At 37.5% G+C, this 186,694-nt stretch carries 190 protein-coding genes, 3 pseudogenes and 1 riboswitch; of the genes and pseudogenes, 41 read left to right on the top strand and 152 right to left on the bottom strand.

Annotated features, from left to right (window positions below; translation table 11 throughout):
• From QDN89_RS18820 to QDN89_RS18780, 9 genes and pseudogenes are all read right to left on the bottom strand, one after another.
• Positions 1 to 192 (bottom strand): annotated as a pseudogene (locus tag QDN89_RS18820) (RNA-guided endonuclease InsQ/TnpB family protein); the annotation flags it as partial.
• 103 nt (positions 193 to 295) lie between these two features.
• The gene (locus tag QDN89_RS18815) at positions 296 to 532 is read right to left on the bottom strand and encodes a hypothetical protein (RefSeq protein ID WP_280771711.1); all 237 of its coding nucleotides are present in this window, start codon (positions 530 to 532) and stop codon (positions 296 to 298) included.
• Between the two features lie 91 nt (positions 533 to 623).
• The gene (locus QDN89_RS18810) at positions 624 to 827 is read right to left on the bottom strand and encodes a hypothetical protein (RefSeq protein ID WP_280771710.1); all 204 of its coding nucleotides are present in this window, start codon (positions 825 to 827) and stop codon (positions 624 to 626) included.
• A 1,198-nt stretch (positions 828 to 2,025) separates the two neighbouring features.
• Positions 2,026 to 2,334 carry a hypothetical protein gene (locus QDN89_RS18805; RefSeq protein ID WP_280771709.1) on the bottom strand — a complete coding sequence of 103 codons (309 nt, stop codon included), beginning with the start codon at positions 2,332 to 2,334 and terminating at the stop codon, positions 2,026 to 2,028.
• A gap of 80 nt (positions 2,335 to 2,414) precedes the next feature.
• Positions 2,415 to 2,945 carry a helicase gene (locus QDN89_RS18800; protein WP_280771708.1) on the bottom strand — a complete coding sequence of 177 codons (531 nt, stop codon included), beginning with the start codon at positions 2,943 to 2,945 and terminating at the stop codon, positions 2,415 to 2,417.
• A gap of 228 nt (positions 2,946 to 3,173) precedes the next feature.
• Complete coding sequence (locus tag QDN89_RS18795) at positions 3,174 to 3,758, bottom strand: HAD family hydrolase (protein ID WP_280771707.1); 585 nt, start codon at positions 3,756 to 3,758, stop codon at positions 3,174 to 3,176.
• Between the two features lie 144 nt (positions 3,759 to 3,902).
• Entirely contained in the window at positions 3,903 to 4,448 is a 546-nt protein-coding gene (locus QDN89_RS18790) for a GNAT family N-acetyltransferase (protein WP_280771706.1), read from the bottom strand.
• A 107-nt stretch (positions 4,449 to 4,555) separates the two neighbouring features.
• Positions 4,556 to 4,975 carry a helix-turn-helix transcriptional regulator gene (locus QDN89_RS18785; protein ID WP_342394391.1) on the bottom strand — a complete coding sequence of 140 codons (420 nt, stop codon included), beginning with the start codon at positions 4,973 to 4,975 and terminating at the stop codon, positions 4,556 to 4,558.
• A gap of 329 nt (positions 4,976 to 5,304) precedes the next feature.
• Positions 5,305 to 5,592: a DNA-binding protein gene (locus tag QDN89_RS18780; RefSeq protein WP_280771705.1), complete on the bottom strand. Its 288-nt coding sequence runs from the start codon at positions 5,590 to 5,592 to the stop codon at positions 5,305 to 5,307.
• A gap of 585 nt (positions 5,593 to 6,177) precedes the next feature.
• Here QDN89_RS18780 and QDN89_RS18775 point away from each other — a divergent pair.
• The 3 genes from QDN89_RS18775 (at position 6,178) to QDN89_RS18765 (ending at position 8,263) form a co-directional block, all read left to right on the top strand.
• A complete protein-coding gene (locus QDN89_RS18775; RefSeq protein WP_280771704.1) occupies positions 6,178 to 6,525 on the top strand; it encodes a four-helix bundle copper-binding protein in 348 nt (115 codons plus the stop codon).
• Positions 6,526 to 6,591: 66 nt separating this feature from the next.
• Positions 6,592 to 7,908 carry an MFS transporter gene (locus QDN89_RS18770; RefSeq protein ID WP_280771703.1) on the top strand — a complete coding sequence of 439 codons (1,317 nt, stop codon included), beginning with the start codon at positions 6,592 to 6,594 and terminating at the stop codon, positions 7,906 to 7,908.
• 73 nt (positions 7,909 to 7,981) lie between these two features.
• Positions 7,982 to 8,263, top strand: a complete 282-nt coding sequence (locus QDN89_RS18765; RefSeq protein WP_280771702.1) for a hypothetical protein — start codon at positions 7,982 to 7,984, stop codon at positions 8,261 to 8,263.
• Between the two features lie 360 nt (positions 8,264 to 8,623).
• On the opposite strand, the gene QDN89_RS18760 is transcribed toward QDN89_RS18765, so the two are convergent.
• The 14 genes and pseudogenes from QDN89_RS18760 to QDN89_RS18695 form a co-directional block, all read right to left on the bottom strand.
• Positions 8,624 to 8,992, bottom strand: a complete 369-nt coding sequence (locus QDN89_RS18760; RefSeq protein ID WP_280771701.1) for a cupredoxin domain-containing protein — start codon at positions 8,990 to 8,992, stop codon at positions 8,624 to 8,626.
• An 86-nt stretch (positions 8,993 to 9,078) separates the two neighbouring features.
• On the bottom strand, positions 9,079 to 9,567 hold the full coding sequence (locus QDN89_RS18755; RefSeq protein ID WP_280771700.1) for a hypothetical protein: 489 nt from the start codon (positions 9,565 to 9,567) through the stop codon (positions 9,079 to 9,081).
• Between the two features lie 105 nt (positions 9,568 to 9,672).
• Positions 9,673 to 10,080 (bottom strand): annotated as a pseudogene (locus QDN89_RS18750) (response regulator transcription factor); the annotation flags it as partial.
• 31 nt (positions 10,081 to 10,111) lie between these two features.
• Positions 10,112 to 10,465: a hypothetical protein gene (locus QDN89_RS18745; RefSeq protein ID WP_280771699.1), complete on the bottom strand. Its 354-nt coding sequence runs from the start codon at positions 10,463 to 10,465 to the stop codon at positions 10,112 to 10,114.
• Positions 10,466 to 11,233: 768 nt separating this feature from the next.
• Positions 11,234 to 11,443 carry a hypothetical protein gene (locus tag QDN89_RS18740; RefSeq protein WP_280771698.1) on the bottom strand — a complete coding sequence of 70 codons (210 nt, stop codon included), beginning with the start codon at positions 11,441 to 11,443 and terminating at the stop codon, positions 11,234 to 11,236.
• 396 nt (positions 11,444 to 11,839) lie between these two features.
• Positions 11,840 to 12,394: a nucleoside/nucleotide kinase family protein gene (locus QDN89_RS18735; RefSeq protein ID WP_280771697.1), complete on the bottom strand. Its 555-nt coding sequence runs from the start codon at positions 12,392 to 12,394 to the stop codon at positions 11,840 to 11,842.
• A 339-nt stretch (positions 12,395 to 12,733) separates the two neighbouring features.
• Positions 12,734 to 13,186, bottom strand: coding sequence for a GNAT family N-acetyltransferase (locus QDN89_RS18730; RefSeq protein WP_280771696.1), 453 nt, complete (start codon positions 13,184 to 13,186; stop codon positions 12,734 to 12,736).
• Positions 13,187 to 13,778: 592 nt separating this feature from the next.
• Entirely contained in the window at positions 13,779 to 14,480 is a 702-nt protein-coding gene (locus QDN89_RS18725; protein ID WP_280771695.1) for a Type 1 glutamine amidotransferase-like domain-containing protein, read from the bottom strand.
• Between the two features lie 157 nt (positions 14,481 to 14,637).
• Positions 14,638 to 15,060, bottom strand: a complete 423-nt coding sequence (locus QDN89_RS18720; RefSeq protein WP_425335424.1) for an HIT family protein — start codon at positions 15,058 to 15,060, stop codon at positions 14,638 to 14,640.
• A gap of 94 nt (positions 15,061 to 15,154) precedes the next feature.
• Positions 15,155 to 15,910 (bottom strand): aminoglycoside phosphotransferase family protein, encoded by a 756-nt coding sequence (locus tag QDN89_RS18715; RefSeq protein WP_280771693.1) that lies wholly within the window; start codon positions 15,908 to 15,910, stop codon positions 15,155 to 15,157.
• Between the two features lie 141 nt (positions 15,911 to 16,051).
• The gene (locus tag QDN89_RS18710; protein ID WP_280771692.1) at positions 16,052 to 16,363 is read right to left on the bottom strand and encodes a TIGR04104 family putative zinc finger protein; all 312 of its coding nucleotides are present in this window, start codon (positions 16,361 to 16,363) and stop codon (positions 16,052 to 16,054) included.
• A gap of 80 nt (positions 16,364 to 16,443) precedes the next feature.
• The gene (locus tag QDN89_RS18705) at positions 16,444 to 16,674 is read right to left on the bottom strand and encodes a hypothetical protein (RefSeq protein ID WP_280771691.1); all 231 of its coding nucleotides are present in this window, start codon (positions 16,672 to 16,674) and stop codon (positions 16,444 to 16,446) included.
• A gap of 184 nt (positions 16,675 to 16,858) precedes the next feature.
• Positions 16,859 to 17,374, bottom strand: coding sequence for a hypothetical protein (locus tag QDN89_RS18700; RefSeq protein WP_280771690.1), 516 nt, complete (start codon positions 17,372 to 17,374; stop codon positions 16,859 to 16,861).
• 251 nt (positions 17,375 to 17,625) lie between these two features.
• A complete protein-coding gene (locus QDN89_RS18695; RefSeq protein ID WP_280771689.1) occupies positions 17,626 to 18,273 on the bottom strand; it encodes a VC0807 family protein in 648 nt (215 codons plus the stop codon).
• 444 nt (positions 18,274 to 18,717) lie between these two features.
• On the opposite strand from QDN89_RS18695, the gene QDN89_RS18690 reads away from it, so the two are divergent.
• A complete protein-coding gene (locus tag QDN89_RS18690; RefSeq protein WP_280771688.1) occupies positions 18,718 to 19,164 on the top strand; it encodes a DUF4385 domain-containing protein in 447 nt (148 codons plus the stop codon).
• Positions 19,165 to 19,634: 470 nt separating this feature from the next.
• On the opposite strand, the gene QDN89_RS18685 is transcribed toward QDN89_RS18690, so the two are convergent.
• From QDN89_RS18685 to QDN89_RS18670, 4 genes are all read right to left on the bottom strand, one after another.
• Entirely contained in the window at positions 19,635 to 19,919 is a 285-nt protein-coding gene (locus QDN89_RS18685; RefSeq protein WP_280771687.1) for a hypothetical protein, read from the bottom strand.
• A gap of 157 nt (positions 19,920 to 20,076) precedes the next feature.
• Positions 20,077 to 20,502: a hypothetical protein gene (locus QDN89_RS18680; RefSeq protein WP_280771686.1), complete on the bottom strand. Its 426-nt coding sequence runs from the start codon at positions 20,500 to 20,502 to the stop codon at positions 20,077 to 20,079.
• Between the two features lie 576 nt (positions 20,503 to 21,078).
• Positions 21,079 to 21,531: a GNAT family N-acetyltransferase gene (locus QDN89_RS18675; RefSeq protein WP_280771685.1), complete on the bottom strand. Its 453-nt coding sequence runs from the start codon at positions 21,529 to 21,531 to the stop codon at positions 21,079 to 21,081.
• Positions 21,532 to 22,105: 574 nt separating this feature from the next.
• A complete protein-coding gene (locus QDN89_RS18670) occupies positions 22,106 to 22,603 on the bottom strand; it encodes a P-loop nucleotide/nucleoside kinase family protein (protein ID WP_280771684.1) in 498 nt (165 codons plus the stop codon).
• A gap of 784 nt (positions 22,604 to 23,387) precedes the next feature.
• Between QDN89_RS18670 and QDN89_RS18665 the strand changes: the two genes are divergently transcribed.
• The gene (locus QDN89_RS18665) at positions 23,388 to 24,299 is read left to right on the top strand and encodes a DMT family transporter (RefSeq protein WP_280771683.1); all 912 of its coding nucleotides are present in this window, start codon (positions 23,388 to 23,390) and stop codon (positions 24,297 to 24,299) included.
• A 100-nt stretch (positions 24,300 to 24,399) separates the two neighbouring features.
• Here the strand turns inward: QDN89_RS18665 and QDN89_RS18660 are convergent, their stop codons facing one another.
• The 5 genes from QDN89_RS18660 to QDN89_RS18640 all read right to left on the bottom strand — a co-directional run bounded on the left by QDN89_RS18660 (position 24,400) and on the right by QDN89_RS18640 (position 28,307).
• Complete coding sequence (locus tag QDN89_RS18660; RefSeq protein WP_280771682.1) at positions 24,400 to 24,858, bottom strand: ASCH domain-containing protein; 459 nt, start codon at positions 24,856 to 24,858, stop codon at positions 24,400 to 24,402.
• A gap of 44 nt (positions 24,859 to 24,902) precedes the next feature.
• The gene (locus QDN89_RS18655) at positions 24,903 to 25,961 is read right to left on the bottom strand and encodes a saccharopine dehydrogenase NADP-binding domain-containing protein (RefSeq protein WP_280771681.1); all 1,059 of its coding nucleotides are present in this window, start codon (positions 25,959 to 25,961) and stop codon (positions 24,903 to 24,905) included.
• A 461-nt stretch (positions 25,962 to 26,422) separates the two neighbouring features.
• On the bottom strand, positions 26,423 to 26,656 hold the full coding sequence (locus tag QDN89_RS18650) for a DUF3953 domain-containing protein (RefSeq protein WP_280771680.1): 234 nt from the start codon (positions 26,654 to 26,656) through the stop codon (positions 26,423 to 26,425).
• 400 nt (positions 26,657 to 27,056) lie between these two features.
• Complete coding sequence (locus QDN89_RS18645) at positions 27,057 to 27,329, bottom strand: hypothetical protein (RefSeq protein ID WP_280771679.1); 273 nt, start codon at positions 27,327 to 27,329, stop codon at positions 27,057 to 27,059.
• Between the two features lie 234 nt (positions 27,330 to 27,563).
• Positions 27,564 to 28,307: a potassium channel family protein gene (locus QDN89_RS18640; protein WP_280771678.1), complete on the bottom strand. Its 744-nt coding sequence runs from the start codon at positions 28,305 to 28,307 to the stop codon at positions 27,564 to 27,566.
• A gap of 374 nt (positions 28,308 to 28,681) precedes the next feature.
• On the opposite strand from QDN89_RS18640, the gene QDN89_RS18635 reads away from it, so the two are divergent.
• The gene (locus tag QDN89_RS18635; protein WP_280771677.1) at positions 28,682 to 29,452 is read left to right on the top strand and encodes a class I SAM-dependent methyltransferase; all 771 of its coding nucleotides are present in this window, start codon (positions 28,682 to 28,684) and stop codon (positions 29,450 to 29,452) included.
• A 149-nt stretch (positions 29,453 to 29,601) separates the two neighbouring features.
• On the opposite strand, the gene QDN89_RS18630 is transcribed toward QDN89_RS18635, so the two are convergent.
• From QDN89_RS18630 to QDN89_RS18565, 14 genes are all read right to left on the bottom strand, one after another.
• Positions 29,602 to 31,650 (bottom strand): hypothetical protein, encoded by a 2,049-nt coding sequence (locus QDN89_RS18630; protein ID WP_280771676.1) that lies wholly within the window; start codon positions 31,648 to 31,650, stop codon positions 29,602 to 29,604.
• A gap of 209 nt (positions 31,651 to 31,859) precedes the next feature.
• Positions 31,860 to 33,770, bottom strand: coding sequence for a sensor histidine kinase (locus QDN89_RS18625; protein WP_280771675.1), 1,911 nt, complete (start codon positions 33,768 to 33,770; stop codon positions 31,860 to 31,862).
• Positions 33,757 to 35,301 (bottom strand): response regulator transcription factor, encoded by a 1,545-nt coding sequence (locus tag QDN89_RS18620; RefSeq protein WP_280771674.1) that lies wholly within the window; start codon positions 35,299 to 35,301, stop codon positions 33,757 to 33,759. Before QDN89_RS18620 ends, QDN89_RS18625 begins: the two co-directional genes overlap by 14 nt.
• 129 nt (positions 35,302 to 35,430) lie before the next feature.
• Positions 35,431 to 37,713: an alpha-amylase family glycosyl hydrolase gene (locus QDN89_RS18615; protein ID WP_280771673.1), complete on the bottom strand. Its 2,283-nt coding sequence runs from the start codon at positions 37,711 to 37,713 to the stop codon at positions 35,431 to 35,433.
• Between the two features lie 17 nt (positions 37,714 to 37,730).
• Positions 37,731 to 38,714 (bottom strand): aldo/keto reductase family protein, encoded by a 984-nt coding sequence (locus tag QDN89_RS18610; protein ID WP_280771672.1) that lies wholly within the window; start codon positions 38,712 to 38,714, stop codon positions 37,731 to 37,733.
• A 30-nt stretch (positions 38,715 to 38,744) separates the two neighbouring features.
• Positions 38,745 to 39,581 carry a carbohydrate ABC transporter permease gene (locus tag QDN89_RS18605; protein ID WP_280771671.1) on the bottom strand — a complete coding sequence of 279 codons (837 nt, stop codon included), beginning with the start codon at positions 39,579 to 39,581 and terminating at the stop codon, positions 38,745 to 38,747.
• 18 nt (positions 39,582 to 39,599) lie between these two features.
• Entirely contained in the window at positions 39,600 to 40,463 is an 864-nt protein-coding gene (locus QDN89_RS18600) for a carbohydrate ABC transporter permease (protein WP_280771670.1), read from the bottom strand.
• A 91-nt stretch (positions 40,464 to 40,554) separates the two neighbouring features.
• Complete coding sequence (locus QDN89_RS18595; protein ID WP_280771669.1) at positions 40,555 to 41,838, bottom strand: ABC transporter substrate-binding protein; 1,284 nt, start codon at positions 41,836 to 41,838, stop codon at positions 40,555 to 40,557.
• A 168-nt stretch (positions 41,839 to 42,006) separates the two neighbouring features.
• A complete protein-coding gene (locus tag QDN89_RS18590; RefSeq protein ID WP_280771668.1) occupies positions 42,007 to 43,389 on the bottom strand; it encodes a sugar porter family MFS transporter in 1,383 nt (460 codons plus the stop codon).
• A 60-nt stretch (positions 43,390 to 43,449) separates the two neighbouring features.
• Positions 43,450 to 44,184, bottom strand: coding sequence for a GntR family transcriptional regulator (locus QDN89_RS18585; protein ID WP_280771667.1), 735 nt, complete (start codon positions 44,182 to 44,184; stop codon positions 43,450 to 43,452).
• 60 nt (positions 44,185 to 44,244) lie between these two features.
• Complete coding sequence (locus QDN89_RS18580) at positions 44,245 to 44,799, bottom strand: glucose-6-phosphate isomerase family protein (RefSeq protein WP_280771666.1); 555 nt, start codon at positions 44,797 to 44,799, stop codon at positions 44,245 to 44,247.
• A gap of 23 nt (positions 44,800 to 44,822) precedes the next feature.
• Positions 44,823 to 45,605, bottom strand: a complete 783-nt coding sequence (locus QDN89_RS18575; protein ID WP_280771665.1) for a glucose-6-phosphate isomerase family protein — start codon at positions 45,603 to 45,605, stop codon at positions 44,823 to 44,825.
• A gap of 15 nt (positions 45,606 to 45,620) precedes the next feature.
• Positions 45,621 to 46,565, bottom strand: coding sequence for an ROK family protein (locus QDN89_RS18570; protein WP_280771664.1), 945 nt, complete (start codon positions 46,563 to 46,565; stop codon positions 45,621 to 45,623).
• A 10-nt stretch (positions 46,566 to 46,575) separates the two neighbouring features.
• Positions 46,576 to 48,342, bottom strand: a complete 1,767-nt coding sequence (locus QDN89_RS18565; protein ID WP_280771663.1) for a class I mannose-6-phosphate isomerase — start codon at positions 48,340 to 48,342, stop codon at positions 46,576 to 46,578.
• A 456-nt stretch (positions 48,343 to 48,798) separates the two neighbouring features.
• Between QDN89_RS18565 and QDN89_RS18560 the strand changes: the two genes are divergently transcribed.
• On the top strand, positions 48,799 to 50,187 hold the full coding sequence (locus QDN89_RS18560; protein ID WP_280771662.1) for an MFS transporter: 1,389 nt from the start codon (positions 48,799 to 48,801) through the stop codon (positions 50,185 to 50,187).
• A 147-nt stretch (positions 50,188 to 50,334) separates the two neighbouring features.
• Here the strand turns inward: QDN89_RS18560 and msrA are convergent, their stop codons facing one another.
• Positions 50,335 to 50,799, bottom strand: a complete 465-nt coding sequence (msrA, locus tag QDN89_RS18555) for a peptide-methionine (S)-S-oxide reductase MsrA (protein WP_280771661.1) — start codon at positions 50,797 to 50,799, stop codon at positions 50,335 to 50,337.
• Positions 50,800 to 50,891: 92 nt separating this feature from the next.
• Positions 50,892 to 51,017, bottom strand: a riboswitch (SAM riboswitch).
• Positions 51,018 to 51,383: 366 nt separating this feature from the next.
• Between msrA and QDN89_RS18550 the strand changes: the two genes are divergently transcribed.
• Entirely contained in the window at positions 51,384 to 51,530 is a 147-nt protein-coding gene (locus QDN89_RS18550) for a hypothetical protein (RefSeq protein WP_280771660.1), read from the top strand.
• Positions 51,530 to 51,931 (top strand): type II toxin-antitoxin system death-on-curing family toxin, encoded by a 402-nt coding sequence (locus tag QDN89_RS18545; RefSeq protein ID WP_280771659.1) that lies wholly within the window; start codon positions 51,530 to 51,532, stop codon positions 51,929 to 51,931. Before QDN89_RS18550 ends, QDN89_RS18545 begins: the two co-directional genes overlap by 1 nt.
• A 182-nt stretch (positions 51,932 to 52,113) precedes the next feature.
• Here the strand turns inward: QDN89_RS18545 and QDN89_RS18540 are convergent, their stop codons facing one another.
• From QDN89_RS18540 to QDN89_RS18520, 5 genes are all read right to left on the bottom strand, one after another.
• Positions 52,114 to 53,217 carry a hypothetical protein gene (locus tag QDN89_RS18540; RefSeq protein WP_280771658.1) on the bottom strand — a complete coding sequence of 368 codons (1,104 nt, stop codon included), beginning with the start codon at positions 53,215 to 53,217 and terminating at the stop codon, positions 52,114 to 52,116.
• 13 nt (positions 53,218 to 53,230) lie between these two features.
• A complete protein-coding gene (locus QDN89_RS18535; protein ID WP_280771657.1) occupies positions 53,231 to 53,677 on the bottom strand; it encodes an anti-sigma factor family protein in 447 nt (148 codons plus the stop codon).
• Positions 53,674 to 54,162 (bottom strand): sigma-70 family RNA polymerase sigma factor, encoded by a 489-nt coding sequence (locus QDN89_RS18530; protein ID WP_342394392.1) that lies wholly within the window; start codon positions 54,160 to 54,162, stop codon positions 53,674 to 53,676. The genes QDN89_RS18535 and QDN89_RS18530 overlap by 4 nt, the downstream gene beginning before the upstream one ends.
• Positions 54,163 to 54,466: 304 nt before the next feature.
• Positions 54,467 to 54,763, bottom strand: coding sequence for a DNA-binding protein (locus QDN89_RS18525; protein ID WP_280771656.1), 297 nt, complete (start codon positions 54,761 to 54,763; stop codon positions 54,467 to 54,469).
• 165 nt (positions 54,764 to 54,928) lie between these two features.
• Positions 54,929 to 55,387 carry a VOC family protein gene (locus QDN89_RS18520; RefSeq protein WP_280771655.1) on the bottom strand — a complete coding sequence of 153 codons (459 nt, stop codon included), beginning with the start codon at positions 55,385 to 55,387 and terminating at the stop codon, positions 54,929 to 54,931.
• 223 nt (positions 55,388 to 55,610) lie between these two features.
• Here QDN89_RS18520 and QDN89_RS18515 point away from each other — a divergent pair, with 223 nt between their 5' ends.
• Positions 55,611 to 56,906, top strand: coding sequence for a hypothetical protein (locus tag QDN89_RS18515; protein ID WP_280771654.1), 1,296 nt, complete (start codon positions 55,611 to 55,613; stop codon positions 56,904 to 56,906).
• Positions 56,907 to 57,145: 239 nt separating this feature from the next.
• On the opposite strand, the gene QDN89_RS18510 is transcribed toward QDN89_RS18515, so the two are convergent.
• Together QDN89_RS18510 and QDN89_RS18505 are read right to left on the bottom strand one after the other, a co-directional pair.
• Complete coding sequence (locus QDN89_RS18510; RefSeq protein ID WP_280771653.1) at positions 57,146 to 58,186, bottom strand: glycerophosphodiester phosphodiesterase family protein; 1,041 nt, start codon at positions 58,184 to 58,186, stop codon at positions 57,146 to 57,148.
• A gap of 516 nt (positions 58,187 to 58,702) precedes the next feature.
• On the bottom strand, positions 58,703 to 59,257 hold the full coding sequence (locus tag QDN89_RS18505; protein WP_280771652.1) for a general stress protein: 555 nt from the start codon (positions 59,255 to 59,257) through the stop codon (positions 58,703 to 58,705).
• A 1,073-nt stretch (positions 59,258 to 60,330) separates the two neighbouring features.
• On the opposite strand from QDN89_RS18505, the gene QDN89_RS18500 reads away from it, so the two are divergent.
• From QDN89_RS18500 to QDN89_RS18490, 3 genes are all read left to right on the top strand, one after another.
• Positions 60,331 to 61,158 (top strand): ABC transporter ATP-binding protein, encoded by an 828-nt coding sequence (locus tag QDN89_RS18500; protein ID WP_280771717.1) that lies wholly within the window; start codon positions 60,331 to 60,333, stop codon positions 61,156 to 61,158.
• The gene (locus QDN89_RS18495; protein WP_280771651.1) at positions 61,159 to 61,374 is read left to right on the top strand and encodes a hypothetical protein; all 216 of its coding nucleotides are present in this window, start codon (positions 61,159 to 61,161) and stop codon (positions 61,372 to 61,374) included.
• A 225-nt stretch (positions 61,375 to 61,599) separates the two neighbouring features.
• Positions 61,600 to 62,040, top strand: coding sequence for a hypothetical protein (locus tag QDN89_RS18490; RefSeq protein ID WP_280771650.1), 441 nt, complete (start codon positions 61,600 to 61,602; stop codon positions 62,038 to 62,040).
• Between the two features lie 362 nt (positions 62,041 to 62,402).
• Here the strand turns inward: QDN89_RS18490 and QDN89_RS18485 are convergent, their stop codons facing one another.
• The 3 genes from QDN89_RS18485 to QDN89_RS18475 form a co-directional block, all read right to left on the bottom strand.
• The gene (locus QDN89_RS18485) at positions 62,403 to 63,380 is read right to left on the bottom strand and encodes a tRNA dihydrouridine synthase (protein WP_280771649.1); all 978 of its coding nucleotides are present in this window, start codon (positions 63,378 to 63,380) and stop codon (positions 62,403 to 62,405) included.
• A 304-nt stretch (positions 63,381 to 63,684) separates the two neighbouring features.
• Complete coding sequence (locus QDN89_RS18480; protein WP_280771648.1) at positions 63,685 to 64,020, bottom strand: hypothetical protein; 336 nt, start codon at positions 64,018 to 64,020, stop codon at positions 63,685 to 63,687.
• Positions 64,021 to 64,066: 46 nt separating this feature from the next.
• A complete protein-coding gene (locus QDN89_RS18475; RefSeq protein ID WP_280771647.1) occupies positions 64,067 to 64,486 on the bottom strand; it encodes an NUDIX hydrolase in 420 nt (139 codons plus the stop codon).
• 179 nt (positions 64,487 to 64,665) lie between these two features.
• Between QDN89_RS18475 and QDN89_RS18470 the strand changes: the two genes are divergently transcribed.
• Complete coding sequence (locus QDN89_RS18470) at positions 64,666 to 65,910, top strand: erythromycin esterase family protein (RefSeq protein WP_280771646.1); 1,245 nt, start codon at positions 64,666 to 64,668, stop codon at positions 65,908 to 65,910.
• Between the two features lie 143 nt (positions 65,911 to 66,053).
• Here QDN89_RS18470 and QDN89_RS18465 read toward each other — a convergent pair whose 3' ends face one another.
• From QDN89_RS18465 to QDN89_RS18430, 8 genes are all read right to left on the bottom strand, one after another.
• The gene (locus QDN89_RS18465) at positions 66,054 to 66,284 is read right to left on the bottom strand and encodes a hypothetical protein (protein ID WP_280771645.1); all 231 of its coding nucleotides are present in this window, start codon (positions 66,282 to 66,284) and stop codon (positions 66,054 to 66,056) included.
• Positions 66,285 to 67,251: 967 nt separating this feature from the next.
• The gene (locus tag QDN89_RS18460) at positions 67,252 to 68,211 is read right to left on the bottom strand and encodes an alpha/beta fold hydrolase (protein WP_280771644.1); all 960 of its coding nucleotides are present in this window, start codon (positions 68,209 to 68,211) and stop codon (positions 67,252 to 67,254) included.
• Positions 68,212 to 68,265: 54 nt separating this feature from the next.
• The gene (locus QDN89_RS18455) at positions 68,266 to 68,619 is read right to left on the bottom strand and encodes a hypothetical protein (RefSeq protein WP_280771643.1); all 354 of its coding nucleotides are present in this window, start codon (positions 68,617 to 68,619) and stop codon (positions 68,266 to 68,268) included.
• A gap of 140 nt (positions 68,620 to 68,759) precedes the next feature.
• Positions 68,760 to 68,933, bottom strand: a complete 174-nt coding sequence (locus QDN89_RS18450) for a hypothetical protein (RefSeq protein ID WP_280771642.1) — start codon at positions 68,931 to 68,933, stop codon at positions 68,760 to 68,762.
• A 172-nt stretch (positions 68,934 to 69,105) separates the two neighbouring features.
• On the bottom strand, positions 69,106 to 69,336 hold the full coding sequence (locus QDN89_RS18445; protein ID WP_280771641.1) for a hypothetical protein: 231 nt from the start codon (positions 69,334 to 69,336) through the stop codon (positions 69,106 to 69,108).
• A 115-nt stretch (positions 69,337 to 69,451) separates the two neighbouring features.
• Complete coding sequence (locus tag QDN89_RS18440) at positions 69,452 to 69,763, bottom strand: inner-membrane translocator (protein ID WP_280771640.1); 312 nt, start codon at positions 69,761 to 69,763, stop codon at positions 69,452 to 69,454.
• 356 nt (positions 69,764 to 70,119) lie between these two features.
• Entirely contained in the window at positions 70,120 to 70,437 is a 318-nt protein-coding gene (locus QDN89_RS18435; RefSeq protein WP_425335423.1) for a hypothetical protein, read from the bottom strand.
• 145 nt (positions 70,438 to 70,582) lie between these two features.
• Positions 70,583 to 71,005 carry a GNAT family N-acetyltransferase gene (locus QDN89_RS18430; protein WP_280771639.1) on the bottom strand — a complete coding sequence of 141 codons (423 nt, stop codon included), beginning with the start codon at positions 71,003 to 71,005 and terminating at the stop codon, positions 70,583 to 70,585.
• A 354-nt stretch (positions 71,006 to 71,359) separates the two neighbouring features.
• Here QDN89_RS18430 and QDN89_RS18425 point away from each other — a divergent pair, with 354 nt between their 5' ends.
• A complete protein-coding gene (locus QDN89_RS18425; RefSeq protein ID WP_280771638.1) occupies positions 71,360 to 71,854 on the top strand; it encodes a hypothetical protein in 495 nt (164 codons plus the stop codon).
• A gap of 211 nt (positions 71,855 to 72,065) precedes the next feature.
• Here the strand turns inward: QDN89_RS18425 and QDN89_RS18420 are convergent, their stop codons facing one another.
• Positions 72,066 to 73,280 (bottom strand): PucR family transcriptional regulator, encoded by a 1,215-nt coding sequence (locus QDN89_RS18420; protein WP_280771637.1) that lies wholly within the window; start codon positions 73,278 to 73,280, stop codon positions 72,066 to 72,068.
• A gap of 11 nt (positions 73,281 to 73,291) precedes the next feature.
• Positions 73,292 to 75,334, bottom strand: coding sequence for a molybdopterin-dependent oxidoreductase (locus QDN89_RS18415; protein WP_280771636.1), 2,043 nt, complete (start codon positions 75,332 to 75,334; stop codon positions 73,292 to 73,294).
• 98 nt (positions 75,335 to 75,432) lie between these two features.
• Between QDN89_RS18415 and QDN89_RS18410 the strand changes: the two genes are divergently transcribed.
• Positions 75,433 to 76,002 carry a 4Fe-4S dicluster domain-containing protein gene (locus QDN89_RS18410; RefSeq protein ID WP_280771635.1) on the top strand — a complete coding sequence of 190 codons (570 nt, stop codon included), beginning with the start codon at positions 75,433 to 75,435 and terminating at the stop codon, positions 76,000 to 76,002.
• Here QDN89_RS18410 and QDN89_RS18405 read toward each other — a convergent pair.
• The 16 genes from QDN89_RS18405 to QDN89_RS18330 form a co-directional block, all read right to left on the bottom strand.
• Positions 75,993 to 76,928, bottom strand: coding sequence for a 4Fe-4S binding protein (locus tag QDN89_RS18405; RefSeq protein WP_280771634.1), 936 nt, complete (start codon positions 76,926 to 76,928; stop codon positions 75,993 to 75,995). The genes QDN89_RS18410 and QDN89_RS18405 overlap by 10 nt on opposite strands.
• A 20-nt stretch (positions 76,929 to 76,948) precedes the next feature.
• On the bottom strand, positions 76,949 to 77,782 hold the full coding sequence (locus tag QDN89_RS18400) for a dimethyl sulfoxide reductase anchor subunit family protein (RefSeq protein ID WP_280771633.1): 834 nt from the start codon (positions 77,780 to 77,782) through the stop codon (positions 76,949 to 76,951).
• Between the two features lie 17 nt (positions 77,783 to 77,799).
• Positions 77,800 to 78,348 carry a 4Fe-4S dicluster domain-containing protein gene (locus tag QDN89_RS18395; protein WP_280771632.1) on the bottom strand — a complete coding sequence of 183 codons (549 nt, stop codon included), beginning with the start codon at positions 78,346 to 78,348 and terminating at the stop codon, positions 77,800 to 77,802.
• 13 nt (positions 78,349 to 78,361) lie between these two features.
• Entirely contained in the window at positions 78,362 to 80,545 is a 2,184-nt protein-coding gene (locus QDN89_RS18390; RefSeq protein WP_280771631.1) for a molybdopterin-dependent oxidoreductase, read from the bottom strand.
• A 16-nt stretch (positions 80,546 to 80,561) separates the two neighbouring features.
• Positions 80,562 to 81,191, bottom strand: coding sequence for a TorD/DmsD family molecular chaperone (locus tag QDN89_RS18385; RefSeq protein WP_280771630.1), 630 nt, complete (start codon positions 81,189 to 81,191; stop codon positions 80,562 to 80,564).
• On the bottom strand, positions 81,166 to 81,483 hold the full coding sequence (locus tag QDN89_RS18380; RefSeq protein ID WP_280771629.1) for a hypothetical protein: 318 nt from the start codon (positions 81,481 to 81,483) through the stop codon (positions 81,166 to 81,168). Before QDN89_RS18380 ends, QDN89_RS18385 begins: the two co-directional genes overlap by 26 nt.
• 275 nt (positions 81,484 to 81,758) lie before the next feature.
• Entirely contained in the window at positions 81,759 to 82,499 is a 741-nt protein-coding gene (locus QDN89_RS18375; protein ID WP_280771628.1) for a glycerophosphodiester phosphodiesterase family protein, read from the bottom strand.
• A gap of 632 nt (positions 82,500 to 83,131) precedes the next feature.
• A complete protein-coding gene (locus tag QDN89_RS18370; protein ID WP_280771627.1) occupies positions 83,132 to 83,482 on the bottom strand; it encodes a DUF3846 domain-containing protein in 351 nt (116 codons plus the stop codon).
• A 710-nt stretch (positions 83,483 to 84,192) separates the two neighbouring features.
• Positions 84,193 to 84,624 (bottom strand): hypothetical protein, encoded by a 432-nt coding sequence (locus QDN89_RS18365; RefSeq protein ID WP_280771626.1) that lies wholly within the window; start codon positions 84,622 to 84,624, stop codon positions 84,193 to 84,195.
• Positions 84,625 to 84,739: 115 nt separating this feature from the next.
• Positions 84,740 to 84,901, bottom strand: coding sequence for a hypothetical protein (locus QDN89_RS18360; RefSeq protein WP_280771625.1), 162 nt, complete (start codon positions 84,899 to 84,901; stop codon positions 84,740 to 84,742).
• 150 nt (positions 84,902 to 85,051) lie between these two features.
• Positions 85,052 to 85,489: a hypothetical protein gene (locus QDN89_RS18355; RefSeq protein ID WP_280771624.1), complete on the bottom strand. Its 438-nt coding sequence runs from the start codon at positions 85,487 to 85,489 to the stop codon at positions 85,052 to 85,054.
• A 101-nt stretch (positions 85,490 to 85,590) separates the two neighbouring features.
• Positions 85,591 to 85,992 (bottom strand): DUF2178 domain-containing protein, encoded by a 402-nt coding sequence (locus tag QDN89_RS18350; protein ID WP_280771623.1) that lies wholly within the window; start codon positions 85,990 to 85,992, stop codon positions 85,591 to 85,593.
• 48 nt (positions 85,993 to 86,040) lie between these two features.
• Complete coding sequence (locus QDN89_RS18345; protein ID WP_280771622.1) at positions 86,041 to 86,202, bottom strand: hypothetical protein; 162 nt, start codon at positions 86,200 to 86,202, stop codon at positions 86,041 to 86,043.
• A 660-nt stretch (positions 86,203 to 86,862) separates the two neighbouring features.
• Positions 86,863 to 87,324, bottom strand: coding sequence for a GNAT family N-acetyltransferase (locus QDN89_RS18340; RefSeq protein WP_280771621.1), 462 nt, complete (start codon positions 87,322 to 87,324; stop codon positions 86,863 to 86,865).
• A gap of 81 nt (positions 87,325 to 87,405) precedes the next feature.
• Positions 87,406 to 88,446, bottom strand: coding sequence for a S66 family peptidase (locus QDN89_RS18335; RefSeq protein WP_280771620.1), 1,041 nt, complete (start codon positions 88,444 to 88,446; stop codon positions 87,406 to 87,408).
• Between the two features lie 116 nt (positions 88,447 to 88,562).
• The gene (locus QDN89_RS18330; protein WP_280771619.1) at positions 88,563 to 89,180 is read right to left on the bottom strand and encodes an NUDIX hydrolase; all 618 of its coding nucleotides are present in this window, start codon (positions 89,178 to 89,180) and stop codon (positions 88,563 to 88,565) included.
• A 584-nt stretch (positions 89,181 to 89,764) separates the two neighbouring features.
• Between QDN89_RS18330 and QDN89_RS18325 the strand changes: the two genes are divergently transcribed.
• A complete protein-coding gene (locus QDN89_RS18325) occupies positions 89,765 to 90,529 on the top strand; it encodes a MerR family transcriptional regulator (RefSeq protein WP_280771618.1) in 765 nt (254 codons plus the stop codon).
• 260 nt (positions 90,530 to 90,789) lie between these two features.
• On the opposite strand, the gene QDN89_RS18320 is transcribed toward QDN89_RS18325, so the two are convergent.
• Positions 90,790 to 91,500, bottom strand: a complete 711-nt coding sequence (locus QDN89_RS18320; RefSeq protein WP_280771617.1) for a hypothetical protein — start codon at positions 91,498 to 91,500, stop codon at positions 90,790 to 90,792.
• 657 nt (positions 91,501 to 92,157) lie between these two features.
• Between QDN89_RS18320 and QDN89_RS18315 the strand changes: the two genes are divergently transcribed.
• Positions 92,158 to 92,940, top strand: coding sequence for a formate/nitrite transporter family protein (locus QDN89_RS18315; protein ID WP_280771715.1), 783 nt, complete (start codon positions 92,158 to 92,160; stop codon positions 92,938 to 92,940).
• 287 nt (positions 92,941 to 93,227) lie between these two features.
• On the opposite strand, the gene QDN89_RS18310 is transcribed toward QDN89_RS18315, so the two are convergent.
• The 37 genes from QDN89_RS18310 to QDN89_RS18130 all read right to left on the bottom strand — a co-directional run bounded on the left by QDN89_RS18310 (position 93,228) and on the right by QDN89_RS18130 (position 120,185).
• Positions 93,228 to 93,428 carry a hypothetical protein gene (locus QDN89_RS18310; protein WP_280771616.1) on the bottom strand — a complete coding sequence of 67 codons (201 nt, stop codon included), beginning with the start codon at positions 93,426 to 93,428 and terminating at the stop codon, positions 93,228 to 93,230.
• Between the two features lie 319 nt (positions 93,429 to 93,747).
• The gene (locus QDN89_RS18305) at positions 93,748 to 94,467 is read right to left on the bottom strand and encodes an alpha/beta fold hydrolase (protein WP_280771615.1); all 720 of its coding nucleotides are present in this window, start codon (positions 94,465 to 94,467) and stop codon (positions 93,748 to 93,750) included.
• 197 nt (positions 94,468 to 94,664) lie between these two features.
• Positions 94,665 to 95,126 carry a GNAT family N-acetyltransferase gene (locus tag QDN89_RS18300; RefSeq protein WP_280771614.1) on the bottom strand — a complete coding sequence of 154 codons (462 nt, stop codon included), beginning with the start codon at positions 95,124 to 95,126 and terminating at the stop codon, positions 94,665 to 94,667.
• Between the two features lie 40 nt (positions 95,127 to 95,166).
• A complete protein-coding gene (locus tag QDN89_RS18295) occupies positions 95,167 to 96,009 on the bottom strand; it encodes a DUF4037 domain-containing protein (protein ID WP_280771613.1) in 843 nt (280 codons plus the stop codon).
• Between the two features lie 33 nt (positions 96,010 to 96,042).
• A complete protein-coding gene (locus tag QDN89_RS18290; RefSeq protein WP_280771612.1) occupies positions 96,043 to 96,318 on the bottom strand; it encodes a hypothetical protein in 276 nt (91 codons plus the stop codon).
• A gap of 48 nt (positions 96,319 to 96,366) precedes the next feature.
• A complete protein-coding gene (locus tag QDN89_RS18285) occupies positions 96,367 to 96,993 on the bottom strand; it encodes an NUDIX hydrolase (RefSeq protein WP_280771611.1) in 627 nt (208 codons plus the stop codon).
• A gap of 237 nt (positions 96,994 to 97,230) precedes the next feature.
• Positions 97,231 to 97,653 (bottom strand): FosM family fosfomycin resistance protein, encoded by a 423-nt coding sequence (gene fosM, locus QDN89_RS18280; RefSeq protein ID WP_280771610.1) that lies wholly within the window; start codon positions 97,651 to 97,653, stop codon positions 97,231 to 97,233.
• A 128-nt stretch (positions 97,654 to 97,781) separates the two neighbouring features.
• Positions 97,782 to 98,291, bottom strand: a complete 510-nt coding sequence (locus QDN89_RS18275) for a GNAT family N-acetyltransferase (RefSeq protein WP_280771609.1) — start codon at positions 98,289 to 98,291, stop codon at positions 97,782 to 97,784.
• A 640-nt stretch (positions 98,292 to 98,931) separates the two neighbouring features.
• A complete protein-coding gene (locus tag QDN89_RS18270) occupies positions 98,932 to 99,555 on the bottom strand; it encodes a helix-turn-helix domain-containing protein (RefSeq protein ID WP_280771608.1) in 624 nt (207 codons plus the stop codon).
• 666 nt (positions 99,556 to 100,221) lie between these two features.
• Entirely contained in the window at positions 100,222 to 100,473 is a 252-nt protein-coding gene (locus QDN89_RS18265; protein WP_280771607.1) for a Fic family protein, read from the bottom strand.
• Positions 100,474 to 100,547: 74 nt separating this feature from the next.
• Complete coding sequence (locus tag QDN89_RS18260) at positions 100,548 to 101,222, bottom strand: VOC family protein (protein ID WP_280771606.1); 675 nt, start codon at positions 101,220 to 101,222, stop codon at positions 100,548 to 100,550.
• 108 nt (positions 101,223 to 101,330) lie between these two features.
• A complete protein-coding gene (locus QDN89_RS18255) occupies positions 101,331 to 101,798 on the bottom strand; it encodes an NUDIX hydrolase (RefSeq protein WP_280771605.1) in 468 nt (155 codons plus the stop codon).
• Between the two features lie 130 nt (positions 101,799 to 101,928).
• Positions 101,929 to 102,243, bottom strand: a complete 315-nt coding sequence (locus QDN89_RS18250; protein WP_280771604.1) for a hypothetical protein — start codon at positions 102,241 to 102,243, stop codon at positions 101,929 to 101,931.
• Between the two features lie 182 nt (positions 102,244 to 102,425).
• The gene (locus QDN89_RS18245; RefSeq protein WP_280771603.1) at positions 102,426 to 102,872 is read right to left on the bottom strand and encodes an NUDIX hydrolase; all 447 of its coding nucleotides are present in this window, start codon (positions 102,870 to 102,872) and stop codon (positions 102,426 to 102,428) included.
• A 118-nt stretch (positions 102,873 to 102,990) separates the two neighbouring features.
• The gene (locus QDN89_RS18240; RefSeq protein ID WP_280771714.1) at positions 102,991 to 103,461 is read right to left on the bottom strand and encodes a DUF4825 domain-containing protein; all 471 of its coding nucleotides are present in this window, start codon (positions 103,459 to 103,461) and stop codon (positions 102,991 to 102,993) included.
• Positions 103,462 to 103,652: 191 nt separating this feature from the next.
• Positions 103,653 to 104,000 (bottom strand): cupin, encoded by a 348-nt coding sequence (locus QDN89_RS18235; protein ID WP_280771602.1) that lies wholly within the window; start codon positions 103,998 to 104,000, stop codon positions 103,653 to 103,655.
• 3 nt (positions 104,001 to 104,003) lie between these two features.
• Complete coding sequence (locus QDN89_RS18230) at positions 104,004 to 104,552, bottom strand: histidine phosphatase family protein (RefSeq protein ID WP_280771601.1); 549 nt, start codon at positions 104,550 to 104,552, stop codon at positions 104,004 to 104,006.
• A gap of 170 nt (positions 104,553 to 104,722) precedes the next feature.
• Positions 104,723 to 105,208: an NUDIX hydrolase gene (locus QDN89_RS18225; protein ID WP_280771600.1), complete on the bottom strand. Its 486-nt coding sequence runs from the start codon at positions 105,206 to 105,208 to the stop codon at positions 104,723 to 104,725.
• 230 nt (positions 105,209 to 105,438) lie between these two features.
• On the bottom strand, positions 105,439 to 105,909 hold the full coding sequence (locus QDN89_RS18220; RefSeq protein WP_280771713.1) for a GNAT family N-acetyltransferase: 471 nt from the start codon (positions 105,907 to 105,909) through the stop codon (positions 105,439 to 105,441).
• Between the two features lie 110 nt (positions 105,910 to 106,019).
• Positions 106,020 to 106,811, bottom strand: a complete 792-nt coding sequence (locus tag QDN89_RS18215; protein WP_280771712.1) for a class I SAM-dependent methyltransferase — start codon at positions 106,809 to 106,811, stop codon at positions 106,020 to 106,022.
• Between the two features lie 112 nt (positions 106,812 to 106,923).
• Entirely contained in the window at positions 106,924 to 107,397 is a 474-nt protein-coding gene (locus tag QDN89_RS18210; RefSeq protein ID WP_280771599.1) for a GNAT family N-acetyltransferase, read from the bottom strand.
• An 86-nt stretch (positions 107,398 to 107,483) separates the two neighbouring features.
• Positions 107,484 to 108,023, bottom strand: a complete 540-nt coding sequence (locus tag QDN89_RS18205) for a GNAT family N-acetyltransferase (RefSeq protein ID WP_280771598.1) — start codon at positions 108,021 to 108,023, stop codon at positions 107,484 to 107,486.
• Between the two features lie 244 nt (positions 108,024 to 108,267).
• Positions 108,268 to 108,804, bottom strand: coding sequence for a VanZ family protein (locus tag QDN89_RS18200; protein ID WP_280771597.1), 537 nt, complete (start codon positions 108,802 to 108,804; stop codon positions 108,268 to 108,270).
• Positions 108,805 to 108,883: 79 nt separating this feature from the next.
• Positions 108,884 to 109,030: a hypothetical protein gene (locus tag QDN89_RS18195; RefSeq protein ID WP_280771596.1), complete on the bottom strand. Its 147-nt coding sequence runs from the start codon at positions 109,028 to 109,030 to the stop codon at positions 108,884 to 108,886.
• Positions 109,031 to 109,108: 78 nt separating this feature from the next.
• Positions 109,109 to 109,663: a DUF7010 family protein gene (locus QDN89_RS18190; RefSeq protein ID WP_280771595.1), complete on the bottom strand. Its 555-nt coding sequence runs from the start codon at positions 109,661 to 109,663 to the stop codon at positions 109,109 to 109,111.
• A 306-nt stretch (positions 109,664 to 109,969) separates the two neighbouring features.
• Positions 109,970 to 110,350: a VOC family protein gene (locus tag QDN89_RS18185; protein ID WP_280771594.1), complete on the bottom strand. Its 381-nt coding sequence runs from the start codon at positions 110,348 to 110,350 to the stop codon at positions 109,970 to 109,972.
• Positions 110,351 to 110,822: 472 nt separating this feature from the next.
• Positions 110,823 to 111,047, bottom strand: coding sequence for a hypothetical protein (locus QDN89_RS18180; protein WP_280771593.1), 225 nt, complete (start codon positions 111,045 to 111,047; stop codon positions 110,823 to 110,825).
• A gap of 323 nt (positions 111,048 to 111,370) precedes the next feature.
• Entirely contained in the window at positions 111,371 to 111,712 is a 342-nt protein-coding gene (locus tag QDN89_RS18175) for a hypothetical protein (protein ID WP_280771592.1), read from the bottom strand.
• A gap of 375 nt (positions 111,713 to 112,087) precedes the next feature.
• Complete coding sequence (locus tag QDN89_RS18170; RefSeq protein WP_280771591.1) at positions 112,088 to 112,588, bottom strand: hypothetical protein; 501 nt, start codon at positions 112,586 to 112,588, stop codon at positions 112,088 to 112,090.
• A 361-nt stretch (positions 112,589 to 112,949) separates the two neighbouring features.
• Entirely contained in the window at positions 112,950 to 113,699 is a 750-nt protein-coding gene (locus QDN89_RS18165; protein ID WP_280771590.1) for a nucleoside phosphorylase, read from the bottom strand.
• A 109-nt stretch (positions 113,700 to 113,808) separates the two neighbouring features.
• Positions 113,809 to 114,564, bottom strand: coding sequence for a class I SAM-dependent methyltransferase (locus tag QDN89_RS18160; RefSeq protein ID WP_280771589.1), 756 nt, complete (start codon positions 114,562 to 114,564; stop codon positions 113,809 to 113,811).
• A gap of 386 nt (positions 114,565 to 114,950) precedes the next feature.
• Positions 114,951 to 115,724, bottom strand: coding sequence for an alpha/beta hydrolase family protein (locus tag QDN89_RS18155; RefSeq protein ID WP_280771588.1), 774 nt, complete (start codon positions 115,722 to 115,724; stop codon positions 114,951 to 114,953).
• A gap of 91 nt (positions 115,725 to 115,815) precedes the next feature.
• A complete protein-coding gene (locus QDN89_RS18150) occupies positions 115,816 to 116,382 on the bottom strand; it encodes a nucleotidyltransferase family protein (protein ID WP_280771587.1) in 567 nt (188 codons plus the stop codon).
• 167 nt (positions 116,383 to 116,549) lie between these two features.
• Complete coding sequence (locus tag QDN89_RS18145) at positions 116,550 to 116,954, bottom strand: HIT family protein (protein WP_280771586.1); 405 nt, start codon at positions 116,952 to 116,954, stop codon at positions 116,550 to 116,552.
• A gap of 363 nt (positions 116,955 to 117,317) precedes the next feature.
• Positions 117,318 to 118,007, bottom strand: a complete 690-nt coding sequence (locus QDN89_RS18140; protein WP_280771585.1) for a MepB family protein — start codon at positions 118,005 to 118,007, stop codon at positions 117,318 to 117,320.
• 77 nt (positions 118,008 to 118,084) lie between these two features.
• Positions 118,085 to 118,909: a nucleotidyltransferase domain-containing protein gene (locus QDN89_RS18135; RefSeq protein ID WP_280771584.1), complete on the bottom strand. Its 825-nt coding sequence runs from the start codon at positions 118,907 to 118,909 to the stop codon at positions 118,085 to 118,087.
• A gap of 25 nt (positions 118,910 to 118,934) precedes the next feature.
• On the bottom strand, positions 118,935 to 120,185 hold the full coding sequence (locus QDN89_RS18130; protein ID WP_280771583.1) for an MFS transporter: 1,251 nt from the start codon (positions 120,183 to 120,185) through the stop codon (positions 118,935 to 118,937).
• 447 nt (positions 120,186 to 120,632) lie between these two features.
• On the opposite strand from QDN89_RS18130, the gene QDN89_RS18125 reads away from it, so the two are divergent.
• On the top strand, positions 120,633 to 122,672 hold the full coding sequence (locus QDN89_RS18125) for a S9 family peptidase (RefSeq protein WP_280771582.1): 2,040 nt from the start codon (positions 120,633 to 120,635) through the stop codon (positions 122,670 to 122,672).
• A gap of 214 nt (positions 122,673 to 122,886) precedes the next feature.
• On the opposite strand, the pseudogene QDN89_RS18120 reads toward QDN89_RS18125, so the two are convergent.
• From QDN89_RS18120 to QDN89_RS18095, 6 genes and pseudogenes are all read right to left on the bottom strand, one after another.
• Positions 122,887 to 123,773 (bottom strand): annotated as a pseudogene (locus QDN89_RS18120) (TIGR01777 family oxidoreductase).
• A gap of 369 nt (positions 123,774 to 124,142) precedes the next feature.
• Positions 124,143 to 125,528 carry an MDR family MFS transporter gene (locus QDN89_RS18115; protein ID WP_280771581.1) on the bottom strand — a complete coding sequence of 462 codons (1,386 nt, stop codon included), beginning with the start codon at positions 125,526 to 125,528 and terminating at the stop codon, positions 124,143 to 124,145.
• Positions 125,529 to 125,877: 349 nt separating this feature from the next.
• On the bottom strand, positions 125,878 to 127,383 hold the full coding sequence (locus tag QDN89_RS18110) for a UDP-N-acetylmuramoyl-L-alanyl-D-glutamate--2,6-diaminopimelate ligase (protein WP_280771580.1): 1,506 nt from the start codon (positions 127,381 to 127,383) through the stop codon (positions 125,878 to 125,880).
• 431 nt (positions 127,384 to 127,814) lie between these two features.
• Positions 127,815 to 128,381: a DUF4256 domain-containing protein gene (locus QDN89_RS18105; RefSeq protein ID WP_280771579.1), complete on the bottom strand. Its 567-nt coding sequence runs from the start codon at positions 128,379 to 128,381 to the stop codon at positions 127,815 to 127,817.
• Positions 128,382 to 128,540: 159 nt separating this feature from the next.
• The gene (locus QDN89_RS18100) at positions 128,541 to 128,948 is read right to left on the bottom strand and encodes a hypothetical protein (protein WP_280771578.1); all 408 of its coding nucleotides are present in this window, start codon (positions 128,946 to 128,948) and stop codon (positions 128,541 to 128,543) included.
• Positions 128,949 to 129,150: 202 nt separating this feature from the next.
• Entirely contained in the window at positions 129,151 to 130,047 is an 897-nt protein-coding gene (locus QDN89_RS18095) for an alpha/beta hydrolase family protein (protein WP_280771577.1), read from the bottom strand.
• Positions 130,048 to 130,903: 856 nt separating this feature from the next.
• Here QDN89_RS18095 and QDN89_RS18090 point away from each other — a divergent pair.
• On the top strand, positions 130,904 to 131,818 hold the full coding sequence (locus QDN89_RS18090) for a ferric reductase-like transmembrane domain-containing protein (protein WP_280771576.1): 915 nt from the start codon (positions 130,904 to 130,906) through the stop codon (positions 131,816 to 131,818).
• Positions 131,819 to 132,026: 208 nt separating this feature from the next.
• Here QDN89_RS18090 and QDN89_RS18085 read toward each other — a convergent pair whose 3' ends face one another.
• The 5 genes from QDN89_RS18085 to QDN89_RS18070 form a co-directional block, all read right to left on the bottom strand.
• Positions 132,027 to 132,791 carry a hypothetical protein gene (locus tag QDN89_RS18085; RefSeq protein WP_280771575.1) on the bottom strand — a complete coding sequence of 255 codons (765 nt, stop codon included), beginning with the start codon at positions 132,789 to 132,791 and terminating at the stop codon, positions 132,027 to 132,029.
• Positions 132,784 to 136,569, bottom strand: coding sequence for a DEAD/DEAH box helicase (locus QDN89_RS18080; protein WP_280771574.1), 3,786 nt, complete (start codon positions 136,567 to 136,569; stop codon positions 132,784 to 132,786). Before QDN89_RS18080 ends, QDN89_RS18085 begins: the two co-directional genes overlap by 8 nt.
• Before the next feature lie 403 nt (positions 136,570 to 136,972).
• Positions 136,973 to 139,060 (bottom strand): MMPL family transporter, encoded by a 2,088-nt coding sequence (locus QDN89_RS18075; RefSeq protein WP_280771573.1) that lies wholly within the window; start codon positions 139,058 to 139,060, stop codon positions 136,973 to 136,975.
• 237 nt (positions 139,061 to 139,297) lie between these two features.
• The gene (locus QDN89_RS22015) at positions 139,298 to 139,399 is read right to left on the bottom strand and encodes a HAMP domain-containing protein (RefSeq protein ID WP_425335426.1); all 102 of its coding nucleotides are present in this window, start codon (positions 139,397 to 139,399) and stop codon (positions 139,298 to 139,300) included.
• Between the two features lie 5 nt (positions 139,400 to 139,404).
• Positions 139,405 to 139,632, bottom strand: coding sequence for a hypothetical protein (locus QDN89_RS18070; protein WP_280771572.1), 228 nt, complete (start codon positions 139,630 to 139,632; stop codon positions 139,405 to 139,407).
• A gap of 734 nt (positions 139,633 to 140,366) precedes the next feature.
• On the opposite strand from QDN89_RS18070, the gene QDN89_RS18065 reads away from it, so the two are divergent.
• The 13 genes from QDN89_RS18065 (at position 140,367) to QDN89_RS18005 (ending at position 155,082) form a co-directional block, all read left to right on the top strand.
• On the top strand, positions 140,367 to 140,579 hold the full coding sequence (locus QDN89_RS18065) for a plantaricin C family lantibiotic (protein WP_280771571.1): 213 nt from the start codon (positions 140,367 to 140,369) through the stop codon (positions 140,577 to 140,579).
• A gap of 75 nt (positions 140,580 to 140,654) precedes the next feature.
• Positions 140,655 to 143,801 (top strand): type 2 lanthipeptide synthetase LanM family protein, encoded by a 3,147-nt coding sequence (locus tag QDN89_RS18060; RefSeq protein ID WP_280771570.1) that lies wholly within the window; start codon positions 140,655 to 140,657, stop codon positions 143,799 to 143,801.
• A 31-nt stretch (positions 143,802 to 143,832) separates the two neighbouring features.
• Positions 143,833 to 144,051 (top strand): class II lanthipeptide, LchA2/BrtA2 family, encoded by a 219-nt coding sequence (locus tag QDN89_RS18055; protein WP_280771569.1) that lies wholly within the window; start codon positions 143,833 to 143,835, stop codon positions 144,049 to 144,051.
• Positions 144,052 to 144,233: 182 nt separating this feature from the next.
• Positions 144,234 to 147,371 carry a type 2 lanthipeptide synthetase LanM family protein gene (locus tag QDN89_RS18050; protein WP_280771568.1) on the top strand — a complete coding sequence of 1,046 codons (3,138 nt, stop codon included), beginning with the start codon at positions 144,234 to 144,236 and terminating at the stop codon, positions 147,369 to 147,371.
• Positions 147,358 to 149,508, top strand: coding sequence for a peptidase domain-containing ABC transporter (locus tag QDN89_RS18045; RefSeq protein ID WP_280771567.1), 2,151 nt, complete (start codon positions 147,358 to 147,360; stop codon positions 149,506 to 149,508). Before QDN89_RS18050 ends, QDN89_RS18045 begins: the two co-directional genes overlap by 14 nt.
• A gap of 248 nt (positions 149,509 to 149,756) precedes the next feature.
• The gene (locus QDN89_RS18040) at positions 149,757 to 150,056 is read left to right on the top strand and encodes a hypothetical protein (RefSeq protein WP_280771566.1); all 300 of its coding nucleotides are present in this window, start codon (positions 149,757 to 149,759) and stop codon (positions 150,054 to 150,056) included.
• Positions 150,057 to 150,072: 16 nt separating this feature from the next.
• A complete protein-coding gene (locus QDN89_RS18035) occupies positions 150,073 to 150,999 on the top strand; it encodes an ABC transporter ATP-binding protein (protein WP_280771565.1) in 927 nt (308 codons plus the stop codon).
• Positions 150,996 to 151,697 carry an ABC transporter permease gene (locus QDN89_RS18030; RefSeq protein WP_280771564.1) on the top strand — a complete coding sequence of 234 codons (702 nt, stop codon included), beginning with the start codon at positions 150,996 to 150,998 and terminating at the stop codon, positions 151,695 to 151,697. The genes QDN89_RS18035 and QDN89_RS18030 overlap by 4 nt, the downstream gene beginning before the upstream one ends.
• Before the next feature lie 9 nt (positions 151,698 to 151,706).
• Positions 151,707 to 152,468 (top strand): ABC transporter permease, encoded by a 762-nt coding sequence (locus QDN89_RS18025; protein ID WP_280771563.1) that lies wholly within the window; start codon positions 151,707 to 151,709, stop codon positions 152,466 to 152,468.
• On the top strand, positions 152,461 to 153,381 hold the full coding sequence (locus tag QDN89_RS18020) for an ABC transporter ATP-binding protein (protein WP_280771562.1): 921 nt from the start codon (positions 152,461 to 152,463) through the stop codon (positions 153,379 to 153,381). The genes QDN89_RS18025 and QDN89_RS18020 overlap by 8 nt, the downstream gene beginning before the upstream one ends.
• Positions 153,378 to 154,088 (top strand): ABC transporter permease, encoded by a 711-nt coding sequence (locus QDN89_RS18015; protein ID WP_280771561.1) that lies wholly within the window; start codon positions 153,378 to 153,380, stop codon positions 154,086 to 154,088. The genes QDN89_RS18020 and QDN89_RS18015 overlap by 4 nt, the downstream gene beginning before the upstream one ends.
• Positions 154,085 to 154,828, top strand: a complete 744-nt coding sequence (locus tag QDN89_RS18010) for an ABC transporter permease (RefSeq protein ID WP_280771560.1) — start codon at positions 154,085 to 154,087, stop codon at positions 154,826 to 154,828. Before QDN89_RS18015 ends, QDN89_RS18010 begins: the two co-directional genes overlap by 4 nt.
• Positions 154,829 to 154,878: 50 nt before the next feature.
• Positions 154,879 to 155,082: a helix-turn-helix transcriptional regulator gene (locus tag QDN89_RS18005; protein WP_425335425.1), complete on the top strand. Its 204-nt coding sequence runs from the start codon at positions 154,879 to 154,881 to the stop codon at positions 155,080 to 155,082.
• 82 nt (positions 155,083 to 155,164) lie between these two features.
• Here QDN89_RS18005 and QDN89_RS18000 read toward each other — a convergent pair whose 3' ends face one another.
• A complete protein-coding gene (locus tag QDN89_RS18000) occupies positions 155,165 to 156,085 on the bottom strand; it encodes a helix-turn-helix domain-containing protein (protein WP_280771558.1) in 921 nt (306 codons plus the stop codon).
• Positions 156,086 to 156,313: 228 nt separating this feature from the next.
• Between QDN89_RS18000 and QDN89_RS17995 the strand changes: the two genes are divergently transcribed.
• Positions 156,314 to 156,445 (top strand): hypothetical protein, encoded by a 132-nt coding sequence (locus QDN89_RS17995; protein ID WP_280771557.1) that lies wholly within the window; start codon positions 156,314 to 156,316, stop codon positions 156,443 to 156,445.
• Between the two features lie 330 nt (positions 156,446 to 156,775).
• Here the strand turns inward: QDN89_RS17995 and QDN89_RS17990 are convergent, their stop codons facing one another.
• Complete coding sequence (locus QDN89_RS17990) at positions 156,776 to 156,943, bottom strand: GNAT family N-acetyltransferase (RefSeq protein WP_280771556.1); 168 nt, start codon at positions 156,941 to 156,943, stop codon at positions 156,776 to 156,778.
• Positions 156,944 to 157,353: 410 nt separating this feature from the next.
• Between QDN89_RS17990 and QDN89_RS17985 the strand changes: the two genes are divergently transcribed.
• Genes QDN89_RS17985 through QDN89_RS17975 form a run of 3 tightly spaced genes read left to right on the top strand, consistent with a single transcriptional unit; the run spans position 157,354 to position 159,668 of the window.
• Entirely contained in the window at positions 157,354 to 157,902 is a 549-nt protein-coding gene (locus QDN89_RS17985) for a sigma-70 family RNA polymerase sigma factor (RefSeq protein ID WP_280771555.1), read from the top strand.
• A gap of 3 nt (positions 157,903 to 157,905) precedes the next feature.
• Positions 157,906 to 158,340 (top strand): PadR family transcriptional regulator, encoded by a 435-nt coding sequence (locus QDN89_RS17980; RefSeq protein WP_280771554.1) that lies wholly within the window; start codon positions 157,906 to 157,908, stop codon positions 158,338 to 158,340.
• Positions 158,337 to 159,668, top strand: a complete 1,332-nt coding sequence (locus tag QDN89_RS17975; protein WP_280771553.1) for an FtsW/RodA/SpoVE family cell cycle protein — start codon at positions 158,337 to 158,339, stop codon at positions 159,666 to 159,668. Before QDN89_RS17980 ends, QDN89_RS17975 begins: the two co-directional genes overlap by 4 nt.
• Before the next feature lie 167 nt (positions 159,669 to 159,835).
• On the opposite strand, the gene QDN89_RS17970 is transcribed toward QDN89_RS17975, so the two are convergent.
• Entirely contained in the window at positions 159,836 to 160,705 is an 870-nt protein-coding gene (locus QDN89_RS17970) for a DMT family transporter (RefSeq protein WP_280771552.1), read from the bottom strand.
• 606 nt (positions 160,706 to 161,311) lie between these two features.
• On the opposite strand from QDN89_RS17970, the gene QDN89_RS17965 reads away from it, so the two are divergent.
• The gene (locus QDN89_RS17965; protein WP_280771551.1) at positions 161,312 to 161,773 is read left to right on the top strand and encodes a GNAT family N-acetyltransferase; all 462 of its coding nucleotides are present in this window, start codon (positions 161,312 to 161,314) and stop codon (positions 161,771 to 161,773) included.
• Positions 161,774 to 162,213: 440 nt separating this feature from the next.
• On the opposite strand, the gene QDN89_RS17960 is transcribed toward QDN89_RS17965, so the two are convergent.
• The 16 genes from QDN89_RS17960 to QDN89_RS17885 all read right to left on the bottom strand — a co-directional run bounded on the left by QDN89_RS17960 (position 162,214) and on the right by QDN89_RS17885 (position 180,626).
• On the bottom strand, positions 162,214 to 163,110 hold the full coding sequence (locus tag QDN89_RS17960; RefSeq protein WP_280771550.1) for a fructose bisphosphate aldolase: 897 nt from the start codon (positions 163,108 to 163,110) through the stop codon (positions 162,214 to 162,216).
• A gap of 151 nt (positions 163,111 to 163,261) precedes the next feature.
• Complete coding sequence (locus QDN89_RS17955) at positions 163,262 to 164,632, bottom strand: UDP-N-acetylmuramoyl-tripeptide--D-alanyl-D-alanine ligase (RefSeq protein WP_280771549.1); 1,371 nt, start codon at positions 164,630 to 164,632, stop codon at positions 163,262 to 163,264.
• A 153-nt stretch (positions 164,633 to 164,785) separates the two neighbouring features.
• Positions 164,786 to 165,883 carry a D-alanine--D-alanine ligase gene (locus tag QDN89_RS17950; protein WP_280771548.1) on the bottom strand — a complete coding sequence of 366 codons (1,098 nt, stop codon included), beginning with the start codon at positions 165,881 to 165,883 and terminating at the stop codon, positions 164,786 to 164,788.
• A gap of 413 nt (positions 165,884 to 166,296) precedes the next feature.
• Positions 166,297 to 166,746, bottom strand: coding sequence for a pyridoxamine 5'-phosphate oxidase family protein (locus QDN89_RS17945; protein ID WP_280771547.1), 450 nt, complete (start codon positions 166,744 to 166,746; stop codon positions 166,297 to 166,299).
• Between the two features lie 427 nt (positions 166,747 to 167,173).
• Entirely contained in the window at positions 167,174 to 167,989 is an 816-nt protein-coding gene (locus QDN89_RS17940; protein WP_280771546.1) for a creatininase family protein, read from the bottom strand.
• A 76-nt stretch (positions 167,990 to 168,065) separates the two neighbouring features.
• On the bottom strand, positions 168,066 to 169,571 hold the full coding sequence (locus tag QDN89_RS17935) for a M81 family metallopeptidase (RefSeq protein WP_280771545.1): 1,506 nt from the start codon (positions 169,569 to 169,571) through the stop codon (positions 168,066 to 168,068).
• A 112-nt stretch (positions 169,572 to 169,683) separates the two neighbouring features.
• Positions 169,684 to 171,171, bottom strand: a complete 1,488-nt coding sequence (locus QDN89_RS17930) for a tripartite tricarboxylate transporter permease (protein WP_280771544.1) — start codon at positions 171,169 to 171,171, stop codon at positions 169,684 to 169,686.
• Positions 171,172 to 171,199: 28 nt separating this feature from the next.
• Positions 171,200 to 171,670: a tripartite tricarboxylate transporter TctB family protein gene (locus tag QDN89_RS17925; RefSeq protein WP_280771543.1), complete on the bottom strand. Its 471-nt coding sequence runs from the start codon at positions 171,668 to 171,670 to the stop codon at positions 171,200 to 171,202.
• Between the two features lie 44 nt (positions 171,671 to 171,714).
• A complete protein-coding gene (locus QDN89_RS17920; RefSeq protein WP_280771542.1) occupies positions 171,715 to 172,776 on the bottom strand; it encodes a tripartite tricarboxylate transporter substrate binding protein in 1,062 nt (353 codons plus the stop codon).
• A gap of 53 nt (positions 172,777 to 172,829) precedes the next feature.
• Entirely contained in the window at positions 172,830 to 174,206 is a 1,377-nt protein-coding gene (locus QDN89_RS17915; RefSeq protein WP_280771541.1) for an aminotransferase family protein, read from the bottom strand.
• Between the two features lie 8 nt (positions 174,207 to 174,214).
• Positions 174,215 to 175,414: a thiolase family protein gene (locus tag QDN89_RS17910; RefSeq protein WP_280771540.1), complete on the bottom strand. Its 1,200-nt coding sequence runs from the start codon at positions 175,412 to 175,414 to the stop codon at positions 174,215 to 174,217.
• A gap of 33 nt (positions 175,415 to 175,447) precedes the next feature.
• Positions 175,448 to 176,095, bottom strand: coding sequence for a 3-oxoacid CoA-transferase subunit B (locus tag QDN89_RS17905; RefSeq protein WP_280771539.1), 648 nt, complete (start codon positions 176,093 to 176,095; stop codon positions 175,448 to 175,450).
• Between the two features lies 1 nt (position 176,096).
• Entirely contained in the window at positions 176,097 to 176,753 is a 657-nt protein-coding gene (locus tag QDN89_RS17900) for a CoA transferase subunit A (RefSeq protein WP_280771538.1), read from the bottom strand.
• A gap of 149 nt (positions 176,754 to 176,902) precedes the next feature.
• Positions 176,903 to 177,226, bottom strand: coding sequence for a DUF3870 domain-containing protein (locus tag QDN89_RS17895; RefSeq protein WP_280771537.1), 324 nt, complete (start codon positions 177,224 to 177,226; stop codon positions 176,903 to 176,905).
• A gap of 340 nt (positions 177,227 to 177,566) precedes the next feature.
• Positions 177,567 to 178,571, bottom strand: coding sequence for an NAD(P)-dependent alcohol dehydrogenase (locus QDN89_RS17890; RefSeq protein ID WP_280771536.1), 1,005 nt, complete (start codon positions 178,569 to 178,571; stop codon positions 177,567 to 177,569).
• Between the two features lie 123 nt (positions 178,572 to 178,694).
• Complete coding sequence (locus tag QDN89_RS17885; protein WP_280771535.1) at positions 178,695 to 180,626, bottom strand: fructose-1,6-bisphosphatase; 1,932 nt, start codon at positions 180,624 to 180,626, stop codon at positions 178,695 to 178,697.
• Positions 180,627 to 181,100: 474 nt separating this feature from the next.
• Here QDN89_RS17885 and QDN89_RS17880 point away from each other — a divergent pair, with 474 nt between their 5' ends.
• Both QDN89_RS17880 and QDN89_RS17875 read left to right on the top strand, forming a co-directional pair.
• A complete protein-coding gene (locus tag QDN89_RS17880) occupies positions 181,101 to 181,541 on the top strand; it encodes a YaiI/YqxD family protein (RefSeq protein WP_280771534.1) in 441 nt (146 codons plus the stop codon).
• 258 nt (positions 181,542 to 181,799) lie between these two features.
• On the top strand, positions 181,800 to 182,975 hold the full coding sequence (locus QDN89_RS17875) for a DUF4317 domain-containing protein (protein ID WP_280771533.1): 1,176 nt from the start codon (positions 181,800 to 181,802) through the stop codon (positions 182,973 to 182,975).
• Positions 182,976 to 183,040: 65 nt separating this feature from the next.
• Here the strand turns inward: QDN89_RS17875 and QDN89_RS17870 are convergent, their stop codons facing one another.
• Positions 183,041 to 185,716 (bottom strand): YhgE/Pip domain-containing protein, encoded by a 2,676-nt coding sequence (locus tag QDN89_RS17870; RefSeq protein ID WP_280771532.1) that lies wholly within the window; start codon positions 185,714 to 185,716, stop codon positions 183,041 to 183,043.
• Positions 185,717 to 186,051: 335 nt separating this feature from the next.
• On the opposite strand from QDN89_RS17870, the gene QDN89_RS17865 reads away from it, so the two are divergent.
• Complete coding sequence (locus QDN89_RS17865; RefSeq protein WP_280771531.1) at positions 186,052 to 186,453, top strand: DoxX family protein; 402 nt, start codon at positions 186,052 to 186,054, stop codon at positions 186,451 to 186,453.
• Positions 186,454 to 186,694 lie beyond the last annotated feature (241 nt).

Genomic DNA, 186,694 nt, shown 5'->3' with positions numbered 1-186,694 from the left:
TTGAATGGAATCCAACACTTCGCTTTGAAGAGGTTGCAACTCCTTTTCTTGTGTTAAAGACGTATAAACTTGTCGGATATAAAAGTTGGTTGTGTTATGCATGTTCTTGGCACGTTGGCACATCTCTTGAAAATATTCGTGCATTCGGTGTCCTTTTTTGACACAAATTTGCATGGTTTTGTAGTTTGCCATTTGATTTTCACCCCCCAAACATAAGTTCTAATATGTTTATATTACCCAAAAAATTATAAAAATTCTAGTACCAAAACCGCCAATTCACCTCCCACCTAAAATTCTATCGAATTTTTGAGGAAGGAGTCCTCTTGGCTTTCATGATAGATAAGATATAAAATGTATATAGACAAAATAGTAAAAAAGATAAGCCAAACCAAACTACACCAACATTCCCTACATAAGGTATACCTGAACTTTCATATATATTGCTTAATACTTTGTCAGTCAAAAGAAATCCCACAACTAAGAAAATGATTATTTCAACAAATGTGATCGCATACATCTTCCAAATGCTCAAATAGTCCCCTCCCTTTTTCTAATACTTCCCGCCAAAAACAAAATTGCTTCTTACTGAATTTTTTAGCTCCGCAACAGCTACAAAAACTTCTTCAACCGTTATATCCTATAATTGAAAAGTAAATTTGTTTTTTTTTGTGTTTTAGGATTAATTCTTCAGCAGTATTATTTATTGTTTCATCAGATACTTTATATTCGTCAATCCAAGCTGTCGGGAGTTCTTCATGTATTTTCGCAATAAAATATAAAGTGTCTATATCCTCATGAGTTAGTTCATTAATATTATAATTTTCCATTTTGCGTTATCCTTTCTGATTATCACTATTGCTACCCCCGTTCTTAACAACGCAACAGGAGCAACAGCGTGTTAAATGATTGCTATCCGTTATAGATTATTATGCAACATATTATGTTTTGGTTATGAATGATTCTCAGTCAATTTACTTCCTAATTTTTTCGAATAATTGATTAGATTTTCGGTAAAGGTTTTGAAAAAAATCATCAAAAAGTGTTTGACTATCAATCTTACTAAAGAAAATCGCAATAATCATTATCACGAATAAAACAAATAATCCTTGTTTACCTTCTATTGAACTGGTAATTATACCGAAAATCTACTCAACTGTTTCATAAGTTTCATCAATTGATATAGAAGTAAATCCCTTCCTCATCCTATATTTGAATAAACTAACGGGTTCGGTTGATGGGGAGAAAAGTGCTAATAACAATGTAAATATCATACTAATTAGCAAACATTTCACTAGTAAACTAACACTATAAATAACAAGAAAAAACGCTCAGATATCTGAGCGTTTTTTGACTTTAAATTTACTATCCTTCTTCAACTAACGCTCCCATTAGCACAGTAAAGACAATAAGTACTGGGGTTAAAACATATTTCTGAATTTGTGACCATGTTAGTTTTTTGAAAAGTTCTCATTGATTAAGTAACAACTAAAAACGAACAACAAGACACCAATAGCCATATTCCAATTAACGAGAGAAGTATTATAAATAGTTGTATAAATAAGGTTTAAAACAATAATAATCAGACTTGCTACCATCATGAAATAAGAAGCCAATTTAGATAAACTGATTTTTCTTCCCAATAGTTTAATTATTTTAACCACTCCTTTCAAAAAAAAATTTGATATGATTTACCGTTTCCTTATTAAAGAAATACCCCCGGTTGTTAAATAAAAAAATTTTATTCAGATGTCTCACTTTCTTTTTTAGCATTAAAAAGGAAGTAAATAGACAGACCAGATAAAATCCAAAAACTCATTATAGAAATCAAATTTTTAGCGATAAAACTCAGCATTACAGCAACAAAGATAATAAAGACACTGAGAATGACTTTGCCCCATTTAACTCACTCCTTTTCTCTTCAAATATAATAACGTAAATTATCACTTGTTTAATAAAGTATTCTCCCTTTACCGCCGTAACAGCGCCAAAGGCTTCTTCAACTATTGCACCCGTTAGTGAAATTAATTATAATTTCACTGTCCAAATTTTAAAGATAATTTTACCATTTGTTTCTGTTTTTTCTGTACAGACATCGATTTGCATATTGATATAAACAGCCCATTGAGGAAAAAGAGATGCTAAATATTTAATTACCCTTTCATCAGGTGTTGCATAGCCTACATTACTATTATTATTTAAATAGGCAACAAAATCTGGGTATAACGCTTCTGTCCATTCTTTAACTTCAAACTCCGAATCAAAAATACGGTCATCTTCTTTATGGCTTCCATTTATCCATTTAACCCTCTCCATTGAAACCACCTCATTTTTCAAAAAAACCACCCTCACAAGTAGCCATTTGTGAGCTAAAGCTGTCCGTTTGTTGAACAATAGAAGTTAAGTACCTCTTAGTTTCAAGATTCTTCTTTTACAAAGATAAAGTTGTCTTCAGGCTTCCAAACGTGCAATTGGTCAGCAATATATCCACGTAGCCACAACACGCCATTAATCCGTCTAAGGTAAAAGCCTTGAGGAAAATCATCTTCTTTAGTTAGTATCTCCGATGCTATTGTAATAGAGCCAGAAGGCGCTTTATTTTGTTGTGAGGCATTTTCCGAATAACCTTCAGGCTGGTCCAGATACTCCAGTCTTAGGTGAGGTCCCAGTTCAAGAGGACCCAATCCCAAACCAAGTTCTCTCGCTCTTTTAAAGAGTTGAGCCGTAGTAGCTCCATCAGGAAAGCCAAGGTCCATAACGGATAGTTCTACGGTCTTCAGGCTGTACTTTGTATCAGAAGTAGTAAATTTTTTATCAGCAAACATTTTTTCTCCATACTCATTAATCAAGATGGAGTATTGTTGCAATTTCTGAATAAGTTGCGTTTTTGTAAGTCCGCCAACTTCTACTGTTCTAGTTATAGTTGGACAATCAGGATATATACTCATTTTTAGTCACTCCTAAAAAATTTGGTGTAAGAATTAAAAATTAATACATATAGAATTTTCCATAATCCCCTCTTGTTCAACTAATTTCACCGTAGTTTAAGGGTATGTCCTTATTAAACAAACCTCCCTTATACTTGAAGAACATCCTTCTTCTAATATAATCTTAACATTTATTTCCTTTTAAATGGATAAGAAAAAAGCATTCCTTATTAGAGAAATGCTTACCCTTTAGTTAAATAACTGATGACTAACTTTTTTAATCCATTCACCTTTGGCGTCTGCAAGTAAAGTGTTCCAACCTATATTTCGTGCTCCACTCAGATTTTTCAACTGGTCATCAACGAATAGCACATTTCCCTTACTGTAAAAGTGGGATTTAACTTTTAAGTATATATCCACTTGTGGTTTACAAAATCCAACATCACCTGAAATAGTTATAGTGGTTATGTATTCTTGAATTGGACTAATTATGTGTTTCACCCATTCTATACGATGATTACTTAACAAATGTATATTTGCATACTTACTCCACATCGGGATTTCGTCAATAGCTGGTAAAGGTGTAATCAATGATAATAATTTGTTTTTAGCATATTCTCTATCGATAGTTGGGAATCTTTTTGAAAACCTAATCCAAAACTCTTTTTCATCAATTCTTCCAGTCCATAACTCTTTTCGAATTACTTTTCTAAACTTAATAAGGTCATCATATGGAATTTTATATTTTGAAGATAAATCCTCCCATAAAATCGGTGAAAAGTTGGTTGATATGACTCCTGCTATATCTAAAACCAAGTCAGTTATTTTGTCCATCTATTTCATCCTCCAGAGTTCCAACTTTTACTTTTACCAGCTTATTTGTTATCCATACTTATTCAAGTGGTTCCCCGATAGAGCAGTAACAGAAACGAAAATTCTTGCGGTAAAGCTCCCTTTAAACTAAGAACGCTTGTTATATTACTTTTTCCATTCGTGTTCTAAAACACTATATAGTAAAGAATCTCGCCAACCATCTTTTACTAACAAATCTTCACGAATTCTACCTTCCTTAATCATTCCGATTTTCTCTAATATTTTTGATGAACCGATGTTTCTGGGGTCACAAGTTGCATATATACGATGAAGTTTAAGTTCTTTAAATCCAAAATCAATCAACAGTTTAGCTACATCAGTTGCAATTCCTTTTCTCCAATAATCGGGGTTAACGATATAAGCAATTTCTCCAACTCTATTAGTAAAATCTCTAATGTTAAATTCCCCAGCTCCAATCATATTCTCTTTATAAATAATTGCAAAAACAAACCTTGTTCTGGGTTCTTCGGTCGCATCTTTAATTACCATATTAACAAAACTTTTTGAGTCATTCTCTGTATTAGGTCCCCAAGGTTGATATTGACAAACAATATCTTTGGATGCGTATCTATGGACATCTTTCCAGTCATCTTTAGTAAATTCCCTTAAAGACAACCTTTCATTTGAAAGAGAAACCTTAATATATTCCATTAAAATTTCCTCCATTCACATATTTTGTGTATTTCCTTGTTCAACTCTTCTCCGATAGCACCACCACAACAACAGCTTACTCAACGATTGCTACTCCGTTTATTTATCTACTTTCTTTGTTCTACTACTCTTACCCCCTTACGGATAAACAAATAAGTAAGAAATAAGAGAGCTGTTATACCTATTACTTCAACAGTAGCCATCCAATTAATTCCATCATTTTTGATCATGCTAACAATTACAATCCCTATCAGAACACCTATACCAATTAAAAAGTGTGATTGCCAATTTAGTTTCTGTTTACTATCTTGAACTACTTTCCCCTTCAATTTTTCATCGCTCCTTAATAATTCATCAATCGTGATACCGAATAAATCACTTAGGTCGATAATCAATTCGATACTCGGATAGTTTTTACCAGTCTCCCACTTTGAAATTGATTGACGACTAACTTGTATTTTTTCAGCGAGGTATTCCTGGGACCATTCTCTTTGCTCTCTTTCTTTTTTTAATTTATTTCCAAACATACTCTCTATACCTCCTTCTTATTCCATTATTATTAGAGTGAATATCTAAAGTAAAGATAACTATAGGCGCATCAAGGTGCAACAAAAGGTTGCACCTTGATATCTTCCCTGCTATACCTCAATTTGGCACAATTGTTGAGTTGTCAAAATTCAAATTGTCTATGTAATTATATCTAACTTTTTTAATTTCTATTATTACTACTGAATCTCTATTTCTCATTACCGTAACCCCTTATCATTCAAGTCTTAACACAGAATTCTCCCTCTTTTTTCAATTAAAAGGGCAATCCTTGCTTTTAAAAGGATTGCTATTTGTTAGCACAAAAATCTCATTTGTTATGAATCTCATTAGATGAGAACCATTCCATCAATTGGTTATAAGAAAAATGTTTTTTCCCTTTAAATTCTATGCTTGGAATATTAGGAAATTTATGTAATAATTCGTCTACTTCACTTTGTTTGAGGTGAAGGTGGTATTTCAAATCACTTTCTTTAATTAAAAGATTGAAATTGTTCCCTTTATCTGGACGGCTAAAATTCTGTAAACCACTTCCTATAAAATATCCCATAAAAGCGAATCCAACGCCTAAAGAAAATAACCCAAAAGCTAAGCCCATTTCATTTTCTCCTCTCTTATTACACCACAGCTTGTTATTCACGATCGCTCCCGTTACTTAAAGCATAGTGACAGCTTGTTATGCTATCACTACCACTACCACATGACTACTAATAATGTTTACGGACTATCACTCCGTAAGTTTCAGCTTATTCAACTAAACTCTCCAATAGTTGAACAAGAGCGACAGCAGCTTATTGTGCTATTGCACCCTTTACTTTAAGTACAAAACTGCACAAAATTTCGGAAAGCTGAAAAGCAACCTGAAGCCTAAAATAAATTTAATTTATGGGGAGAAATCAGGAATATGCGGGATTTACAACGTTAAATATATATATATAACATCTAAAATCATGAAGGATTGAATTTTGCAGTGATTTTCAAGTATTAATGTCCATGCAAAGGAAGAAAGAAAATAGGTATTTTCTACTACTATCAGTTTTAAATGAAGAACAAAGCAATTAATTCAGTGGTCCATCCAACAAATTTTTCTGGACTTATTTCTGTTCGTGGTATGTATTTCCAGATTATCTGAATCTAAGTAGAAAACAATAATAAATGATTCAAATCAAAGGAGAGATTATATATGACAACAGTAGATTCATCCGTCCAGCAATATCAAAAATGTATTGATGCTTGTAACAAATGTATGCAATCATGTGAAGAATGTTTAACTTCTTGTCTAAAGGAAGCTGACGTTCAAGCACGAGTACACTGTATTAATATTCTAAGGGATTGTGCAGACATTTGTTCCATGGCATCGCAATGGATGTCCCGTGGAAGTATGTATGCGAACCAGTTTTGCCAACTCTGTGCTCTGATTTGTGATGCTTGTGCCACTGAATGTGCTAAATTCAAAGATGCACATTGTCAAGAATGTGCTAACATCTGCCGTCAGTGCGCTGAAGAATGCCGTCAAATGGCGACAATGTAAAGTAATGAGCAGGTAACATTTTGTTACCTGCTTTTATTCGAATTACTAGTATTAAGGAGGAGTTAAATGGGATTAAGGGAAATAATGAAATTGGAACGGTCGATGTTCATTTTGATGTTAGGAGTGTTTTTGTCTCATTTAGGTACATATATGGTCATTCCAATTTTACCCATCATGTTAAGATTAGAAGCAGGATTAACACTTATTCAAATAGGTACTGTTCTGGCAGCTATCGCAATTTCCTTTCAATTTGGAAGTATTTTCGGTGGATTTCTAGCTGATCGAATTGGAAGAAGATTTATTATCGGATTAGGAGCTCTAATTGGTGCTGGAGGCTTAATTGGATTTGGTCTTTTTACTGCATATTTATTACTTTTATTAATGGCAATCACCATTGGGTTAGGGAATGGCTTAAACGCACCTTCCACGAAAGCAGCAATCGCAGCTTTGGCATCGAAAGAAAATCAAACAACTGCTTTTTCTCTACGGGGGATTGCAGCAAATGTGGGAACAGCAGGCGCTGGACTTATTGTTTTCTTTTTAATTACTGGTTCTTCGCAAATTATTTTTTGGATAGCAGGAATTATTTATGTTGTACTGACATTGAAAAGTTGGTTGTTTTTACCTCGAAATTGTGGTGACGCCCCTTGTCCTACCATTCCACCAGGTGCTTATCGTAAAGTGCTTAAAAATAAACCATTTTTAGCATTCGGTGCAGTTAGTATATTAATTTGGGCTTTGTATGCACAACTTGCATTGGCATTACCTTTGCGCGCTACTGATATTTTACCTGATCCAAAAAATGTAGCATTAATATGGACCATTAACAGTGTCATCGTTATTTTTTCACAGGGAATCGTGACGATTAGAATTATTCAACGTATTCATCCACTTACTGCACTTGGCTTTGGTATGGTTTTTATCGGTTTTGGTGTTGGTTCATTGTATTGGTCTAGTTCATTTATTCATCTAGTTATAAGTGGCGCTATTTTTGTAATAGGTGAAATGCTAATCTTACCAACCATTGATAGCACTGTGTCACAATTATCAAGGGCAGAAATAATTGGGCTATTTTTTGGACTAGCGAATGTGGTTGCTGGATTAGGTGAGGCAAGTGGTAATTTTATTGGTGGGAGGCTCCTTGAAATCGGGACGGAAATCAGCTATTTACCGTGGGTAGTATATGGAATAACAGGAGTGTCTATATGTTTCCTTGTCTTAATGTTAAAAAGATGGCAGCCAATCCAAGTTGCTCTCCAAAAAGCTACTGAAAAAGAAAATGGTCCAAAGCATGCACCTAAAGTATCTCCTGGACCAGCACAGCATCGTTCTCATCCTTATAACAGTTGGGAACCTAAATTTCGCAAAAGAGAAAACACTTAATGACACGAATCTGAAATTAGGAGGAATGAATGAATGAATGAATGAATGAATGAATGAATGAATGAATGAATGAATGAAAGATGAACCACATCATGAACATCACCAAGACGTGATGACAAAAAGTGAAATAAAAAAAACTGTTTCATATAAGAACAAAATATTAAGCTTACATTTGGAAGATAAAGAAGGGATTACTCCTAAATTAGAGGTTACTCATGAAGAATTAATACACCTCATTGTCGTGAGTGAGGACTTAAACGAATATTATCATTTACACCCAGTTCAAATGACGAGATCTTTACTACAGGCGGACGCTTTTCCCAGGGCTTATCTTCAGCTAACTTCGGCTCGATGAATCTTCGCCAAAGTGGATCTTGAGACTATGCTTCGCCTGCGGGAGTCAACATCTTTCACTACGATCTTACATTTAAAAACGAATATTAAACTCGTCAAGGATGATTTCATTCGTCTAATTGTCGAAAATCTTAATTATAAAATTCATTCATGTAATAAATTCTATGAAAAAAAATCAACTTCCTTCCCATTCCGAGGTCGCAGCGAAGTGTCGTGGATTAATCACGTATTATTGCAGTCCAAAAAAGAGAATCAACAATTTCGAATAACTAAGCCTATAAATTAAGTGCTTCTATAGACAAGAAAAAGAACAATGACTTAGCATTTAGCTAATTAGTCATTGCTCTTTAAATTAACGTTTCTATTCTACTACTAACGTTGCTTCCATATCATCATGGCCTTCGCCACAAGGAATACTGCAATAGATTGTATATTCTCCAGGTTCTAAAGACGCTCTTGCAGAACCTTCCCCATCGATCTCTACATCTGTTCCATCAATCATAATTCCGTGATGACCTTCTTCATTCGTAAGGTTAAACGTCACATCACCTGCGTCAGCTATATAAGTATCTTCATCAAAATCCCAATTAGATGCAACTAAGTTTACTTCACTTGAAGAGACATTATCTCCAGATTGATTTTCAATTTCCGTTACATCTTCATTTCCTCCGCAAGCTACAAGTACCAATACAAGCGCAAGTAACATTAATCCGATTAGTTTTTTCTTCATAACTATCATACTCCCATTAATTTTGTACTTTTTACATTTACCGCTCCATACATGAAAGTTTAATAGCATAAATTCTTATTGTTCTTTTAATTATGCATTCCATTAAAGTTAGCGCTTGGAGATGCTCCATTTGTTCCATGCATCAATTGATACATATCTTTGATTTCCTCATTAGTTAAGTCAGGATGGATTTCTTCCATTAGTTTTTTCATTTGCCCAAAATTAACTTTTCCATTAGCTTCATCCATAAATTCAACCATTTTTTCAAAATCCTCTTCTGAAAGCTCTTCATGCATCTCACTCATAAAGCCACCTGCAACATCCATGTCTCCCATATGTTCAGCCATCTCATTGAAATTTGCACTAGGGGCTGCACCATTTGTACCATGCATTGTGTTGTACATGTCTTTCAATTCATCTTCTGACTGGTCCGGATGAACGACCGCCATGATCTTACTCATCTGCCCAAAATTGAACATTCCTTCACTATTATTCGCATCACTTTGAGCGTAAACGGCAGCACCTCCTGTTACAACTAATCCTAATGATAGGACTCCTATTATTAATTTTTTCATCTGCGCCATCTCCTTTATTTATTGTATACCTCAATCTTGCACAATAAATATCGAGAATCTGTGCATAAGTTATAAAGATTTAATGAAGTTTACAATAACCATTAACTATCTTACCCATTTGTATCCTACTCCCCAGACGGTCATGAAATGTTCATCGATAGGAAAACCTACATGCCGGGTTTTATCACGTATATTTCTAACATGGGAGTCAATCGTTCTTCCTTCTGTTTCTGAATCAAATCCCCAAATTAACTCTATGAGTTGTTCACGACTGAATACTCGATCTGGGTGCTTCATGACATATCCAATCATGGAAAACTCCTTTGGCGTTAATCGAATATTCTTTTCATTAAAATTCAATTCATGCCGTTCACCATCCCACACAAGTCCATTAAATTCTATTTTCTCTCCTTGATTCAGCCGTCTTAATAGGGCATCCATTCTTGCCAGAAGTTCCGATTCATCAAAAGGTTTCGTTACATAGTCATCAGCCCCTAACTTCAATCCTTTGATCCCCCCAGTTTTTAGGGGATTGACACAGTTACTATTTACTAAAATATTCCTTTATCACAGCATGAATAATGATCTGCATCGTGATAAGACTCGGTAAAAAGATAAAATCCCAAAACATAAAATACCAAGGGAAATAATTGCCTCCAGATGAAATACTAACGATGAGTATAAGCAAATAGCAGGGAATAAAAGATGCAGCTAACCAAATGTAATAGGCTCTTGGCTCATCCTTCGGTAATAAAGATACATTTTTTATACAAAGTACAATTGATACAATAAGGAATGGAAAAAATAAAATAGGATTAAGAACTTCAACTTCTCCACCTAATAGTGATGTCAAAATAATTAAACCTATAATAGTAAAAAATGTAGCTAAGAATTTCAAAAAAATCACTCCTTCATAAAAGTATTGGAGAGAACACCTCTCCAATATTTTTTATTTTGAACTTCTTATTTAATAGTGATATTAATTGAGGTTGTAAAAGTCTTTCCTGTTGATAATGTCCGTTTAATTCTACAAGTTTCGTAGAATTATCAGAAAAAGCAGCGATAAAACTATAAGGGGATTTTACCATATATTCACAAATACCTTGTTATTATTCTTCCTTTTTCATATGACCGATGGTTCCAACGGCAACTATTTAATTACACCGTAAATCGTTCCGTGTCATAGATCGCTAACTTCTTACGGATAGCTCGATATTTAGGTTGATCCCGAAAAATTCTTTAAAACATCTCGAGCTACATGAAAACGGTCGATGACAAAGATGGCCTGGTCTTGAAAGTAATCACAACAAGCTGTAAGCGACTAAGATATCTCAGTCGCTTTTCTAACAATATCGTTCAATTAAATTCCGATACAAAACACTCTAAAAATTTATAGACTACGATAAATATTGGTAAAATAAACACAATCTGATTACATAGTGTTAAGATTATCACCACAATATTATTTGTACTTATATGATTCTTTTTTGCAACCATAAAATTTGGGATCATTAGTGGTGCACTGGAAATGATCGTAAATACAAGAGCGCTAAAAATGTGCGCACTCTTGTACGAGTTAAATGTATTTACACTATACAACACCATAGGTTTCTTAAACTATCGCTAACCAAGTTACTTTAAGTGTACTTTTTCACATATTCAATAATTAGATGTTTATTTCAAATACTTTTTGATAACCAAAAGGTAAAATAGAAGCAATAAACATACCTACCACTATAAATGAAACTGCTAAAATTCTATATTTTAAGATCGAAATTTCTTTTCTTTTATAAGCTATACTTAATACCTTAATCATAGAAAAAATAGTAATGAAAATTATTATAGCTGAAAAAATACTTGTTAGAATTACTGGCATTTTTGAAACTCCTCCCTTAACACAATTGAGTATGTTACGAACAATTTGCACCTCGTTTTTTATTTATTAAATTAGCTAAATATAAAGTAGTATATAAGATGAAAATAATAATTATAATAGCGCTGAGAATATTGTCATTTCCATAAAAACGATTAGATATCCAATATATTGTAATAAGTAAGAGCATTATTATCAGTTTTGTCCAATAATACTTATTAGGTTCAAAGAGGAATTCCTTTATGTTATTCGCCACACTATCACCTGCCTTAATGTTTGATTTAAAGAAAAAATGTGTAGTTTTTTACTATTTTTCTTAATGCAGCCTCCCCAATAGCACCATAACTGGAGCAACAGCATGTTCAATTAATGCTTCCCGTTTGTACAATTACGTTACCATCATGTAATGGTTTTATTGGCTGAAACTTTATCGTATATCTCATCTGTAATTTGGGATATAGATAGAGTTCCATCCACTGTAATATCCGAATTTGGTTTAATCGTCTTTAACATCTCAAGATATCCCCGTCTTCCATTTAAAACGTAATTTTCCATATCAAAGAGGATATTTTCAGTAGAACTATTTTTAAAATCCCTTAGTAGTCGCCGTGCCATTGCAATATCCAATGGGGTATCAATATATATAGCTAAATCAATAAAAATACTTGTTTTCGTATGCTTATAAGCAAACGGATAGTCAAGTAAAATATAATTTAAAGGCTCAGTAAGTGACATTTTAATATCTTGAATTAGTGGGTCTAAATTCCATTCATTATAATTAGCTCCCTTATCAATCCAATCAATAATGTCATATGGACCCTCAAAATCGTAATCATCAAAAGAAAATACCTTGGAATTGTTTAATTTATCATTCAAGTAATTTGTAATGATAGTTTTCCCTCCACCAGAGACTCCAGCAATAGCAATTACAAGTGGTTTCTTTTCATTTTTCATAACAACCATTCCCCCAAATATTCAAATACTCTTCTAATGCACCCCAATAGCGTCATAATAGGAACGATGGTTCTTGCGCTAAAGCTCTCTCTTTAGTTAAAGAAAGGTAAACTTATGCCCTCACCTTTACTCTTTTATTGAATAAAATGGCGTTAATTCTATCTTTTTAGTAGCTATGGAATTAACAAAATATTAGTTATGGTCAACACTATCATTGTTGGGTTATCATTCTATATGGCATCAATCAGTTGTTTAATAATCATAATATCAAAGCTATTGGTCACTTCATCAGATAAATAACTCATTTTTTCCAAATCGGGCATTAGCGAAGGTTACCGTCTATACTTTTAATAGTAAAATAACTTCACTTTCCTCTAACATCTCGCCTGTGTTTACGAATCCAAGTGATTCATAGAATCGAAGTGCGGGATAATTGTCTGGCTCTGTTGAAAGGCCAATATAATGACAGTCATCATTCTTTTTGAGCATATCTATGACTTGTTGCATTGCATCTTTCCCGTATCCCTTTCTTTGATAAGAGACATCAATCATAAACCTAGGAATCCAATACTTCCTCTCTTCGATCTCGTTTAGATCATTTTCCGTCATCACAAAACCTATAACTTCCTCATCCAAATGTATTGCATACGGTGTAAAATTGGGATCTACTTTAGACTCTGCAATGGAATAAACATTAGGAGCAATTCGATCAACTTGATCCTCCGCTAACTTCAGTTTTAGGCATTTATACATATTTTTCACCGTTAATTCCTGAATTGATATTTGAGCCATAAACATTCTCCTCTAGATAATATTTACTACTATATTCTATATTTTTTATAAGTCCTGCTCCGAATAAATAAACACTCTGGAATACCCTAATGCGTTTACTTCAGAGATGCAAAACAGAAAAACTCAGGAAAATTCACAAGCTTAATCACACAACTTTCACAACCGAAATCACAGTATAAATCGCTTATTATAATGAAACGAAGAACTTTCTTCTTGTCATTATTTTCATATATGCTTGTGTAACTAAAACTCGCCCGTTAGCGCAAGAAGCTCATTTGTTTTGAATCTCATTAGATGATAACCATTCCATCAATTGGTTATAAGGGAAATGTTTTTTCCCTTTCAATTCTACGCTTGGAATATTAGGGAATTTATGTAATAATTCGTCTACTTCACTTTGTTTGAGGTGAAGGTGGTATTTCAAGTCACTTTCTTTAATTAAAAGATTGAAATTGTTCCCTTTATCTGGACGGCTAAATTTTGTAAACCACTTCCTATAAAATATCCCATAAAAGCGAATCCAACGCCTAAAGAAAATAACCCAAAAGCTAAGCCCATTTCATTTTCTCCTCTCTTATTGCACCACAGCTTGTTATACAATATCGCTACCCCGATAGCTTAATAACGTTCCTGGTTGAATTATCTTCTTATTTTCCTCACCAAATAAAATAGCAGGCTTTGTTCCGATTACTTTTATCACTTCATCATCTATAAATAACGCTGATTCTTCTGGTAATGAGATAACTGAATTTTTATATTGAAATATATAATTACTAATTAAATCATCGTTAGCCACATTGTAGTGGCACCATATGGAATAATTCCCTACAATACCTAAACCATTGAATTCTTTTAAACCAACATTGTTAGAATCCATATGAGAACAAGTCCTTATATCTTCTCCAAAGATAATCGCCCCTGCACTACCACCGTATATAATTCCGCCTTTTGCTAAATAGTCTTTTAAAACATTTGTGAAAAATGTTTCTTTAAAATCTTTTAACAGGCTGAATGTATTACCACCACCTATATATACTGCCGAAAATTGCTTTAAATCTTCAACACTCTTATTATTTAGCTCGCTTTCGGTCCACATCTTAATTTCTTCTATTCCATGCGGATTAAAAACACTGTTTATCCAATTGAAGCAAGAATCATAGGGGATAGCGTTGATATCCATTGCAATGGGGATGTATAAGAATGGTTTTTCCTTGTTGATTAAATTTGCAAATTCTTTATCAATTGATAAGGTTTGTTCCGCATCCCCACCTCCAGCAAGAATCAATTTCCCCATAAAAATTCCCTCCTCTTAAATGAACTTCTTATACTACCTTTATTTGAACTTTCTGATATAGAACTTATTGTTCAAGTAACCTACACCGTTTGCGCCATAACAGACGCAACGGTTCTTCCACGAACGCTACTCCGTTAGCATTATAAGCTAATCCTTTCTAAAAACTGTTTATCGCATTGATTATTTTCTTTTTGGTTATTGATAACCTAACTTTATCTACTAATACTTGTTCAGATTCTCCCTCATAAAAATCTGCAAAATTTTGTCCTTCATATCTCGGTACAACGTGCATATGAAAGTGAGTTAACTCATCAAAGTTACCACCATTTTGACATATAGTAATACCATCAGGTTTAAACAATTCCTTAATTACCTTTGAGAGAATCTTTGCAGACTTCATTATTGAATCAGCTGTTTTTTCATCAAGTTCATCAAAATACCTTGTATGTTTTTTAGGTAATATTAAGATATGCCCTTCATTATACGGGTCATGGTCCAAGAAACAACAAACATAGTCATCCTCTAAAACTACATTAACTGGTTCCTGTTTATTTGCTAAATTACAGCCTAAGCATTCCAATTTAAACACAGCCTCCCGTTCAGGTTTTCTCTAGTGTTTTTCAACTCTTTTCCCCATTGCTTTTAGTGGAATTACGCACATAGGTGTTATCATTTCACAATGAGCAGTATTGATTTATAATCATCATAAGTCGTTCAGAATTCTCCGTTGAGACACTTTCAGATAACCTTGCACCAGCAATGACTGGAGCCCATTGAAAAACGTCAGATTTTAAAATTCCGCTCTTTTCACAATAAAGTCGCAAGTACATATCAGCTAATTCAGATGAAACTTGGGAATATAAAAGATAGGTCCGATATACATCAGCATGGATGTCTCCTGCACTGGAATCGACCCAATCTATAACTACCACTTGGTTATCTGTCTTAATCAAATTAAATAAATGAAAGTCTCCATGACAGAGCCTATTTTCATAAGTAAATGAATTCAATTTCTTTAACAAATCATACTTTTGTTTTTCATCTAATTTATTCATAGTCTCAATTTGACGGTATAATTTATCATACATCGGTTCGATTGCTTCTGGATTAGGATTAATGCTATGAATTTTCAGTTGCATATCGACTGAAATATTCAAGTAATACTCTGCTTGTTCTTTATCTTCGAACATTAAAACTCCTAATGTTTCTCCCTTAACATATTCCATTATAATTGCTTGTTCTCCGTTTATCTTAGTAACACCTAAAATCTCAGATACAGGAAGTCCACATGAATATGCATACTTTTGCTTGTTTGCTTCATTTATAGATTCAGTATCAGGCAAAAAATCGTTAAAAATTTTTACTATTTTGTTGTCGGAATGATAAATTTTTGCAGTATTTCCTTTTGCTATTAGGTTACCTATATCCATTGGGTTCTCTCCTACATTTTTAATTACTCTGCCTGTAAGTTTAATAAGAAAATGGTATCTACTTAATTGAAGAAACCCTTTACTAGTATAAGAGCAGCGATAGCTTCCTGTGCTATCGCTCTTCCGTTAGTGAAAAATACATTACTTTGATGCCAGTGTTGTTTCCTCATTAGATACTTCTGTATAAAACGGATGAATCAGTATAAACAGTGCTCCCAGAACAAAAATTGAAATAAAAGGAATGACAGGTGAAATATTAAAAAATGGTAGAATCATAGGCAGTAGGGTAATAACGGATAATAAAAAAGTTCTTTTACTCGTTTTCGCAGTGGGGTATTGCTTCGTATTACAAAATGGACACTTCATTCCTATATCTAAATTAGATGAGCTCTTGAACGTTTGTTTCCAACTCCAGTGTTTATAACAATTTTGACAAGTTGGCAAACTTTTCACTCCTTCTTAAGTTACTGAATTCCCCGAGCACACAAAACAAACAACAGCTCCTTCAATCAACTATTGCAATTGGTCTATATTCATTTTTTTGGCATCGTAAAAGTTACAGGGCTATCTTTTTCCTCTTCAATCTTTTTATAAATTTCATTAATGATTTCTTTTGCTCTTTTGCTCGATTCGTACTTTCCTAACAATTTACTCCACTCGTTGATTAAACTTCTACCTACAACACCTTCAATATACTTCCCCTTAACCGTAACCTCTTTTACATTCATCAAACTTTCTTCATTCTGTGTGATTATCCATAGCACGAAGACACACTCTCCTCCATTTGAAAGATCTAAACTGCTAAACGCTCTTCTCCATTACAGTATGTTTCTATTATGATGCTAACCTCCCTTTTAGCCATTACAGAAACAACTGCTTATTCCACTATCGCTACCCGTTTGTTGAAGACGAATAGCAATTGTTCGCTGGCGTTTACTAGTTATTATGCTATTCGTAGTATTCGACAATCGTTTTTAATATTAACTCAAAAATGATATCTGGAGTATCGTTGACGTCTGTTGACTGGTCTGGGGCTCCGAATCCCCAACGGTGTCTCTTTTCATTGTCATTGGCTAATCCTGTACTATGACTGGTTGCTTCAAAGCCAGTACCGTAGTTAAAATCTTCATGTAAAAAAATGATTAGTTCTTTATTTGTGTTTATAAAGAAGACAGGTACAGAAATGCTCGTAAATACGTCATACCACTCTCCAGAAGCCAACTCTTCAAAATAAGCATCCGTTACAAAGTATGCATCATACTCTTCTTCTTTAAGTGATTCGGGATTAACAGATGTGAAATCCACCTTGTCATTTTCATAGTCTGGAATGTCACCTACAACTCCGATACTTAGTCCCTCTTCTATTTCCAAGTTTATTCCTTCTCTCTTATCCTCTGAAGTAAAAGAAATAGAACATCCAGCCATTATTACGAATGAAAGAAATATCATTAATAATTTATACACCGTATTCCTCCTAATAATTAAAATATGTATTTCATATTCCATATAATTCAAATAAAGTTCTCAAAATAACCTGCTAAGTTACCGCCGCAACAGCAACAACGCCTTGTTATTCGCTCAGGTGCTTTTGTTCATATTAAATTTCTCTTCTTCAACTAACGCTCCCATTAGTTTAAGTGAAAATCATCACATTGTTCATAAATGAATTATTTATAAGGATAATACTTTAAAATAGTTAAGAATCTGTTATGCACTTATTCTTTTGCATTATTTACAGGGAAATCAAAATCGTTTTCTTTTAAATAATAATTAATTTTTGAGCTTACAAAGATAAAACCTGCAAATATCAAAGCATTAAATATCCATCCGCTTACAGTTAAAAATATAATCATTTGACCATATCCATCAACTCCATAGTTGCTAATTAACCATGCTTTAAGAGTGTTTTGGAACAATCCACGGAAAACAAAGAAGCAAGTTAATAGTTGAAACCATATAAAAATTGATTTAGATGAAAATAACGCCTTACTATTTTCACGAGCATGACCTTGTAGAAATGCAAAATCAACAGCAAAAAAAAGAGCTAATGGTTTTTTTAGAATAACAGAGAATAGAAAAATAGAAGCAAAAAAATAACCTAAGTATACTTGGTTCCAAAGCATACTTTCCGCATTGTTAGAAAGTAGGTTGACAGTGGTTGTAAGAATTAACGAACTAATGATGAAGAGTCCCATAATATTAAATTGCTTTTGCTTAATAAAGCGATAAATTGTATACCCTAAACCTGGAACGGTAGAAAGTAGCATGGAATAATAATCTCCCAAAGGTTCTCTTCCATAATTCCAGAGAACATAAGGAATAGCTATGTAAAAAATAATGTCTAAAAAGGCAATTTTCCTCATTAATGAACTCCTTTACTTCTATAAATAATGACTTGTGGCTTCTTCAATATATGTTACTACTTCCTTATGTGAGCTTTTCGTGTATTATATTCACAGAATATCTACTATGTTGCTAAACTCCCCTTTAGTTTAACATCATTTTCCAAATTATTGGCACAAAAAAAGAGCTGCATCATTGCAACTCGTAATTTTACAAAACAAGTTCATTCCTTCTTCAAGAGCGGTATGTATCACTTTCCACGCTTCTTTGTCCGACACATTACATTGTCCATTCGCATGCAGCCTAATGCAATCTCCCCTGCTTGTCATTCACTTGTTGTACCTAAGTTTAGCTTCTTCAAAAGAACAACCTCTTTTTCATATTAGTTTTATACCATGAAGGTCTATCTTTCGTTTAAGTTCATCAGTCTTGTGGGAATATCTATTGGAAAGGATGTGAATATGATGAGTTTTGATTACGATCTTGATTTTGACAACATTGACTTTAGGAAAGAGCCTGACAAGTATAGAGTGGGACGCGGGGAGCAGGGAGTTCTGATGGTAGAACCATATAAAGGGGAGATTCTGCCTCATTGGAGATTCAAAACCCCTGAGATTGCAAGAGAGTCTTCGGAGAAAATTTATCAACTTTTTGAAGAGTACAAAGAAGCAGATGACTTCGTAGGAATGGATATGGCTCGGAAATTTATTCAAATGGGCTACACGAGAGCGAGGCGCTACGCGAACTATAAAGGAGGAAAGAAATACGATAAGGAAGGAGAGATCAACACGCGAGAAATCAATGAAGAGAAAGCGGAATCAGCACGGATTTTCGAAGAGAAATGGAAAATTGTCCGAACCGATGATGAGTACTTACAGAAAAAGAAAGAGCATCAAAAAAAGTACGGGTGAACATGATCCTGTTTTGATAACTACGGAATAATTATCATAGATATTATATTTCCAGTTACTGATATGAAATTGTAAACCTTATCTCACTATCGCTCGCATTTTGTTCAAGAAGGGAGTTTACCTTATTAAGAAGTTCACACTTCTAATTTAAACTTTCGCTTCAAAATATAAGCGATAAAAAAGAATAAAACGGCAAAGATTGAAAAAAATAATGTATCATAATTGAAAAAGATTTCGCTGAATGTAAGTTGTGTGAAGGCCATTGATTCAATAATAACTTCATACGGCAGGATAAATGCGATTCCAAATAAAATATGAAGCACAAGAGAAAAAACATTGGAGTACTTATTGACTTTGACACTAATCATATCCGAAATGACAGATGAAATAATTCCGTAAATGAAAACAATAGGTATTACGTGACTCGAATATGCTAAAACCCTTATTTCAAATCCAGCTAGAATTATTGTCTATTTTTTATAATAATTGATTGAGAATCCATACACTATAAATACTATTAATACTAATATCCACATCGTATCTCTATATGTACCATATGGTATATCGACAATTAAACGGTGTATTATTTCTATAATAAACCACACAATAGGAAATACACCAAAAGCATTTTTATATGAATTTAGTAATATCTTTTGGCCTCTCTCACCTTTAGACTCTTCACTTTTCGAGAACTTTATGGTTGTAATAAGTAAATAGATAAAGAAAGGTAAAAGCAGTGCGCCAATAATTAACATTCCCTTGATTCCTCCTTATTAATTTTGAAAACATCAATAATTACTTTTTAATATTCCCCTTCAGTTTAACACGTTTTTTCCAATTAATGTAAAAAAGAGTTGCACTATATCAACTCGTAGTTTTACTATTGCTTAACCTTAGTTAAATAAATAAAGCTTAGAAAACAAAAAGATAGATTACAAAAACAGTAATGTATATAGTGTCAAATAATACCAAGAATAACTTTCTTGGTAGAGATTTTTTTACTTTTCCGAGACTATAATTAAACAAAACATCGTATAAACTTATTACAAATAAAACAACTGAAATAATAGCCACAAATAAATTTTCGGTAATTAACACTGCAAGTATATAAATCAACCAACTGCGAAAAAAATTGAACATTAAAGCAAAAAACATAAATGATACTGTATTTGGATTTATTTCAAAATCACTTTCATCAAAATCACTTTCAGACGAAATTTCAACCATTCCTCTTTTAATATTTTTAAAATCCTTTATGAAGCTATAATTAACCCACAATATTATAAAACAATAGATGATAATGAAAATTTCTTCATTATTTCTTACAAGCTCTGTCAATGATGTTCCCCCCTTTTATTAACTCAAATAATGGATATGTTTCTTTTGTTTTCCACACCGAGATAACGGATTTATCCATTAATTCATCAACTGAAAGTTCATTTTTTTCGTAGTTCGATGTAAAACATTCAGTTAATCCGCTTTCGAATGCTATCACTTTGAATCCCATTTTATGATAGAGAAATTCTATTAATTTGGTTTTGATAAGATTATGCTCAGCAATTCCATGACCATTTTCACCAAGCCAAACAGTTCGCTTATCCTCTAGAATTTTATCTAAAAAAAAAACTCATCCCCTCTGCTTTCGGTCAATGTATCTACGTGATTAGCGTTTTCCTTTACCCACTCTACCGACTTTTTATATGATTTCTTTTTCAATTGAAAAATTGACATAATTACCCCCATTGTCTCTTCTACTTTTCTTTGATAGGAAAGTACTCTTATTCGGCTCTCTGGCTTGAAGAAGAACCAACCTCTAATTTTATATTAACATTTATTTCCTTTTTAATTGGATAAAAAAAGAGCATTCCTTGTTAAAGAAATGCTACTCCGTTTGTTAAGAAGAGTAGAATTTTTTTATAAATCATAAGATAGACGAACCATATCCCTGCACTGTATACCATTCTCGATTATCTCTTCTTGGTAGTGTCTAATGAAAAAGTCAATATCAACACCAGTAATTCTAAATCCACATTTTTGATAAAGGGCAAGTTGTCCTATACTTGAATTTCCAGTACCAATTTCTATTGTTTTGTAACCTAATCCTTTAGCTGTTTGAATTGCATTCATTACTAATAGTTTCCCTATACCTCTACCATGATGTTTTTCTGCCACTGCAACGTTTATCAGCTCCACAGTGTCAGGTCTTGTAGGAAGTAATACAAAAACTCCAATAACCAGGTTATCAGTCTCAGCAATAAAGCATTCTCCCCTCTTTAAATATTCCTCTACCATACTTCGAGAAGGGTCCGCTAATAACAATAAATCTATAGGCGGGCTTTCATTATTATTTAATAATCTAATATTCATATTGCTCTCCTCTTAAAAAGTAATAAATCATTTTATCATTTCTAATTTTACTTTACTCCCCAATAGCGCCATAAAAAGAACGATGGTTCTTGCGCTAATGCTTCCCGTTTGTTTAATTTAAAAATACATAATAAATAACACCTGCTATTGCAAATAAAGGAATTATACAAATTAAACTTCTTTTAACAATTTTAAAGTGATAACGTGCATTTTTACCTTTATCCTCATATGTTGCTATCTCCATTGCTAACCAAATTATCGAAAAAACCCCAAATCCTATTCCTATAACCCATCCTATTTATTACACCTCCAAAAACAACAATTGTTAAAGTAATCTCCCTATTACTTGAATAGGCTTTTTTATTTTAAGTTTAACATTTTTTTCCTATTTTAGATAAAAAATAACGTCTCTTCTTAAAGAAACGCTACTATAGTTTAAGTGAATTGCTTCACAAAGTTACATTGCTTTTAACATATATACACTGAAACTTTTCTTACTCACATTCACGTTATATTATATAGAGCACCTCCCAGAACAAAAGGTATTCTGTCCCACGCATCATTGAACTCCTTGTTATTCTTTTCCGCTAAGCTCTAAAATATTTAAACCTTCGGATGCCTTTGGTGCTTCAAAAAAACTACTAACATGAATAAACACCGCTTCCGTGTCAAAAGCTGCTCTTTCGGGTTGTTCGTTACGTCTTTGTGCAATTTGACGTAAGCATTGCTCGTTATTTAGATTAAGGAAAATTAATTGATGACTTGCATTGACTTCTGACGCCATGTCCAAAAACCACTTTCGAAGTTGTTGAGTGTTAGCTGGAAAATCCATCACTACATCTGTACCAACACCTAATATGTTTTGGACATGCTTTTTCACCAACGGCTTGAGCTGCGCTGAGAATTTTAAATAGTCCTCAAATGATCCAATTTGATTGGGATAAAGAGATGAAAGCCATTCATCCTCAGATAACAGTACAGCATGTTCATCAATCGCCAATTGTTTTGATTTAGTTGATTTACCAGCTCCCATTTTTCCACAGAAAAAGTATAGCCTCCCCGATTGATTCATATTTTTTAACCCCTCCCTGCGCTCATTTTTACTTATTTTACCAATTACATCTCTATTCCTACTTTAACAAACCATTCGTGACAAAACGGAAGCGACAGCTTGTTCCACTATCGCTTCCCGTTCAAGAGGCACTTTTCTCTTCTGTCTTACATTTAATTAAATAAGGGGTAAGCAGTGAGCCAGTTTAAACGATACATTACAATGAGTGCATTTTAACAATTTCAACACCTCCTAACTATTTATTTAGAGATAATTCTGAAAAGTGTTTCGGTTAATTGTTCTTAGCTACTCTCCCTCATTAGTTTAAGTGAATAAATTAACAAACTCTTGTTTTTTCTAAAATTATTTTAACATAAAATTTCCAATTATCACTATTATTTGTAATAAATTTCAGATAGAAAATACAATGACCTTCAACAATCTGGTCCGACAGCAGAATAACTATCATGACGCCACTAGGAGGTCAGGAACCACAAATACAACTTTTTTAAATCACTAAAATGATTAAGCATAAACCCCTTATTACTGAAATAATCTTCCAATATAAAATAAAAATTCCATTGATTTAAATGGACTGTTCGTTTTCAGTAGTTTCATGAAAAGGTCCAAGACAAGTAGGAAAAAAATACTCAATGTCTGGAGTAGTATCCCCTCCCATACCTTATCACCTTAAAAACCCAAACCTTTTATGAAAGATTAAGCTCCTCAACAACATTAGGAATTGCCTGGTTTCTAATAGCGCGATCAAAAATTCGCACCATGACTTATCTTTAGGAGGCACAACATGAGATTTTCAGGTGTAGGTTTCGTTATGCTAGCCGCTATTTGCTGGGGCATTAGTGGCGGAATTGCTGATATTTTAATGACTAAGGGGTGGGATCCTATTGTGATGTCACTTTACCGAGGGGCTATCGGATTTATCTGTTTTTTCACGTGGTTTCTCTTGCGCATTAGACAAAATTGGATCTTTTCTACTCGTTTATACATATGGTCTCTATTGGCGGGTGTTGGTGTTGCTGGAAATTTCACTTTTTATTTTGTAAGTATCCAAGCCTCAAGCATTTGTGTTGCCGCTACGTTAATGTACACCGCACCTTTGTTCGTCCTTTTCATCTCCTTTTTATTAAAAATAGAACGTTTGACTTGGTTTAAATGGGGATGTATTTTCGGTGTGCTCATGGGAATTATTCTGCTTACAGGCGCCTACAACACGGAATCGATCTCTGTAAGTTTTTTAGGGGCGGCAGCGGGGCTTGCTTCTGGCCTTTGCTATGCTTTATTTATATTTGGGTTTAAAAATGCCTCATCTATCGGACAACCGCAAACCACCTTAACGATCTCCTTTCTTTTCTTCTGTCTCATGCTTTTTTTCCTTGCAGACAATGAGGAAGTAGCGAGTGTGGTGACGTCAAGCGATATAGGATGGTTTCTTCTGTTGGGGATCGTGGGGGCTGGAATTTCCTTTATTCTTTATGTGATTGGCATTCGAAGAACTACACCGACCACCGCTTCGATGGTTGCAATGGTAGAGCCAGTAACAGCCTCATTATTTGGCGTTCTCCTAATTGGAGATCATTTGAGCCTCATTCAACTTCTTGGAATGGTCATCATCTTGATGACAGTCACCGCACTAACCGGAGTGAGGAATGGGGACGGTTCCGGTTCGGCAATGACTAAGTCCCTAGTAGAGAAATAGTTCCTGCCTCCAGGCAACTTTAAAATGATGCCACGCTGGGGGCTGGAACCAACATTTTTGTTCTATTATCGCACCACCCTTGGTGAAAATAGATCATGCTTTATTTTTTATATACCAGCTTAAACTTTTCACAAACAACTGGTATTTTATTATGGAATTCTTGATTGGCCTCTTTGAATTCTCTTTCAAAAAATTCCTCGTGTGCGTCACGCCAATACGCCAATGTACGGTCCCCTTCCCCTTCCAAATACGCATGTTGTCCCGTAACTTCTTCAAAAGGGACCACTTCAACTGATGTTGTTTCAACTATTGCAACTGCCATACCATCTCCGTCGAGGATAATATTGTGAAGACCTACATAAGGTAATTCCTCGTTATCCCTTTCATATAATGTATAATTTGACGCAGTTGCTGTTTTAGTACCTTCTAACACTAGTTTTGCAAGTTCATCAGCCATTTCTTTTGAATTCCCAAATGCCCATGCTTCATAATCTTTTGGTGCGTTTGGATTATTTTTTCGATAATCATCCCACATTTTAATGATCGAATCATTACTCATATAAATTACCTACTTTCTATCTAATAATTAATAACATCATTAAATTACTTTTCCATTTCTTTAATTAGAACATCAGAACAATTTATCACAGATAATAACTCTTCTAAATCAGTTATTTCAAAAGGACAAACGATACCTTTCACTTCTTTTTCGATTGCGATTTTTGCTAATGAAGCCGTTACCATAGCTGTTGTATGGTAATCTGAAGAAGTAGATAACGCTAACACTTTTACCCTTTCTTTGTTTCCTATGATTCCCTTTACCTCCACTGTGAGATAAACATTTTCATTTGCATTAGGATTATGTTTTACAACCTTAGACAGCGATTTATTAAAGTAATGTACGTATCTTAAGAATCCAATTTTTCTTAATAAAGATATAAGTTTATTAAAGCCATTCGAGTTCCAAGAAGTCCAATAGTTTGTCGATGTAGGTACTAACTTTTCCATTATCAACATCTTCTCTGAATGGTTAATTAGTCTTACATCTTGTTCTTTAGAATGATTAATAAAATACATCTTTCTCTTTTTAGTAAATCCTGAAAGAACTTTATTTTGAAACATAACTGGATGAGCAATTATATGTAACATATCTATCATTCCAGATATTCCTGCTTTAGCATTTGTACTTTGCAATAATGCTACATTTATTTCTTTTACTTCTTGAAAATTTGAAACAGCTTTTTTTATCATTAAACCTGACAATCCAGGAAAAAACCCTGAGATGATTACCGAACCTACATCATTTTTTTCTGCCATTTTGTTTAGCTCCATTACTTTCTCCACAAAGTCATAAAACGGTGTAACATCTATACATAATATTTTATTTTGAATACATGCTTGTTGAATATGTGGATTCCTCTGATTTAAAACAACAATGACAATATCTACGTTCTTTATCACTTGTTTGATATTTTCTTCATCATTAACATCCAAAAACGTAAAGGAAACTTCACTGTTAAGAGAATTTGCTAACTCGTTTCCTCTCTCGGTCTTATAATCTGTCACGATCAAGTTTATTTGGTTTTCAAATATCCTAAGAAGTTCATTGCACACCAATTTACCGAGTACGCCAGATGCCCCGACAACCATAACTTTCTTCATGGCTTTTTAGCCCTCTCCCATCATGAGTATATTTCCAAAAAAGATATTCATTTTATTGATATTTCCCATCCTTCTAAACCTCCCCATTATTCACACAGTCTCGTTCGTTGAATAAGAACTATTTAAAATACAACCAAAATGCGAGTGAAGAAAATACAGCAATAAAGATAGCTTTACTTATAATGAATTCTTTTTTGCTAATTCCTAACTTCTTTTCCACAAACCTTAAATAGACTGTTACGAATATAAAGCCAAACAAAACAAGGCTCTGTCCTAGCGTGTCGTGGATAATTAAAATATACCTCATAGCTGCTAATGCAATTAAAAGAAGACCTATGTATCCAACTGTCATATAGAAATAAAGACTTTTTTCTCATCGTTCATTTCAAATCCTCCTAAAAAACTAAACCTCCCCTTACGTATATAAAAAAAGCTACGGCAAACTTCTACTATAAAACCCGTTAATACAAATCTTGAATCCAAACAATATAAATAAATACAGCCACAGCACTACTCATATAACCCCAAAAAGATTTCTTTGCTCGTTTAATTTCTGCTAAACCCATCATTAGAATTGTGCCACCGAGGAAAAACAACATATAGCTCGTGTATTTATCAGTTGAATTTAACAATCCATAACCTGCAGTAATAATAGTCAGTATGGCAAAAACAGTCACTAATATCTTAAAAAACACTATTTATTCACCACCCAATTAGTTAGTTACGTCCATGAATGAAACGTGTTCAACTTTCCCTGTAGAGAAACTAAAACAACTGAAGTTTTCTTCCTATTTCCAACCCCGTTTGTTGAGTGAAAATTCACTTATCCTTCCTTTGTAATTCATCTATCTTTGCCTCAATATTTTTTAGATGTTTGTTTCGTTTCTTTGTAGAACGTACAAGATAGACGATTAAAATAATAATAGTTATAGGAACAAGAATTGCAACTAACTGGTATAAAACATCATAAGTGTTTACCATGATTAACCCCCAAAAAGATGTAATATTCAAATGAATAAATCATATTTTGTTATTTTTTCTTAATGAAACTTCTCTATTACCACGATAATGTTGAAAATGGCTATCGGTTTATCTCTAATTTCCCATCAATCCAATATCATAAAGAATAAGCTGAAGAGTTGTAAAAAGAATGATAGACAAAGCGTAAATAAAAAGCGATATTCCCCCTATAAACTGTGCCGGTTCCAAACTATGTACAGTTCCTTCAACTAAAAATGGTAGCAGTATAGCTAAAGTAGCGCTAAAGGTAAACTTTAAACCTACTCTTTCTTTCTTAGCTTTCTCTGCTGCACTATAACTTGCAATACTTATTAATAGTAAAATAAAAATGATCAAATATAAAAACATATAATTCTCTCCTTCAATCAACAGCCTCTCTTCGATTAAGGCCAAAATCATCAAAATATAATAAGTCACTATCCATACTTTATAACAATGACTTATCTTTCCGGTCATTTCTTGAAGATAAATCTTATAAAACCCATATGATCAAAGTAATAACCACAACTACTATTCCCAGGATCACCAACGCATTTTCTCCTGCTGTAATTTCTTCTTTTGAAAAAGATTTTTTCCTTGTTTTCATCGTACTGATTCTTCCTTTACTTCAACTGGCTGTAGCTTCTCATTACGATATTTTTCTAAAACCACAATGACATTATCTATTTCACTAGGTGATAACTGATCAAGCTTGTCCATTTCTCCTTTTAAGTACGTAATCGTAGCGGTTGAATTCGTTTCATCCTCGCCTTTTATAAAGAAGGTTGCAATAGACCCTGTTACCATCCCGATCATACCAATTCCGACAAACATTAATACGACTGCTACCATTCGTCCAATTCCTGTTTCTGGAGATATATCCCCATATCCTACCGTTGTTGCCGTCACGAGTGACCACCATAAAGCATCTTGGTATGTTTCAACGGATGTCTCAAAAAAGTGAATAGGAACAGATGAAGCAAAGATTAATGCTGTTGTAATCCCAATAACTTTATCTAATCCATTTGTTTTCAGAATCGCAAAAATAGGTTTCGCAAATTTCTTCCCTATTAAAACCATTCTCATCACACGAAATAACCTTACAAACCTCGCTAATTGGAATATCGCATCAAACGGAATTATTGCAATAAAGTCAAAAGGATTATTTTTGATGTATTCCCACTTATTCTCTGCTCTTATCGTCCTAACAGCAACGTCTAAAATAAAAATGAATAGCACAATGCGATCAAGCATTAATATTGCCTGGTTGTCTGACCAAATGATGATGATTGATATTAATGCTAAGGAGAACATAACTATTTCATATGCCACCACTAGCTTTTTCAATTCCTTCTCTCCCTTCCAATCTTCATTTCAGAACAACTACGTTGGACAAACAATATTATCAATTAATTGAAACCATCTGAACGATCTATTTGCATTCCATATATTTCTACAAATAGTGAGGAAATTCCTTTTTATGATACATATAAAAATAAAGATTAATTTACGACTATACGAGGATTGAAACGAACGTTGAATATTTCGTTTCTTCACTTTCATTTTCCCGAAAAACTCCGCTTCCCCCTTTTGATCACCTCTCTTCAATAATTGTGTTGGCAGGCACCCTCTCTTGTGGTTCAATTACTTTAGACAGCAAAATTAGAGCACTTAAGTTGAAAATCAGTAAACCGAAATGTTATCAAATGGAGGAATCGTACATGGATTTTTTACAAGAAAATCAAAAGGTTTGGAATCAAAAAGTTGCAGATCAAGATATATGGACGCAGCCTGTAAGTCGGGAAGAAGTGGACAGAGCTAGAACAAGAGACTGGAACATTGTCTTAACTCCCTCTAAATCAATTCCTAGAGAGTGGTTTCCACAAAAATTAACTGGAAAGAGAGTCCTCTGTCTAGCGTCCGGTGGTGGACAACAAGGTCCGATTTTAGCGGCTGCTGGTGCTGATGTTACTGTGTTTGATTACTCTGAATCGCAGCTTAACCAAGATCGTCTTGTAGCAAAAAGAGACGGGCTAACGATCCATACTATTCAAGGAGATATGAGAGATTTATCCGTTATTGATGATGATAGCTTTGATCTCATTGTTCATCCTTGGTCCAATTGTTTTGTTGATGATGTGCTGCCGGTATGGAAAGAAGCATACCGAGTGTTGAAAAAGGGTGGAATATTACTGTCCGGCTTTGCAAACCCTGTCACTTATATTTTTGATTTAAAGGCGATGAACGAAGAAAAATTCGTAGTCAGACATAAGTTACCTTATTCCGATTTAACGAGCATTTCCAGAGAAGAACTGCAAGAACTCGTATTAGATGAAGGAGACGCCATAAGTTTCGGCCATACACTAGAAGATCAACTCCAAGGGCAAATAGCTGCCGGCTTTGTTATTGGAGGTTTTTATGAAGACGTTGGCGGCTCTCCGCTAGATCAGTATATGAGTGGATCCATGGCTACAAAGGCTATGAAACTTTAGAAGATTCGGTGGCAAATATGAAGTGGGGTTCCTTTCGTAGGTAACCAAAGGGACGGTTCCTTTGGTTACCTCTGGTTACATCAAATTGGTTATGAGCTGTCTGTTAATATTTTTTTCGGAGTACTTATTAATAAAACAAATACCCTTTTTCAACCGCAAGAACCGTCCCTCCGGTTAGTTCTCAATATCAATCTAACTTCATCCCTATCTAACGGAATGTATTCATTCATCCAATATATCCCCACTTGTGATGGTTCTTTATTCCCTTGTTTTCTGGCGAAATAAAAATCGTAACTGTTGTCATCGATTTTTTCTAGTTTAATGGTGACTTCCCCAAATTTTGTTGGCGTATTTTCTACATGCAGGATTCGATGATCGGTAGGTAACCACTGTTCAGGTAACCCTCGGAAGATTTCCAAGGTATCCTTCTTTTCTAAAACTAGTAAGTGACGTACGAGTCGAATAAATTCTGCTGAGGCCCAATTGTGTGGCATATCTCCGCAATACTCAGCTGCGTTCGAAGATGTAAAACTTTGTTCTTCTCTCCACACTCGACTTGGTGCAGCATGATTAGCAAAACTATATAAATAGTCTATCGCCTTCTCTGGATTTCCGGCATATAGCCAATCTTGCGCATAAAACATAGAGGAATAGCCCCAAACTGCTTGGTTATGAATCCATCCTGTATTTTCAGGTATTCCTTGAGTATCATCTATACTATCTAATAACTGAAGAAAATTTTGAACAACTGGATCATCTTCTGCGAATAATTCACCAGGATATATCGCATGCGCTAATGCCCAAGTAGCCGATTGAGGTAAATCGTATTCTCTATCCATCATATTCATCTTAAAAAACATAATCCCATCTTCTCGTTTTCTTAAATCTCGTTTGATAGCCTCTCTCAATGATGATTCCACATCCATAAAGACTGTTTTAAATTCTTCCTTTCGTTCAAGTTGCAGACGTTCCCCTTCTTCATAAGCTCTTTTCAACCCTACCGCTATCCAAAGTGGTGTTGTGTATTCAGGAAAAGGCCCGGCTATCCCACCATCAAGAAATGCTGGCGGAAAAATCCCTTTATAATCTGGTGTATCAACTGCTTCCTTTCTCATGTGGATAATATAGTCTAATGCCTTACACATGATCGGCCATAATTGTTTCAGTCTTTCATCATCATTCATTAATTCACATTGTCTAACAAATGTCGCTAATGCAATGCCTGTCTCTTTGAAATGAGAAGGAATGATTTGAATAGAACCATCTTCTTTTGCCCGTTTTAAAACAGCTTCCACACCCTGGTATGCATCTAACCGCTTCCCCATCATATGAGCAGCCTCAAGGAGGAAATGACCATCAATGACCCAAAGCCCTCTATATACAGTAGGACCAACTTGGAATTCCGGTAACCCTTCTTTTATTTCTCTCGCTTGTAACATGTTTCTTGCAGAAGCTTTTAACATGTCCATGACTTGTTGATCTGGAATTTGAAAGGCAGTTTCAAATAAACGGATGTTCTTCCAATAGCTTCTCATTTCTTCTTTTGCTTTCTTGGCCCAATCCAACGTCACTTCTGAAACAGGCATGTTGCCTTCCAACACGATGACAAATACTCCTTCTCGAACGTCTTTTTCTTGCAAAAAATCATAATGAGTGATTCCTCTAATATTAAATCCATCTTTTGTCCAATATTTCGTTGTATCAGCTGACTCCATCACCTTTGGCGCATTCGTTTTATCACCGGAGAGTTTTAGAGCAACTTTTGTTGGTGCTGGAACAAACCCTTCTTTCGCTCCCAACTCCCATATAAGGACATCTGCTCTTAACCCATTATTATTTTGATAGGAAAACGTTGTCCATTTTAAATAAGAATGTTTATATAATTCTTCAGTATAAACAAATGGTAATTCCGGTTCATCATATGTCTGATTTCTTTTCACGAACTCATCTTGATGAGTAAACATTGGCTTTAATCTATGTTGGAATCCTATATTTTCGTCAACAAATTCTGTCTCTTTAGGTCCTTCATCTTTATTAATGTAAAAATCACCAGGATCAAATTCTTTCTCTTCAAAATGATAATTTAAGCTACCATCCTCTCTTACGATCGATTTATATGGATCGTCGACGAGTCCAATACAAGTCTGAATCATTTTTGGAGCATATTTAAAGTCTATCGTTCTAGAAGAATTACTCATCATTTCTCCCCCATTAAAAGATATAATGTCATTACTTATATTTCGAGTATAAAACACTGCTTAAACTCAATAAGTAGTGTTTTTACACTTGTTCATCCCTTTCAAAAAGACAACTTTAAGAAACAGTATCAATAGTTCCAACTTTTCTCTCCGGCACGAAAGAATCTAAGTTAAAAGCCTCGACAAATAAGGGTGATTTTTCAACTGGATCATTGAACGATATCAGAACCTTCCTCATAAGCGTCAACATGAATTCTTACCTGAACTCTTGTTGTGTACTCATCGTCATTATTTGTCAAAATTCTCATCTCATACGAATCCCCAAATACTAACTTTAGCCGGGAATCAATATTTTTCACGCCGTAACCTAAATGGTCAGGCTTATCTTCAAGCCACTCCTCTGTCCGTAGAAAACCTAGAAGTTCACCTTTTCGCTCATTCGTCATACCTATTCCATTATCTGCGACTTCAAGTACGACATAATCATCATCTAATCTACCAGATATTAATATTAGACCTTGGTACCTTACCTTTCTAATACCATGATGAATAGCATTTTCGATCATTGGTTGAAGAATTAACTTACTAATTTTCATTTCTTTTATCTTTGGATCAAGATCCATTTTATAAACAAAACGATTTTCATAGCGAATTTTTTGGATATTTAAATAATACTGTGCCATTTGAAATTCATCTTCTATCGTAATCATTTCTTTTCCTTTACTAAGGATTAATTGAAATAATCTCGAGAGACCATAAACCATCTCACTAATTTCTTGCTGATCTTGTTCAATAGCAAGCCATTGAATCGAATCCAAAGTATTATATAAAAAATGAGGATTAAGTTGGTATTCTAAGACACGCAGTTCAAACATTTGTTTACGTTTTTGTTCCTTCTCTAACCGAATTAATAATTGTTCGATGTCAGCGGCCATGTGATTAAATTGATCCCCAATATCCGCAAGTTCATCCTTCCCTTTTAAGTGGACTCGCTCTTTAAGAGACCCTTCCCCTAATTTTTTAATGGACTGGCTTAGAGCGTTCAGACGGCTCGCAATTAATTTCGCACCTTTCAAAGAAATGAATAAAGACATCATCACTAAGATGAACATCCCGGAATACAACAATGTTTTCGTTTCATTCAACTCTGCATTCATCACGTCTTTATTATAGCCAATAAACACTTGTTGGTTTGTGTCCAAATCACTTGATGAGATATACCACTGACCGTGATCAATGGTTAGTGCAACAAATGATGTAGTTTGTCTAAGTGCTTCTTGATTATCATTTACAACATGACCAAATTCTGAATTATTCTGTAAAATGTGATTTCCTTGAAAAATAATCGATTGATTACTCATATTATCGATAATTCCGAACACGATATTCGGATCATCAATGTATTGACCGAGAGTCCCTTCAATTGAATTTAAAAAAAGATTGACGATGGCATAGCCAATAATATTTTGAGGTTGATCCACACTTGGGATTTTCCGAGTAAAGGTTACGATATCTTGATTTTTTGTTATCGTATCATCTACACTCCAGATTAGCCCAGAGTCGTTGGCATGAGCCGCATTAAAAATTTCTGAATCTCGTAAATCATTTCTTGTAAGGAGATAACTTTGAGAGGATGTTGAACTTAGGTATATATTCTCTTCTAGATCAACCACACCAATAGAATGGATATTCCCTCTACTTAGTCGATAACTTGATAATGCCGTTCTCATATTTGTCAATGTCGTATAATCACTACTGATATATTCTTGATCACTTATATCTCCATTCATAAATGACGCGGTATCTCTTACATTAGAATCAGGATTCACTCGTTCTAATGTTTCTTGAATTTGAGGATCAATAATAATGTTGTTTACGGTTTCATTTGTCTCATCTAACAATGAACTAATGCCATTATCTAATGATTGCTTTAATGTTAAGAGAGAATTAAATCGCTCTGCTTCGATTCGATTCGTCTGTTGGATAACGAGAAATGAAACAACCCCTAGTAATATTAGATTTGGTATGATCACTAATATTAATAACTTATAGAATACCTTAAACGTAAATGTATCTCTCTTTATTCTGTATAAATCACCTAAACGATCAAATAATTTCATTTGAATGTCTACTTTCTAATTTATAACTAGAAGGGTTTTTCCCTACATTTTTTTTGAAGGCATTACTAAAGTAATAGGGGTTGTCATATCCAACAATATCTGCGATTTCAAATATTTTTTTATCACTGTTCCGAAGAAGTTGTTTTGCCTTATCCATTCGGATTTGTGTCACATATTGCATACAGGATAACCCTGTAATTTTCCTGAATTCTTGCGTTAAATAGTTTGGAGTAACGGAAACTACTTCACTAATGACTTGTAAACTTAGTTCTTGATCCGCATAATGGTCTTTTAAATATAATTTAACGGTCTCAATCAAAACATTAGTGTTTTTCTGTTCTTTCACTTTCATCCGTTCTTCTGCCGATTCATGAATCCAACGTTCAAACCGGGTTAACATATCTAATTTTTGTAGACTTCCTAAAAAAGGTGCTGGTGGATATGGGGAGTCAATTTCTTTTAAAATGTTTTCCAACTTGAACATGATTTCTTGGAGTGTTTGAGCAGTCCACTCAGAAGACGGCTCATCCTGCTTTATTTTATTGATGATTTTTTGAGAAGATAATGCCATCTTAGCTGTATCACCAACACTAAATGCTAACTGAAGCTCGTTTTCTTCATCAAAGGGATATTCATAATAACCCTTTGTTTGTTTTTCTACTTCTTCTATAGATTTGCTAGTTGACTTCACTAAGGACTGGAAGTCGACAACTCTTTCGCCGAAACCAAAGATAATCGTAATTTGGTAGTTTTTCTCTATTTCATCTGCTAACGCGCGAAATGCGTCAGATAAATCCTCTACATCACAATCAACAATTCCAAAATATACCGTTTGAATATCTTTAATCACCGAAAAACCTTTACATACTTCTAAAATTCTTGATTCAAATAGAGATTTAATCGTGTATGTTTGAACCATATTCTCTGGGTGCTCTCTAGCATTCATGTTCATGATTCTTAAGGTCCCTATCATCACTTCTTCTTGCTCAGAAAACGGAAGATAATCAACTAAACATTCCATTTGTTCTTCAGAAACAAGCCTTCCTTCCAAAAGATCAAGGATCAATTTATCACTCAAATAAGGCTCAATATGTTGTTGTTTCCGTATAAAGGAATCTTGTTCTGCAATCGATTTCTCTTCCTTTTCCATTTCTTCGTTCAATTGTTGAAGAATATCGTCTAAATCAGATAAACTGACAGGTTTTATTAAATAAGATTGTACCTTTAGATTAATCGCTTTTTTAGCTAACTGAAATTCTTCATGCCCAGAAAGGATAACAGAACGAATGGACGGGTGGGTTTTTGTTAACTCTTCTAATAATTCAATCCCATCTATAAAGTTCATATAAATGTCTGTGATAATGACATCTGGAACGATATTTTCTTCTCTTATAATGTTCAGTGCTGTCTCTCCATCATCAGCCAGAGCTATTACTTCATAAGAATCGTTCATTTTTTCAACTGCGTTTTTTAAGCCACGACGAATGATCGTCTCATCATCAACAATCATCATTGTTAATTTCCGAACCATAAATCGTTCCCCCCCTCGCGCAGTTGTCAGCAACAAAAGTATTAAAAGAATACTACTAAGAAACTCAAAACAACTTGAGATAACGCTTTCATGTTTATCCCTATTTTACCTTATCTACTTATAAAAATGTTACTTTTTGTCGATTTTTGTCTTTAAATCGACCCACAAAACTTGGAAAGGGTTTAACTTCCATTTTTTTTGATTAAATGTTTGACAAGTATATTTCTCGTCTGAAATATATGCATCAGTTATTAAATCTTTAAGATAGAATCCTTCGGGGAAAAAGGCGTTTATCTCATCCGCCCCACTCCAAGAGATACACACTTCTTCTGTTTGATCCGAACAATTTGCAATACAAACGGTATAGGATTCTTCTGTTTTTCTTACTGGATGAAAGATAGTTGGATTATCACTATAACCACCTATAAAATCACACAAGCCCTCCTTTAACGAAGGATGTGATTTCTTTAATTGAATCCCTTTCTTTAAGTCATTTTCAATTCCTTCTTCTCCTCCGATATACATCATAAATGGCCCTTCTATGAATAGATAAATATACGAGAGTAATAACGTTTGAGGAATTCCAAATTGTTCTCTTCTCCATTTCTTTCCTGGAGGATACCACCAAAAGGAATCGTGAGAATCGACATGATGAGCTGTTCGTGAATGATTTGGAAGCCATCGTTGTCTCACGTCAAACCACTGAGCCATTTCATTTGCGAAGATTTTATTACTTGGTTTTTCTCTCCCGATCACAACGGATGCTGAATCATACAACAGAGCTTGAATAAGCCAATGTTCGTCATAATTATAATTTAAGTCCATATTTTTTCTGTAAAGTGGTGTGCTTGGCTCCGTATAAAACAATAGATCTCCTTTTATTTTACGCAACTCTTTCCTCGCTTTTTCGAACAGTTTGATTGGGCCAACAGCTGATTCGCCTGCTTCATAAGGAATGTTCCTATCCCAATTCGGAATCGAATTCCAATGGGGTGCATCAAATCGAAAACCATCAATATTTAATTCAAGAATCATATATTTTAACGCTTTTATAAAATAGTTTTGCCAGTCCTCATTTGCTGCATCAAAGGCGTTCGTATAAATACCAGTAATCTCCCCTTCTTCATCCCTGACAAACCATTCTGGGTGTTGTTTCACTAAATCATGAATTTCTGGTGATCCTTCTCTCCAATATGGAGCAAAATCAATCACTGTTTGGTTTAATTCCAGACGGTGGGTGTCTCCACTCGTTTTTGCTTGATGCTCTGCTTTTCCAATAAAATATTGATCCATGACACCATGCAAAATCACATCTAAAATAATTCTTATCCCTAAATCATGAGCTTTAGATACTAATGTGATTAACGCATGTTTATCTCCGTATGATGTTGATAGATCAAAATAGTCATGAACCGCATAACAAGGGTATGGCTGTTTAGGCATTACTTGAATCGCTGTAAATCCAAGAGATGAAATTCGTGGAAGGTCGTCTATTAAATCTTTCATTGTCTTATACGGTGTATAAGAATAGTTATCTTTAAAGACGGCTGTGCCGATATGGGTTTCGAAAATCACCAAATCTTCCAACCATTTTGGAGAGTCTGTTGGTGTTTTGATATGGTGTTCATTAAACCAATGTTGGAGGTTGTTCGCTGCTTGCCTCTCCTCATCAGCAAACATGTAATAGGCTCCTGAGAAAGTCATTGATTCCCCTTCAGCTAAATAACCGGAGAATTGATAATCATTCACTAATGAAATTTGATTTCGCTCACTCTCTACACGTTGGTCAACACGTTCCTTAAATGACAAGCTCCAACCAATCCACGTTTTTAAACTATTACCATCTATTAATCCAGCTGCCCCAATGGAATACTCTCCAAATGGCCAAACTTGATGTTGATGATTTGAAAGGTTGTAATAAGGGAGCGACCCTTGAACACCAGGTAAAAATACAGATGTACGATCTCGATTAAAATCAGGTGAAAACATCGTTTGGTTAATAATTGCTTTTCGGACAATTTGTTCCTTTCCTGTTTGATTTACGAAATCAAATCCAATAGAAACGATCTTCTTTTTCACATCAACCTTTATTCTCCAAATTACTTGAAACCCGTCTTGGCTGCATACCACCTGAAGTTCATTCTCATCTTCTTTGCTGATTTCAAAATGATCGGCCACCAATTGATCTCCAATTGTCGTCGTATTGGTGTAATATGGCATTCTCCTTGGAAGAGGCCGGTGCTCTTCCCCATTTAAATGGATACGTAAAAACGGTGTCGATGTTTCTATTATTAAAGAATCTCCATTAAGCGTTTCTAGTTTGGTAAGGGATCCACTGTTTTTATTAAAATATAATGTCATAGTCGCTGTTTTAAACGTTATCATCTCGTCATATTCTAAAATTGTACCCACATCACTTCCTCCTCTAATTAATCAAATAACGGCCAAGTAAAATTTATTTTATCCAGTATGCTATTCACTTCTTCTATTAAAACACTGCTCCATTCCATTTCTGATGCCTTGATGTTTTCGGCAATTTGATCTTGATTTTCAGCACCCATAATAACGGACGAAACTTGATCATTTAATAAAATCCAAGATAATGCCAGCTGTGTCAGAGAACAGTTTTCTCTAACAGCAACTTTCTTCAATTCTCTTATTGCCTCAAAAATATCCTCTTTAAAATATAAGGAAGCGGAATCATTATCTGTCTTCCTTAATCGGGAATCTTCAGGTAATTCTTCTGCTGAAGTATAGGACCCTGTAAGAACACCTTGTGCAAGTGGAGAAAATACGAGTTGTCCGAGCCCTCCTTCTTTTGATGCAGGGACAATATCATTTTCCATTTGTCTGACCAACATGTTATAAATCGGTTGATTGGAGATCATTTTTCTAAGTCCTAATCTATCAACTGTGCTCAACCCTTCTTTAATCTGATCTGCGTTCCATTCACTGATTCCGTAATAGAGAATTTTCCCTTGAGAAACTAAATCGTCCATCGCCTGCAATGTTTCTTCAACCGGACTGTTTTTATCAAATCGGTGACATTGATAAAGGTCAATATAATCGACATTTAACCGTTTTAAACTACGATCACATTGTTCCATGATATGTTTTCTAGATAAACCACTCTGGTTAGGCTTCTCTCCCATTGGAAAATACACTTTCGATCCAATCACATAGGACGTACGATCGTACTTTGCAAGTGCCTCTCCTAGAACTCTTTCTGCATGACCAAGTCCATAGAAGTTAGCTGTATCGAAATAATTAATCCCGTGTTCATAAGCATATCTAATCGTATTTAGCGCATTATTTTTATCATAATCCTTCGACGTTCCATCAAACGTTAACCACGTCCCCAAACCAATCTCACTAACTTGCAATCCACTATTTCCAATACGTCTATATTTCATCGCTCTCAGCTCCATTAATTTAATAAAACTTTACCCTTTTACGGATCCACTTGTAAGGCCTTCAATAATATGTTTTTGCAAGAAGATATAAATAATAATGATTGGAATTAAGCTACTAAAAATGGCTGCGAACATCGTAGTGAAATCATTTTGATAAACGGACTTAAATAAACTAATTCCAACTTGTAACGTTCGAGCACTCTGGTCCGTTGTGAGGAGAAGGGCAAAAATAAACTCATTCCATGAAAATAAGAATTGAAAAATGGCGGCTGTTGCCACCCCTGGCCTTACTAGAGGAAGTAAGATTCTGTAATAGGTCTGGAACATGTTACACCCATCAATTTCAGCCGATTCTAAAATTTCCTCTGGTACTCCTCTTACGAATCCATAAATAATGAGAAGAGTTAAAGGTAAACCCATGGCCATATAAGTTGTCACTAAGGCCCAAGGTGTATTGATCAAATTAAATTGTGCTGCGATTAAATAATATGGCACTAATAAGGAGTTCGTAGGGAGGAAAATACCTATAATAATAGTAAAATAGATTATTTTAGCCCATTTTCCTCCTTTTCGAACCGCATATGCCGCCATCGTTGCAAACAATATACAAATAGCTGTACTAATCGTACTTACAAATAAAGAATTCCAAAATAGTCTTCCTAAGTTCCCTACCCTAAAGGCTTCCACATAGTTTGAGAAATTCCATGTTTCAGGTAAAGAAAAGGGAGCTCTCATCAACTCCGCATTCGCTTTAAATGAAGACAAGAGAATCCAAAGAAAAGGAAACATTGTAACCATTAAAAAGAACAATAAAATAAGATAAACAGGAATATAACCTAGTTTTAAGGTTTTCAATTTAGCTTTCATTATCATGCACCTCCTGACCTACGCATTTTTCTCTCTAAAAACAAGCTGAACAACCAAGATCATAAACCCTCCAGCCAAAATGAGCATCACGGCTAATGTATTGGCATAACCGTAATCAAAATTGACCATTTGACGATAAATATGCAAGGCCATGACCATCGTTTCATTTACCGGACCACCATTGGTCATGACAAAAGGTGCTTCAAAGTTCTTCAACGTATTAGTGATTGCTAATAAAACCCCTGCGGCAATACCTGGTTTTAACAATGGAATAGTAATCAATAACTCTCTTTGAAAGATATTGGCGCCATCAATTTCAGCCGCTTCGTAAATAGATTTATCGATCGTTGCAATAAACGCCATGAAAATGACCATAAATATTCCTACATAGAATATCCAATGTGCAATCAAAGCTGGAAATGCTGTACTCATTTCTCCCAACCAGTTTCTCTGTAAAAACCCAAGTCCAACTGCTTCAAGTCCTGCATTCAACAATCCAAATTGACCGTTATAGATAAATAACCACATCATCGATAAAGCGAGAGTAGATATTAAGTTCGGAAAGAAGAAAACTGTTCTAAAAAACTTCCACCCTGGTACTTTATAGGAAAGGATAATGGCTAATAGTAATGCAAGCGGGATGTGAATAAACACAGCCGATGCTCCCCAAATTAATGTATTCATCAAAGATTTATGAAAAACGTGATCATCGATTAACTTCTCATAGTTATCTAATCCTGCAAACGACATTGACCCAATACCATCCCATGTCATAAAACTTGTAAAAAGTAAAAATCCGATGGGATAAACAAAGTAAATGGCGAAGACAATGACTGCAGGCAGGATAAAAAGAAAAACGCCTAACTTCTTTTTATTTTTCATCCGTACCACCTCACATTTATATACCATAATGGTTCAACCATATGATCGAACCATTATGATAGAATGATATAATGTTATATCTTAAATTTTTTTATTCTTCCACACCGGCCATTTGTTCTACAAATTCCTCTGGAGTTACTTCACCTAACGCTAGTGCTGATACAGCAGATGGAAACTCGTTTGCTACAGCTGTACTTTTTGCGTTAATTAAGTGCTTAAATTCATATGGTGCCGCTTGAAGATTTTCCAAAATATCAATAGAAATTCGGTCTGCATCGTCATCTTCATTTATTTCAAAATTTGCTGCTTCCATTAAAGCTCCACTATCTAAGAATAATCTCTTAGCATTATCCGTGTGAGTCAAATATTTCATAAATTCAACAGCCATTTCTTCTTTTAGCGGATCTTCATGCTTTTTACCAGTTAATACGAAGTTAACACCTGCAATAACTGCGCCTTGTTCTCCTTTTCCACCTTCATATGCAGGCATTGTTCCGACGCCAACCTTTTCTGCAAATTCATCTCCACCTTGCTCATAAAACTGACTAATCATCCATGGACCATTAACAATCATCGCTGCATTTTCATTAATAAAATAACTAGCATAGGATGAATAAGTTAAACCAACAGCATCAGAAGGCGAATACTCAAACATTCTATCTAGAATTCTTGCTCCCTCAAGAAATGCTTCATCATCTAATTCAAGCTCCCATAAGTCCTCCCCAGCAATACTCGATACAATATAGGAGTACATCAGTTGAGTAGACCATGCATTTTCTCCAGTACCTGTAGCAATGGGAGTAATACCGTTCTCCATTAATTTATCCGCCGCATCGAAGAATTCGTCCCAAGTCGTAGGGAATTCATCAATTCCTGCATCAGCAAATAATTCTGTATTATAATAAATTGGAACCATCATCGACTCAAACGGAACAGCCATAATTTGATCCTCATACCTTCCATGATCAAGACCTTCAGGAGAAAAAGAATCTCCCCAACCATCATCTAGATGTGGTGATAAATCGATTAATTTGTCTGACCCATAATATCGATCAGCATCTACTGGGTTATGCTGGAAATAGAAAATATCTGCTACCGTATCCGTTGCTAAACTTGTACGGTTCTTATCGTACATTGTCTGTGGATCTGGCGTAGCATCAATGACAACTTTTGCTCGTCCTTCATGCTCTTCATTAAACTCATCAACAATTGCTTGAATTGTCTCTGCACGACCTTCGTTACCTACGTAGTGAGTGTGGAATGTTAATTCATGCTCTTCTTGAGCTGCTTCCGTATCATTACTATCTCCTTGACTGCAAGCGGTTACAACTAACATCAAAAATAAAATTAGGGCAACAATCACTTTGTTTTTCATTTGAATCCTCCTTTATATTATCTTTCTCTTAAAATATACAGAAAATATAGAAAACTTAACATGCATTATCTTATGGTATCGATTATAAAAAATTAAGGGTTGAGATTTATTCACGAACTTAGTTGGTAAAAAACGGTCTAATATCTAAATTAGACCGTTTTAATTATCTTATGTTGTTTGCGTTTTCCATTGTTCTTCAATTTCTTCAAGAGATTTATTTTTAGTTTCTGGAACATAGTAAATAGAAAATGGAATAGCGATTAAACAAAAGAGTCCATAAACAAGGAAAGGAAATGCCCCATTAAAGACTGATTGTAATGTCGCATTATCATTAATCATTGGGAATGTTTGTGCAACAACGATATTTGAGAACCACAATACAAATACTGATATACTCATTACCTTCGCTCTTAATTTATTAGGGAATATTTCTGAAATAAGGATCCAAGCGATCGGTCCCCAAGAAAAAGCAAAAAAGATTATATACATAAACACTAAAATAAGAATAAAGAAGTTTATTATTTGCATATAAATCATAAGACCTACAGCACTCATACTGATAGCCATGCCAATTGAACCAAAGATTAGAATAGGTTTTCTCCCCACTCTATCAATAAAAATAATTGCTATGAATGTTGCTAGAAAATTAACTAAACCAATTAGTACACTTTGGTAAAATCCTGCATTTTCAGTACCACCAATTTGAAATTCATTAAATATCTCTGTTGCATAATACATAATAACATTAATACCACTTGCTTGCTGAAGGATGGCTAATCCTACCCCAACGAAAAGTGCCGGTTTCCACGTTTTACTGAATAGCTTGTACTTTTTATTTTCTTTGTCTAATTGTATAGTCGATTGAATTTCTTTTACTTTTTCTTTACTTTCACTTTCAGTAGAACCTATTTTCTTCAATACTTCCTGTCCTCGAAGCAAGTCACCATTCAAAACTAACCATCTAGGTGTCTCTGGAATAAAAAACAATAACACGATAAATATTATGGCTGGTATCACTTCTGAACCTAGCATAATTCTCCAACCCATTTCCACATTCCAAGCTGCATTACCACTCTCGGATACCCTAAAGTTTACAAAGTAAATTATCAAAATTCCTAGAGTAATCGCAACTTGATAAAAACTTGTTAAAACACCTCTATTTTTCTTTGGTGAAATTTCGGATATATACATTGGAACAACAATCGATGCGAGTCCAATACCAATACCACCAATCATTCTTGCAAGAATAAAAAAAGCAAAGTTAGGTGGGATTGCAGACAGGATTGCAGATACTCCGAATAATACACCAGCAATCATTAACGTTTTTTTCCGGCCAAAATTATCTGCTACTTTTGCTGCTAATAGTGCCGCAATCAAACAACCTAAAAGAGCACTGGAAACTGCCCATCCTACCATAGCAGGTGATAGATCAAAATAAACTTGTAGGGAACCAATTGCACCAGCTATAACTGCCGTATCATAACCGAATAAAATTCCACCAATAGATGCCACCATTGCGATTAAAATGGGATAACTGTTTTTATTGTTCATAAAATCAAACTCCTCTCATATTATTGATATAATGTCATATCATTTAAGGCTAAGAAGGGATTATTTCCCCTCTGTCCTTAAATTAAATTTATACAACTTGGAGTGATAATAGGCTTTTGTATACTCTATGATTTTGTTCTCCGTGCTATATGTTTGTCTTGTACGCAACATTAAAGGGAAATTTGTTTTGACATCCAAGTACTCTGCTAGTCTTTTATCTGCCGTTTCTACCTCAAAACATTCATCGACGTATTTTATGTGAATTCCTTTCGTTGAAAAGAATTCATATAATGATCCTATCGATTCTAGTTCTTCTATTTTTAAACCTGTCTCAAGTGATAAGTAAGTATCAAAAACCACGATCGGAATGCCATTCGCCGTTCTTACTCTAACAAGCTTAATGACATCTGTCCCTTCATTAATATCAAGGTTTAAGGAAACCTCTCTCTCTGCTTTCACAATAGACACATCAACATAAGAGGTTCCAGTTTTGTACCCTCGTTCATTCATTTCTTCGGTAAAACTTCTTACCTTTAACACTTGTTCATGAAATAAACGTTGTCCAAGGACTACTGTTCCCTTTCCTCGTTGTCTATGCAAATACCCTTCACTTACAAGCTCGTTTAATGCTTGACGAACAGTAATACGACTCAGGCTATAAAACTCTTGTAATTCTTTCTCTGTTTTTATTTTGTCGCCAACCTCATAAACACCAGAATCAATCTTTTCTTTTATGATTTCCTTTAGTTGCTGATACAACGGAACAGCACCTTTATTATGGTTTAATAATGACATGCCATCTTCACTCCATTCTTTGTACATATCATTATGACATTTATCTATTAAAGTTAAAAGTTACTCTGCTAAGATTTTACCTCCTATTTCTTTGACTCTTACCCCGAATCCTTTTTCCGCAATTGGACCGTATTGATGCCCTGCATCAGCAGGCCAACACGCACCCACTGCTAATTTAGTCGAACCTGTATTAACAAGACGATGAGCGATCTTTCCTGGGACATAATGGAGTGATCCAGGATATACATGTTGAAGACTATTATTTCCTTCTTCATCCATAAATACTAGAACTCCTTCGCCTTCTAAACCCCAGTAGTATTCTGCACGGTTTAAAATTTCATGAAAGTGACCCTTTGTCATGAAATATTCATTTCCAACTTTACCTGGATTGATAAAACTTGTCCCAAAGAACAGACCACCTTCTGTCCCTGATTCAACGGGAGCATAAGCCTCTACTTCATAGAGGACAGTTTCTGGATCCATCGCGTGAAAAGCTTCCTCGTCTTCATAAAAACCATCCATATCTTTTAATTTCCGAATAGATTTACTAACATTTTCTCCTTTTAACATGCCATTTTGTTTTGAAAATTCGACGCTTGGATTTTTAATAATCATCTTTCATTCCTCCTAATCACAGTTTATGGTTGAAATGCCTTCCATTCTTTTTCCGTTAAAAATGGCTTCGAGACAAATTGAAATTTCTCCGGATCATTTTCAAATTGCAGATAAATCGGTTGCCCTTTGTTAATGTTAAATTCTTTATATTCTCTAGCATTTTGCTGAAGAAGCTCCGTGAATTCATAACTGTCATTATGTCTCCATTCTAACGATTTATCCTCTTTTACTACTGGATACCACGCCAATCCTTGATGTGCTCTAACATCATCATATTCAAATCCATATTCTCTATCGCACCATGCTCCAAATGTAAGAGGTACCTCGGGATTTGCGCTTATTGTTGCATGAGCCCAATTTGGCGGAACGATGACGACATCACCTGGGTAAGCATAGACAGCATAACAACGACCTGGATTATCTTTCGCTGTTTCTTGCATGTAAATGACGGCTTCTCCTTCCCAAATCTCATATACCTCTGGAGGTGACCAACCACTATGTGAAGAGACTTTATGAATATGTCCTTGGCTTCGAATCGGTTCTTCCCCTAGTTTTCCTTTGGCATATGTGACAACTCCAAACAATAACATTCTTTCTTCTAATTCCTGCTTGTCTTTTTCTTTTCCAACATCCATCACAATCGAGTATACCGTTTCCGGACCCTTACAATTGGGTTCCCTTAGACTTTTTCTTATGTCATCTAAACGTCTTCTTTCAGGTATTGGACCAAAAACACCGCGTCCATATGAAAACGACATTTCATCGTTATTTGGGGTTATTTGGATTTTTGGATCAAAGTTCTTCATCACATTGCTCCTCTCTTAGTTTTTAATGCTGTTGATCGTAAGGTCGTAAAGTCCAAGAAGAACAGAATAATCAGGATTTTTTGCAACTAAAAATTTCGGCTCTCCCCAAGGGGTCCATGCTCTATTTAAAACTCTTTCTTTCATCTTAGGTAGCAAATAATCACTAGATTTCATTAAACCTCCGCTTAATATAATCGTACTTGGATCATAAGCATGTATAAGATTCGTCATACCAGTTGCCCATTGTTCGATTAAATCTTCCAGAAAGTCGCTACAAAACGTATCCCCTTTTTGAGCAGACATGACGATATTTTTATAATCGACTACATCCAACTCATTAAGCATGCTTTTCGAGAATCCTTCTCTTTCTTTCGCAACGATTGGTAACGCCCAATTTGATGATTGTGATTCCACACAGCCAACGTTTCCACATGTACATAAGTACCCTCTGTAATCTGTTGTGATGTGTCCACCAAGAACACCAGCTTGAAAATGCTTCCCTCTCAAAAGCTCTCCGTTAATCATTGCTGATGTCCCAATCCCGGTACCAAAAATCATCATCACTGCATCTTTCTCCCCTCGTGCTACGCCATGGAATACCTCACCAGCAAGTGCAGCCCTTGCATCATTCTCGATTATAAAAGGGATATTAAACTCTTTTTCTATCCATTGATTAAAAGAAAATGTCGTTGCGTCATTATATTTAGCATTTGTTGCTAACACTTTTTTTTCTTCAGAGTCGACTAATCCAGGGATAGCAATTCCTAGTCCAGAAATATCTTTGATTGTTAAGTGATTTCGTTTCAACAAAACCTCAACGAGATCTATTACTGCATCTAGCCTTGGTATCAATCCATTTATTGATAAAGATTTTGTATGAAGAAAGTCTATTACTTCTCCGTTTCTTATCAAACCTACTTTAATTAACGTTCCTCCAAAGTCCACAGAAAGTGTTTGCATATAACCCTCCTTATGTTCTTACATAGGCTTTTATTGTTGCTATCGTTTTTCCTTTACTTGGCCCTGATGGTTTTATTGTATAGGATGAAATGTTTGCAGGGATAATAAAAGTTTCCGCATAGTGCACAACATAAGGTTCGAATTCACCTGTTGGGCTCTCTATCGTTGCTTCTTCTCCATCTACTAAATTCAATACATTAACGATGCCTCCCGTTTCATGAGTGACAGGAGCATTTCCAACATGACGACGTGTCTCTATAAACTCACGTTCATGAAGCCCTGTTTTTTCCTCTGTCCATCCATTTGATTGCTTAATGGTTTCTGTTTGATTGATTAAATTACTCTCCACCCATGATGTTGTCCGGTCCCATTGAATGACTTCTTTTCCGTGATCAATGTGAACAGGACGAGGCTTACCATCTAAATCTACTCGATCCCAATCCCATAGTTTGAATGTAAAAATATATGGTGTAGCACTGATTTCAAGAACCATGCTATTTGTTGCTGAACAGTGTATAGTTCCTGCTGGAATGGAGAAATGATCATGCTTTTTGACAGGGAATTGATTAATATACTTTTCATCTGGAAAACTAATTTCCCCTTTTTCCGCTCGTTTCAAATCGGCAACCATTTCCTCTTTATCTACTCCTTCTTTTAACCCGAGATAAATAGTCGCGTCCTCACTGCAATCCAAATAGTAATAGCTTTCATCCTGTGTATAAGCCATGCCGAAATTATCCTGAATATACTCGGTCAAAGGGTGAACTTGTAAACTTAAGTTTTGTCCCTCCATCGTATCTAAGAAGTCAAAACGAATCGGAAAGCTTTTTCCGAACCTTGCATGAACTTTTTGCCCCATCAATTCAACCGGTTTAAAATAGACTAAATTGATCGAAGGTAATGTGAAAGTGACATCACCAAACTTTAGATTTAAACTATTTTCCTCAGGTACACAATCAAATGCCCATGCATAGTTGACCGCATCATCATCTAATTTCACTACTTCTCTTATCCATTGTCCGCCCCATATTCCAGGCTTGAAATACGGCACTACTCTAAAAGGCTGATTAACTGCTTGGTTGATACCAATAAAATACGTTTCTTTAGCGACCATGACAGGTTTATTTGCTCGTTCTGTATCCAAAAAGTAATCTGCTTTTGTTGAGATCTTTTGCTTTATTCGATCAGCCATTCGCCATTCGAAAAAATAGCCTCTTTTGAATTTTTTTAGTGGCTCTTCTTCTAAATTATCCGCTTTCCAATTTCCGAATTCTTTTGTTTCAAAACGCTGTTGAATTTCCCATCGAGTAAGGTCTGCATAAATAAGGACATCTGGATTCTCCTCAATTACTGTTGCTCCTACACCTATAATTAGAACAATGCCGTCATTGATTTGTGAAATCTCATGTTTTACTTGGTTAAGTTTGCTTTGATCAACAAACTCTTCCATTCTATGAGGTGCGACAAAACCAAATACTCGATCCTCCGTCATATGTCTTTGAATTTTAGAAGTCACTTCAGATGCAGATTCCATCACGTCCTCTGCTTTAATTACCTTCACATCACTTAAACCTTCTGAAAGCCCTTCGATAATTTCTTCTTCTCTTACTCCGGGATAACATTCTACACAAATCATACATTTTTCCTTTGTATCAGATACTGATTTCAACATAGCGGATATTTGATGATACCCCTGAAAAACATTGCGCTTCTCATTTTTCACGTTTACAACTGGATTCTTATCATAGTTAGCCGGTCTTTTAAGGTACTTTCCCATATAACCCTCTCCTATAGTCATAATGTTATAACATTATGACTATTATAAACTGAGATATCAAAAGAAGTCAATGGGGAATAAGTGATTGGGGAATGAGTGGGGAATGGGGACGGTTCTTGTTCGGCAAATAATGAAATACGAACAGTGCCAGGCGCTGTTCGTAAAGGGTTTCTTTGTATAAATCTATCAATCTGTGCTCAAAAACCAGCTATTTTTTACTTGAAACGAAACTCATTTTCAACCGCAAGAACCGTCCCTCCGGTTAACATCCAGAATCATAATTATCTAAATGGAAAAGTTCTAAGCTCTTTTGTTAAATTATATTGAATTTTCAAAATAATTACCTTATACTGTTTTATAGTACATACCAACCGGTTAGTATACCTTTGCGTTTCTAGTAATTTTACTAACCACATAAGCATCAATAGCTTACTAATATGGAAATGGGGAGATGGAATGTCGGCTAAACGCGAACAAGATGTCACCGCTTTACAAGCAGCACAACAGGAACGACCTGGACATAAGGAAATGGTCAATTATGGGTTAGGATTTTTCGGAATTATTTTAATCTGGACGATGGTTGGGACATTCTTAGCATTTTACTATACAGATGTTGTCGGAATCTCCGCCGGTGTCGTGGGAACGCTTATGCTCGTATCTCGCCTTCTTGATGGCGTCACAGATATTGGAATGGGATCGATCGTTGACAGGACGAAATCAAAACATGGGAAAGCACGACCGTGGATTATTTGGATGGCGATTCCGTTTGCCATATCGGGCGTCTTGCTCTTTTCTGTGCCTGACATCAGCATGACAGGCAAGATCATTTATGCGTATGCCACATATATCTTTCTCATCCTAACGTATACGGCCATATCGATTCCTTATAAAACGCTGCTAGGACTGATGACACAAGATCCGAAAGGACGCTCATTGGTTAATGTTTACACCGGTGTTTTTACGATGTTAAGCACGATTCTTGTCATGACACTTGCTGAACCGATTGCCAGTGCCATTGGTGGCGCTTTAGGATGGACAATGATCGCCCTAGCTATCGGTATCATCATTGTTGTTACCTGCTATACGTCCTTTCGATCCACAACCGAAAGAGTCGATGTGCAGTCCGTTGCTAAACCGAAAAAGACCGTGCCATTTAAGATTGAATTCAAAGCGTTATTAACAAACAAATATTGGGTGATTATTACGATTTATTGCGTTCTTGCCTATTCCCTTAATGCTCTTCTCACCGGGGCTGGGATCTACTACGCCACATACATTTTAGGCAATAGCAGTTATTTTTCTCTATTTGCGCTTACATTATTTTTACCAACTATCGTTTGTTTCTTTTTTGTTGGAAAACTAGCAGGGAGATTCGGCAAACGAAATATCGCTTTGTTCGTATCGGTGATCGCGATTTTCGGATCACTCGTCAAAATGATTGATCCATCCAATTTAACAATCTATTTAACTGGAAATGTCATTCAAGGATTTGGGTTAATTCCAGTCATCACCTTTTTATATGCAATGATTAATGACACGACGGAATATGGTGAGTGGAAAACGGGATTCAGAACAGCCGGCCTCGTAAACAGTGCTGCTAGTTTTGGCATGAAAGTTGGAACAGGTATCGGTGGCGGTTTAATCGGTTGGTTGTTAGCATTTGGTGGTTATCGAGGTGCAGTCGCAGAACAAACAGCATCAGCAAGTCAAATGATCTTAGCCCTAAACATCCACCTCCCCTTACTTTTCACCCTACTCCAAGTGATCCTCCTCTGGATGTACAAACTAGACAAACAATACCCACAAATATTAGACGAATTAGGAAGAAGAAAAGTAACGGAGTGAGGAATAGGAACCGTCCCCATTCGGCAGTGAGGAATGGGGACGGTTCTCGTTCGGCAAACAATCAAAAAGGAAGAGTGCTTGGTCAGGCACTGTTCGCACAAAAAGGGGAACAAGCTCAATAGAGCTTCTTCCCCTTTTTCAATTTACTTATATTCCACAAGCAACCACGTTATTTTTTTGAAAGTACTTTTGATGATAGTCTTCTGCTGGATAAAACGGTTGTAAAGGACTAATTTCAGTGACGATTTTTTTATTACTTCCTTCATTTAATTCGGCTTTTTTACTGCTTGCAATATCGAATTGCTGCCGATTTTGAAAGAAAATAACAGAACGATATTGAGTCCCAATATCTATCCCTTGACGGTTACGCGTTGTCGGATTATGACATTCAAAAAATTTACTAACTAGCTCTTCATAAGATACTTTCCATGGATTATATATTATTTCAATAACCTCTGCATGACCAGTTGTCCCTGTCTTCACTTCCTCATAGGAGGGATTCTCCACATGACCACCAGAGTAGCCTACTTTTGTTTCTTCCACTCCACGAATACTTTCAAAAAATGCTTCCACACCCCAAAAACAACCTGCTCCAAATACTACTTTTTCCATTGTCATTCGCCCCTTTTTGAGCGATAAATCTTCTCTCCATAAGAAAAACCTCTCTAAGGTAAGAGAGGTTCTCGTATATGTATATACGATTACTCTCATCTTCCAAGGATCATTAATCATAATCCTTGCAGGAATTGGCACCGTTTAAATCAATTAATCATTGATTTAATGGTTGCTGGGTATCAAAGGGCCTGTCCCTCCACCGCTCTGGATAAGAAGTCTATCACTATATTTTTTAGTTAAATATCATTGTAAATGATGTTTAACTATTTATCAAGGGAAACAATGGGAACGTCGAACCCTTTTTAAGATAAATATTATATACTTGTTGTGAATTCGTGAAATTGGAGCGGAGTTTGTCGAACTACGACCAGTCACTACTATTGTTCATAACTTTTCTTAGTTGCCCAATATAAGATTGATCTATTTTCAACCACAAGAACCTTCGATTTGGTTAGCTCACTGTTCTGACTAGATCAAAGGATTAAGCTATGATAAAATAGGGTAAATATCGCGCCGTCAATGATTAAATAATTCTAATCTAGCCAACCATAGCATACTACTTGTATGAGGAGGAATGGCAAATGAGTAGAAAGAAAAAGGATGATGACAAAGTGAGTAAAACATTACAGAATCAAACTCAATCACAACGTAAAAAGAAAATCCGTGAAATCTTTGCAAGAGCCGTTAAGGAAGATGGCAAAGCATTGGAGAAACTTAGTAAAAACTGATGGCTGATGTTGATTATCTTTCAGTTGAAGATGTTGAAGAACTGCATGCTCTAGCAATAGAAATGTATGGTGGATTACCCGGAAGAGATCCTGGTAACCTAGAGGCAAAGCTTGCATTGCCTTACTCTGGTTTTGGGGATTATGAGAGATACCCCACACTTATTGAAAAAGCGGCCGTTTATCATTATCATCTTGCTAGTGGTCATTGTTTTAAAGACGGTAATAAACGAACCTCTTATCTTTCAGCTAAAGCTTTTTTAAACCTTAATGGTTTTAATCTGGTAGTGCCTGATGAAGAAATTTTTAGCTGGACAAAAATTTTAGCGGATGACAAAGAAAGACCGAAATTTGAAAAAGCCGTAGAGTGGATAGATTACTACATTGTGGAACTAATAGAATGACAACTCCTTTTCCTATCATGGAATAGGGGTTGTTTTTGATTAGACATATTAATGAATTCCGGTATATTCCTTGTATCCCGTCCATTTTCTACCTGAAAAATCCAATGAAAAGAATGCTAATATCATATTTAAGACTTAGCTCTTTTTTTACACGAAAGAAAAGAAATAGAAGAACCACGTCTTCATTCTGTCTCACTCCTTTTCTTTTTACTTCCAGATAACAGTTTAATTCCTCCAGCAATAAGGATGATACTTACTAAAATAATTTGAAAATAATCATAATACCACATGCTAAACTCCATTTGTATAAACTCCGCGATTTGTGGAGCTATGGCTGGGATAAACACACGGTCTAATATAAAATATACCCCTAGTAAGATAAACCCAATACCAACCCATCGCTGATGATTGACTAAATATGGAATGACAGGCTGATCATCAATCTCTTCTTCTCCTTGCCGACTTGCCTTTTGTAATCCATCAAAAAAGCTGTAAAACCAAATGATAGGAATAAGAAAGACGAACACGCTTAGTCGAAGCAAATCTAATACATAAATGGATAACAAGAACGCCGCCATCAGTTGGATCCCACGTTTCTGATAGCCAAGATAAAGGTGACCTGCTCCAGGAAAAATGGCTAACAATGTTGCGATCACTTTGCTTTTTTGGCCATCTGCACGGCGACTTTCCATATCATCTAATATGGATCGATCCTCAAGTATTTCTCCACGTTGTTTTTTATTTAAGTGATGAACTGCATCGAAAAAACTATACACCCAAACGACAGGAAGAAAGGCCATGAAAAGTAGGAATGCATCTTGGCGCATCGCAAACGAGATGAATACAATCATAATTCCCGCTCCGATAAAAGCAGTAAGAAAAGTAAACCCTCGGTTCATTAACCCAAGTTGAAAATGACCGACACCAGGGATAAACGATAGAACGATAGTAAAGAAACGCTCAGACTCAGTACGCTGGACATCCTCCGGATCCGTGGTTAACTCTCCTACCTCGTTTGGAGATTTTCTTCGTCCGGATACTCGACTCATCACGACGATCGTATCGATGAAACTGACTAGATAGAAAAATACGCCTACAAATCCACCCATCAATAAAAACATCGAGTCACCACTAATAAATGATAAACCTAACCCCCCTACCAAAGGAAAGACAGTCATGAAGAAGTAAAACATCCCTCTAAAGATATTATTATAATAAAACTGGCCACCGCCAGGAAAAAACGATAGCAAAAATCCTACCAACGGATGTTTTTGATTTGTATTCATTATCTTTTCCTCCTTATTCATCTCCATTTGATTGTACAAACGTGAGACTCATTATTTGTTCCGTTATCGAAGGTGATTCTTCAGAAATGGTCACCTTTTGAACTTCGTCTACATACGTTCTTATCGACTGAAAGACACCAGAAGACATGAGTAGAACCGTTAGAGAAGCAGCTAAAACGTAATGGAATGCTGTTTGTTTATAAAACACTCGTTTCGGTTTTCCTGTCTTTGTTGTTTTAAAATGGGTCGGTTCCTTTTCAATGCGAGTCATAACACCTTCAACAAATGATTGTTCATTTTCTACATCTGGCAGGAGGTGACTAGATTCTTCGATCACATGCAAATAAGTTTCCATACATTTTTCGCAACTATATAAGTGTTCCTCATAAACCGCTCTTGTTTCTTCTGGCAATTCATCGTTTACATAGTCGATCCAGTCTTCCTTTGTTTGATGGTTCATGAAAAATCATCCTCCTTCCAGTGCTCTCTCATCCAATTTCTTGCTCGGTGCAATTTAACACGTATCGACTTTTCATTAATTCCTTGTTCGTTGGCTAACACTTCAAAACTTTTTTCTTCTATATAATATCCATAAACAACACGTCGATAGTTTTCTGGAAGATCATCAATTCTGCGACGGACATGATGTCCCAACTCTTTCTGTATGTAAGTCTCTTCAACTGAGTCTAATGATGCTGTGACAAGCTGTAATCCAGATTCTTCCATTACCTCTTCTCGACGCCTCTCTTTCTTTCTCTTCACATCGATTGCATGGTTAACTGCGATCCGTACCATCCATGTTTTTAAACCTTTTCCTTCATACTTTGGGAGAGAGGAGTAAATCTTGATAAATACTTCCTGCGCAGCATCTTCGGCATCTTTTTCATTTCGTAGTACACCATACGTCGTTTGAAAAATAACACTACGATACTTTTCAATCAGAATTCGAAAAGCATGGTCGTTACCTTGTAATATTTGTTTTATTAACGCAGAATCACTAATCTCTCTCCCCTCCTTTCAACATCACATTAAAATAGACGAAACGAATCGGTGTATTGACTACAGTTATTTGAAATAAATCATTCACGAACATAAAAAAAGCGTAGTTTGTCTAATTGTTCCTTTACATAAGGTAACCTGGCCCTGTCTGGGGAATGGGGACGGTTCCGATTCGGCAAACAATGAAAAAACGAACAATGTCTGACACTGTTCGTTTGATCACTTTCGCACCCTGTTAGGTTTGGGACCATTATTTTCCGATCTCCTCTAACCATTCAAGTAACCTTTTTTTCGGATAATAGATGTTGGAATTAATAACGATGTGCGGAATATTGGAGTGTTCTTTCGTTAATGATTGCGCGTCCTTCTGGTGAATTCCCAGAATATGATGTACCTGTTTTTCTGAAATAAGTAGTTTGTCATCATCTTCGGACAACCTATCCATCATGTTTTTACTATTCGGATTTTTAAAGTTCTTCATCCCGTCCCCGATAAAATAGGCGGCAACGGCCAGTCCGACAGCAAGCCAAAAAAAGTCTAGTTCCATTTTTCTCCCCCATTATTTTACTGTATTTTATTTTCTATTTTAACATAAATAACCATATTACTCGTTGTGAATTCTTGAAAGTCGAGCGGAGTTTGTCGAATTACAAATAGTGGCTGACACTGTTCTTGAATATTCTGAGTTTCTCAATAGAAGATTCATCTTTTCTCAACCAGAAGAACCGTCCCTTTGGTTGATTTTCTCTGCCAATTCTATAATAATTCCCTCTGGTCCACGACAGTAGCATAATTTATAAGTGTTTTCGTAGTTTTGTATCTCACCAATAAGTCCTGCGCCTTTCTTTTCTAATTTGGTAACAAGGGCTTCAATATCTTCAACAGCAAAGGCAATATGCCGGATACCTAGAGTATTTGCCAAAGGTCGCTGTATGCCATTTTCATCTGATGGCGTGTGAAATTTTACTAGCTCTATATTCGCGTCACCGTCTGGCGTTCGCAACATTACAACTTTTCCTTTAACGTCTTGAAGTCCGATTATCCGCTCCACCCACTCACCTTGCACTTCTCCTTCCCCCAGCATTTCAAGGCCAAAGTCAAGAAAAAATGCTTTCGCGGCAGAAAGATCATTAACGATTATACCCACGTGATCTATTCGCTGGATCTTCATATCTCATACCTCCTATGTTTCTAACTTTATTAAATATGTCTCCTAAAGATTTCTTCTCGATTGCTTAATAGTTTTCCTCTTTAATCATCAAATGACCCAATTTTTCACACAAACTGATAACTCATAACGACTCCTCATTTTAATAGATTAATTTCTCTTCGAACGGGGTATATGTGGTCATTAGTATCAGTCTATACAACGTTAAAAGGAAAGTGGGATTTATATGCAGGACAACGACAAAAAACATCAGTCCAGTGAAGATGAACATAAATCGCCTGAAGAACGGGAACTGGAAGAGAAGGAATCCATGCCGGACAGTGAATCAAATCATTCGTCAAAGGAGACACTTTCTATTGGTATTGTGCCGGCACCAGAAGTCGCTTCTGATATTTCGGACAAACTGTCTTCAGACCTGACTGAACGGTTGAGATACTATGTTGATGACAACTATACATGGAATGTGGAGGTCGTCGTAGACTCGTACATAGGTGCAGAAGAAGATGCTTACCTGACGATGAAGCATGCGAAAAAAATCGCCAGCGAACATAACTGGGACTACACTGTTGCCATTACAGACATTCCATTATTTAAAGACGGTGAATTTCTGGTTGCAGAAGTGGACGATGATGAGGAAATGGCACAGATTTCTTTTCCTGCCTTAGGTATCGTTCCCCTATACCGCAGAGTGCGGTCTTCGACACTACAGCTCATCAGTGAGATGCATCACGGCACAAACGAAGATGCACGGGAAGCTGTACAAGAAAGGATTGACAATCTGCCAAAAGCTAAGAAAAAAAACTTGCATAGTACAAATTCCCGAGAATTAATTAAGCGCGGATCGCAGAAAAAAATTCTTCCGATCGATCGGGTGGTAACTGACGACGATGATGATACAGCAGTGCGTTACATTGCGCGCCCTAAAAGCAACGGTTACTTCCGCGTTGGGACAGGAATGGTCCGAGCTAACAACCCTTTGCAAGTGATCAGAACGTTTAAAAGCGTTGTAGCGATCGCGTTTGCGACCGGAGCTTACGCACTAATATTTCCAACAGTTTGGTTACTCGCAGATGCTTATGAGCTGGAGCGGGGAATCACTCTTATGGTGGTATCATACTGTGCCATGACGACCTGGATCATTCTCGCCCACAATTTATGGGAGAAAAAGAACGATTCACCGGATAAACCGTCACTTGTCCGGCTCCATAATCTCTCCACGCTTTTTACTATAGGCCTTGGTGTTGCTGTCTATTATGTTGTGCTATTTATCTGCTTTCTCGTGGCTGTATTTCTGTTTATTCCTCCGGATCTGCTTGAGTCAGAAAATGGGATCGGACGCGAAGCCGGCTTAGGCTATTATATTTACCTATCCTGGCTCATTACTAGTTTAGCAACTGTCATCGGTGCAATCGGTGCTGGACTGGAGGATGAGGAAACTGTTCTGAAAGGGACATACGGCTACCGTCAGCGTAAGCGCAAGGAATACTTACAGAAGCTGGAGGATAATGAAGAAGACAAATAGGGAGGAATGGGGTTCTCGTTCGGCAATAACGAACAGTGCCTGTTCGTTATTCTATCGTCAAAACCTAAAAGACTTCGAGTAGTGCACCACTCACTCTGCTTTTTCTTCTTTTTACCCCTTCCACGAAAAAAAAAACGGCACCGGATTGATTATTCCGGCGCCGCTTTTTTTGTTCAACAAAAGGGCTTTTTTGACAGCCCCTGCAGTCTGACACCGGTGGATATCCCACCGGTTCTTTTTTACTCTTCTTTTTCTTTAAGCACGTTCTGCATGCGATCAGGGTAGTCAGTGAAAAGGCCAGTGACACCCCAGTCTAGCAGGCGCTGCATATCCTCCTCTTCGTTAATGGTATAAACGTGAACCTCAAAGCCTTCGTCTCTTGCTGTTTGTACGAATGATTCATCAATAACTTCTGTACCGTCGTAGTACTCGAGGTGGAGACCCATGCCTATAGCGTACTCAGCAATTTCAGCAAAGTCTTCTTCGGTCATGTTTTCCGGAGCAGGAGTGATGTCCAGCCACTCTTCCATTTCTCCGGTTTCTTCATCTACTTCCCACCAGAGAAGCTGTACAAGTGGGATTGAGCCGTTCAGTTTGTTTATTTTTTCGAGGCTGTCCTGATGGAACGACTGAATAAGGACGTTGCCTGCTTCATCAAAGCCGTATTCTTCAACCAGTTCCACTAGAGGCTCTTCCATATCCTCATTTAAATAGGTGGATTTTGTTTCGATATAATAGTTCTTGGATTCCCCGAATTCATCAAAAATTTCTTCGAGAGTCAGAATTTCAACTCCTTCAAAGCTTTCATCAGCCTGGTCTGGATATTCTTCGTTAAACCAGGAACCAGCGTCGAACTCCTTCAGCTCCTCAAGCGTGTGGTCGCCGATTTCGCCTTCCCCGTCTGTCGTACGGTCGATTTCATCATCGTGAAAAGCAACGAGCTCTCCATCAGCCGTCATCTGAATGTCAAGTTCAAGCCAGTCAGCGTCCATTTCAATAGCTTTTTCCAGTGCCGGCATTGTCTGTTCAGGAGCGTGACCGCTTGCTCCGCGGTGAGCAATGACAGCTGTCTGACTGTCTTCTTCCTCTGAAGACTCGTCATTCATTCCTGTCTCTTCCGAATTGTTTGCTTCCTTTTCATTGGTTGCTTCGCTGTTTTCCGACTCTTCTTCTGCCACGCCGTTGTTCTGGTTGTCGTTTACGTCTGTCTGTTCGTCAGACTCTGTGCCACAGCCTGCAAGAAAAATCGCTGCCGCGACGGTTAAGTAATACTTTTTCATCATATCTCTCCTCTTTTTCTGTTGTTGTATATGTATTTTTGTTGGAAGGAAGGCCCGCAGAGTAGTATAGCAGACTGAGAGAATCATGCAACCGGACAACTTAAGATAGCTTACTTCCTCTATTCGGTGGAACTCTCTCTTCGGCCACTATGCCCATCTTTTACTTCCCGATGCCTCCGCTGATAGCAACGGAAAGGAACTATCATGCCCATCGTTAATAGCAATGCCAGAGGGAGTGAGAAATGAGAACCGTACCCGTCCGGCAGTACTCATTTATTTAAGTTGAGTCTAAAGGTGATTTGGAAGCAACAACTAAAGAAGAAAAGTACATTTGGTTGGAGTGGTTTATCATTGACCGCGATCATCAAGGGAAAGGCTTGGCGGCTTGCAAGTAGAAGCAAAGATCTTTAAATCACCATCCAACACTGCCTGAACCATAAAAAAAGAGGCCATCCAGAAAAACTTCCGGATTAACCTCTTCTTTATATAATGGGCTATTAAAAGCCTCTTGCTTTTTTAAACACTGCCTTTATCCATGTGATCATGGTCAGGGTACATATGTGAATTTACAGTATTGTGGTTTCTGAAAGTGGAATACACATGTGGCTGCTTGTCTTCATTTGCCTCAACAAGAATGACAATATGCCCGTCATTAATATACTTTTCGTATTCCTTCGCTTCTTTATCAGGAATACCTGCACCAGTAAGCGCGCCAACAATACCGCCGCCGCCGGCACCAATAACGCCGCCTTCAATTGCTGCTGCTATCGGGCCTGCAGCCATAATAGGTCCTGCACCAGGGATAGCTAATAAGGCCAGACCGGCCGCACCACCAAGAACCACACCTGTACCTGCTCCGATTCCGACACCTTTACCGGCATTTTTGCCCCGGTTATTGTCATCGTTGTCAGCAACATCTATGTCAGTTTTATCGTCTACCGCGTCAGCGTCATCGCCCTTTGCAAAGACGGAAATATCTTTCTTGTCAAATCCGTTTTTCTCCAGCTGTTCAATCACAACTACTGCTTCCTGCTGTTCTTTAAATACCCCGCCAATAATTTTCTTTTCCATGATTATACCTCCTATTAGAATTAATACGTCGTTCTATACGGCGGTTCCCATGAGAGGAGTAGCTCAAACATAATTAAATTAGGTAAACTCATGCGACTAAGAAAAAGGAAGAGTTTTGAAATTTTTTGAAGGCTGGTTAGAATACTTCTCGTGCTACGTTGGACTTTTGGTTAGAATGGCTTAGCTACAGTTCTTTGGCTCGTGGATGTTTCGAGGAAATGCGAACGAAATTGCCTGTTTTTTTTCGAAGATGATGTTCGCATTTGTTATTTAAAAATAATTTTCCTATCATCGCTCATCTTGATCTTTAAGTGTTGAGTCCTGTAAAAATGTTTTAATAAAGAAAGAGAAAAAATTGTCTCTTCAGCTTAATGGATGAGGTTGGCCACTTAACGCATTCTAGTTTTGAAAACATAGTCAACGAAATTTCTCGCTTCTATTTAGTCCTCAGTCAAAATAACTAATCTAACCAACGTTTCAGAGTTGGTTTTCTCTTCCAAATTTAATAACTTTGTTTTTTATATACATAGTTATCTCAAAGGTTAAAATACACACAAAAAATACTACACATAACATAATAAAGCTTCGGTCTTAGGTAGATTGAAAAAATGGATTACAAACCAAAAAATAATAATTAAAAACACAATCCTAAATATTTTTTCATTCTTATCATAATCTTAAAACACCTTTCTTAACGTGAGTTTCTTACACATTCAGTCATTATATTATCTAGGATATAACTTTTCATTGTCAAAGTAGCACTAGCTATAATTTTCCCTGAAAAGATTACGACCTAAATGTCGGTAATGAATGTCGTTCAGGTCGTTTCCATCGCTTCATTTACAGGATAACTAATACAACTAAGTTTCAGAATTGACACCCTCTTCTAAAGTCATGTGATTTCCCTTATAATTCTAGGATGGATTACATTCGTTTGAAAAGGAATGAATGTTGTTAGTATGTTGTCAGGAAAAGTCAATGCTTGGTAGTCTTTTAGAAATCCGTCCAATTTCTAAAAATATGGAAAAAATTGTAATATTTATACATTCAAGTTACGTTAACCTATATAATGAATTGGTTTTCAAAAGACCTTTGGTGAAGAAAAGGAGATTAAAGATGTTCATTTCGAGGTGGAAAAAGGAGAAATATTTGGCTTATTAGGCCCGAGTGGTTCTGGAAAAACAACGACCATTAAAGTCTTAACTGGGGAATTGTATCCCTCATCTGGAGAAATCCGTGTGTTCCAATATACTCCAAAACAGTTTCGGGAAACTAGTTTCAAAAAGCAACTTGGTATTTTGTCAGATAACAGTGCATTATACGAGAGATTAACGGTTGAAGATAATTTAAAGCTGTTTTGTCAATTGTATGAGGTTCCCATAGATCGAGTGGACGAAGTGCTCACGAGTGTGAAATTGCTGGATAGTAAGAAAAAGGTAGTATCGAAGCTTTCTAAAGGAATGAAACAACGAATTTTGCTAGCAAAGGCGATCATGCATAAGCCTCCACTCATGTTTTTAGATGAACCGACTTCTGCCTTAGACCCACTAAGTGTCGTCCAGATTCATGGCGTATTAAGGAGTCTACGAGATGAAGGAATAACGATTTTCTTAACAACTCACAACATGGAAGAAGCAACGGTGCTTTGTGATCGTGTCGCTTTTTTACACGAAGGTGTGATTAAAGAAATCGGTGATCCGGATCAATTACGCTACAAATATTCTACGGGCGACTTTCATGTAGAGACCTTCGAGGGAGAACGAATGGTGATCCAAAATAAGCCTAAAAATGCTGAAGAGATTAGTAGATTAATAAAGTCAGAACGCATTAAACGCATGGAGACACACTATCCAACTTTAGGAGATGTTTTTGTCGACATTACTGGAAAGGAGCTGATTTAAATGAATGCCAATCATGTCATGGCAATTTTTGAAAAAGACTTAAAGGAATTCATGAGAAATATGATGCTCCTTACGCTGCCGTTTATCCCTCCTTTTATCGCATTGATGTACAGTAGGATTAATATCGGCGAAGATGCACTACCACTTGCATTGATATACATTGTTGTTGGTACGACTTTTGCTTCTGTTACTGCTGGTGGGATGATGACAATTTAATCGGGAAATAACTGACCGAAAATTCCTATTAAGTGCAACTAAACGTCAGAAGTTAAAAAACTCCCCACTAAAGAAAGTTTTTTTATAACTAACGTATTCTTGTTACGATCTAATAATGATTAGATAATCATACTTTAACAGGCAAATACACATTTTTGAAGTACAAGTTGAGTGACAAATGACTAATGAATATGTTGATGTAAGCCTAAAAAAGGAGTGCATTTTATGTATCAAAATCATGAACACTTATTTTATTACAATCCATACGGGCAGGAAGATTATTTAAAGCCATACCGTTCGGAAAATTATTACCCTGAATCTTTCGGGGAAAGACAGTTTGGCCAATGGTCTCCTTTTTCAGGAGCACCTATGGGACCACCACCAGGACCCCCGGGACAAGGACCAGAAGTTGGCCCCCCAACGACGGCACCACCGTCTTTTGTTCCAGCTGAATCACAACAAGCAGTTGCATTTGCAGTTGATCCAGGTAGTATTAGAGGATGTTTATTCAGATTTACGTACTTGTGGTTACGAAATCGTCAGCAATTTTGGTACTTCCCTATATTTGTTGGTCGAAGTTCGACCTCAGGATACCGTTGGGATGGCTTTAGGTGGGTGTTCTTCGGTGTAAGTCTGCGAGAAATACGTTCATTTACTTGTGTGTAATCAAAAATTCTAATTTTATGCTGCAACACACCTATAAATCTTTAACAATATGGCGCAATTACCAAATATTGTTGAACAACGAATAGCCCAATACACAAGTTCTTATTAAAGTCCTTGTATGTTGGGCTTTCTTCTATGCAAATAATAGATACAGCTAACTCGTCCCCCATCATGGTTAGTCTTAGGGAACATAAGACACCCTTTAATTTCATGCTATTTCAACTCTATCAACGCACAGCATTCCACATGTATGAATTGTGCAGATATACCAATCGGTTATCATATCTTAACTATAATATACTAGCACCAACATTATTTCGACTCTCGAAAGAAGCACGAGAACCGTCCCCACGCTTCCTCAACTATAGTATATCAGCATTATCCTGTTCAAATGTATCAAGCAATGTACGCACTTCATCCGTTGACTCTGTGCTCATCATTTGATTTCTTAATCCACTCGCCCCTCGAAAGCCACGGACATATATCTTAAAAAAACGCTGAAGTGGTCTAAATGGACGGGCTTCAAATTCCTTTGAATATTTATCATGCAGGTCAAGCTGCAACCTTAACAGATCAAGTAATTCCTTACTACTATGCTCTTTCGGTTTTTTTTCAAAGGCAAATGGATTTTTAAAAATACCACGCCCAATCATCACTCCATCAACACCGTACTTGCGAACAAGGTCCAAGCCAGTTTCACGATCAGGAATATCCCCATTGATTGTCAAAAGTGTATCTGGTGCCACTTGATCACGAAGTTTCTTAATCTCCGGAATCAGTTCCCAATGAGCATCTACTTCACTCATTTCCTTTTTTGTACGAAGGTGGATAGAAAGGTTAACGATGTCTTGCTTCAATAAGTGTGACAGCCAGTCGTGCCATTCTTCTACATGACTGTAACCAAGCCTAGTCTTCACACTAACAGGCAACCCTCCTGCTTTTGCTGCTTGTATTAATTCTGCTGCAACTTCTGGACGACGGATAAGACCGCATCCTTTCCCATTTGATACCACATTGGGTACTGGACAGCCCATATTAATATCCACACCGCGAAAACCTTCTTCCGCCATTCCAATACTCATTTGCCGAAAATGTTCGGGTTTATCGCCCCATATATGGGCCACCATTGGTTGTTCATCTTCCGTAAAAGCCAAACGCCCACGAACACTTTGGTGCCCCTTTGGATGACAATAACTATCCGTATTTGCAAATTCTGTAAAGAACACATCAGGTCTAGCTGCTTCACTTACTACATGACGAAAAACAACATCCGTCACTTCTTCCATTGGTGCTAATATAAAAAATGGTCGTGGTAAATCACGCCAAAAATTTTCTGTCATATTCGTTTTCAATCCTCTCGTTATCGGACATCAGAACAACCCCTCATGTCCACACCAAAATAAAAAGCAAAGATGTCCTTTGCTTCTATTACACTTATACCATTTAATATTAACAAAATAAAGTGCAAAAAAATAGCAATGGGGAATGGGGACGGTTCTCGTTCGGCAATGACTGGGGGAATGGGGACGGTTACCTCAGCAATTACGAACAATGGCAGGAACTGTTCGGTGAATCCCACTTCATCAAACCTCTCCCGAACGTGCCATAACAAACCTTACGGAGCTTTCGTTAGTGGAATAAAAACTACCCAGAATATTTGACTATTAACTGATATAACGCTATGCAAAGTCCTAAAATACTTGCTTTCATTTTAGATGGATGGTTTCTTTTGCTAAAAAACATGTAGAATAAAACTGCTATAAATCCCATAGGAACCCATAACTCAAAGACACCTTCTTTTGTATTTCGAGAAAAAATTGGAGCAATGTATGTGCTAATCAGAAAGTAAAAGAAAACTGTAAAGCGGCGAGTCTCTAATTGCTTACTCCACCTTACTAAAATGAAAATAATTATTATTCCAATAATTGTAATGTGTAATGGAGGAAGTAAAATACCAAAATTCCCGAAATTAAATTCCATGTTTTGTTGCCCTCCTTTTAATTAAGAATATAGCTTTTGAAGCTCTTCAATCGAAGATAAGCTCTAAATAATCTCCATGTCCTCTAATAAGTTCAACTTTATTATTAGAAGAAATCCAAAAGTAATGAAACGTTAGACCTTCTTCTTCGCCTCCACCAGTCGGCTGGTAATCCCACCTTTCTTCGACATCTTTAACAGTAAATTTATAAAAAAATCGATTATGTATCAAACCATCATCGTTCTTCCAAAAGTCTTCAGCAATCAAATCTTCCACTAATAAATTTCTAAGTCCTGTTTCCTCTTCCATTTCTCTAATGACTGCACTTTTTGTGTCTTCATTAAATTTTACAGTTCCTTTAGGTATCTGTATGCCTGCATCGACCATTGGATGTTGAAAAACTAATACCTCTACTTCTCCTTCTTTCATTCTTGTTACATAACCATATACCTTTTTAATTGGATTCATTCTAATTCCCTTCTATTTGTTAAGTAATTTAGTTTTGCAATTAAAGAGGAATGGGGACGGTTCTCGTTCGGCAGTGTAAGTGCTTCCTTAATATAATCAATTATAATATACTATATAAATAACATAAAATGGTTATCCGTTACACTTTTCAATAAATTCACTTTGTAGGAGTGTGTATCATGAGAAAGTTAGTTCTATTCGCTTTCATCCTAATGGTTATGTTACCTTTTGTTTCTTGCAGCAACGAAGGAATTCATGAAATTAATAATAGTGGTGACAAATTTGATTTTGCATTTATTGATGGCTATATTGAGGATAAGCAAATTATTTTTTTAGGAGAATCTTCTCATGGAACGAAAGAATTTACAGAGATGAAAGCAGAACTGACGAAATACTTACATAAGAACCATGATTTTTCGATCCTAGCGATGGAAAGTGGGAAAGTTGAAATTGATTATATTAATAAGAATTGGAATGATTTTACAAATGAGTTTATGTTAGAAGCCATGATATTAGAAGCCTGGCATACGGAAGCAATGTTATCATTGATCCAATACATTGATCTAAACGAAGATATTCGATTTGAGGGGTTAGATATTATACCTGTCATCAACAATAGTAGAATAAGAGATTATCACTTACAACAGTATTTAAAATCAGAAATAGCTAAAGTAGATAAATCACTAGCTGATACTTTCTTATCCCATGAGGCATCATCACTTTCATACTTAACATCTTTTATTTATAACTACGATGAAATCATTGAGGAAGATTCGGTGAAAACAATCATTTCCGATTATGAGGATATACTAGAAAAAATGACATTGATGGATTCGACCCTTTTTCCTATCAGTGAATATCTCAACAATAGAATAACAATACTTGAATCCTATTATTCGAAAAATTTTACTGATGATTACGAGTTTGAGACGACAACACAAGAAAACCTTTCACGAAGAGATATAGCAATGTACGACCACTTAAAACAAATCATTCATAAGAACCCAGAAGAGAAGATTATAGTCTGGGCTCATAATGGTCATATTCAGAAAAACTTTAACAAAGTAGAACAAGGTGATGATCTAAAAACTTTATATAGCCCACCACCATTCATTTTAGGATCACTAGTCGAGGAAAAATTACATTATCCGTCTTATCATTTAGGATTTTATTTCAATGAAGGATCGGTAAGATTTTTAAATGGACCAGTCCATGATATTGAACCAAAAACTGATGATACCGAATTAGAATATATATTGAGTGAATACGGGGCGCAACATCTTTTTGTAGATTTTGAAACATCAAAAGAAGACTGGGTGACGAATGAAGTATATGCTCACGATAGTGGGTTATTTGATTATAAGCTCATTCCAAAAGAACAGTATGATGGATTGATTTTTTTAGAAAACGTAACGGCACAATAATTTCCCCCCTTTCAAAGCTTTACTTTAAACGGTTTGAATTTACCAGTATATTTTGACGATTAGTACCATGTTTTTACTTTCTAAACGATACCTGGCAAATCTAACTCTTCAATAGAACTTCAGCAGGACAATGGCTTTTTGCACTAATCTAACCTATTCGTTCTAACACACAACTTCTCTCTTTCTGGATTTTCATTCACAAGTTGTAAATTACTTATAGAGAGAAACAGTGTTATGGTTAATAAGAAAGGGAAAATAGACTCTCTGCCAGTAAAGCCTGCCCAGATGACAAAGCTCGTTGAGATAATTGTTAAGACTAATAATAATACTTTAAAATATGATTTCACCTTTTTATATTGCAAAGCATCTTCCATGTATTACCACTCCTTCTTCATTCAACCTACAAATCTAAGTTCTATTTTATCAAGTATTCTCCCCTTCGCACCATAATAGTTGTTGCTATCCTATTTTGTTGAACAAGAATATAACTTAAATTTTGCAATTATAAATAACTATTCCGTTTGTTCAAGGTATAAGCTAGCCTGTTCGCTATGACCGATATAAAGAAAGAGACTACTATTGAAAAAAATATTGCGACAGCTAAGTTTAGAAAACTAAAATATGAAAATAACAAAAGATAAATAAGTGGAATACCAAACCACCTTGACTTTACTACTCCTTTCCAACTTATAAATTCAGTGCTATTCTTTTGTACCTTTGAAAATATAAGAGGAGAAAAAATAATAAACAATAGTATCAAAGAAAAAATTACCTCAAACCAATTCGACTGCTCCATATATTAGCTCCTTTCAGTAAGTCGCATTTATACATATTTGTTATTAAGGGAATGCCCCTTTAGTTTAACATCAATTTCCAAATAACTGTTTAATTAAAGGGATATATATCCAATTTTTTAAGGGAAACTATTTCACCAATACGACAACCTATTGAATACATGAACTCAAATAGTACGTTTTCAAAAGAACAGTTACAACTGTTTTTGATAAGTTCATTTTAACTCACTACACCTAATTTCTTACATATTCTCATTTTCATTAAAGTATCAGATTATTAGATTGAACTGTATAGTATGTAGCTTTATTATTTGCAGCGATTAATCCTCTAACACTACCAAGTTTGCGATATATCACTCATCCCTCCTTTATGGCTTTTCTACTATCCTGTGATAAATGTAGAAAGTGCAAACGAATAAAATCTTCGAACAAAATAAATCATATCAAATGATATGATGTGCAGGGAATTTACTTTGTTTAAGAAAAGTCTTTATCCGTTATTCAAGTATTGCTTTCCCGTAAATTTAAGTAATGATTTCACAATTAATCATTCCCCTAAAACCTCTGTTTTTAAAATCTTTATAAATGTCTCTTTTTCTTCTAAAAAAGGGGAATGTGCACAGTTATCAAAAGTAAATAATTTTTTCGAAGGGGCTTCTATTTTTTCATAAAACCGCTTTGCTTCTTTGTAGCTCGTTTGATAGTCGTACATACCATGTATGATAAAGACAGGCACTTCAAACCTTGGTGCTAATAAGACAGTATCTGATTTTGCCATTGTTTCACATAGAGCATCGTAACTAGCATATATTCCCTTTGGTATATTAAACCGTTCTTTCCAAGTATACCGGTTGCAAGCGAACAAATCTTTGATCCCTTGCCAATTCGAATATCCTGTTTTCTTCGTACCTCCACCGAATTTATTCAAATATCGACTACATATTCTACGATATCCTTTATTTTTGGAAAAATCTTTATCGAACGTAACAGAACGGATATCTTTTTCTGCTTTTTTATCCCGTCTATTTATCGCTGTTTCCAATAAGAATTCATAAGTATCCTTGTTTGATTCAAAGTGTCTTCCCATTTGCCCTAGACCTATGTAGGCATGGTAATTCTGTGGATAACGATGTACAATAATACTCCCTAAGAGCGTTCCCCAGGAGTGTCCACAAAGGTAAATTTTTTCTTTATTAAACTTTTCCTTTAAATATTCTGTTATTATCAATGCGTCAGCAATCAATTTTTCAGAGGTAATCTCTCCTTGCGTTGATGCGTTATAAGACATCCCCGTACCTCTTTGTTCCCAATAACAAACTGTAAAATGTTCCTCCCATTTGAGTCCAGATTGTTTGATGATAGGATATTGCGGGAAGCCAGGCCCTCCATGCAAAAACAAGAGAATCGGATTGGCAAAATCGACTGTTTCAATAAATAATCCATTTTGATGACCATCAATTTCTATAAACTCTTTCGAGAAGTGAATGTTTCTTTCCTCGACACTCAAATAAACCCCTCCTTTAGCTTCATGAAGTATTGATGCCGTTTTTTATAACAAAATTTATTGTAATCCATTAATCACTCGTATAATTTCTCCATCATGATGACTTATAAAGTAGATAGAAGCCGGTGCTTGTTGACTATTAGGGTTATCTTCTGTATCGATATGTACTTTCCAAGACCTTACATCTTCATTTCTTTCAACGGAGAATTCATTGACTACAGTTGATTCGTTGTTCCATTTTTCCCACAGCGTAGGAGAGAGAAATCCATCTAATTCAGCTTGTTCTAATGCAATACTCTCCGCTTCTTCTTTAGAAATACCACTATTTCCCTTAATGTGCCAATACCAACCTGTGCCAATTATGAGTAATGAAACACATATAACAATCAATAAATAGTGCTTTTTTTTCATTTCTACCTCCCATAAACTGCAAAAATAAAATTCTTTCCTTTTCCATTTTGTTATTAAAGAAACCGGAAACCTACTCGTTAATGACCCAAAATACAATTTGGTTTTCACCGTTGACTCCACTTATTTGACGACTTCCTGCTTCATTTTTTTAGTTCCTTGATAATTTCTTGATTTCTTTCCATTACTTCCTTTATCTCTTCATTACTCTGTTTTATTAACTTTTGCGTTTCTTCATGTCTTGAATCTAATTTTGAGTAACCCAATAACCCTAATCCAAAAACTATTAGAAACCCTACGATAAAATAGACCAACATAATTATATAAACCTCCCATGTAGTTGAACATTTGCGCGTTAGCTTGCTGGGCTACCTTGAAGATTGATATTCATTAGAGCCAAATTAAAACAATCACAAATAACTAGTTATTTTATTCCAATCCATCGTTGATTAGTGCTACTCCGTCTTGAAGTATATTTGAAACGAACAATTATCCAAAGTGGTTATGAAACGACCAAACAATAAGAATGATACTCACTATTCCCCAAGCTATGGTACTCACGATCCACCAAACTATGGATTTCGTTTTTCTTGAACTTTCTTCGCTATCCATATTTGCTATTATAAAAGCTAGCTTACTTTCCATACTTCTTTTCATAGAAAAGAGAATGAGAAATCCAATTATGATGAGTCCAAGAGTTATCCAAAGAAATAAGTCCACCTTTTATACCTCCCTGCTCGTTCAGAAAAAATGAGAGTCCTTATTAATGGAACATCGCGATTAGTGACACAAGCGCAGTGAAAGAAAGGTTGCCCATTATTTTAAATATTAACTGTCAATTTTCTTTTGTAATGAATGTAACAATCATCCACCTTATCATTCCAATCACCAGAATGAGCCCCCCATTAGCTAATGTGAAGATCCCTAAGAATGCCCCACCGTAACCAGCACCTTCTCCAGTACCTCCAGAACTCCAATCATAAAAATAAAGATACGAAGCTCCAGTTAAATAACCAAAAACAGGAGCAAGGATCATCATTATGATGCCTGATACCATAAGATTTAATTTCCCTTTTCCAAATAAAATAAAGATAACAATGTTAAGTGAAATGAGGACTAACATAAATAAAATGAAAATAATATCCATACAAACTCTCCCTTTTTAAGTATATTTTTTTCAGTTACTCTGTATATCCTCTTCCAATATTTTAACATAAATATCCAAATTTCTATCTATCGCATAGAAATTCGCATATTAAAACACAAAGAAATCACATGAGTGGAAATAAGTATTTCCACTCATGTGATTAGGGAAAAACCAAGGGCACGTCTCCTCCGGTTGAACTCCAGTTAAATCATGCCGTCCCATCTAGTAACCAGACAAATACAATCAAACCTTGTTATCTCAGCATTTCCACTCAAGTGAAACAACTAGATTTTGCTGATACACAAATGATCACGAGCTTCCTTCTTAAATTGCACCCGTTTGAGAAGGATAGCTATTTATGAATAACTATCCTCTTGCTTGCTATATATTTCATAAGCAAAATATCCGCATAATAATCCTATACCGGGTCCGAAACTGAATGCATATAGTAAAGATATAGGGAAAAATATACTAAAAATAATACTCATAACACAACCGAAGAGCATTCCTAGTGGTATTAAACTATCTAATATACTTTGAGCAGTTTTCGTTTTTTTCTTACCGACAGTACCTTGATTATATTTATGTTTCATCCTTATAATTACAAATAATGCAATTCCCCCAACTATTGCAATAGGTAGTACAATACGCACAATTTCTATGACTGACTCCATGCTAGAATCTCCTTTCTTTCTAATTAGATTATTCACAGTGCCTAGTAAATTTCAATGATTTCCTCTTATTAGACTGATTCCTTTAACAACAGTAGGAATACCATTTACGACATTTTTCGCATGAATGCTTCCGTTTGTTGAAAAACTAAGATTTAAGTTTGAAATATATAAGTTCTGAATCTCCTTCATCTAAGTTGTCAACGATACCACTCTCGATAAATCCATTCCTATCAAATACTTTTTGCATACTAATGTTCGTACGATTAGTAGAAGAAAATACCTTTTCAGTTGGTGCTATGCTCATTAAATCGTTCATCAATAATGTTGCATATCCTTTTCGTCTCTTTGAAGGTGACACAATAATGAGAGAAATAAATGTACAACCAAAAAAATTAGTGTCGTATGTTAAAAAGCCCGCAATAATATCATCTTCTTTAACCACTAAACATTGTTCAAGTTTTATGGATATCGCAATATAATCTCGTCTACTTTTGTTACCAATAACCTTATAGTCAATGTCTACTATTTCGTCTAATTCTTTTATGTATGCCTTTACAACATTAGTCATCTTATTTCCCCCTGCATTTTGTCATTTATAGTTATAGATTCATCTACATCTTATACTTTATTATTAAGGATAAAACGCCTTTAACACATGCTATCAATGACTATTATACTATGAATCATGGGGAATGGATGGGGAATGGGTGGGGAATGGGGACGGTTCTCGTTCGGCAATCAATGAGAATGCATCTGAGTAAAAGCGGTTCCTAATCATAATCGGAATGAGAAAAAAATAAGGGACGGTTTGCAGATTACTTATCAGTCTTTGCCTCCTAAGGGATAGTCTTTTTATTCCTTTTAGAGCATACAATTTACTTTAAAAGCTCTTTCCAACCTTTTCGAAACGGAGTGGATATGGATGGTTGATTTTGGTCTTTTTAGAGGGATTGTTACAAGCATTAATGAGTTTTTTACAGGGGTAAATGCTGAGGACGAAGGCTGTTTTAAATTAATTACGGTCGAGGACGGTTCGGGAGGAGTAGTCCATTTCGTGGTGGCTCCTAACACGTATTTTGTGGACCAGGCCGTGGTTGAAATCGGAGACAGGATCACAGGCTATTATGACAGAAACGCACCTGTGCCTTTCATTTACCCACCGCAGTACCGGGCACTAGTGATGGTTAAGGAAATCCCTGCCCAAAACGTTAAAGTAGACTTTTTTAACTCACAGCTTTTAAGCAGCGACGGCATGCTGCAGCTTAATCTAACACCTTACACACTAATCATGCTGACCAACGGACAACCTTTTACCGGAAATCCGACAAACCGAAATCTCATTGTCATTTACGGCCCGTCTACTCGAAGCATCCCCGCTCAAACCGCCCCTTACAGAATAATTGTCTGGTGTTCCTAGTAATTTTGGTAGTTTATCAGAGTGGGGAATGGGGACGGTTCTCGTTCGGCAATAACTGAGTGGTGAATAAGAACCGTCCCCGTTCGGCAAATGCTTATGTGGCAGGTGTTAGAATCTCCGTATCTCCACGTTTTGTCTCAATAAGACCAATTTGATCCATTTCTTACTGGACGAACTATGTTTACTAGAACCACTTAAGCCTCGCCTCAAGTCATCGACTGTCACGGATGATAAATGCCGTCATTAAATTCGTTATATCTTCGTAATTGTCGAGGTTGACTCCAAGAACAGTCTCGATTTTTTTGATTCTATGTCTAAGTGTATTAGGATGAATGAACATTTTGTCAGCACAAAACTTTATATTTCCACTTTGCACCAGGAACAAGCGAAGTGTTTCTGTTAACTGTTCTTCTGATCGTAAATCATATTCTTCCAATAATTGAAGATGTTCTTTCTGAAAATCAATTAACAACTCTTGCCGAATATTCGCTAAAAGCTTCATAATACCTAACTCGTCAAAATGTGTAACTTGTATCCTATCTTTTGAATTCACGGATAACTTAAGGGCCATCTTCGCTTCCTGAAAGGCCCGACATAAATCCATCGCTGAAAGGTATAGGTGTCCTATTCCTATTCCGATCCTAATTTCATTACCTTCTATATCCTTGGAGATATTCTTAATAATTTTTTGGGCTATCTCTTTTGAACGTGTTTTATGAACCGACTCAAATTTTTCTTGATAAAGGATGACAAACTCACTATTAAATTCAGTAACGATGAACTCTAGCCCTTCTAAATGAAGAATTCGATGAATTTGTTGTTCTACCATCGTTGTTTGTCCACGATCATCATCTATTTCCATAACCATAAGCTGATAAGTTTGTGAAAAGTCCCACCCCCATCGCTTTGCTTGCTCGTTCATCATTAAGTAGGAATCAAAATGATTGTGTAACAAGTCAAATACAAAACTCTTTTGGTAGGATTGGTCTGTTTCTCTCATTCTTTTTTCACTAACTACCCAGGGTATTAATAATGAGGAGATATCATCTATAAACCGTTTTTCATCCGTTGATAAACTTTGCGTATCACTTTTTAAGAATAAATAGCCGATATGTTTCTTTTCGTAGCTTAATTGTTTTAAATAAATGATTTCTTCTCCGATACGAATAGAATATATTTCTTCTGAACGGCGCACTTTTTCTAATAAGGTTCCTTTGTAATTTATTCGTTGAATGTCTTTTTCAAATGCAATAACCTCATTTTCCCCCTTTTTAAACAACGGTTCCAGCTTGTCCGTCGTAAGAGTTATCTCAAGTTGACACGTCTCATTAACCGCTGCAAGATAAGAGGAGAGACCCCATTCATTGATTTGAGATATGGACACTCGAGGAAAATGTTCAAAAAAAGTATCCTTAAAATTATTCAATCATAGCCCTCCTATACCTTGGTAAAATTGACAAAGACATCGTTAAAAGCAATTCCTTTTGCTCCTGTAGATTCACTACCCATATCTGTTTCAAATCCCGGTATTAGCTGATTCACTCTGCCTCTTTGGTGAGATGTGCTCCCTTGACTAATAACGATAATATCATCAGGGAGATCCGAATTTGTATTCATTCTACAATGGATTTGTCCATTGCTGTTGTAAACATTGACAATCATGCCCTCTTCTAAGTTTTTGGCTTTAGCAACTTTTGAAGAGATATACACAATGACCTCCTCCTTGTCAGTTTCCATGTATGCTTCATTATAAAGTTGTGAATTCAACGAATAAAGGGTATGTGGTGTCAGTAACCAAAATGGATAATAATCAGAAGGTAGTAGCCCTTTTTCATATGTTGCCATCGGTGGATGACCATTTAGCATGGCTCGTTCAGAATAGAATTCAAACTTTCCAGAAGGGGTTTCAAAAGTGCTGCTCTTCCAAGAAGTTGGATCAATGTCTGCTCTCTTCGGTTGATCCATTAGTTCTTTCCAATTATTAATATCGAGCAAACGATAAAGGTCTTCATTAAACTCCATATCGATGTATGATTCGATTGAGATATCTTCAGGGAATTGACTAAATCCAGGCTTGCGTTTGTTTAAATTTGCAGAGAGCATTTTGGCAATCGTGAAATCACTCTTACTTTCGTAAAAAGGATCGATGGCTTTCTCATTGAATCCAACTATATGATGCCAGTAACTTGCAACAATGTCTTCTTCTTCAAAAAAGGTTGTCGTTGGTAATACAATATCCGCAAAGTTTGCCGTTTCAGTTAATAGAGTATCTACTACAACAATCGTATCAATCTGTTCCAATGCTTCTATAATCTTTTCTGTATTGGCGTCTTGAGCTAAAAAATTCCTTGCTGCGACCCAGAGCATTTTCACTGGTGGATTGTTGAGTTTCATCACACCCTCAGCAAAGTGACTGACTGGAATAGAACGATAATCTTTAGCATCATTTTTATAAACATTAAATGCCCAAGTAGCTTGATGAGCAAAGTGAGACCCCGCTCCTTTTTTCCCTATATTTCCAGTCAATGCCATCAGTGCATTTATCGCACGGATGTTTTGGCCACCGTTTGTATGTCTTTGTAATCCAAATCCTTGCCAAACAAAGGCAGGTTCTTGCTGAGATAATAAATCAGCCAATTCATTAAGCACATCAAGAGACACATCGCACTCATCTACCAAATGAGTAAGCGATACTGTTGATAAATAGTCTTCGTAGTTTTCGAAGCCGATGGTATCTTTATTAATAAAATTTTTATCGTGAAGACCTTTCTCGACTAAAATTTTAGCAACTGCTATTGCTAATGCACCATCTGCACCCGGTCGAATTTGAATATAGATATCTGCCTTTTCAGCCGTTTTAGTAAAGATAGGATCGATGACAACGATAACGGCTCCTTTATCACGAGCATGAAGGATATAAGGAAGAGTATGTGGTGCGGTCCAAGCTGGGTTAACGCCCCACAGAATGATTACTTTTGCATGCATCATTTCAGATGGGTCTGATGTATAGTAATTTCCATAATCATAAAGATGAGCATCCAGCCCCGCTGACCAACAAGGCGATCCAATTACTCTTGTTGTTTTTCCTAAACCGTCAAAAAAGCGTTCAACACTATTGTGAACGATACCAAAATTACCTGAGTATTTATTCAAACATAGAGATTCATTATTCCCAAAATTTTCATAGAGTGAGAGTATTTTATCTGAAAGGAAATCCATCGCTTCATTCCAAGAAATTCGCTTCCATTCCCCACTTCCTCTCCCGACTTGCCGCATCGGATAACGTAACCGTTCATGGTGGTTTACTTGTTGGACATATCCATATGCTTTAGGGCATAGTTTTCCTTGTGTCATACCATGATCTGGGTCTCCCTCTACTTTCACTAGACTACCATTAATCGTATAAGCAATTATTCCACAAGAACCATAGCAATTCCTAGGACAAATATGCTTTGAGACTTGAAACGACAGGTTGTTCACAAAATAGACCCCCTGTTCAGAATATTGTAATACTTTATACCTTGATTATATTATATACTAAAGCCGATAAGTTAACTTCTTTTAGGGAGGAATATTTTATGGCTTTACAATTAGGGTTCAAAGTCATCATAGATCGATGTACCTCATGCCGTGGTTGTGAGCTCGCCTGTATAAATGAAAACCAATTAGGTCAAGTAAAAAGACGCACAATTAAGCCCTTTGAAACAAAACGAAAGGACTTGCCAATTGTTCAATTTTCGATTGGTTGTAACCATTGTAAAAACCCTGCTTGTATCGCCGTATGTCCGATGCATTGCTTCAAAAAAAGACGAGATGGTGTTGTCATTCATGACCCTACCAATTGTATTGGCTGTCAAAGTTGTGTTGGGGCTTGTCCATTTCAAGCCCCTTCTATGAATGAACATACGAGAAAAGTAGACAAATGCAATTTATGTGCACCACGCTTAGACAGAGGTCAAAAACCGGCCTGTGTATCAGCATGTATAAACAGTGCTCTTCAACTTGTTAATTTATCAGAACAAGATTCCCTTTGCGATTCAACAACAAGCGTAAATAATATAAAAATGATGCAATACACAAAACCATCTCTTGTAATTGAATTACCGAAATATAAAACGAGATCCTATCTAAGATCAAGTCAAACGTGAATATCATCTTTCTCTTTTGACGTTTCTTTAACCTCCATAGTCATGGCGTTGAAATAACAAATGTCAACACATAAGCCACAAGTTGAGCATTTATCATGGTCTATTTTAACAATCGATTTTCCTTTCTCATCAGTGACAGTTCTTAATGCACTCTCCGGACAGAGAGTGGAACATGCTTTGCAACCTAAACAGTCTTCTTCGCTGACTGTTATTTCTTTTCGATTTCTAGGAACTACTTGTATCGGCAGCTCAACAACTTCTTTCTTCCATGTTTTTTTGATAGTTCTGCTTGATTCGCGATTTCCTCTGTCTTTCTTCCCCCATTTTTTTACACTTTCCTCTTGAAAATATGAAAAAACACCTCTAAGAAAGTCTCTTTTATTCCTATCGAACCGTTCTCCATAAATAATGCCTCTCACATCTTTTTCTTCATACAATCTTATATTAGCTACTTGCTGAGGTAGATTACAGCTTTGAAAACACCCTTCACATGCCCCGTCTTGTAAATATACGTACCCTTTATTCATATTCAACATGAATGTCCAAATATCATCGAGTAAATAATCAAAACAAGGAATCTGAACGACAGATACTTCTGGAATCGTTAGCGGTGATCCTGCGCAGCTTACAATTATCGGATCATTACAGCTGTTGGCTTCTTTCAGCTTTTTATAAAGGGATTCATAGGTAGGATATTTCCAAATAAATGCATCTGTCGGACATACTTTTGCGCATATGCCACAAGAAACACAGTCTGATACTGCGACTCTCCCACCTTGAATATGAATACCATTTGTTGGACAAGCATCGATGCATGCAGAGCATTGACTTTTTTGTGAGATCGAATGCAAACAACGAGAGTCATAAATAGCAAGATTTTCAAAAGACTCTGCCGCTTTTTCTAGCATCTTTAATATATTAACCATTTATAACTCCCCCTTTGCTGTTAATCGACCTGATTAATATCTAGTTCTACGATTGTATTATAGAAGATCTCTCTCCCAATGATTTCACCTGCAAAAGCGATAGTAAATACGATTGCTAACAGCATGAATGCTGGTTTCCTCTTTACTTTAAAAAAGAAAAATGGAAGTAGAACAACTGCTGGAATAATCCAACTGAATACCCCTCTATAAACAAACATTGGATGAGACATAATATTATTTGCAGTAGTTTCGAGTGTTCCCGTTCCAGATAAAAGCACCGTAATATAGAAGAAAGAACTCATCGCGTATACAAGTGCCATTAGAGGCGCTACCTTCCAAATGTTCATACTTTCCTTATCAAAGAAGTATAGTACAACACTAACGTATAGAGGTCCAAGTAAAACACCAGTCATCACAAAGAAAAAGATTGGTGAGAAGTTATTCCAGGCTGGCATCGCTGGTAAAACATAGATCATAGCCGATCCCATGACCGCAATTAATCCGAACAATGATGATACTCCCCCAACAATTTTACGCTTGTTTTCATACTTTTTTGACCAAGTAAAGATATACCCTATCATTGTAAGAAGCATTAGCGAGAATAACCATATTTCCCGTGTAAGCCAAGACGTTTGTACGTTCACTAAAGCTCTGAATGCTTCTAAAGGCTGACCTAAGTGAAATACAGATGACAGAATCGCCACTAACGCTATGACAAAAATAGAAATGGATAAGCCCTTCCCTATCTTATTACTTGTTACTCCACCTTTTAAGTCAATAATCCACAATGTAACCATCGCTCCAACTGCGATTTGAGAAAACACTGTAAAAATAACTAACGGAAGTTCATGCATATCGTTCACCTCTTTTTTTATAGTTTTCTTACAATCGAAGGTTTAATGAATCGTGTCGTCGATTTGGTAATTTCCGGGTCTGGAAAACCAGGTAATGACTTTGCAAATTCATCTCCTAGCGAAGTTGTATCTATATGATAAATAGCTTGGGTCGGACAGCTACTCACACAAGCTGGAGACTGACCGTTGTCTAGTCGCTCGTAACATAAATGACATTTACCAACCTTTTTCTTCTCTTTATCAAACTGGGGAACATTGTAGGGACACGCGTAGACACACATTCCACAACCTATGCATCTTTCTTCATGATGAATAACAATCCCATCTTCCCGTTTTTCGTAAGCATTTGTAGGACAAGCCTCTTTACAAGCTGGTATATCACAGTGGTTACACGCTAGCGACATTGTAATTCTTGTTGGTTGTCCATAAGTGTCCTCTTTAATATCGTAAACGGTTCGCCATGTAATATCAGGATTAAGTTGGTTATAATTCTTACAAGCCATGGAGCAAGAGTGACAACCTATACAGCGATTACTATCTACAACAAATCCCATCTTCCTTCCCATTGAAATCTCCTCCTTATACCTTCTCTAAATTAACGAAATTATCATGAAATGCAATTCCTGGCATTCCTGTGGCTTTTTCTCCCATATCCGCTGGAATTGCCTTAACGGTATAATTCACGTTGTAATTAAGATTTTTATACCAGGTTTCGTAAATAACAACTTCCTCAACTTGGACTGTTCTAGTTAGTTTTGCTGGAACGGTTACATAACCAATTTCGTTGTAAACTTTGACCAGGTCATCGGCTTTAATATGATGTCTTGCAGCTAATTCAGGGTGTATCTCTACATAAGGTTTATCATTAATTGCTTCCATCCAATCCAGATCCTGAAACTGGCTATGAATACTTAGTTTCCAATGGGGCGTAATACAGCGATAAGGGTGATCTTCGGTTGATTTCATTTCTTCGACGTAAACCGGAAGAGGATGGTGACCGAATTGTTCAGCTTCTTCTGAATAAAATTCATATTTCTCTGAAGGAGTTCGGAATTTCCCATCTTTCCATGCCACTTCCATGTTTTTCATTTTCACCGGACCATCTTTAATCTCTTCCCAAGTATTCATTCCGAATTGCTCAAGGATCGTTTCATTAAATTCTTTTCCTACCCATTCATTTAAATCGCCTGAAGTTGGGTACGTACATGAGCCAGGCTCTAATTCATTCATTTTTTCAGATAATCCCATCGCAATTTCAACATCACTTTTTGACTCATGAAGCGGCTTAATCGCCTGCTCATTAAGAGTCATCCAATAATGCCAGTAACTCACATTCACTCCAGGAGTTTCAAACGGCGTTGTGACAGGCAAGACAATATCAGACAATTCAACGGTTTTATTCATGAAGAGGTCAGCTGTAACGACAAAATCCATTGCATGGAATGCTTTTTTGATAAGCGTTGTTTCAGGATCTTGCTGAACCGGATTTCTACCGGCAATCCACATCATTTTAATAGGTGGATCTTCAGCTGCGAGAACATCAGCCGCGAAGTTATTCATATTTACTGGTCGGTTTGCTTCCCCTTCTGAACCTTCAGGTGGAGGGTGAATCATTGCATGGTAGTTAAATCCCCATGAATCCAATTGAGCGTAATTTGCCCCACCACCTTCTAAGCCGACGTTTCCTGTAATTGCAGCTAATGCGTCAATTGCTCTTACATTCTGTCCACCATTCGTATGGCGTTGCATCCCATAACCAATCCAGATGTTTGCTGGTTTTGTTGTCGCATATTCACGAGCTAGATTTTCAATCACATCTACGCTAACTCCTGTTTTTTCTGCTGCCCATTCCAACGTGATATTGTTATCGAGATATCCAAAAAACTCTCTGTAACCTTTCGAATTTTTCTCTAGCCATTGTTGATCAAAAAGACCATTGTCAAGGATATACTTTGCCATCCCAAGTGCTAGTGCACCATCCGTACTTGATTTAATTTGGATGAAATCATGGGCCTTTCCAGCTGTGTTGGTTAAAATAGGATCAATGACAACAACTTTAGCACCATTGGCTTTGGCTGCCTCAATGAAGTTCATGGAATGAACCGCCGTCCATGCTGGGTTGACTCCCCACAAAATAATGTACTTCGATTTCTGCATTTTTTCTGGATCACTGTTCAGAATGGTTCCAAAATCAAACGTCTGGGCATCAATACCTGCTGGCCAACATGGTGTTCCTGTTGCTCTTGTTGTATAGCCAATACTTGACATCGTTCCTTCTATTCCATAGTGCATAATCTCAAAATTGCCGGAGTATTTATTAAGACAAATCGGAAGAGTACTCCCATATTCTTTTTTAATTTTCAAAATATTTTCCGCGATTTCTGTATATGCTTCATCCCAACTGATTCTTTCCCAATTGCCACTCCCACGACCTTTTTGTCTCATTGGATATTTAATTCGATCTGGAGAATATACTGTCCGTGGATAGACATTTCCTTTGACACAAATAGTCCCGTTTGTATATGTGTTCTGTGGATTTCCTTCGACAAATTGAATGACCCCATCCTCAACTGTTGTAAGCATTGAACAAGTATCGTAACAGTTTCTCGGACAAGCATTTTGAAAAACCTTTTTGGTCGTCTGGTCACTTCCATCAACTTTCATTAAACCTTGAAACGGAAATTCTGTTTGCGTAGCTCCTAAACCAACTAGCGCTCCTGTAGCTGCTGCCCCTTTAAGAAACGTTCTTCTTTTCAATTTCATGATTTTCTCACCTCATTTATGATATTGTCATTCTATTTAAATCAAGATGAATGATACGTCTAATTATGATAGCCCAAGCCTTACAGTAATCTGTTTTTGCTTGTTTATTCACCAAATCTAAATGCTCATCTATCCATTTACCGAGATGCTCATTTAAAAACTCCTCTAATAATGCTTTGATTGCCGTTAATTCGTTTTCTTGATTCAATTGATGTAATAAAAATGCGATAAATTCAAGCTCTAAAGCAATATGATCATCTGGAATTTGACCTTTTCCGTCAACTTGGATATTCGCTTTTTCATAGAAGGATCTAACGGACAATGTTTCCGCTCTCATCAATAACTTGTCATGATTAAGATATGTTGACTCGTAAGGCGGAGCTAGAAGCTTATATGGGCCGATGAATAGTTTATTAAAATCGAATTTACAGTCTTCTTCATGGCGAAGATTCGTACTTTTAATAACTTCTATCGCATCTTCCATTTTGAGTTGATATAAATGGTTATAATCTTCTAGAACTTTGACTACTGCCTCTAAATCTTTGGGATTCCATAACTGGTTGTGATAGTAAGCTGCAAGAATACTATAAACTTTGCTTTTCCACTCATAGGCTTCCTCTTTAGATATTTGGCTTTGGAGATTCATCATCTTCGTCCTCCCCATCCTCATCCTCTGCTTCACTTTCACTAACTTCACTATCTTCTATTTCACTTTCATCCATATATTCATCCATCTTCAATGGGGCAATTCCTTGTTCGATTTCCTCATCCGTTAATTTGTAAATCACATCTAGCTCGGGATTAACTACTCCTTCAAATTCTTCATCTAACGTTCCACTATCAATGCCGCTAAGAATCTCTTCTCCATCATCTTCATTACAAGATGCTAATACAAATAGCAGACTTAAACTAATAAATAATAGAAATACTTTTTTCATGTTATTTCCTCCTATCTTGTGAAATTAATCACAAATAAATTTAAATCCTTTCCTTGTCTTCATTATAATAAATAGCAGTCAATTTCAGGTTGTAACATTTTCTATTCTTTAGCAGGTTTTGTTGTAACTCTTCACAACGGTGGGGAATGGGGGTGGTTCTCGTTCGGCAATGCCTGTTGGGGAATAGGAACCGTCCCCATTCTGCCCTCGGCATTCTGCACCCCAAAAAGCCCGGTTACCATCCTTTTCGATGAGACCGGGCTTTGGTCGTTCATTTATTGTTCCTCAAATTTTTTTCTTTCCTGTAAAGCTTTGACTGGATCATCAGTGATAAGTCCGCTGCATCCCACTTGAAAAAAGTATTTCATCCACTCTAGATCATTGACCGTATATGGTCTCGCATCCAACCCTTGTTGCATGAGGTGGATGATTTCTTCTCCTTGCATCATCGGAAAATAAAAATGCAATCCTTGAAACTGATGCTTATGAAGATAGTCATGAGGATCGGCTAAAGCAGCAAAAACAAGGGCCGATGTCGAAATGGAAGGAAACATTTTGTTCATTAAAACAAGACTCCCGTGATCAAAGGAGGAAACGATGACTTGGTCAGACACACCAACGCTTTGAATAACTTCCGCTGTTTTTGAAGCCAAAAGCTGACGATCCGTAGTTAACCCTTTCATTTCAATATTGACCGTCACTTCAGAACCCTTGACCAAGTCTAATACTTGCGACAATAACGGTATTTTCTCTTTTGAAAAAGCTTCTCCAAACCACTCGCCTGCGGAAAAGTCCTTTACCTCATTCCAATCCTTCGTTCGAATAACCCCTTTCCCTGAAGTTGTTCTCTCCAACGTCAAATCATGCATCACAACCAATTTCTCATCTTTTGTTAATTGAACGTCTAATTCTAATCCTTCTGCTCCAGCTTTTACGGCCTCTTCAAATGCAATCATTGTATTCTCTGGATACTTTTTAGAATAACCTCTATGAGCAAATATCTTTGTTTGTTCCAAGATTTAATCCTCTCCTTCAACTTCTTTATATATAATAATTATAAATGACATTTGTGGTGAATGGGGACGGTTCTCGTTCGGCAATGAATGAGAATGTAGCTGAGTAGAACCCCTTCATATAAAGGTATTGCGACAGTCAACTTGGTACTGTTCGTCATACGACAAAAACAGGAACCCCTAATTTTGAGGTTCCTGTTTTATCCTATCCCCACTTCATTTAAGTAGAAGTGTTTATTTTGATTCTAAGCCAAGGAAAATACGTTACACAGCAATATCAACATCATTAATTCTCGATCAAAAAACTACTGGGATGCATTTACCATAGACTGTACAAACAACATATTTTATTTGAATTAAAAAATGGATGGTAATATAAACATTCCTACAACGACACCTAAAACAAAGAAGGTTATATACATTAAATTCTTTTTATCCATTATTCATCTTGTTCCTCATTAATCGGTACAATAGGGCAATTTTGACCATCTACATAGGTTCTCATGCTACCATCATCAGAGTAACACTTAAATAGTTTCACTAAAAAAACCTCCTAAAAATTTTAATACAATAGTTATTGATTAAAACAATTAAATGGTTATTATTCTCAGGTTTATAAGAAACCCCTATCAAGATTAGTAATCAATCGCGAGTAGTTTTTCTCCTTCTACTTCCACTTCGTGAAGCTGATTGCGGAATTGTTCCAGCTGGTCATCACCCAAACCAACGGTCTTTGTTCCGTCTGTTCCAGTTACGACCACTTCTCCATAAATCGAGTCATTCAATTCTCCTTCGTGTTTTAAAACTAAGGTTTTCTCTTGATTTAATACGGCAGCTTTTGGATTTTTCCAAAGTACTACATTATTCGGAAGGTATAGTGCTTCCGGAGAACCCTTCACTAAACCTTGTATGGATTCAATGTCGAATTTATCTAAGTTTTTTTCTTCAAAACCTTTTTCCTTATTGCTTAAATGTAAAATACTCATCGTCTCATCTCCTTGAAAGTTAAAATTGTTTCCTACTCCCTCTTTAACCATTTAAATGGAATATAAAACATAGCCGGTGGGGAATGGGGACGGTTCCCGTTCGGCAATTTAGGGATAATTGATCTGATCGTGAGCCTAATTTAGTAATAATGATTCTAATTTCGCCATAGAACAGTATTTTTTGACCATGGATGTCCAAATTATATCCATACGGTCCCATTTTTTCTCCTTAGAACGGTGCTTTGTTACCATAGAAATCTGTCTTCACACATAAGATTGATTTTTCACGCATAAAACTTCCATTCTCACGCACAAACTCACTTTTTCACGTACAAATCCAAAAAACGAACGAAGAGAGTCAAACAATTCTGATCTCGCCGAATTGGAATTGGGCATGGTTATTAAATGGATCAATCGTTGAAAGGAATTAAGTAAACCGCTTAACACTTGCCTTCTCAGAGTTATTTTAATCATGATTCATCCATTCTAACAGCAAACTTAAGCAGACCGTTTCCAATTTTATCGGCTTTCCTTCCGAAGCGCAAAACGGAAAAACGCAGACAAATTTATACATTTACACCTTTCCCAACCCAAACTTCAGTTAAATTTGCATTGCAAAAAGGCACAAATATATGTTCTTCGTGCCTTTAATAATCATATTTATTTGTCTAACTACCGCTCCGATTAATTACCACTTAAATCACAAGTCTTTATGCTTCATTCCATTTTCCATTCTGAGAAAAACTCACTACCCATTTACTTAATAATCGGAGAATGAAATAAAATATGAAATAATTAACTATAAAGCCAATTAAATTAAAACTTACATAGCCAGATATATCTTGATAAAAAAACCATTGTGAAGGAAATCCATAAGAACGAGTGCCACCTTCCATATAAACCCCTATAACTGGTACAAAAGCAAACCCTACCGTCATGACATAACTTATGAAATGCAAATTTTTATGTAGCTTCATATCTTTTCCAAATAAATATACACCGATTACTCCAATTCCCACTGCAACGATAATAACAGGTACTAAAAAACGGAACGCCTCTAAGTTAAAGGCTATATTGCTAAAAATGCTAAGTATAAGAAAAACACTGATTATAAAGGGAATTTTAAAATTAGCTTTATTCATGCTTCTACCTCCTTCGTATCAATTTAATAACCTAACCTTATGCATAACAACAATATTTAACCCTTCATGCTATCTTTATATAGCACTAGGTTAAAATAACTCATAGAATTTTTTTCTATCGCTCAAAATTCACTTTCTCATATGTACGAATAAAATATTCCAATCTCATTGCAATCCATATTAAAACCATTGCACTTATACCGTTCCAAAAGCCTCCTAAAAATAAACCAACCCCACCGCCAATAAAGATGTAAGTCATTAATTGTTTAGGAATCATCTCATATTTCATCCCCCTTCAATTAGTTTTCGTTTTCCATATCATCAATTATAATAGATTCGTTTACCGGGCACTAAACTTCCAATTGAGGCAAGAACAATCCGAATGACTTTCCATTAACACTATCCGGAGGCTAACTAATCCAACACCTCATTTGTTTCTTCGTTCCAATCGTAAATAATCTTTTGTTTTATCGACCATTATATTGTGTTTTTTGGCAAACTCGTGAAGATGGTCATTCGCTTCTGTTGGCTCCAGTATTGCTAATCTAATATTTATCCCTTGTTTTAATTTAATAACAGCAGCTCTTTTAAACCAACCTACTTCGAAAAATTTCAGTTGATTTATTTGAGTTGGGTGAATTTCTTTTTTTAAAAAAGATATCTTGAATAGAATAATAACTTGATATACTAGATAGTCATCGTAAATATTAAATTTAAATCGAAGAGAACCTAAAAAAATGAAAAGCGGTAAGACAAATAAAAAGAGAGTGAAAGAATATCCATAAAACTCGCTTAGAACATTCAGAAATATAACGACAATAAAAATACAAATAATTGGCAGGATTTGTGGTCGAACATCATACATGAATTTCCCATTCCTCCCTCATTTTTATAATAATTATTCTATTAAAATATTAATTTGCCTTCACTCCCCATAGCCCCTCAAAAGGACAATTCTTTCCTGATCTAACGTTTACCATTTATTTTTCTTGAATATAAGAACTCAGTGATAGGTTGTACGATTATCGAAAGACCCACGACAGTAAGTAATGGTATATTTTCTATGTTATTTGAATTATAAACACCTTCAGAAATGAACAAGATTAATCCTGCTGATATCACTAAGACGCTATAGCTAATCTTTGCACTTTGGCTTTTTATATGGTGGATCATTTCCTCATTCTTATCCCCACTTTCAGGATCACGAAAATTAAGTGCATGAAAGAAAATGGATAAATTAACAAATAACATTAAAATAGATGCTGGATAAAAAGATTTTAACTGAATCCAAGCGTACAAAGATAATCCAATAACTACTAATAAAGATATAAACGTTATGAAAACAAAGATTTTTTTCGTGTTACTCAACTTGCTTTTCCCCCTTTTTCAATCATACTCATCGAGTCCGATTAATAATTATTTCTCACGATTTAATATGTGGCCAATAACAATACATAACAAGATCAATCCAACAAATAAACCAGTATCATCAGGAGCCATATCGAAAAAGGTTGGCTGAACAAAATAATTGAGAACAAAAATAAGTATTGCCATATATAACAATATTCTATAAATCACTCCACAATCACCGCCTTTATTCATAACTATGCAAGGATTAAAGAACACTATTTCATGTTTTTTAAATATAGAAATTTACACTAAACTCCCTCTAGTGTAACATTAATTTCCAAATAATTGTCTAATCAAAGGGATATTTATCCTGTATTTTTTGATGAATGGGGACGGTTCTCGTTCGGCAATTGAAGGCTAATGGATCTGATCGTGAGTCTGATTTAGTAATAATGATTTTAATTTAGCAATAGAACAGTTTTTTTTCACCATAGAGATCCTCTTTTTTTCCATAGACCGAAGAATCTTCTCCATAGGAGTCCAGTTTCTCCGGTAAAACGATACTTTATCTTCATAAAAATCTGTCTTCACGCATAAGTTTGATTTTTCACGCATAAAACATCCTTTTTCACGCACAAACCGGGATTCTCACGCACAAACTCACTTTTTCACGCACAAATCCAAAAACGAACGAAGAGAGTTTAACAATTCTGATCTCGCCGAAATGTAGAAATTCGAGAAAATTATGCACACAAAACGACCTGAACGAAAGTGCTCATTTACGTTCAGGTCGTTTTATATGTGACACTAGAATATATTGATGAAACTTAGGAACTTTAAACATTATTTTTACTTGTCTACTTTGCCTCCCATTGAGTTCCCTTTCATTCAAGATGGCAAGTATTCCATAGGCTCTGTACAATGGACGTAACCATTTTTCTTATAATAATTAATAGACTTATCACTTGGCCAAACAACCACAAATTCATACTTATTTTCTTTAATCCACTTATTTATTGTTTGGAGCATTTTACTTCCGACACCCTTGTTTCGAAATTCTGGATCAGTATATACATTAGTCATATAAGCAAATGGGTATGTTTTTCTCCCTGGGCGCGGTACTTTATGCATTAATTCTATGTAGATATGTGATGCAACTTTTCCATTTTCTTCACCAACCCAAATGAACCAGTGATCACTAGCCATTGCCTTTTCTAAAAAAGACCGGCATTCTTTTTCAAAATCATCAAATGATGCATTCCTTTTACTTTCATCGTTTTCAATAGTAAAATCCCATCTCATGCTAATTAATTGGCTAATATCTTTTGCTTCAGCAAGTCTTATATTCATCTATTCTTCCTCTCCTTCTTTACTATAATCATCCAACAAAACTCCACTCATTTGCTCAGTAATTATTTTTTCTAAAAAACCTTATTCTTCAAATGGATTTTCTAATAGTTTAATTTCATTATTTAGAGGATTTAATTCCACCTTTCCTCCAATAGGCAGAATTAATTTAGGGTCTGTATGACCAAAATCAAAATCAGTAACTATTGGCAATTTACTTTCACCAAACTCGTCACTTATTACTTTAATTATTATTTTATTGAGCTCATTTTTTTCCTCAGCAGAGTAGTCTTTAGCCCTGCCAAAAATGACGCCATTTATCTTTGAAAACACGTCTTGCATTCCATAATTTCTTAGCATATAACCGACTTCCATAGGCGACGGTTTTTCTTCTGATGTTTCAAAAAATAGAACTTTTCCACGCCATGAAGAGTCATCAACCCAATATTTGGTTGATTTCAAGAATTCTAATACCTCGATGCAGCCGCCCCATAATTCCCCTTGAACTTTCGTTTCTCCTTGCAGAAATGTCCAACCTGCTTCATTGTCATAAAACTCTTTACACTCTCCAAGAGTCTCTAAGTTACTCCAATCCTGATAACCATTAGTCCATTTTTTGTATGGGAAATATGTGTAAGGGTATTGATTTAATAATAGTAACGCCTTTAAGTGTTCCGTATAGATAGAAGGAAGACTTTTCATTTGAGCTAACCCTGCCATGACGGATGGTCCATAAAAAGTTATTAATCCAAATTTATTCAAATAAGTCAAAAAGGTTGTTGCATCTGAGAAACCCATAATAAATTTCGGGTTGTTCATGATCATATCTGTATCTAAAAACGGTAAAATTCTTACTGATTCATAACCGCCAATGGTCGTTATCATCCCATCTATGCTATCGTCTGCAAAACATTTATTAATATCGTTTGCTCGAATCTGTGGATTTTCATATAAGTCCTCTGGAGACATCCTTGCTGTTGGCATTTCAACAATAGTAAAGCCCAAAATTTCTTCCATGTTTTTTAGTCCAAGCTCGTATATTTCTGGAAACAAAGATGCTAACCCGTTTGATGGTGAAATGATTGCTATTTTGGAACCTTTTTTAAGCCTTTTTGGTTTTAGCATTCATAGTCTCCTTTTATTTCGACTTATTATTTCCTTGCTGGTTCAATGAAACGAACCGTTATTGCCATCAAAGATGATCAGCCGCTACCAATTGTTAAAAAATACCAAGACTATAACTAATCGAAAACGGTTACTTTATTTGGATTTCTTAGAAAATCAAACAGCATAATGATCTGTTCTTCTGTATTTCTACCAGTTGATAGTTTAGGGAGATTCTTTTCAGAAAAAAACCTTACATCTTTCGTTTCCAATCCAGACTCTGCTTGTCCTCCTATTAATTCGCATTGAATAAATATTTTGTAATAATGATAAGGTTGAGGTGGATGAGAATGCTTATTTAAATCTAACAACGCAACTAATTTTTTGGCGGCTACATCATATCCTGATTCCTCTTTTACCTCTTTTATTATATTTTCAGAAGGTGATAAACCAATATCACAAAAGCCCCCAGGTAATGACCACTTATCATCAATTTTTTCTCGTACCATTAAGATTTTGTCGTCATTAAAAACAGCTCCACGAATATCTACTTTTGGCGTTTGATAACCTGTTTCATTCATAAACAATTCCGTTATTTTTTCCATTTCTAATCCTGTATATTGCTCCATGATCTCAGCACTTATATTTCGAAGCTCTTCGTACCTTTCTATATCATACATATCTTTAGAAAACGATAACCCTGATTGTGATAGGGATTGAATTCTCTTTGCCCATTCTAGCCATTTATCACTCACGTTCGACACCCTCTTCTATAAATTTTTAGTTGGTGAATGGTGGTGAATGTGGTGAATGGGGACGGTTCCCATTCGGCATTTACAAGTTCTTTAAATGAAATAAATGTAATAAATCCATTCACGCAGTTTTATCGCAATAAGCAATAAATATTATTTCGTAATTTATTTCCATTAGCTCGCTTTCATTTTCCCTCTGCAATTCTTCAATAATAATAACAGTTTCAGACAATTCATCTTCTAAACTGGACTGGAATTTCCCTCTGTTATTCGTTCATTTTCTCCCCTTTAGTGTAACATCAATTTCCAAATAACTGTTTAATTAATGGAAATATACCCTATTTAATGGGGAATGGGTGGTGAATGGGGACTTTTGCTTCTTGTCTTTCCACTGAGTTGTAAATAGATACTCATTGTTTCGTGTTTTCATTGTTGCAATAGATAGATGGCTTCTTTCTATAGCTCTCTCCGTAAACATATGGACATTTTCCAATCCTTATCATTGAATTACCATTAAAATATCTTTTTTAGCTATTTACATTAACGCTACGGAAAGGTGTAAAGTTAAGTTATCAGGAGGTGAAATCATGGAATATACCGTTAAGAAACTTGGGGCATTAGCTGGTGTTAGCACTCGTACATTAAGGTATTATGATGAAATTGGACTTCTAAAACCTGCTAGAATTAATTCATCTGGATACCGAATATACGGGGAATTGGAAGTTGATAAACTGCAACAAATTCTTTTTTATAAAGAGCTAGGTTTAGAACTGGAACGGATAGTACAAATACTTGATGAACCAAGCTTCGATACTACACATGCATTAAGGAAACACCGTTCTAAACTATTAGATAAGCGAGAGCAACTAGATTTGTTAATAGCTAATGTTAATAAAACAATTAACAAAAATGAAGGGAGAATTATTATGTCAGACAAAGAAAAGTTTGAAGGATTTAAACAAAAAGCGATTGAAGAAAATGAGCATAAATATGGAAAAGAAATTCGTGAAAAATATGGAAATGACACTATTTCTCAGTCAAATGCTAAACTTCAAAAGATGAACCAGGAAGAATATGAAAACGTAACAAGACTAGATGAACAAATTCAAAAAACGTTAACGGACGCATTTAAAACTGGAAATCCTTCAAGTGAAATTGCTCAAAAGGCAGCTGAATTGCATAAGCAATGGGTGAGTTATTACTGGTCTGACTATAGCAAGGAAGCAAATGCCGGTTTAGCTCAAATGTATGTGGACGATGAGCGATTTAAAGCTCACTATGATAAAGAACAAGAAGGTACCGCAGAATTTCTTAGAGATGCTATTTATATATATACAGGAATGAAGTGGTGAACGGGGACGGTTCTCGTTCGGCATTCACTGGGTGTATAAATTTAAAAGTGATCTATCAGAAGCTAAATAAAAAAGACCTGAACGGCTGCGATGATTGCCGTTTAGGTCTTTAATTACATATGTAAGATAGACGTGCAAAATTTTTTTATACAGTAAAAATCCGTTACTTGATAAAAGCCATGCTTGCCAATATGTTTATTGGTTTGTCCTCATCGTCGCCTTTCGAAGGACAAGTTTATAGAATAATCCCCCTTGGAAGCTTACCACTCAAAGAAAAACTTAAGTGACATCGTGATCGCTGTATATGAAAACACTCCAATCACGAAAGTCGGATAATGAATCTCCTTGTCGTTCGGCAGCTCATTTTTAAATACATTGAAGATCATTGCACCAGAGATAAAAGCAAAGACGATAGCTTTTATTAAAGGATTAAGCTCCAGTGTCAGAGCAAATATCCACCCGACAACGATGCCCCCGGCCAGTATATATCTTCCCTTATGACTGTATTCATCCGGGAACTCGCGATACATATCGTGGGCAACAGCGATAATGTGAAGACCAATAGCAAAACTGTAAAATACGGCTTGTACACCGGACACATCAACGGAAAGCACCGTAAATGAAATTAACGCGTTATAAAAGGTATAGAAGGCAACAGCTACCCAAAACGAAGACGTATGGGACACAATATTTCGTCTGACGATTAACTGTATTCCAACGAAAATCACAACACCTAATAAACCGATGAAATATATTTCTGACTCCATGGCAAGCGCTCTATATTTATCCGCAATATTTACCTGTTCCTGGTGAAGGGTCGGCAAAAGGTAAACGAACACATAAGAGACTGCTAAACCACCTGAAAATGAAAACCACACTATTTGTTTCATTCGTTCCGTAGGCAAAAGTTTATTTGCCATTAAGTGCAACATAATAAATACGATTCCGATAAAAAAAGGAATGACATTCATTAGCTTCCGTCCCCCCTTATCACAAAAATGCCAGCGCTCGGTTCGTATGAAACTTCGCAAGCAGCTTCGCGAACGCCTTGTCTGGAAAACCTCTATGCAAGAGCTTTAGCCCTCCACCTATGAGCGAGAGATGGTGGCAATAAAAGTAGACGGCCATCAGCTCCGGATCAAGGTCCGCTTGATCAAAATAGCTATACCATTCTCCAAACCTGAATGATAAAAAGCTGTGTTCATGCTCCACATCATAATAACCAGACCCTTCAATGTCAATGAAGAAATGTTCCAATTTGGATGAATGAGGGTTAATGGGTGGTGAATGGGGACGGTTCTCGTTCGGCATTGACTGGGTGTATAGATTTAAAAGTGATCGATCAAAAGCTATACTAAAACGACTTGAACAGCGTTGATGATTGACGTTCAGTTCATTTATATATGTAGGATAATTGAGTATTGCGGATAGAATGAGCCAGGAGGAGCGGAGCCAAGAAAAGCTCTATCTCACACCTGATGAGAGGTCCCAATAAGCATTTCCCTCAATGGAACCGCCTTCAAATTCTACCTTCTAAATTGGATGCGTTTTCATCGAAAAATACTGTTTTCTTTTCCGAAACGGAGGCGTATAGTGAAATGAGCAGCCACTCGAAAGGAAGAAAACATATGGAAATGAATTCTCTTGAGCAGGTCGAAAAACTAGCGCTCAAAAAAGAAAAAATCTTTAATACAGGAAAAGTGCGTTACTTGATCAGGGCCATGCTTGCCAGTATGTTTATTGGTTTTGGCGTCATCGTCGCCTTTCGGACAGGAAGCTTCTTTTATATAGAACAATCCCCTTGGACGTATCCAATGGCGGGGATTTCCTTTAGTGTCGCAATCATTTTAATTGCTTACGGCGGAGCGGACTTGTTTACCGGCGATACCTTTTATCACACGTACGCAGCTATCCGGAAAAAGATGAAATGGATCGTAGTCGGCAAACTGTGGATGTACACGTACATCGGTAATATTCTTGGAGCCGTGACGTTTGCTTTTTTAATTTACACGACCGGATTGTTTAACGAACCCGAAGTGAATGCCTTTTTGCTTACAGTGACCGAGCAGAAAATGACAGCTCCTGTAATGGAATTGTTTTTTCGGGCGATTCTATGTAACTGGCTAATCTGCCTTGCCTTTTTCGTTCCTCTTTCCATGAAAGAGGATATTGCAAAAATGGCAGCGATGATTTTCTTTGTCTTTTGTTTTTTCATTTCTGGCTATGAACATAGTATCGCCAATATGTGTACATTTGCGATTGCACTCGTCTTAGATAGTCCAGATGCCATCTCGATCGAAGGAATGATACGCAACTTGATTCCCGTCACAGTCGGAAATATTATCGGCGGAGCAATTTTTATGGCTGGTGTCTATCACTATATTAACAGCCCGTTTTTAGATAAGGAATGATGAATGGGTGATGATGAATGGGGACGGTTCCTGTTCGGCAATGACTGGGTTTATAGATTTAAATGCAATCAATCATAAGCTATATTAAAATGACTTGAACGCGATGTTGATTGACGTTCAGGTCGCTTACATATGTAGGATAGTTATTTTCCCTATAAGAAGTACCATTGCTGCTATAAATCCAATAAAATTTGCAATATATTATGGCTTAAACGTATACTGTCTCATTTTATCATCCATTTCTATTATCATTTTCTTTCATTAGCATTCAAAGCCTGATTGTGGGTTTATACTTTCTTCATTGCTTTATTTGTTTCAATATACTTCTGCGTTAATAACCCCGCATTATAAACAGCAAAGACCATAATAAAATAAAAGAGAATATCAATAAATCTGCTCAACTCAATTACGTTAACTAAAATATGAAAAATAAACAGAACCGCGGTAATTATAGTTACAATAAATTGTCCTTTGACTGACTTAATCACAGTAACCCTCCATTTTAATTTTTCTTACCCGTTAGTGCCATAACAGACGCTACGACTTCCTCCACTATAATAAAACACCAGATAATACAGATGAAAAATAAATAAAATTCATCGTCAAGAATACAATTACAAATGCAATTCACCAAAAAAATATATGAAACCTAACCCTATCAAAATATGTATCACAGCAAAAAAATTATATTCATAAACTGTCTCCTAAATGAAATAGTTACTTGAAAACTCTTCTCCCCACTACCACAACAGTAGCAACAATTATCCCACTTACGTCCCCCGTTTATTTATATACATTTAATAAAATCTATTCTTTAACTCTATCTATCAAAGTTTTTATTGCTCTAATTACGGTTTCTGGTTCATCATCCTGTATATAATGGGTACTATTTTCAGCAATTATGAACTCGCTATTTGAGGATATTTCACAAATTTCTTTCTGCATTTCATTCCACAACATTTGTGATTCCTCTGAATAATGAGCTTTTTTGCCTGCTGAAAGAACAATTAGTGGAACATTTAATTTCCTTCTTGATTCTTTTAGTTGTTTTAAACTTTGCATAAATTCATTATAATTACCTTCGAAAACAAATTGTTTGTTGTATGCTCGTTGAAACTCATTTGGCATAGTGGGGAGAAATCTTTCTGTATAATCTTCAGGCGTAGAATCAATCAATATAAGTCCACACACTTCATTAGGATATTCCGTTGCATACATTCGTGTATTAACTCCTCCAAATGAATGACCTACCAGTATGTACGGCGGTTCTATCCTCGCTTCATTAAGAAGTTCTATTAATTCTTTTATCATTTCACGACTTGTTCTTGAGTTAGAACTTGATTCGCTCTTCCCAAGTCCTGCTCTATCATAAATGAGGACATTAGAGAGCATTGAAATTTCTGATATTACTGTATCCCACACCTGTGAATAATCCCCATATCCAGCATCCATTACAATAGTTGGATTTCCATTATTTTCACCAACTAGTCTGGCGTATAGTTTACAATTACTTATTTGTATAAACATTCCTATTCTCCGTTCCTCGCTTTTCATTCATCACATCAAAACTAAAATGTTATCGTTTCATAAGTCAACTTAGTGCACGTATAAATTCATCAATTAAAACAAGAGAGCTTTAGCATTTCAGCCAATGCAAGAAAAAAGCTGCATATGCAGCTTCATGGATCTCATCAATTACACTTCGTTATAGTTCAGCCATAATATTAAAGTTTTAATTTCAAGCCTTCATGTGTTGCCTTGAAACCTAATTTTTCATAAAACCTCAAAGCATCAGGTCGCTCTTTATCTGTAGTAAGTTGAACTAAATGACAGCCACGTTCTTTTGCACGTTTAATAGCCCATCTTATTAATTCAGTCCCTATGCCTTTACTACGTGAAGATGAAGTAGTTCTGACACCTTCAATGGTAGCTCTCCAACCGCCCTGATGTGTTAGATAAGGAGTGAAGGTAATTTGTTCAACGCCAATAATTTCATCTCCTTGGTATGCGACGACTAATTCATTATTTGGATCAGATATAATAGCTTGAAACGCTTTTGTGTAACTATCTGGAAGGGGCTGCTCATATCTCTCCCTCTTACTTCCTAAAACATCATCAGCAAGCATTTCAACGATTTTATCTAAGTCTTGTTCTGTTGCTATTCTAAAATCAATCCCTGATCCCATAGTTTACTCTCCCTTCTACTTATTTCACTCTGCTTCCAAACTATTCTCCGAGCTCATTACTCGGTCTCAAAAATAATGATTTACCTATAACTACTGATAAATCAATTTGAGGATGTTCCATTTGTATGAGTTCATATACATCTTGAATCATTATTTCTAATTCTTTTATGGAAATGGCTGGGTCATCTAGAAAAATCGATTCTAAACGTTTACCTATATTTTCTGGGGCAATCATCATTGATTCTAGTGTTTGTTTTTGCCACTTAAACGCAGGGTGATGAACGTATTGGCGATTTAAACCAAACAACATTCCCATTATATTTGTTTGAACATCCACCATTCCTTTATAAAGCATTAACCAATCTTTACGATTGAGCAAAGCCTCACGATTATTCCACCTGTTACCTAATTGAATATTTTGTTTGATCATTGCTACACTTAATTCATTCGGATATTTATTAACTTTTTCTTTCATTCTTTTAATGACAAGATCGCCACTAAGCGAAACACCATGATGAACTGTAGCCGCTATACATTGCTTATCTAAATTTGTATCAAAAGACAATGTAACATCATCTATTACTTTGTTCATTGTAACCGTTAGAAAATTACTTATTTCCAGCTTTACTCCTTGAGTTATATACGTTTCTGACCATTCCTCATCTTCGTAAGGGTGAAAATCGATGATATCCCCTTTTAATTTCACAATTGGAGTTACCCTATCTATATCTGTTGGGGACTCCTTCCAAAAAACAAAGATTTCAATATCTGAATAGTTATCATTCCAGTTCCTTGATACAGAACCACCTAATAAAACAGCTTCAACTTTTGGATTTCTTTCATAAATTTTTGCTATATCTGATGCCAATATATTTAAATCCACAAAACCTCTCCCTTAAAAAAACGATATTTGAACCTATTGTTTCTTCTCTTTTGCCTTCCTTTTATTACTCCGTTTATCTAAGGTGTATGATTCATTCATAATCGTAGTTCCTTCGGATGGAAAACCTTCATGCCTTCTGTCTGGATTCCCCAGTATATACGTGTATTTCCCAAGACGTTTCTGATTAATGATTAACGAAACGGCTAATAAAATCATGCCAATATAAATACTTATATTAGACTCTATAACTACTGATAATATAAACGATAGTATGGCAATCCCCACAATAATTGTCTGAATTATTTTCAACTTAATATTAAACTCCTCCTAACTTGTTTACTAACTCTTTTGGTAGTTCTACTTTATATGTTCATGCATCTTTTGAATAACTTCTTTATAAAAAGACATTTGATGTGGTACAAATTTATCTCTGGTGACGTTTTCTTTTATAATAAGCTTATTTCCATCATTATTTATTTCAAATCCATTAACTTCTATTTCATCTGTTTCAGAAAGCCAAAGTTTAGCAAAATCAGTAAATTTAGCTTTTACTATTCCTGAAACTTCTTCCTCTTGAAGGACAAAGTCATCAAAGGTATTCTCGCTCCTAAATAAAAAAACGTTTGCCAATTCTTTATCAATGAAATTTTCTTTCACAACACAATAATCGATTTCACCTAACTTTACTAAATCCTCAAAAGTGACATCTATTCCTATTTCTTCTTTAATTTCTCTTACACCATCTTTTATAGTTTCATCGGCTAGTAAATGTCCAGCAGCAGTAATATCTAACAGGTTAGGGTAATCTTTTTTATTTTTACTACGAAGCTGTAAATAGATATAATCATTTTCTTGATCTTTGGAGATAAACCAACAATGAAAAACTTCATGCCAATATCCAACCTTATGTACATCACTTCGAGAAGCAACTCCTATTTGGATTCTATTTTCATCAAAAATCTTTAATTTTTCTTGTTCACCCATAACTTTTCCTCTTTCCTATCATTTAAACTATAACGATATGTTTCATTATTAGTGAACTCCCAATTAACACTTAACAACTTTCTCAGCTTTTTGAAGTACTGCTATCCGGTAATTCAACTACACGAAACACCTTAATCAATTAAAGAATTTATGTGAATGAAACCTCTATCAACTGAAGTATCTACACAATAGCAGTGAATCTTCTTTCACAATCGAAATTTCTTTTTTGAAATCCTTTTAATCGAAAAACTCCATATGTGTTTTCTCTTGTTTGTAGTAATCCAATCTATCTTGCAGTGTACCTGTATGAAATTCAAATTTATGACCATCTGGGTCCGTAAAATATATGGACTTTTTATCTTTTTCATCTCTTGGACGACCTGATAAGATGTTTACATTCCATCTCCTTAGTTTCTCGTATATTTCATCAAATTTATTTTCTTCAATGGAGAATGCTATGTGGGTATAGGATTGGATTATTTCATTACGCGGAATATCTTTCTCAACATTGAGAGCAAGCCACATCCCATCTAAATCAAAGTAGGCTATGTTTTTACCTTTTACTAACAATTTAGCATCAAATACATTTTTATAAAATTCAATAGAATCTTCTAAATTAGAAACTGAAAATAAAAAATGATTAAGTCCTTTTATTGACATTTTATCACCTCAACATAGTACCCTTTATTCTTTAATCTTCTAAGCTTTACTTGAATATGGGTAGATAATAATCCTGCACAATTCCATAATCGTATCATTTAATAAAAGTATAGAATTTACTACTAACTTCAAAATAAATCATTTATATTATCCCATCCATACACTAGTTCATTAAGCCTTTTACCAGCAATTTCTACATCAACAATATCTATTACCTTACCTCCTAAAGAGTCATAGAATAATCTAGATTTATTATCTTCCAAAACTAGAACGAGCATTGTGTTTATACCTAAACTTTTTAAATCTTGAACGACTTCTTTTGCCAGCAACTTACCTATACCTCGGCCTTGAAACTCTTTTAGGATATAAATTGAACTTAGTTCCCCTTCATATCCTTCGTATTTTCCATTACGTTCTTTTCCTCCAGAGGAAAACCCGACTAAATCACCATCATTATTTTCCGCTACAAAAACATTGCCTTCAGGAATGTTTTTCATCCATAATTTTTCACGTCTTTCATAGGATAAATTATTTAAGAATTCATCTGGGATGATGTTCTTATAGGTCGTTCGCCAACTGTCAACATGTACTTTGGCTATTCCTTTTGCATCAGATAAATTCGCTCTTCTTACCTTCATAAATTCACCTCTCAAATTAATTTTAACTTGTATCAGTTCGCAAACCTTGCTTTAAAACTCAATTAGTTTATAAAGCAATATTCTTAAAAAGTTTAATTAGTTACCTCACAAACTTTGTATTTTTCTCCTACCTATTTTAACATAAATATCCAAATGACTCTTATTCATAAAGTAATTCGCATGTTAAATCATACCCAAATGAAAAGATGGAACTACTTAACTTCTATTTTATTAAGTACAGTGGTTCGATAATATTTACTTTTTGAAGATTGAAAGTTGAAAAGTGCATATATATGAGTATTGCGGATAAATAAGCCAGCTATTCGGAATTTTGAGCCACTGATTGCGGACGACTGAGCCAGTATATGCGGATAGAGAGCTACTATTTATAACAGCCATAAGAATATTCCACATCTGCAATGTCTTTTTACCAGCGATGCCACGATATTTATCACTTGTTGTCAATGTGTTTACCAATGGTTGACGTCAGTACGCGTATTTTACAACGTTAAGGATACTGAAAGAAAAAAAGCCTAATTCCTACGTAGTTTTAGCGAGGAAGTAGGCTTTTCATCTGTAACAAAGGCGCCCGATTACGGTATATACCTAAGAGGATTAATCCAGAATTTTATTGATCTGATTACCTTGGCTTCCTCCATATCGGTATGAAAAATTTAATGTTTTTGATAATTAAAATTACAGTACCAAAAAGTCCTGTAACGAATGCCTTTATACTTCTTTCAAAAGGCAACATACCATATAAAAAGTAAGAGAAAACAAATAACAAATCAAGCCATATTATTTTTTTCGATCCGGATTTTCTACTAAAGTAATCCCTTGATCCTACGAATGTTAAGACTGCTCCGATTAAAAATAGGACACCATACCACATTTGTGAATACCAAAGAGGCATTGAACCCATATCAGATTGATTGGAAGAAGCACCCTCATAACCTAAGAAACTGACCAGCATAAGAATTCGACCAAAGACAGCTGCCATTTGCATTTTTATATCTTTTTGACTTCCTTCAATCCGAATTTCTACGTCTTTTTGTTCCTCTACATATTGCTCTGGAGAAACTAATTCTTTAATATCACTATCAAATAAGTCAGCCAATTTTATTAGATTGTCTGTTGACGGTTCTGATTGATTTGTTTCCCATTTTGATACTGCCTGCCGACTCACTCCTAACTGTTCAGCTACATATTCTTGCGATAACTTTAGAGATTTCCTTTTATTGTTAATATTAGAAGCTAACGACATAATGCAACGCTCCTTTTTCAATATGATTACTGTAATCGTATTGGATTTACTGGTTGCACACCACCAACCACACAGCAACTATTGGTTGCAATAGCTTAATTTAACACATTTATTCAATAAAATGGTCCGTTTGTGGAGGACTGATCTTATTGAAAGTCAATCAAATTTGTATAATAACTATAACATTTCCAATCAAAAAATATGCTATTATATCTTTGACTATTCAGAAAGTATGAAGTAGTAAACAGCATGTCATTCATTAGCTGCAATTAACTATCAGTAAAATAAAAAATAAGAAACTTTGACAAACAATTTAATTTGCCACACAGTAAAAGGGCTACTCTACTTTGCCTAAGACATTGCAATTTCGGTAGTCCTCAACCACCATTGACTTAACTTACAGTGAACAGAAAGCATTTTCGTTATGGATTTTGCTCTATTCCATAAAACAATAGTTCTATTAGTAGCTCTCTACGCCGCATTAGGTGGCTTAAAAGTTTGCACTAGTGGCTAATCCTGTCTGCAATATTCAATATACACCTAATAAATGAATAGGGAGCAACGAGCCCACAAGCTCTAGTTAAAACTGGAGCTGAATTCAAAAATCTTAATTTAACGTCAAAAAACAAGTCCCAAATATAAGGGGCCTTGTTTTAAATTAAAGACTCATTTAATCATATTTAAATAGCTTCTAAGGCTGTCATCGACACAACTTATAATCAAGTCAATAAACGGTTCCATCTCTTTCTTCACACTTGCCGTTTCAAGTGTTTTATAATATTCAAGCCTTTGGCTGTTTTCAGCCTTTACAATAGCCGGCGGATAACCGTGACTTATCAAAATAAGGTTCATGAGCAGCCTAGCAGTTCTGCCATTACCGTCTGAATAACTGACCAAGGGGACGGTTCTTTCGGTCAATTATTGATCCCCCGCCACGAATAAAGGATTTGAACCCTTCCATTTTAGATGTTCAAGAGTTTAATTTCATCGGATTAATAAGCTTTTAAATCCCCTCCCGGATGGATATCTATTTTACTGTTATCGAACAATGTGATGGAAAGAGGGAAGGATTTAGAAATCCTCTCTGAAAAAATCCACCTTCTACCAGGTTCGTTCAAAATGATAAACACGCCTTTCGTTCTATCTCCCATAAAATTAAGGCTATCTTTCTTTATGTCTTCGTTATCACGCTCAGTTACACCAACTGTATTTAGACTTTCAGCAGCACTGGAAACATCATTTACCGTTACACCTATTTCACTTATATTTAAAACACTCTTTATTGAGAATAATTCAGTTTGGTTCGTATTCATTGAATATCTCGAAATAAATTCCACTACATTTCCAGATGGATCATCAAAGTATAAGGCGTGAGCTCGTAAATGAGTAAAGTGAGCCTCATCTTGTCCTTCTTCCAAATTTAAGCTAACTTTCTCCTTTATCCATGTTTTAGCTTCAACAAATTTATTCGATGGTATGTTGAAGGCAAAATGATAGTAAGGATTACTTGTTACTCCCTTTGAAGTAAATTGTAATTCACTACTACCGACAGCGAAACTAAAGCTGTGATCGTTTTCTTCCGTCAACGTAAATCCTAATTTATTTATATAAAAATCTTTCATTTCAGTTAATTTTGTTGTTTGTAAAGTCGTCGATTTAATTTCCATATAAGTCCTCCCCTTGTCAGAAGCATATTTTATTTCATTAAGGATTAAATTTATAGGAAGCTCACTTTAGTTCCATAACAGACGCTATTGTTTTCACTAAACCATCCATTATCCTAAAATCGGTAGTTGTTTTTTCGATAATAAGTCCTCGATAAGCATATTATGTTCGGGGAATATATTCTCTGGTAGCTCTTTAAGTGAATAAAATTTATTCTGGATGGACTCTTCGTTACTTTCCACCAACTCACCACTATACTGTTTGCAAATGAATGATACTAAAACTAGCGATACTTGGTCACCATTATCAAATGTCTTGTCATGTTGTGGACCAGAATAAATCCCAAATAACTCAAGTTCTTCTAATTTAAGTCCCGTCTCTTCGTTAACTTCTCTTTTAGCAGTATCTTGAACGCTTTCTCCTAAATCCATAAATCCACCTGGAAATCCCCATTGACCATTATCAGAACGTTTTTGCATCAACACTCGATTTTCTTTATCAAAAACAAAGGCACTTGCAACAACCATAATAACCTTTTCGTTTCCTACCATTGACCTTAAATGTTGTATGTAATCCATTTAACCAGTCCTCTCAATTTAAACCTCTTATTGAACAACCTTCTTTATTAGTAAAGGACTGTCTTTTTTGATAAAATCGTGCCCTTTAGTCCTTAAACGGAGTTATTCTTTCTGGTATAAAAATATTATTCTACTTTGCTATTCTGTCACGATATACATTCAAAGTAATGACATTTAGCAAAATGGTAACGATAAGAAGAACTGTTGAAGCAAACGCTAAAGCGTACATTGTATCCATAAGAGCACTCCAATCCTCAACCGCTACCTTATGATAGGTATAGAGAATATGGAAACATAGTGAAATGGCACAAGCACTAAGGCTCATAAAAACAAAAAAAACCCAATTTTTATTTTCTTGTTTTTTATCCCACATTAGATTAACCATGGGAAGGATCCAAGCAATTAGTCCAAGCACGAGACTCCCAACATTTAGCCAACCAATCATACCTATGCCCCCTTTGTGTTTTTTGGTTATTTGCTCTCCAATATTCTAAGTGTTTTTCTTCAAAAGTTTTGTATTTTCCTCCCATCAATTTTAACATAAATATCCAAATCACTCTCTTTCACATAGGAATTTGCACGTTTAATCATCCTAATAAAAAGATGCCTGAACCCCTATACTGGGGTTCAGGCACCAAAGAGTTCAATAATTACCTTTGCTCTGCTGTCCATGTTTGAAGGGAGATTATTTACTGAAAAATAATTCAAATCCAAACTTTCACCATCATTGATTGCTAACTTTCCGCTAATTCCTTCGGCAAGATAAACGCTTATTACGTTATACACCTCATCACCATTAGGATATTTAAAGTAAAAGTCATTACCAGACAGAACTCTTATAAATGTTAGTGTCTTTGCCTTTAGACCCGTCTCTTCAAATAGTTCACGTTCAGCTGTTTCCTCCAGACTTTCACCAATTTCCATTGCTCCACCTGGTAGTCCCCATTCTTCTGTATCAGAACGGTGCTGAAATAATATCTCTTTATTCTCATTCATAACTACAATAGTTGAACCGACTAAAATAAAAGGTCTGGTGCCTATTAGTTTTCTTATTTCTTTCGTATAATCAGCCATATGTTCCTCCATCAATTATTTTTCATTCTACTCTTCACCCTTTTAGTTTAACATCATTTACCAGTTTTGATCATAAAAAATGAGCTGCAACTGCAACTCATCATTTTAAATGCTTCCGTTATTTTAATAACTGATTAATTTTGTTTTCGTCTGCTATATATTCTTGTATTAGTTCTCTTAGTTCCTCTTCATTTTGGACTTCACTTAATTCTTTCCCATACCACTCTTGCAAATTTCCTTTCGTAATCGTATGTTCACTGAAGTCGGAATGAAATGTGATCCAATCCACATTTTGTACTAATGTAAATAAAAATGTGGTATTGTATATCACTGATTCTTTGTCATCTTGCTCTGATTCTATCCCATCATAATTTAGGATGATGCCATACGGTTCTTCGTTTGTTTTAAGTTCAAAACTGTTTAAATGCTCTGCACCTGGTAATTGATTAGCAATGTTTACGACGGCACTGTTATCCCCTACAAACGAATCTTTAAATTGAAACATATCATTATTTACATGGTTATCATTTAAATTACACCCACTTAAAAAAAACATTACCACTAATGAAAAGAATAACAACTTAATCACTTTTATCAATTCTATTTCCCCCTTTAAATCTATATAAATATAAAATAAAAACCCAAAAATTTTGATTATTTTCCCTATTAAATCAATTCAGAAGGACTTATATATAAATTGATAAATCACTGATGAACTCCATAAAAAAACAGTTTGTAAATTATTATTTTGTTGATGAAGTTGACCTGGTTTAATTTCAATTAATACATAAACTCAGATGGATTTAGTTCTTCTGATTCTATTACTATTGCAGTAAGCCCTGTATTAGTGGTCGTTTCGTGTCCTTCTCCTTTTTCCCAATAGATAGCCTCACCTGTTTTGACAGGTGTTTTAGAAGTGTCATCACTTCGCACCCACCCTTCGCCAGCAACAATAAGAAGTAATTGAGAAACAACAGCTTTATGAAAGCCAATAACTCCATTTGCTTCTAAATGCATACAACCGATTTGAGCAGTTTTTTCCGTTTTTACGATTTGAGACATAATAAAATTAGAATCAAAATGAGTAACCTCTTTTCCAATTTCTTTATCAAACTTATAAAATTTCATTTATTAGCCCCTCCAATTCCAAACCCGTTCTAAAGTAATTTCATTGTTATTTAATTTTATAAGATATACGTCAGGGTTACTTAGCTTTGACCATTCATCAAAACCAAATTCCTGGTTATAATTGTTTAATAATAACGACATTAAATTTCCATGTGTCACAATTGTTGTACTTTCAAAATCACTATTAAAAACATTTTCAATAACTTCCATTATTCGGATTACCGCTTCTTGGCTAGACTCGCCACCTTTAAATTTTAAATCGAAATCTTCAAATGTTGTTCTTAATTTTTCAAACCAATCTGGTAGATGATCTGCGCTTAGTACCCGTTCTTTTAATTGACTATTTATTTCTATCTCAACATTTAACTGCTTTGCTAGTGGTTGTATGGTTTGGATAGCACGTTTATATGGGCTTGAAATGATTCGTTCAATTTTAACATTGTTAAAAAAAGTAGCTAATTCAATTGCCTGTTTAAAACCTTTTTCAGTTAGTGCCGCTTCAGGAGGCTGTCCCTCTGCCTCACAATGCCTGATAACATAAATGCTTTTCAAATGAACCACTCCGTTATTTTCGTTTTGTGCTAGTTTATAAGTTTGATTTTATTTGCACAGATCGCTTCATACTTTCATTCAAATATATAGGTGCTTTTGAGTGATCTAACTAGAAAACTGCATCTCTTATTGAACGAATATTCTCCGTTAGCACACAATAATGTAACTACTTATTTTAAGACATTCCAATCATCATAATTTACAGCGTCAACACCTAAATTTTTGGTTCTTAACCATTCAAAAGCTTTTAAAACAAGAGGTGAAGCATTGTCTAACGATACATATTTTTCTGATACCCATGTTGCACCAAGTGAATCTTGACCTTCGAATGAATCAGGGATGCATAACTCACCGCCAGTTTTTTTGACAGAATAGTAAACTGCAATATGATGCACATCCGTAAAATCTCTCCACAACCAAGGTAGTTTGAAATCAATGACACCAAGATTTTTTTCGATTTCGATTTTAAGGCCCGTTTCTTCCAAGAACTCTCTTTTCACAGCTAAGGATAAGGCTTCCCCGACTTCTAAACTTCCTCCAGGAAGGTCATATCGATTTATATAAGGACCACTGCTCTTATTTATTACCAATAGCTTTCCATCTTCCACACATATTCCATATACACCAAAAGCCGTGTGGTATTTTTTATCAGACACAAATATTCCCCCAAAGATCTCTTAAAAGTTTATTCAAGTAAACTCCCTTTAAAGCCTAACCCCTATTGCCATACCGCGAAATATAATTCCTAACATTTTAATATCATCACCTTAATCAACTATGATGAATAAACATTCATCATTTATTTCCTATTTTAACATTAAATACCTTTATTTGAGAAAAGGAGATTCTTCGTTCAAGGAATCTCCCGTTAGCCTTAAATGGTTTTTTAACATATTTTTTTATAAAAAATAAGAGTCGTATGATCGTTTAACTTCTTGCTAACTTCCGTTTTGTTAAAGCCCATTTTTTCATATAAGTAACAATTTCGTTCTTCCTCTAATATAGTAGCTAATTCCCATGATGTTGCTTGTGGGAACATCTCTTCCATTAAAGTTACCGCCTTCTGAGCTATTCCTTTCCCTTGATAAGCAGGTAAAATAAACATTGGACTTATCCAAAACTGTACATCTTCTTTCCAGTTTACACAGATAGCACCTACAAAATTGTTTTCAGCTAATATCTTATAAAAACTACCATTGGGTTTATTTATTCTCGTTATTACCCTTTCAATCGTTTCATTAGCTGGGTTGGTTTCGTAATCTTTATACTTATTCAGTAAAGGTAAAAAAGCCTTCACTTGAATATCTAAAATAGATTGTGCATCATTATCTGTAGCTTTTTCTAACCTAACCTCCATAAATCCACCTGTTTTATTACACATCTATTCCACCCTCCAAAATATCATTGCCTGTCTGTTTAAAATGATTGCTGTTAAAGTCTCGTCCTTTTCCGTGTATGTACATTCATTCAGATAACCGCCGATTTTACCGCCATCCAAATTGTCCATCTATCTTTCTCAACTATGTTTGTACTTGTTGATAAAGATTTATCAATATGATTTATTAATAGTTCTAACTCTTCATCATCTAATTCATGTAAAATACTTCGTCCAGTCCTGCCTCTTAAGTCTTTTAGCAACTGCTCTTTATTATCATACTCGTTTCTTATTTCCCACAATTTAATTTCTTTGATGTTCGTGAATCCAGTTTTATACAACATATTAATTACAGATTTGCTCTTATGTCTACGACTCGTTTCTTTCTTAACTAATTTCGGAAAGAGTTCAAAGAAATAACCTCTAATATGAGTATCATCCCCCTTTACTAAACAGTCGTCGGGTGTTCGGTCTTGTACAATATAAAAACCATCATGCTTCAATAATCTATATGCTTCTGAAAAACAAGCACTTAAATCTTGAATATGATGGATCAATGCCCTTTCAAGTAATAAATCATATTCGTTACCGTCTAAACCAGTTTCAAAAGCATTTCCATGCATAAAAGAAATATTTTTATACTCTTTGCAGTTTTTTCTTGCACCTTCAAGCATAACTTCTGAGAAATCAACACCTTTAACAGAACCTATGCCCATGTCTGCTAATGCTTTTGAATATATCCCTCCACCACAACCAATATCTAATGCTTTCATATGTTTTTTCTCCATAGGTAAAAGTTGTCTTACTTCTTCCATCCACGAATTATCAGCATGTCGGGTTGTATAAGTTTTACTGTTTTCCTTATTATGAAAATCAATTCCCACTTTCATCCACCATCCCTACTCCATTTATTTCATTTCCATTCCTAATTTCATGCTAAGTAATCACATAGCAGCGACAGCTTATTAGCTGTTCCTCTTCTTGCTAATTAAAGTTCTAGTTATATCTAAAAATACTAATAAAATAATCTTCTTCGGGAAAATCACCGATATATTCCAATCCACTATTTGTATAAAACTCTTTTAGTTTTTTATTTCCTGACCAACAGTCTAAATAGAGACTTTTATTTAATCCTCTTACTAAAGAACAAGCATAGTCCGTTATTTTGCTACCAAGGTTTCTTCCTTGATACGTTGGTAGCATTGCAATTTGTGATAGATATTTACTCTCTGGTTCAACTGATAACTCATTAATATTATTTATTTTATGTATGCAAAACGTTCCTACTATTTCGTTATTTAAAATGAAAACATAAGAATTATTATTTATTATTTGGTCAGTAATTTTGTTCTCATCCCAAGGATCATTCCATTGGTTCATTCCCTTTTGTTTTAATACAAAAGTGGTTTCATTCAATATGTAAAGTATTCTTTGTAAATCCTTTATACGAGCTAATCTTATCTTTATCATTCCACCACTCCTTAATCCTAAATGGAGCAATCAAAGTTTAGTTTGCTATCTCCTCCCATTTAAGTACAACAACTTCAAAATACAAATTAAAATGGAACATCGTCTAACTTTATTGGGGTCTTCTTTCCTCGTTCCCAGTCCTTTCTGATCGTCGCATAAATAAGTGCATCTTCTACTGAGCCATCGTCATTTTCCCAAGACTCCCGTAGATAACCTTCTTTTTGAAAGTTACATTTATAAAATACTTTTCGCATTGCATAATTATCGTGGCGAGTATATGCCTCAATCCTAATTTTTTCAATTGAGCAAGAAAAAATATAATCAGCAGCCCATTTGACTGCTTGTTCTCCATATCCCATGCCACGTGCTTCATTAGATAATCTTACGTCGAATAGTAAAGGCATAGTATCAGAAATATCACTTAAAATGATCAACCCTACCTTTGCCTTATTTTCTTCTATCCAAAATGTTTCTTTATCATCTTCAAACCATCCAGTTTTATACCGCTTTATTATCTCGTCTTCTGAAGGTCTAGGATCAGCGTGAAAATTCCAACTATTTTTTGTATAAAGGTTTACTAGTTCACTTAATTCATTGTTAAGTTTTTTAAAAGTTAAATGTTTCATAACTTCCTACTCCTCTTCTTCATTAGCATCATAAAGTTTGTATTTTCCTCCCATTAATTTTAACATAAATATCCAAATGACTCTCATTCACATAAAAATATACACGTTTAATCATAGTAAATATGCCTGCCTCCAGTGTTTTAAAGCACTAGGGGCAGGCATGAGGCAAGCTCGATAAAAACTTTGATTTAATTCATTTTAACCATTCATTTCCATCAACTAAAATCGGCCTCTAACAATGGCGTTATTTTCGTAGAAAACGACTCTTATATTTTTCAATTAAAATAAACCAAATTTTATAAAACAAGTAGCCAATTAATGTGCCTGACGTGTTTAGAATCATGTCATCAACATTAAATGTTCTATGCGAACCAAAAGTTAAACCCATCAATAATTGTATTGTCTCTATTGACAAGCTTAATAAAAACGCTGTAATAATAGTTAGCTTTAGTTTTCTAAAACGTTCAAATAATAATGGTAAATAGAGTCCAAAAGGCAAGAGTAAGATAAAATTTTCTATGTATGCTCTGGGAATATACCCAATATTAATAGATTCAACAACAAAATAAAAAGGAACTAACTGAACGGACACTGCAAACGGTATAAACATGATTGGAAGTAGTGTTAATTTCACTACATTAATCATGTAATAAATAAAACTGTAAAACACCAGCCTCATTACTAATGAACGCTCCTTCTTTCTATTGCGAATGAGGTCAAAGACGATATACATAATTAGAAAAAGTGTTGCCCAGTTATGAAAAAACTCTTGATCTATCATTAGTTCATTCTCCTTAAAAACAAAAAGATAAAATTATTCACCATCTATGTATACGAGATACTATAAATTATTTTAATCTTTAATATTTGTTGTTTTCGTCTAATTTTGATTTAATTTCTTCTAGTAATTCAATTTGTTTATCTTGTCTTTTGATGATCTTTTCTGATACCTTTGCTACCACAACTAAAATAATAATTAAAATGATAAAAATTTCCATTAACCTCACCACTTCCTACTAAAATTACTCTTTACGATCTTTCTCTCTAATATCTACTAAGTAATTTAGCTACTGCTAAAACAATCGTTAGATAAGCTTTTTTAAAATTTTTCTCTTATAATCTAAGTAGAGCCATAAAATGAGACAGAGCAAAAAGATTGCCATTGAAAATGGTACCAACCAGAGATTTTCTCCACTCAAATATAATCCTAGAAACAGCACTCCAACTGAAATCACTGGTGCCATAATATAATAGGGTTTAGCGTTATAAAACCAGCCATACGGAAAAAAGTGAGCGCCTGTTATAATAGCAAAAAATAAGATAGCTTCATTTGGACTTTTGATGATTGCCCAGAAAATAATAGGAAAATATACAAGTTGAGCAAGGTTTAAATATAGTCCTAAATTACCAAATGGATTATTTTTAAGCTTCCAGTCAGCCTTGATGAATGTAGACATTCCAACTGATAATGGAAACATTAAACCTGTAGAAAATAACATATATATGTTTTTCTGATGTATTTCGATCGATTGTAAAAATATTAGCGTAATGATGGACCAAATGACAAACGCTGCTAATAAAAATCCGGTCCCATTTTTTCCTCTTATTGATAAATCATTTCTCGTTTCATCTAATTCCACAGCTATTTTTCCACCTTCCCAAAAACGAACGTTAATAAATCTGCAGTTACTCAATAGAGTATTTCTTCCTTTAGTTTAACATCATCTTCCATTTAATAGCCAAATAAAATAAGCTGCATATGCAGCTTATTGGATCTTATACTTTTTCGTTTAATAAAAGAAATCAATCAATTACAAAATGTTAGTTTTCGCTGTAGGGATGAGGCTACTATTAATGATTTTAATTGAAGATTTCCGTAAGCTTATTAACTTAATGTTGAAGATAACTCAATAGAAAGGATACCTACTACATTCAACCGATGTGTATTAGACAGTCAACTCAATCAGATTTCCTTCGGGGTCCTCAATAACACTCTCATAATACCCATCTCCAGTGATGCGCGGCCCACTAATTAGGCTATAATTATCATTCTTTAATTTTGTTGTCATTTGATCAACAGACTCTCTGCTTCCTAAAGAAATGGCAATATGAGCCCACCCTACCATATCACCTTGTTTTTTCTTATCAATATCTGATTTACGCATAATTTCAAGCCGTGCTCCAGAATCAAAAGTGAGAAAATATGATTCAAATTTCTTCGCTGTATTATGATACTTATCGTTTGACTTACAATTAAAGTACGCTTCATAGAACTCTCTCATGGCTTCCAAGTCATTGACCCAAATAGCTACATGTTCGATTCTCATTTATTTTTTCTCCCTTAGGAACTAAATTATGATTCTCTTTCATTCGATATATTTAATATTTAACATTTTACTATCTAAAAAAATTCATCGTAATATTACAGTGGACTTTCTTGTTACAGTTACTCGCTCGTTAGTTTACTAAAATATGATATTTCAGTTAGCGACATAAGAATAGCTGCGGCTCTTCTGATATTGCTCCCCCGTATGGTAAAAAACTAATAAAACCTCGAACGTTAGTTAGTCTCTGATTCTTGCTTCGATAAAAATATTTTGGTAATTAACCCAACTACTATAACAGTAGATACAATAATTAAAATGGAACTAATTATTGTATTCGTTTCAAGCCCATATTTATTAAATGCAGAAGACAGTAGGTAACTGATTACAAAAGCATAGAGCATTAAACTTAAAATATTTCCTTTTTTATTTATCATCACCTTCATCCCTTTTCGTTTCCGATCATTCTAGCAAATTACTTATCCATTAGTTTTCCAGCAATCAAACCTAACAAGACATTTGTTATTAATAAAGACGAATCAGCAGAAAATGTTATGGTGAGGATACCTGCTATTATTCCATACGATAATGCATTAGCATTTAAATTCATGAAATACTCTCCTTCCCAATCAGTAATGTCTGATGCTAAATAGATCAAAGAACCATAATAAAGATAATAGTCATGTCCGTTATCGCTCATGTCCGTTATCGCTCATCTCCGTTGAAGAATTCTGTAAGACAAACTATCAATACCTTATCAGCATTCGGAATTAAAATGGTATAGTTCGTCCAACATTTATTTTCTAAAAACATTTTTGAATATACGATTCGACTTATGAAAAAGGTTTTGATAAAAGTCATCAAAAAAATGTTTCACTATCAACCTTAAAAAGGAAAAAAATATTGCAATTATCATAATTACAAAAAGAATAGCTATCACTTGTCTGATTATGTCCACTAGAACACCCTCTTGAATATCCTTTTAGTTTAAAACAGCGAACCAATAGTTGAATATAAATATATTTAAGTGAGATTTTCATGATAGTTTTTTATTAATTTATACCTTTTCCATAATAAGATTAATAGTAAAGCTGTTATGCTAAATACTAATAAGACCATACCTACGACTATTCCTCCAAAAAACAAATAGGAAAATAACTTCTCCTCTACTCCCCATGCATATATAAACCATCCGATCATAGCCAATATACCTATCACTAAATTAATTGTTGCTGCGACAATAGATTGTGCTAAAACGAACCCTGTTTTCTTAATCATTAATGAACCATATTTTAAACTTACATAAAATCCTAAAACTATAATGAAGGCATATATTGCCAATGCGGTAATGTTCGGTATGTTCACATGATCACCTCCCGCGGTTTGGTAAACTTGGTCATCCCACTAATATTGATTGAAAAAAGTGAAACTTGTTAAAGAATATAGCTTATACGAATTCAAGTATGATTGTAATAGCTAAACTTTGAGCAAGAAGGACAAATATAAAACCAGAACTGATTATTTTGCCTTTTTCCTTTAATATAAACGCTTGAGTTATGTAATTAATGATAAACATAATAATGATTACAATGGTCAATGAAAACCAAAAAGGAGATGTGTAAGTTACCGTCATAATCTAATTCCTCACTTTCAATCTCGGTTTTTCTATCTATTAAAATTTCATTCATATGTTTTTCATTTAAACCTTTTCTACAATTCAATAACTTTATATTTTCGTTATTAGAGTATGAAAAATACCCCAAAAAACAACAATAGTGTCCATATGAAAGATATAAGTATAGTTTTCTCATTTTGTTGCCTAAATCGTTGTCTTTTGTGTTCGAAAGAAAAAATAAATAGAAATATTAAAAAGAGAAAGTAAACCAGGAAAACATAAATTAGCGACCGCCATTGTTCAACCCAAGTCATTATTGGCCCAATAGTTCCACCTATTAAAAAGAGAACAATTGATAAGAAACCTACAATACCAATCAGTTTGGGCATCATACTCCAAAGACGGTGTTGATATAGATTATTTTCTTTTTTAGCTTGAAACATAAAAATTAGATAAAAACAAGTGACGACCAATGCAATAACTACAAAAGTAATGTAAGGAGAATTTATAGCAGTCCATTCACCAGACGCAGGTTGAGTAGTTCTGTTTTGACTTATGTTTTCTAAAAACCACATGATAAAGACTATAACAAAAACCGTTAATAACTGTAATATCGACCATTTCAAGGTTTCTCCCCCCTATTTTACTAATACGTAAAGTTTGCTTATAAGTTTCGCTTCTTCATTTATTGTTAAACACTTCTCCTAAGTCCTTCAATCACAGCTAACCGTTAATTCAGCTATACCCCAATTAAAATAGACGAAAGTATTTGTTCGGTTGACTCCATCGCCATTATTCCCTATAACCTATTTTAGATTAGCTTGTAGAAACTTTGCCCTTCCTCAAAAAAAAGAGTCGTTCTTTGCTTAGATAGAAGAAAAATGTTTTAGAAGTATGCATCAGTATTTGCATCGAAGTTTTAATCTATGAAACAGATTTTATGCATTTTTCAGTATTTCCAACCACGAGAACCGTCCCTACGGTTAGTCAATTAGTAGCCAAATGTAAGGCTAAATCTCTCATTTTCTCATCTGTTTCGGCCTCCATTTCTTCTCTTTGTTTTGTATATGAGAAGAGCGTATCACCATGAATTAAATGGTCTGATAAATTTAACAAACCTATCGCTCTTTTATTAAATCTCTTTGCCACTGCTAACGTTGTAGCTGTTTCCATATCTACACCTACATGACCATTTGAAGCCCAGCCGTTTATCATTTCTTTCGTCTCTAAAAGCATAGCGCTGGTTGACACGACGCTTCCAGTAGAATAGCTATAACCTTTTTTTTCACAGTAATCGATTGCAGCATTTACTAAGCTTTCATCAGATTTAACAATTGTTTCGTTTGGCAGATACCAATGTGAAACACCGTCTTGCATTTCAGCTTGAGTAACAATTAAAATATCACCGTATTTTACATCTTGTGATAATCCACCAAAATACCCTGTTTGAATGAATCGTTCTGTTCCTGAAATACCAAATTGATGGACTATGGTTGTTGCCATTGGACTTCCAAATACATTTGCAAATCCAATATTGATACCTCTATATTTTCCAATGACAGTATTCCATTTTGGATTCCATCCTTCTTCTTTAAGAATTTCATTCCATATTTTTAAATTATCCTCATGGTTCCACTCACCATGAATAATAAATGATAAAGGGATTTGATTTTCATTAACTCCAAGCATCTGCACCCAGTCTTGTCTTGTGAAATCACCATATAACTTCAAGTACACCCCTCCTAAGCTTTTTTAATATATTTCTCCTTCTTCCTTAATGCTAGACTGTGCGACAGTTTCTATTGAAGAATCACCAGTTAATTTAACTGTATTCATTACAATCATTCTATTTCTTCAATTTAAAAACTATGAAGTCAGCACATCTAAAATCTTCTTCAAAAGAAGGATATTTTTTTAGCATCTCGATCGAAGGTTTCGGTTCTACAATGCTTTCTAATACAAAACCAGTTTGGATAATAGTGTTTATATAACTTGTTAATGTTCTATGGAATAATATCATCTTTTCTTTATCACCTAAGTCTTGTTCGTACGCACCTTCGTAAAAATAGTTATCTACGTTCCAGTGCAACTTTTCACCACTGTCTGTTTTCTCCCAACCACATTCTGGAGTAACGAAACAAGGGTGCAATATCGAAAAAATAAAACTGCCTCCATCTACTAATAATCGATACATTTCTTGAAATGCTTTTTCCTCATTCGCTAAATCTTGAATAACCATATTTGAGACTATTAAATCGAAACTTTTATCCTCTATAGTATTCAAGTTCTCACAGTTACCTTGTTTATAATCAATCAACAAATCTTCTGGCGTTCTTTCTTTAGCAATTTCTATCATTCTAGGAGAGTAATCCAATGCTGTAACACTTGCACCAAACTCTGATAAAATTCTGCTTAAATAGCCTTCCCCACACCCAGCATCTAAAACTATTGTATTTTCTACATTTCCCATAAGTGAAAATAAAGTCGGATTTAATAAGACTTCTTTATGAAGATCTCCTTGTTCAGTATGAGTTTTTGAATATGTATCGGCAAAGGCATCCCATCTCTTAATAGCCTCTTCCGTACCTATAATTCGTTTCATTTGTGGTTTCCTCCAATTTTATTTTCTTCCATCCAAATCCTTTATTTCTATATCCTTGCTATAACCACATTGTGCGTTACATTCTTATTCCACATTACTTTCCATTTCCTTGTTGTAAAACAACTAGCGTTTTCTCTTTTAACCTTACCATTAATTCCCTATTAATTGGATGAAAAATCGTTTCTTGTCAAAGAAACGGGTTTACTTTAGAGGTGCAAAACAGAAAAACGCAGGCAAATTTACAAACTAAATCACACTACTTTAACAACCGAAATCACAGTATAAATCGCATATTGAAATGGCACGAAGAATAAGTTCTTCGTGCCATTATTTTCATATTCGCTTGTGTAACAAACGCACCCCATTAGTTTTTTAAGAATACATTGTTAAAATGTATCAATTATGGTTTCCCATGCTATTGAGGTGGGGTCAATAATTTTAAAATGTTCTATGTCTGACAAAACAAATAACCTTACACGTTTTTTTTGTTCTAATGTCTTGGTATAGTATTCTTTGCTTAATACCACAGGAACATGGCGGTCTAATTCACCATGAACTAATACCTGCTCTACTTTCATGTTGGGTAATAACTCCATTGGGGAAGCTAATTTGTAGCGTTCAGGAAGCTCGTTTGGTGTCCCACCAATGAAATCAGATACAGGACTTTTCATCCCTTTTTGTTCGTGGATTTCCCACATTTTTTTTAAGTCAGTCACCCCAGCCAAACTAACGACCTTTTGAATTGGGACTACCAACTCATTGAATAACCCGTCTGATACTTCTTTCAAAGTTCTTGAGGCTAACCAAAGTGCTAAATGTCCTCCTGCCGAGTGACCAATAACGATGACACGAGATAAATCTAATCGATAGGTTTGCTTTAAATTAACAAGGTAATTTATAGAATCAATGACATCATTAAAAGTACCTGTCCAACCTCCTCCCTCTTCACCTACTCTACGATACTCAATATTCCAAGTAGCATATCCCCTGGGAGTTAAATCTTCTGCAATGGGATTGTTTTCCTCTAAGTTATATTTTGATTGCCAAAACCCTCCATGAATCATTACAACTACTGGTGAATGTTCTTTATTATCAGGTACACGTAAAACTCCAAATTGTGAGTGATGTTCTCCATAAGATATTTTAACTTTATGAGACATGATTTCCCCCATTCGTAATTTCATATTAAAAACCTTTCATTCAACTAAACATTGCTTCTTTCACTAAAGATCCTCCTTTAGTGGAAGAGTCTTAAATATGATGAACCTTAATTTTATGCCAAATTGCTTTCCAATTTTTCTTAATAATTCGTTCCTCATAAATTTCAGCTCGTTCTTTTGAATCTTTAAAATAAGGCGTTGGTTTCAACTCTAAATTTATTACATCATCTATACCACAAGGAGCAGTAAGATTTAGATTGTTATCCTTATCTATTTTCACACCAAGAGCAGTTGCTGTCTCTGGAAATTTTGAAATAGCATCTTCAGAGGATATATAAGGTGGAATGTCATTTATAACGTGCATTCTTGCTTCATTTTTAACAGACCAAGGTATATTAGGAAGTATTGTCCTCAATTCAGCTTCTAATTTTTTTTCCGTTTTTTCATCAATGTTTTTATCGTCAAAATATATAACATCAACATCTGGAGTATTTGTTCTTTTTTCGAACCCTTGCAAAGTGTCCCAAATCTTAGAGCGGATAAATCCTGCACATATCCACCAATCGGGCAAATTCAGTTTACTCGCAGCGTTAATTATTTCCATCATTCTATCATCATTTTGAATTAACTTTACTATATCTTCTTGGTTCCCTAACATTTAACCTCCTCCTTTAATTACGAACGTATATTCCTACTATAACACAAATTTAGTGGAATATTATTCCACTAATCCTTCTTTAGTTTAACATCATTTTCCATTTTATAGGCACAAAAAAAGAGCTACGATACTGCAACTCGTAATTTTACTAACGTTACTCCGTTAGCTTAACTATTTTTTCTTCTATTTTCCGAACTTTTAAACATATATCTAATCCCTTTACCAGCTAATGGTTCATCTGAATATCTTGGTATCACATGAAAGTGTGAATGAAAAATATGTTGTCCACCAACTTCACCACAGTTCCAACCAAGGTTATACCCATGGGGGTGACACTTTTCATCTAAGTATCTTTTAACATCTTGAAGAAGGCTATAAGTTGCTTTCCACTCTTCAATTGTTAAATCAAATGCAGTTTCTCTATGTTCTCTTGGTACAATTAAACCAGCACCTTCAAGTTGATTTCCCTCTATTTGAGCTTGCTCTAACAGCAGAAACATACAATAATCATTACTCATAATAACATTTTGCTTTGGTTCTAAACTTGGATTACAAAACACACAATCTTTCAAAGCATAAATCCTCCTTAAATTTTACCTTTAGTTTAAGTTCATTAGTTTACAATATAAAACTATCTTAAAATTTGGGCTAATTATAAGGTAGTCGTTTTTATGTGGTTATTAAGATTGACTTCTTTTGAAGAGTTTCCCAAACAACCATGGTAGTCCGATAAAAACCACAAAACCTAAGAGAAATGAATAAAAGATAAACTCACTGATAACGTTGATAAAGGCAACCAGGGGGACGGTTCCTTCGGTTGACCGCAGTGACATCATTCCCTATTACCTTTTTTGATTAGCTACTAGAAACATTCATCCTTTTTTTCAGAAAAAGCGATAAAGGATCGGTAATTATTAATCGTCTATCGACTTGATTTACAAGCCATAAAGCATGTGCGCACGATCAAAGTCAACGGGCGCAATAATTGGAATCTCTAAGAAATACTCTAACTGCCATTTTTGAGTATTTTGTGCTTGACGGCTTGTAGGTTTGTCCCAGGGTGGATAAACGCGCATCGCCCTTTTACCACCTTTACCGTTATTTGATAAAATATTCTGATCAGATAATACAACTTTTGGAAATATAAACTGACCAAATTTTTCGCCGCTACGTGTGCTGATAACTAATAAATCGGTTGCATCTGTTACATCGTAAGGTTGTATCGGTCCCTCCCCAATTCTCTCCCACAACGTCACAAATTGTCCTACTTTTTTTGGAGTAACTTTGGCAACACGAAATCTAATTGAAAGAGAATTCAACATAAATAAACAGCCACCATATTCTGCGTTTTGTGCTTCTATTTCTGGTGGAGAACATTCAAATCCACAAGCATTATAGACGTGATCCCTAGTTAATAGAAAATCATGATGAATCGTGATCGCTGATGCCCTCTTGTTTTGATTGCTAGAACTAGTTTTTGAAAAACCTTGGTTTTTTTCATTCAATTGTTTTACATCCATTCTAATATTAAAATTATTAAACGCTAGCTTATGGATAATATTAATTGAATTTACAATTATCTTCTTAATAATAACATAAATATCCAACCGTATTGACCCAGACAATTTGTCTTTCCCTACAATTGGTACGGTGCCTGCCCCAGTGCTCTAAAGCACGGGTGGCAGGCACCGTAAACAGTTATTTAAAAAGAAATTTTGGCTTGATTTGAAAAGTTCGCACTAGCCCATTCACCCTCACTCTTAAACAACAAATATACAACCTCACGATCGGTCGGCGGTTCATCTATCCAATTTAGCAGAGTACGAACAATTGATTCTTTTTCTTGGAAATAGCGAATAAAGACTTCGGACTGCTCGTGAAGTCGTGTCGTCCAAATCTGAGAACGTACCATCACCATTGAATAGTAAGTTCGAATTAGCTTACGAGCGAAGCCTTGTGTAAATGTTCTAAAATCTTCGTTAGAAGCTATTTCTAATCTTTTTAACGTCCGATTAAGAGCCTCATTGATATCACCATTAAAACGGATGGCTATCTCCGATGTGAGTTTATACGGTCCAAATCGTTCTCCTAAATCCTCTCCATACACGCAAACACAGAGTTCCTTAAGAAATGCACTTTCGTAATAATTTGAAGGGTCAACCGTATAGTCGTAATATGCTACAGCAATACCAACATCACGAACTAGAGAACGATACTTTTGAGACAGTTCTCCAGCAAGTATCTTTACTTCAGATAACTTAACGGAACTTAGTTTCGTATCAAACATAGCGATAAGGTCTAAATCTGATTTTTTTGCAATCGCCTCTCCTCTGGCTACACTACCGTACACATACACACTATGCAATTGTTGATGAAATAATTTTTTGAGACTCTCGATAGATTCTCGAATGGACGGAACATAGACATCATCAATGTTGTCTTTGCTAACATCGCTTACAATAAATCCATTAGAGTCTAGACCATAACCTGCATTTAAATTCCCTATTTCAAGCACCACCTTTTTCACTTAATCCAAGCCAACCAGGGGACGATTACCTTGCTTCCTCCACTTCTTCTTTAATTAGACTCACACCAATCAAACCAATCAATGAGAAGACAACTGGAGTGATAAACCCGTAGTAGTATCCATCAATGATACTGCCTGATGCAGTCTGAAGATCCAGTACATATCCAAAAATACTTGGCAGCAATACAGCACTTAGAAATCCACCTGTGTTGGCAAAGCCAGAAACGATGCCAGCTTCACTACTAGGAAACAATTGACGAACAAGAGCAAAAGTTAAGGCACTTGCCCCAAATCCGTAGCCAATGATAAAGAAAAGCATGATTACCATTATAAACGCTGGTTTCCCGCTAAATAATAGAAAAGATGACCAACTCATGAAAACGATGATATGTACAAGTCTATAGGGAGATTTTATTGTTTGTAATTGACTGGATATCCAACTAGTTAATGGCGCTCCAATAAGTGCACCAATAAGCCCAATCATAATAAGTTGACTAGCACCTGAACGTGTCATTTCATACACATTCATCCCATAGGGCACTGCCCACGAGCTAATAAATCCTAAATACCCGCCGACAACTCCAAAATGACAAAAAAATAAACCCCACGCCTGCGGATTCGAACATATTCTTCGAAGTAAAGTGCCTGTTTTTTCCCGTTTACGCTCCTTCTTTTCAACAACCTTATTGTCAGGAAAGAATTGCTTCGTTTTTTTTATGAGTAAAAAATAAAGAAAAATGCTACAAACACATAGTAACAGCCCTGCGGAAAAGAACGCTCCCCGCCAACCAAGGATGTCAATCCAAAACGAGAAAGGAACGGTTGCCATCAAGAAACCAAGGCTACCTGTCATTCCAGCAACACCAATTAATCGAACAAACTCCTGTTTCGTAAACCATTGACCTAAAATTAACACCACGCTCACCCAAATGGTCGCATCTCCTAGACCCGTCAGTATTCTTGCAAAAAACAGGACAAGTGCATGCTCACCGAGACTATAAATCATTGTCCCCACGCCTGTAAGTAACGCACCTGTAATTAGAAAAAAATTGGGACCATAACGATCTACAAGGATACCCATAGGAATTTGCAGTACTGTATATACAAAAAATTGAATGCTTGCTAGTAACCCAATTGTCGCTGCAGTTACATGAAAATCTCTCATTAACTGTTCTGTAATCAATCCCGGAGCCGTTCGTTGGCTCGCCATGACTAAATAAGTGAACAGGACCAAAACAAAAATCACCCATCTAAATCGACTATTTCCTTTGTCCAATGGGCTTCCTCCCCGGTTAGCTTTTAATTCATGTATATGGATTTTCTTTAACAGTATACTTATAAGAAGCACGGGGACGATTCTCATGTTCGATTGGCAGGGGTGAGACACTCTTTCAGATTCAAGCGCGCTCTTACTGGTGCGTGGCGCTCTTTCAAAATGGGGATGCGCGCTTTGAAACAGGTAATCTGCTCTTTCGAGTCGGTGCGACAAACCAAAGCTTCTTCAAGATCAGGTACTACCCTTGATTAATGTATATTCTTTGTGCCATGCCAAATACCTCACTAGCAAATTCACCATATTTCTTATCTATTCGTCATTTCGACTCCCGAGAGAAGCAAAAGAACTGTCACATGCTCCACTGAACTTTGAAATAAAATAAATTTTATTTCGGTTGTCGAAATGTTAAGATAGAATCATAGATTGCAAAAAAATGGAGGAATGTTCATGACGAAACGACCTATTACAGCAGAAGATTTAACGAAATTTAAGTTTGTGGGAGACCCTGTCGTTTCCCCTAACAAAAACAAAGTTGCTTATGTTTTAACGCAAGTAGATAAAGAAAAAGATGGCTACTATTCTTCTATTTACGTGACTGATTTAAAAGGGGAAGGCAGACAATTCACCTCTCATTATTCAAAGGAGACACTAGTAAAGGATACTTCTCCAAAATGGTCACCAGATGGAAGCACCCTTTCTTTTCGTTCCAACCGCTCAGGGAAAAATCAAGTTTGGCTTTTACATACAGATGGTGGAGAAGCTGTTCAACTAACTGACGTGGAACAAGGAATTGGGGATTTTGTTTGGTCTCCTGACGGAAAGAATCTTGCTGTTACGATTAGAGGAGAACTTAAGTTTTCCTCTGATAAGGAAGAAGAAGAGAAAGAAGAAAAAAGCGATGTGAAGGTGATTACTAGACTTCGTTATAAAGGAGACGGAGTTGGTATTTATAACGAGGATCGTACACATGTGTATCTATTTAATATGGAGACAAAGTCATATACGAAGATTACCGAAGGAGACCATGATTTTTCTCAGCCATGTTTCACTCCAGATGGGAAAAACGTATTCTATATTGGGACGAAGGCAGAAGATAAAGAGTGGGGTTACCTCCCTGCCATTTGGAAATATAATATTGCTTCGAATAAAGAAACGTTATTTTTCCAAGGAAATGGCTATCTGATGGCTCCTTCCTTCTCAACCGACGGGAAATGGTTAGCTGTTGCTGGTCATAATCGTGGGGAAAGAAGTCAAGGTAACGCAAATGTTCTCTTGTTTTCTGTAGAAACAGGCCAATTGAAAAATTTAACGGAGAGCTTTGATTATACCCTTGGAAATCTAGTAGGTGCAGACGCGAAGTATGATATGGCAGAGCCTCGATTAATTTGGGACTCTACGAACTCTCACATTTACTTTATTGCAACAATAGGTGGAGATTGTCAGTTATTTAAGGTAAACCTTGAAGGGGACGTTTCAGCTGCCCTATCTCCAAAGGTCGCATCGATTACTTCTTATGATATTGTAAGTAAAGATCAGGCAGTCCTTGTTCTTGCTACACCTCATTCTACAGGTGATTTAGTTACACAAGATTTAACGAATGTGAAAAATGTTAAGCAGCTAACAGCTTGGAATGAAGAGCTATACAACGAGGTTCACTTAAGTACTCCTGAAGAATTCCATTATAAGAGCACAGATGGTCAGGAAATAGAAGGCTGGATCATGAAGCCTTCTGGGTATGAGGAAGGTAAAAAATATCCGATGATTCTTCAAATTCACGGTGGTCCAGCAACAGCTTATGGAAATGGTTTACACCATGAAATGCAAGTCATGACCGCTAAAGGGTATGTGGTTCTTTACACGAATCCAAGGGGAAGCCAAGGGTATGGCCATGACTTTGTTAATGCTGTTATCGATGATTACGGTGGCATGGATTATGAGGATATTATGGCCGGTGTCGATTATGCTTTAGAAAACTATCACTACATCGATCACGATCAATTATTCGTGACTGGAGGAAGCTACGGTGGGTATATGACCAACGTCATCGTTACTCGTACAGACCGTTTCAAAGCAGCCGTTACCCAACGTTGTATTTGTAACTGGCATAGCTTCTACGGAACAAGTGATATTGGTTTCTTCTTCACGGAATGGCAGCATGGACATGCGGATTTATGGGATGATGTAGAAAAGCTACTTAAGCTTTCCCCTCTTACCTATGCCCGTAATGTAAAAACACCGACACTCATCCTGCACAGCGAACAGGACTTACGTTGTCCAATCGAACAAGGAGAGCAATGGTATATAGCCCTGAAGCGATTAGGTGTGGAAACGAAGTTCGTTCGCTTCCCAGATGAAAACCACGACCTTTCCCGCTCCGGTAAACCAAAACATCGCCTAGAGCGATTAGACCATCTCGTTGGCTGGTTTGATGATAGACGGGCGAACCAGGGGGACGGTTCCTCTGGTCGGTCGACCCCAGTGACATGATTTCTAATAACCAAATATTAGATTAGCAACGCGAAACACTCTCTTTCCTAAGAAAGAGAGTGTTTCATTTATTAATTGAAGCAGAAAATGGTTAGACGTGGATGTTATAGAATCTCTACCGGAGTTCTTATCACTGTAATGAATTTTATGTATGTTTTCACTGAATGAAATATCTTTCCTCAACCACAAGAACCGTCCCTCCGGTTACCACCAGTTACTTCAAGATATCTGCCAACGTCTCGTCAAGGGTGGGATAAGTAAAATTGTACCCTTCACGCTCCAACCTCTCTGGGATGACCCAGCGACTTTTCAAAACAAGTTCCGATTCTGTTCTTAGCATGCGTGTTCCAATAGCAAGCATCCATTCATACGCCGGTAAGCCGAAGGGAACATTCATGACGGTTCGAACCTTTTTCATAAGCTCTCTATTAGTGACTGGATTCGGAGCGGAACAATTAAAAACGCCATCAACGTCTTCTCGGTCTCTTAAGAAGAGGATGATGCCAAGAAGGTCTTTTATATGAATCCAACTGAACATTTGCTTTCCTGATCCTTGTTTTCCACCAAGCCCAAACTTCACTAAATTTCTGTACGGGGTCATGACGCCTCCACCTTCACCTAAAACAATAGCCATTCGCAAAGCTACTTGGCGAGTCTTTTGCAAACGGAAGTCGAAGAACGATTCTTCCCATGCTTTAGCTACCTCCACTGAGAATCCAGAACCAATGTCTCCATGATCTTCCGTCATCGGACGGTCCTCTGCATGTCTATAAATCGTTGCTGTACTTGAATTTATCCATAGTTTCGGTGGTCTCTCACATTTGTTTAATGCTTCACCTAAAATTTGCGTCGTTTGCGTTCTCGAATCAAAAATTTCTCGTTTATTTTTTTCGTTGTACCGGCAATTAACTGACTTCCCGGCAAAATTAATTAGAAGTTCAGCACCCTCCAAAGCTTTTATGACCGCCTCATGGTCACTCCAAGAAATGTGCTGCGACTGCCTAGAGATGATATGTACCTCATACCAAGCTCCATCAACTCTTTTTCAATATACGTACCGATAAATCCAGTACCACCAGCAAGAATAGCTTTTTGTTTCATCATGATCCCCTCCACTTTATTAAACCCTATTATTGCTCAAAAAAAATAGCCATAATTGTAGGTTATCACGTAACCCAGTTTACTAACAGCAAGAAACCAGAGGGGGAAACCAGGGGGACGGTTCCTCTGGTCGGTTGACCCCAGTGTCATGATTCCCTATAACTTTATTTAAATTAGCTACGAGGAACATCCACCCTTCTTCAAAAAAGGGTGGATGTTTGCTTGGATGAAACCAGAGATGGTTGAGAGGTTCGTGTCTGTATTTCTATCGGAGTTTTTATCAATAAAATGAAATTTATATATTTTTCAGTTGATGAAATCTCTCTTCCAACCACAAGAACCGTCCCTACGGTTAACGGTTACCTACGGTTACCTCTTTTTTGGATTTTTGATAAACATTGAGATCACAAAGCCAATGAAAGCAAGTGATGTTGCGACCCAGAATGAGATGTTCACCCCTTGAATCATCGCTTCGTTGTCTGTCACGCCATTTGCAGCAGATGCTGCTCCAACCGACATCATCGTAACGAGAAATGCCGTACCCAATGACCCACCTACTTGACGAAGCGTGTTGTTCATCGCTGTTCCGTGTGGAATGAGCCGTTCCGGAAGTTGATTTAATCCAGCTGTTGTAATAGGCATCATGACCATGGCCAAACTTAGCATACGAAACGCATGAACGGTCGTCATATATGCAAATGAGGTATCTTCAGTCAGCCTCGTAAACAGAAAAGTCATGACTGTAAGTAAACCCATCCCGCTGATGGAGAGCCATCTTGCTCCGACTTTATCAAAAATACGCCCAGTAATGGGGTTCATGATGCCCATCAGCAAAGCTCCTGGCAGTAACATCAATCCCGATTGGAAAGCAGTTAACCCTAGCATATCTTGCATATAAATTGGTAGAATCGTAGCTGCACCAATCATCGACATAAACACGACAATTCCAATGATATTGGAAAGGGTAAACATGCTATAACGAAACACTCGGAATTCGAGTATTGGCTCTTTTAAGTTCAGCTGACGGAAGATGAACCACGTGAGAGAAACGAATCCTATCGACATCGTCGCAATAACTTCTGTACTTGCCCATCCGGCAGCGCCTGCGGATCCAAATCCATAGAGCAGCCCTCCAAAACCAAAAGTAGACAAGACGATCGATAAGTAGTCAATTTTAGGAAACGTCTGTTTCGTGACGTTTTTAAGGACAAAATAAGCCGCAATTAAGTCGATAATCGCTATCGGTAGAACGATGTAAAACAAGGCTCTCCATGGGTATTGGTCAACGATCCAGCCTGAGAGAGTCGGACCGATTGCTGGTGCGAAAGCAATCACCATCCCAACAAGCCCCATCGCTTGCCCTCTTTTTTCAATAGGGAAAATCATAAACAAAACGGTTTGCATGAGCGGGATCATGATGCCTGCTCCGCTCGCCTGCACAATTCTTCCTACGATAAGTATTTCGAAATTAGGTGATACAGCCGCAATAAGTGTTCCAACAGCGAACAAACTCACCGCTGTCATGAACAGCTTTCTTGTCGTGAATTTCCCAATTAAAAAGGCTGTGATCGGAATCATAATCCCGTTCACAAGCATGAAAATAGTGTTCAGCCACTGCGCTGTATTCGCATCGATCCCCAGATCTCTCATAATCGGCGGAATAGCTGTGACAAGTAGCGTCTGATTTAGAATCGCCACAAACGTACCTGTAAGCAACACAGCTACGAGTGGCACTTTATTTATATTATCCGGCACGATCCTTCTCCCCTGTTCCCGTCCCTGTTTGGAATTTCTGCGCTAAATATCTTCTTTTATCATACGTAACTCTGTAGAGAAACGAAAGGAATTTAACCAGGGGGACGGTTCCTTCGGTTGAAAGGAGTGACATTATTCCCTATAACTATACTTTGAATAGCTAGGAGAAACATCGAGTCCTTCTCTGCATGGATAAAACCGAAAATGGTTAAGAGGTTGTATTATTATTTACAATTTTTTATCAAAGAACAGATTATTATGGGCTGCTCAGTAGACGAAATCTCAATTCTCAACCACAAGAACCGTCCCTTTGGTTCTGGTTCGCCTTTTTTCTCAAGTGATGCTCTGCTCACTTAGATGTCTCTTGAAAATATTTTTGAGAGTCGCTACTGTCCAAAAATTCTTTCACATGGTCATAATCATGATATGGAACTTTCTTCCCTTTAATTATTTGGAATTCTTCCATACATAGACCGGTTATTAAAATCAAATCTCCCTCTTTCGTGAGCCCCATTGCTTTCTTAATGGCTTCCCCACGATTTGTCACAGGATGAACGTTCTCTGTCGTAGTCTCAAACCCAGCTATCACATCGTTCACAATTACCAATGGATCTTCATCGCCAGGGTGATCAGCTGTTACAACAATCTCATCCGCTCTTCCCTCCACCGCTTTCGCTATAGGTGCCCGAAGAGATTTTTCTCTAATGCCAATACCAGTAATCATGATGATTAATCGTTTGTAGGGGATAGGCTTAATTGTTTCAAGTAAATTATCTAGAGCGTATGGAGTGTGAGAAAAATCAAAAATCATTTTTCGTTTTGGAAACTCAGGAATTAGTTCGAGTCTCCCTGGAGGACCTTCCAGTTTATGAAAAAGTGGCAGAATTTCTTTGATCGTTAACCCTTTTGCGAGACATACACAAAGACTAGCAAGGAAATTATAAATGTTGTGTGTACCAAGTGCTGGTATAAAAACATCATACAGTTGATCTTTAATAAGCAAATCAAAGGAGCTACCGTTCTCTGTAGCTTTCAGGTTTTTCGCTTGAACGGTAGCGGTATGATGAATTCCATATGTCCAAATTTCCCCTTTAAACGTAGAAAGAATATCCTTACTCATCCCCTCATCATCAGTATTGACTACTGCCACATTTGCATGATCAAATAACCTTAATTTCGCTTTCTTATATTGATCAAACGTTCCGTGATAATCAAGGTGTTCCGGCTTAAGATTGGAATGCACAGCAATGTCGAAATGTAGCCCATATAGTCTTTCTTGATCGAGGCCTATGGAAGTTGTTTCCATTACTACAGAAGAAATATCCCTTTTTCTCATTCGCCTTAAATAAGCGTGCAGGTCAGACGATTCTGGTGTTGTAGGTGTACTTCTGTGGAGCGATAGTGAGCTTCTGTGATCCCAAACACCCGCAGTACCTATAGAACCCGTTTTTATCCCTGAACCATTTAATAAGTTGCGAATATAAGCAGTAATAGTCGTCTTGCCATATGTACCCGTTACCCCAATTAAAGACATCTCTTTATGAGCATGGCTTTGTAAATAAGAGGAGTAAAGAGCAAGCGCTTTTTTAGGTTCTCTTACAAGAATAAATTGAACGTCAGAATAACGTTTTGCATTCTCTATCAATACATCCTGCTGGTCCCCGATAATCTGAACTGCTCCTTGTAACACTGCCTTCTCTATGTATAGATGACCATCTGTATTGTCTCCTTTTATGCAAACAAAACAGCCTTTATTCGTTATTTTTCTAGAATCATAGTTTATGTGAGTAACCTCTTTTGTAGCAGGACCAATCGTAGATAGTAACTGTTCTTTTAAAATTTGAGGAAGATTCATGTTAGGCTCCAATCATAAGTTAGGTATACAGAAGTTTAACATAAGTTACATATTCATTTACAGTATTTTACCCAAGAAAACAGACCACCAAACACCCATTATTAGGAAGATCAACTAAGGATGACCAAGGGAAAGGTTCGTTCGTTTGATAGGAGAGACAGATTCCCAATCATTTATGTTCTGAATGGCAACGAGGAACATCCATCTATCCATAAAAGAGAGTCCCTCATTGCATGTTAGAAAAGGAAAATGTTTTATTGTATAAGTATTTCTATCGGAGCTTTTATCAATGAGTCGAATTCTTCATCAGACGACCTTTCAAATTTCTACCTCAAGAAAAACGACCTAAACGTGAGCTATCATCACGTTTAGGTCGCTTGTTTCGACGGAATATCGATTTCCGACCACAAGAACCGTCCCTTTGGTTACCTTTATACCCTCAGCGAGCCACGGAATCCTCTTGCAGCATAGTAAGATTCTGCTCCATTATGGTAAACAAAGACAGTATCATAGCGACGGTCACAAAAGAGGGCGCCGCCAAGCTTTCTAACATTAGCAGGTGTTTTTACCCAGCTGGACGTTTTCATATCGAAATTCCCAAGTTTCTGTAGTTCTCGGAATTGTTCTTCCGTTAATAGTTCAATGCCCATAGCAGTTGCCATATCCATCGCGTTATTTTCTGGTTTGAATTTTTTCCTAGACTCTAGTGCTGCACGGTCGTAACAAACACTTCTGCGACCTTTTGGGCTTTCTGCTGAACAATCATAAAAAATGTATTCGTCCGTCTTATTATCATGGTCAACAACATCCGGTTCCCCTCCAGTTGCTTCCATTTCATTGAGTGACCATAGTTTTTCGGTATTCGCATCGAGCTTTTTTTGTACTTTATCCCATTCAACACCTTTATGTCGATGTCTATTTTTTTCAAAACGAGCTTTCAGTGTTTGTAGTAGTTCTTCCTGTTGTTCAAGTGACAACTCTTTGTTTTTATTTGGCATAGTGAGAGTTCCTCCTTGTTTTAGTTAACATTGTTTACCAATGTGAAACATACTTACCAAAAACAGTGCACACTTCGAAATGCTTAAATCACTTGGAATACAGCCATCAAAGAATGGTGAAAAACAGTTATTTTCACTATCAAGCTTACTATTTCACGATTATGATAATTTATCTTGCACTATATCATTAAGTTTAGAAAATTTAACTATTCCACTAATCGTTAATAACATCACAATAGATATAGAACTAATGACACTATATTCAAAGGTAATCATGTCGAACCAAACTATAATTAGTGGTATCATCATGACGATCGTTAACAAATAAGGGAAAATAAAAACAACGTAAACCCCTTTATTTTCTCTAAATCTAAAAAGAGCATTCCATTTCGTTTCATTCATATTGAAAATTTTCTTGATCGTCCAAATAAACAACAACAATACTCCAATATAAAATAACCCAGTTAGGACACTCAATAAAATATAAGAAATGAAAAATATGAGTAAATCCAAATCCATCCCGCCTTTTTCAAACATTTGAAGAATATAACTCATTAATTCAAACATTTTGGCCATGCGTCAATGAAAAATAACAAATCGAAATAGCCAATTATCTCACCTTCTATGTCATCAATAATCGTTTTGTCGATAGCTCAATTTAACTTCCATATTAGGTTGATTAACAGTTAGAGTATGACCACAAAAAAATCCAGTCTATCTGATTTCCATCATAGCTCCCTCAATCCTACAAAAGTTAGCGCCTACCTTCCTAAACCATTTCCCGTGTCCATCTGAAAAAATCTTTGATCATCTTTGCAAATTCTGGACTCGGCTTTGATTCAATCTCATCCCACGATTGGTATTTTCCCGACAGCGCAAAGCCGTGGTTCACTCCTGGTGCTATCAAAATATAATATGGAACCTTGACGCCTGCTAATAATTCGTGAGCCAACGGTTCATTTTTCTCCAATGGCACCAGATTATCATTCCCAGCAAACCCAAAGTAAGTGGGTACATTTATGTTAGGGATCGTTTCTCTCGCATCGTAATCAAGGATGTAACTTAAGTAGCCTAATTTCCACCCTTTGGAGAACGTTTTATATAAAATAAGGTAATTTTTATACAAAGGAAGGATCCATTTCGCTAAACGGCGGTAGCCTCTCATCATCAAGTCCGTTTCCATATTATCTATCATTTGTTCTATCACACTATAAGCAGGCCCCGCGATGCTGAGGGTAGATTTAATGAGATCAGGATGACGAGAAGCAAGCAATTGAACGACCCATCCCCCCTGGCTATGACCTACCACACTGATCTGGTTGGCTAAGATGTCAGGTCGCTGCTTCATGCACTTCAACACATCAGCTATATCATCCGCTCTGGCGTAAAAGCTCTGTTTTTTCCAATTCCCTTCCGAACGACCGGCCCCGCGCTTATCCACTAACAGCAACGCGAATCCTTCTGCAAGACAAATATCTGCAAGCGTGCGGCAAAAATAGAAATTCTCTTTTTGCCAGTCAATCTCGTATGTTAACCCGCCAGATCCCGTCACGAAAACAATCAACGGATACGACGTAAGTCCCACCGGTTTAAATAGATGGCCACTCAAAGTCATACCATCTGCCATCTTTAGTTTTACTGCTTCCCCCTGCTCCAGTCCAATCATCGACTTATCCTCCAACTAGGGGACGGTTCCTCCGGTTGCCCTGAGTCTCATTTCCCCTATATCCTATGTTTAGATTTTATACTAAAAACTTCCAACATTCTATAGAAAGAGAGGACCCATTGTTTAGATGAAACCGATAAATGTTTTGAAGTGTGTGGTAGTCTCCCCTAATTTAAACCATTCCTAATAAGACGAAATTTCATCGGATAGAAATTCTCACCTATGATGACGATCAAGATGAATGGGTCTGTTCAAATGAAAAACGACTCCTTTTCTTAAATGAGGCGAAGCAAAAAACAGAGAATGGGTCCCCATCAACGAAACCAGTTTACTGTTGTACCGAATGTCACGCTTGCCCTTTTCAGGAAATCTGTGAAAAAGGCAACGATACAAAACCATTAAAGTATGATTAAAGAATCAGGAACAAAGAAAAGTATCAAAATGTGTGTTTATTAAAAAACTTCACAAAAACTTCAACAAATCCAGTTAATATATATACGGTGGTTATATTGTAAATGATTTGTGGTGTTAAAATAATAGGATGAAATGAAAGTTGAAACTATAAAACTTTAAATCAATAAATGACCCTACTTCGTCCATTGTAGAACTTAGGTAGCTAGGAGGAATATTGGACCACTCAGTTGGGTGTCTATTCTCTTGCTTTTGATATAATCCTGACAGTGTACAAGACTTGTGGTAGGACTCGGTATTGATGCCGTAAATGGAAAAGAGAAAAGAGGAAATTATCTAACTATGTGGTTCGAGAGAATATAAGTTATTTAGAACGTGGATGATATAACAGGAAATGAGGAGGAGGAGATTTTAGAAAGATTTATATTATGAAGGGAGATAACATATGTTACAAGGTATAAAAAGCAAAAAAACAGTTTTCTTTCGCCACATGTGCGTTGCTTTTATTTCTGCTCTTCTAGTTTATTTGTTTTATCTATCCTATTCGGCATGGGGAGTTCAACTTGCTTTGTGGCCTGACTGGGGGGAGGACCATCCTTTTTGGCGAGCTTGGGCACATGCTGCTTTTGTTCTTCTTTTCTTTGCGCTTGTCATATCACCTGCTGCTACGATCTACCAGCCTATTAAACGGTTTATCACTTGGAGACGAGAACTCGGAATATGGTTTGCAGTTCTATCGGTAGGGCACGGTTATGTTATCTGGGATCGTTGGGCACAATGGGATGTGGCAAGATTATTCGGATTTGAATATATAGAAGAAGTGGGTGGCTACATTCTTTTCCGACCGGAAGTTGGTATAATGAATATGATGGGGCTCGTCATGGCTCCTATGATTATCTTATTGGCAGTTACTTCCTTTGACAAGGCGGTGAAAATACTTGGTGTATCTTCGTGGAAATGGTTACATACCACATTAATTAATGTCATTTTCTATATCGCTATGCTTCGAGGTGTACTGTATCTATTTTATTTCTTTCAATTTTCGCCCCCTAACTGGAGAGAGTATCCTACGATTTGGTTCTTATATGTTTTTCTCGGAATGGCGGTTTTTATTGTCATACTCCAGGCAGCAGCTTTTGTTAAGACGGTTCTTCAAATCAGAAGTCGTGGAAAAAAGAATGGTGTATTTCAATTAGTCTTCGTGATCTTTGTAGCTGCAATGTTTGTCATGCCGATAGTACTTATGGTAGGAACAGTGTTGTATTTTGACAGCCGAGCAATCAAAGAAGATCCTGTAACTATTGAAGAAGTTCCGATACATAATTATGTTCATATCCAACCAGAAGACCAGCAAACATAACCTTGGATTTTTTTGTGCTGGCCCCAACGCGATGTTGGATAAAGCATTTACCTTTTAGAATGAAGTAAAAAGTGAAAATACTTTTAACACCCACGTAGGATGCAACGTGGGTGTTACTTTGTCATATCTAGATATTTCTTTTTACAGATGCGTCATAAATCGATTCAACCACTTCTTTTAAAGCACTGGGGTCAGGTACCATAAAAAATCACTCTGTCTCTTCCTTCTCCTCCATCCACCTCTTTCTCCATTCCACTCGTTCTTCTTCTTCGATTTGTTTCTCGAGCTTATCATCCCAACGTTCGAGGCATGTATTCCAGACGCGAGCGTAAAAAATATCCTGGTCTTTATTGTACAGTTGAAATTCCAGGCATGGAGCGTATTCGACAGTCCGCTTCTCAAAACGATGAACATGAGCGACGATCGTTTGAAAGTCATTTTCATCCAAACGATTTTCTTGCTCGGAAAGAACCTCCAAGATTCGCTCGTCATCTTTATCAAGTTCGCCGACCTGCTCATACCGATAAACCGACCATTCTTTATCCGTTTCCGTCTCATTCGATTTCTCCGACCAAAATTCATCATGCGCGGCACTGTAAAAAAGTTCCGTCCATTCTTCATCCAATTCTTCTTCAATAATGCCGGACTCTAATTGCTCTCGGCCTTTACCGGTTAACTTAAAAATAGATTTTTCCAATCGGATCAAGCCCCAACGCTGCATTTTTTTCATTAAATCATCAATGAACAGCTCATCAACCAGCAACATTTCCGTTAAATTAGCCGCACGGCGGATGTCCGTTTCCTCAAAAGCCAGGAGCATCATTTTTATCAGGATATCCATTTTCGACCGCTTCACCCGAACAAAGGATGCATCATAGATGTTCACCGGGATAGACCAACCCGCCGTATCCTTGATTTCGACTGCCGGATTTTCGAGCAATTGAGCCCGCAACTGATTCATAAGTTTATCCATACTGAACCACCCCTTCCAGCGTGCGCAGGCCGTCTTGTTTTTTGACTGTGTCTAACACATGTTTATACATTTGTCTCGTGTCTGCTTGTTTCGCCTTTTCAATAAACATGCGTGTACTGCCGATTAGCACGAGCATTTCCTTCGCTCTCGAGAGGGCGACATTTAACCTGCGATAGTCATTGGCAAAGCCGATATCCGCCTGTTTTTGATCATGGTTTCGCACCATGCTTAACAGGATGACATCCATTTCCATCCCTTGAAAACGGTCGACGGTGCCTGTCCTAATGGTCAAGTGATTCAAGCGAAGTTCTTGATGAATCAACCGGTCGATTTTTTTAACTTGCTCCCCGTAAAAACTAATGACGCCAATGCTTTTCATCTCATCAGACCTCATTCGACCCGCTTCCTTCGCCTCGGCGGTGGCTTCATCCAATTCCGTCAGCAACTGCTCAATCCTTTTCAATTCGGCAGTATTATACAGACTTTTTCCGCCTTTCATCCGTTCTTCGAAAAATCCAGCTTCATTGGGAATATCAAGCCATAAGAGGTGATTCTCTCGCTGAACAAGCGATGATTCCAGCAAGTGATCCCGCTCAGAATCTGAATCGGGCAGACCACACTGTAAACGGTCGTTTTCCTGTTCGTAAAACGGCGCGATGGCTTCCATAATGTTTTCGTGCATACGATATTGAATCGCCAGCATCGTTTTGTTAGTGGTCGGCAAGTTTTTGAACAATCGTTCAAATAGCGACTCTTTTAACAGCTTTTTTAGTTCGACTTTGCCTTCGAAATTGTCATCATCGTCCGCCATTTCCTGCAAAGTCTCTTCTAGCGTATCGTTCCCTAATAGGGGCGGTAGCTGGTGGTGGTCGCCGACTAGGATGATTTTCTTTCCTTTTAGCATCGGTAATAGGAGTTCTGGTGGGGTCGCTTTCGATACTTCATCGATGATGACCACATCAAACTCGGGATAGCTGTCGATGAAATCTTTTCTGGCCGACGCCACACACGTCGTTCCAATCACGTTGGCATGTTTCACATAGAGCTTGCGAATTTCCTCGAGATCGTGTTCATTTGCTTCTTCTAATAACGAAAGCCATTGCCCTTGAATTTTCTGGAAAACAGGCAGTCTTTCTTGTTCCCTCTTTAGAGAATCCCATTTATATGAAAGACTCACCATTTGTTTTAATCGTTCTTCATGCTCCTTCTCTGGTTCAGTCTCCAATAGCTCTTGTATAGGGGCCTGCTCTTGTTCCTTTTCCTTGATGACACTTCGCCATTGTTCGAGTTGCTCCTCGATTTCGCCCAACTTCTCCTTCTCTAGGTGCAGCCGAGACCTCTCTTCTTCTTCTTTCTCGCGATTAGCTTCGAGATGTGCTTGCACGCCCATATACTGCTCGATCTTCCCCTCCAGTTCAACCACTTTTTCTTCCATTTGAGGTAGTTGCTCTTGTGCGTTCGGAATGCGATGGGACGTTTTCAACATGTGCTCCAGCTTCTCTTGCATGGACTGAAGCTCAGCGTTCTCGGCGTTCATCTCCTGCTTGTATTTTTCATGAGAGGAGTGGTTTCCTCGCTGTTTGTATTGGACTTGATTTAGCATTTTTTGCTTGATTTTTCCAAAGACGTCGATCGCCGCCTGTTTATTTGTCTCGAAGGACGTTAACCGTTCGCCTTTTTGGCGGACGAAGTGGCGTCGGCGATACAATCCTTCCAAGTCAGCGGCAAGCATCTGCGCGGAGAGCTGTTGACCCTTCAGTTTCATTCTTAATTCCTCTATAAATTGATCGATGTCCTCTGCCGTATAAGCGTTCAAAGCATTCTTCGCTCGTTGTTGAATTGGTGCAACGGGGATGCGGTGCTCGGTCAATCGCTGTTCAACAAAGGAAATCGCCTTGGTTAGCGTGTCGTGGTAGTCCTTTAATTTTAGGAATTGGCTCATTTCTTCGCGGATGTCCTTGATTTCTTGAAATAACTGCTGGAGCTCCATCGACCGTTCCAGCTTCTGTTCGAGAATCATCCATCTTAGCGAATCCACTTGTTTAGCGTCTGTGACTTTTGCGATGAGTTCGTCTGTTTGACGGATCGTTTCGGCCAGCTTTTCAGATTCTGCCTTTGCTTGATCCAGCGATTTTTTTCGTTCGCGAATTTTGTCGTCAAGCTCTAGAACTGCAATGCTTTGTCGTAGCTCTTGCATTCGTTGTTGATGATCCTCGATTTCCTTTTCCAGTCTGCAAGGTTCTGGTTCATCGCGAAGAAAGGTGTCGTCTTTTTCAATCGCTTCCGTCAACCCAAGGAGAGTTTGTTCGAGCTCGTCGATTTCGGCCTTGACCTGTTGCTCTTCTTTCACAGCCTGATCGACGTTCACTCGATGTTCTTTAATGACCGAATCCAAGTCATCCCATTGCTTTACCGCTTTCTTTTTCGCTTCAATCTCCTGTTCCAACCGTGCAAGCACGGGCTTTAGTTGCGCTTGTTCTCGTTCATTCTCTGCCCACTCTGTTTCCAAGTCTTGTTCTCGCTTTTGTCGTTCAGAAAATTGCGTGGAGACTTCTTGTAACGTATGGTCCTTCCAATACTGACCGACGTTTTCTTCGATGAACTTTTTGCCTTCTTCTTCAATGCTTTCCGTTCGTCCGACTCGGAGAATGCGAATATCTTTGTTTTGCAACAATCGACCGAGGGCATTGTCGACGGCCAAATTGGACTGGGATGCCACGAGTGTCCGTAAGCCTGCTCTCGCGTTTTGCAGGCAGATTTCAGAGATGACGGTGGTTTTTCCCGTTCCAGGCGGCCCTTGAATCGCGTACAAATCTTCTGCAGCGATCGCCCCCGCGACAGCTTCTCGCTGAAAGTCGTTCAATTGATTATGAAACGTCACCGGAGCGATTTTTTTCAACGGTTGAACGGGGGGCTTGTTCTCGAATAATAGTTGCTCGAGCTCAGGGTTGGCAGCGAGGCCCTGTTCTAGATGCTTGAACCCTTGCCGCAACCGCTTCACTTGGCTTAAGGCCGCGAAGTTACTAAAGACGATTTCCTTTTGAGGAAGATCCAATCGCTGTTCCCTCGCTTGTTGCTCCATAACTTTATTCAGTTCCACTTCCACCGTGCCTGCAGAGCGTTTAGCTTTTAAAACTTTGCCGATGTCTTGGTCCAGGCCCTTCAATTTGACGCTTAGACCTTTAAGAGACTTCCATTCCTTCTCCCCTAACTGGCATCCCGTGATCGTGACACGGCTGAAATCCCCATTGAACGTCAGCCCTGAGTACCGCGTGACCATATCAGGAATATCGGCGGCACGCTCTTGAATGTTCAAATAGCCTTCCCAACTTGCGATCCGCTTCTTCACGTACGAGGAGCTTTCCTCGGCTATAGGCATGTCATGAAGCAAGCTGAGGAAGTCGAGGGGCACCAACGCGCCTCGCTGTGCAGTTAAATCAAATGTGAGATCGACGGATTGACGCCAGTTTGTTCGGATTGATGCACGGGCCGATTTCGTCGTTACATTCGTCACGATAAACCGGTCCTTCTCCACCACACAATGAAGAATGACCACAAGCCCCTCGTAAGTTGCGGCCACTTGTTTGTTTTCTAGATAATCAAAGTACATGGCGACAGAAAGAGGACGATCTTCTGTCTGAGGATATTTTTCTATGTATATACGAAAGGATTTCTCCAACGAAAAAAAGGAACGCTCTATCCCGAGCCCTTCCATTTTGTCCTTCGCCTTATTCGTTAAAACCAATGGACAACGATATGTTTTATTAATTGCCTTCATTATACGTCACCTGCTTGCTACGAGAATGCCTCATAAGAATCTGACTTGCATTATGTCATTCGGTTATGGTTTCTACCAATACTAGATTATAGCATAGGATTGATGAAAGTTTTGAAGATTGAAGTTTTTGTCTCCCATTCCTCGGAGGGTCGGCCAGCTTCTTCAGGCTTGTGGTCGAAAAAGGCGACTGATCCCCAGGGTATTTAAACTGGACGTCGGTCACTTTTACTAAAACACCAAAAAGCGCGCTCCCATTTAGGGGTACGCGCTTCAAAATCAAGTAATTCTCATCCCGACTTGATCTATTAGGAATCCAAATTTCGGCAAACGAGCCAAACCAAAGGACTATCCCTGCAATATGCAGGATATAAGAGATTAAATACATCTTTATCTACTTTCTTTTCTAAATATTTTTCTTAGTTCCAGGCCACCAATTCCATTTGCCAAGCAAAGTTACAATGGCTGGAACAAGCATCCCGCGGACTAGGAACGCATCTAGCAGAATGCCCAGACCCACAATGAAACCGAACATATACAGTTCCATAAGTGGCTGAGTCATTAGCACTCCGAAAGTGGCAGCCAGAATGAGTCCTGCGGAGGAGATGACTCCCCCCGTCAGCGCCACACCGCGCTGAACGGAATAAAGAATGCTGTGGTGACGGTTTTCCTCACGGATTCTCGAAATCAGCATAATGTTGTAATCTACCCCTAGTGCCACTAAGAACACAAACGCATAAAGCGGTATTCTGTAGCTCATCGCCTCAAAGCCTAGCAAGTTATGAAAGATAAACCAGCTCAACCCTAGAGCTGACAAGTATGATAAGAGAATCGTAGACATCATATACAGCGGTGCCACAAGCGACCGCGTCTGCCAGATCAGCATAAGCGTGATCACGACCGTGACAGCAAGCGCCACAACGATCGTATCCCTGTCATTCAACGCTCGGACATCTGCCTGTTTTGCCGATTCACCGGAAAAAAACAAGTTGTATCTAGCTGCATCAAGGCCACTTTCTTCTAATATACCAGTTCTGTTATCATTTAGACGATCTATCGTATTAAGCGACTCATGATCGTAAGGATTCTGTTCCAAAATCAGTTCGCCGCTCAGTGCACGCCCCGATTCATCAATATTATCTCCATCCTGAGCGTCTTCAAGATCAGGCAGCGTTACGTCGTATACACCTTCATCTTCCATAAGAATATTTCCGAGTAGCTCTACACTCTCCCATTTTTCCTCATTTATATCAAACCCGTTTTCACTTTCAACGATGACCGATACAGGCGCAAGATCCCCAGGAGGATAGCTTTCCTCCATCACCTCAAAGCCGATCCGACTCTTCATATCTTCAGGGAACGAGTTTATAAGATTAAAAGAATGCTGAATCGTCGGAACGTTTAAAGCATTCACGATAAGAAAAACAAGCACGATCCCGCCCGACAGGACAGGTTTTTTCGTGACGAATGTCCCTACGCTCCCCCAGAAACGGTTCTTCTTAAGCGTTTCCTCGCCCACTTGCGGTATGACAGGCCAGAACGCACGTCTTCCTGCAACGGTAAACAGTGCCGGTATGAGCGTAAGTCCCGCAAGGAGCACCATCGAAATCGTGATAGCAAATGTTAATGCGAAATTATTGTACGGACCATACTGGGCTAGAAGCAGAACAAGCATGGCTACGAACACCGTGCCCCCGCTGAAGAAGATCGGTTGAGCCACCCCTCGTAAAGCTGAACTCATGGCATCATATTTATTCTCCTGTTTCCTCAGTTCCTCTCTGAAACGGGAGAAGATGAACAGGCTGTAGTCCGTCGTAGCCCCGAACAGGAGGATCATCACAATGGATAACGACTGCGTTTCAATTGTAAATACGCCGTTAGCTGCGAACAGCCCGAGCACCTTGTCTGTAATCTGGTACACAAACCCTGCTGCAAGCAGTGGAATAATTGCCAGCAGAGGTGAGCGATAGATGATGATTAACAGAACGAGTACAAGACCGATTGTTGAAAAAAGAAGGGTCAGATCGGCATTTGAGAAAATTGCAATCGTATCAGAGGCGATCCCAGCAGGCCCGGTTACATAGAGCTCCCCCTGGCTGATTGCGTCATTTCCGTAATTGTCTATCATCGTGACAGTGTCGTTAATCTCGTCCATTTCCAGACCGGTTGCAAGTATGAGTGGAATCACCATCGTTGTTCCGTCTTCAGACCGGAATTCTTCGCGAACTGGCTCTGGAAAGTGATGAAACGGTACGACAGTGTCGATTGTTCCCATTACCGAGTCCTCGGTAAGCCATTCCGTGGTGGAAGCAATTTCGTCCCATCCTGACGCTTCATTCCACTCATTTTCCTGTGTAAAAACGAGGAGGGCGAGCTGCCCGTCATCATCCGGAAAATAAGCCTGTACTTTGTCCTCGGCAATGACAGACTTCGCGTCTTTAGGAAGATCGTCTTCCCCCGTGTTGACTGTGTGGTCATTCGCGGAAGGACCCATACTGAGTCCCCCTGCTATAAATACCCAGATAAGAATCGTAATCCAAACCATTTTTCTATTTGAAGTCAGCTTCGACACCAACGTCATGGAACATCCCCTACTTTCTGTTTTCAGTTGATTTCGTGTTTTAAAAGAGCACTCCCTGGACCTATTTATCTCTAAATTTTTACCGGCTCAAAGGCAGAGTGCAATAAAGTCCCTTCGCATTTCTTCAATGCTGTTCAGTTCTTCTGCCGTCTAATTGAAGGTTTCACCCAATTGACCAACCTCATCCTCGGTGACCACTTTCCCTTTCCGGGAAAAGTCCCCTGTTGCAAAGTTTAAAGCAATTTCATTCATATCTCTTAAAAGAGCCGTGTTTTTTCGCGACATAAAATATAAAATAACTCCTGCAAAGGCAATGCCTGATCGTCCACTAGGATCCGGAATTCACTCATATTCATGATCACATTTGAAAAAATCAGTTGTTCCCGCCGCTGATCAGTCTGTCCCCTCCTTCTGAGAGCAGCTTTTATTCTTGCACTCAGTTCATTGGGGTCAAAAGGTTTAACGATATAATCATCAGCTCCCATTTCCAGCCTTTTACAATATCGTAACTCTCTACTTTTCCGGTAAGCATCAAAATGGGTATGTGGGTATTTTCACGGGACGGTTCATGGCGTACAGCTCATCTTCTCGGTACATTCTCCTTTTAGCATACTGCAACATCATTCATTTTTACACAGCAATATGAACGGAGCGTTAACAACTAGATAAATTCTGCTTGGCAGGGTGAGCAAATACCGAAAGGTGCGGTACCAAAGCCGATTCTGTAATTTAGAAATGTATTCGAGAACTCATTCATATACCTTCTTGATTGTAATAAAATGCATACACAATCCTCTATTTCAGCCCCTTCAGTGTCTTAAACAAATAAGGGTATTTCACTTATGTACCCGTCCCTCCAGTTAACTTGATCGATCCATTTTCGAGAAATATTCATAAACGAATAATAAAACTGTATACCAGTGAAAAAAACAGCAGGCATAAAGATTAAGAGCCATTCCGTAATTATTGGAGGTATTATATTAAAAAATAATTGTAAAGATATAAAGTCTGTCACAACGTTTCCCACTATACATTTATATGATATTAAAAGAATAAAAAACAGTTTAGTTGACAAATTTCCCTTTAAACCGCGCAACAACAAACACCATTTAAAACCATAAAAAACTCTAAAATGTAAAATTGACAAAAAATTTAGAAAAAATTATTCTCTGTAAGTAAGACGAGCTTCCCAAAAAAAATAATTAAAGGATGTGCTGACATGGAAGTAATTAAGTACTGGAAGAACCCTGAAAACAGAGCTGTAGAAAACGTGCAAGTTGCCAACCCTGCCGGAGATGTCATGGATGAACTATCGGATCAGGAATCTGATATGGTCGTAGGTGGCTGCCGGTGGTACAACATTAGCTGCCGTCTTGGTAATGACGGACGCTTCTGTACGCTTACAGTAGAATGCCAGCGAAATTGTAACTAAAGACTTATTGGGTTATTCCCGGATTATCGAAGGACCGGGAATAACCTCACTTTATACTACATAGGGGTGATTAACATGAAGGCTCACCATGCAGCACTATCAATACACGAGAGGAATTCGTGCAAAGGGTTTTATACATATAATAATCAGAATTTTAATAATAGAGTCATGATGTGGAAGAGGTTTTATTACAATAATCCCTCCTATCTTGAACAAAGCGTCCACTCTGTCTCCAAGATGACGTTAAACGACATTTGTTCCATTGCCGAAGTCAATGAAGAAGGCCACTCTTGTCCGTCGGATGAGAAGTGGATAAACGACTGGAAGGATATCATTGAAGGACGGTATGCCTCTTGTCACTTGCCAGCAGGTTTGCCGGAAACCGAATTCCGTGGCTTTCATAATCTCTTTTTGAAGTTTGCCTTCTACCATTTGAAGGAACTTGTGTCGCGTTATGACATCATTGCAGGAAGAACGATGCTTTATACAAGGCTTTTGAAAGATATTCAGGATCAGCTTTTGGGCATGTCGACTAAGACGCTTATTCTCGAATTAAATGTGATGCGTGAAACACAGACTCTGAAAGGAAAGAATTCAGCTGAGAGATACCGATATTTTGACGATGTAAGCGCCTCCAGTCAGGCATATTTGAACACATTTTTTGATGAATATTCACTGCTCATCCGACTCATGCTCGAAAAAATCGATAAATGGCTCGCATTTACTGAAGAAATAGCAGCTCATGTTACCTGTGATTTTAAGAATTTACTGGACGTATTCCCTGAACTGAAATCAGACGATAAGGTGAAATTGATCGAAACCGGACTTGGTGATACACATAAAAAGGGAAAAAGCGTCACGATTCTCAGCTTTGACGGCGGCGTTCGGCTTGTCTATAAGCCCCGTTCACTTGAGGCAGATAAAAATTTCTACAATGTAATCGAATGGCTGAATAATACTGCGGGCGCGATTCCGGATCTTTATATTCCGCGCATAGTTCTGTGCGATACGTACGGGTGGACAGAGTTTATTCCGTATGAGGCCTGTAATACCGAAGAGGACGTTGCCTATTTTTATAGAAGTATGGGCGCCCAGCTTGCCTTAATGTATGTCCTCAATGCGACAGACTTTCATTATGGAAATATCATCGCCAAGGGAGCACACCCGGTTATTATCGATCTGGAGTCTCTGTTCCATCAGAACATTCAGGAACCTGAATTTTCCGAAGACGCGCTCGCTCAAGCGGATAAAATTCTGACAGGATCGATCATGGCAACCGGCATTCTGCCGAACATGCTATATCAACGAGATAATATCGATCAGAAAGGAATTGATTTAAGCGGGCTTGCAGGGAAAGGCGAGCAAAAACTGCCTTTTGAAGTTTCTAAAATAAGTAGTTCCGGAACTGACAGGATGCATATTCAAAAATCCGCCGCTTATCTGGAGTCGGGCCAGAACCTTCCAAGCTTGGGTGGTAACTATGTTGAACTGACCGATTATTTAATTGAAATAAAGGCTGGTTTTATCAGTTGCTATGACCACATCGCATCTAATAAAACAACGTTTGCAAGCCTGATAGACACGTTTGAAAACACGGATGTGAGAACAATCATACGTCCAACAGCGAGCTATGGTGAACTATTAAGGAGCATGTATCACCCTGATTTGCTGAGAGACGGCCTTGACCGGGATATCTTCCTGCACAGACTGTGGCTCCAGTCCCTTCAACTGCCAAAACTAGAAAGGCTTATCCCATTTGAAAAAGACGACCTTCACGGAGGGGATGTTCCGATTTTCACAACAAGGCCAGGAAGCCCGCATGTCTGGTGTTCAGGAGGAACGGTCATTGAAAACGTCTTTAATGAATCTGCCCTTGATAAAGTCCGCCTGAAGCTGGAGTCACTAGGTGAGCGAGATCTTGACATCCAGATTCACATTCTTCACATGTCCATGCTCGCTGCAAACGCCAGCGAAAGAGCTGATGTAGAACCAGTCTCACCTTCATTTCCTGTCCAGTCTGCACCTGAAAAAAGCGAGTTTCTCTTTAGGGCAGAAGAAATAGGTGATTATTTACTGGAAACGGCGATTTCAGGAACAACGAACGGAATAAAGGATATCACATGGATCAGCACCGTCCTCGAAGGCAGTAAAGAAGTGATTTGGCGAATCGCACCAGTTGGACTTGATTTTTATAACGGGAACAGCGGTATTGCCCTCTTCCTCGGTTATTTAGGCTATTACACAGGAGACAAACGGTTCACAAAAGGAGCCGAAGAAGCACTCGTTCCTATTCTGGAAGATATGAAGACATATAGTCAAAACGGCCAGTATAGTCTCGGTGCCTACAGCGGTGTGGGCGGTGGCTTTTATACATTGGCCCGGCTCGCCTCGGTATCGGAAAACAGATTTTTTGAAAGACACTTGATTGACGCACTCCCATCTTTTCAAGAGCTTATTAAAGCAGACACGATCTATGATTATATTGGCGGAGCCGCCAGCGCTTTGGATATCTTCCTTTCCATTTACAAGCAATTTGGCACGGAAGAAGCGCTTAAAGCAGCTGAAAAGTGCGCAAACCACCTGATCACCCATGCGATACTGGCACCTGAAGGCGGGATTGCATGGAAATCTTCCAATCATGATGTACCTTTGACAGGGTACTCTCATGGGACCGGTGGGATCGCCGCTGCCCTCTCTTCTCTCTATACGTTTACTAAAAACGGCACGTTAGTCTCTGCTATAGAAAAAGCGCTAGAATTTGAGCGCCGTTTCTATGACAGCCATACCCGTAACTGGACGACGCCTGGGCGGGACGAGATATCTGTAGCATGGTGCCACGGAGCGCCGGGAATTCTGCTGTCTAGGCTGCGCCTGATTGAAAACGGATGGATGGATACTCATATTGAATGGGAAGTTGAAGAAGCACTAGCAACCACACTAAGATTCGGTTTTGGAAACAACAGGTCTTATTGTCACGGGGATTTCGGCCAGCTGGAGATTCTCCTGAAAGCCCAAAAGGTGTTAAAGCATAAAGATTTATCTGCTGAAATTAACGCAGTGCAGAGCCAACTTCTCGCACTTATGAAGGACCAACAGTGGATCCGCGGAGTGTCAAGAGGCACTGAGTCGAAAGGATTGATGGTCGGGCTGGCCGGATTCGGATTCGGACTCCTTAAACAATCTGATCCCGAAGGTGTACCTAACATTCTATCACTGGATTAAAGCGTATATTCTATAAAGGAGGTGAAGAAATATGGAGAGAAAAGATCTTGCAGCAGCATACCGCAATCCGGAAACGCGCAGCCAACTAGGACTGGAGCACCCTGCCGGTGAAGTGGACGAGGCTCAGCTGAAAAGTATCGCAGGTGCCCAGGATGTCCAGCCGCAAACGACTTGGGCTTGTGCAACAGTCACACTAATTACTGCAGTGGCATGCCCGACAACGGCGTGTACATCATCATGCAGAGGTTAAAGTTGCAGGGTAGTTTGGAAGCTCGCTCCTGCAGACAGAAACCTCAACGCAATTGTACTTAATTGTAACAAATTTTTTGAAAAAAGAGGAAGTTGGTGGCAAGTGTCACGCTTGCCACCATTATTTCAATGATTCAGCTCAGCACGACCGCCACCGCAAATTAATTAAAGGAGGTTTTACCGGTGAAAAGTGATCTCATGAATTCGTTCAGCCAGTCAGCTTATTTACTTGAAAGGGTTGAAGGTCGGCCAGCTATAGACACATCAACAAAAACGACGGAGCTCGATAAATGGCTGAATACTGTATCAGAGCCAATGCTTGAGCAACGCCTCATTAATCAAGGGCTGTCGATGGAAAGTTTTAAAAGCAGACTTCAAGAACCGAATCAGCCTGCATTGGAAAAAGAACTGGAATGGATCAACGACTTCAACAATGTCCTTTCATATCATTCAACGAAAGAATGTGATCTGAATACAACCCAGGCATTATTGTCTTCATTTATATCCTATGCAGAAGAGACGCTTTCGCGTAAGCTCACACATGTACCTCCGGATAAGATAGATACGGAAGCTTTAATGATTGGAATAATAGACACACTCTATCAAAAATTACATAATCTGTGCATTAAATCAGTTGTCTTGGAAATTAACATTGCCAGACTGACAGGACAGCTAGAAGGGGAAACGGCGAACGCCCGCTTTCAGAGTTTCATGAAAAAGTTCCAGCAAGATCCATACGAAGTGGTTCAATTTTTCAGCCTATACCCTGTTCTCGGAAGGTTGGTGACGGAAACGACCGAACGCTACATCCGGCTGCTGAAAGAACTGATTGATCGATTTAATACAGATTACATCGAGCTGCAATCCGGATTCGCTGAAGAGTTGAGTTGTTTATCCGCGTTATCGTTCGGCCTAGGAGATACCCACCAGGACGGCCGGGAAGTAATTATGCTCCAATTTACTTCCGGTGCGAAACTCGTCTACAAACCGCGCTCACTAAAAGTGGATGCTCAGTTCAGCCGGCTTGTCGGATGGCTTAACAGGAAAGGGTTCAAACATCCGTTAGCTGCTGTAAAGGTGATTGAGGGCGGTGACTACGGTTGGCAGGAACACGTCCCCTACAAAGAGTGTACGACGAAAGAGGAAGTTAAACGGTTTTATTATCGCCAAGGCGGTTTTACGGCGCTATTTTATGTTCTAGGCTCCTCTGATTTCCATGCGGAAAATATGATTGCGAACGGAGAATACCCGATTCCAGTTGATTTGGAAACTCTGTTCAGCAAAAACCTTGAGATGACAGGCCACCTGAGCAGTAAAAACGAACTTTTGCTCGAAATGAACCGCTCTGTTTACTCGTCATTGATGATCACTTCGCCGTTACTTAGTGAGGCAGCAATTGATTTTGATGTCAGCGCGATCGGAGCAAAGGCCGGCCAGGAATCAAAAAAACTGACAGCTTTAACGGTAGCAGATGCAGGAACGGACCAGATGCGGCTCGTATCTGAAATCGTCAAATCACCGGATTACAAAAACAGGGTAAAAATGAAAGAAGAAACGATGAACCCCATTGACTATGCAAATGACATTGAACAAGGTTTCAAAGACCTTTATAAAATTATTTATGAGAATGCAGCAGAATTTAAGTCTCCTGAAGGCCCACTGTCTTTTTTCAAAGGTACGAAGATCCGACAGGTATTCCGTCCGACCCAGGTATACAGTGAATTTCTTGCTAACAGCCTCCATCCTGACTACTTGCAGAATGGTCTCGAACGGGTGAGGTTATTTGATTATTTATGGCAGATGACGACTCAGTCAGATAAATTCCAGCTGTTCACTTCCTCTGAAACGCAACAGATGTTAACACACGACGTCCCCTATTTTTACTATTATGTTGACGGACGGGACATCTATGACGGTAACGGTAACTGTATTGGCGAGTTTTTTGACCGCACTAGTTATGGCGATGTGTATGACAAGCTCGACAGACTCAGTCCAGCGGACATGGAAAAACAATCGCAATATGTCAGGTGGTCGTTAGCCACCCTGATCGAAAATGCTTGGGAACACAACCAGGCCCGACCCTTTATTGAAAAAAAACAGCTGGACAGACCTTCTGATCCTAGCTTGTTTCTTAGCGAAGCGCTGAAAATCGGATCTATCATCGCACAACGTGCGATTGCAGAGACGGAGCGTGAGGAAGTCAACTGGATCGGGTTAAATTTAAGCGGTGAAAAAGGCCTGGATGTAGGAATCAAAGGCAATGACATCTACGACGGTTTGGCAGGCTACAGCCTGTTCTTCGCCTATCTCAGTAAGTTATCCAGCGACTCACACTACCGCTTATTAAGTGAGAAGATCGCCTACTTTATAGCGGGGAAATTAAAGGAGAGGCCTAAATTGCCGACAATATCGGTCTTTTCTGGAGAAGGCGCTCCCGTCTACACACTCGTTCATCTCGGGTTATTATGGGACGATCCCGAACTGATCAACCGTGCTGAAGACCATCTTGAGACTGTCGACCAGGTCCTTTCCTTCGAGGATCATGAACCTGATTTTGTTTCAGGTCTGTCAGGCTTAGTCGTCTGCTGTCTGAACGCATTTGAGAAAACAGGCAGAAATAAGTTCAAAGAGACAGCCGTTAGAGCATCGATACTGCTCGCAGAGAAAATCGAACGCATGACACTAACTTTTGAAAACCCTGGACCCGGGCTTGCCCATGGGACGGCCGGCTATTTATGGGCATTGTCAAAATCGGCCGTCGTAACAGATGATCTTACAGTGGCACGTGCGCTTACTAAGCTTATGACTTTTGAAGCAGGAACTATCCAAGAAGGCACACTGCCAGCGTCTTATGGAGGCGCGAAGCATGATGGAGGAAGCAGATGCTTCTGGTGCCACGGCGCCCCCGGTATTGCTCTCGCCACAGTTATGAGAAATGAGCGCACACCGGGGACGGAAGAGCGAATGGAGAAGCTTCTCGCCGCTGTCTCAGAAGAAGGGCTCCTTTCGAGCCACTGTCTGTGTCATGGGACGCTTGGCAATATTGATATTATGCTGAGTGCTGCTAAACAACTTTCTGAAGACAGATGGTATGTGAAAGCGTTGAGAATGGGCCATGATGTCCTCGCTGAGAAAGAAAGCAGAGGGTGGCGTTCCGGACTTCACCGCTATGCGGAAATGGACGGCTTCATGCTTGGACAGACCGGAATCGGCTATGGTCTGATGCGGCTCGCTGCCCCTTGGATTCCCTCTGTTCTTTCACTGGAATTTCCTGAACCTGATCAAAAAAGAAAAAGAGTGAGTCCATATGAGCGACACTAAACCGACAAGGAAACGCGTCCCGTGTATTGAACAAATGCAGCAAACCGAGTGCGGTCTCTGCTGCATGGCGATGATGATGGGTTATTATAAAAGCCACGTTTCTCTCTACGAACTGAGAGAGCGAATGGGAAACGGGAGAGATGGAACGACACTCTTCCACCTGAAAAAGCTTGCCGAACAACTGGGCTTTGAAACGAAACCGTATAAAGCGGAAACGGAACAGTTAAAGCAGATGAAGCTCCCGGCAATTATCTTCTGGGGGGAAGATCACTTCGTCGTACTGGAAAAAATAAAGAAAGACCGCGAATTCCATATCGTCGATCCTGGTGGTGGCAGAAGGAAACTAACACGGGACGATTTTGACAAGAAATTCACCGGTTATATCCTCACTCTCTATCCGGGGGACCGGTTTGAATACAAGAAAGAAAAAAATGTATGGTGGTCGTTTGTCCCTTTTATTACGAACAGACCAAAGCTGTTCGGGACCATCCTCATGCTGACCCTTCTCCTGCAGCTCTTCACCGTAGGGATGCCAATGCTGATCCAATTCGTTGTTGACCATATCATCGTTCCGATGGAAGTGAGCATTTTGCATGTGTTTTTAATCGGCATTCTCGGTGTTGTTCTGTTTCATATGCTGTTTACGTATATAAGAGGACGCACGTTGATTACGTTCCATAACGCGATTGATTATGACATGCAGACGAAGTTTTTCTCTCATATCCTGAAGCTTCCGTATCAATTTTTTCTGCTCCGCTCATTCGGCGACTTGATCTTCCGTGCAAACAGCATGAAAGTCATTCGCGATCAGCTGACGACCCAGGTCGTAAAAGGCATACTCGATACAGCTGTTCTGGTGGTTATCCTGCTATACATGGCTTATCAATCATGGTTAATGACCGTGTTCGTCTTGGTGATCGCCGCCCTTAATATCGCGCTCATTTCGTTAAGCAAACGGTATATATCCGAAACGAACCAGCAAGAAATTCTTAATCACGCGAAAGTTCAAGGCACCCAGACTGAAATGCTTTACGGCATCTTCGGCGTCAAGACGTCCGGCGTTGAACATATGATGTACCGGCGCTGGCTAGAGAGGTTTAATAGCTTGCTGTCTTCGTACCGAAAAAAAGAAACGATTCTAAATTACGTTAACACTGCCAGTAGTTCCCTGCAGCTGTTAGCACCGCTTATCATTCTCTGGATAGGTGCCTATCAAGTATTTTCGGGTCAGATTACGCTTGGTGTTCTGATTGCTTTTCATGCTATATCAGGCCAGTTTTTCAACTTGAGTGGCTCGGTTGTAAACATGGTCCAGGCGTTTATTCTGACAACTTCCTACCTGAAGCGGGTCGAGGATGTGCTCGAAGCTCCTGCCGAATTGGGGAGCATGGAAGAAGAACCGGATTATGAGCCAGTCAGGGGGAATATCCGTCTCGAAAACGTCTCATTCTCTTTCTCCAAGTACAGTGAGCGTGTCGTCGACGACCTTTCGATGACGATTTCCGAAGGTCAGAAAGTGGCGCTTGTAGGTCAGTCAGGTTCCGGAAAAACAACCATTGCCAATCTAATTATCGGCATTTTCAAACCCGTATCAGGGACAATTTATTATGATGGCAAGGATCTTGAAGACATTGACCTTCAGCAACTTCGCAGACGAATTGGCACGGTCCCTCAAGATGTGACCCTCTTTAACCGGTCTATCTACGAGAATATCACGCTGCATCATCCTGACGCGACTCCTGAAGAAGTGGTCGAAGCCGCCAAGGTGTCGCAGATTCATGATGAAATTATGGCAATGCCGATGCAGTACAATACGATGGTCTCAGAGATGGGCATGAATCTGTCCGGCGGCCAGCGCCAGCGCATTGCGCTCGCTAAAGCCCTTTTAAGTAAGCCTTCCATCCTTGTTCTTGACGAAGCGACGAGTTCGCTAGATCACGTTAACGAGAAAAAGATCGATGACTATTTATCATCGATCAATTGTACGCGCATCGTGATTGCACACCGGCTTACAACCGTTATGAACAGTGATATGATCTGCGTGGTTGATAAAGGAAAAATCATGGAATACGGCACGCACAAAGACTTGCTTCATACCGGCGGATTCTACAGTCATTTTTATAAAAATCTAAGTTGATTGCTTAGATAAGCTGTTTCCTCGAAGCTCTTTAAAGGCGGACACTTTCCTTACTCAAGGAGTCTATTTTCTCCGGGGGACTCTCAGCTAAGTTTGCTGTGGAAACCAGTGGATGCCTGCTAAACGGTTTCTGCAGCAAAATTACTTTCAAAAAATATTATTAAATTTGTAAAACAAACTTGACATTTAGTTAAGTTTGTTTTACATTTACCATATAAAGTTAAATACAAAAAGGAGTTGGGTTTAAATTGATGGAAACTCTGGTGCACTGGGGAAATTATATTGGCGGCGTTGTCATGCTACTATGCCTTGTGGTCATGCTGATCATTAATAAGAGAATGGGTTCAGACGAACGAGCTAAAACGATATCTTCCCGAACATTCTCCGTGATGTTCTTTCTACTGGGCGGAATGATTGTGGCAGCAGTTATGTTCAGCGTTGATGAGACATTAACGAGCGCAGGGTATCAGAATCTGACGCTGGTGATGTTTGCTATGACCTTTTTAATTGGAACTGTCTATTTGTTAATTCTTCAATTTAGAAATTAGTGAGGAGGTAATCAGTATGGGTGAATTAGCAGTGGAAACGGTTCAGCTGACGAAAAAATACAGCGGTATTGCAGCCGTTAAGGATTTGAACCTGAAAGTACCTCAAGGAAAGATATACGGCTTTCTCGGACCGAACGGCGCGGGAAAGACGACGACACTGAGACTGATCACCGGACTGTTAAAGGCAGATGCCGGAAAGGTGTTCGTGCAAGGGAAGCCAATGCCTGAAAGTCGCCTCGATGTGCTTGCCAAGACAGGTGCTTTAATTGAAAAGCCTGCGCATTATGAGCATTTGACTGCAAGAGAAAATCTTGACATCGCGAGGCGCCTCTATCACGTCGCAGACACTGCCGCTGTCGACAGAGCGCTGAAAGCGGTCGGTCTCGAAGAAGCGGCCGGAAAAAAGGTTAAAACGTTCTCACTCGGCATGGCGCAGCGTCTCGGCATTGCATATACGTTACTTCATCAACCGGAACTGTTAATTTACGACGAACCGACAAACGGACTTGATCCTGTCTGGATTCACAAAATTAGAACCTTGCTCAAGGATTGGTGCACAAAATACGGAACGACGATTATTATCTCGAGCCATCTGCTCAGTGAAATCGGACAGCTGGCTGATGAAATTGGCGTAATCAGTGAGGGACGCTTATGTTATCAAGGAACTGTTCCTGGACTGATTGGAAAAACCGAATGTGTCATAGGGATTGTGACGGACGATCAGATTGCTGCAGCTGACTTAATTAGAAAAGAAGGCGTCGTAATTCAGTGGGACGATGACAACACACTGTTTGTGACGGGTACCCCTTCCCGCCTTCAGGCTGTGAAAAAGGCGCTTAAAGATAAGGGCATTCATATCCTTAATGAGACAGGGAAAGATTCTGTCGACTCATTGGAAGAAGCCTACTTATCACTGATGAACAATGAGGCATCTGTCTCATGATCACCCTTCTGAAAATCGAGTTCAGAAAAGTGCCTGTCACCTATCTTCTCTGGTTGTATGTGGCTGTCTGGATCACCATCTCCGTCACTAGTTATGCGGCGCTGGCTTCTTTAAGCAGGCAATATTCTCCGGAAAGGAGCTGGAGCATCTTTCTAGAAACAGCTCAGATGGCCATGCCACCTCTCACGATTCTTGTGACGACGGCAGCTGTGATGATGTTGATGGCATACGAGTATGAAAACGGTATGTGGAGCCGCCTGCAATTATTTCCGATCAGAAAAAATGCCATCTTGACTGCCAAATTAATAACGACGTTTGCAGTCTTGTTAGGAGCCGGAATTACCATTTTCTCTGCGGCGTTTACGACAAGCCTCGCAGCCGGAGTAACAGATACGACGGGACTTTTCCTCATAACGGCCGGTCCGGTGCTGCTCTCCTTCCCTTTAATGGTCTTTCTGCTCTGGACCGTCACGGCCTGCGAAAATATGCTGATTCCCACCCTTACAGGCATAGCCCTATTTATCTTTATTCAAATTTTTGCCGGGTGGGGCCTCTGGCTTCCGTGGGGGCCGCTAGCTACGTTTGGTACCATGCTCCAACCGTCGCCGCAGGAACTTATTTCAGCGGCTCTCGCTCTGGCCGTAACATCGGTTTTTTATTTTACTGTTTCGACCATGTACGTCAAAATTCGTCTATAAGGAGGGCCTATGAAAGACTGGATTCGTATGCTGGCAATCGAACGTTGTAAATTACGGCGGTCGAAAATGTGGCTGGTTATCATCTTATTAACACTTTTGCCCGTCATTTACGGGTATGTCATTTATTCGATTATCATGGTTAACCAGTACGGGTACGACACGGAAAATCACTGGTATATGTATACCGTTATGGTGTTCTTATTTTATGGAACGATCTGTCTTCCAGTCGCAGTCGCAATCGTGGCTCGCGCACTGCACGGGTTTGAAAAAGAGGCAGGAAACTGGGAAAAAATTTCGCTCTCCCCCATTACCGCGACCCATGTGTTTTTAAGCAAGTGGGCCTGGATTGCCACACTCGCCTGCCTGACTCAACTGTGGACGTTTTCACTCATTATCGCGGGAGGGTACATTGCAGGTATCCAGGATCAGCTACCTGTCCTTACCCTATTTATACCTGCCTTCCTATTAGGCACGTTCGGGGCGTCGGCAGCTGGAACCCTGCAGTTCTATCTGTACCTACGATTCAACACGTCTAGTGCACTTTCATTAAATATTCTGATGTCAATCCCGGTTTTTCTCATCTTCTCAAATGAATCGGGTTCATTACTGCCATATTTGTATCCGTGGGCATTACCGATTTTAGGGATGACAGCAGCGACTTCAGGGGGGATCCAGCTCCTCACATTTATAAGTGTCTGTCTGCTTCTGTCGCTTGGTTTAAGTTATTTGAGTATCAGACTAATCAAACAAGGAGTGCCGGCCAATGGGTAATCAAACGTATCTTCTCGAGACAAATGATTTAACGAAAACGTATAAAGGAACAAAGGTCGTCAACGGGCTCTCTCTCCAGCTTGAAGAAGGGGAAATTTACGGATTCCTCGGTCCTAACGGGGCAGGGAAAACGACGACGATTCGGATGCTGTTAGGTCTCATCAAACCAGCAAAAGGGAATGTGACCGTCTTTGGAAAGGACTTAACGAAAGAAAGAATCGCCATTCTTAAGCAGATCGGTTCCCTCGTTGAATCCCCCTCTTACTACCCACATCTGACAGGTAAAGATAACTTGGAAACACTCCGTAAAATCCTGCAGGTGCCGAAGTCGCGAATAACGGAAGTACTCGAGATGGTCAGGCTGACAAAAATGGCTGACCGGAAAGTGAAAGAGTATTCATTAGGCATGAAACAACGGCTGGGGCTGGCAGCCTCATTACTCGGAAGGCCGAAACTGCTCATACTGGACGAACCGACAAACGGGCTTGATCCAGCGGGTATGATCGAGATACGGGAACTGATCAGGCAACTGCCCGCTAAATACGGGATGACCGTCCTTCTATCAAGCCATTTACTTACAGAAATAGACCAGGTTGCCACAAAAGTAGGCATCATCGCAAAAGGGGAAATGATTTTCCAGGACCGGATTGAAGTCCTCCGTGAAAAAGCGAGCCGGAAACTGCACGTTCAAATGGATGACTGGGAGACGGGGCAGAAAGTCCTTTCCAGCCATGGCATCGAGACAGCCCGTCACGACAACTGGTTGACGATGCCGAATCAGCCGGACGGAAAGATTGCCGAAATCGTAAAAGAATTAGTGTATTCCGGCCTTAACATTTACAGGGTTTCTGAGGAGATAGCTTCGCTCGAAGACATTTTCCTCAACCTTACGAAAGGTGAGGAAACACTATGATGAGAGCGCTTATCCAGTCCGATCTCATGAAAGTGAAAAAGATGGTATGGCTGATGATGGTCGCCTTTCCCGCAGGGCTCATCGGATTGCAGGCAGTGAATTATTCGCTACGGCTTGATCATCTGCTGGGATTGCATGATGATTACTGGTACTTCCTGCTTGAAAATGTCCATATTTTTTGGCCGACGGTACTCGTGTTAACACTCACGCTAATCGTTTCACTGTTTGCGAGTGTTGAACATGAGACACATACGTGGACGACGCTGTTTTCACTGCCGGTTAACAACGGGAAAATCTATCTCTCGAAATTGGCGATTATATTAACGGTACTCATCGGGTCATCAGTCCTTTTTGTCATCTTTTCACTGATACTCGGCCTCGCACTTGGATTCGGCAGCGATTTGCCTCTCATGGCCGCCTCACAGATGAGCCTATACACATATATAGCTGTACTGCCGTTTGTATTTCTACAGTTCTGGCTGTCGATGGGGTTTACAAATCAGGGCGTTGCTTTAACGACAGGGATTGCGAACGCCGTGTTCATTATGTATGCTGTTGACTTGCCGACATGGCTGCCGTGGCGCTGGCCACTTCTTATGGATGGTATTACGTCAGGTGCGCCGGACATCTTCTACGGGCTCGGAACAGGTGCAGCCCTGATGGTGATCACTCTCATTCATTTAACACGAAAGGATGTGGCCGCATGATGTTTTCAAACGTTTTGAAATCTGAATGGTTAAAGCTAAAACATTCCAAAGTTGTTTTTATCGTCCTGGCAAGTCCTGTGCTGGCGACGGTTATCGGCTTGTTTACAACGATGCACGTGCCCGAACACCAGTGGCTCGGGACGATCACGACGATGATTCTCGCACACAGTGCTATTTTCCTACCGCTTCTAACGGGTGTCTTTGCGGCACTTATTTGCCGCCATGAGCATTCAGGGGGCGGCTGGAAACAGGTGTTAACGCTTCCTGTTTCAAGGCTGCAGATCTATTTTGCTAAATTTATCGTCATCCTGTTTCTTCTGACGTTAACCCAGACCGCATTTATCACCGCTACGTGGGTCGCTGGGACATTAAAAGGCTTCTCGGACCCGTTTCCATTTGTGAATGTGTTCGTGAGTGCCGGAGTGGGCTGGCTTGCCTGTTTGCCTTTGATTGCTCTGCAGCTGTGGCTGGCCACCATGCTTAAGTCGTTCGCAGGACCGAGTGTAGTCAATGTGATGCTGACGTTTCCAGCAGTGGTCATCGCCAATTCTCCTCTGTTCGGCCCCATGTACCCGTGGGCTCATCCATTGTTAGGCATGACCCAAGCCCTCTCCTACTCATTAGGAGGAGATGCGGGATTTTTGGACTCAGCAGTGACGTTTTACGTGGTCATGATCACTAGCTTTGCTTTATTTACGGCAGTCGGAAGCGTGCATTTCCAGCAACGCGAATGGGTATAAGTTCATCATGAATGGGGGGAACCTGCATGGGAAAAAATACATCGGGTAAACTGGACAATCACATTCAAATGTGGCGGTCAAAATTTAAAATGACACAAGCGGATCTAGGGAAAAAAGTCGGTGTCAGCCGGCAGACGATCATCTCGATCGAAAAAAATAAATATACACCATCTTTAGCTTTAGGATTTGAACTGGCACTCGCTTTCGGCTGTTCCATTGAAGACCTGTTTGATTACGAAACTAGTAACGATTAATCATGCAAAATGAACATGGTTCGGGCAGTATGCTATAATCTCTAGGTATGAGGGTCAGACGAGGGAGAGTCAAAGTCTCTCATCAGTATTTCTCAATGTCATAGTCTGCTTCATTAGGAACGTAATAGGTTTTCAATTTGCGGATCGTATCGCCGTAAGACTTTTTCTCCAGGAAATTAAAAATAATAAGAGCTTGTTGATAGCAGAGTTGAATCTCTTGGTAAGAAGCTCCCTGCTTCTCCAGACACTGCCCTTTGTAATACAGGAGCTGCCCAAGCTGCGATACACTCTCATGTTTTCTACAGATTGAAATGGCATAGTGGATATGTTTCAGTGATTTCTCATAATCTCCATTATCATAGTAACTTTTAGACAGGTTGTACCAGACGCGAATATGAAAAATATGTTCATAGCGTGATGGATGAGCGATTCTGCGGTTCTGAATATTTTCCAGCGCCTTCTCAAAATACTTAATACTTAAATCAAAGATGTTTAATTCACCGTAAATTATCGCAATTGAGTTTAAAATCCGAGAATAAAGGTCTTCCATTTTCCCTGAGGCAGATTTAACTTTTGTTAGCAGTTTCTTTAACTCAAGGATGGTCTCCTCCGCTTGCCATTTTCCAATTCGGTAAGAGGAAAAAATGTAGTTCCATACTAACGCAATTTCATACCAGCTCTTTTTTTGTGTATTGCCTCGCAGCTCATATTTGGTAATATCATAGACCGTCTTGTAATCCTGCTCCGCCGCGGCTTCTTCTATTTGATTCATAACTTCCTCTATGTAGGCCACATTGTCATATGTTGTCCTCGAAATAAAATGCTCAACCGGTACGTTCAGCCTGTCGCATATATGCTTAAGTGTTTCCAGGTTCGGAACATGTGTCCCCTTTTCAATCTTACTGATAGTGGCCTGGGAACAAAATCCCTCCGCTATGAAACCCTGAGTCAGCCCCTTTTTCTTCCTGATCGCTTTAATTTCAACGCCAATTTCTCTTATCATCTTTCATCCTCCTTGTAAGTTATAACTAAACGCATGTTATTTGTAATAACTGTCGGAAATTTCAGATATATCGTTGTCATCCGTTAATAACAGTTCCAACCCCGCTTATTCTTCAGTTGGATATATCATCAAAATGTATTAGTCTGAAAGTACAACCTGTTCCACCAAAAAATCACATAAATGGAATGGTAGAATGGTTATATTTCATTTATAAAAGGAGAGATAAAAATGAAAAAAGCAATACTCAAATGGTTAATTGTGTCTTTACTTGTGACGTCATCTTCCGTCGTAGCAGTCACTGATGCCTCTTCAGTAGAATCATATAATGACATTAAACTTGATCTACCTTATGAAAAATAGCTAGACGATTTGTATGTTATTTCCATTATAATGTTGTAACTAACAGATTCCAAGTTTTTAATTGAAATAAAGGCAGACCAAAAGGCTCAGAGAACCTTACATACTAGATTCTCAGAGAAGGAACACAAAACACGCGGCATGATCTCCCCTGCCGCGTTTTTATTATGCATTTTCGGGAGGCAGGCTCCTCAAACAAAAACACGGGCAGAAAAGGTCCTCAGCAAAAGCTGCCCATTTTTCATCGGCGCCCCCCCTAAACTTCTGGAATCAATCACTTCATCAGATAAATAACTCATTTTTTCCAAATCGGCCATTAGCGAAGGTTACCGTCTATACTTTTAATAGTAAAATAACTTCACTTTCCTCTAACAACTCCCCTGTGTTTACGAATCCAAGTGATTCATAGAATCGAAGTGCCGGATAATTGTCTGGCTCTGTTGAAAGGCCAACATAATGACAGTCATCATTCTTTTTGAGCATATCTATGACTTGTTGCATTGCCTCTTTTATCCATCGCAGCAATTAAAGAAACTTTCATATTAAACACAGTCTTTTTTATCAATTTTATCATCTTTTATTATTTTTATTAAAATACCTTGTTGCACGAAACTCCCCTATATCTAAAGAAAAACATTCATAATATCTCCATTTAGTACAATCATATTAACACAAATCCCCAATTATTTTTCAATCTTTAAAGAACCACTGCTTCAACAATCTGGTCCCATTTGTTAAATCTAGTACTTATTAAACTATACACAAATTAATATTTAAGCCACTTTTACTTTTTTTTAAATAGACTTACATACTTTATAGGTTGGGAACTTCACATTTAAAATAATTTTTCTTTTTTTTAAAACCATATGGGGGTTAGATTCGTCTAAAATGTAGGAAGAGGTGATACATTCATGCATGAATTAGAGCAATGGCCGGTGGCGGACGAAATTATTGCGGATAGGGAACAGATCATAGATCAATTAATGAACGAATATAGCGATCGCATCCTTCACCTCGCCTTTACATATGTAAGGAACCGAGCAACAGCTGAGGATTTAACGCAAGAGATCTTTATTAAGTGTTATGAAAAATTAGCGCAGTTTAATCAACAAGCATCAATAAAAACTTGGTTATATCGCATTGCCAGTAATCATTGCAAGGACTATTTAAAAAGCTGGCATTATCGCAAAGTGACCCTTAACGAGAAGATTTTAGACTATATCCCCTCCAAATCAAAGCACGTTGAGGAGGAGATTATTGCGAAAAGTGAGAAACACAGCTTGTCTAACGCTGTTATGGGATTGCCAATTAAGTACAGAGAAATCGTTTTTCTCCATTATTATGAGGAGCTAACATTAGTAGAAATAAGCAAGATTACTACCGTAAATATCAATACGATAAAAACGAGATTAAAGCGTGCAAAAGAGTTATTAAAGAATAAGATGATAGAGGAGGTTTAACCGATGAAAGACCCATTCCATAACCTGAAGAGTTCCATGAAAAAAACCGTTTTTAAAAACTTATTGTTTTCTGATGAACGAAAAAATGCCGTGAAAGAAGCGATTCGAGAAAGACAATCTAAACAACAGCTTCATTCTTGGAAAGAGGAAACCCTTGTAGCTGTATTGGAATCGCTTCAACATGAAGCAAAGCACGGATATGATCTATCAATTTTACTCATTCAAAAAAATGAGCTTAGTTTTCAAAACAAGGAAGGGCTGCTATATACACTATTACACTCAATGGAAATGAAAGGGATTGTCACTTCGACTTGGATCTATGAAAAAAAATATTATTCGTTAGCTGCAAAAGGGAAAAAATACTTAACCGCTTCTAAGGAAGTAAGCTCTAAACAACGATTTTCTCTAAAACATTTACTAGAGGAGGCGTCTACATGAGCCCTTCCAGGTTTGAGGAGTTTTTAAGTAAAGTTACCTCTAAAGTGAAATCAAAAGAAGCACATGGCATGATCAAAAAGGAACTAACCCATCACCTACAAGAGCTGAGCCAATCTTTCGAGAAAAGAGCGTCTTCGAAAGCGGAAGCAGAAGAAAAGGCCATACAAGAAATGGGTAATCCCTATACTATTGGAGAAAAACTAAATCAGCTACATAAACCAAAGATCGATTGGCTTCTTCTTGCCCTATTTTTAACAATTGCTAGTATTAGTTTCCTACCACTGATTAATGGAGTTCCTGAATTATCACTATCTAGCGCCTATTTTATTAGTCGCCAGGCAATCTGGTACACCCTAGCTATTCTAGTCATTTTAGGACTCCTTTTCTTTGATTATCGAAGATGGAAGAATTTTTGGCTCCCTTTCTACGGCATAGGTATTTCCTTACTTCTATGTACGTTATTATTTGGAAGAGAAATGAATGGAGCAAAAAGATTTGTATCTTTTGGGGATTTTAGTTTCGATGCAACGGTTTTTTCTTTATTTTTTCTTTTTATCGCTTGGACTGGTCTTCTCACCAAGATTAATACATTCAATAGTTGGTCAAAACAATGTTTATTATGTTTCTTATTTTGGACGCCGATATTTCTCTATTTCATGCTTCCTCACTTTTCATTAACGATCATTTACTTTTTTAGTATCATGACGATCTTTACTTTTTCACATGTCAGTAAGAAATTAGCTATGAAGGTAGTGATTGCCAATGCAACGGTAACGGCTAGTATCCTATTCACCTTTGCCATGATCAGCTTCTCTCGCGGTGGTTATTTTTTTCATCGATTAGCGGCTTTTATTAATCCAACTGCTGACCCGAATGGAGACGGATATATATACATTTTAGTCAAGGATGTCCTGTCACAAGCAGGGTGGTTTGGTAATGGGATCTTCAATGATTTGTCTATCCATTCCCTTCCTGAAGCCCATACTGATTTTGCTTTTCCTTATCTCGTGTATTCCCTTGGCTGGGTATTCGGAATTTTCCTTTGCCTCATCCTATTACTGTTTGTTTTACGAATTTCATCCAATGCTTTTAAAACAAAGGACTTATATGGGAGGTTATTAGTCATCGGCGGGGCAACATTCATTGCCGTTCCTGCCTTCTGGAACATCCTCATGGGCTTAGGCATCGTTCCGATCATGGGAGTCTCCCTGCCATTTATTAGTTATGGAGGAAGTATGCTACTTTTTTACGCTGCCATTTTAGGTCTCGTCCTGAACGTTTACCGAAGAAAGGATATAATTGAACCTACAATAGTAAAAGTAAAGTGACACATCAAAACTCATAAATCCTATCGACTAAAAAAGTAACCCTCTTTTTATAAGAAAAAGAGGGTTACTTTGTCAGCATGTTTTATAACCATTTTTTTAAAAGGAATTTAGAATCGTTTACTCCACTTCTAAGCGATTCTTATAAAACATTGCCCCATTTACTCTATTTATTTGCCCTTCTTCACACTAAGAACGGTGACCGTCATCAAGATGAGGCTCATTCCAAGAAGTTGAATCATAGTCAAATGTTCTCCTAGAAGCAGAACTCCAAATAATGAAGCTGTTACCGGCTCTACCATGGCAACCATCGAAGCAGTTGTCGCGGTAGTTTTTCGAATGCCAATCACATAAAAAATAAAGGAAATTCCAGCACCCACTATCCCCAATAGAAGAAACCATCCTATGTCACTTGACGTCATCACACTGGCTGCTTCCTCATTATCTGCAAGGACAATAAGGATGAGACTGAATGATAAAAAGGCGATAGTTAAAGTGGTCTGTGGCTTTCCAATAGAAGAGGCATTTTTAAACCCAAAAATAAATAAAGCATAGCAAAGACCTGCAGCAAGCCCCGCTACCGCCCCTAATAAACTCACTGAGAGCGATTCAATGTCGTAGGCACCTGTAAGCAGGATAATACCCATGAGTACACCGAAAATACACCCCCATTTAAACCAAGACGAACGTTCTATGCGTAATAAAAAGGAGATTAAAAGAACGAACACGGGGGCGGTGTACATTAAAGTAGCGGCAACAGCAACACTAGACGCATCGATACTTAAATAATAAAAAGTGAAATTTCCAGCGACCCCAACACCGGCCAATAAAGACCACATGAATAACCGTCGAGAGACGTTCCAGTTTTTTCTAAAGCGCAAGAGAAACCACGTGAAAAAACAGATAAAACCAACTGCCCCTCGGTAAAGTGAAATCACAGTAGGATCCCAGCCCTTTTCCATTAAAATATCCCCTATTCCTCCACTAATGCCCCAGCATATAGCAGCTAATATAACTAATCCTACTCCCGTAAATCTCATTTGTACCTCCTAAAGATAAGTCATCGTGCAAATTTATTGATCAAGTCATTGGAAACCTAACGAGACCAAATAACGTAAATTTACGGGCTAAACAGTCCTCTTTACGCTCCTAATCAAACACATGTAAGATGGATATAAATTGGCATTCCTTTAATATCTAACAGTTAAACTTACATTTGCTCGCATGCAGTAGGAAAGGACGGGAGTCTTGATCCTCTGATTTGCTTATAAATAATATAGAACAAATTTATGGTATTTTTTGTTAATTAAAAGGGATAAATGTTTTAGAATCAATAAATGAACTTCTTTACCCTAAGATTTTTTTAATCAGACAAAAACACTCATGCACACCTCAAAGAAATACTGATTTTGATGAAAGACGGTCACTAGAGAGAGCGTCTTGTGACCGTTGCGAGTTGTCATACATCACTATATAAGAGAAAGAAAATGAAATATGATAAACATGCGGGGATTGGTTATAGATTGATAGCTTCAATTTTGGATGCTTTGATCGTTAAAGCTATAATAGGTGTTGGTGGCACCTACGTGATTCAGTTTTAAATGAGAAAACTCAACAAGGCAACCTTTCTGAATGGAGTGTATAAAATGAAAGATTTAAAAATTCACCCTGTAGATTCATCAAACTGGCGACAAGTAGTTTCTTTAAAAATGGATGAAAGCCAACAATCATTCATTGAGAGCAATGAAATTTCTCTGCTGGAATCGATATACGATACGAAAAATCATTGGACATGCTATGGCTTATTTTTCAAAGAGGAAGCTGTAGGCTTTATGATGATCGGGGCAGAAAACAAAGAAGAAAAGTACATTTGGTTGGACCGGTTTATGATTGACCGCGACCATCAAGGGAAAGGTTTAGGAAGCGCATTTATACCCGTTGTAAAAGAATATATATTCACTCGTTTTGATGTGAATGAAATTGTATTAAGTGTCACTAAAAATAACCTGAATGCGAAAACTTTTTATGAAAAGCACGGATTTAAAAACACCGGCCTCATCGATCAGGAATTTGATGAAGAGATTTTTTCTTATCATCAACTTAAATAGGTGCCTGCCCCTCATTGTCAATACAAACCGACGAACACGACTTGTAATGAATCAATTTTAAGAACACCAATTTGAAGTTATCTCCAACAATAACAATGATAACACCCCGAGGTTATCATCATAACTAATAATCTTTAGAGGTTATTGTAAGAAGAAAATAACTGTTATTCTCAGTGACCTTCTAAGAAGGCATTAATACTTCCCCTGCTAGGATCAATACCTCTGTAATAAGTTGAATTGAATTATCATGCATTTTAAAATCGCTAAAATGACTTTTTCAGCAGTCCCGGACGGTTCTCGTTCGGCAATAATTAAATATATCAGTGGAAGGCTCCTTAAAGAAAGCAACCTAAAGCAAAAAAAGACCTGAACGTTGGTCGAGACTCACGTTCAGGTCTTTTTATAAACTTACGGGCTAGTAGTAATTAGATGCTTTTTTGTTAGCTATGTTTATTTACAGATGCGTCATAAATCGATTCAACCGCTTCTTTTAATGCTGCATTAAATTCTTCATCAGACTGACGGACACTTAAGTTTTCGCTTAAAGCTCTAGAGAAACTTGCGATTAGTCCGTCGTTATCTTTTAGCTTTGCGTTTGCTTCGTCTCTTGCATATCCACCAGATAAAGCCACTACGCGAACAACTTTTGGATGATCGATAAGCTCTTTATAGAGATTCGGATTCGTGGGAATCGTTAGCTTCAACATCACAAGCTCATTCTCTTTTAGTTGATCAAGATGTTTGTTGATTTCTTGTTTTAGTATTTCTTCCGATTCCTCTTTATCGGCGCTATGAATATCTACTTCCGGCTCAATGATTGGCACAAGTCCTGCATCGATAATCTGTTTGCCGATTTCGAATTGCTGATCAACCACTTCTTTAATACCATCTTTGTTTGCCTCTTTAATCACAGAACGCATTTTTGTTCCGAACATACCACGCTGGTTGGCCCTTTCCAGTGTGTCGCTGAGATCATCGATGGGTTTCATCTTCTGAACACCATTAGAAAGATCGGCAAGTCCTTTATCTACTTTAAGGATTGGTGCAATTTCCTTTTTCTCTGCTAAGTACTCTCCGGTATATTTACCTTCGATTTGGCGATCCATTGTTTGCTCAAATAAAATGGCGCCGAGGATATGCTCCGAATCGAATGCTGGTGCAGTAATGATTCGCGTTCTCATCTCATGGACAAGATCAAACATTTCCGCTTCGGTGTTATACTCATTTTCTGTTACACCGTATGCAGCAAGCGCCTTAGGCGTACTTCCACCACTCTGGTCAAGTGCTGCAATAAACCCTTTTCCGTTCCTCATTCGTTCTAAATGTTTCTCCTGCATTCATCTCACTCCTTTAAAGTAGTTAGACTTCATTGCATTACTAATGATCAATCATGTCCATTGTAACATCTTAAAGGGAATAATTAGAATATTCGTTTATATATTGAGGAATGAGAACCGTCCCCATTCGGCACACTCATTCGGCACAAAATTATGCTAGTGCAGTGACAACTTCTTCTAATTTCATGCCGCGGGAGCCTTTCACTAAGACAATATCCCCGTCATCTACCGTATCCTTTAGTTTAGCGATCAACGCTTGTTTGTCATCGTATGCAAAAACTCGATTTTCGGAAAAATTCTCTTTTGCGCCTTCTGCAATGTTTCTACCCAGTTCACCAAACGTGAAAACATAATCGATTTTATTCGTGTCGATTCCTTTTCCAACTTCAAAGTGAAAAGCAACTTCCTTATCACCTAGTTCCAACATATCCCCTAAGACTACGATTTTTTTGTTATATTGCTTTAAGTCTTGAAGCAATTCAATCGCAGCTCGCATCGAAGTAGGGCTGGCATTATAGGCATCATTAATAAACGCCACGCCATCTTTTCCTTGGATCAATTCCGTTCGCATCCCTGTAATTTTGATTGTTTCTAACCCTTTTTTAATGTCCGGAATTGACACATTCAACTGTTGTGCAATGGCGATCGCAGAGAGGGCATTATTGATATTGTGTTTGCCGAGAACCGGAATAAAAAATTCCGTTGTTCCCCCTCTTTCTATCGTAAAATGGGTGCCGTCACTCTTTTGTTCGATTTGCATCGGATAATAGTCGTTCTTCTCTGTGCTACCAAAGGTCATGACATGAAAGGAAGTGTGTTCGACTTTTTCTGTTAATAGCGGCTCATCCCCATGGATCACGAGTGTCCCGTTTTCTCGCAGACCTGCTGTTATTTCAAATTTCGCTTCCGAAATGCCTTCCCGCGAACCTAAATCCTGTAGATGAGACTCGCCAATATTTGTGATGATCGCAGCCTCAGGTTTTGCAAGCTTAGAAAGAAGCTCGATTTCTCCTCTTCCACTCATTCCCATTTCCAACACAGCTATTTCCGTGTCTTCTTCTAACTGAAGAATCGTCAACGGCATTCCGATGTGGTTATTGTAATTCCCCACCGTTTTTTGAACTTTATACGTCGTTGAAAGTACAGAGGTGACCATATCCTTCGTCGTTGTTTTCCCGTTACTCCCAGTAATTGCGACGACTTTTGTTGGTAGACTCGCCAAATAATTTTTTGCTAAATCCTGCAATGCCAATAACGTGTCCTCCACATAGATCAGTGGGACATCGGCGGGAGGATTTGGCTGATCTTTTTGCCAAATCGCTCCAACTGCACCGTTTTCGACTGCTCCTGTCACAAAATCGTGGCCATTAAAGTTCTCGCCAACAATAGGAATATACAGATTTCCTTTTTGTATCGTTCTCGTATCTGTTGAAACACCTGAAATCTCCACAAGATTAGCCTCTGTGCCAACAGCTTCTCCGTTCACCCACACCGCAATATCTTTAAATGTCCTCTTTATCATCGTACTCGCTCCTTCGTGTCAAACGTGTTATTTCTCTTTTTGAAAAAATATAAGTAGTTGCTTTTCAGCTTGAACTCTCCACTTTACTTTCAGTTATCCTATGTAAAAGGAGGCTGACTCAAAACGGAGTCAACCTCATTCCTATTTTTAGCCTTAAAATGTGTGTTTAATCTTCTGTTTCTCCTCATGACGCTCTATGCCGAGTTCCACTAGTTTTTCTATCAGCTTCGTGTACGACAAGCCTGATTCCTGCCATAGCATCGGGAACATACTAAATGGTGTAAAGCCCGGCATCGTGTTCACTTCGTTCATGAGCACGTCTCCCTCTTTTGTTAAAAAGAAGTCAGCACGAACTAATCCGGAGCCATCAAGAGCTTTAAACGATTGAATCGCTACATTCTTTATTTCTTCATATTGTTCCTTCGTAATGTCAGCAGGGATAATAAGTCCAGTGCTGCCATCCTCATATTTCGCTTTGTAGTCATAAAAACCTGCTTTCGGAACGATTTCGCCCACAACAGAACATTCAGGATCATCATTACCTAAAACAGCGATTTCCAATTCTCGACCGTCGATGCCTTCTTCTATAATGATTTTTCGATCATATTCAAAGGCTTCTACAAAGGCTTTTTCTAAACTTTTTCGGTCCTCACATTTACTGATTCCAACACTTGAACCTAAGTTCGCCGGTTTAACAAAACAAGGATAGCCTAGATTTTTTTCAACGTTTTCGTAAGCCGCTTCGGCATCCTTTTCCCATTGACTTCGAATGTACCATACATATTGTGGCTGCTTAATGCCAGCCTGCTCATAAATGTTTTTCATCATGACTTTATCCATTCCGGCAGCAGACGCCAGAACTTCGTTACCAACATAAGGGATGTTCAACAGTTCTAATAACCCTTGCACTGTTCCATCTTCCCCATTCGGTCCATGAAGCAATGGGAAAACTACATCGAGCTTCTCATCCTTCGTTTGGCTTTCAGAATTTCCTGGAACTGGGAAGATTTCAGAATTTAACGCAACGGGAGAAATCTTTTCCCCTGCTTCTTTCAATTGAAGCTTCTTCACATCTTCCACTGGGCCTTCCAGTTGCGTTCCTCTGGCCCACTCCCCAGTTTCAGAAATATATATTGGATGGACTTCATATTTTGTTAAGTCTAAAGCTTTAATAACAGCTTTTGCAGTTTGTAATGATACGTTATGTTCAGCGGATTTCCCACCATATAACAATCCTAGTTTAATTTTCATAGTAACCCTCCATCTTTTTTTACCTCTATTATTGTACCATTTTCACATCCAAGGTAAATACTAATTTATCCTCATTTACCCCCTTACCACTTATTCGCCTATTTATAACTAATCTATGAATAACCAACCGAGAGGTGAATGAGTGGGGAATGGGGACGGTTCTTGTTCGGCAATGAGTGGGTGGATAAGTGAAAAAACTCTTAAATATAATGCGATCCGAAACCACATAAAAACGACCTGAACGTCGGTGATGATTGTGACGTTCAGGTCGTTTATGATAAATAAGCTCGCTAAATTTTTTGCAAAAGAAGGTAGTTCTCAAATTACACATAGATCTAATTGACTGAAAGGAAATAATTATTTGAGTTCTCCATACAGTTTAAATCCTTATATAAAAGCGATGATGTCGTCTTTTATGCTTCGTTTAATAAACTGTATATTTCAGAGTCCAGCTTTTCAGCGAGTTTTGGATCATATGTTTTTTCGTAGGTTGTTTCGGACGTGATTTTACCACCATAGAAAATAACATCTTTAACAGATTCTACTTCCACCGTAATCACGCGTAATTTCATCGTTTTCTCAATCACGTCGGAGACTGTCGCTTTCCCTTTAATAGAATAGCAACTCTCCGCTCCCGTTACACCAAGAACGATCTGTGGATTCTCTTGAATGTTTGTTGCAGAGTCTGCATTATGTCCCACTGCGAATTTAATTGTTTTGCCACCTGGGTGAGCGACTAACCAAGAAATAATGCTTAGTTCAGGTTCGTTTGTTTCTGCGTCTTTTGTTACGAGTGTGACGATTTTCTCTCCTTGAAGGGAGTCTACCAGTTCGTCATGAATTCTTTCTTCTGCTTTAGCCATCGGAATTCTCCTTTAAGAAAATAATTTCTATTTATTCGTTTCTTTCAACCAAATAAAATAGATCAAAACTCTAAGTACAATGCACGTGACATATTATACAGTTTATAAGGGGGAAAAATACAGGAATAACCATTATAAATTATTTTCTGGTAAACGAGTGATGAACGGGGACGGTTCTCACGCATCAATGTAATTAAATGGAAAATGCCACATGAGAACCGTCCCCATGTGGCACTGAGCATATTAGTGGTGAATGAGGATGGAAATATGTATTACTTCAACTTTAACAGTCAGAGAATTATGTCCTTTTGAATTAAACCTATTCGCATATCAACCACCTTTGAGCATAGTTGTAAAAAAACCCTAACCCATAGTATTTTAATGAAAGGTTAGGGATCATAAAATTCTAATTACAATATGGGTATTCTTATTTCTCCGGCATGACAGGTCCTATCGGCTTTCGTGGTTTTCGTTCTCTAAATTCATTCAGCAGTTCTGCTAATTCTGTTGCCGCTGCTTTGAAAATAATTTTTCCTTTATCTGCCGTAGAAGTTCTCGGATCCCCTCTTACACCTGATTCTGTCATTGTATGCCAAATTTCCATCATTTTGGCCGGATTGGCATAGCCTTCAGGGCGGCGTCCAAGAAGGTCATTCCAGAAATGAGGGCTAATGCTGTCCAGTCCGTCTGCCCTGGCTTTCTTCATATCTACACGGTCCGGATGCAGAAACATATAAACAGATGTTTCTAGATCACACCCGTGGCTTGTTGGTTCTTCAGACAATAGACCTGCTGCTGCATCACGTACTTTTTTTAGTTCCCACCAAGAGATGGAGGAACAAAGAGTGTCTGGAAAATCTACAATCGTATTACGGGCGACTAAATCAATCACAGGTCTATTACTTCCATGACCGTTCACTAGAATAATATGCCTGAATCCGTGCTGAGCAAGGCTTGCTGTCACAGCTCTACCAAATTCAATTAACACATTTGAAGGAATATCAATCGTACCTGGAAAGCCCATGTGATGCGACTCAAATCCAAATGGAATAGCGGGTAAGACGACATCCATTCCTGTCTGTTTAGCTGCTTCTCTGCAAATATTCGTAGCAATTTCTGTATCTACATCCAAAGGCAAATGATGACCGTGTTCTTCTGTTGCCCCTAGAGGAACGATCGCAACACTATTGTTTTTATCCATTTCAGCCACATCTGGCCATTTTAGATGCGCATATTCTGCCATTAGTTGATTCCTCCCTTTTGATTGTAAATTAACATTCTTAAAAATTTACAAGTACTCTATGCAAACCTTCACTTTTCTATTTAGTCGTTAATTCAAACTGATAAGGGACAGTTCTATTCAGTGGCCAGATCGGTACAGGAATATGCTTATAGTTAAAAACACTTAAGTCGTTTGACGCCAATCCTGGTGCGTCGACATAAAGGATCTTTCCGACCAAATCTTCGAAAGACGACCGGAAATGATTTTTCACTTTCATTCCAAGTACATTTTTCTCTGTTGGTTCTATTCCGATATGCCTAAACAATTCAGGGTCATTGGCTGATAGTGCCCTTCCGGTAAGTAAAATATCCATTCCTTTTACACGAATATGTGCAGCTCCATTCGTTTGAACGAGGACTCCTGTATTCATAGGGCCTTTGTTTCGAAACTTCCCTTCGGTTAACCTAATGATGTCAGCCTGAACGGATAAAGGTTCTCCAAATTCAGGACTTTCCTTTCCTCCAAGTTCAAGCTGAACTGTGGCTCCTTCCCCTGAATACATGCACCTACTAAGGGATTCCTCATCATAAAAAGCACCGAATAAAACATTTTTTATATCTGCTTCTAACATTTTTTTCAAAAGGCCGGTCGTATCGCCCGTTCCTCCACTAAGAGGATTATCTGAGATATCCGCAAGAACAATCGGTTTGTCACCATTGTATGATAATGCTTCTTTAACTGCATCATCGATACTTGGAAGGTGAACAATAAACCTGTCTTTAAATTCCCATACTTTTTCAGCGAGTTCTTTACTGGTTCGTTCGGTTTTTGTTGGATCGGTTCCAGTGACTAGGATGCTAACACCAGCTTCAGGAATATCTGAGTAAGGAAAACCTCCAAATACAGTAGCCCCTATGATATCTGAATCTTCTTCTTTCTGTTTGGCTAATTCCACTAAATCATGCATAGGGCCTTCTGCCGTTCGCATATTTATACTCGGGAGCATTATAGGTAACTTAATAAAAGAAGCCACATATTTTTCAGACGTAATGATTCCACTCCAAAGTGTTTCCGCCGCTTTGCAGCCTTGTTCATACATATCGACGTGCGGATATGTTTTAAATCCGAAATGAAGGGGCGTGTAGGAAATCATCTCTGAACTCAGGTTCGCATGCATGTCTAGAGTCGTAGCAATAGGGATGTCATAACCTATCACACTCCGAATTTTCTTAAGCATTTCCGTTTCCGGATCAGAAAGATGTTCTACAACCATTGCACCATGTAGCGCGATAAGGAGTCCGTCCAGTTTTTCAGATTGCCTTAACGCTGAGATCATTTCTTCCTTTATCGTCTCGTAGGCGTCTTTCGTGACTTGACCTGAAGGGATCGCTGCCGCACAAACTAGCGGAATGATTTCAGCATCCTTATCACGAAGAATGTCGATAAAACCTCCTACTTCGGTTTTTGTGCCTGCATACGCTTCTATAATCTCATCACCTTTATGAAATCCTTCATTTATAAAATCATTAAGGTTTGTCATACTAGGACTGAATGTATGTGATTCATGATAAAAAAATGCAATTCCGATTCTTAATGAACTCATGTTAACCCCCTATCTATGATAAATGCGTAAAACGTTGACATACATCGAACTTGACCATCGAATTAGAAATAAGCAGATAATTAATAACATGTCTTACAACTAATCTCCCCCTCTACTTCTGTTTTTCAACCGTTCTTTTCTTTTTAAAAATGGGGTATAAAATAGATAATGCAGCCACAACGAGTAGCAATAATGATAGAGGTCTAGTTACAAATGGGAGAACTTCACCACCTGTCACCATTAATCCGAGTCGCCAGTTCTGTTCAATAATTGGTCCTAAAATATACCCTAGTATGAGTGGTGCAAGATCAAATTTATTTAAAATTAAAATGTATCCTATCAAACCAAAAATGATTAACACCCACAAGTCAAAAATACGATTATTAGCTGAGAATGTTCCAACCATAGACATGACGATAATAATTGGTAGTAAAATATGTTTTGGCACCTGAATAATTCTCGCGAAATATCTCATCAACCCGCTTTGAATAATGAACATTAAGATCGTGGCAAAAAGTAATCCAATGAAAATAGACCCAACAATTTCTGCGTTGTTGCTAAATAACATTGGACCGGGTTGCAGTCCATGGATAAGCAAACCACCTAGTATTACAGCTGTTACCATGTCCCCTGGTATCCCTAATGTCATTAAAGGAATTAACGCCCCTCCGGTAACGGCATTATTTGAAGATTCAGAAGCAATAACACCTTCATCATGCCCTGTTCCGAATTTCTCCGGTGTTTTCGATGCTTTACGTGCACGATCATACGACAGAAATGAAGCGATACTACCTCCCGCGCCTGGAAGAATCCCTATCCAAGTACCAATAAAGGAAGATCTGATTAAATTGCCAATCGAACTTTTAATTATTTTTAAGGAAGGGAAAATATTGTATTTTTTGTCTAATTTAATGGTTGCGGTCGACTTATCTGTTGAATTGACGTCCATAAAAAAACGTGAAATAGCAAAGAAACCTAGTAATGTTGGTAATAAACTGAATCCACCTTCTAGTTGTGCGAAACCGAAAGTAAAACGAGGGGTAGCCACTACTGGATCTTGTCCAAACATTGTAATAAAAACACCTATACATGCAGCAATGAGTCCTTTTAACATATTCTCACTGGAGACACTGACGACGATTGTTAAGCCGAAAATACCTAAAGCGAAATACTCCCAAGGACCAAACATCAATGCCACTTCTGCTAGTAAAGGAGATATAAAAGTCAACAGGATCATACTAATGATCCCACCGACTAGTGAAGCAAACACCCCTAACGATAACGCATGATTTGCTTTCCCCTGCTGTGCCATCGGATAACCGTCAAAAGTTGTGACGATCGAAGCTCCTGTTCCCGGTATACCAATTAATGTCGCCGAAATCATCCCACCCGAAGTTGCGCCTACATACATCCCTAATAACGCAGCTAGACCATTTACGGGGCCAAGTCCAAATGTAAACGGAAGCAGTAAAGCAATGCCTAATGAGGCTGTCAATCCAGGGATAGCACCGAAAAAAATACCTAAAAACACGCTCCCTGCAATGATTAGTATCGTATATATATTAAAAGTTTGTTCCAGTCCTATCCATAGAAACTCCATTTTTTCACCCCCATTTTCCTCCTACATATTAAAAGATGATACCTGTCGGCAAAAAGACATTGAGTAATTTCGCAAAAATAAAATAAGTAGTTGCTGTGATGAGAGATGAAACAATAAATATATAGGTTTTCTTTAATTTCACTTCTGAGCTAAGAACGGATATGGTTGTAATTAAGAAAAGCAATGTTGTAAGAAGATAGCCGAGGACATCCAGCATAAAAATATAACCAAGTGATGCAATAAGCATGTAGAAGACTTTTTTGTACTCACCAAGGGATTTCAAAAATCCCTTGTGAGTACCTTTCTCCTCTTTCCTACGGCTTTTAAAAAACAGAATAATGCTTAATGAAGCTAAAATGATCGCCCACATTTGTGGAAAAAAGGATGGTCCCGAAATCCCTGATCCTAATGAATTTTCCGGTATGGCGAAACTCATCATAAACATGAAGACACTGAATAGAAATAATACAATTGACAGTGTTTTATCAGAATTATTCATATGACCTCCTCATGCTCGTTGTCGTATTATTTCGTTTATAAATCTTAGTCTCTAATCAATTCCCCTACTGGTTCAATCATAGAATCCAATTCTTCTAACTCAGCCTCAAACTCATCTGCTGACAGGAAGTCTACTTCCGTCACCAATCCATTCATAAGATCTATGAACTCTTGTTTTTCAGCGACTGCTTCAAGTTCCGTATTTAGCTTATCAATCACATGATCAGGTGTGTCTTTCGGAGCAAAAATACCATTTCTGTGATTCAGAACAAAGTCGATATCCATTTCTGTAAATGTTGGAACGTCTGGTAATTGGGCTGATCTTTCATCACCTGTTGATGCAAGCATGATGAATTCACCTTCTTGGATGAAATCATAAAATTCCGAAACAAACCCGGCCATAACATCCACGTGGCCACCTGCTAGGGCTGCTCTTGAATCTGCGGAACCATCAAACGGCACATAATTTACTTCGATTCCTGCTGAATTAGCAAAGATAGCACTAATAATATGGGCGCCTCCTCCAATTCCCGGAACCCCGATGGATAGCTGGCCTTGATTCTCCTCTGCATATGTGATTAAATCTTCAGCAGTCTCCCAATCTGAATTTGCACTAACGACAATTCCACCGCTTTGTGAAACCATTGATGCAACTGGCTTTAATTCCTGCCATATTTTTGTATCAAACAAACCCGTATGATAACCTGAAACTGCAGCAGTTACGGAGTGCAAAAGTAATGTTTGTCCATCAGGATCAGCATTAACCACTTCCATTGTTCCAATAGAACCGCCACTTCCTTCAATATTTGATATAACCATTGCCTCTCCCAAATCAATGTACTCACTTATCGCTCTTCCAACAGTATCCGTTCCACCACCAGCTGAATAAGGAACTACTAACTGTACTGATTTTTCCGGATAATCAGAAGTTTCCTCCTTTTCTTGAGCATTATTGCCGCTGTTTTCTTGTTCAGAGTTTTGACTATTTTCTACCTGCTCATTATTTTCTGCAGCTGCATCATCATTATTAGTATTACATCCAGCAAGTAACAACCCTATGACAGAAAGAACAATTGTTAGTAACATCAAGCTCTTTTTTAGATTCATAAAATAAACACTCCTTTAGTTTTTGTGAAAATCATAATCCTTGTACACTGAAATCAGCTTAACAAGCCATCCTCATTTTCTGTTTTTTCTAAATAATCGAAATATTCATCGCAAGTTTTCTCAATAATTTTTATCAGTTCATCTATTTCTTCTGTCGTGATTGTTAAAGGGGGGCCTAATAATATATGGTCAAACTTCTCCCCATTAATCTCGCCTTGTCCTGGATATAAAACGGCACCATTCTTTATGGAAATTTTATTAAACACCTCTGCTGCTTGAAAATCGGATTCAAATGCAACGTTTTGCTTTTTATCTTTGACAATTTCAAAACCTATTAGTAACCCTTTACCTCTCAATTCACCAATAAAGTTGTATTTGTGCTTTAGTCCTGCCATTCTATCCATCAGATAGATCCCTTGAGTTTTTGATTTATTTACCAAATCATGATTCAAAACGTAGTCGATATTTGCCTTTCCTGCTGCAAGTGATAAAGGGTGACCGCTAAACGTAAAACCATGTGCGAACTTTCCATTCCATTCATTTTTAATAGTTTCTGCAATTGCATCGTTTACTATCATTCCACCTAAAGGAAGATACGCACTCGAGACACCCTTAGCAAATGTGATAATATCGGGTACAACATCCCAATGGTTAACGGCAAATATCTCACCTGTTCTTCCAAAACCAGTCATTACTTCATCAGCAATCATAAGAATGTCGTATTTCGAGCATAACTCACGAATGCCTCTCAAATAATTATCTGGTGGAACGAGAGCAGCAATTTGACTTCCGACAATCGGCTCTAAAATGAAGCAGCTTATCGTATCAGGTCCTTCGTGTATAATTGTTTCTTCTATCCTTCTCAAACGGTCTTTACCAAAGGACTTGTCGTCTCTTTCCTTATCATCTTCGATTAATCTTGAATATGGCGGAAATTCGTGAATGATTCCGTCGTGCAAATCAGATTTATATAATTTTCTTCTTTTGTTGTCACCGCCTGCAGACAGTGTCCACATTGTATTTCCATGATAACTGTTCCAATGACTTAGTATTTTCGTTTTCTTTTGATTTCCACGCCCGACATGACATTGTCTTGCTAATTTTAATGCACTTTCATTTGCTTCCGCTCCTCCCGATGTAAAATATACAGTGTCTAAAGTTTCCGGAGCTAACTTTGCAATCAACTCAGACAAATCAGACTGAATTTGCGTTTCAAATCTCATCGTATGAACGAATGAAACTTTTTCTGCTTGCTCTACGATCGCATCAATGATTTCCTTTCTTCCGTGACCAATATTCACTGCAACTGCTCCTGAGCTTGCATCAATATATTTTTTTCCAGTGTTATCAATTAAATAGATACCTTCAGCTTTTTCAATTAACGGATAATCTTTGTTAAAATCTCTGTGAAAGACATGATCTTTTTTCACTTATTTCTTCACCTACTCTTTACGTACTTTTCGATGACAGTGGCAATACCTTGTCCACCCGCAATACATAGTGTTGCAAGGCCATAACGGCTTCCACTCTTCTGCATCTCATGAATAAGCGTGACAAGGATTCTCGTCCCTGAGCTACCGAGTGGGTGTCCAAGTGAAATCGCCCCCCCATTGACATTCACATGTCTCGGATGATCGAGCCCCCATTCTTTTAATACAGCGAGACTTTGTGCTGCAAAGGCTTCATTCAATTCAATAATATCCATATCTTTCAGTTCTAATCCGGCCTTTTTCAATGCTTTTTTTGTTGCTGGAACAGGTCCTAAACCCATTTCTTTTGGGTGGACACCGGCTGATGCAATAGACCTAATTTGAGCCATTGGTTCCAATCCCAGTTCAAGCGCTCTCTTCTCTGTCATCATAAGTAAAGTTGCCGCTCCATCGTTTCTTCCAGAAGCATTTCCCGCTGTAACCGTGCCATTTTCTTTAAAAACAGGTTTCAGCTTGGCCAACTTTTCGAGAGTTACTTCCCTTGGATGTTCATCGGCTGCGAATAACCTTGAGCTATGTTTCCTTTCCTTCACTTCAACTGGTATAATTTCATTCGTGAATTTTTCATCTTCAATCGCTTTTTTTGCCTTTTGCTGGCTCATATATGCGAATTCATCCTGCTCTTCTCTCGTAATTTTATATTTTTCTGCCAAAAATTCAGCAGTCTCTCCCATATTAAATTTGCCAAACAATGTTTCGGGTTGTGAGTTAACCTGACTTTCGGTATTGCTGTCAAAGAGTGTGACATTTCCCGTTTGTGGCAAAAACCTGTTATTTGCCATGTAAAAAGGGGCTCGCGACATACTTTCCACACCACCAGCGATCATGATTTCTGAATGACCGGTTTCTATGGACATCCATGCGTTAAAGATGGCCTGCATTCCCGAACCACACTGCATTTGCACCGTATGGGCCGGCGTTGTTACCGGTATACCTGAAGCAAGACTCGCTACTCTAGCGATGTTAGCCGCTTCCGCACTCTGTTTTGTCTGTCCAATAATGACTTCATCGACACTTTTGGGTGATAAACCCGCACTTGCAAAATGGTTGTTAAACAATGTTTCCAATAGTTCTTCTGGCTTCTTCTCTGCTAGAGAGCCACCGTATTTTCCAATTCCTGTCCGAAATGCATTAACTATAACGACCATATACTCACCTCTCTTTCTATAAACTTTGTTGTGTCAGGTACTTTTCAACTTTTCATCGATATAAAAAGCTCCTTCTGTCTTTTCTTTCACTTCCTGCATGCTGCTGTTTGGAAATATTTCTGACAAAACCAAACCATTGTCGGTTACTTTAAACACGGCGAGATCCGTAATAATAAGATCTGCTTTTCTCAATGACGTCAAAGGATACTTGTTTTGTTTTACGATTTTCGGCTGACCATCTTTCGTCGTATGTGTAATCGTAATAAAGATTTTTTTGGATCCTTCAAGCAGGTCCATCGCACCTCCCACTCCCAATACCGGCTTTCCTGGAACAGCCCAATTTGAAATTTGTCCTGTTTCATCTACTTCCAATGCACCTAAAATGGATACATCAACATGACCACCTCGTATCATCGCAAAGGAGGAGGCACTGTCGAAATAAGAAGCTCCTTCTTTCACTGTAACTGGTTTTTTCCCAGCATTTATTATGTTCTCATCAATCTTGTCGTCTTCTGGAGTTGGTCCTACTCCTAGGATGCCATTTTCTGAATGAAGGAACACATCTAGATCAGCCGGGATGAAATTAGGAACGAGCGTTGGAATACCAATTCCAGCATTTACGATATCCCCGTCTTTCAACTCTTCGGCAACTCTTGCAGCAATGACCTCTTTTGAATTCATCTCAATCACCTCCTGCTAAAACTAAATAGTCTACAAATAAATGCGGTGTTACAATTTCTTCTGGAGATAAATCACCTACTTCAACAATTTCATCTACCTCAGCTATGACCAGATCAGCTGCTGTAGCCATAATCGGGTTGAAGTTCCTAGCTGATTTTAAGTAAATCAGATTTCCGAATCGATCGGCTTTATGAGCTTTTATCAATGCTACATTAGCCCGAATCGATTCTTGGAATAAGTACGGTTCTCCTTTTATATAACGAACTTCTTCCCCTTCAGCTATCTTTGTTCCATAACCAGTTTTCACATAAAAACCGCCAATTCCAGCTCCGCCTGCGCGAATAGATTCTGCCAATGTTCCTTGTGGCATCAGATCAATGTCTAATTCTTTGTTTTGATAGGCACTGACCACATCCGGATTAGATGTAAAGAACGATCCAATTCCTTTGTGCACCTTCTTCTGCAGAACTAATCGACCTAATCCTTTTCCCGGTTCTCCTAAATTATTGCTTATAATAGTCAGGTCTTTAAGAGAAGTATCTTCCATCCCTTTAATTAATTTCAAGGGACAGCCAACCAATCCAAATCCTCCAACCATAAGCGTGTCACCGGATTTGATCATTGAAACAGCTTTTGTCATTACAATCGTCTTGTCCATATATTCACCTCCAAATCACAATAAAAAACCTAGCTAAAGTAGCAGACTGGACAGAAAAGTAGCTTTTCTGCATTCATCCGACTATCTAGCTAGGTTCCAATGAGACGATAGAGAGAGTTTGTCTCCCTACTTCACTTTAACCTATCCTATTATTGTTCTTTTACGTAATCCCAGTAACGTTGAACAGCTGACTGAAGGGCAACTATCATAGCCTGCTGGGATGGTGCGAAATAGTGTTTCTTAATCTTTTCGATTAATGGATCCAACCCTTCCTGAAGATCATATCCTTCCAGCAATTTTTTGAAAAATTCACTGGTCAAATCCGCAATGAAGGTAAAATCCACCTTCTCAATCGTATGATTGAAATAGTTGATTTCCAATACAATACCTGCGTGCTTATACACTTCATACATCGAAGTGCCCTGTGGTGCTCGCGCGTACCCTGTAACTAAAACAGTATTTAAGTTTCGCATAATCAATTCCTACTTTTCACTATTTCTGATTATTAGTATATAGCGCTTTTTATACGCTTGTCAATATAGTTTTTTAAATATTCTATTATTTCTGACAGGAAATTTATTCTATGTAAAACCTATTTGCAAAATGAGGAAGGTTCTTAAAGGGATCAATCGGAAGTCTTGATATTTAAAATCGACCGGCCCGTGATTGTAACTCATATTGGTGATTCAATAAATAATCTTATTTCCATACTCATTTTTTCCATTTAATGTCTACAATATACTTAAGTTTTAGATAGCTAACGGGAAGGTAATGAAAAATGCCGAATGAGAACCGTCCCCCATTCGGCAACATTTATTTGTGACCCTTCACAGTTATGACTACGTGTCCTTTTTGGTTCCCCGATTCGACATATCGATGAGCGTCGGCTGTTTGTTCCAAGGGAAAGCGTCTATCAATGACTGATTTGATTTTTCCTTTCTCTATAAGTTCTTTAACAGTCATTAAATCTTCCATACGACCTGATGCAATCGCACAGACTACTTTTTTACTGCTTCTTATGTTCGTAACTAGCATTTGTAGAAGATCTTTCATCTTAAAGCTGGCTAAAAGATAGCGTCCGTTTGGTTCGAGCAAGTTTTTACATACAGAAAATGAGCTTTTACCTAAAATATCAAATATTAGGTCGTACGTTTCCCCGTTTACGGTAAAATCTTCTTTATGATAATCAATGACACGATCGGCTCCGAGCGACTTAACGAATGCTAGCCTAGATGTTCCACATACACCGGTTACTTCTGCCCCCTCATGCTTTGCAATCTGAACCGCCGCTGATCCTAATCCACCTGAAGCACCAATAATTAAAACTTTTTGTCCTCGTTTAATCTTACCTTTTCGAAGCAAAGACCATGACATCATCGCACCATAAGGAGTTACAGCTGCTTCCTCATCAGTCATATTTATAGGCTTTATCGCCAGTACCCCTTTGTTAGAAACACATATATACTCGGCATAAGCACCCATGTTTTGGCCGAGATACCCAAAAGTTTGGTCACCTTTCTTAAATGAGGTAACATCTTTTCCAACGGATTCAATTTCTCCTGCAAACTCACTACCTAATATCTTTATCTTCGGCTTTCGAAATCCAAAAAAGATCTTAGCAAAAAACCAGAAAAGAAAAGGCATATTAAATTCCTTAGGAGAGACTCCTTTGAAATTCCGAGCGACGAGATCCCCATATTTAACAGAAGTTGCAGACACTCTTATGAGGACTTCGTCGTCTTTTGGAACAGGTTTTTCAACCTCTGATAGTTTTAAAACGTCGGGCGGTCCAAATTCGGTAGATGTAATCGCTCTCATACAGTTCCTCCTCCTAGGTGGATAGGTGCAAAGGGATATTTTGAAAACTTAATCCAATCAAGTTCAAGTCATTTTATGTGGCAAAATCTCCTCCAATCGATTACTTTAAATTCTGCATTGTTTTCATTTTATATAGCGATATTCCATCAAATTATTTAACATAGTAACTTCTTGTTTTAATTTCTCTCCTACATTCGTTTCTTGAATCTTTTTTCTTACTAGTTCTTTATCTACCAATCTTTTTACCGATAACACGTCTGTTCCATTTAGCAGAACATCTTCTTTGGAATGAAAAAGTTTATGGGCGACAAGTTGCATCCCGTAGGAATTATATAATAACGTGTATCCGGCAATACCTGTATCTGATTGATAAGCCTTGGAAAAGCTTCCATCAATGACGATCATCTTTCCATTTGCTTTCACTGGATTTTCTCCACTTATCTCTTTCACTGGCGTATGGCCATTGATGATATGTCCTTGATCTGGATTAAGATCAAATTCTTTTAGGATTTGACGGCAAATCTCTTCCTTTTCACGAAGATAGTAATATGGATTCTTTTTCTCAACATGAGCTTCCTTATCTTTAATGAAATACCTTTCAAAAGTGGTCATTTCCCTTTTTCCAAAGAGGGATGAATATTCTCCTGTCCATAAATACCAGACCATATCTGTTGCAAGGTCATCTGTCTCTTCTGGATGTGCAAAAGCATCTCGTAAATAATGTTCAAAAATATCAAATAAATCACGACCGGCATAGGTTTTATTTTCAATCGTCATTTTTTCCATCTTTCCATTTTCATCAATAGGAATACAGCCATGGATTAATAAGTTTCCGTTATATTTTAAATAAAGATTACCTTTCTTCATAAGAAACTTCATATGTCTGGCGAGCTTTTCCGAATGCTGGACAGAGAATAATAGTTTATCGATGACTTCCCTTTCTTCCGCTAATAGTTGATCGGGTTGATTCGGATTGACCGTTGCAAAACATGTATTTTCTAGTGGGTATGTTTTTCCATGAATCGTTATTTGTTTCTTATCATGATCAATTTTTTCAAGCAATAGCCTTTCTGACATATTAAAATAAGGACGTCTCTTGATGATCGGCATTTCCAGTTTGAACTGGATCATGGCAATCGCTTGATGAATTTTTGAAATCTGTGTTTTTTCATTATCAGGTAATTGGTCATTAGAAGAACTCTTTGGCATAAATACAGGATTGCTTTCATAGTATTTTTCCGCAAGGTTGAGGAGTGGTCTAAGGTTTATCCCATACACATCTTCAATAATGTCTAAATTATCGTATCTGGCACAGATTCGAATAATATTTGCTAAACAAACCTTTGATCCAGCAAAGGCACCTATCCATAGGACATCGTGATTTCCCCATTGGATATCAACAGAATGATAATTAATGAGTGCGTCCATGATTTTATCTGGTTCGGGTCCGCGGTCATAAATATCTCCTACGACATGAAGATGGTCAACAACCAACCTTTGTGTCGTGTAAGCAAGACCGACAATGAGTTTATCAGCCTGTCCGAGGGTAATAATTTGCTGGATAATTTTTTCGTAATATTGTTTCTTATTTGTAAACTCTTCTGTTTTGTATAATAGTTCTTCGACAATATAAACAAACTGAGTAGGCAATGCCCGACGTAATTTCGAGCGAGTGTATTTGAAGGAAGCAAAGGATATGAGCTTAATCAAATGCTCAATGGTTTCACCGTACCAGTTGTTTAATTCTTGGTCATTGGTAAAATTATTCTTTATTAGCTGCAGTTTCTCTTCTGGATAATAAACTAATGTCGCTAATTCAACGATTTCTTTTTCAGAGAATTCATCTTTGAAAAGGTCTTTAATTTTTTCTTTTACATTCCCTGAACCATTTCTTAAAACATGTTGAAAGGCTTGGTATTCCCCATGTAAATCACTTACAAAATGTTCTGTCCCCTTTGGTAAATTAAGGATAGCTTCAAGCTTAATAATTTCGGTTACGACTTTTTCCTCACTATCATATTTTTGAGCCAGTAAATCTAACAGTTTTGTGTCCAAAATGATAGAATCCCCTTTCTGGATCAAGCTTTTTTATCGGTATCACCTACAACTTTAGATATCGTCTTTTTGTCTGAAAGTTGCGGTAATTCCCTTTATTATCTTCATATTACCACAAATGGAAGTGGAAAATGGATGTGAATTGAGTGTCAGTTGGAGACGCTTTCACGCATTAATGTAATTATATGGATTAAATGGAATGATGAATGAGAACCGTCCCCATTAACCACTTGTTGAAACATTTAGACAATCATCTCTTCGTTTTATACAATAGTGGTTAAGTACTTAACTATTTAGAAGAACAAGATATCGTTAGAATAGTAAACTCCGAACATTCATCGATATGTTGGTGGATAGTGAATTAGGAGTATTCATAACGTTTGTATAAAAGTGAAGTAAGATGAGATCCAAAAATAATCAAAGACAATGAAGGTAACAGTAGTTATTTTTTGCAACGAAGTTAGGAGAATGGTTATGAAAATTTATGTAGATGCAGATGCATGTCCCGTGAAAGATATTGCTGTAGCGGTCGCAAAAGAGGTAGAAATTCCACTTATTCTTGTGAAAAGTTATGCTCATTTTTCCATTGCTGATGAACCTGAAGGGGTGAAGACGGTTTATGTTGATACGGGAGCTGAGGCTGCTGATTATAAAATTATGCAAATGGCGCAAAAAGACGATATTATCATTACGCAAGACTATGGCCTCGCATCTCTTGGGTTGGCTAAAGGGTGCCAAGTTGTTCATCATAAGGGCTTCGCTTATACGAGTGAAAATATCGATCAACTTCTCGATTCAAGGTACATGAGTGCGATGGCAAGAAAAAGCGGTCAGCGCACAAAAGGTCCAAAAGCTTTTACACAAGAGGAAAGAGCCACATTCGAAAAGCTTTTAAGAGAGGTAGTTCTGAAGTAAAACGTAGACGGATCTCGTTCGTCAATAACGTTAGATGATAGTCCCGCATGGGAACCGTCCCCACGCGGCATTTTCACTAGTCAAAAAAGTTCTGCTATTAAAATGATAATCAATCGAATCATTATGTTAAAATAGAAGGATCGTTCAAAAAGTGGAGAGGAAATCAAAAGAAACGTGATTCCCTCTCCATTTTGTCATGCTAGCCTTAGATTACACCCAAATCAAAACGATCAGAACAGCTTAGGAGTGGGAATAGAAATGAACAAAAAAGATATTGCACACATTAAAAGACAGTTTAAAGTAAATAATGAATTACTAAAAATCAATGAAATATTCAATGTATATATTATGAAGGAATCAAGTGACATTTATCATCATCAAAGTCAATACTTTGACATGCTTGATCAAGATCAACAAGAGTTATTTATGAATAACTTCAAAAAATTACTTGGTGGTCAGATGGATGAGAAATTGTTTGAATTAAAGTTTCAGCGAGAAGCGGCTAATAGCAGTCAGCTTATTTTACATCAAGGGTTATTAAGTAGTGATGTGGACGCCTGGAAGGAAAATATGCTGCAGATCGTTGAAAAAATGCTAAAAAACAAACAATATGAGATGGATGTTGTAATTACATTCATTCGCGGGGAATATTATAAACCAATGAAACGCCGTAGTGAAGAGTCTGAGGAAAGTGACCGTGATACCGTCTATTCTAGCCCGTTCATTTTATGCAGTATTAATAGCACGCAGGATCCAAAAAAAGAATTATTGTTTGACTATGTGGAAAAAGAATTCAAATACAATTTTGTTGTGGACCCGATTATCAATCTCAACGCCCCTATCGGAGGATTTCTATTTCCTTCTTTCACCGATAATATGGCTGATGTGAACTACATTCTATATTCTGCTGCGAAAGCAAATGAACCTGATCACCAATTTATAGAAGATGTATTAAATGGCGAGGAAACGATGACGGCACAGGACGATAAAATTGTTTTTGAGGAAATCGTGAAAGACGTGACTGGAAATCAACTAAACACGTCTACCCTCTCCAATGTCTATGAAGAAATCAATCGGGTCATGGAAGAAAGCGAAGAGGAAGACGCACCAAAATTAGACTACAAAGACGTCGAACAAGTGTTAAAAGTGAGCGGAATCAAAGATATTGATACGGAAAAGGTGGAATCTGCTTACCAAAAAGTGATCCAGGACGAAAAATATGAAATAAAGGCTAGTAGTATCGTTCCAAAGTATAAATCAAAATCGATTAAAATCGATACAAAAGTAGCTAAAATTTCCATAAGCCCTCAAGATTTAAGCTATGTGAGACAAGTGAATTTTAGCGGCAAGCGGTACTTAATGATTGAGGTGGAAGAAGATACGATCATTGATGGATTCACGATGATCCCAGAAGCTTTTGGTGGCGATGAATGAAAAACGGGGACGGTTCTCGTGCATCAATGATGCATGAGAACCGTCCCCATTCGGCATTCGGCGTTCTATTCTACTAACCGACTTGATTTTGATTTTTCTAGTGTTTTTTCGATTTTTGCCTGTAGTCGTGGTTTTAATAATAATCCAATCGCAAGGGTGAGTAACCAAAATCCGGTAAGTGCTATGACATTTTTCCAAGCAACCGCAACAATCACTCCTCCAACAGCTTCTCGTAACAAGTTAATCGCATATGTGAAAGGCAGGTAAGGATTTATTTGTTGAAAGAAAGACGGTGCTACTTCTATTGGAAACATCCCTCCACCTCCAGATAATTGGAGCACGAGTAGAATGATCGCTATTGCTTTTCCGATATTGCCTAGAATCGATGCAAGTGTGTAGACCATTGTCATAAAGATTAATGCAATGATGACACTAAATAAGATATACATGAGTGGATTTGCCGCGTATACACCTAACAACGTCAGGTTTCCGATGCTGACGATTAATCCTTGTAGAAGCGCGATAATTAGAAACAAAATCATTCTACCTAAGTAAATATCTCGCAAGGAATAATACGGTCTTTTGTCAGCGCTGTGTAAGTTTGTACTGATTAAGTTCGATAACAGCAACGCCCCTACCCACAGACTTAACGTTGTATAAAAAGGAGCGTTAGCAGACCCGTAGTTCGGAATTGGGAATAACTTCTCCTCCGACAATTGCACTGGATTACTAAAGAATTCACTCTCTTCATCAAGGTCATTTCGCAGGACCTTAATGGCCTCGTTCAATTGATCATCTTCTTCTAACTCACGAACAAGATCGGATGCATCTTCCAAATTCTCTTCCATCTCTGGAAAATCATTGCGAATAAATAAAGCTAATTCATTGATTGACTCTTCCACTTGAGGAAGGTTGTCCTCCAAAATTTCTGAAAGCCGCAAATATTCTTCTTCCATTCCAGGTAAATCTTCTCGAATAATGTCCGAAACTTGATAGACTCGTTCTTCTATGACAGGAAAATCCTCTCGAATAAAGTCACTTAGCTTTTCTACCCCTTCGATGACAACTGGAAGCCCGTTTTCGATTTTTGCCGCTGCTTCATTGATCTGCGCTTCCACTTCTGGCATCCTCTTGATCCATTCGGAAATATTTTCTTCGCCATTTACGGTAATCTCCTCTGCATTGATTAACACATCTTCTATCGTATGCAGTGTTTCATAACTTTCTTCAAACGAATCACTGGCGTTATCTAGTTGCTGTTGAATTTCGGCGATACTTTTTTCGATTCGTTCCTCGCCTTCATTGGATAAAAATTGAGATAAACCTTTCGTCCGTTGTTCCGCTGCTTGCGTTGTTTTTCGAAGAGAGGAAATTTGTTCCGAATCAGGTACTTCCCCCGCTTCAAGCTGTTCGAGTGCATGCTGAACTTCGACTTGCAGCGTTTCTAACGTTTCTTTCGCTTCTTCTAGTTGTGCAATGACTTCAACAAGACTTTCATCTTCTGCTATATCGTTCAACAAAATGTACATTTCGATTGCTTCGTCAATCATATCTAAATGAGACGTTAATTGGTTGTTTAATTCGTTTAATGTTTCTTCTACTTCTTCTTTTTCTCCTTTCTCGATCATTTCGAGAATTTGATCGATGGCAGCTACTGTTTGATTTGCAAACAGTACTTGCTGTGTCAACGTGTCTAAAACAGGCTTAGCTGCTCCATCTGCATCATCGATAAATATCTGAAGTGCTTCCATGTATTCTTCGATCGATTCTGCTCTTTCTTCCATATCTGGAAGAACTTCTTGCGCATTTTGGATCGTTGATAGAGCCATTTGCGTGCCGTCTAAAGCTTCTTCAAGAAGAACAGAAATGTCACTAAATCGATCACTGATGACAAGCATTTCTTCCACCGAATCTTCCATCGTAGGGATAGTCTGTTCTAGCTCTAAAACATCGTCACCTAACGCTGCAATTTCAGGCATCCGTTTTTCTAAGATGAGAATTTGTTCTGTGCCTTCTTTAAACTCCGGAATGACTTCTTCTACTGCCAAAAACTGATTTGCATGACCTTCGATACGATTCCAATTCTCTTCTATCGTAAGGATACCATCAGCAAACTCGTTCACTTCAGGTAACAGATTTTCCAAATCATAGATCACTTGCTTCATCCTTCGAAACGTCGGTAACTCTTCTTCTAGTTTTAAACCAAGTCTATCGAATTCTTGAAACAATGTTTTTGTCGTTTCAGCGATAAATTCCTCGTTCATATTAGTGACAATGGCGGAAGCACCAGCGTCCGTCATTTTTGGGGCGATGGCATTCACTTTTTCATTCACTTGATAATGAATTTCCGCAGCCTGTGGTTCCCCCGAAACAACACTGGCTAATTCTTCTGAAAACGTTTCATCAATATAGACACTAGCATAATAGTCTCCATATTCCACGCCTTTCTCTGCTTCTTCTCTCGTTACAAAAGTCCAGCCAAAATCGTCGTTGTTACTGAGATTTTCTTCTAGCTGTTCCCCAACATTCAAATAATCCCCATCGAGCTCTGCACCTATATCTTCATTGACTACCGCTACGTCAATCCCCTGTGTATTCGAATAAGGATCCCATGACGCACTAAGATTAAACCAAGCATAAAGGGACGGCAAAATAGCTAACCCTATTAATAAAACTCCGACGAGCGGTACTCGCTTAATGTTACGTAAATCTTGTTGACATATTTCCCGTACATTTTTCATTTACTTCCTCCACCAATATCAAAGATTAACAATTTTTCCGTTCATGTATTTGAACACTTTTGTATTCTGACATAGTAATATGAACATAAAATGAACAAAGTAAAATGACAATGAGGTGAAGAATGGTGAAGAATGGGGACGGTTCTTATGCATCATTGTCATCGTAATGACTGGTAATGACGCGCAAGAACCGTCCCTGTGTTTCATTCGGCACTGTTTTAAATTAATTTTATAGAGCATACTAACAGATATACACTTTCAAGCAAATTAGACAGTGATAGATTAAGTGCTTGATTTTAGATTTTAGGATGTTTTTAAGGTAGGAGGAAAAATAAATGAAAAAAGGTGAAATAGGTTTATTTCTGATACGAATTGTGGTGGGTATGACTTTTTTGTTGCATGGATTAGATAAATATCAAAGTGGTCTTGGTAATGTTGCTGATTATTTTGCAAGTCTTGGTCTGCCTGGATATTTAGCGTACATCATTGCTGTTATTGAGTTTATTGGTGGTATTGCATTGATTGTTGGGTATGGAACGAGAGTTGTCGGCGTTGTTTTTGCAATCGTCATGTTAGGGGCGATTATAACGGTCAAACTACCTGAAGGATTTATCGGTGGTTACGAATTAGATGCGCTTTTACTGGCTACTTCTATTCATCTAGCTATAAGTGGCAGTTCTTTTTTGTCGCTAGAACAATATATCATCAATTCAAGAAAATCAATGTTCAGTGCTTAAGGAGTAAAGTGAGTTTCTTGGAAGTTTAGGGTTCATCACGATGTAAAGTGGTGAAGCTGTTTAAAGGATGAATTCGGTTTTCTACTAAATAAAAACGACCTGCCCCCATTAAGATGGTTAAACTGGACCCTATAAAACAGACACGGATAAAAAACTACTTATCCGTAAGTTTTATAGGGTTCTTTGTCGTATACTTATTTTATAATGATTATAATCGGGAGTTGATAATATGGGGGGGCAT

This window comes from Salipaludibacillus daqingensis (genome assembly GCF_029891575.1).
Classification (GTDB): domain Bacteria; phylum Bacillota; class Bacilli; order Bacillales; family Salisediminibacteriaceae; genus Salipaludibacillus; species Salipaludibacillus daqingensis.
This window is presented reverse-complemented; position numbering and strand designations above follow the sequence as displayed.

What these genes read in the sequence shown, in the direction of transcription:
- QDN89_RS18810 (WP_280771710.1), bottom strand. Translation starts at nt 827, where the DNA reads ATGGAAAATTATAATATTAATGAACTAACTCATGAGGATATAGACACT.
- QDN89_RS18800 (WP_280771708.1), bottom strand. Translation starts at nt 2,945, where the DNA reads ATGAGTATATATCCTGATTGTCCAACTATAACTAGAACAGTAGAAGTT.
- QDN89_RS18795 (WP_280771707.1), bottom strand. Translation starts at nt 3,758, where the DNA reads ATGGACAAAATAACTGACTTGGTTTTAGATATAGCAGGAGTCATATCA.
- QDN89_RS18790 (WP_280771706.1), bottom strand. Translation starts at nt 4,448, where the DNA reads ATGGAATATATTAAGGTTTCTCTTTCAAATGAAAGGTTGTCTTTAAGG.
- QDN89_RS18785 (WP_342394391.1), bottom strand. Translation starts at nt 4,975, where the DNA reads ATGTTTGGAAATAAATTAAAAAAAGAAAGAGAGCAAAGAGAATGGTCC.
- QDN89_RS18780 (WP_280771705.1), bottom strand. Translation starts at nt 5,592, where the DNA reads ATGGGCTTAGCTTTTGGGTTATTTTCTTTAGGCGTTGGATTCGCTTTT.
- QDN89_RS18775 (WP_280771704.1), top strand. Translation starts at nt 6,178, where the DNA reads ATGACAACAGTAGATTCATCCGTCCAGCAATATCAAAAATGTATTGAT.
- QDN89_RS18770 (WP_280771703.1), top strand. Translation starts at nt 6,592, where the DNA reads ATGGGATTAAGGGAAATAATGAAATTGGAACGGTCGATGTTCATTTTG.
- QDN89_RS18765 (WP_280771702.1), top strand. Translation starts at nt 7,982, where the DNA reads ATGAAAGATGAACCACATCATGAACATCACCAAGACGTGATGACAAAA.
- QDN89_RS18760 (WP_280771701.1), bottom strand. Translation starts at nt 8,992, where the DNA reads ATGAAGAAAAAACTAATCGGATTAATGTTACTTGCGCTTGTATTGGTA.
- QDN89_RS18755 (WP_280771700.1), bottom strand. Translation starts at nt 9,567, where the DNA reads ATGAAAAAATTAATAATAGGAGTCCTATCATTAGGATTAGTTGTAACA.
- QDN89_RS18740 (WP_280771698.1), bottom strand. Translation starts at nt 11,443, where the DNA reads ATGCCAGTAATTCTAACAAGTATTTTTTCAGCTATAATAATTTTCATT.
- QDN89_RS18735 (WP_280771697.1), bottom strand. Translation starts at nt 12,394, where the DNA reads ATGAAAAATGAAAAGAAACCACTTGTAATTGCTATTGCTGGAGTCTCT.
- QDN89_RS18730 (WP_280771696.1), bottom strand. Translation starts at nt 13,186, where the DNA reads ATGGCTCAAATATCAATTCAGGAATTAACGGTGAAAAATATGTATAAA.
- QDN89_RS18725 (WP_280771695.1), bottom strand. Translation starts at nt 14,480, where the DNA reads ATGGGGAAATTGATTCTTGCTGGAGGTGGGGATGCGGAACAAACCTTA.
- QDN89_RS18715 (WP_280771693.1), bottom strand. Translation starts at nt 15,910, where the DNA reads ATGGATATAGGTAACCTAATAGCAAAAGGAAATACTGCAAAAATTTAT.
- QDN89_RS18695 (WP_280771689.1), bottom strand. Translation starts at nt 18,273, where the DNA reads ATGAGGAAAATTGCCTTTTTAGACATTATTTTTTACATAGCTATTCCT.
- QDN89_RS18690 (WP_280771688.1), top strand. Translation starts at nt 18,718, where the DNA reads ATGAGTTTTGATTACGATCTTGATTTTGACAACATTGACTTTAGGAAA.
- QDN89_RS18685 (WP_280771687.1), bottom strand. Translation starts at nt 19,919, where the DNA reads ATGTTAATTATTGGCGCACTGCTTTTACCTTTCTTTATCTATTTACTT.
- QDN89_RS18675 (WP_280771685.1), bottom strand. Translation starts at nt 21,531, where the DNA reads ATGAATATTAGATTATTAAATAATAATGAAAGCCCGCCTATAGATTTA.
- QDN89_RS18670 (WP_280771684.1), bottom strand. Translation starts at nt 22,603, where the DNA reads ATGAATCAATCGGGGAGGCTATACTTTTTCTGTGGAAAAATGGGAGCT.
- QDN89_RS18665 (WP_280771683.1), top strand. Translation starts at nt 23,388, where the DNA reads ATGAGATTTTCAGGTGTAGGTTTCGTTATGCTAGCCGCTATTTGCTGG.
- QDN89_RS18660 (WP_280771682.1), bottom strand. Translation starts at nt 24,858, where the DNA reads ATGAGTAATGATTCGATCATTAAAATGTGGGATGATTATCGAAAAAAT.
- QDN89_RS18655 (WP_280771681.1), bottom strand. Translation starts at nt 25,961, where the DNA reads ATGAAGAAAGTTATGGTTGTCGGGGCATCTGGCGTACTCGGTAAATTG.
- QDN89_RS18645 (WP_280771679.1), bottom strand. Translation starts at nt 27,329, where the DNA reads ATGTTTTTATATTTGATCATTTTTATTTTACTATTAATAAGTATTGCA.
- QDN89_RS18635 (WP_280771677.1), top strand. Translation starts at nt 28,682, where the DNA reads ATGGATTTTTTACAAGAAAATCAAAAGGTTTGGAATCAAAAAGTTGCA.
- QDN89_RS18630 (WP_280771676.1), bottom strand. Translation starts at nt 31,650, where the DNA reads ATGAGTAATTCTTCTAGAACGATAGACTTTAAATATGCTCCAAAAATG.
- QDN89_RS18625 (WP_280771675.1), bottom strand. Translation starts at nt 33,770, where the DNA reads ATGAAATTATTTGATCGTTTAGGTGATTTATACAGAATAAAGAGAGAT.
- QDN89_RS18620 (WP_280771674.1), bottom strand. Translation starts at nt 35,301, where the DNA reads ATGGTTCGGAAATTAACAATGATGATTGTTGATGATGAGACGATCATT.
- QDN89_RS18610 (WP_280771672.1), bottom strand. Translation starts at nt 38,714, where the DNA reads ATGAAATATAGACGTATTGGAAATAGTGGATTGCAAGTTAGTGAGATT.
- QDN89_RS18605 (WP_280771671.1), bottom strand. Translation starts at nt 39,581, where the DNA reads ATGAAAGCTAAATTGAAAACCTTAAAACTAGGTTATATTCCTGTTTAT.
- QDN89_RS18600 (WP_280771670.1), bottom strand. Translation starts at nt 40,463, where the DNA reads ATGAAAAATAAAAAGAAGTTAGGCGTTTTTCTTTTTATCCTGCCTGCA.
- QDN89_RS18595 (WP_280771669.1), bottom strand. Translation starts at nt 41,838, where the DNA reads ATGAAAAACAAAGTGATTGTTGCCCTAATTTTATTTTTGATGTTAGTT.
- QDN89_RS18590 (WP_280771668.1), bottom strand. Translation starts at nt 43,389, where the DNA reads ATGAACAATAAAAACAGTTATCCCATTTTAATCGCAATGGTGGCATCT.
- QDN89_RS18585 (WP_280771667.1), bottom strand. Translation starts at nt 44,184, where the DNA reads ATGTCATTATTAAACCATAATAAAGGTGCTGTTCCGTTGTATCAGCAA.
- QDN89_RS18580 (WP_280771666.1), bottom strand. Translation starts at nt 44,799, where the DNA reads ATGATTATTAAAAATCCAAGCGTCGAATTTTCAAAACAAAATGGCATG.
- QDN89_RS18575 (WP_280771665.1), bottom strand. Translation starts at nt 45,605, where the DNA reads ATGAAGAACTTTGATCCAAAAATCCAAATAACCCCAAATAACGATGAA.
- QDN89_RS18570 (WP_280771664.1), bottom strand. Translation starts at nt 46,565, where the DNA reads ATGCAAACACTTTCTGTGGACTTTGGAGGAACGTTAATTAAAGTAGGT.
- QDN89_RS18565 (WP_280771663.1), bottom strand. Translation starts at nt 48,342, where the DNA reads ATGGGAAAGTACCTTAAAAGACCGGCTAACTATGATAAGAATCCAGTT.
- QDN89_RS18560 (WP_280771662.1), top strand. Translation starts at nt 48,799, where the DNA reads ATGTCGGCTAAACGCGAACAAGATGTCACCGCTTTACAAGCAGCACAA.
- msrA (WP_280771661.1), bottom strand. Translation starts at nt 50,799, where the DNA reads ATGGAAAAAGTAGTATTTGGAGCAGGTTGTTTTTGGGGTGTGGAAGCA.
- QDN89_RS18550 (WP_280771660.1), top strand. Translation starts at nt 51,384, where the DNA reads ATGAGTAGAAAGAAAAAGGATGATGACAAAGTGAGTAAAACATTACAG.
- QDN89_RS18545 (WP_280771659.1), top strand. Translation starts at nt 51,530, where the DNA reads ATGGCTGATGTTGATTATCTTTCAGTTGAAGATGTTGAAGAACTGCAT.
- QDN89_RS18540 (WP_280771658.1), bottom strand. Translation starts at nt 53,217, where the DNA reads ATGAATACAAATCAAAAACATCCGTTGGTAGGATTTTTGCTATCGTTT.
- QDN89_RS18535 (WP_280771657.1), bottom strand. Translation starts at nt 53,677, where the DNA reads ATGAACCATCAAACAAAGGAAGACTGGATCGACTATGTAAACGATGAA.
- QDN89_RS18525 (WP_280771656.1), bottom strand. Translation starts at nt 54,763, where the DNA reads ATGGAACTAGACTTTTTTTGGCTTGCTGTCGGACTGGCCGTTGCCGCC.
- QDN89_RS18520 (WP_280771655.1), bottom strand. Translation starts at nt 55,387, where the DNA reads ATGAAGATCCAGCGAATAGATCACGTGGGTATAATCGTTAATGATCTT.
- QDN89_RS18515 (WP_280771654.1), top strand. Translation starts at nt 55,611, where the DNA reads ATGCAGGACAACGACAAAAAACATCAGTCCAGTGAAGATGAACATAAA.
- QDN89_RS18510 (WP_280771653.1), bottom strand. Translation starts at nt 58,186, where the DNA reads ATGAAAAAGTATTACTTAACCGTCGCGGCAGCGATTTTTCTTGCAGGC.
- QDN89_RS18505 (WP_280771652.1), bottom strand. Translation starts at nt 59,257, where the DNA reads ATGGAAAAGAAAATTATTGGCGGGGTATTTAAAGAACAGCAGGAAGCA.
- QDN89_RS18495 (WP_280771651.1), top strand. Translation starts at nt 61,159, where the DNA reads ATGAATGCCAATCATGTCATGGCAATTTTTGAAAAAGACTTAAAGGAA.
- QDN89_RS18490 (WP_280771650.1), top strand. Translation starts at nt 61,600, where the DNA reads ATGTATCAAAATCATGAACACTTATTTTATTACAATCCATACGGGCAG.
- QDN89_RS18485 (WP_280771649.1), bottom strand. Translation starts at nt 63,380, where the DNA reads ATGACAGAAAATTTTTGGCGTGATTTACCACGACCATTTTTTATATTA.
- QDN89_RS18480 (WP_280771648.1), bottom strand. Translation starts at nt 64,020, where the DNA reads ATGGAATTTAATTTCGGGAATTTTGGTATTTTACTTCCTCCATTACAC.
- QDN89_RS18475 (WP_280771647.1), bottom strand. Translation starts at nt 64,486, where the DNA reads ATGAATCCAATTAAAAAGGTATATGGTTATGTAACAAGAATGAAAGAA.
- QDN89_RS18470 (WP_280771646.1), top strand. Translation starts at nt 64,666, where the DNA reads ATGAGAAAGTTAGTTCTATTCGCTTTCATCCTAATGGTTATGTTACCT.
- QDN89_RS18465 (WP_280771645.1), bottom strand. Translation starts at nt 66,284, where the DNA reads ATGGAAGATGCTTTGCAATATAAAAAGGTGAAATCATATTTTAAAGTA.
- QDN89_RS18455 (WP_280771643.1), bottom strand. Translation starts at nt 68,619, where the DNA reads ATGAAAAAAAAGCACTATTTATTGATTGTTATATGTGTTTCATTACTC.
- QDN89_RS18450 (WP_280771642.1), bottom strand. Translation starts at nt 68,933, where the DNA reads ATGTTGGTCTATTTTATCGTAGGGTTTCTAATAGTTTTTGGATTAGGG.
- QDN89_RS18440 (WP_280771640.1), bottom strand. Translation starts at nt 69,763, where the DNA reads ATGGATATTATTTTCATTTTATTTATGTTAGTCCTCATTTCACTTAAC.
- QDN89_RS18435 (WP_425335423.1), bottom strand. Translation starts at nt 70,437, where the DNA reads ATGGAGTCAGTCATAGAAATTGTGCGTATTGTACTACCTATTGCAATA.
- QDN89_RS18430 (WP_280771639.1), bottom strand. Translation starts at nt 71,005, where the DNA reads ATGACTAATGTTGTAAAGGCATACATAAAAGAATTAGACGAAATAGTA.
- QDN89_RS18425 (WP_280771638.1), top strand. Translation starts at nt 71,360, where the DNA reads ATGGTTGATTTTGGTCTTTTTAGAGGGATTGTTACAAGCATTAATGAG.
- QDN89_RS18410 (WP_280771635.1), top strand. Translation starts at nt 75,433, where the DNA reads ATGGCTTTACAATTAGGGTTCAAAGTCATCATAGATCGATGTACCTCA.
- QDN89_RS18405 (WP_280771634.1), bottom strand. Translation starts at nt 76,928, where the DNA reads ATGGTTAATATATTAAAGATGCTAGAAAAAGCGGCAGAGTCTTTTGAA.
- QDN89_RS18400 (WP_280771633.1), bottom strand. Translation starts at nt 77,782, where the DNA reads ATGCATGAACTTCCGTTAGTTATTTTTACAGTGTTTTCTCAAATCGCA.
- QDN89_RS18395 (WP_280771632.1), bottom strand. Translation starts at nt 78,348, where the DNA reads ATGGGAAGGAAGATGGGATTTGTTGTAGATAGTAATCGCTGTATAGGT.
- QDN89_RS18390 (WP_280771631.1), bottom strand. Translation starts at nt 80,545, where the DNA reads ATGAAATTGAAAAGAAGAACGTTTCTTAAAGGGGCAGCAGCTACAGGA.
- QDN89_RS18385 (WP_280771630.1), bottom strand. Translation starts at nt 81,191, where the DNA reads ATGAATCTCCAAAGCCAAATATCTAAAGAGGAAGCCTATGAGTGGAAA.
- QDN89_RS18380 (WP_280771629.1), bottom strand. Translation starts at nt 81,483, where the DNA reads ATGAAAAAAGTATTTCTATTATTTATTAGTTTAAGTCTGCTATTTGTA.
- QDN89_RS18370 (WP_280771627.1), bottom strand. Translation starts at nt 83,482, where the DNA reads ATGAGTATTTTACATTTAAGCAATAAGGAAAAAGGTTTTGAAGAAAAA.
- QDN89_RS18365 (WP_280771626.1), bottom strand. Translation starts at nt 84,624, where the DNA reads ATGAATAAAGCTAATTTTAAAATTCCCTTTATAATCAGTGTTTTTCTT.
- QDN89_RS18360 (WP_280771625.1), bottom strand. Translation starts at nt 84,901, where the DNA reads ATGATTCCTAAACAATTAATGACTTACATCTTTATTGGCGGTGGGGTT.
- QDN89_RS18355 (WP_280771624.1), bottom strand. Translation starts at nt 85,489, where the DNA reads ATGTATGATGTTCGACCACAAATCCTGCCAATTATTTGTATTTTTATT.
- QDN89_RS18340 (WP_280771621.1), bottom strand. Translation starts at nt 87,324, where the DNA reads ATGAATATAAGACTTGCTGAAGCAAAAGATATTAGCCAATTAATTAGC.
- QDN89_RS18335 (WP_280771620.1), bottom strand. Translation starts at nt 88,446, where the DNA reads ATGCTAAAACCAAAAAGGCTTAAAAAAGGTTCCAAAATAGCAATCATT.
- QDN89_RS18325 (WP_280771618.1), top strand. Translation starts at nt 89,765, where the DNA reads ATGGAATATACCGTTAAGAAACTTGGGGCATTAGCTGGTGTTAGCACT.
- QDN89_RS18320 (WP_280771617.1), bottom strand. Translation starts at nt 91,500, where the DNA reads ATGAATGTCATTCCTTTTTTTATCGGAATCGTATTTATTATGTTGCAC.
- QDN89_RS18315 (WP_280771715.1), top strand. Translation starts at nt 92,158, where the DNA reads ATGGAAATGAATTCTCTTGAGCAGGTCGAAAAACTAGCGCTCAAAAAA.
- QDN89_RS18305 (WP_280771615.1), bottom strand. Translation starts at nt 94,467, where the DNA reads ATGTTTATACAAATAAGTAATTGTAAACTATACGCCAGACTAGTTGGT.
- QDN89_RS18300 (WP_280771614.1), bottom strand. Translation starts at nt 95,126, where the DNA reads ATGGGATCAGGGATTGATTTTAGAATAGCAACAGAACAAGACTTAGAT.
- QDN89_RS18285 (WP_280771611.1), bottom strand. Translation starts at nt 96,993, where the DNA reads ATGGGTGAACAAGAAAAATTAAAGATTTTTGATGAAAATAGAATCCAA.
- fosM (WP_280771610.1), bottom strand. Translation starts at nt 97,653, where the DNA reads ATGTCAATAAAAGGACTTAATCATTTTTTATTTTCAGTTTCTAATTTA.
- QDN89_RS18275 (WP_280771609.1), bottom strand. Translation starts at nt 98,291, where the DNA reads ATGAAGGTAAGAAGAGCGAATTTATCTGATGCAAAAGGAATAGCCAAA.
- QDN89_RS18270 (WP_280771608.1), bottom strand. Translation starts at nt 99,555, where the DNA reads ATGTCGTTAGCTTCTAATATTAACAATAAAAGGAAATCTCTAAAGTTA.
- QDN89_RS18260 (WP_280771606.1), bottom strand. Translation starts at nt 101,222, where the DNA reads ATGGAAATTAAATCGACGACTTTACAAACAACAAAATTAACTGAAATG.
- QDN89_RS18255 (WP_280771605.1), bottom strand. Translation starts at nt 101,798, where the DNA reads ATGGATTACATACAACATTTAAGGTCAATGGTAGGAAACGAAAAGGTT.
- QDN89_RS18250 (WP_280771604.1), bottom strand. Translation starts at nt 102,243, where the DNA reads ATGATTGGTTGGCTAAATGTTGGGAGTCTCGTGCTTGGACTAATTGCT.
- QDN89_RS18245 (WP_280771603.1), bottom strand. Translation starts at nt 102,872, where the DNA reads ATGGCTGATTATACGAAAGAAATAAGAAAACTAATAGGCACCAGACCT.
- QDN89_RS18235 (WP_280771602.1), bottom strand. Translation starts at nt 104,000, where the DNA reads ATGAAATTTTATAAGTTTGATAAAGAAATTGGAAAAGAGGTTACTCAT.
- QDN89_RS18220 (WP_280771713.1), bottom strand. Translation starts at nt 105,909, where the DNA reads ATGGAGGTTAGGTTAGAAAAAGCTACAGATAATGATGCACAATCTATT.
- QDN89_RS18210 (WP_280771599.1), bottom strand. Translation starts at nt 107,397, where the DNA reads ATGATAAAGATAAGATTAGCTCGTATAAAGGATTTACAAAGAATACTT.
- QDN89_RS18205 (WP_280771598.1), bottom strand. Translation starts at nt 108,023, where the DNA reads ATGAAACATTTAACTTTTAAAAAACTTAACAATGAATTAAGTGAACTA.
- QDN89_RS18200 (WP_280771597.1), bottom strand. Translation starts at nt 108,804, where the DNA reads ATGATAGATCAAGAGTTTTTTCATAACTGGGCAACACTTTTTCTAATT.
- QDN89_RS18185 (WP_280771594.1), bottom strand. Translation starts at nt 110,350, where the DNA reads ATGAGAATCGAACATGTAGCTATTTGGGTCAATGACTTGGAAGCCATG.
- QDN89_RS18180 (WP_280771593.1), bottom strand. Translation starts at nt 111,047, where the DNA reads ATGAGCGATAACGGACATGACTATTATCTTTATTATGGTTCTTTGATC.
- QDN89_RS18160 (WP_280771589.1), bottom strand. Translation starts at nt 114,564, where the DNA reads ATGAAACGAATTATAGGTACGGAAGAGGCTATTAAGAGATGGGATGCC.
- QDN89_RS18155 (WP_280771588.1), bottom strand. Translation starts at nt 115,724, where the DNA reads ATGTCTCATAAAGTTAAAATATCTTATGGAGAACATCACTCACAATTT.
- QDN89_RS18150 (WP_280771587.1), bottom strand. Translation starts at nt 116,382, where the DNA reads ATGTTAGGGAACCAAGAAGATATAGTAAAGTTAATTCAAAATGATGAT.
- QDN89_RS18125 (WP_280771582.1), top strand. Translation starts at nt 120,633, where the DNA reads ATGACGAAACGACCTATTACAGCAGAAGATTTAACGAAATTTAAGTTT.
- QDN89_RS18110 (WP_280771580.1), bottom strand. Translation starts at nt 127,383, where the DNA reads ATGAATCTTCCTCAAATTTTAAAAGAACAGTTACTATCTACGATTGGT.
- QDN89_RS18105 (WP_280771579.1), bottom strand. Translation starts at nt 128,381, where the DNA reads ATGCCAAATAAAAACAAAGAGTTGTCACTTGAACAACAGGAAGAACTA.
- QDN89_RS18100 (WP_280771578.1), bottom strand. Translation starts at nt 128,948, where the DNA reads ATGTTTGAATTAATGAGTTATATTCTTCAAATGTTTGAAAAAGGCGGG.
- QDN89_RS18095 (WP_280771577.1), bottom strand. Translation starts at nt 130,047, where the DNA reads ATGATTGGACTGGAGCAGGGGGAAGCAGTAAAACTAAAGATGGCAGAT.
- QDN89_RS18090 (WP_280771576.1), top strand. Translation starts at nt 130,904, where the DNA reads ATGTTACAAGGTATAAAAAGCAAAAAAACAGTTTTCTTTCGCCACATG.
- QDN89_RS18085 (WP_280771575.1), bottom strand. Translation starts at nt 132,791, where the DNA reads ATGGATAAACTTATGAATCAGTTGCGGGCTCAATTGCTCGAAAATCCG.
- QDN89_RS18080 (WP_280771574.1), bottom strand. Translation starts at nt 136,569, where the DNA reads ATGAAGGCAATTAATAAAACATATCGTTGTCCATTGGTTTTAACGAAT.
- QDN89_RS18075 (WP_280771573.1), bottom strand. Translation starts at nt 139,060, where the DNA reads ATGGGTCCTTCCGCGAATGACCACACAGTCAACACGGGGGAAGACGAT.
- QDN89_RS22015 (WP_425335426.1), bottom strand. Translation starts at nt 139,399, where the DNA reads ATGAATGAAATTGCTTTAAACTTTGCAACAGGGGACTTTTCCCGGAAA.
- QDN89_RS18070 (WP_280771572.1), bottom strand. Translation starts at nt 139,632, where the DNA reads ATGGGAGCTGATGATTATATCGTTAAACCTTTTGACCCCAATGAACTG.
- QDN89_RS18065 (WP_280771571.1), top strand. Translation starts at nt 140,367, where the DNA reads ATGGAAGTAATTAAGTACTGGAAGAACCCTGAAAACAGAGCTGTAGAA.
- QDN89_RS18060 (WP_280771570.1), top strand. Translation starts at nt 140,655, where the DNA reads ATGAAGGCTCACCATGCAGCACTATCAATACACGAGAGGAATTCGTGC.
- QDN89_RS18055 (WP_280771569.1), top strand. Translation starts at nt 143,833, where the DNA reads ATGGAGAGAAAAGATCTTGCAGCAGCATACCGCAATCCGGAAACGCGC.
- QDN89_RS18045 (WP_280771567.1), top strand. Translation starts at nt 147,358, where the DNA reads ATGAGCGACACTAAACCGACAAGGAAACGCGTCCCGTGTATTGAACAA.
- QDN89_RS18035 (WP_280771565.1), top strand. Translation starts at nt 150,073, where the DNA reads ATGGGTGAATTAGCAGTGGAAACGGTTCAGCTGACGAAAAAATACAGC.
- QDN89_RS18030 (WP_280771564.1), top strand. Translation starts at nt 150,996, where the DNA reads ATGATCACCCTTCTGAAAATCGAGTTCAGAAAAGTGCCTGTCACCTAT.
- QDN89_RS18025 (WP_280771563.1), top strand. Translation starts at nt 151,707, where the DNA reads ATGAAAGACTGGATTCGTATGCTGGCAATCGAACGTTGTAAATTACGG.
- QDN89_RS18020 (WP_280771562.1), top strand. Translation starts at nt 152,461, where the DNA reads ATGGGTAATCAAACGTATCTTCTCGAGACAAATGATTTAACGAAAACG.
- QDN89_RS18015 (WP_280771561.1), top strand. Translation starts at nt 153,378, where the DNA reads ATGATGAGAGCGCTTATCCAGTCCGATCTCATGAAAGTGAAAAAGATG.
- QDN89_RS18010 (WP_280771560.1), top strand. Translation starts at nt 154,085, where the DNA reads ATGATGTTTTCAAACGTTTTGAAATCTGAATGGTTAAAGCTAAAACAT.
- QDN89_RS18000 (WP_280771558.1), bottom strand. Translation starts at nt 156,085, where the DNA reads ATGATAAGAGAAATTGGCGTTGAAATTAAAGCGATCAGGAAGAAAAAG.
- QDN89_RS17995 (WP_280771557.1), top strand. Translation starts at nt 156,314, where the DNA reads ATGAAAAAAGCAATACTCAAATGGTTAATTGTGTCTTTACTTGTGACG.
- QDN89_RS17990 (WP_280771556.1), bottom strand. Translation starts at nt 156,943, where the DNA reads ATGCAACAAGTCATAGATATGCTCAAAAAGAATGATGACTGTCATTAT.
- QDN89_RS17985 (WP_280771555.1), top strand. Translation starts at nt 157,354, where the DNA reads ATGCATGAATTAGAGCAATGGCCGGTGGCGGACGAAATTATTGCGGAT.
- QDN89_RS17980 (WP_280771554.1), top strand. Translation starts at nt 157,906, where the DNA reads ATGAAAGACCCATTCCATAACCTGAAGAGTTCCATGAAAAAAACCGTT.
- QDN89_RS17975 (WP_280771553.1), top strand. Translation starts at nt 158,337, where the DNA reads ATGAGCCCTTCCAGGTTTGAGGAGTTTTTAAGTAAAGTTACCTCTAAA.
- QDN89_RS17970 (WP_280771552.1), bottom strand. Translation starts at nt 160,705, where the DNA reads ATGAGATTTACGGGAGTAGGATTAGTTATATTAGCTGCTATATGCTGG.
- QDN89_RS17965 (WP_280771551.1), top strand. Translation starts at nt 161,312, where the DNA reads ATGAAAGATTTAAAAATTCACCCTGTAGATTCATCAAACTGGCGACAA.
- QDN89_RS17960 (WP_280771550.1), bottom strand. Translation starts at nt 163,110, where the DNA reads ATGCAGGAGAAACATTTAGAACGAATGAGGAACGGAAAAGGGTTTATT.
- QDN89_RS17955 (WP_280771549.1), bottom strand. Translation starts at nt 164,632, where the DNA reads ATGATAAAGAGGACATTTAAAGATATTGCGGTGTGGGTGAACGGAGAA.
- QDN89_RS17950 (WP_280771548.1), bottom strand. Translation starts at nt 165,883, where the DNA reads ATGAAAATTAAACTAGGATTGTTATATGGTGGGAAATCCGCTGAACAT.
- QDN89_RS17945 (WP_280771547.1), bottom strand. Translation starts at nt 166,746, where the DNA reads ATGGCTAAAGCAGAAGAAAGAATTCATGACGAACTGGTAGACTCCCTT.
- QDN89_RS17940 (WP_280771546.1), bottom strand. Translation starts at nt 167,989, where the DNA reads ATGGCAGAATATGCGCATCTAAAATGGCCAGATGTGGCTGAAATGGAT.
- QDN89_RS17935 (WP_280771545.1), bottom strand. Translation starts at nt 169,571, where the DNA reads ATGAGTTCATTAAGAATCGGAATTGCATTTTTTTATCATGAATCACAT.
- QDN89_RS17930 (WP_280771544.1), bottom strand. Translation starts at nt 171,171, where the DNA reads ATGGAGTTTCTATGGATAGGACTGGAACAAACTTTTAATATATATACG.
- QDN89_RS17925 (WP_280771543.1), bottom strand. Translation starts at nt 171,670, where the DNA reads ATGAATAATTCTGATAAAACACTGTCAATTGTATTATTTCTATTCAGT.
- QDN89_RS17920 (WP_280771542.1), bottom strand. Translation starts at nt 172,776, where the DNA reads ATGAATCTAAAAAAGAGCTTGATGTTACTAACAATTGTTCTTTCTGTC.
- QDN89_RS17910 (WP_280771540.1), bottom strand. Translation starts at nt 175,414, where the DNA reads ATGGTCGTTATAGTTAATGCATTTCGGACAGGAATTGGAAAATACGGT.
- QDN89_RS17905 (WP_280771539.1), bottom strand. Translation starts at nt 176,095, where the DNA reads ATGAATTCAAAAGAGGTCATTGCTGCAAGAGTTGCCGAAGAGTTGAAA.
- QDN89_RS17900 (WP_280771538.1), bottom strand. Translation starts at nt 176,753, where the DNA reads ATGGACAAGACGATTGTAATGACAAAAGCTGTTTCAATGATCAAATCC.
- QDN89_RS17895 (WP_280771537.1), bottom strand. Translation starts at nt 177,226, where the DNA reads ATGCGAAACTTAAATACTGTTTTAGTTACAGGGTACGCGCGAGCACCA.
- QDN89_RS17890 (WP_280771536.1), bottom strand. Translation starts at nt 178,571, where the DNA reads ATGAGAGCGATTACATCTACCGAATTTGGACCGCCCGACGTTTTAAAA.
- QDN89_RS17880 (WP_280771534.1), top strand. Translation starts at nt 181,101, where the DNA reads ATGAAAATTTATGTAGATGCAGATGCATGTCCCGTGAAAGATATTGCT.
- QDN89_RS17875 (WP_280771533.1), top strand. Translation starts at nt 181,800, where the DNA reads ATGAACAAAAAAGATATTGCACACATTAAAAGACAGTTTAAAGTAAAT.
- QDN89_RS17870 (WP_280771532.1), bottom strand. Translation starts at nt 185,716, where the DNA reads ATGAAAAATGTACGGGAAATATGTCAACAAGATTTACGTAACATTAAG.
- QDN89_RS17865 (WP_280771531.1), top strand. Translation starts at nt 186,052, where the DNA reads ATGAAAAAAGGTGAAATAGGTTTATTTCTGATACGAATTGTGGTGGGT.